Source organism: Luteimonas sp. MC1572, from assembly GCF_016615815.1.
GTDB lineage: Bacteria > Pseudomonadota > Gammaproteobacteria > Xanthomonadales > Xanthomonadaceae > Luteimonas.
In genome coordinates this window covers 2,606,220-2,836,905 of record NZ_CP067112.1, presented here as the reverse complement: position 1 = coordinate 2,836,905, position 230,686 = coordinate 2,606,220, and the positions used below count along the sequence as shown (strand labels likewise).

The window sequence follows — 230,686 nt, the reverse complement described above, 5'->3', positions numbered from 1 at the left end:
TGCCGAGGCCGGCCAGCGCGAAGAAGATCGGCATCAGCGCGACCACCGCGATGTGCTCGATGCGCTCGATGAGCACCGCCAGCAGGCGGTCGTCGCGCGGCAGGCAGGCGCCGAACAGGAATGCACCGAACACCGCGTGCAGGCCCACCCATTCTGTCGCGGCCGCGCAGGCCAGCATGCCGGCCAGCAGCAGCCCGAACGAGACCGTAGCGCCATCCTCGTCGAGCGGGTGGCGGCGCAGCAGCCACGCATACAGCGGCCGCAGCACCAGGAACACCAGCGCCACGATCAGCAGCAGGCCACCGGCGACGCGGGTGAAGCCGGCATAGCCGTCGCCGCCGCCGGCCAGCGCCAGGATCAGCGCCAGCAGCATCCAGGTGAACACGTCGGCGAGCGCGGCGGCATTGAGCGACAGCTGGCCGACCCCGGTACGGGTCATGCCGCGATCCTTGAGGATCCGCGCCAGCACCGGGAACGCGGTGATCGACATCGCCGCGGCGAAGAACAGCGCGAACGGCCAGAAGGCGAGCCCATCCGGCGCCAGCGCGGGATAGAGCCACACGGCCAGCACCAGGCCCATCGCCATCGGCACGAAGAACGCGCAGGCGCCGACCAGTCCCGCGGCACGGACCTGCGAACGCAGCCCCTGCGGCGCGCGCAGCTCTGCACCCACCACGAACATGAAGAGCACCAGCCCGAGGGTGGCCAGCGCCGACAGCGGCGCGAGCGACGTGGCCGGGAACAGCGCCGCATGCGTGGCGGGCCACAGCTGCCCGAACACCACCGGGCCGAGCAGCACGCCCGCGGCCATCTCGCCCACCACCGCCGGCTGCCCGAAGCGGCGCAGCAGCAGCCCGCAGCCGCGCGCCGCCACCAGGATGGCGAGGAGCTGCAGCAACAGCAGGGTGGTCACGGGGCCGTGCTCACGCCTCGGCGGCGGTCGCCGCGGTCGCCACCTGCCACCAGTGGGCGGGGACCATCTCGGGCTCCGCATCGGGGTCGAAGGCCGGAGCCAGCGCGGCGAGGCCGTGGTCGGCGATGTCCGGGAACGCGGTGCGGGCCAGCGCCAGGATCTCGCCGGCCAGGCGACGCATCGCCTCCACGTTCTCTTCGGCGCGCGCGACGAAGGTGTCGTCGTCCAACTGCTCCGGCAGCGCGCCGTTCATGCGCCGGCACCAGTCCACGCCGTACTGGTCGAGCGCATGCCCACCGTCGAGCGCGGCGTCCGGATCGCGCAGGCCCCAGTCGCGCAGCAGCGCCTGCATGCCGAGGTTGAGCGCGCGGCCGGTGTTGAACGCCGGGCGCAGCCGGGTCAGCAGCGGCAGGTCGGCCTGGCGCTTGCCGAAGAACAGCGGCGCCAGCAGCGACCAGTAGTAGGCATAGTCCCAGAGCACTTTCAGCGGCATCACCACCGGGTGGCCGAAGACCGGGTACTGGTCCTGGTAGAGCGACAGCGTGTTCTCGTAGAAGCTGAAGTACAGCTGCTGGTAGATCGATGCGTGCATGGCCACCGATTCGCCGGCCAGGTCGCGGTCGATCAGCTCGCAAACGTAGGTGTTGCTGATGGCGATGAAATCGCTGCCGGGCGAATAGAACGGATCCAGGAACAGCCCGGCCTCGCCGGTCAGTGCCCAGCGGTGCCCGGAGTACACCTGCTTGCAGCCATACGAGAAGTGGCGCAGGAACAGGAAGTCCTGCAGCGCGTGCTGCGGCTTGTCGAGCTCGCGCGCGACGTGCGGCTGGTGCTCGCGCAGCCAGTCCATCGCCTTGGCGTGGGTGTTCATGGTGTCCAGCGGGTGCATCTTCGCGTCGCACACGATGCCGACCGAATGCGAGCCGGACGCCAGTGGGATCAGCCAGAACCAGTAGCCCGGGCCACACATGTGGTTGGTCGAGCGCCAGCGCTCGGCCGGCACGAAGCGCGAACGCCAGCCCGGATCGTCGGACCATGCGTCGAGGTCGAGGTGGCCGTCGACGCGCCACCACACGGCATTGGCGTCATGGTCGTTGGGCTGGGCCAGGTCGAGCTTGCGCTTGATCAGCCCCGCGCGCCCCGAGGCGTCGACCACCCAGCGCGCGCTGGCGACGTGCTCGCTGCCGTCGTGTTCGTAGCGCACCTCGTGCGCGCTGCCGTCCTCGCGCAGCTCCAGGCCGCGGACCACCGCGGCATCGAGGAACTCCACGCCGAGCTTGCGCGCCTCGTCGCCGAGGAAGTTCTCGAAGCGGCCGCGGTCGAGCTGCCACGACGGCGTCGGCAGCAGCTTGCTGACCCCGAGTTCGTTGCAGGGACCGACGTCGTCCATGCCCTCGCTGAAGAAATAGCGCAGGCCGTACTTGCGCACCTGCTGGGTTTCCAGGTGCTCGCGGAAACCGAGCACGTCGGCGAAATAGTGCGCGCCGATCTCGACGGTGGATTCGCCGACCTTGAACGCGGCTTCCCGCACCGGGTGCGCGCGCCGTTCGATGACCAGGACGTCGAGTCCCGGCCTGCGCTGGCGCAGCTGGATGGCCAGGGTCAGGCCGGCAAGCCCGCCCCCCAGGATGACGATGTCACGCTGCTGCGGGGTTGCGTTCATGGTGGGCTGCCGGGTCCTTGGGCTGCGTGGGGGATGTGTGGGCCGAACTCGCCGCTGGGGTCGTCGATGACCGGCGGCTCGCCGCGTGCCTTGAGGTAGCGGCGCGCGACATCGCCGTGGCGCAGGACCTGGCCGACGACGTGGGTGGTGATGGCGACGAGGTCGCGCACCAGGCGGAAATGGCTCTTGCGGAACTCGGTCGGCTCGCCTGCGCAGGCATAGCGCGTCTCGATCGGCACCGCGACGATCCGCGCGCCGTTGCGTGCGGCCGATACCAGCATCTGCGCTTCGAACACGAAGCCCTCGCCAGGCACGTCCGGTAGGGTGAACACCGCGCGCGGGTACAGGCGCTGGCCGCTCTGGCTGTCGACCACGCGGAAGCCGCAGGCCCAGCCGAGACCCCAGTCGCCGAAGTCGTTGCCGATGCGCCGGTGCAGTGGCTGCGAGACGCGCTTGCGCAGCCGCGCGCCGACGATCACGCAGCCCGGGTGGCGGTTGGCGGCATCGATCAGGCGCGGGATGTCGGCGGCGGCGTGCTGGCCGTCGCCGTCCATGGTGACCACCGCCTGTACGCCCTGGCGGGCGGCTTCGGCAAAGCCCGCGCGCAGCGCCGCGCCCTTGCCCATGCGCCGTGCGTGGCGAATCACGGTGACCGGCAGGCCGGCAATCCGGTCCACCGTTCCATCGTCGGAGCCGTCGTCGACCACGATCACGCGCGCCGCCTGCGCCAGCGCGCCCTCCACCACCTCACGGATGCGCAGCGCCTCGTTGAGCGCGGGCACCACGATCGCGACGTTGTCGCGCTGCAGGCGGGTCGCCTCAGCCATGCGCCAGCTCCACGCGCAGCACGCGCCCGGCGCCGGCATCCAGCACCACCAGGTCGCCGCCGGTGGCCAGCGCGTCGAACAGCGGCAGCATCGGCGCCATCGCGTTGCCGGCGCCGCGCCGTGCCAGCGCGCCGTGGGCGGCGGGCGCCGAACCCTCGGTGAGGGTGGCGCGCAGGCGCGTGCCCGCGGCATCGCCGGAGTCGGCGGACAACACCAGCGCCGCGCCGAGCAGGCCTTCGCTGTGCGAGATCTGGCCGAGGGGCCCGACATCGGAGGTGTCATAGGCCACCAGCAGCACGGCCGGGTCGCCGCAGACGAGCTGCACGAGCGCTTCGATGAGCCCCTGCGCGAAACTGGCACGGTGCGCGCTGAGCGCCGTGGCCGGATGCAGGCAGCCGGCGCCGATGGTCCAGTAGCCGGCGGCAGCGTTGTGCACGGAGTTGTGGAACCGCGTCGGCGACAGCGCGCGCGGATCACTGGCCAGCGTCGCGCACATGTAGTCGGTGATGCCGAGGTCGCCGTGGGTGGAGGCAAACACCGACGGCAGGTCGGCGGGGGCGCGGCCCGCGGCTTCGCAGGCGGCCTGGGCGACGTCCAGCGCCACCGCCACCGAGGGCGGCGCGCGGCGGCGCTCGTTGGGCGCGAGCAGCCGCGGGACGGGCTTGCCGCCCTCTGCGACAGGCGTGCCGGTGGTGGCATGGCTGACCGCGTCCGCCCAGGTGGGCAGCCCGTCCAGCCAGAAGCCGATGCCTTCGATGCGCGCGACCAGGGTGCTCATGCGCGACCGAAGACCAGCGCGCTGTTGTTGCCGCCGAAGCCGAAGGAGTTGTTCATGGCGTAGCGGATGGTCGCGTCCTCGGCGTTGTCGAAGCGGATCTGCGGGCCGCAGGCGGCGTCGTACGCGCTGCTGTGCAGGATGCCGGGCAGCAGGCCGTGCTCGAGCGCGAGCAGCGCGAACACCGACTCGACGATGCCGGCGGCGCCGAGCGTATGCCCGGTCCAGCCCTTGGTGGAGCTGGCGTGCAGGGTGTCAGGGAACATTGCGGCGACCGCGCGCGCCTCGATGGTGTCGTTGGCCGGGGTGGAGGTGCCATGCAGGTTGAGGTAGCCGACCTCGGCGGCATCGATGCCAGCGCGCGCCAGTGCATCGCGCATCGCCAGGCTGGCGCCAAGGCCGTCGGGATGCGGCGACGACATGTGGTGCGCGTCGCTCGATTCTCCGTAGCCACGCAGCTGCAGGCCGTGTGCGCCGGGTGCGGCGCGCTCCAGCAGTGCGAAGCCGCCGGCCTCCCCGAGCGACAGACCGTCGCGGTCGCGGTCGAACGCCCGGCATGGCGCCGCTGACACCAGTCCCAGCGCGTTGAAGCCGAACAACACGCTGCCGCACAGGGTGTCCACGCCGCCGACCAGGGCGGCATCCACGATTCCCGCGTTCAGCAGCCGGGCGGCCTGCGCGAACACCTTGGCGCTCGACGAGCACGCGGTGGCCACGGTCACGCAGGGTCCGCGCAAGCCGGTGGCGGCGCGCACGAAATCGCCGGGTGAATGCGGGGTGTGCACGATCATGCGCGCCAGGTCGGCGGGGAAGCGCGGCACGCCGTCGGCGCCGGTTTCCAGGCGCGTGTAGCCCTCTTCGGTGGCGCCGATGCTGGCGGTGGAGGTGCCGATGACCACCGCCACGCGCTCCGCCCCATGGCGCGTGCGCGCGGCCGCCACCGCGTCCAGCAGGCCATCCGGCTGCAACGCCAGCCACGCCAGGCGGTTGTTGCGGCACTCCCATTGCGCCATTTCCGGTGGCAGCGGTGCGTCCTCGAGGCCCTCGACACGGCCGATCCACGTCGGCAGCGGGTCGCGGCCGAAATCGTTCCGCCGCAGCCCGCTGCGGCGTTCACGCAGCGCCGCTGCCTGCGCCGCACGGCCACGGCCGAGCGCGGTGGTGGCGGTGTAGGCGGTGATGGCCAGCGCCGGGATGGGCGACAGGGGCTGCGATGGCGACACGTGGGGGACTCGGTGGCGGAAAGTCGCCGAGTATATCCACGCGTCGCGCAACGGCAGTGCGCAGGTGTGTGAACGCTACTTCTTGGCCTGCGCGGGGATGAACTGCGTGCGCACCGCCTCCGCCAGCTGGTCGGGCGGCAACAGGCCCTGGTCGAGCAGGAAGTTGTTGAACGCCAGCCGGTCGAAGCGCGCGCCCAGCGCCAGCTCGGTCTCCATGCGCAGCTCCAGGATGCGCGTGTAGCCGTAGAAGTAGGCGCCGGCCTGGCCGGGGGCGTTGAAGGTGTAGCGGTCGATCTCCTGGCGGGCCATCGCCGGCGACAGCACCACGTCGTCGATCAGCAGGCGGTTGGCGCGCTCGCGGTCGATCAGCCCGAGGTTGAGCATCGGGTCGAGCATCGCCCGCGCCGCGCGCATCAGCCTGAACTGCAGGGCGATCAGCTGCCCGTCGATCGGCTCGTGCGGCACCATCTCGGCCTCGGCGTACAGCGCCCAGCCCTCGACGTTCACGGAGTTGAACGCGAACAGCGTGCGCGCCAGCGAAATGCCGCGTTCGACCATCGCGGTGAACTGCAGCTCGTGCCCGGGGCGGCCCTCGTGCGCGCTCAGCGTCCAGGCGACCGATGGATGGTTGAAGTCGTCATACGCGGCTTCCGGGCCGAGCGCGGGGTTGCCCAACGGGAGCACGAACGTGCCCTGCTGGCCGGTGTTGCCGACCAGGGGCGCCGGCCTGAAGTTCGGTGCGGGCTGCGCGGCGCTTTCCGCCGGCGTGCCCAGGCGCATCTGCATCGGCCGGTTGGGCACGTCGACGATGCCGTGCTCGCGGATGATCGGGTCGATGGCGTCGATCACCACGCGGTACTCGCGCTCCAGCGCATCGTTGGCGATCACGTCGCGCTTGAGCGCGCGGATCACTTCGCGGTAGTCGCTGGCCGCGATCCTCTTCTCCTTCGCGACCAGCGGTGCGAGCTGCTGCATCATCGCCCGCGTTTCCATGAACTCCAGCTGCGCGCGCTGCACCAGCACCAGCGGGTCGACGTCGATGCCGACCTGCTTCAGGCGCTCGGCATACAGCTCCGGCGGCAGCTGCGTATCGGTGCGCGCCTCCGGCAGCACGTCGGCGCGTACCCAGGCGGCGTAATCCTTCGACTGCGCGTCGAGCGCCGCCAGGGCCTCGTCCATGCCGTCGATGCCGTACTCGGTGAACTGCGAGCGGATGCCGGCGGCGTACGTGTCGACGTTCTGCAGCGCCTGTTCGACCTCGAGCCTGGTGGGGCGCAGCAGCGACGCGTCGCCGACGCGCTCCTCGTAGCGCTGGCGGGCCTGGACCATGACCGGGGTGGTGCCCGGCGCCAGGCCCACGTAGCGCGCCAGGCGCTCGCGGGCGTGCGCGCGGCGCTCGGCCGGCACCTGCTTCGACAGCAGGCCGTTGATGCCCTGGAAGACCAGCTGCGGCGCGTCGGCGAACGGCAGCACCATGCGCTCCTGCAGCGCGCTGCTGGCGATCGCCTCGTCGGCGGCGCGGATCATGATCGCCAGGTCCTGGCGGACGTTGGCGTCGCGCTCCAGCTCCAGCCGGCGCTGCAGCTCGGCGCGCGCGGTGGCGCTGGCCGCGCGGAAGCGCGCGCCGTTGTCGGGGCCGAGGTCCGCGGTGAGCGTGTCCAGTCCGGGAATGCCGAAGAACGAGAAGCCCTCGGGCGCGAACTTCGCCTGGGCATCGATCAGCACCTGCGCATGCTCGTTGCTGCGCGTCACCCAGGCCGGCGTGGCGGCCACCGCGGCCGCGGGAGCAGGCGCAGGCGCCTGCGCGTAGGCGGTGGTCGGCGCGGCCAGCGCAAGCATGATGGCGAGGGCAAGGGTCTTCATGGCAGCGTCGGTCCGTGTGGCTGGAGCGGCGACGCTAACCCCCGCTGCCGCGGCCCGCAACGGGCCGCAGGTCATGGGTGCGCGTCAGGGCGCGAGACACTTCCCGAGGAAGCGCTCGGCCAGCCGGTAGCGGTGCAGGGCATCGGCGCCGCGCAGGCCGTGCTTGGCGCCGGGGTAGGTCATCAGCTCGAAGCGCGTGCCGCGCTTCTGCAGCGCAGACATCAGGCCGGTGGCGTTGCTGAAGAGCACGTTGTCGTCGGCCATGCCGTGCACCAGCAGCAACGCGTCGTCGCGGATGCCGTCGAGGTGGGTGAACACGCTGGCGTGGCGGTAGCCGTCGACGTTGGCGTCGGGCAGGTCCATGTAGCGTTCGGTGTAGTGGGTGTCGTACAGCGCCCAGTCGGCCACCGGTGCACCGGCAATGCCGCAGCGGAAGTCGCCTGGCGCCTGCCCCAGCAGCATGAGCGTCATGTAGCCGCCGTTCGACCAGCCGTGCACGCCGATGCGCGCGCCATCCACCCAGGGCTGCGCACGCAGCCAGGCCACGCCGGCGCGCTGGTCGGCCACTTCCACCGTGCCCTGCCTGCCGTACAGCGCGCCACCGAAGTCGCGCCCGCGCCGCGGCGTGCCGCGGTTGTCGAGCGAGAACACCACGTAGCCCTGCTGCGCGAGGTACTGGTTGAAGAACGCATCGGCGCGGCCCGGCCAGGCGTCGAGCACGGTCTGCGCGGCGGGACCGCCGTACACGAACACCACCACCGGGTACTGCCGGGCCGGGTCGAAGCCGGCGGGCTTGACCACGCTGTAGTGCAGCGGCGTGCGACCGTCGGCCGCGGTGAGCGTGCCGAACTCCGTGGCCAGGTGCGCGGCGCGGTACGGCGCGTACGCATGCGCGGGATCGGCGAGGTCGTTGTCGACCAGCGCCGTGACCAGGCTGCCGTCGGCGCGGTGCAGGTCCATGCGCGGCGGCGTGCGCGTGTTCGACCAGCTGTCGACGTAGACGCTGGCGTTGCGCGCGAAGCTGATGGCGTGCGTACCCGGCTGCGAGCCGAGCGCCACGATGTCGCCACCCGCCAGCGGCACCGCATGCAGCGCCGACTGCGTGGGCGACGCGCGCCCGGCGATGAAGTACGCCAGGCCCTTGTCTTCGTCGACCGCGGCCAGGCGGTCCACCGGCCACTCGCCGCGGGTCAGCTGCTGCATCGACCGGCCGTCTTCGGATGCGATGTACAGGTGCTCGAAGCCGTCGCGCTCCGACGACCACAGGAAACGCCCGTCGCGCAGGAAGCGCAGGCTGTCGTGCAGCGGCACCCACGTCTTGGCGGTCTCGGTGGCCAGGGTGCGCTGGCGGCCGCTGGCGAGCGTGGTCTCGACCAGCTCCAGGCGGCGCTGGTTGCGCGACTGGCGCTGGAAGGTGAGGCGCTCGGGGTCGCGCCAGTCGACGCGGGCGAGGTAGATGTCGGGATCGGCGCCCAGATCGATGCGCAGCGGCGTGTCTTCGCCGAGCCGCGCCACGAACAGCTCGACGCCCACGTTGGCATCGCCGGCCGCGGGGTAGCGCTGCTCCACGACTTCGGTGCGGTCCGCGTACACCTCGTAGCGCTTCTGCACCGGCACCGGCGACTCGTCGATGCGCGCGTAGGCGATCGCCGAATCGTCGGGCGCCCACCAGTAGCCGGTGTGGCGCGCCATCTCCTCGTCGGCGACGAATTCGGCCACGCCGTTGCCGATGGTGGTGCTGCCGTCACGGGTCAGCTGCCGCTCGCGGCCGTCGGCGAGGTCGATCACCCACAGGTTGCGGGCGCGGATGAAGCTGACATGGCCGCCGAGTGGCGACACCTTGGGGTCGGTGGCGAAGCCCGCGCCGCTGGTGAGGCGGCGCACGGCGTCGGCGCCCTGCTTGGACAGGTCGTACAGGTACAGCTCGCCGCCGAGCGGGAACAGCAGGTGGCGGGCGTCCGGCGCCCACTGGTAGTCGACGATGCCCGACAGCGCGGCGATGCGCTGGCGCTCGCGGCGCGCCTTCTCCTCGTCGCTGAGCACTTCGGTGCCGGGTTGCACCACCGCGGAATCGACCAGCATCGCGGTTTCACCGCTGGCCACGTCGTAGGCCCACAGGTCGAGGCGGTTGCGGTCGCTGTCCTTGCCGCGCAGGAACGTCACCCGAGAGCCGTCGGGCGCCACCTGCGGCTTCAGCAGGGTCGGCCCGGACAGTGGCGCATCGCCGGTGATCGCCTCCAGCGTCAGCCGCGAGGCGGCGGGCGCCGCGGCGGGCGGGGCGGCATGGGCGTGGGCGATGGTCAGGGTCATCAGGGCGGTGGCCAGCAGCAGGCGCATCAGGGGCGTCCGTGGAATCGTGGAGGCGGCCATCATGCCGCAAGCCCCCGCCGGGTTCCCCGGGCGGGGCAAGCGGGTCGGCGCCGGTGAAGCGTCAGTCGCGGCGCGCGCCCTGGCCGAACAGCTGCGCCTTCGCCTCGTCCGACATCGGCTTGTCGAGGTCCGGGTTCACCTGCGCCGCCAGCGCGTAGGCGCGCTGCGTGGCCGGGCGCGCGGCGATCGCCGCCTGCCAGCGACGCAGCTCCGCGAACGGTGCCAGGTCGGCGGGGGCGCTGGTGTAGGGGTTGATCCAGGGGTAGGCGGCCATGTCGGCGATCGTGTAGGCGTCGCCGGCGATGAACGCGCGGCCGGCCAGGCGCCTGTCGAGCACCGACAGCAGGCGCTCCACCTCGCGGGTGTAGCGGTCGATGGCGTACGGGATCTTCTCGGGCGCGTAGACGTTGAAATGGCCGTACTGGCCGGTCATCGGGCCCAGCCCGCCCATCTGCCAGAACAGCCACTCCAGCGTGGCGGCACGGCCGCGCAGGTCGGCGGGCAGGAAACGCCCCGTCTTCTCGGCCAGGTACAGCAGGATCGCGCCGGACTCGAACACGCTGACCGGCGCGCCGCCATCCGCCGGCGCGGTGTCGACGATCGCCGGCATCTTGTTGTTGGGCGAGATGGCGAGGAAGTCCGGCGCGAACTGCGCGCCCTTGCCGATGTCGACCGGAACAATCCGGTACTCCAGCCCGGCCTCCTCGAGGAACAGGGTGACCTTGTGGCCATTCGGCGTCGGCCAGTAGTGGAGGTCGATCATGGCGGGCTCCTCGCGGGTGGGCAGTGGAGTCTAGGCCGGCGTGCCTCGCCGACGCGCGCGCGCGGGCGCAACGCTGCGTCACGTCGCCCCGGCGGGGCGCTGGCGGGGGTCAACGTCGTGCCGCTTGGCAGCGGCGGCGGACGGCCGCTACGCTTCGCCGGTTTTTCCCTCGCCAAGGATCCCGATGTCGCGACCCCCAGCACCCAGGCTCGGCCTGCTCTCCCACCTCATCTTCAGTTCCCGCTGGCTGCAGCTCCCGCTGTACCTGGGCCTGATCGCCGCGCAGTGCGTGTACGTGTTCCTGTTCGCCAAGGAGCTGGTGCACCTGATCCAGCTGACCCCGTCGCTGGGCGAGCAGGAGATCATGCTGATCGTGCTCGGCCTGATCGACGTGGTGATGATCTCCAACCTGCTGGTGATGGTGATCGTGGGCGGCTACGAGACATTCGTCTCGCGCCTTGGGCTGAAGGACCACCCGGACCAGCCGGAATGGCTGTCGCACGTGAACGCCAGCGTGCTCAAGGTGAAGCTGGCGATGGCGATCATCGGCATCTCGTCCATCCACCTGCTGAAGACCTTCATCGAAGCCGGCACGCTGGGCAGCGGGCTGCCGTACTGCACGTCGGCCGAGGGCATTGCCGCGGTGACCGCCGCCGCCGCGGCGGGCATCAAGGGCAAGGCCTGCACCAACGCCACCGAGATGGGCGTGCTGTGGCAGACGGTGATCCATTTCGCCTTCATCCTGTCGGCGATGGGCATCGCCTGGACCGACAAGCTGATGACGGGGTCGGCCACCCGGCGCGAACACGCGCACTGAGCGCGGCGCGGCCGCGCGCCGCGCCGTCCGGTGGGGGCGCCCCGCGTCGCGTAAAATGCCGCGATGGATGTCTCCCACCTGCTCGACGGCCTCAACGAGGCCCAGCGCGAGGCCGTTTCGGCGCCTCCCGGCCACTACCTGGTGCTTGCCGGCGCCGGTTCGGGCAAGACCCGCGTGCTCACCCACCGCATCGCCTGGCTGAACGAGGTCTACGCGGTGCCGGTGCACGGCATCTTCGCGGTCACCTTCACCAACAAGGCCGCGGCGGAGATGCGCCACCGCACCGACGCGCTGCTGCGCCATGGCAGTCGCGGCCTGTGGATCGGCACCTTCCACGGCCTGGCGCACCGCCTGCTGCGCCTGCATTGGCAGGACGCGAAGCTGCCGGAAGCGTTCCAGATCCTCGATTCCGACGACCAGCTGCGGCTGGTGAAGCGCGTGGTGCAGCAGCTCGAGCTGGACGAAGCACGCTTTCCGCCACGGCAGATCGCGTGGTGGATCAACGCGCAGAAGGATGAAGGCCGGCGCGCGGCGCACATCCAGGACGGCCAGGACGAGTGGTCGTCGGTGATGCTCAAGGCGTACGCGCTGTACCAGGAGCGCTGCGACCGCGCCGGGCTGGTGGACTTCGCCGAGATCCTGCTGCGCGCGCACGAGTTGCTGCGCGACACGCCGGTGCTGCTGGCGCACTACCGCCAGCGCTTCGCGCACCTGCTGGTCGACGAGTTCCAGGACACCAACCCCATCCAGTACGGGTTCGTGCGGCTGCTGGCCGGCGAGGCCGGCCAGGTGTTCGTGGTCGGCGACGACGACCAGGCGATCTACGGCTGGCGCGGCGCCAAGGTCGAGAACGTGCAGCGCTTCCTGCAGGATTTCGACGGCGCGCAGACCATCCGCCTGGAGCAGAACTACCGCTCCACCGCCAGCATCCTCGACGCCGCCAACGCGGTGATCGCCCACAACCCGCAGCGACTCGGCAAGCGGCTGTGGACGGAAAGCGGGCAGGGCGACCCGATCGACCTGTTCGCGGCCTACAACGAGATCGACGAGGCCGAGTACATCGTCGGCCGCATCCGCGAGTGGGTGCGCGACGGCGGCAGCCACGGTGATTGCGCGGTGCTGTACCGCAGCAACGCGCAGTCGCGGATCATCGAGGAGAAGCTGCTCGCCGCGCAGCTGCCGTACCGCGTCTATGGCGGCGTGCGCTTCTTCGAACGCGCCGAGGTCAAGGACACGCTGGCCTACCTGCGCCTGGTCGCCAACCACGCCGACGACGCCGCCTTCGAGCGCGCGGTCAACACGCCGGTGCGCGGCATCGGCGGGCGCACGCTGGACGAAGTGCGCATGCGTGCGCGCCGCGACAGCGTGTCGCTGTGGGAGGCGTCGGTGCGCGAAGCGCAGTCGGGCGGGCTGGCCGGGCGTGCGCGCAACGCGCTGGCGGCATTCCACATGCTGATCGACGCGATCGGCGGCGAGCTCGGCGAATTGCCGCTCAAGGACAAGATCGACCACGTGCTGCTGCGGTCGGGCCTGCGCGAGCACTACGCGCGCGAGTCCAAGGGCAGCCTCGACTCGCGCGTCGACAACCTCGACGAGCTGGTGTCGGTGGCCTCACGCTTCGTGCGCGGCGACGACGACGACAGCGCCGGCATGGACGACCTGGTGGCGTTCCTCGCCTACGCCGCGCTCGAAGCCGGCGAAGGCCAGGCCCAGGCCGGCGAGGACGGCGTGCAGCTGATGACCCTGCACAGCGCGAAGGGCCTGGAGTTCCCGCTGGTGTTCCTGGCGGGCCTGGAAGAAGGCCTGTTCCCGAACACGCGCTCCATCGAAGAGGCCGGGCGCCTCGAAGAGGAACGGCGGCTGGCCTACGTGGGCATCACCCGTGCGCGCCAGAAGCTGGTGCTGAGCCATGCCGAGACGCGGCGCCTGCACGGCCAGGACATGTACGGCATGCCGTCGCGCTTCCTGCGCGAGATCCCGTCGGCCCTGCTCAACGAGGTGCGGCCGAAGGTGCAGGTGCAGCGGCCGCGCTTCACGCCCACTCCGCGGCGCGACCACGGTCACGCGCTGGTCGAGGACACGGCCGGGCTGATGGTCGGACAGAACGTGCTCCACGCCAGCTTCGGCGGCGGCGTGGTGACCGACATCGAGGGCGCGGGCGCGCATGCGCGCGTGCAGGTCAACTTCGACGACGTCGGCAGCAAGTGGCTGGTGATGGCCTACGCGAAGCTGCAGCCGGCCTGAGGGCGGCGCGTCAGTCGCGGATCGGGAACGCGGGCGAGTCGTCGAGTGTGCCGTCGGGAAGCAAGACGGCATGGCGCTTGCCTTCGCGGTCTACGACCACCGGAACCGGATCCTCGAACATCGGCCGGCGCACGAACTTCAGCGTCCAGCTGAAATGCTCAAGCGTCTCCAGTGCCTTCAGTTGTGCCGGCGTAAGACCGGCGCGCAGCGCCGCAGGCTCACTGGCCTGCGGCTTGCGTCGCTCGCGACCGTACATTCGATTCCATCTGTTCTGTTTCGAGGATTCTGTTGCCGACGCATTGTACGTAACGTGAAGTGGCGCGTGCCGCGAACACTGCGACCTCACGCTGCGCCGGTGACGTGCTCGTAGAGGATGAAGCAGCCGATCACCAGCAGCATCACGCCGCCGCCGATCTCGGCGCGCTTGCCCGCCAGTGCGCCCAACATGCGGCCCAGCAGGATGCCCAGGGTCACCATCACCAGCGTGGTCAGTCCGATCACTGCCGCCACCACCATGATGTTGACGTCGAGGAACGCGAGGCCCACGCCGACCACCATCGCATCGATGCTTGTCGCGAACCCGGTGGCGGCGAGTGCCCAGAATCCGTGGTGGTTCGGTGGATCGCCTGCATCATCGTCGCTGCGCAGTCCGGCCCAGATCATGCGCAGGCCAAGCAGCACCAGCAGCGTGAACGCGATCCAGTGATCCCAGGCACGCACGTACGGTGCGGCCGCGGTGCCCAGTGCCCAGCCGATGACGGGCGTCAGGCCCTCTATGACGCCGAAGATCAGCCCGGCGCGCAGCGCATCGCGCAGCCGTGGCGTGCGCATCGCCGCGCCCTTGCCGACGGCGGCGGCAAACGCGTCGGTCGACATCGCGATGCCGAGCAGGAGGATCGAAAGTGGATGCATGTGGGGTCCAGGGCCGGGCGTGCGGACAACGGCACGCGGCCTGCCCGACCCGGAGATCGCACCTGCGTGCCGATGGTCTCGCCAACCTGGATGGTGTTCCGCGCCACGGCATGTGTTGCCGAGCATGTTGACGCGGACGCTTCCGGGGACGGAAGCCGGCTACTCCCCAACGGAACGCGGAATTTTACCACGCGGCAGGGTAATGCCCATCGACAGGTACACGCTGGTCAGGGTGTCGATACCGAAATCGGCCGGTTTCACCCACTCCGCGGGCACGTAGAGCAGCCCGCCTCCGACCGGGATGGGCGCGGTGGGCACCAGCACGGTCAGGTAGGTGCGGCCGTCGATGTGCACCGGCTCCGGATTGGGCAGCAGGCCAAGCACGGCCACGCCGTCGCCACCGAAGAAGCACCACACCGGGCTCATTGCCGCGATGTCCGCCTCCTGGCGGTCGCCGATCACCGACACGAAGCGGTCGGCCAGCGCGTAGACGCTGCCGACCAGCGGGATGCGGCGCATGGTGCCGTCGAGCAGCGCCTTCATCGGCGCCTTGAGGCGCGACTGCACCAGCAGGCCCAGCACGTAGATGACCACCACCAGCAGCAACGTGCCGAACAGGTACGCCAGCATCGGGTGCGCGGCGAACCAGTCGCCGAACACCGTGAACGAACGACCGAACAGGCTGTTCGGGCCGATGAACCGGTTGACGATGCCCACCGCCCAGCCCAGCAGCACCAGGGTCAGCACCAGTGGCAGCACCGCCAGCAGGCCGGTCAGCCAGGTGCCGAGCAGCGGGTTTAGGCGCTTGCCGCCGGCGGGCGCCGCGCTGGCGGCCGGTTTCAGTTCCACTCGAACAGCTTGAAGTAGACGGGTGACACGCCGTCGCGTTCGTCGTCGACGATGCCGTCGCCATTGCGGTCGAACAGGTAGTACGGCGCGCCGCGCGACGGCGTGACCTTCAACGCGCGCAGGCGGCCGTCGACGCGGTACTCGGTGACCACGTCGCCGTTGGACTCGGTGCGGGTGGCCTGCTCGGCGTCGGCCGGGATGCCGGTGGCGGGATCGCCCATGCTGGCGCATGCGCCCAGGGACATGGCAACGAGCAGGGTGGTCGCAAGGCGCTTCATGGCGTTCTCCCGTGGCAAGGGTCGTGAGTATGCGCCAGCGCCGCCGTCGCCCGGCGACCACGTAGAATCCGCGGCATGACGCGCCTGGTCCTGATCGACGGTTCCTCCTACCTCTACCGCGCCTTCCACGCGCTGCCGCCGCTGTCGAACGCCGAGGGCGAGCCGACCGGCGCGCTGTTCGGCGTGGTCAACATGCTGCGCGCAACGCTGAAGGAAAAGCCGGACTTCGTGGCCTTCGTGGTCGACGCGCCCGGCAAGACCTTCCGCGACGACATATTCCCGGACTACAAGGCCAACCGCCCACCGATGCCCGACGACCTGCGCGCGCAGGTGCAGCCGATGTGCGGGATCGTCGAGGCCCTGGGCCTGCCGATCCTGCGGGTGCCGGGCGTGGAGGCGGACGACGTCATCGGTACGCTGGCACTCGCCGCCGCCGCGGACGGCATCGACGTCACCATCTCCACCGGCGACAAGGATTTCGCGCAGCTGGTGCGCCCGGGCGTGGCACTGGTCAACACCATGAGCGGCAGCCGCACCGATTCCGCCGAAGCGGTATTCGCGAAATTCGGCGTGCGCCCCGACCAGATCGTCGACTTCCTGGCGCTGATGGGCGACGCGGTCGACAACATCCCGGGCATCGACAAGTGCGGGCCGAAGACCGCGGCCAAGTGGCTGGCGGCGTACGACTCGCTGGACGGCGTGATCGCCAATGCCGCCGAGGTCAAGGGCAAGATCGGCGACAACCTGCGCGAGGCGCTCGACCGGCTGCCGCTCAACCGGACCCTGGCCACCATCCGCACCGATCTGGAGCTGGGCCTGGAGCCCGAGGCGCTGCGCCTGCGCGAGCCCGCCACCGAGACCCTGCGCGCGCTCTACCAGCGCTACGGATTCGTGCAGGCGCTGAAGGACCTCGACGGTGGCAACGCCGCGGGCGTGGTGCCGGCGCGTGCCGGATTCAGCCGCCCCGGTGCCGGATTCGTGGCGCCGAGCGCGCCGGCGGCCCCGACCGATCCGGCGCTCGCCGCACCGGGCCGCTACGAGACCGTGCTCGAGGCTGCACAGCTGCACGACTGGATCGCGCGCCTGCGCGCCGCGGGTCTGTTCGCGCTCGACACCGAGACCGATTCGCTCGACGCCATGCGCGCCAACCTGGTCGGCATCAGCTTCTGCCTCGAGCCGGGGCACGCTGCCTACCTCCCGCTGGGCCACGACTACCCCGGCGCGCCTGCGCAGCTGCCGCGCGCCGAAGCGCTCGACGCGCTCCGGCCGCTGCTGGAAGACCCCGCGGTGCGCAAGGTCGGCCAGAACGGCAAGTACGACCTGCACGTGTTGCGCCGCCACGGCGTGGCCGTTGCCGGCTACGCCGACGACACGCTGCTGGAGAGCTTCGTGCTCGATTCGGGGCGCGCGCGCCACGACATGGATTCGCTGGCACGGCGCGAACTCGGCTACCAGACCGTCGCCTACGAGGACGTCGCCGGCAAGGGCGCCAAGCAGATCCCGTTCTCGCAGGTCGCCATCGACGACGCCACGCGCTACGCCGCGGAGGATGCCGACATCACCCTCCGCCTGCACCGCGTGATGTCAGCGCGGCTGGCCGATGAGCCAGGGCTCACCGGCGTGTACCGCGACATCGAGATGCCGCTGGTGCCGGTGCTGGCGCGCATCGAGGCCAATGGCGTGCTGGTCGACGCCGACGAGCTGCGCCGCCAGGGCGCGGGCCTGGGCCGGCGCATGCTGGAGCTGCAGCAGCGCGCCACCGAGCTTGCCGGGCGCACCTTCAACCTGGATTCGCCCAAGCAGGTCTGCGCGCTGCTCTACGACGAACTGAAGCTGCCGACGCTGGTGAAGACGCCGAAAGGCCAGCCTTCCGCCAACGAAGAGGCGCTCGAGGCGATCGCCGACCTGCACGAGCTGCCGCGGGTGATCCTGGACTACCGCAGCCTGGCCAAGCTCCGCGGCACCTACACCGACAAGCTGCCGGAGATGATCAACCCCGACACCGGCCGGCTGCACACCAGCTACCAGCAGGCCGGCGCCGCCACCGGGCGGCTGGCGTCGAGCGATCCCAACCTGCAGAACATCCCGATCCGTACCGAGGATGGTCGCCGCATCCGCACCGCGTTCGTGGCGCCGCCGGGCCGCAAGCTGGTGGCCTGCGACTACTCGCAGATCGAGCTGCGGATCATGGCGCACCTGTCGCAGGACGCCGGGCTGGTCGCGGCGTTCGAGGCCGGCGCCGACATCCACCGCGCGACGGCGGCGGAAGTGTTCGGGCGCACGCTCGACGAGGTCACCGGCGACGAGCGCCGCGCCGCCAAGGCGATCAACTTCGGGCTGATGTACGGCATGGGCGCGTTCGGCCTGGCGCGCAACCTCGGCATCCCACGCGGCGAGGCGCAGGACTACATCGCGCTGTATTTCTCGCGCTATCCGGGCGTGCGCGACTTCATGGAGCGCACCCGCGCGCAGGCGCGCGAGCAGGGCTACGTGGAAACGGTCTCCGGCCGCCGCCTCTACCTCGAGTACATCAGCCGCGGCACGCAGCCGCAGCGCGCCGGCGCCGAGCGCGCGGCGATCAACGCGCCGATGCAGGGCACCGCGGCCGACATCATCAAGCGCGCAATGGTTTCGGTGGATGCGTGGCTGGCCGGGCACGCCGAGCGCGCGCGGATGATCCTGCAGGTGCACGACGAACTGGTGTTCGAATGCGACGCGGATTTCGTCGACACCCTGTTGCCGGCGGTGGTGGAGCGCATGACCGGTGCAGCCGCCCTGCGCGTGCCGCTGGTGGTCGACAGCGGCATCGGCGACAACTGGGAACAGGCGCATTGACGCATTCAGATTCTGCTGCAGGGCGGCCCGCTAAACGTCGGCTGAATCCAACAGAAAGTTAACGAAGTTCTTCACGAACTATCAATGTGCGCGGTGGTCATATAGCCCGTGACAGATGCAAGGTCTGTCACTGATCACTCCCTCCCCTGGAGCTGATCGACCCCGGAACGACGGCTTCTCCCCGAGCCCCGTTCTCCAGCCCCGCCGGCCCCCCCTGCCTGCGGGGCTTTTTATTGCCCGCGATCCTGGAATCGTATGCACGTACATTGGAGCCCATGACGAGCCTCCCTTCGACCAGCGACCTTGCGCTGATCGCCGACATCGGCGGCACCAATGCGCGTTTCGCCCTGTGCGACCCGTCGCTGCCCGTGCCGGAGCTGCACGAGGTTCAGTCCCTGCGCAACGCCGGGTTCGCCAGCCTGCAGCACGCGGCCGAGCACTACCTCGCCGCCGTGGGTGCGCGCCCGCGGCGCGCGGCGATCGCGTTGGCCGCCCCGGTCGACGGCGACGGCATCCGCCTGACCAATCGCGCCTGGTCGTTCAGCCGGCATGAGCTGCGCGCCTCGCTCGGGTTCGAGGAACTGCGCCTGATCAACGATTTCGGCGCCGTCGCGCGCGCGGTGCCCGTGCTGGCGCCAAGCGAGCGTGTCGCGCTCTATGGCCAGGGGCACGACTTCACGCGCGGCCCGGTCTCCGTGCTCGGGCCCGGCACCGGCTTCGGCGTCGGCCTGCTGGTGGGGGACGCCGCGCGCGGCTGGCATGCAGTGGAGACCGAAGGCGGCCACGTCGGCTTCGCCCCGCTGGGCGAAGAGGAGCGCGCGCTGGCGGACTGGGCGACCGCGCGCCATGGCCGCGTGTCCTGGGAACGGCTGCTGTCGGGCAGCGGGTTGTCCGCGATCGATGCCGTGCTGCGCCAGGATGACGGCGCCACGGGTTCGCCGTTCGGCGGGGATGCGCCGCTGCGCGATCCCGCCGACATCGTCGCCGCCGCGCTGGACGGGCATGACGTGGCATCGCGGCGCGCACTGGCGCGCTTCTGCGCGATCCTCGGCAGCGTCGCCGGCGACGTCGCCCTCGTGCATGGCGCGCGCGCGGTGGTGATCGCCGGTGGCATCGTGCCGCGCTTCATTCCCTTCCTGCGCGCGAGCGCGTTCCGCGAACGCTTCCTCGCCAAGGGCCGCTTCGCCGCCTATCTCGAGCCGGTGTCGATCCAGATCGCCACCCATGCCAATCCCGGGCTGCTGGGTGCGGCGATGGCGCTGCGCGAGGCCGGGCCGGACCCGGCCGCTGCGGGGCCTCAGGACACCGTGGCGACCTCGTAGCGGTTGCGGCCCGCCTTCTTCGCCTCGTACAGCGCGGCGTCCGCCATCGCCATCAGTTTCGCGGCAGCGGTGGGCCGCTGCGCGTAGGCGATGCCGATGCTGGTGGTGACGGTGAGCAGGGTGCCGCTGGCATCGATCGCCCCGGCGGTCGCGTCGACCACCTTGCGCGCGATGGTTTCGGCCGCGCCGGGCGCGGCGTCCTCGATCAGGATGACGAACTCGTCGCCGCCCAGGCGCGCGACCAGGTCGGTCTCGCGCACGCTGTCGCACAGGCGCTTGGCGAACACCTGCAGCACGGTGTCGCCGGCGGCGTGGCCGTGGCCGTCATTGATCTGCTTGAAGTGGTCGATGTCCAGGCACATCAGCGCGACCGGCATGCCGTGGCGCTGCAGCCGCTTCAGCGCCAGCGCGAAGCGTTCCTCGAACTGGCGCCGGTTGGCCAGGTCGGTGAGGGCATCGACGCGGGACAGCCGCTCCAGTTCGCGCCGGCTCTCCGCGAGCGCCTGCTCGGCCGCCACGCGCCGGCTGATGTTGCGCGCGGTGAGCATGAGGTCGGGCGGGCCGCTGCCGTCGTCGGCGGGGATGCACCGTGCGACCGCCTCGATCCAGACGTGGTGGCCATCCTTGTGCCGCACCCGGTAGATGTCGGTGCGGGTTTCACCGGTGGCAAGCACCTCGGCCATGGCCTGCCGTTGCTGCGCGACATCGTCGGGATGCACGATGTCCCAGCGCGAGCCGAGCATTTCCGCGGGCGTCCGGCCGAACATCTCCGCTGCCGATGGCGACACATACACGCGTTCACCATCGGCCCGGATCCGGGCGATGACGTCATGCGAATGGTCGGCGAGCATGCGGTAGCGGCGTTCGCTCTCACCCAGGCGCGCGGCGAGGCGCTTGCGTTCGGCCATGGCCAGGCACATGGGGATGGTCATCAGGCAGCCACCCGCGAGGTAGATCTGCAGCAGCGCGATCCGGCCTGCACCGTCGAGGTCCTGGCGCAGCCACAGCGGCCCATGCCCCAGGGTGGTGGCGACGGCTGCAATCAGCCCCAGGGCGATCACGCCCAGTGCCACGCCCACGAACTGGTGGCGCATGGCGACGAGCAGCAGGGCGGGATAGGTCAGGAACAGCACCGGGTAGCTGGTGAGGAACACGCCGGACCCCACCGCGACCAGCACCGCCATGGTGATCGCCAGGCTCCAGCGCCGGCCCGGCGCAATGAACAGGCCCAGCCCGCGCTGTGCGACCAGGGTCGTGGTGGCCAGGATCACCATGCCGACGACGTGGGCGGCATACCAGCCACCGAGGGAGCGCACGAAGTCCTGGCCGTGCAAGGCCTGCGCCACGCTCGCGGCGATCAGTCCGGACACCGCGCAGGCCATGAGCGTCGACCCGGTCGCGATGCCGCCCAGGCCGACCCAGTCCTTCGGTGCACGGATGTCGGGTACGCGGCTGCGGACGACGCCGGCCACTGTCAGCACTTCAAGCAGGTTGCATGCCGCGATGGCGAACGCGTACGAGGGCTCGTCGCCGGCCAGCATGCGTGCCGGCAACTCCGCCGCGAACGCGACCGCGATGTAGCCGGGCCATGTCGCCGTGCGCCTGGACAGCAGCCAGCCGGTGAGGATGCCGTTGCCCACCCAGATCGCGGCCAGTTCGCCCGGCCCGCGCGCGAGGGTGAGCGAGAGCCACGCGGTCGTCGCGATCAGGAATGCCAGGAGGGACCGGTCGGCCCAATACGTACGCGGCAGTCTCAGGCGGTGAAGCATGACGGTCTCGGGGGTGCGGACCGGCACTTTAGCCCACGCCACGTGCAGGAGGCGCCACCGCGGCGTCGCGCGGAGTCACCCGTCGTGTCCCCGGCATGCACCGCGCTCCAGGCACGCGAGCGCGCCTCCTTCACGGCGCGGTGGGACACTCGTCGCCCGTCCAGAGGTGCACGCGCCATGTCCGACCTGTTCGCACTCGCGATGCCGTGGTGGGAGTTCATGCTGCGCGCGGTGGCGGTCTATTTCATGCTGCTGGCGATGTTGCGCCTGTCCGGCAAGCGCACGGTGGGGCAGTTCACGCCCTTCGACCTGCTGGTCGTGGTGCTGCTGGGCAGCGCGGTGCAGAACGCGCTCCTCGGCGAGGATTCCTCGCTGCTCGGCGGATTGCTGCTGGCCGCCACCCTGGTCGCCTGCAACTGGGTGGTGGGCTTCGTGACCGCGCGCAGCCGGCGCGTGGAGAAGCTCGTCGAGGGCAGTCCAGTGCTGCTGGCACGCGACGGGGTGATGTTCGAACCGGTCCTGCGAGCCCAGAACATCAGCCGCAAGGACCTCGAGGAGGCGCTGCGCGACAGCGGCCTGCCCGACGTCTCGGGTGCCGCGCTGGTGACCCTGGAGGTCGACGGCACCATCACCGTGGTCCCGCGCAAGGATGACTCGCGCTGAGCCGGTCGCGGAGGCTCAGCCCGGCTCCGCCAGCCAGTCACGCGGCCGCAGGTAGTCGGCCAGGCGCGCTTCCGCGCTGCCCGGCTCGGGCTGGTACCCGTATTCCCAGCGTGCCAGCGGCGGCAGGCTCATCAGGATCGATTCGCTGCGGCCGCCCGACTGCAGGCCGAAGTGCGTGCCGCGGTCCCAGACCAGGTTGAACTCGACGTAGCGGCCGCGGCGGTAGAGCTGGAATTCGCGCTCGCGCTCGCCATATGGCATTCCCTTGCGACGCTCCACGATCGGCAGCCACGCATCGAGGAAGCCGTCGCCGACCGCGCGCGTGTAGGCGAAGTCGCGTTCGAAGTCGTCGGCCAGGTCGTCGAAGAACAGGCCGCCGACGCCGCGCGTCTCGTCGCGGTGCTTCAGGAAGAAGTACTCGTCGCACCAGCGCTTGTGCGCCGCGTAGCGCGCCTCGCCGCCGAACGGCTCGCACAGCGCGCGCGCGGTGCGGTGCCAGTGCAGCACGTCGTCGTCGAAGGGATAGAAGGGCGTGAGGTCGAAGCCGCCGCCGAACCACGAGGCCACGGTGGCGCCATCGCGCTCGGCACGGAAATGGCGGACGTTGGCGTGGGTGGTGGGCAGGTAGGGATTGCGCGGGTGGAAGACCAGCGACACGCCGACCGCGCGCCACGAGGCGCCGGCGAGCTCCGGCCGGTTGGCCGTGGCCGACGGCGGCAGCCGGGTGCCGGAGACGTCGGAGAAGCCGATGCCGGCCTGCTCGAACACCGCGCCGTCGCGCAGGATGCGGGTGCGCCCGCCGCCGGACAGGCCACCGTCGGCGCTGTCGTCGGGCCGTGTCCAGGCGTCCTCATGGAACCGGGCGGCGCCGTCGGCGCCTTCCATGGCCGCGCAGATGCGGTCCTGCAGGTCGGTCAGGTAGCCGCGGACGCGGTCGAAATCGTTCATGGCGCCATTGTAAGCCGCCGTGCCGGCGCCCTCAGGGCGCCTTGAGCGTGCGGTTGAACAACTCGAGGATGCGGCGGTACTCGTCGTACCAGGAGTCGGCATGCACGAACCCGTGCCGCTCCAGCGGATAGCTCGCCAGCTCCCACTTGTCCTTGCGCAGCTCGATCAGGCGCTGCGCCAGCATCACCGAGTCCTTGTAGAACACGTTGTCGTCGATCATGCCGTGCGCGATCAGCAGGTGGTCCTGCAGGCCCTCCGCATACTCCAGCGGCGACGACTTCGCGTAGGCGCCCGGATCGAGCGCCGGCGTGTTGAGGATGTTCGCGGTGTACGCGTGGTTGTACTGCGACCAGTCGCTCACCGGGCGCAGGGCCGCGCCGGCCTTGAACGTGCCCGCTTCGCGGAACAGCGCCATGAACGTCAGGAACCCGCCGTAGCTGCCGCCGTAGATGCCGACGCGCTCGCGGTCGGCCTGCTTGTGCGCGACCAGCCAGTCGATGCCGTCGAGATGGTCCTCGAGTTCCGGATGGCCCATCTGCCGGTAGATCGCCGTGCGCCAGTCGCGGCCGTAGCCTTCGGACGCGCGGAAGTCCAGGTCCAGCACGATGTAGCCCTGCTGCACCAGCAGGTTGTGGAACATCTGCTCGCGGAAGTAGTTCGGGTAGCGATCGCTGACGTTCTGCAGGTAGCCGGCGCCGTGCACGAACATCACAACCGGGTAGGTGCGCCCCGGCTCCATCGTGGCAGGACCGTAGTACTTGCCCCAGACGGTGCCGGCGCCGTGCTTCGACGGCACCTGCACGTACTCCGGCTGCAGCCAGTCGAAGCGCTTGAATTCCGCAGAACGGGTGTCGGTGAGCTGGCGCGCGCTGCCGCCCGCGGCCTCGACCACCGACAGCTGCGGCGGCACGTAGCTCGACGAATGGCGCACCAGCACGTGGCTGCCGTCGGGCGAAGCGACGAAATCCTCCACGCCGTCGAGCGTGGTGAGTTCGCGCACCTCGCCACCCGCGGCGTCCACCTGGCAGACCTCGTAGTCGCCCGGACGCGCGCGGTTGCACAGGAACAGGAAGCCGCGGCCGTCGGCGGACAGTACCGGCATCGACGCTTCCCAGCGTCCCGAGGTCAGCGCCCTGGCACGGCCGCCGGACGCCCGGTACAGGTGCGACCAGCCGGACTCTTCGGAAAGGAACCACAGGTCGCCGCCGTCAGGCATCCAGCCGAAGTCGTTGAAGCCCCAGTTGATCCAGGCGGCGTCGGTCAGGCGGTGCACCGGCTGCAGCCGCGCCTGCGCCAGGTCGACGGTGGCAAGCCAGCGGTCCTTGTTGTCCACCGAGTGCAGCATCAGCGCCAGGCCGCGGCTGTCGTCGCTCCAGCGTGCGGCGTCGGTGATGCCGTCGGGGCCGCCGGCCTCGATGCGCACGGCGCGGTGGCCCTTCAGCGCGTCCTGGCCCGCCGCCTTGCGCAGCGCCGCCAGCGGGTCGGCGGTGATGCCCGGCAGGCTGTCGGTCTTCAGCTCGCGCACCTGGCCATCGGCCACCGACACCAGCCAGAACGACTGCGGCGCGGGATCGGCGCGGCCGACGCGGGTGCGCACGTCCTCGAACTCCTCGTAGCCGGATTCGGTGACGTACTGCGGCATCTTGCCCTTCTGCCCCGACTCGGCGCCCTTGGCCTGGGTGACCGCCAGCAGCCAGCGCCCGTCCGGTGACAGCGCGCTGCCCTGGATCTCGACGCCCTTGCCGAGGTATGCCGGGGCCGGCGCGCGGGTGGCGTCGGCGCGGCGCCAGGCGTCGGCCTGCTCGCGCATCCCGTCGCGGCGCGCGCGTTCCACGCGCAGCGTCTCGATGTAGCGCAGCTGGCGCTCGCGGAGCTCGTCGGCCTTGGGCGGGGTGCCCGGGGCGTCCTCGGCCTTGAGGCTGGCCGCCTGGCCGACCCCGGTCGCGGCGCTCCAGCGGAACCAGTCGTTGCCGCTGCGCCACACCAGCGCGCCGTCGCGCGCCCACTGCAGCTGCGATTCCAGGGCCTCGCTGCGGGTCAGCTGCTGCAGCGTGCCGCCGCGCAGGTCGCGGACGAAGACGTCGCCGTTGCGCACGAACGCCATGCGGTTGCGCGCCACATCGTAAAGCGGGTTGAGCGCATCGATCCCGCCGCGGGCAGCGCCATCGACCAGCGTCGCCGCGCCCCCGGCGATCGGCTGGGCGTATGTGTCGCGGATGTTGCTGCCGATGCGCTTGGCGCTGTAGTAGGCGGTACCGCCGTCCCACGACCACCACATCCGCTCGACCGGCTGGCCGATCCAGTCCGGGTCGGCCATCACTTGGTGCAGGTCGAGTACCTGCGCGGGTTGCGCCAGGGCGTGGCCCGCCGGAACCGCGGCGAGCAGCAGCGACAGGAATGGAGCGACGGAGCGATGGCGCATGGTGCAGGGACCCCTGGAACGTGACGCGCCAGCGTAGCAGCCGGCCCGCGTCATGCCCGTGGGCCGGTGGTCATGGTGGTGTTCACGTGGCCTGAACCGCGGTCACGCCGGTTTCGGCGCACAATCGTCGGCGGCGATGCGCCCGCCCGCATCGCGGAGCACAGCGTGGATGCATTGCTGCTCTCGCGGATCCAGTTTGGCTTCGTGATTTCGTTCCACATCCTGTTCCCGGCCTTCACCATCGGCCTGGCGCACTGGCTGGCGTTCCTGGAATGGCGCTGGCTGCGCACCCGCGACACGATGTGGCGCGACCTGTACTTCTTCTGGCTCAGGATCTTCGCGATCTCGTTCGGCATGGGCGTGGTGAGCGGCATCGTGATGAGCTTCCAGTTCGGCACCAACTGGGCGGTGCTCTCCGAACGCGCCGGCGCGATCCTCGGACCGCTGCTCGCCTACGAGGTCCTCACCGCGTTCTTCCTCGAAGCCAGTTTCCTCGGCGTGATGCTGTTCGGCTGGAAGCGGGTGTCGCCCCGGCTGCATTTCTTCGCGACCTGCATGGTGGCGCTCGGCACGCTGTTCTCGACGTTCTGGATCCTCGCCGCCAACAGCTGGATGCAGACACCGCAGGGCCACGAGATCGTCGGCGGCATGTTCCAGCCGGTCGACTGGATGGCGATCATCTTCAATCCGTCGTTCCCGTACCGGCTGGCGCACATGGTGCTGGCGGCGTTCATCACCACCTGCTTCGTGATCGGCGGCGTGAGCGCCTGGTACCTGCGCCGCGGCGTGCACGTGGCGGAGGGGCAGCGGATGCTGAAGCTCGCGGTGGCGTTCGCCGCGATCGCGCTGCCGCTGCAGGTGCTGGTGGGCGACCTGCACGGGCTGAACGTCGGCGAGCACCAGCCGGTGAAGCTGGCGGCGATGGAGGGGCACTGGGAAACGGGCGAGCCGGGGGCGGGCGTGCCACTGGTGCTGTTCGCATGGCCCGACGCGGCGCAGGAGCGCAATCATTACGAAGTCGCCGTGCCGCGCCTCGGCAGCCTGATCCTGACCCACAGCTGGGACGGCGAGATCCAGCCGCTGAAAGCGGTCCCGGCCAGCGAGCGGCCTCCGGTGCTGCCGGTGTTCTGGGGCTTCCGGATCATGGTCGGACTGGGCGTGGCGATGCTGCTGCTGGCGCTGGCCTCGGCGTTCGCCTGGTGGCGCGGCCACCTGTTCGCATCGCGCTGGCTGCTCGATGGCTGGCGGCTGCTGAGCCCTGCGGGTTTCATCGCCCTGCTTGCCGGCTGGTACGTGGTGGAGATCGGCCGCCAGCCGTACGTGGTCTACGGGCTGCTGCGCACCAGCGAGGCGGTCAGCCCCAACATCGAGGCGGCGGCGGTGATGGCCTCGCTGGCCACCTATGCGGTCGCCTATGCGGTGATCTTCGGCGCCGGCAGCTGGTACCTGCTGGGGCTGGTGCGCAAGGGCCCGCAGCCGTTCGAGGAGGCCCCAGACACCGAAGGTGGCGACAAGACGCCGGCACGGCCGCTGTCGGTCGGCGACGACGACGATGCCGCGGAGGCGGGGCCATGAGCATGGAAACCTGGCTGCCGGTGGTCTGGTTCGGCGTGATCGGCTTCGGCGTGCTGATGTACGTGCTGCTCGACGGCTTCGTGCTCGGCCTCGGCATCCTGGCGCCGTTCGCCGAGGACAGCGACCAGCTCGACCACATGATGAACACGGCGGCGCCGATCTGGGACGGCAACGAGACCTGGCTGGTGCTCGGTGGAACGGCGCTGCTGGCGGCATTCCCCAAGGCGTACGCGGTGGTGCTGTCGGCGCTGTACGTGCCGGTGCTGCTGATGCTGATCGCGCTGATCTTCCGCGGCGTGGCCTTCGAGTTCCGCTTCAAGGCGCGGCGCGCGAAGCGTTTCTGGGGCGGCGCGTTCGCGGTCGGATCGATGGTGGCGGCGTTCTCGCAGGGCGTGATCCTCGGCGCGCTGGTCGAAGGCATGCCGCTGGAGGCGGGCAAGTATGTCGGCGGCATCTTCGACTGGTTCAGCCCGTTCTCGATGCTGACCGGCGCCGCGGTGCTGTTCGGCTACGCGCTGCTTGGCGCGTGCTGGCTGATCCTGAAGACCGCCGGCCGGCTGCAGCTGGTGGCGCGCACGCTGGCGCGTCCGCTGGTGCTGGTGGTCGCGGTGTTCATGGGGCTGGTCAGCGCCTGGCTGCCGTTCCTCGATTCGCAGGTGATGGCGCGCTGGTTCGCCGAAGGCAACTTCTGGTGGCTGGCGCCGGTGCCGCTGCTGGCGCTGGCCAACGTGTTCGCGCTGTGGCGCGCCACCATGCACGAGGGGCGCGACGTGCGGCCGTTCCTGCTGTCGCTGAGCTTCTTCCTGCTGGGCTTCATCGGCCTGGTGCTGGGCATCTGGCCGAACATCGTGCCGCCGTCGCTGAGCATCTGGGAGGCCGCGTCGCCGCCGTCGTCGCAGCTGTTCGTGCTCGGCGGGCTGGTGGTGCTGCTGCCGGTGATCCTCGGCTACACGGCGTGGTCGTATTCGGTGTTTCGCGGCAAGATCGAAGCCGATTCCGGCTACCACTGAACCTCCGCCGTCGCGCGGCGCCTCCGGCTGGCGCCCGCGGCGGGCTTCGCGGCGCGGTTGCTTTATGCTGCACGCTTCCGCCCCGGTGCGTCGATGCGCGATGTCCGCCCGTCGGCACCAACCGACCGCAGACCCGTCGATGCACGCTTTCGTCTACAAGAGCCTTCGCAAGGCCGACACCTATGTCTATCTCGCCGCCCGGGAGGAGTTCGACCGCCTTCCGGAGTCGCTGCGTGCCGAACTCGGCGAGCTGCGGTTCGTCCTCGACGTGAACCTGGAGCCGGGGCGCAAGCTGGCGATCGAGGACGCCGCGGTGGTCCGCGGCAACCTCGCGCTGCGCGGCTTCCACCTGCAGATGCCGCCGCGGCAGGCGCTGGATCCGATGACCGAGGATTGGGGCACCGATGCCTGAGTCGCCACGCCTGCAGCCGCGCGCTGGTCTCGTCCTCGGCGCCGGACTCCTGCTCACGGCCGCCACCGTGGTCGCGGCGATTGCCGTGCCCGCGGCGTGGCTGGCGCAGCCGCTGATCGCGCTCGGCGTGCGCCTTTGGCGCGGCACGCACGCAGCGGTCGATACGACCGGCCTGCGCCGCGACCTGCTTGCCCTGCTGTTGCTGTGGGCGCTGGCCATGGGCGCCACGGCGCTGCTGGTCGGCTGGCCGCTGTCGGCGCTGCTGGCGAGCGGTGGCGCGTCGCTGGGCGCCGCGCTGGCGCTGAGCGCGACCGCGGGCCTCGGGGTCATTGCGCTGTGGCGGCTGTGGCCGCTGTGGCACGCCGCCGAGCGCGACGGCGGCGGCACGCTCGCCGCCCACTGGCGCACGCTGGACGACCGCGACGGCTCGAGCTGGGCCGGGCTGCGCGTGGCGCTGGCGATCGCCGCGATCCTCGCGCTCGGCCTGGCGCTGGGCTGGCCGGGCCTGGTGGCGGGCAACGCACGCTGGCTGCTGGTCGCGTTGGCGGCGGTAAGCTGGCCGGCGCTGCACTGGGCGCTGCAGCGCGCGGGCGCCCCGGACATGGTGGCGCTGGACGTGGTGGACATGCCGGAGCCGGACGGTCCGGCCGTGGCCCTCGATGACGGCGCTGGCGATCCCGTGGCCGCGCTGTACGCCGCGGCCCGCAGCGGCCGTGTCGATCGCGCGCTGGTGCTGCTCGAAGCCGGCTGCGATCCGCGCGCGCTTCCGCCGGCCGACGAGCGCGACCAGCGCTCGCTGCCGGTACTCGCCGCCGTGCTCCCGGACCTGCGCCTGCTGCGCGCGCTGATCGCCGGCGGCGTGGAGCTCAACGCCTCACACGCCGGCGTCACCCCGCTGCTCGCGGCCACCCGCGACAGCTGGCACGGCCGGCCGGATGCGGTCACGACATTGCTGGCCAACGGCGCCGATCCGCGTGCCGTCGACCGCGACGGCAACACGCCGCTGCACCACGCCGCGCGCAGCTCCGATCCCGGCGTGGCCGCACTGCTGCGCGACGCCGCGGCCGAAGTCGACGTGCTCAACAACGACGGCGTCACCCCGCTCGGCATCGCCTGCGCCAGCGGCAACTGGCGTCTGGCGCGCTTCCTGCTCGAGCGCGGCGCCAGGCCGGAGCCGGCCGGCGGCACGCCGGCGCTGCTCGCCGCCGCCGGTGGCGAGGATGACGATATCGCCGGCGTCACCCTGCTGCTCAAGCACAAGGCCAAGGTCGACGCGCGCGATGCCGGCGGCCGCAGCGCATTGCACGAAGCGGCGCTGGCCGGGCATGCGGAGATCGTCACCGCGCTGATCGAGGCCCACGCCGCGATCGATGCCCGCGATGCCCAGGGCCGCACGCCGCTGCTCGACGCCGCGCGCGGCGGCGGCATCGCCGCGTTCGAACTGCTGGCCACGCGCGCCGACGTGCACGCCATCGACAGCGAGGGTCGCAGCGCCCTGCACCTCGCCTGCCTCGCCGAGCCGGCATCGCCCGCGCTGGTGAAGCGGCTGCTGGAGCTGGGCGTGGCCACCGACGCCGTGGACGGTGGCGGCAAGCGCGCGATCGACCATGCCGCGGCCGCGGGCCGCTGGGCACTGGTGGCGGCGGTCGATCCCGCGCACCCGTTGCCGGCCAGCGTGTTCGGTGACGATCCCGACGACCCCGGCGTGCCGGTCGACCGTGCGCCGCTCGTGGTGCTGCGCGGGCAGCTGCGCGAAGCGCGCTACGACCAGCTTGAACCGCTGCTGCAGCTGGTCACCGCGGCCGAGCTGGGCGAGCTGCTGGTCGACGACGACGCCCCCCTTTCGGTCGAGCGCATCGACTGGCTGCTGGCGCGTGGTGCCGACCCCGACGTGCGCGTCGACGGCGGTGACACCGTGGCCATGCGCCTGCTGGCGCGCGGCCCCGACGCACTGCAGGCGCTGCAGGCGCTGTTGCGCGGCGGCGCCTCGGTGGCGGGGGCCGGCGGCCTGGCGCGATTCCTCGGCGCCTGCGCGCGCAGCGACCAGGCCGGTCGCGGACTGGAGCAGTTCGCGCTCGAACTCGTCGACCAGGGCGTAGACGTGTTCGCGCCGTCGCCGGAGGGCGACCATGCCCCGGCCCTCGCGGTGCGCCTGGGGTGGATGCGCATGCTGGAGCGCCTGGTCACTGCCGGCATCGACCTCGACCTGCGCGATGCCCATGGCATGACCGCGCTGCACATCGCCGCTGCGCTGGCGCGCGAGCCGGCGCTGAAGCTGCTGGTGAAGGGCGGGGCATCGCCCGAAGTGCGCGCCGCCGACGGGCAGACGCCGCTCGGCGTCGCGCTTTCGGCCGGGCGGCGCGATCTCGCCGACTGGCTCGACTGGCGCGGCTGGCCGCTGCCCGGCCGTCCGCTGCGTGCCGGTGACCTGCCGGCCGCCGCCATGGTCGGCGACCACGACGCGGTGCGTCGCCTGCTCGACCTCGGCTTCGCGGTCGACACCGCCGACGCGCAGGGTTGCAGCGCACTGCTGCGTGCCGCCGGCGGCGGCCACGCCACCACCCTCGAACTCCTGCTGGAACGCGGTGCCGACCCGCAATGCGCCGCGCACACCGGCGCCACGCCGCTGTCGGCCGCGGTCAGCATGCGCCACGGCGACATCGTCGAGCGGCTGCTCGACGCGCGCGTTGGCCTCGAGCAGCGCCTGCCCGGCGAGGTCACCGTGCTGATGCTCGCCTCGGCGCTGGGCCTGCCCGACATCTGTGCGCGCCTGCTGGCGGCCGGCGCCAACATCCAGGCCGCCGACGCGCAGGGCCTCACGCCGCTGCACTGCGCGGCGCTGTTCGGGTTCACGGCCCGCGACCGGCCGCGCCTGCTGGCGCTGTTCGACACCCTGCTGCTGGCCGGCGCCGAGCCCGGTGCCCGTGCCGCGGGCGGCGTGACTCCGCTGCTGCTGCTGCTCGGCGCGCGCGCCGAGCCGGGGACCGCCTGCGACGAGGACGTGGTGCTGCCCGCCGTCGACCGCCTGCTTGATGAAGACGCCGAGCTGGATGCCCAGGATCCGCGCGGCTTCGGGCCGCTGCACCTGGCCGCGCTGCACGGCCTGTTGCGCCTGGCCCACCACCTGCTGCGCGCAGGCTGCGATCCCGACCTGCGCGATGCCCTCAACCGCACCCCGCGCGAGATCGCGGTCATGCGCGGCTTCGTGGACGTGGCCGCCGAGTTCGCGCCACCGACCACGGGCGTGTCGATGGCGCGGTTCCTGCGGGAGCCGCGCTGATCCAGCCGGCGCCCGCGTCCGAGCTCAGCGCGCGGCGCGCGCCGGCGAAGGTGCGAAGAACCAGACCTGGTGGTCGCTGCCGTCGCAGGTGTACATCTGCACGCGGCGGCGCACCTTGCGTGACTGGTCCATGCACAGGCCGCCGACGCCACGCAGTTCGTTCGCGGCGGTCGTGGCGAAGCGCTGCGCCGCCTGACCGTTGCAGGCACTGAGCCGCAGCTGCACCGCGCCGGGGCGCGTGTCGCCGTTGGGCACGTCCACGCAGCCGCCGGACGCCGGGTTCAGCAGCGACCCATCGGCGCGCAGCACCCAGCGCTGCGCGGCGCTGCCGTTGCAGGGCCACGCGCCGATCTTCGTGCCGCCCGCGAGGCCGGTGCCGGGCGCATGCAGGCACTGGTTGGAGAGCGTGGTGACCTGCGACGGCGGCGTGTCGCCCGCGCCGACGATGCGATAGACCGTGCCGGTCAGGCTGGCGACGTACAGCTCGCCGAACACGTCCTCGCCGAACGCGACAGGCTGGCCAACCGCGCCCGCCGGAATCGGGCTCTCCACCACCGGCAGGCCGTTGACGAAGGTCACGGTGCGGATCGCGGTGTTGCAGTAGTCGGTGAAGAAATAGCGCCCGGCGAGCGCCGGCGACGCGCCGCCGCGATACACGCGCCCGCCGGTGATCGAGCAGTTGCCGGCCGAATGTGAAGTGGTGACCAGCGGCGCGAAGTAGGCACCGTTGCAGCCGGCGGTGTTGTACGGCTGGTCGCCCTCATAGCAGCGCCAGCCGAAGTTCAGCCCCGCGGCGGTGCCCGCCGGCACGAAGTTGATCTCCTCGCGCGCACTCTGGCCGACGTCGGCGATCCACAGGTTGCCGGTGACCGCGTCGAAGGCGATGCGCCACGGGTTGCGCAGGCCCAGGGCGAAGATCTCGTCGCAGCCCGCACCACCATCGCCATCGGTGTACGCGTTGCCAGGCGGGATGCCGTAGTGGTTGGCCGCCACCAGGTTGCAGTCGGGCGCGCCGCCGCCGCCATCCACGTCGATGCGCAGCAGCTTGCCCAGCGGGCGACCCGGGTTCTGCGCGTTGTTCTGCGGATCGCCGCCGCTGCCGCCGTCGCCGGACGCGATGTACAGGTAGCCGTCGGGCCCGAACTGCAGGTCGCCGCCGTTGTGGTTGCTGTAGGGCTGCTCGAACTCCATCAGCACCACTTCGGAGGCCGGGTCGGCGACGTTGGCGTTGGCGCCCACCGTGAAGCGCGAGATGCGCGTGCGGTCCAGGGTGCTGGCCGGCGGGTCGAAGATGTAGTTGACGTAGAAGTAGCCGTTGCTGGCGTAGTCCGGGTGGAAGGCGAGGCCGAGCAGGCCCTGCTCGTTGCCTGCGTCATCGACGCGCGCGGTGATGTCGAGGAACGGCGTGGGCAGCACCACTCCGTTGTCGATCACGCGGATGCGGCCCGGCTGCTCGGCGACGAACAGCCGCGCGTCGCCGGCGTGGGTGATCACCACCGGCTGCGAGAGGCCGGTGGCGAAGATCGCAAGCGAGGCGGCCGCCGGCGGCGGGGGCTGCGGCGGTGGCGGCTCGGCACTGCCGTTCTGCACGGTGACGGTGAGTTGTCTGGTGCCGATGCCGTCGCCGAGCAGGCTCAGCTGGCCGTTGCTCGAGTTGCCGGCGGCGTACAGGGTGATGGGGCCGTTCCAGGCCGGCGCGCGCCAGCGGAAACTGAAGCTCACCGCGCCCGCGGCGAAGGCCTTCGGTTGGGTATGCGAGAGCTCGGTACCGACCACATGCACGTCGCTGCCGACCGCCTCGAAGCTGCCGGCGGCACGCGAGGACGACACGCCGACACCACCGGTGACGCCGGGGCCGCCTGCGATGGTCACCGTGTACTCGGCGATCGTGTTGGCATCCAGGGTCTGCGGGCCGCTGATCGTGACCGTGGGCAGTGCTGCGCCGGGGGCATGGCAGGCGGTGCAGGTGGCGCCGTTGTTGGTGCCGGGGTTGCCGGAGAAGCCGTCGCGGCCGAACCGGCTGGCGTCTGCGGCGGTACTCCAGGCGAGCAGGATGGCGGCGACGATGGAAGCGCGGAACAGTCCCTTGGACATGCGATACCCCGGTTGTCGATCCCTGTGCGGCCGAGTATCGCGCATCGGTGCCGGCCCACGTCAACGCGCCGGCTGCTGGAACAGGAAAGGCCCCGCTCGCGCGGGGCCTTTCTGTCTTGCGTCGACCGCGTGCGGTTCAGCGCTTCATCGAAGAGAAGAACTCGTCGTTGGACTTGGTGGTCTTCATCTTGTCGAGCAGGAACTCCATTGCCGCGATCTCGTCCATCGGGTGCAGCAGCTTGCGCAGGATCCAGATCTTCTGCAGCAGCTCGGGCTCGATGAGGTAGTCCTCGCGGCGCGTGCCGGACTGGTTGACGTTGATCGCCGGGTAGACGCGCTTCTCGGTGATGCGGCGGTCGAGGTGCACTTCGGAGTTGCCGGTGCCCTTGAACTCCTCGTAGATCACCTTGTCCATCGCGCTGCCGGTGTCGACCAGCGCGGTGGCGATGATGGTGAGCGAGCCGCCTTCCTCGACGTTGCGCGCGGCGCCGAAGAAGCGCTTCGGGCGGTGCAGGGCGTTGGCGTCGACGCCGCCGGTGAGCACCTTGCCCGAGCTGGGCACCACGTTGTTGTACGCGCGCGCCAGGCGGGTGATCGAGTCGAGCAGGATCACCACGTCCTTCTTGTGCTCGACCAGGCGCTTGGCGCGCTCGATCACCATCTCGGCGACCTGCACGTGGCGCGCGGCCGGCTCGTCGAACGTCGAGCTGATCACTTCGCCGCGCACGCTGCGCTGCATCTCGGTCACTTCCTCGGGCCGCTCGTCGATGAGCAGCACGATCATGTGCACGTCGGGATGGTTGTAGGTGATGGCGCTGGCGATCTGCTGCATCATCATCGTCTTGCCGGCCTTCGGCGGCGACACGATCAGCGCGCGCTGGCCCTTGCCCTGCGGGGCCATAAGGTCGAGGATGCGGCCGGCGATGTCCTCGCTGCTGCCATCGCCGCGCTCGAGCTTGAACTTCTTGCGCGGGAACAGCGGCGTCAGGTTCTCGAACAGCACCTTGTTCTTCGACGCTTCCAGCGGCTCGCCGTTGATGGTGTCGACCACGTTCAGCGCGAAGTAGCGTTCGCCGTCCTTGGGCCAGCGGATGCGGCCACTCAGATGGTCTCCGGTACGCAGGTTGAAGCGGCGGATCTGGCTGGGCGAGATATAGGTGTCGTCCGGGCCGGCGAGGTAGCTCGCCTCGGCCGCGCGCAGGAAGCCGAAGCCGTCGGGCAGGATTTCCAGTACGCCGTCGGCGACGACGCCTTCGCCGTGGCGGGTCAGCACCTTCAGCAGGGCGAAGATCACGTCCTGCTTGCGCGCGCGCGCCACGCCTTCGTGGATGTTCAGCTGCTCGGCGATGTCGAGCAGCTTCTGCGCCGGCATGCGCTTGAGGTCGGAGAGCGAGTACTGCGGGAAGCCTTCCGGCATGTTCGGCGGCGGCAGGCGGTTGGCCTGGTCGTTGCCGTTGTCCTGGGGCAGCCCGTCATCACGCTGGCGCGGCCGGTCGCGGCGGTTGCGGTTGCGGTCGCGCCGGTTGCCCTGGCCCTGGCCCTGCCCGTGCTGGCCGCCATGCTGCTGGCGGCTTCCGCCGTCGGAGCCCTGGTCGTCGTCGTCATGACCGCCGCCCTGGCCGCCCTGGCCCTGTCCCTGGCCCTGGTTCTGGTTCTGGTTCTGGTTCTGCTGGCCCTGACCCTGGTTTTGTCCGCCATGCCGGCCGTGAGCGCCTTCAGTGCTGGCGGGCTGCGGTGGTGCGGGCGCTGGTGCCGGTGGCGGCATGGGCAGCGACGGCTGGCTGACGCCGGTCGCCTGGAGCGGCGCCTCGGCGCGCGGTGCAGCCTGCGGCGCGGACGTATCGGAAGAGGGGGAGTCGGCGGCCGTGGCCTTGACGACGCGCGGCTTGCGCACGCGCTTCACGGCGCTGTCGCCGGAATCGGATGGAGTGTCGGACAAGTGGGAATCCTCGCTTGCTGCGAGCGCGCCCGGGACGGGCGGCGTGAGTTGATGAGATGGGGTCTAGCAGATGGGTGCGGCGCCTGTCTCGCGCCGGTGCGTTACGGAAACTAGCACCCCCGCGCCATGACGGCAAGCGGGGGTGCGGCGCCTCAGAGTGCCTTTTCGATCATCTGCGCGAGCTGCGGCTTGCCGACCGCGCCGATCTGCGTGTCCTGCACCTGGCCGCCCTTGAACAGCAGCAGCATGGGGATGGAGCGCACGTGGTACTTCATGGCCGTGGCGCGGTTCTGGTCGATGTCGATCTTCACGACCTTCGCCCGGCCCGCATAGGTATCGGCCAGCTCGTCGAGCGCCGGGGCGATCATCTTGCATGGGCCGCACCAGGGCGCCCAGAAGTCGACCAGCACCGGCTCGGCGGAGGCGAGGACGGTGGCGTCGAAATCGGCGTCGCTGGCATGGATGACGTGGTCGCTCACTGCTTTCTCCTGCATGGGGGGTGGCCGCGGGCCGGCCTGATGGCGGCGATGGCGGCGGCATTTGTGGTGCTAGACTGGGGGAATCCGCGGCCAGAACAAGGGCCGCCCCGGGGCCGGGTACCCGCTCCGGTTCATCGAGGGCAGTCTGCTTGGCTGCCGCCTTCCACGCAAGCGCGCCCGCCGCGCAGACTCCCTGACGAATGTCCGACAAGCCACTTACCGACCTCACCTTCTCCTCCTTCGACCTGCACCCGTCGCTGCTTGCCGGCCTCGAGACCGCGGGCTTCACGCGCCTCACGCCGATCCAGGCGCTGACCCTTCCGGTCGCGCTGCCCGGGGGCGACGTCGCCGGCCAGGCCCAGACCGGCACGGGCAAGACCCTCGCCTTCCTGGTGGCGGTGATGAACCGCCTGCTGACGCGGCCGGCGCTCGCCGACCGCAAGCCGGAGGACCCGCGCGCGCTGATCCTGGCGCCGACCCGCGAGCTGGCCATCCAGATCCACAAGGACGCGCTCAAGTTCGGTCCCGAGATGGGGCTGAAGTTCGCGCTGGTCTACGGCGGCGTCGACTACGACAAGCAGCGCCAGATCCTGCAGGAGGGCGTGGACGTCATCATCGCCACCCCCGGCCGGCTGATCGACTACGTCAAGCAGCACAAGGTGGTGTCGTTGCACGCCTGCGAGGTCTGCGTGCTGGACGAGGCCGACCGCATGTTCGACCTCGGCTTCATCAAGGACATCCGCTTCCTGCTGCGCCGCATGCCGGTGCGCACCGAGCGCCAGACCCTGCTGTTCTCGGCCACGCTCAGCCACCGCGTGCTGGAGCTGGCCTACGAGCACATGAACGAGCCGCAGAAGCTGGTCGTGGAGTCGGAGTTCATCACCGCCGCGCAGGTGCGCCAGAAGCTCTACTACCCGTCCGACGAAGAGAAGCTGCCGCTGCTGCTGGGCCTGCTGTCGCGCTCGGAAGGCGCGCGCACCATGGTGTTCGTCAACACCAAGGCGTTCGTGGAGCGCGTCGCGCGCTCGCTGGAGCGTGCCGGCTACCGCGTCGGCGTGCTGTCCGGCGACGTGCCGCAGAAGAAGCGCGAGAGCCTGCTGAAGAAGTTCCAGGCCGGCCAGCTCGAGATCCTGGTCGCCACCGATGTCGCCGCCCGCGGCCTGCACATCGACGGCGTGAAGTACGTCTACAACTACGACCTGCCGTTCGATGCCGAGGACTACGTGCACCGCATCGGCCGCACCGCGCGCCTGGGCGAGGAGGGCGACGCGATCAGCTTCGCCTGCGAGCGCTATGCGATCGGCCTGCCGGACATCGAGGCCTTCATCGAACAAAAGATCCCGTCGGAGCCCGTGACCGTCGAGCTGATGACGCCGGTGCCGCGCAAGCCGCGCGAAGGCGTGGAGCTGGTGCCCGAGGAAGGTGAAAGCGTCAGCGAGATCTTCCGCGAGGCGCGCGAGCAGCGTGCCGCCGAGGATGCGCGACGTGGCGGTGGCCGCAGTGGTGGTCCCGGATCCGCTGGTGCGGGACGCGGCCGTGGTGGCCCGCGTGCCGACGGCGAGCGCGGGCCGCGCCCGCCGCGTCCGCCGCGCGCCGCGCCTGCAGCGGCGACCGTTGACGCTTCCGCGACGGGCACGGCCCAGGTCGCCGTGGCAACGCCCGCCGCGGTCGAAGCCGCCGCACCGGTCGTAGCCGCGGTTGCATCCGGTGTGCCAGCGGCCGAAGGCGAGCGCGCGCCGCGCAAGCGTCGTCGCCGCCGTGGCGGCCGTCGGGTCGAAGGTGCCGACAGTGCCGAGGGCGCTGCGGAGCAGGGTGGCCAGGCGCAGGCCCAGCCGCCGGCCCATGCTGGCGCCGGCGCGAAGCAGGCGCCTCGTGCGCCGCGCGCGAAGCCGGAGTCGCAGCCGCATGCCGCGCGTCCGCAGCCCACCGCGGCGGAGCCGGCATCGCTGTTGGGTCGCATCGGCCTTGGCCTGAAGAAGCTGGTCACGCGCGCGCCGCGCTCGCAGCACTGAGCACCGCGGCGCGGTCGGGAATGGATGCCCGTGTGCGCGCGGGTGATTTGCGGGTGCGACAGCGGCCATAATCGCTGCGCACCCCTTCCCGGAACCGCAACACGATGCCCGTCCTGCGCTTCGACAGCGTCAGCAAGCAATACCCCGGTGGGCACGTCGCGCTCGAGGACGTGAGCTTCGCCGTGGACGCAGGCGAGATGCTGTTCGTCACCGGCCATTCGGGCGCCGGCAAGAGCACCCTGCTGCGCCTGATCCATCTCTCCGAGCGGCCCAGCCGAGGCGCGGTGGTGTTCGGCGATCGCAACCTGCTCAAGGTGCGCGGCGGCCGGGTGGCCCTGCACCGGCGCGAGGTCGGCGTGGTCTACCAGGACCACCGCCTGCTGGGCGACCGCAGCGTGTACGACAACATCGCCCTGCCGCTGGTGCTGCGCGGCATGCGCCGCGGCGACATCGGCCGGCGCGTGCGTTCGGTGCTGGAGCGCCTCGGCCTGGGCGCGCGCGGCAGTGCGCTTCCCGGCCAGCTGTCGGCCGGCGAGCAGCAGCGCGTCGGCATCGCGCGTGCCATGGTGGCCGAGCCGCGCCTGCTGGTGGCCGACGAGCCCACCGGCAATCTCGACCCCACCCTGGCTGCGGAAATCATGGAGCTGTTCGCGTCGTTGCCCGAGCGCGGCACCAGCGTGCTGGTCGCCAGCCACGACCTCGGCCTGGTCAAGCGCATGAAGAAGCGCGTGCTGGTGCTCGACCATGGCCGTCTGGCCGACGACATCTCGCCGGAGGACCTGGCCGATGAATGAGCCGCTCGCCAGGCCAAGGCCGGAGCGCGCGCGGTCGCGACTCGGCACCTGGTCCGACCACCATGCCTACAGCTTCGTCGCAAGCCTGGGCCGCATCTTCCGCCGACCCTGGTCGACCGCACTCACCATCGGCGTGATGGCGGTGGCGCTGGCCCTGCCGCTGGGGCTGTGGCTGGTGCTGGGCAACGTCGAGCGCTTCGCCGGCGACGTGCAGCAGTCGCGCCAGCTCAGTGTCTTCCTGAAGCAGGACCTGGCGGCCGACGCGGTCGCGGCGCTGGCCGATGCGCTGCGCGGGCGCGCCGACATCGGCGAAGTTGCGCATCGCACGCCGGAACAGGGCCTCGAAGAGCTGCGCGCGCGCGGTGGCCTGGGCCAGGCGATCGACGCGCTCGGCGAAAACCCGCTGCCGCACGTATTGGTGGTGACGCCCACGGGCGACGAGGCCCTGCTTGCCGACTCGCTGCGCACCCTGCCCGAGGCCGACCTGGTGCAGCACGATGCCGGCTGGCGCCAGCGCCTGGACGGCTGGCTGCGCTTCGGTGGCCGCGTGGCCTGGGTGCTGGCCGCCCTGCTGGGCGCGGGCGCGCTGCTGGTGGTCGGCAACACCGTGCGCCTCGACATCCAGTCACGACGCGACGAGCTCGGCGTTCTGCAGCTGCTGGGCGCCAGCGACGGCTTCATCCGCCGCCCCTTCCTGTACCTCGGTGCGTGGTACGGCCTGGCCGCCGGCGCGCTTGCGTTGGCGCTGCTGACAGCGGCCGGCGCCGCGCTCCGCCTGCCGCTGGCCGACCTGGCGGCGAGCTACGGCAGCGGCTTCGGGCTGGTCGGCTTCACTCCGCGCCAGGTGCTGGTGGTGCTGGTCGGCACGACCGCGCTCGGCTGGCTTGGCGCGGGCGCCGTCACCGGCCACTTCCTGCGCCAGACGCGGCCCACCGACACCTGATGGACGCTTCGCACGACATCCGCCATCTCGCCAGCGGCGCCCTGCGCGTGATGGTGGTGGATGGTTCCAGGCTGGTGCGCAAGCTGATCGGCGACGTGCTGCGCAGCGAACTGGTCGACGTGGACGTGGTGGCCTGCGGCAATCTCGCCGAGGCGCGCGCCGCGCTGGACGCGGCGCCGATCGACCTCGCCACGACCTCCCTGGTGCTCCCCGACGGTGACGGCCAGCAGCTGGCCGAGCTCGTGCGCACCGCCGCGGGACAGCGCTACGTGCCGGTGATCGTGGTCTCCGGCAACGCCCAGACGCATCTCGAGGGGCGGCATTTCAGCGATGACATCACCGACTATTTCGACAAGTCGCACGGCCACCACGCGCTGGCGGAGTTCATCCGCGGCTACGTGCAGCCGCAGCCGATCCCGGGCGCGCGCGTGCTCTACGTCGAGGACAGCCGCACCGTGGCGCTGGCCACCTCGCGCATGCTCAAGGCGCAGCAGATGGAGGTCGTGCATGTGGTGAGCGCCGAGGCCGCGATCGACTGGTTGCGCGAGCGCCACGATGCCGGCGAAGGCCCGGGCGCCGACCTCGTGCTCACCGACGTCTATCTCAAGGGCGAGCTGAGCGGGCATGACGTGGTGCATGCGATCCGCGGCGAGCTCGGCTGGTCCAAGCGCAAGCTGCCGGTGCTGGTGATGACCGGCGATGCCAATCCCGACAACCAGACCGCCTTGCTTCGCGACGGCGCCAACGACCTGGTGCTCAAGCCCATCGAGGAGCGCCTGCTGGTGACCAAGGCCCTGTTCCAGCTGCGCCTGGCGCGTACGCCGGAATCCACGGTGTTCGGCGGATGAGCGACGTACGCGGGCGCCTCGCTCCTTCCTGGAAGCCGCACATCGGCGACTACCTGGAACGCGACGACATGCAGGCGCTGGCCGACTTCCTGCGCACACGCAAGGCGGCAGGCGTGGAGGTGTTCCCGCCCGGGCCGGAGATCTTTTCCGCGTTCGACGCCACGCCCTTCGAGGATGTGCGCGTGGTGATCCTCGGGCAGGACCCCTACCACGGCGCCGGCCAGGCGCATGGCCTGTGTTTCTCGGTGCGGCCAGGCGTGCCGGTGCCGCCTTCTCTGCTCAACATCTTCAAGGAGATCCAGCGCGACCTCGGCATCGCCGCGCCGGACCATGGCTGCCTGCTGCCCTGGGCGCAGCGCGGCGTGCTGCTCCTCAACGCCGTGCTGACGGTCGAGGCCGGCTGCGCGGGCTCGCACCAGCGCAAGGGTTGGGAGGGCTTCACCGACCACGTGGTCGACGTGCTCAACCGCGAGCGCGAAGGCCTGGTGTTCGTGCTCTGGGGCGCGTACGCGCAGGCCAAGGGCAAGGTCATCGATCCGTCGCGCCACCGTGTGCTCAAGGCCACCCATCCGTCGCCGCTGTCGGCGCATCGCGGTTTCCTCGGCTGCGGCCACTTCTCGGCGGCCAACCGCTATCTCGTCGCGCGTGGCGGCACGCCGCTGGACTGGTCGCTGCCATTGCGCGCGGAGCTCGCGATCGCATGACGCCCGCACCGCTGCTGGTATCGCTGCACATGCCGAAGACCGCGGGCACGAGCCTTGCGGAAACCCTGCGCGCGGCGTTCCCGGAGCCTGGTGCCTGCCAGATCGAATACGTCGACCAGCCCATGCAATACACGCGCTGGTGCCGGCGCTGGCGCGCGCTGCGCGCCGGGCTGACCGGGCGGGGGGTGTTGCCGGACGGCCTGGCCTGCGTGCACGGCCATTTCCTGCCCGTGAAATTCCGCATCGCCGCGGGCGCGGCACGCGCGGTGCGGTACGTGACCTGGCTGCGCGAGCCGGTCGACCGCCTGGCCTCGCATTACCACTACTGGATGCGCGACTACGACGGCCTGGATCCTGCCCAGCCGCTGCGCAACCGGGTGCTGCGCGAACGCTGGTCGTTCGAGCGCTTCGCCCTCGGTGCCGAGATGCGCGACCTGTACCACGAGTACCTGTGGCGCTTCGATCCGGCCGGCTTCGACTTCATCGGCATCACCGAGCGTTACGACGAGGACCTGCAGCAGATGGCGCGGCGGTTCCTCGGCGGCACCGCGGTACCCGCCGTGGCGCTGGCGAATCCGCTGCGTGGCGAATCCGGATATGTGATCAGTCCGCTGCTCCGCAGCCGCATCGAGGCGCATCACGCGCGTGACGTGGCCCTGTACCGGCGGGTCCTGGCCGGGCACCGCCGCTGAGGTTGTTCGAAGTGTGGTGGCGGGAGCTGGATGCTTTCCTCGATTGATGTTGTCAGGACCGCCTGGAGGCGCGTCCGCAACTTCGACGGGAGCACTGTTCCATGAGGAATTCCACGATGCCGCCGGTGCTGGCGGCGGCCTGCGTGCTCGGCCTGCTGGCCGGGCTGCAGCCCACGGACGCCAGGGCCGCCAGCCAGCGGGCCCGGCATATCCGCCCCAGCGGTATCTGCGAGGCGCCGTTGCCGGTCTATGACGCCTATCTGCGCAAGTCGCCACAGGCGGTGACCAACACCGGCGACGAGACCGTGTTCGTCAACTGCGCGATGCCTGCCGATCCGGTGGGCGATCTCGGGTCGGCCTGGGTCGAGGTTCGTATCCAGTCCACGGTGGCGGCGAACACCTCGGTGACCTGCACCCTCGTCACCGGTAGCGCCGACGCGCCGGTCTACGACGCGTTCAGCCGCCCGCTGGCGCCCTACGGAAACAACTGGTTCACCTGGGCGGGCCTCGACAAGCTGAGCATCGATGGCCTCTTCGCGGTCATGTGCGCGCTGCCACCTGGCGTCCAGCTGACCGGCCTCTATGCCAAGGAAAGCGACAGCGCCGGCGGCATCTGACGCAGCCGCACCCATACCCGTACCCCGGAGCCAACCCATGATTCCAACCTGCATCCCGCGCACCATCGCCGCGGCCAGTTTCTTCGTACTCGCGTCCGCGGTCCTGCATTCCCCGCACGCCGACGCTGCCTCCATGCGGACGATCAGCGTCTCGGCCACCGGCGTCTGCGACGCGCCGCTGCCGGTCTACAACGTGCACCTGCGACGTCGCCCGGTCGCCCTGCAGAACGAGAGTGACCAGTCGGTGTTCGTGTCCTGCACGCTGCCCACGGATGTCATGGGCGACAGCAACTCCGGATCGGTGGTGGTCGGCTTCAAGAGCTTCGCCGGAGCGGCCACCGTGAGCTGCACGATGGTGTCCGGAACCAGCGGTGCCCAGGTCTTCTACGTGCCGAGGGACCAGGCGATCGCGGCCAACGGCCGCGCCGGCATCACCTGGCTGCAGGTCAACAAGTGGAGCAATTCCGGCACTTATGCCTTCAGCTGCAACCTGCCCGCGGGGGTGGCGATGGAAACCATCACCTACACCCAGACCGACAGCGGGGGCCGGGTATGAGCCGCCGCCTGCCGGCGGGTGCAGCCATCGCGCTGGCGCTCGCCGCTGTCCTGCACGTTCCGGAAGCCAGGGCCGCCACCGAGCGCGTCCAGCGGGTGAGCGCCACCGCCGCGTGCGAGGCGCCGCTGCCGGTCTTCGACGCCACCCTGCGCAAGCGCCCGATCGGCATCGGCAACGAAGGCACCACGTCGATCTTCGTTTCCTGCTCGCTGCCGGCGGATTCCGCGGCGCCACCCGGTGGCGCCACGGTCAGCGTGCGCCTCGCCATGCGCGGCAGCGGCCCGGCGACCACGGTGAACTGCCAGCTGGTGACAGGCACGCCCGACAACCTGTCCTACACCGCCGGCAGTGCCGTCGTCCCGAGCGCCGGCACGGCGTGGCTCACCTGGAACGGCGTCCACAAGGGCGCGGCCAACGGCACGCTGAACTTCAGCTGCAACGTGCCGCCCCTGATCGACCTCGGCACGATCCTGTACAGGGAAACGGATCCCGGCGACCAGCTCTGAGGTTTCCCGCCGCCACACGGGTGGCGGCGGGCGTCTGTGCCGCCGCGCCGGATCCTCTCTCCCTACCGGCGCGCGGCATCGGCGACCCAGGTGAATGGCCTCTTCGATAGCAATAATCGATCGGTCTGGATTGATTTTTGATCATGAATGGAATACTAAGGAACTCTTCCGGTCTTTAGCAGTCCCATGGAGCCACTGCTAAGATCACGGCCATGACTGCAACCACCGCGACCGCTCTTGTCTCCAACAGCCTCCCGATCCCCAGCGCGCTGGGCTCGCTCGAGGCCTACATCGGCGCCGTCCACCAGATCCCCGTCCTCACGGTCGAGGACGAGCAGGCGCTGGCCCACCGTTTCCGCGATGGCGAAGACCTCGATGCCGCCCGCGAGCTGGTGCACTCGCACCTGCGCTTCGTGGTGCACGTGGCGCGTGGCTACAACGGCTACGGCCTGCCGCTCGGCGACCTGATCCAGGAGGGCAACATCGGCCTGATGAAGGCGGTGAAGCGCTTCGACCCCACGGTCGGCGTTCGCCTGGTGTCGTTCGCGGTGCACTGGATCCGTGCCGAGATGCACGAGTACATCATCAAGAACTGGCGCATCGTCAAGGTCGCCACCACCAAGGCGCAGCGCAAGCTGTTCTTCAACCTGCGCAAGAGCAAGAAGCGCCTGGGCTGGTTGAACGCCGAGGAAGTGCGCGTCGTGGCCGCCGACCTCAACGTTTCCGAGCGCGAGGTGCTGGAGATGGAGTCGCGCCTGTCGGGCCGCGACGTCGCCTTCGATGCACCGTCCGATGACGATGACGACCACGCGCCGCCGTCGCCGGCCGCCTACCTCACCGCGCGCGAGGATGATCCGTCGCAGGCGTACGAGCGCCAGGACAGCGAGGACAACCAGCTCGCCCTGCTGCGCGAGGGCCTGGGCCGGCTGGACGCGCGCTCGCGCGACATCATCAAGCGCCGCTGGCTGGATGACGACAGCAAGGTGACCCTGCAGGAACTGGCCGACCAGTACGGCGTGTCCGCCGAACGCATCCGCCAGGTCGAAGCCAACGCGCTGAAGAAGATGAAGGCGCTGTTCGCGGCCTGAGTGCAGTGCCCCGCAACTGGAAAGCCCGGCTCAGGCCGGGCTTTTTCGTTTCTGCCGGCGTTGTGGCGACGCGCTCACCACTTGAACAGCACCAGGCTCAGCGCCAGCACCGCCATGCCCGAGACCAGCCCGTACACGGTCTCGTGGCCCTTGGAATAACGCTTGGCCGCCGGAAGCAGCTCGTCCAGCGCAAGGAACACCATGACGCCCGCGATGATCCCGAACACGCTGCCGAACACCGCGTCCGACAGCCAGGGCCGCAGCAGGGCATAGCCGACGATCGCACCGACCGGTTCCGCCAGGCCGGATATCAGGCAGGCACCGAAGGCGTAGGCCTTGTTGTTGGTGGCGAAGTACACCGGCACCGCGATCGCGATGCCCTCGGGGATGTTGTGGATGGCGATCGCGAACGCCAGCGGCAGGCCGACGCCCGGGTTCTCGAGCGTGGCGAAGAACGTCGCCAGGCCCTCGGGAAAGTTGTGCGCGGTGATCGCAAGCGCGGTCAGCAGGCCGACGCGCTTGATGTAGGCGGCGTTGTGTTCGCGGAAGAACGGGTCGTCGACCTCGAGCCGCTCATGCGGGTTGGGCACCAGGTGGTCGACCAGCATGATCAGGCCGACGCCTGCGAGGAACGCGAAGGTGCCGTAGGAGAAGCCCAGGCGGGGACCGTAGCCCTGGCTGAAGGACCACACCGACTTGTTGAGGATCTCGGACAGCGAGACGAAGACCATCGCACCGCCGGCGAAGGCCAGCCCGAACGCCAGCAGCCGTGCGTTGGGCTTCTTCTGCGCGAACACGAACAGGCTGCCCAGTCCGGTCGCAAGTCCTGCACCCGTGGTGACCGCCAGCGCGATGAGCAGGTTGGCGGTGGGGATTTCCATGGGCGCTGGATCCTGGGCGGTCGCGCCATCCTAGCCGAAGCCCCCGGGCGCGGATACGCGGGCATCGCGGCGTGTCGGGCATCATGCGTCATCGCGCCGGGCGCGCCCGAGGAACAACCGACATGGCCGAACACGAGAAGCGCATCGCGGTGCTGATCGACGCCGACAACGCGCCGGCGGCGAAGATCGACGCCATCCTTGCCGAGGTCGCGCGCCACGGCGTGGCCAACGTGCGCCGCGCCTATGGCAACTGGAAGAGCCAGCACCTCGTTAGCTGGGAGAAGTGCCTGCACACCTACGCGATCCGCCCGATCCAGCAGTTCGCCTACACCACCGGCAAGAATGCCTCGGACATGGCGATGGTGATCGACGCCATGGACCTGCTGTACGCCGGCAACCTCGACGGGTTCGCGATCGTGTCGTCGGATGCCGACTTCACCCCGCTGGTGATGCGCCTGCGCAACGACGGCGTGGCGGTGTACGGTTTCGGCCAGGAGAAGACACCGGAGCCGTTCGTGAAGGCGTGCTCGACGTTCCTCTACCTGGAAAAACTGGGCACGCCGGATCCGGCCGAAGAGGCGGCGGCGCCGACGCGCGCGCGCAGCCAGGCCGAGCTGCAGGCCGACCAGGCGCTGGTACGCACGCTGCGCGCCTCGGTGGATGCCACCCAGGGCGAGGACGGCTGGTCGCGGCTGGGCGCGGTGGGCAGCCACATCAGCAACCAGGGTTCGTTCGATTCGCGCAACTTCGGCTACCGCAAGCTCAGCGACCTGATCGAGGCGACCGGGCTGTTCGAGGTCCGCCGCCATGGCCTGAACATCGAACTGCGCGGGCGTGGCAAGGGCGTCACCGCGGCCGGTGGCCAGGCGCGCAGTGCGCCGGTGGCGAAGGTGGCGAAGGCGGGCAAGGCCGCCAAGGCCCCGGCCAGGACCGCCAAGGCGGCGCACGGCGGCGCGGCTGCGAAGACCGACAAGCCGCGGTAAATACGCGCGGTCGGACGAGGGCGCGGGTCGCCGCGGCGGTCAGTACAGGTCGACCGGATCCACGTCCAGCGACCACCGCACGCGGCGCGCTTCGGGCAGCGCATGCAAGGCGGCCACGCCGCGATCCAGGAGCTGCTGCAGCGCGCCGCGTGACGGCGACGACAGCAGCAGCTGCGCGCGCTGCATGCCGGCGCGACGGGGCATCGGCGCGGGCATCGGGCCGAGCAGGGCGATGCGGTTGTCATCGCCGGCGGCATCGGCCAACAGCGTGCGTGCGGCTTCGAGGAACGCGGACGGCGCGGCGATGTGGGCCGCCTCGGCGCGCAGCAGCGCGAGGTGCGTCGATGGCGGGAAGTCCGCCGCCTCGCGCTGGCCAAGCTCGGCGTCGGCGAATGCACGGTAGCCGCCATGCACCAGCACCTGCAGCAGCGGGTGCTCGGGATGATGCGTCTGCAGCAGCACTTCGCCGGCGCGCTGCGCACGCCCGGCGCGGCCGGACACCTGCACCAGCAGCTGGGCGAGCTTCTCGCTGGCGCGGAAGTCGGCCGAGAACAGGCCTTCGTCGATGCCGACCACGCACACCAGGGTGAGGTGCGGCAGGTCGTGGCCCTTGGCCAGCATCTGCGTGCCCACCAGTACGCCCGGCGTGTCGCCCAGCTTCGCGAGCTGCTGCTCCAGGCCGTCGCGGCGGCGGGTGCTGGCGCTGTCGATGCGCAGCACCGGCACATCGGCGAAGCGCTCGGCCAGCAGCTCCTCGATGCGCTCGGTGCCCACGCCCTGCGGCTGCAGCGCCAGTCCGGCGCAGTCCGGGCAGGCGAGCGGCACCGGCTGGCGCGCGCCGCAGTGGTGGCACTGCAGGCGCCGGCCGGCGCCGTGCACGGTCATCGCGCTGCCATGCTCGGGCGTGCTGCAGCGGCGGCAGCGCGCGCTCCAGCCGCAGTCGTGGCACAGCAGCACCGGTGCGTAGCCGCGGCGGTTCTTGAACACCAGCACCTGGCCGCCGGCATCCAGCGCAGTGCGCGCGGCCTGCAGCAGCTCCTCGGACAGGCCCGCCAGCAGCGGCCGCTTGCGGACATCGAGCACGCGCACCCGCGGCGGGCGCGCATCACCGGCGCGGCTGGTCAGGCGCAGGTGCGCGTAGCGGCCGGCACGCACGTTGTGCAGGGTTTCCAGCGACGGCGTGGCGCTGCCCAGCAGCACCGGCACGTCGAGCGCCTTGCCGCGCACCAGGGCGAAATCGCGCGCGTGGTAGCGGATGCCGTCCTGCTGCTTGTAGCTGCCGTCGTGTTCTTCGTCGACCACGATCAGGCCGGCCTCGGGCAGCGGCACGAACACCGCCGAGCGCGTGCCCACGATCACCCGCGCCTCGCCGCGCCAGGCGGCGGCCCAGGTGCGCGCGCGCTCGCCGTCGGACAGGCCGGAGTGCAGGGCGTGCACGGGCACGCCGAGCCGGGCGCGGAAGCGCGCCAGCATCTGCGGCGTCAGGCCGATCTCGGGCACCAGCACCAGCGCCTGCCGGCCCTGCGCCAGGCAGCGTTCGGCGATCGCCTGCAGGTAGACCTCGGTCTTGCCGCTGCCGGTGATGCCCTCCAGCAGCACCGGCACGAAGCCGTCGGCCTCGCGCAGGGTGTCCAGCGCCGCGGCCTGCTCGGGGTTGGGCGTGTGCGCGGCGATCGCCACCGGGGCCTGGCTGGCGGCCGCCACCGCTACGCGTTCGGCCAGCCCGCGTTTTTCCAGGCTGCGTGCCGCCGGGCGCCAGCCGTCCACGGCATCGTCGAGCAGGTCCTCGGCGACGGGCCCGCTGCGCAGCCGCTCCGCCACCAGGCGCGGCCGGCTGCCGCGCCGCAGTCCGTCGACTGCCTCGGCGCCAGCCGGTGTCAGCTGCCAGGCCCAGGTGTGCGTCGCCGGCAGTGCCTCGCCGTGGCGCAGCGGCGCCGGCAGGGCGGTCGCCAGCACTTCGCCGAGCGGTGCGTGCACGTAGCGCGCCAACCAGCGCGCCGACGCCAGCAGCTCGCCCTGGAACAGGGCGGCATCGTCGATCCAGGCCAGCGCCTCGCGCAGCGCCGGCCCCTCGCTCGCGGCCGGGCCGACGGCGGCCACCACCCCGACCAGCTCGCGCGGCCCGAACGGGACGCGGATCCGGCGCCCGACATCACCCGCCGACACCGCATCGCCGTCCGGCGCCCGGTAGTCGAACAGGCGCGGCAGCGGCAAGGGCAGGGCAATGCGCAGGACGTCGTCGGGCATCGCGACAGTCTAGCGATCCGCCCCGCGCCGCTGTCCGGATCTGGCGCTCGCAGGTCGGCGGCGGGCATGTTTCAAGGGGCGTTTCCAGCCGCCTCGCTGCTTGCGAGCCACTGTTGCCATGCAATTGACCTTTCGGCTGCAAGTTACGGATGTTCAAGGCTTTTGTGTTTATCCACACGATCTGTGGATAAGCCTGTGCATGCAACTCGAAGTGGGGCGTGGAAAGCCCGTGAACGCGGCATTACAAGAAGGTTGGCGCTTTTTTCACCATTCCCATAAATGCCATCGCAATCAGACACTTGGTCGTGAAACATGCCGGCGCAAATTGCCGGGTACTGCCGTCGGGCCCGCCTTGTGACGATCCGGTGACCGCTGTGCACAACCTCCAGAGGCGGCAAATGCCTTCAGGGCCGCGGTGGAACGTGAATTGTGCTCTCCGTCAAGTGTCTGGGGCGATCACGGCATGGGTATCATGCGGCCAGCAAAGCAGCGAGTCCGATGACAGCACGCCCCCCGCAAGACGCCGCCGCGGCGCCCACCGCACTCACAGCCTTCCTGCGCGGAGTTGAACGCCGCGGCGCCGTGTTCGCGCACCTGCTGTCCGGCTCGCAGGCGTCCGGCGATGCGGCGCTGGCTGACACGATGGAGGCGTTCCGGGCCGAGGCCGGGCGCACGGCCTTCGGCGACTGGCCGCGCCGGTTCTGGTCGCAGCTGTTGGCCACGCCGGCCCTCCGCCAGCCTCCCGCCACGCCCGCCTGGGAGCCCGAGTTCGGCTGGCTCGCGCATCTGGGCCACGGGCCACGCGCCGCACTGCTGCTGCGCCTGGTGGCCGGCCTGGCCGAATCCGACGCCGCCGCGGTCCTTGGCATCGCCCGCGGCACCTACCGCCTGGGGCTGCAGCGCGCCCTGCCGCACAACGCCGACGGCAGCGCCGACCTGGCGGCCTGGCAGGCGCTGGGCGCAGCTGCGCAGGGCATGTTGCGCGGCTTGCCGCCGGACCGCCTGGCGCACCTGGCGCACGTCCGCGAGGAGGCGATTGCCGCTCCCGCCGCCGGCGCCCGCCCGCGCGTGGAGGCCGAGGCGCCGCCAGGACATCGTTATCGCGCGGCGCTATGGGTCATCGCGCTGTTGACGCTCCTCGCATTCGCCGCCACCTTCTGGCCGGGGTTCGCCGACAGCGGGTTCGTGGGCGGCGACGGGCCGGAGGGCATCCTGGTCGAGCCGCTGCCCGCCGCGGCGGCGCCGGCGGCCCGTTATCCCGACGATGCCGCCCTCGCCCTGCACCCCGATCTCGGCCTGCTGCTCGATGCCGGCGCCGCGGGGCCCGAGGCCATCGACCCCGCCTTCCACGCCTGGTACGCCGCGCAGCGCGCGGCCGCTGCCGAGGGCCCCACGTCCGCCCCGGGCGTGGCACCCGGCGCCGCGGGCAGTGCCCCGGCCCATCCCGTCGATCCCGACCAGCACAGCGAGACCGATGATGCGTCGCTGTAGCCTGCACGCCGCTCTGCTCGCGGTCCTGTGCCTGCCGCTGGCCCCCGCCCTCGCGCAGGTACCGCCCCAGGCCCCCGCGGTCCGCGACGCGCTCGCCGCGCTTCCGCCGGAACGCCGCGCCGAAGTGGCGGCGCTGCAGCGCCGTCTCGACGCGCTGTCACCGGACGAGCGCAGCGCGCTTCAGGCGCGCCGCGAAGCCTGGGACGCGCTGCCGCCGGGCGAGCAGGGTGCGTTGCGCGAGCGCTGGCAGGCCTGGCAGGCGCTGCCGGTCGCCGAGCGCCGCCAGCTGCAGGACGCCGCGCATGCGTTCGCCGCGCTGGATGCCGACGCGCGCGCCGCACTGCGCGCCCGGTTCGATGCACTCGACGAGAGCGAGCGCCACGGCTGGCTGCTCGGCCCCGGGCTGGGCGCCGACTACACCCGCCTGCATGCCCTGATCGCCCAGGTTCCCGGCCATGAACGCGCGCCGCTGCTGGCAGCGCTGCGTGCGCTGCCAGCCCAGGCGCGCGCCGACCTGGCCGTGCTCGCCGTGCGCACGCCGCCACAGGCGCGCGAAGAGCTTCGGATCGCATTGCTGGCCACGCCGCCTGCCAGCCGTGCCGCGTGGCTGCGGCGCCAGGTCGCCCCCTGAGCGCGGGCTACACCCCGACCAGCCCCGCGATCGCGACGAATGCCGCCGCGAACGACAGCAGCACGCTGTACGAGATGCCCAGCACGCTGAATTTGAGCAGCGTCGCCACCCAGCCCTGCCCGTAGATGCGCTTCTGCATGAGCAGCAGGTAGAGCGGCATCCACGTCCACAGCGCGCCCTCCACGACCAGGAACGCCGTGTGCGCCGGCCCCGGCTGTGGCGCCAGCCAGCGCTCCAGCGCGGCGACCACCAGCACCAGCAGCAGCGCCAGGCAGAGGAAGGCGTGGCTGTGCAGGGCGATGATCAGGTGTTCCATGTACAGGCGGTGCTTGAACAGGTAGGCCAGCTTCAGCATCAGCGCGAACACCGGCAGCAGCAGCATCAGCGCGGTGGGTGCGGCGCCGAGCGCCGCGTCCTTGAGCAGGTCGGGCTCGTCGCGCACGCGGGCGATGTTGCGCTGCGCGCGCCCGGCCTGGGCATTGAGCCAGTCGTTGGCGAACCCCGGCAGCCAGCGCGCCTCCAGCCGGTTGTGGACGGGATCCCACGGCCTGCCGTTGAACGACATCGTCGGGCTGTCATCGCCGGCGGGTGGCGGCGGCGGTGGCGTGCCGGCGCGCTCGGCCTGGCGCAGTGCCGCGATGCGGTCACCGGCCGCCTTCTCGATCGCGACCTCGAGCGCGACCAGGGCGGGGTCCGGGCCGACCGCGGGCTGCTTGCCGCTTCGCGCGTCGCGGGCTTCCTGCATTGCCGCGTCGCGCCGCGCGCGGACCTCGTCCACCGTCATCGCCTGCGACACGGCATCCGCCTGCGGCGTATCCGTTTCGATGATGACCCCGTCGCCGAAACTCAGCAGCAACTGGGCGACGAAGAACGTCACGATGGCGAGGAAGAAGAACAGCCGCACCGGGCTGACGTAGCGCACGCGGCGGCCGGCGAAGTACTCCAGGCTGAGGTGCCCCGGGCGCGCGAACAGCGGCCACAGCGTGCGTGGCGTGCGTGAGTCGAGGTCGAAGACGCTGTCCAGGAAATCGCCGACCAGGCTGCTGAAGTGGCGGACCAGTCCGGTGACCGGCTGCCCGCAGGCGTGGCAGTGGGGGCCGAGCAGGCGCGTGCCGCAGTTGCCGCAGGCCGCGCCGGGCGTTGGCGCGGGTGCCCGCGGCAGGGGCTGGACGGACGTGTCGTTGCCGGCGTCGGTCATGGGCTTCCCTCGTCTGGCACTAAGATAGCGGCCTGCCGCGACCCGGCGCCAGCATGCGGCCTGCCGTTGCGTGTGCGGCGCGCCACGCGCAACTTCCCCCGGGTTTCCTCTACGCATGTCAACGCCATCGCCCGTGCATTTCCGCCACGAAGTGCGCAGTACGGCCGTCCTGGCACTCCCGCTGGTCGCCGGACACCTGTCGACCGGGCTGATCGGCCTGGTGGACAGCGTGATCGCCGGCCACCACGGCACCACCACGCTGGCGGCGGTGTCGGTGGGCACGGCGATGTTCTGGCTGCCGATGATGGTGCCGATGGGCACGCTGATGGCGGTGCCGGCGCTGGTCTCGCAGCTCGACGGCGCCGGGCGACGCGATGAGATCGCCGCGCTGTTCCGGCAGGCGCTGTGGCTGGCGCTGGCCCTCGGGCTGCTGCTGTTCGCGTTCCTGAGCTTCGCCACGCTCGCCCTCGAACCCATGGGCATCGACGCGGCGATCCGCCCGGGCGCCCGCGATTTCATGCACGGGATCCGATGGGGCATCCCGGCGCTGACGCTGTACTACGCCATGCGCTACCTGAGCGACGGCCTGCACTGGACCCTGCCGACGATGCTGCTCGGCTTCGGCGGCCTGCTGGTGCTCCTGCCGCTGGGCTATGCGCTGGCGTTCGGGGCGTTCGGCATGCCCGAGATGGGCGCCGGCGGCCTGGGCCTGGCGTCGGCGATCATGATGTGGGCGCAGACGCTGGCGTTCGCCGCCTACCTGGCGCGCGCGCGCCGCTTCGCGTCACTGGGGCTGTTCGCGCGCCTCGACCCGCCGCGTCGCGCGCCGATCGCGATGCTGCTGCGCACCGGCCTGCCGATCGGCGTGACCGTGGCGATGGAGGGCGGGTTGTTCATCGTGACCGCGCTGCTGATTGGCCGGATCGGGCAGCTCGAAGCCGCCGCCCACCAGATCGCGATCAACGTCGCCAGCCTGTGTTTCATGATCCCGTTCGGCGTGGCCGAGGCGACCACCGTGCGCGTCGGCCACGCCGTCGGCGCGGGCCGTGGGCGCGACGGCGTGCGCCGCGCGGCGATGGCCGGGATGGTGCTGGTGCTCGCCACGCAGACGCTGTCGGCGCTGCTGCTGTTCCTCGGCCACGACATGGTGGCGGCGCTGTACACGCGCGATGCCGCGGTCGCCACGCTGGCCGGCTCGCTGCTGCTGTTCGCGGCCTGCTTCCAGTTCCCGGACGGCGTGCAGGTGCTGTCGGCGGGTGCGTTGCGCGGGCTGCGCGATACCCGCGTGCCGATGTTCCTGGCCGCGTTCGCGTACTGGGGCGTGGGCATGCCGCTCGGCGCGGGGCTCGGCCTCGGATTGGGCATGGGACCGCGCGGCATGTGGATCGGGCTGATCGCCGGCCTGCTGGTGGCCGCCGTGCTGATGGCGATGCGTTTCCTGCGCACGTCCGGGCGCATTCCGGCAGGCGGCCCAGTGACCGATGGCGGGTGACGACGGCCATCGGCAGCGGTGATACTGGCCGCAGCCGCTTCCAAAGCCTTCGCAGAGCACGCCATGTCCGCAACACACGCCGTTACCCCTCGCCGCCGCGGGCCGATCACCCGCGTCGCCGTGGGCGCCTGGAACGCCCTCAACTTCACGCGCCGGCTGGTCTTCAACCTGCTGTTCCTGCTGCTGGTGATCGTGGTGCTGGTGGCGCTGGCGTCCGCCGAGCGCGCGCACCCGCTGCTCGACCGCACCACCCTGGTGATCGCGCCGGAGGGCGCGCTGGTCGAGCAGTTCAGCGTCGACCCGGTCACCCGCAGCTTCAGCAAGCTGACCGGCCAGGACACCGCCGAAGTACGCCTGCGCGACCTGCTGCTGACGCTCGAGTCGGCGAAGGACGACAAGCGCATCGAGCGCGTGCTGCTGCGCACCGACCGCATGGCGTTCTCCGGCTACGCCTCGCTGCGCGAGGTGGCCGCCGCGGTGACCGAGCTGCGCGCGGCCGGCAAGCAGGTCGTCGCGTACGGCGAGTTCTTCGACCAGGCGCAGTACCTGCTGGCCGCGCAGGCCGACGAGGTCTACATGGACCCGCAGGGCGGCATGGTGCTCGAGGGCCTCGGCCGCTACCGCCAGTACTACCGCGAAGGCCTGCAGGACAAGCTCGGCGTCGACATCCACCTGTTCAAGGTCGGCGAGTTCAAGTCCGCCGCCGAGCCCTACGTGCGTGATGACGCTTCGCCCGAATCCAAGCAGGCCGACCTGTTCTGGATGAACGACATCTGGCAGCGCTTCCTCGGCGACGTGGCGCGCGCGCGCAAGCTCGACGCGGCCACGCTCGCGGCCGGCATCGACACCATGCCTGCCGGCATCGAAGCCGCCGGCGGCGACCTCGCCCGCTATGCGGTGGAACAGAAGCTGGTCGACGGCCTGAAGACCGTCGAAGAGCTGCAGCTGCTGCTTGCCGAGCGCGGCGTGGCCGACGAGGACAGCGACAGCGGCGTGCGCGAAATCTCCATGGACGCCTACCTGCAGCACGTCACCAGCCCGCTGGCCGATGCCGACGCGCGGCCGCAGGTCGCGGTGGTGGTGGCCGAGGGCCAGATCATGGGTGGCCAGCAGAAGCCGGGCACCGTGGGCGGCGAATCGACCTCCGCGCTGCTGCGCGCGGCGCGCGATGACGAGAAGGTCAAGGCGGTGGTGCTGCGCGTCGACTCGCCGGGCGGCGAGGTCTTCGCCTCCGAGCAGATCCGTCGCGAAGTCGTGGCGCTGAAGGCCGCCGGCAAGCCGGTCGTGGTGTCCATGGGCGACCTCGCCGCGTCGGGCGGCTACTGGATCAGCATGGATGCCGACCGCATCTACGCCGATGAATCCACGATCACCGGCTCGATCGGCATCTTCGGCATGTTCCCGAGCATCCCGCGCACGCTGGAGAAGATCGGCGTGCACACCGACGGCGTCGGCACCACGCGTTTCGCCGGCGCGTTCGATCCCACGAGGCCGCTGCAGCCCGAGGTCGGGCAGGTGATCCAGAGCGTGATCGACAAGGGCTATCGCGAGTTCACCGGCAAGGTCGCCAGCGCCCGCAACCAGACGGTCGAGGCTGTGGATGCGGTCGCGCGCGGCCGCGTGTGGAGCGGTGCACAGGCGAAGGAGCGCGGGCTGGTGGATGAATTCGGTGGCTTGCGCACCGCGGTCGCCGACGCCGCCGAGCGCGCCGGACTGGGCGACGCGGGCAAGTGGCGCCTGCGCTACGTCGAGAAGCCGATGTCGCCGTTCGAGACCTTCATCAGCGGCTTTGCCGGCAGCCGCGCCGGCCAGGCACTGCTTGGCCGCAGCGACTTCGTGCAGGGCTTGCTGGCCAAGGCGCTGCCGCAGGCCGAGCAGGAGCTGCGCTTCATCGAGCAGACCCTGTCCAAGGGCGGCAATCCGGTGAAGGCGGTCGTGCACTGCTTCTGCATGCCGTGAGCGGCATGCACGGCACGCGCTGGCGGCTCGACGGACAGCTTGCACTCGTCACCGGCGGCAGCGCCGGCATCGGCCGCGCGATCGCCGCGGAGCTCCTCGGCTTCGGTGCGCGCGTGCTGATCGCCGCGCGCGACGGCGACGCGCTGGAAGCCGCGCGCGACGAGCTCGCCGACGAGTATCCCGACGGCGAGGTGCGCGCCTTCATCGCCAACGTCGCCGACGACGAGCAGCGCCGCGAGCTGCTCGACTGGGTCGAGGACCAGGGCGAAGGCCTCAACATCCTGGTCAACAACGCCGGCGGCAACCTCGTCAAGCCTTCGGTGGACTACACCGAAGACGAGTGGCGCGAGATCTTCGAGGTCAACCTGTTCAGTGCCTTCGAGCTCTCGCGCTACGCGCATCCGCTGCTCGCGCAGCACGCGGCCAGCAGCATCGTCAACGTCGGCAGCGTGTCCGGCTCGACCCACGTGCGCACCGGCGCGCCCTACGGCATGAGCAAGGCCGCGATGCACCAGATGACCCGCAACCTCGCCTGCGAATGGGCGGAGGACGGCATCCGCGTGAACTGCGTCGCGCCCTGGTATATCCGCACCCGCCGCACATCGCCGAGCCTGGCTGATCCCGACTACCTCGACGAGGTGCTGATGCGCACGCCGATGGGTCGCATCGGCGAGCCGGAGGAAGTCGCGGCGGCGGTGGCGTTCCTGTGCCTGCCGGCGTCGGGCTACGTCACTGGCGAATGCATCGCCGTGGATGGCGGGTTCCTGCAGTACGGATTCTGAGGTGGCCGGTGCGGGCGCCGGCGCGGTGCACATGGCCGCGCGCGCGGTGTCGATCATCGGCCACCCGGCCGCGGTGATGACGCTGGCGGCGGGCGTGGCCGCCGCGGGCGGTGACGCAGCGCCGCGCACCGTCATGGGCATCGTGCTGGCCACCGCCGCCGTCGCCCTGGTCGTGGTGGCCTTCACGGTGGTGCGGACGCGGTCGGGGAGGTGGGCGCACGTGGACGCGTCCGCGCGCCACGAGCGCGCCGAGTTCAACGTCTTCGCGGGCGCGCTGATGCTCACCCTGGCGGTGGCCGGCCATCTGGTGCACGCGCCGCCTGCACTGGTGGTCGCGTTCGCGCTGGCGGGCCTGCTGGTGGTCGGCGGGCACCTGCTCCGCCATCGGCTGAAGGCGTCGCTGCACGTCGGCTTCGCGCTGTTCGCCGCCGGCATCGCCTGGCCGCACGCCGCGGTGACGGTGGTGCTGCTCGTACTCGCGTGCCTGGTGGCGTGGTCGCGGCTGCAGCTGCGGCGGCACACGCGTGCGGATGTGGTGGCCGGGGCGCTGCTGGGCGCCGCCTGCGGCGTGCTGTACCACGTGCTCCCGCCACTGATGCGCTGAAAGCCGGGCATGCGCCTGCGCGCCGTGCCGGACGTATCATTTCCAGCCTGATCCACCGCCACGGGCACCCCGCGCCATGCGTGCAACCTCGCTGACCATCGCGCTGCTCCTGCTGAGCAACGTGTTCATGACGTTCGCCTGGTACGCGCATCTCAAGGAGCTGTCGCACAAACCTTGGATCGTGGCCGCGCTGGCCAGCTGGGGTATCGCGTTCTTCGAATACATGTTCCAGGTGCCGGCCAACCGCATCGGCTACACCGTGTTCTCGATCGCGCAGCTGAAGATCCTGCAGGAAGTGATCACCCTGGCGGTGTTCGTGCCGTTCGCGCTGTTCTACCTGAAGGAGCCGCTGAAGCTGGACTACCTGTGGGCGGCGCTGTGCATGGTCGGCGCGGTGTATTTCGCGTTCCGCAGCAAGCTCGGCGGCTGACCGGAAGCCGCCGCCGACGACGCGGAAAATGAATACCGGGCGTGCGCCCGGGACGCTGCGTTTCCCTGCGGTGCGGGGGCGGGTTGCCCCATACTTGCGCCTGTCCCTCATTGCACAGGACCGCCCATGTCGCACTGGACCCGCGAACAGCTCCACCAGATCCTCGCCGACGCCTTCGGCGCCGACCGCGTCGCCACCCTCGACGACACCGAGACCACGCTCCAGGTCGTCCTCGCCGACGCCGGTGATCTCGAGGTGACCCTGGTCGCAAGCGAGCACCAGGTGTACTGCTCGACGCCGCTGGTCACCGGCGCGCAGGTGCGCGACCGCGCCGCGTTCAACGACGCCTGCATGCGCCTGAACCCGATCAACCCGCTGTCGAACCTCGGCCTGGCCACCGTCGACGGCCAGGATGTCTACGTGGTGTTCGGCGAGCTGTCGGCCGACTCCACCGGCGAGCAGATCGTCCACGAGATCCGCACCCTCGGCGTCAACGCCATCGACGCCATTGAAACCCTGCAGACGTACCTGGTGACCGCATGAGCATCCTCGCCAAGATCTTCACCCTGTTCCGCGGCACGGCCAACGAGGCCGGCCAGGCCGTGGTCGACAAGAACGCGATCCGCATCCTCGACCAGGAGCTGCGCGACAGCACCTCCGAGCTCGCGAAATCGAAGCAGGAGCTGACCAAGGTGATGGCGCAGCGCCAGCTGGCTGCCAACCGCGGCAGCGCGCTGCTCGACAAGCGCCGCGAATACGAAGGCTACGTGCAGGGCGCGCTGGCCAAGGGCGACGAGGGCCTCGCCCGCGAGGTCGCGACCAAGCTGTCCGACGTCGAGCGCGACCTGCAGGCCGAAGCCGACAACGTGCAGAGCCTCGACAGCAGCATCGGTTCGCTGAAGACCGCGATCCGCAGCACCGAGACCCAGCTGACGCGCCTGAAGCAGCAGATCGATACCGTGAAAGCGACCGAGGCCGTGCAGCGCGCGCAGTCGGCGGTGTCGGCGCGGCATTCCGGCGCCAATAGCAAGATCGGTACCGCACTGGATTCGCTGGAGCGCATCAAGCAGCGCCAGGAAGAGCAGGGCGCGCGCTTCGAAGCCGCGCACCAGCTCGAGCAGGAGACCGGCGACGGCGACCTGAAGTCCCGCCTGGCACAGGCCGGCCTGGTGCACGACCCGTCCAATGTCGACGGCATCCTCGAGCGCTTCCGCAAGCCGCAGGACGCCATCGTGCTGGACAGCCCGGCCTCGGCCGACGCGCAGAAGCTGCTGGCTGCCGAGTCGCTGTTCGACAAGCGCAGGTAGGCACGCCGTGGGATTGCTGGACAGGCTGCTCGGACGCAGGCCGGCCGCGCCCGCAGCGGCGCTGCCCGGCCCGGGCGAGCTCGCGCACGCGCCGCCGCTTGGCCTGCGCGTCGGCGGCCGCCTGCAGTTCGACCGCACCATGTACGGCGTCGCGCCGGGTGTCATGACCGAGGAGCTGCCGGGCGGCTACCAGGGCGTGCCCTGCTACGGCCACATCGATCTCGGCGACGGCTACGCGCTGCACCGCTTCTATCTCGACGACGACGCGTTCCTGCAGGTCAGCACCGTGTCCGGTGACGTCGACGGCATCCAGGGCTTCATCTTCCACGAGACCGTGCATCCGCCGGACAAGGCGGCGTTCCAGCGCTTCGTGACCGGCGACGCGCACCTCGGCGCCGCCGGCATCGACTATGCCGGCCACCGCTGGACCCGTGCCACGCAGACTACGGCGGGCGATGAACGCATTCCGCCGATGGTCTATGACGAAGTGCTGTACCGGCACCAGCCGCCGCGCCGCGACGACGACCTCACCCACTACGCGATGCTCTACAGCCGCGACGTGCCGGAACTGTCGCGCCAGGAACTGCTGCTGGTGTCTGCCGAGGATTCCGGCCCCGCCGACTTCAGCATCACCTATTCGGTCGGCGTGGAGCTCACCATCGCCGACCTCGACATCACCTGAGGCGCCGCGGCGCCCGACCCTCAAGGATTTCCGATGCAACAGGCCATCACGCTCGACAGCTTCCTCGCGTTCCTCACCTACTTCGGCGCCGGCCTCGGCGTGATGTTCGTCGCCGCCACGATCGTCCTGCTGGTGACGCCGCACAGCGAGATCAAGCTGATCCGCGCCGGCAATACCGCCGCCGCGGTGGCGTTCGGAGGCAGCCTGGTAGGCCTGGCGTTGCCGGTGCATTCGGCGATCAGCCATTCGGTCAGTCTGCTCGACGCGCTGATCTGGGGCCTGGTGGCCGCGGTGGTGCAGGTGCTGGCATTCCTGGTGGCGCGCATCGCCAGCGGCACGCTGTCGAAGCAGATCGATGACAACGTGGTCTCCGCCGGCATCTTCAGCGCCGCCATCGCGATCAGCATGGGCCTGGTCAACGCCGCCGCGATCACGCCGTGAGGAACCTGCCATGAAGAAGCGATCCAGCAACCTGCGGCTCACTCTGATGGCGGTGGCGATGCCCATCGGGCTGGCGGCCTGCGAGTCCGAGCCCACCGGCGTGGTGCTCAATTCAATCGACGACTGCCGCTCGCAGCAGGTCGACGTGGCTCAGTGTGAAACCGCGTACCGCGACGCCGTGGCCAAGCATGCGCAGGTTGCGCCGCGCTACGAGGATGCGATGCAGTGCGAGAGCGATTTCGGCAGCTGCCAGCCGGCGCGCGAGGAAGGACGCACGTATTACTCGCCGCCGATGGGCGGATTCCTGCTTGGCTACGCGCTGGCGGGCGGCTTCAGCAACACCGGCGCGCGCCAGGTGGCGGGCGGCGCACCGCTGTACCGCGACTATCGCGGCGGTGGCTACAGGAACGCCGGCGGCGATGCCGTCAGCCGCCAGACCGGGCCGGTCACCGGCAAGCGCGGCAGCATCGCCACGCCGGCGCGCGCGATCACCGTGTCGCGTGCCGGCTTCGGCTCGCGCGCGGCGGCGCGCGGCACGTTCGGTTCGCGCGGCGGCAGCTGACATGCGGCGCATCGCGATCGCGCCGCGCGCGGACTGGAAGCAGCAGGCCGAGTCGCTCGGCTTCCGTTTCCACACCATCGACGGCTCGCCCTACTGGGACGAGTCGGCGTACTACGCGTTCAGCCTGCGCCAGGTGGAGGACGACATCGAGCAGCCGAGCCAGGCCATCCACGACATGGCGATGGCGCTGGTCGACGAGGTGGTCGGCAGCGAGGAGCTGCTGGCGAAGCTGCACGTGCCGCCGATGTACTGGGACTGGATCGCATCGTCGTGGCGCAACGGCGACCCGCATCTCTACGGACGCATCGACCTCGCCTACGACGGTCGCGGCCCGGCCAAGCTCTACGAACTCAACTACGACACGCCGACGTCGCTGTACGAGTCGGCGTACTTCCAGTGGCTGTGGCTGGAGCAGCAGATCGCGTCGGGTGCACTGCCGGCCGGCAGCGACCAGTACAACGGCATCCAGGAAGTCCTGTGCGAGACCTTCGCGACGCTCGCGATGCAGCAGCGCATCGGCGCGCGCGTGCATTTCGCCGCGGTGCGCGAGTCGGAAGAGGACCAGGCCACCGTGCTGTACATGCGCGACTGCGCCCACCAGGCGGGCATCGACACCGCGCTGGTCGCGGTCGAGGACATCGGCCTCAGCGCCGACGGCTGGTTCACCGACGCCGACGACACCGTCATCCAGACGCTGTTCAAGCTGTATCCGCTCGAGTTCATGATGGAAGAGGAATTCGGGCCGAGCCTGGTCGCCAACACCATGCAGCTGCTGGAGCCGCCGTGGAAGGCGATCCTCAGCAACAAGGGCGTGCTGCCGCTGCTGTGGGAGCGCCACCGCGGCCATCCGAACCTGCTCGAGGCGCGCTTCGAGACCGTGCAGGGCGAGGTGCCGCCGCCGGGGTTCGTGCGCAAGCCGCTGTTCTCGCGCGAAGGCGCCAACATCGACATCGTCACCGCCGACGGCGAGCGCATCAGCACGCCCGGCCCGTACGCGGATGGCCCCGGCATCGTCCAGGCCTACCATCCGCTGCCGTGCTTCGACGGCAACTATCCGCTGGTCGGCAGCTGGATCGTCGCCGACCGCGCCTGCGGCGTCGGCGTGCGCGAGGACGCGACCCTGGTCACCCAAGACACCTCGCGCTTCGTGCCGCATGCGATCGTCGAAGACCCCGGCGCGGCCGGCGCGATCGAAGCCTGATCAGCGCGCCCGGCTTCGCCGATCAGTTGGCCGGAAGGCCGCAGGTGGTGTCGGCAAGGATGGTCGCCACGCGCGCGAACTCCTGCTGCAGTGGTCGCCGGTCGTTGCCGCGCGCATAGCGCCACGACGATTCGATCTCGCGCCCGCGCTGGCGCCAGCCGTCGCAGGCCGCGCCGTCCGGAACGCGCTCGCACTGGTCGTATGTCATCTCGCAGGCCGCCCCTGCGCCGCGGCTCGGGTCGCCGTCATGCCCGACCGTCTGCAGGCGCACGCAGCGCGGCTTGGGCTCGGCCGCTTCGCTGATGTAGCTGTCGTTGTCCGGGGTGTTGCAGCGGAAGATGGGCGGCGGCGGCAGGCGGTCGGCGTCGGCGATCTGCGACGGCCTGGGCGCGACCGGCCGCGGCTGCGTCGGCGGCGCTGGCGTATCCACGGCGGCCGCGGCTTCCGCACGCGTCGGCACCGGCGCCGGTTCCGCCGTGTGCGGCACATAGGTGGGCATGGGCGGCGGTGGCTGCACCACCGTGCGCTCCTGGCGGCTGCCCTTGGGGCAGGGCTCGTCGTTCTGCACGGTGAGCGCGCCGCTGGCGTCGGTGCAGCGGTAGATCACCACGTCGGCGGCCGAGGCCGGCAGGCCCGCGGCGAACAGCGCCGCCAATGCGAGGCGGCGGAAATGGATTGGAAGCATCAATACGTCCTGCAGTCGCTGTCGATGCGGGCGTTGAGCCCGCGCTCTTCGACGCGCAGGGTATCGCGCTCGACCTGCTGTGCGTTGAAGAACCGCGTGCGCAGCGCGTCGCGGCGGTCGCGCAGGCGCGCGCAGGCTTCGGCCTGCGGCAGCGGCTCGCAGCTGTCGTATTCCCAGTTGCCGCCGCCGTAGCCCGACAGGACATGTCCGTGGCCTGGGTGGGGCGGGGGGCGTGGTCGGCCGATATCGACCGGTGGACGAGGCGGATTGGCCGGGATACTGATGTCGCTGCGCATGGGTACGCTCAATCCGCCATCGCGCGCGGTCACGGTGGCGCCGCGCGTGGCGAAGTCGCCGCGCGCACCACCGGGGCGCCCGTGCGGGTCCGCGCCGATCGCGATCGGATATCCGGTGGACCACTCTGGCACCCAACGCGGTTCGCCGCTGCCGTTGTCGCTCTCGTAGCGACTGCCGTCGGGGCGCGTGCATTCGTAGGTGGGCGCGGCCGGCGCAACGATCACGATCCGCACCGGCGCAGGCGGCGCGTCGGCGGCAGCGGGTGGCAATGCCTTTGCGGCAGGTGCAATGGCGTCCACCGGCCGGACCATGGTGCGCACCTGCTGCTGTTCGCCCGCGGCGCACGGCTGGTTGCCGATCACGACCTCGCCATCCGCACCCACGCAGCGGTAGATCGTGACCTCGCGCGCGGGCGGCGCCGCATGCGCGGCGGACATGCCGGCCAGTGCGAGCAGGATCGACACGGGGATGGAGAGCCGGGTCATGGCCACATCTTGCACCTTCGTCGGGACGGTGCCGCCGGGCGCCTGCCTGCCCGGCGGCGATTGTTCACGAAAGTGAGCCCGCCTGCGCTATGCGGCGGCATGCGTGGATCACTTCGCGCGGCGGTACTCGATGCGCATCGTGCGCGCCTCCGCGCCGTCGCGGGTCTCGAACATCTCCATCACATGGTTGTCGGCGTCGATGATCTGGAGGGTTTCCCGTATCGGGATCGGCTTGCCACCGGCCGCGGGGTCCGCCATCTCGCTGCGGAAGGTGTAGGTGCCGGTGGCCGCGTCGTAGTCGCCCAGCGCAATCATCACTGCGGTCGACATGTTGTCGACCCAGGTGGAGGTGTAGCGGCGCAGGGTGTTGTCGTAGCCGGTGGTGCCGAAGCCGGTGAACGGCTGGCCCATGAACTGGCCCTTGAACGCCATGTGCACGTGGCGCCCGTCCAGCACCATGGAGTTGGTCGATGTGCCCGTCTCGGTCATCGGGGGCGCGGCGGGATCCATCCACATCGACATGGTGGCATTCCACGTCCCGGCGAGCTGTTCGCCGAGGCGGGCATGCTCGGCGCCCGGCGTCCCCGCCTTGGTCCAGGCGTCCATCATCGCTTTCTGTTCGGCGGTCATGGCCGGGGCGCCGGTGGCCGGGGGTTCGGCCGCCATCGACAGGGGCAGTGCACAGGCCAGCACCAGGGCCAGGCCGCAGCGGTGGGTCGTGTTCATGGCATGTCCTTGCATCGTCGGCCCGTGCCGGCGGGAGGCCGATCCTAGGCCCGGCGCGGGCGGAACGCACGACGCACTGCGGCAGCGCGACTAGTCGCGCAAGGCGGCCCCACTGCGGGCGTCACGGATCGTCGTCGGCCGCTCCAGGCCGCCGGTGTCACCTGGCAGCACGGCGTCGACGGCCTCGAGCAGCGCCGGTGCGAGCTCGGCGAGGGTGCGCGCCGGCGGCTCTCCCGCGGCGTTGGCACTGGTCGACACCAGCGGCCGCCCGACCCCGCGGCACAGCGCCGCCAGCAGCGGATGGGCACTGACGCGGACGGCCACGGTGTCGTGGTCGCCGGTGATCCAGCGCGGTACGGCAGGCAGGGCCGGCAGCACCCAGGTATTCGGCCCTGGCCAGGAGGCGAGCACTGCAGCGCGGTTCGCGGCGGGCAGGGCGTCCCAGTCGACCAGGCCATCCAGCTGGCCGGGATCCGACGCGACGAGGATCAGGCCCTTGGCGACGTCGCGATGCTTGATTGCCAGCAGGCGCGACACCGCGGCCTCGTCGAACGGGTCGCAGCCCAGCCCCCAGACGGCCTCGGTCGGACACGCGATCACGCCGCCGCGGCGCACGGTGGCGACGGCAAGGGCGAGGTCGGTGTCGGGCGGCGACGGCATCGGCCGATTGTAGGCCGATGCCGGTCGCGGGCGTTCCGCGTCGTCGCCATCCGTCCAGGTCATGGTCGGGTGGCGCCGCGCGGGCGCGCGTCAGAACGGTGCGTCGTCGTCGAGCGGTGCGTGCGTCGCTTTTGCGGCCGTCTTCTTGACGACGGTCTTCTTCGCGGTGGCCTTCTTTGCCACCGGCCCGGCCACGGCCGCGGTGGCTACGGCCTGCTTGGCCGCGACCTTTTTCACCGCCTTCCTGGTCGCCTTCTTCGCCGTCTTCTTCGCGGTTTTCTTGGCGACCTTCTTCGTCGCCTTGGCAGCCCCTGCATCCGCGGCCACCGCGGTCTTGCGGGCCGCCTTCTTGACGACCTTCTTCGCGACCTTCTTGCCGAAGCCCTTGCGCATCGGCTTGCCGGTCTCTTCCATCAGCGTGACGACTTCCTCGAAGGTCAGCGAGGCGGGCTCGCGGTCCTTCGGGATCTTGCCGTTGAGCTTGCCGTCGCTCAGGTAAGGTCCGTAGCGGCCGTTGAGCACCTGGATATCGCTGCCCGGGAATTCCTTGATGATCCGGTTGCGCGCGATCTCTTCCTTCTCTTCGATCAGGAACACCGCGCGCGCCAGGTCGATGGTGTACGGGTCGTCTTCCTTCTTCAGCGAGGCATACACGCTGCCGCGCTTGGCAAACGGACCGAAGCGGCCCACGCCGACGCTGACCTCCTCGTCCTTGTCCTGGCCGAGCGTGCGCGGCAGGCGGAACAGGTCGATGGCGTCCTCGAGCGTGATGGTGTGCATGCTCTGGCCGGGGCGCAGCGACGCGAAGCGCGGCTTCTCCTCCTCGTCCTCGGCGGTGCTGCCGATCGCCGCGTACGGCCCGTAGCGGCCCAGGCGCACGCTGACCGGCTTGCCGGATTTGGGGTCGGTGCCCAGTTCGCGGGCACCGGTGGCCTGGCTGCGGTCGACGCTCTCGGTCTTCTCGTCCACCAGTTCCTTGAACGGGCCCCAGAACTTCGCCATCAGCGGCACCCACTCTTCCTCGCCGCGGCTGACCGCGTCGAGTTCGTCCTCGAGCTTGGCGGTGAAGTCGTAGTCGACGTAGCGGGTGAAGTGGCCGCTGAGGAAGTTCGAGACCGCGCGGCCGACGTCGCTGGGACGGAAGGCGCGGCCTTCCATCTCGACGTACTTGCGGAACTGCAGGGTCTGGATGATCGACGCGTAGGTCGAGGGGCGGCCGATGCCGTACTCCTCGAGCGTCTTCACCAGCGAGGCTTCGGTGAAGCGCGGCGGCGGCTGGGTGAAGTGCTGGTCGGCGTGGATGCGATCGACCGGGACGCGGTCGCCAAGCTTCATCGCCGGCAGCTTGCGCCCTTCGTCCTCGTCGTCCTTGCCCTTGCTGTCCTTGCCTTCCTCGTAGACGGCCAGGAACCCGGGGTCGACGACCGTGGTGCCGCTGGCACGGAAGCCGTGCTCGCTGCCGGCGGCCAGGTCGACCGACACGGTGTTGAGGATCGCCGGCACCATCTGCGAGGCCACCGCGCGCTTCCAGATGAGCTCGTACAGGCGGCGCTCGTCGTCGGACAGGAAGCGGGCGACCTGCGCCGGGGTGCGCAGCGCCGAGGTCGGGCGCACGGCCTCATGGGCCTCCTGCGCGTTCTTCGACTTGGTCTGGTAGAAATTCGGCTTGTCGGGCAGCGCCTTGGTACCGAAGTCGCGCGCGATGACGTCGCGGATCTCGCCCAGCGCCTCGACCGACAGGCTGACCGAGTCGGTACGCATGTAGCTGATCAGGCCGACCGCGCCTTCCTCGCCGATCGCCACGCCCTCGTAAAGCTTCTGCGCGACCTGCATGGTTCGGCGTGTGGTGAAGCCGAGCTTGCGCGACGCTTCCTGTTGCAGCGTGGAGGTGGTGAACGGCGGCGCCGGGCGGCGCTTGCGCTCCTTGCTCGCGACGTCGGTGACGTGCAGCGCGCCCTGCGCGGCGGACACGATGCGCCGGCGCGCGTCTTCGGCGGTGTCGCCGTCGGTGACGGTGAACTGTTCGAACTTTTTGCCGTCGAGCTTGGTGAGTTTGGCGGAGAAGGCCTGGGTCGGATGCGCGCACTCGGCCTCGATGGTCCAGTACTCGCGGGCGATGAAGGCTTCGATCTCCTCCTCGCGCTCGACGATCATGCGCAGCGCCGGGGACTGCACGCGGCCGGCGGACAGGCCGCGTTGCACCTTTCGCCACAGCACCGGCGACAGGTTGAAGCCCACCAGGTAGTCCAGCGCACGCCGCGCCTGCTGGGCGTCGACCAGGTCGCCGGCGATCGCGCGCGGCTTGAGCATCGCTTCCTTGATCGCGCGCGGGGTGATCTCGGTGAACACCACGCGATGCAGCTCCTTGCCCTCGAGCAGGCCGCGCTCGCGCAGGATCTCGGCGATGTGCCAGCTGATGGCCTCGCCCTCGCGGTCCGGGTCGGTGGCGAGGTAGATGCCCTCGGCCCCCTTCGCCGCCTTGGCGATCGCCTCGACGTGCTTCTCGTTCTTCTCGATCAGGTCGTAGCGCATCCGGAAACCGTCTGCCGGATCGACCGCGCCCTCCTTGGGGACCAGGTCGCGCACGTGGCCGTAGCTGGCCAGGACGGTGAAATCCTTGCCGAGGTACTTGTTGATCGTCTTGGCCTTGGCGGGCGACTCGACGATGAGGAGATGCTTGGCCATCGCGGGGGTGGTTTCCGGGTGCGGCGCGGGCGCCGCGACTAGCGGTTGAAGGGAGGCGTAGAAGACAACGCCCGCGGCATGGGCCACGGGCGTTCAGTTTGCAGTCTTTTTCTAGTGGAAGCCGGGCAGGGCGCGGCTGTCAAGCCGGAAACGGGGCGCTGGCCGTGCTCAGTGCACGGTTTCGGGCTCATCCACGAACATCTGGGTCTCCATCCACGCGTAGGCCGCTTCCGAGCCGGGCTGGTTGAACAGGACCATCAGCACGACCCATTTCAGGTCATCGAGGTCCAGCTCGTCCTGGTCGAGCGCCATGGCGCGGTCCAGGACCAGCTCGCGCTGGTCGGCATCGACCACGCCGTGCTGCTCGAGGAACAGCAGGAAGCCGCGGCATTCGACGTCGAGCTTGTCGAGTTCGCGCGGGGCGTACATGCGGGTGGGGCCATTGGCCCGGACCACGGGCGACTCCGGCCGCTGCGCGGCGAGCGCGTCGAGCCAGTCGAAGGCCTTGCTGGTCTCGGCGGGGCTGAATCCGGCCTGGAGCAGGCCGCTCTGGAGTGAGTCCCGGTCACGGATGAGATCCGCGTCTTCGGTGAAATAGTGCTCGAAGAGATAGAGCAGGACGTCCAGGATGCTTTCTTTCATTACCCCCGGCCTGCGCCCGTGGGCGCGTTACTGACAAGACTTTCGGGAATACCGGCCATGTTCGACCGAGACACGACCCTCCAGCTCCATGAAGAGCAGCATGGAGGAGAGGTCCGCGGCCGTCAATCCGGTGCGCAGGACCAGTTCATCCATACCGGTTGGGTCGTGACCCAGTGCCTGCCACAAGCGATGGTGTTCGTGGCCGGCTGGCGGGTCGTGTCCGGTTGACGCCTGGTCGGCGCTCCCGACGCCTGACATGGGGCTGGCGAGGCGGCTGCGCAAGGCGTCGCCAAGCACGGTGGCCAGCGGCGCCAGCGCGCGGACCACTTCGGCCGGGGTTTCGACGAGTGCGGCGCCGTCGCGGATCAGCCGGTGGCAGCCGCGCGCCATCGGGTTGTGGATCGACCCCGGCAGCGCGAAGACCTCCCGGCCCGACTCCGCCGCGAGCCGTGCGGTGATCAGCGCGCCCGACCGCCAGGCGGCCTCGACCACCAGCGTGCCCAGCGACAGTCCGGCGAGGATGCGGTTGCGCGCCGGGAACGCGCCCTTGCTCGGGGTGGTGCCGGGCGCGTGCTCGCTGATCACCGCCCCCGACGCAGCAATGCGGGCATACAGTCCGGTGTTGCGGCGCGGGTAGGGGTCGTCGATGGCGGTACCGAGCACCGCCAGGGTGCGGCCGTCCGGCGCGGCCAGCGCGCCCAGGTGCGCGGCGGTGTCGATGCCGGCGGCGAGGCCGCTGGCCACGGCCAGCCCCGACGTCGCCATGGCGCGGGCGAAGTCGCTCGCATTCTTCAGGCCGCCCGCGGTGGCCGTGCGGCTCCCCACCACGGCGACGCCCGGATGCCAGGCCAGCAGCGGATCGCCGGCGACGAACAGGGCCAGCGGCGGGCTGGCCACGCGTCGCAACAACGCCGGGTAGTCGGGGTCATGCCAGCCGACCACATGATGCATGGGCATGGCCAGCCAGGCCTGCGCGAGCGCCACCTGTCTGCTTCCGGCACTTCCGGCGAACACCGCGCGCTGCGCTCGATCAAGGCCGGCATCGCGCCATGCGTCCGGCCCCGCGGCGAGCGCCGCGACGGGGTTGCCATGCGCGTCCAGCAGCGCGCGCCGCGGCGCGCTGGCGCCGCCGGCCGCGACCAGGCGCAGCAGGGCCGTGGAGGAATCGGGATCCATGGCGCCAGCCTCGCCCGCAAACGACGACGGCGCCCTCGGGCGCCGTCGCGTGGATCCGTCGGGGAACGCCCCCGGCGTCAGTGCGTCGCGTCGGGGTGCTTCAGGTGGTAGCCGACGCGGCTCGGCTTGATGCTGTCCATCACCAGTCCGTAGCTCATGCGGTCGAAGGTGCGGAACACCATGACGTGGCCGGCGAACTCGTCGGGCAGGCGCACCTTGTTCTCGAAGAACACGGTGTCCTCGTCGCGGTCCAGGCCCTTGTGCACGCGGTCGATGGTGTTGGTGCCTTCGCGCCAGATCGAGAACACGGTGCCGTTGTCCACGCCTTCGCGCGCGCCGATCGACAGCGCGACCACGTCGCGCGGGCCGCCGGACGTCAGCATGTCGGTGACCGCCAGCACGCGCGCCTTGCCATAGCCGGTCTGCTGCGCGGGCGGGTGCGGGAAGAACTGCAGGTCGTACGGCTGTGCATCCACCGGGACCAGGCGGTCGCCGATGCGGACCTCGCGGCCCTCTTCATCGAGCAGCAGCGTGCTGGCCTGGATGCCGTCCACTTCACCGCGGGTCACGGTGCCGGCGGTCACCCGCATCAGCTCGTGGCCGAGTTCTTCCTGGCCCTTGTCAGGCATGACCACGTTGGCCCAGTACTGGCCCCAGTCGACCTGGCGGCGGCCGGTCGCGTCGAGTTCGTCGCGGCCGAAGGTGTCGCAGCAGAAGCCCGAACGCAGCAGGTGGGTGTAGCGCACGGTCGGGCGCAGCACGGTGTAGCGCGTGCCCGGGCTGGCGCCGGCCAGGCCCTTCACGTAGGCCACCTGGCCACGCGAGGCGCGCAGGCGGTCTTCCTCGAGGCCGACCACGTACGGCATGTGGTCGAAGCCATCGACGACGCGCAGGTCCTTGAGGAACGGCTCGACTTCGGACAACGGGATGGCGTTGATCGGCGCGGCGTCGGTACGCGGGCCGGCGGTGAGGCCGACGCGGTTGAGGTACGCCAGGCTGATCACGTCACCCGGATAGATGAGGTGCGGGTTGCGGATCTGCGGATTGGCCTGCCAGATTTCCGGCCACAGCCAGGGCTTCTGCAGGAACTGCCCCGCGATATCCCACAGCGTGTCACCACGCTGCACGACATACGTGTCCGGGTGGTCGCCACGCAGCCCTTGGGCTGCCGCGTACGTGGTCACCGTGAGCATCGCTACCGCAATACCCGTACGTAGCGCGCTCGAAAGGCGCTGAAGCTTGCCGGCCATCTACCTGCTCCCCTTGGAGATTTCCCCATATAGCGCGGGCACTATAGACCACAGGTACCAACCCGGCGCAAGCCTGCCGGCGCTACAATGAGCGGCCGTGCCGCACCCTGTGACGGCTGCCACCCTTTACCACCATGTCCCTGATCCCGATCCTCGAACTCCCGCATCCGCACCTGCGCATGGTCGCCGCCGACGTCGTCGCGGGACGTGCCGCAGACCCTGCGTTCCAGCGCCTGCTCGACGACATGTTCGAGACGATGTACGCCGCGCCGGGCATCGGGTTGGCTTCAACTCAGGTCGACGTGCAGGAGCGCTTCATGATCGTCGATGTCACCGACGGCCACGAACAGCCGCTGGTGTTCATCAATCCGGTGATCCGCGCGCGCTCGGTGGAACTGCGCGTGCACCAGGAAGGCTGCCTGTCGATCCCGGGCATCTTCGCCGACGTCACCCGTGCCGACGGCATCGAGGTCGAAGCGCTCGACCGCCACGGCAAGCCGTTCGTGATGGCGGTCGACGGCCTGCTCGCGACCTGCGTGCAGCACGAGATCGACCATCTCGACGGCAAGCTGTTCATCGACCACCTGTCCCCGCTCAAGCGCGACCGCGCACTGAAGAAATACGACAAGCTCCGCCGGCAGGGCCACTGACCGGTGCGTATCGTCTTCGCCGGCACCCCGGCCTTCGCGGTGCCCGCGCTGCGCGCGGCCTGCGCACGTGGCGAGGTGGTGGCGGTGTACACCCAGCCCGACCGCCCCGCAGGCCGCGGTCGCGGCCTGCAGGCGTCGCCGGTCAAGCTGGAAGCGCTGGAGCGTGGCATCCCCGTGTACCAGCCGGCCACGCTGAAGGCGGAGTCGGCGCGTGAAGCGCTGCGCGCGCTGGCGCCAGAATTGATGGTGGTGGTGGCCTACGGCCTGCTTCTGCCGCAGAAGATCCTCGACATCCCGCGGCTCGGCTGCTGGAACGTGCACGCCTCGTTGCTGCCGCGCTGGCGCGGCGCGGCACCGATCCAGCGCGCGATAGAGGCCGGCGATGCCGAGACCGGCGTCTGCCTGATGCAGATGGACAAGGGCCTCGACACCGGCCCGGTGCTGATGTCGCAGTCGCTGGCGATCGGCGATGACGAAACCGGCGGCCAGCTGCACGACCGGCTGTCCGAGCTCGGCGCGCAGGTGTTGTCCGATGGCCTCGGCCTGCTGCGCGCCGGGATGCGTCCGGTGGCGCAACCGCAGCCGGAGCGCGGCGTGACCTATGCGCACAAGCTCGACAAGGCCGAGGCGCGGATCGACTGGTCGCAGCCGGCCGCTGCGCTGGCGCGCAAGGTGCGCGCCTTCAATCCCTGGCCGGTGGCCGAAGCCTCGCTGGCCGGCGAGCGCCTGCGCATCCACGGCGCGGTTGCACTGGCGCTGGTGCATGGCGCCGCGCCGGGCACCGTGCTCGCCGCTGGCCGTGACGGCATCGATGTCGCCTGCGGCGATGGCGCGCTGCGCATCCGCGTGCTGCAGCGCGAAGGCGGCCGCGCCATCACTGCCGCCGATTACCTCAACGCCCGCCGCGACCTCGCGCCATGAGCGGCGCCGCGCCGCGCGCCATCGCCGCGCGCGTGCTCGACGCGGTCCTCAACCGCGGCCGTTCGCTGAAGGCCGAACTTGCCCAGGCCCTGCCTGCGCTGCCCGACACCCGCGACCGCGCGCTGGTCGAAGCGATCTGCTTCGCCGCGCTGCGCCAGCACGCGCGCGCCGACGCCGCGCTGGCCGCGTGGATTCCGAAGCCGCTGGGCCACCGCGATGGCGACCTGCGCGCACTGCTGCACGCCGGCTTCGCGCAGCTCGATCCGCTCGGGCTGGCGCCACACGCCGCGCTCGCCGCCACCGTGGATGCCGCGCGCACCATCGGCCGCGCGCACCAGGCGAAGCTGGTCAACGCGCTGCTGCGTCGCGCGCAGCGCGAGGGGCTGCCGGTGCTGGCCGCCGACGCCGCGTGGCCGGCGTGGCTGCGCGAGCGCGTGCGCGGCGACTGGCCGGACGATGCCGACGCGATCTTCGCCGCCAGCGCACAGCCGGCGCCCACCTGGCTGCGCGTCAACCGCCAGCGCGGCGAGCGCGATACCAGCCTGGCCCGGCTGCGGGAGGCCGGCATCGACGCGGCCGTCGTGGATGGCATGCCTGACGCGCTGCGCATCGAAGGTTCCCTGCCGGTCGCCACGCTGCCCGGCTTCGCCGAAGGCGTGCTGTCGGTGCAGGACGGCGCCGCCCAGCGGGTCGCCGACGCGATCTCGCCTGCCCCCGGCGCGCGCGTCCTCGACGCGTGCGTCGCGCCGGGCGGAAAATCCGCACACCTGATGGAACGCGATCCGTCCCTGCGCCTGGTCGCCCTGGATGTAGACCCCGCGCGCCTTGCCAAGGTCCGTGAAGGTTGGGCGCGCATCGGCGTCGGTGCCGCTGCCGACCTGCGCGCCGCCGACGCCTGCGACACCGCCAGCTGGTGGGACGGCACGCCGTTCGACGCCGTGCTGCTCGATGCGCCGTGTTCGGCGACCGGCATCGTCCGCCGCCAGCCCGACGTGCTGCTGCACCGCCGCGCCGCCGACATCACCGCGCTCGCCGCGCTGCAGGCACGCCTGCTCGATGCCACCTGGGCCACGCTGCGCCCGGGCGGCGTGCTGGTTTATGCGACCTGCTCGATCCTGCGCGCCGAGAACGACGTCCAGGTCGAGGCTTTCCTGGCGCGGACACCGGACGCCATCGTCGAACCCCTGGACGACAGCTGCGGCCGCCCGGCCGGCGCAGGCCGCCAGCGCCTGCCGGGCGAGGGCGGCATGGATGGCTTCTTCCTGGCGCGGTTGCGCAAGGCGGACTGAAGGGCTGGCCGACGCGTGTCGTTGGACGTGGGGGCTCGCAGCAATCAGGCGGCCGTGACAGCAGGCGAGTGCGCGGCCTCCACGGCCGTCGCGTACCGCAGGTCGTGTAACGGCCGCGCCGCGAACTGCGCGAGGTGTGCATCAAGCCCGCGCGCGCATCTGGTCAGGCGCTGCGCGCGGGTTTCGGCAAGGTAGACATCGTTCGCGCTGTCGCCGTCCTGGTGGCGTTCGGTGTGGTGCAGGTGGTATGCGAGGCCCGCATAGCGCAGCTGCCGGCAGGCGATGCCGGCATGGAACGCGCGCCACGCGAGTTCGACATCCTCGCGCCCCCAGCCCTCCATTCGCTCGTCGAAACCGTTGAGCCGCAGCAGGTCGTCTCGCCGCCAGCCCTGGTTGCAGGTTTTGATGGCGTGCGGCGTGCTGCGCGGGTTGAGCGCGCGGTACACGTCCGACAACAGGCGGGCGTGGATCGCATTGCGGCGCCGGGTCACGTCCGGGGACAGCGCATTCGGCGGTCCTGCGCGGCGCGCCAGCATGCAGTCGCGGAACCGCGGCCCGGTCAGCACGCGCGAGCCCTGCACGAAGGTGCCGGGGCGCGCGGCACGCGCGTGGTCGGCGACAAAACGCCGGTCGAGCACCATGTCACCGTCGACCAGGAGCAGGTAGTCGGCGCGGCATGCGGCGATCGCCTGGTTGCGCGAACGCGCGGCGCGGAAGCCGCGGTCTTCCTGCCAGGCATGGCGCAGCGGCACCGGGAAGCCGCGGGCAATGCCTGCGATCAGGTCGGCGGTGTCGCGGCCAGATCCGTCGTCGGCCACGATGACCTCGTCCGGGAGCCGCGTCTGTCGCATGACGCTTTCCAGGACCAGCGCCAGCGCGTCCTTCCAGTTGTAGGTGGTGACCAGCAGGCCGATCGAAGCGACGTCGCCGGCGCGCGGGAGCGCATGGTCGCGGGAACGCCAGGAGGCAAGGGATGTCATGCGTCGGAGAGCTGGCAACGCTCGCCGGACATGCCCTCCCCCAAGGGACGTGCCCGACTGTATGCGGGTGCACAGCTTTACCGTGCGTGTGTAAATGACGCGTTAACGCCCGAGCGTGGTGCCGCGCCGCGCATCCCGTCGGCTACCCTGCGCATCGGGAACGCAATGAGACGAGATCCATGGACGAAACCGATGACACCGCGATCGCCGGCGACTCCTCGGCGCGGGCCCGGTCGTTCGCCACCCGTTTTGGTGGCCGCAAGCTGCAGGCCTATCGCGGCATCCCGATCTTCGCGGCGCCGGGCGTGCACGAGGCGGGGCTGGCGGCGCTGCAGGCGCATGCGCCGGCCGGTGCACGCGTGCTGGAGCTGGGCGCCGGTGGCGGCGCGCTGAGCCAGCGCCTGCACGACGCCGGCTTTGCGGTCGTCGCCTGCGACCTGTTCGCCGACAACTTCACCCCGCCCGACCCCATCGAGTTCCGCGCCGCCGACCTCAACGCGGAGTTCGTCGCCGCGCTCGGCGGGCCGTGGGATGCGATCGTCGCGCTCGAACCGGTCGAGCACCTGGAGAACCCGCGCCACCTGTTGCGTGGTTGCCGCGAGCTGCTGCGGCCCGGCGGCATCCTCGTGCTGTCCACGCCCAACCTGGCCAACCCGGTGTCGCAGGCGTCGTTCCTGCGCCAGGGCGATTTCCAGTGGTTCGCGGAGGCCGACTACCGCGAGCAGGGCCACATCGCCCCCGTGGCGCCGTCGGTGCTGCGCCGCTGTTTCGACGAGCTGGGCTTCGCGCAGGTGCACGAGGGTTCGGTCGCCAATCCGTTCCGCAGGCTGCGCAGCCTGCGCAAGCTGGGCCGGCGCCTGGTCGCGCACGCGCTGTCGGCGCTGTCGGGCACGCCGCGCCACCTGCGCGGCGAGGTCTACCTGGGCGCCTGGCGCCGCGCGGACTGAGCGCCGCGCGGCAGCGTCTGCCGGCAGGCGTCCGCTACCATGTCGCGATGACGACGGTCCCGGTCACCCTGCTGGTCATGACCCACAACGAGGCGGCCAATATCGCCCGTTGCCTGGACAGCGTGCCGTTCGCCGCCGAAAAGGTGGTCATCGACAGCGGCAGCGACGACGACACGGTGGCCATCGCCCATGCCCACGGCGCGCGCGTGGTGCACCAGGACTGGCTGGGCTTCGGCGCGCAGCGCAACTTCGCCACCACCCAGGCCACGCATCCCTGGATCCTGGTGCTCGACGCCGACGAATACCTCAGCCCGGAGCTGGCCGCGGAGCTCGCTGCACGGCTGCCCGCGGTGATCGCGGGCGATGCCGCGGTCGGCATCCTGCGCCGCCGCACGCTGTACATGGGCGCGCCGATGCGCTGGTACCGGCCGATGGTCGGCGAGCAGCTGGCGCGGCTGTACCACCGCGAGCGCGCGCGCTGGAGCGATGCGCGCGTGCACGAGTCGCTGCGCTGGGACGGTCGCGCCGAAAGCTTCACCGCGCCGTTCGAGCACCTGCACAACCCCACGCTGCCGCACAAGCAGCTGAAGGTGCTGCGCTACGCGGAACTGAAGTGCCGTGACTGGCTGGAGCGCGGCCGGCCGGCGCGGGTGTGGATGGCGCCGCTGGTGTACATCGCCTCGTTCGCCAAGGAGGCGCTGCCGCGGCTGGCGCTGCTCGACGGCTGGCGCGGCCTGGTGGTGGCCCATACGGCCGCGACCTACGCGGTCTACAAGCGCATCCGCTACTACGAGATGGTGCGCAATCCAGATTCCGTCGAGCAGGCGCGCGCGGTGCTGCAGCGCCACGGCCTCGACCGCTAGCCTGCCGCCCGACCACGCATCCAGGACTCCGATGACCGAGCCGCGCCACTACCTGCTGTATGGCTCCGAGCGCTACGCGCTGGCGATCCTGCGCCCGCTGCAGGAAGCCATCCGTGCGCGCGGCGACCACGCCGCCTGGTTCTTCGACGGGCCGGGTGCCGAGGACCTGGTGGAAGGCGAGCTGCTGCTCGACGTGGCCGGCGTGCGCCGCTGGCTGCCCGAGGCGGTGTTCACGCCGGGCAACCACCTGCCGCACTTCTTCCCCGGCGTGAAGGTGGAGGTGTTCCACGGCTTCGATGCCGGCAAGCCGCGGCACATCTACATCCGCGGCTTCTTCGACCTGTACTGCACCACCGGCCCGCGCGACACCGCCAGCTTCCAGGCGCTGGCCGATGCGCAGGGCCACTTCAGCGTGGCCGAGACCGGCTGGACCAAGATCGATCCGTTCATGCGCGCGATTGCCGGCGACGTGCCTCCGGTGCGCGAGGTGCCGGTGATCCTGTACCACTCGACGTTCTCGCCGTCCTGGAGCGCGGCTGAAACGCTGTACGAAGAGGTCAGGCGCCTGTCGCGCGACGGCCGCTGGCGCTGGATCGTCACCTTCCACCCCAAGATGCCGGCGGAGACGGTGGCGAAGTTCAAGGCGCTGCAGAACGAACACCTCACGTTTGCCGAGAACGACAACATCCTCGAGCTTTTCCCGCAGGTCGACATGATGTGCTCGGACACCTCGTCGGCGCTCAGCGAGTTCCTGCTCACCGGCAAGCCGGTGGTGACCTTCAGGAACCGTCGCCCCGGCCCGCAGCTGATCGACATCGACGACGTGGCCGACTTCGAGCCCGCGATCGAGCGCGCGCTGGCGCGGCCGCCGGCGCTGATGGCGGCGATCCGCGAATTCGCCGACGCCATCCACCCCTACCGCGATGGCCGCAGCAGCGAGCGCGTACTGGCGGCGGTCGATGCGTTCATCGCGCGCGGCGGGCGCAACCGCAATCCGAAGCCGCGCAACTGGTGGCGCAAGTTCAAGCTGCGCCGGCGCATCGGTTACTGGGGTCCGGCGCGCTGGTAAGCCGTCACCAGCGCAACGGGCGCCGCGCGACCTCGCGCACCAGGCGCGCGTGCAGCGCGCGCGCCTCGGCCAGCGGCACCAGTCGCAGGCGCAGCGGTGGCGACATCGCGCCGGCACCGGCGGTATCCAGCCACAGCGTGGCCATGCCGAAGCGGCGGTCCAGCGGCGACTGGCGCAGCTCCAGCGCCTGCAGCTTGTCGATCTCGGCAAAGCGCCAGTGGCGCGACCACCAGCCCTCGCGCACCGCCACCAGGCGCGCGTCGCAGGCATAGCCGGCGCGGCGTGCGTGCTGGCGCGCGGCAAACACCGCCCAAGGTGCCCAGGCCAGTGCCGCCAGGCCCCACGGACCGAAGCGCCAGTACGCGGCGGCAGCGGCCACCGCGGCGACCAGCACGCCGGGCAGCATGAGGCGCTGCCAGGCGCGCGGATGCAGCGGCTGCCAGGCGGCTGGTGGCCAGGCAATGCCGGGCAGCACTTCGCGGACGAGTGCATCGCAGGCGTCTGGGGTGGCGATCGGCGCCAGCTCGCGCAGGCTGCGCTGCTCGCCTTCCTGTTGCTGGCCCACCGCAGTATCGACCTGCAGCGCGCGTCGCCGCAGCAGCCGGTGCGGAAGGCCTTCGCGCAGCGTCCAGGCCTGGATGCGCCGCCGCGAGGCGCTGGTGCGGATGCGCGTCAGCAGGCCGCGTTCGACCGTGAGCCGACGGCCGTGTGCCTGCAGCGTGAAGCCGTGGAACTGCAGCACTGCCAGCAGCACCGACAGCAACCGCATCACCACCAGCGCCAGCAGCACGAACCCCACGACTGCCGCGACCTGGCCGGCCCAGCCGATGCTGAGGTGGCTGGCGTAGCCAAAGGCCTGCTCGCCGGCATCGCGCACCAGGCGCGTCATGGCGCGGTCCGGGACCACTTGCCAGGCCAGCGCGAACGCGCCGGCCACCACCACCATGCCGCGGTTGCTGGCCAGGCCCAGGCGGACGACTTCGGCGGTCGGCAGCGCCAGCAGCAGCGTGGGATCGGCGGCGGTGGCGTCCGCGGACGTGCCCGCCGGACCGGCCGCGTGCGTCGCGGCGCCGCGGTCGCGGATCAGGCGTTCCAGCGCCAGCGCCTCGTCCAGGCGCAGCACGCGCATCTCGGCCTCGGCCTTGCCGCCCGCCGCCGATTCCAGGCGCACCTCGGCCACGTCGAACATGCGGTGCAGCAGCGACTGGTGCAGGGCCACGTTGTGGATCCGCGCAAACGGGATCTGCCGCACCTTGCGTTCCAGCAGCCCTTCGCGCACCACCAGGCGGTCGTCGTCGACGCGGTAGCGGTAAGTGAAGTATTGCCAGAGCGAGGCGAGCGCCAGCGCCGCCACGCCGACCAGCGGCCACAGCGCGTTGCCGTCGCCACGGCCCACGAACACCAGTGCCAGCAGCGGGATGATGAACTGCCTGAGCTGCTGCACCAGCACGAACAGCCACGACCAGGGATGCAGCCTGCGCTCGGCCTCAGGCGTCGACATCGCCAGCGCCTGCGAAGTGCTCGTCGTCGTCATCCACCTGCTGCGCCAGGCGGTCGCGCAGGCGCTCGGCGTCGGCGGCATCCAGGCCCTGCACGGCGACCGCGCTGTCGCGCGTGCCGGCGGTGTGCACCACCAGCGTGGACAGCCCGAAACGCCGCTCAAGCGGACCGCGCTTCAGGTCCACGTGCTGCACGCGCGTGCGCGGCACGCGGGTCTCGGCGTGCCACAGGCGCCCGCGGCGCCAGCCGAAGCCGGTGTCGTCGAGCAGCCAGCGCGCGTGGCGGAACTGGCGGTGCGCCAGCCACAGCCCGAAGCCGGGCAGCAGCACCAGGCTGGCCAGCGCCAGGCCCAGCGCGATCCATTGCGTGTCGCGCAGCAGCAGGCCGATGGGGATCAGCGACCCCAGCGCCAGCACACCGAAGGCGAGGCCATTGCCGAGCATGAACAAGGTGCGCGCGCGCCGCGGCAGGGGCTGCCAGCCGTCGTCGTCAGGGGTGGTCATCGCCGGCCATGCTCCAGGTCGCGGTAGGGATTGCTCTCGCCGCTGCCGGGCGGGCGCAGGGTGAAGCGCTTGTAGGTCCACTGGTACTGCGCCGGCGCGCGGCGCGCCATGTGCTCGACGCCGGCGTTGAGCGCAGCCACCGAAGCCTCGATATCCGGACCGGAGAGCGCCGCGGGCGCCGCGTCGAAGCGCAGCGCGAAGCCCAGGTCGTCGTCGATGCGCTCGCAGCTGGCGAACAGCACCGTAGCCCCGCTACGCTCGGCCAGCCGCGAGACCAGGGTCATGGTGAGCGCCTGGATGCCGAAGAACGGCGCGAACACGCCATCGCCGACCTTCGGCTGCTGGTCCGGCAGGATCCCGACCACGCCGCCGGCCTTGAGCACCTTGAACAGCTGGCGGATGCCCGGGCCTTCAGCGCGCACCTGGGTCACCTGGTCGGCGTCGGCGCGCACCCGGCGCAGGAAGGCCTCGCCGACCGCGGACTCCGGCGCCTTGTACAGGATCGCCAGCGGCGTGCGCGCGGCCAGCCACTGGTTGAGCAGCTCCCAGTTGCCGTGGTGCGGCGCCACCACGATCACGCCGCGGCCCGCGGCCAGTGCGTCCTCGAACAGCTCCACGCCCGTCCGCTCGCGGATCAGCGCCAGGTTTTCGGCGTGCGGGCGCGTCCACAGGCGCAAGGTCTCGAAGGCCTGGCGGCCGGTGGTGCGGATCACTTCGGCGTGCAGCGCGGCGCGCTCGCCGGCCGGCATGTCCGGGAAGGCCAGCTCCAGGTTGCGCAGCGCCACCACGCTCTCGCGCACGCCTGCGGCGCGCACCAGGCGGCCGAGGCCATCGCCCAGCGCACGCTGCAGCGGCCACGGCAGGCGGCCGATCAAAGTCGCCAGGACATGCAGGAGGCTTGCGAGGAACTCGGTCATGGCGCGAGTCTAGCTGGCCACGTTCACATTCCCGAGGCCTGCCCGCCATGCTCCTGCTCCTGCAACGCGTCAGCGAGGCCCGTGTCGACGTGGAGGGAGAAACGGTCGGCGCCATTGGTCCCGGGCTGCTGGTGCTGGCCGGCATCGAGCCCGGCGACGGCGCGGCCGAAGTCGCGCGCATGGCGCCGCGCCTGCTCGCCTATCGGGTGTTCGCCGACGCGGAGGGGCGCATGAACCGCTCGCTGGCCGATACCGGCGGCGGGCTGCTGCTGGTGAGCCAGTTCACCCTCGCGGCCGACACCCGCTCCGGGCTGCGCCCGGGCTTCAGTACCGCCGCCCCGCCAGCCCAGGCTGAACGGATCTTCGGCGAACTGGTCGCGGCTTTGCGTGCATTGCACGCCCCGGGGGTGGAAATTGGCCGTTTCGGGTCCCATATGACGGTGAGTCTGGTCAATGATGGTCCAGTCACCCTGCTGCTGCGCACCTGAGCCCGCGCCGCGGCTGGTATAATTACGGGTTCACTTTGTTAATGGTGCGCGCCACATGGCGAACGAGCGTCCAGCCCCGCAGTCCGATATCAAGCTCCTGATCAGCAAGGGTCTGGAGCAGGGATATCTGACCTACGCCGAAGTCAACGATCACCTGCCCGACGACATGGTCGATCCGGAGCAGATCGAAGACATCATCGGCATGATCAACAGCATGGGTATCCAGGTGCATGAAACCACCCCGGATGCCGAGACATTGCTGTTGGCCGGTGAATCGAGCGGCGGCCGCGAGGTCGACGACACCGCCGCCGAAGAAGCCGCGGCCACGCTGACCGCGCTCGATGGCGAGGGCGGCCGCACCACCGACCCGGTGCGCATGTACATGCGCGAGATGGGCACCGTGGAGCTGCTGACCCGCGAAGGCGAAATCGCCATCGCCAAGCGCATCGAGGAAGGCCTGAACCAGATGCTGGCCTCGCTGGCCAGCTTCCCGTGGTCGGTGCAGCTGCTGCTCGAGGACTACGAGCTGCACAAGGGTGGCAAGAAGCGCCTGGCCGAGATCGTGGTCGGTTTCACCGACGGCCTCGACGATCCGCCGCCGCCGGCCCCGGTCGTGCCCGAAGTCGTCGTCGCCGCCGACGGCGATGCCGAGGTCGAAGAGGACGATGCCGCCGACGAGACCGAGGACGAGCCCGCGCCCACCGGCCCGGACCCGCTCGAGGTCGCGCGCCGCATGGAAGAGCTGGCCACGCTGTACGGCAAGTTCCAGCGCTCGGTCGCCAAGAACGGCGCCACCGGCAAGCCGGTGATCAAGCTGCGCGAGGAGATGGCCGCCATCTTCACCAGCTTCAAGCTGCCGCTGCCGATCACCGACACCCTGGTGCGCAAGCTGCGCGAGGTGGTGGGCGAGATCAAGGACCACGAGCGCCGCATCCTCGACCTGTCCACCCGCGTCGCCAAGATGCCGCGCAAGGACTTCATCCGCGCGTGGGACGGCAACCAGACCAACCTCGAGTGGGTCGACGAGGTGCTCAAGCGCAAGCAGAAGTGGTCCAGCGGCATGCGCGAGGTCAAGGACCAGGTGATCGCCGCCCAGGAAGCCACCATCGCCATCGAGAAGGCGATGATGGTGACGCTTGGCGACCTGCGCGAGATCAACCGCGCCATGGCCTATGGCGAGGCCAAGGCCCGCAAGGCCAAGAAGGAAATGGTCGAGGCCAACCTGCGCCTGGTCATCTCCATCGCCAAGAAGTACACCAACCGCGGCCTGCAGTTCCTGGACCTCATCCAGGAAGGCAACATCGGCCTGATGAAGGCTGTGGACAAGTTCGAATACCGCCGCGGCTACAAGTTCTCGACGTATGCCACCTGGTGGATCCGCCAGGCGATCACCCGCTCGATCGCCGACCAGGCGCGCACCATCCGCATTCCGGTGCACATGATCGAGACGATCAACAAGTTGAACCGCATCTCCCGCCAGATGCTCCAGCAGTTCGGCCGCGAGGCCACGCCGGAAGAGCTGGCGAAAGAGATGGACATGCCCGAGGACAAGATCCGCAAGGTCATGAAGATCGCCAAGGAGCCGATCTCCATGGAGACCCCGATCGGCGACGACGAAGACTCGCACCTCGGCGATTTCATCGAGGACACCAACGTGGAGTCCCCGATCGAGAACACGGTCAACATCAACCTGTCGGAAACGGTCCGCGACGTGCTCGCCGGCCTGACCCCGCGGGAAGCCAAGGTGCTGCGCATGCGCTTCGGCATCGACATGAACACCGACCACACCCTCGAGGAAGTCGGCAAGCAGTTCGATGTCACCCGCGAGCGCATCCGCCAGATAGAGGCCAAGGCGCTGCGCAAGCTGCGGCACCCGAGCCGCTCGGAGCAGCTGCGGAGCTTCCTCGATATCGAGTGAGCCGCGGCTGTGCGATGACGGAAAGGCGCACTCCGGTGCGCCTTTTCTTTTGTTGCGGGAATCGAGCCGTTCCTGAACAAAGTCGCGGCCCGTGGGCCATCTTCGCGCCAAGCCGACACGTGCACAGACATGGTGCGTCCCACGGCGCAACAAGGCGCCAGACAGGAGATCCCATGAACAGCACCGCCAAGACACTGCTCGCCCTCGGCTTCGCCACCGCGCTGGCCGCCTGCAGCAACCCCGACCAGGCCGCCAACTCGGCCCAGGACGCCGCCGAGTCGGCAAGCGAGGCCCACCAGGCCGCGCAGAACGCGTCGGCCACCGGCGACATGGCCGCCACCTCGTCCGCCCAGGCGGCGGCCGGCGCCGCTGACGCCGCCGCCGATGCCGCCGCCCATATCGCGGGGCAGGTGGACACCGGTGACGAGCTGACGCGTCGCGACGACCTCGCCGACGCCGCCGAGAAGGCCGCCGACGCGGCCGAGCAGGCGCAGGACGCGGCCGAAGAGGCGACCGCGGCGGCCGACGGCAAGAACAACACCGACGGCAACTGATCGAATCGCGGAAACGACTCCCGCGGCGGCTCGACCGCCGCGGGATCGGATCGCGCAGCCGTGCCCTGTCCTCGTCGTCAGGTCGCGGCTGCGCGATTTTTGCGTGAGCGGTGCCCGCTACAATCGTCGCCGCGGGCCTATAGCTCAATGGTCAGAGCAGAGGACTCATAATCCTTTGGTTCCAGGTTCGAGTCCTGGTGGGCCCACCAATCGCAAGCCCGCAGGTGATGCCATGTGCTACTCAGCCCAGGTGCGCGCCGAGCACAGGAAGTTCCTGCGCCAGACCGGCGCGAAGATGGAGCTCAAGGACTACGTCCGCATCTTCTGGCTGGACAAGGGCGCCGACCCATACGCAAAGCGGCCGAAGGTTCCGCGGGCGATGGAGATCGGTTTCCTGCGCGACGGCCCGCCCGAAATCGCCGAGCTGATCCGGCAGTGGGATGCGCGCGAGATGCAGGCGCTGGAGCAGGAGCTGTTCAAGCAGCGCAGGCGCGTGGCCGATGGCGAGCGCAGCCTGCAGGCGAAGCCCACGAAGAAGGCGCAGGAAGACGTGCGCATCGGAAGATCCAGGGTCGAGCAGATCAAGGGCCGCATCGAAGCGCTGAAGCGCAGCGAGCCGCATCCGGACGACGCGCGGATCTACCCCGGTTACTACAGCCATGTCCTGGTCAGCGAAGGCGGCCAGCGGGTGATGCGCCCGATGCGCTACCAGTGCCGTCCCGCGGGCAAGCCGGCGCTCTACGACCGCAAGTTCCCGGGCACGTACAACGCCCGCCGCGACAGTCTCGAAGGCTTCTGGAAGGCGCAGTTCGGCCACCACCACGCGCTGATGGTGGCGGACGTGTTCTACGAGAACGTCGCCGCGGCCGATGGCCACAACCAGGTGCTCGCCTTCACCCCGCGCACCGGTGAGCCGATGCTGATCGCCTGCCTGTGGTCGCACTGGACCGATCCCGCGGGCGTGGATCCGGCCCTCGACTCGTTCGCCGCCATCACCGACGACCCGGAGCCGGAGGTGGCCGCCGCCGGCCATGACCGCACCATCATCAACATCAAGCCCGGGCACATCGACGCCTGGCTGAATCCCGATCCGGCGAACCTGCAGGCGCTGTACGCGATCTTCGATGACCGCCAGCATCCGTACTACGAACACCGGGAGGCCGCGTGATGCGACACGAACTGAGCCGGGCGCTGGCCGAACTCGATCGCGGCCTGCGCCACGAGAGCTGGCACGGAAAGACGTTCAACGCTTTCTGGGACTGGTTCAACGCCACGTCGATGGAGATCGAGGCCCAGGCAGCCGGCTCCGAGCTTGAATCCGTGCGTGATGCCCTGCGCGACCTTCGGGCGAGCGCGGACGACGCGGGCTATGCGGTGCCAGCCGAGCGCCTGGAGGAAGTCATTGAACCGCCCATGTGATCCGCCGGCACGGCCGTGCAAACGGCTGGCGCAGGCCGCCGCGCGGCGATTTGTGGCCGCCACCGTTTAGGCGCAAGCTCGCCCGGTCATCAACGGGGAGAACGGGAATGCGCATCGAATCGAAGCGGGCCGTGTTGGCCGTCGCACTGGCCGTCATCGTCGCAAGCAGCGCGGGGCACGCGGCGGACGGCACCACGCCAGCCGCTGCGCCCGCACCGGCATCCGCCGCGGACTCCTCGTCCGAGTCACCTGCGGCCACTCCGCGTGGCACCACCTTCGTGCTGCCAGGCGGCTGGGCGCAACGCGTGCAGGGCAACGCGGTGTTCGTGACCCCGCCGGAAGCCGACGGCTCGCGCATCGTCATCGTCGATGCCGCCGCGGGCACCGCCGATGCGGCGATCGCGGAAGCCTGGGCCATCGCGGGGATAACGCCGAAGTTCCTGGTCGCCACCGACGCCGCGCCGCGCGACGGCTGGGAGCATCGCCGGTTCTACGACTACGACGTCGCCGCCAACGCCAAGCGCGTGGTCAGCGGCGCCGCCTACCGCCGCGGCGACGCGTGGACCGTGCTGCTGGCCGATGTCGACCAGGCGATCGCGGAAAAGCGCGGCTCGCAGGTCGGCAAGATCTACCAGCGCCTGCAGCCGGCCGGCTACACGCGCGAGAGCTTTGCCGGGCGCACGGCGCACAAGCTCGATGCCGCCCGCCTGCAGCAGGTGGCGGACTTCGTGGAAAGCATGCGCAAGGATTTCGACGTGCCCGGTGTCGCCGTCGGCATCGTGCAGGACGGCGAGGTGGTGCTGTCGCAGGGCTTCGGCGTGCGCGAGCTCGGCAAGGCGGCGCCTGTCACCGGCGACACGCGCTTCATGATCGCCTCCAACACCAAGGCGCTGACGACGCTGATGCTGGCGAAGCTGGTGGATGCCGGCAAGCTCGACTGGAACGCGAAGGCGCGCGACGTCTACCCGGCGTTCCGCCTGGGCGATGCCGCCACCACCGACCAGGTGCTGGTGAAGCACCTGATCTGCGCGTGCACCGGCGTGCCGCGCCAGGACTTCGAATGGCTGTTCGAAGGCGAGAAGCAGACCCCGCAGACGGTGATGACCACCCTCGGCACGATGCAGCCCACCAGCGGCTTCGGCGAACTGTTCCAGTATTCCAACCCGATGGCCGCGGCCGCAGGCTACATCGGCGGCCAGGTCGCGCATCCGGGCAGCGAACTCGGTGCCGGCTACGACCAGGCGATGCAGCAGCTGGTATTCGATCCGCTGGGCATGGGCAACACCACATTCGACTACGCGCAGGCGCAGACCGGTGACTTCGCCGCGCCGCACGGCTACGACATCCGCCGCCAGGTGCAGGTGATGGGCATGGGCCTCAACGAGACCGTTCGCGCATCGCGTCCGGCGGGTGCCGCCTGGGGCACGGTCAACGACCTGCTGAAGTACGTGCAGATGGAGATCGACCACGGCACCTTGCCCGACGGCAGCCGCTACATCGGCGAGGCCGCGCTGCTCGAGCGCCGCGAGCCGCAGATCGCGACCGGCGTCGACCGCCACTACGCGATGGCGCTGGCGGTGGACAAGAGCGACGGCGTCACCGTGGTCGACCACGGCGGCGACATGGGCGGCTTCCACTCCAACATGATGTGGTGGCCCGAGCAGAAGGTCGGCGCGGTGATCCTGACCAATGCCGACGAGGGCGTGTACCTGCGCGGTCCGCTCAAGCGCCGGCTGATGGAGCTGATGTTCGACGGCGAGCCGCAGGCCGAGGCCAGCGCGGTGGCAAATGCCAAGGCGAGCCGCGAGGGCTTCGATGCCTTCGTCAAGCTGCTGCAGGTGCCGGCCGATGCCGAAGCGCTCGCCGCGCTGGCGCCGCGTTACCGCAACGCCGCGCTGGGCGACCTGGTGGTGACCCGCAAGGACGGCAAGGCCTGGTTCGACGTCGGCGCGTTCCAATCGGAAGTGACCACGCTGCCGCAGCCGGATGGCAGCCTGGCATTGATGAGCATCGACCCGGTGGCGATCGGCTTCCTGTTCACGCGGGCGGATGTCGACGGCGCGCGCAAGCTGGTGGTGCGCGATGGGCAACACGAGTATGTGTTCGAAGAGGTGGAGTGAGAGCGCATGTCGCCTTGGCCGCCTGCGCCGCGATCATCGCTGAAGCAATGCGTGGAAAGACCCACTACGTGGTTTCGTGATTCGAAGGTCCCTGGTTGGCTAGCGCGACGTCGCAAGCCGCGCTTGCGCTCACTGCTTCAGGGCTCGTTCTTCTATCCGGGCGCGCACGACGATCTGACCACTGTGCGGATGGTCTCGGGACAGTTCCGTTCCTCAGTCCTCGTGGACTATGCATTGACCGCGATGGAGGCGGAGTCGATGCTCCGGTCGATGGAGGGATTTTCCGTTCAGCGTCTCGATCGTTGGCCCGATGCCGTGATTGCGCATCTCGGTCTTGGAGAAAAGCCCTGGCCGCCCGGCTCGGACTGGATGGACGAAAAACCGTGGAATTCATTCGTGCTCTGGGCACTGCTCCAGAGCGACGAGGACGAAGCCGATCTCCGCAGTGTGCTTTACGTCGGTGGCGACGCGATCGCCGCATTTGATGCGCTGTACACCCGCCACTCAGTCGCTCCCGGCGCAGTTGCCGTGCTCCAGTACGGAATGGGATGGACGGACTTTCAGGACGGTTCGGCATTGCTTGCCAACGCGGTGCTCGGAAACCCGGTCGGCAGACCCGCCCTGCTGCTCACCGGAGGAGCTGGGTTGGTTTCCGAGAACCACTACAAGACTCCGGGTTGGCCAGGCTACAGCGGGCCGCTGGCCTACGGGAGTACCGATCGGCACGATGTGGTTGCGGTATGGGGCGCGACGGAAGATGTTGCGAAAAGTCATCGGATGGCTGGAACGTGATGTGTTCCAGCGGTCAGCCGCAAGCGTGAGCAGCCCAAATTGGACCACGGGGAAGAACGATCATGAGTAAGGGTGCTTGGATAAATGGGCGAACATTGCAGGATGCGGTGACGGCGCGTGGGATTCCTCACAGGTTCGGCAAGATCAATCCCACCAGCCGCGTCGCGCTAGATCTCGAACAGGACAGCTACCTGCTGGGTATCGAGAAAGAGCATGGGTATCCGTTCTCATGGGGTGACGACACGCGCGTCACCATCCACGATTTCCACCTCACTGGATCGCAGGCCGGCTTCGCGCCCACAGAAATGCTTACGCTTGCCAACATGGCATTCACGCGTCGCGCGCTGGACAGCGCCGCGAATGAGTTCGCCGTCGCCACGGTGAACAACGAAACTGCGCGCATTTCTGCCATGGCCAAGACGCTTGATCTGGACGATCTCGCAGCCGTGCTCGATTTCAGCAAGAACGTCGTTGTGACCTGGGGGCGGGGGCACCGGGTCTGGGGCAACCTCGTCAAGCGCCACAACTCTTATCCGCAAGGTCACGCGGCCGCACTAGCCGAGTGGCTGCGCGGTCTTTCGGAGAGTTGTACACCCGCGGTAGCCCTCGCTCCGGGCACACGCATCAAGGGCCTGGGCGTCTCATTTGCGAGCAAACACCTCCGTCTTTTCGATCCCGATCGCTTCGCCACGCTGGACGAGGTGATCTCACTGGGGCTTGGTTACGCACTCAATGGCCCCGGCTACAACCTTTGGCTACATGACCTCCAGCGCCTGAAGGTCGAGCATAAGTTGCCGCACCGGATCGGCGACCTCGAAGGCGGCATCTTCGTGCTTGTGCGCCAAGGTGTTCGAGGCGTGCGCGGGCAGTCGCACTGACAGCAACAGCTCCGTAAGGAGCCAGTTGCTTCGCTGCCGCGGATCCCCGGCCCGGTGTATTGTGTGGTCAGCAGTTGGGCGACGGATTGACGTCTGCTATTCAGGGGGAAGGGATGAGTGAGGCGAGTCCGGGTGACCACCGGGAGTCTGGCGCGCGCGTGTCATTGGGCAATGAGAACCTGGTCGTCTTTCGCGCCAGCAGGTTGGACGCATTGCTCGATCCCTTGTTGGAACTCCTGAACCAGTTCCCCCCCGACGACGTACTGGCGCCGCAATCCATAATTGCGGCGCAGCCTGGCATCAAGCAATGGTTGCCTGGTGCATTGGCGCGCAGGCGGGGTTCTTCCAGCATCGTCGCCAATGTGCAGATCCAGCTGCCCAGCGCGTGGTTGGACGCGTGCACACACGAGTACCTGGGTGAATCGGCGGTCGCACTGCAGGACTACCGCACCGAGCGCCTGCGTTGGCGCATCCACGGCTTGTTGGCCGGCCTTGCCGATGACGGGGTTGCAGCCTGCCTCGACGGTGCAAACTCGAACTTGCGCAGATACCAGTTGGCCGACCGCCTCGCCAAGGAGTTCACGCAGTACGTGATGTATCGGCCCGACTGGCTTGCGGCCTGGCAGACTGGACAGCCCGCTGCTCGCAACGCCGGTTTCCAGCCCGAGCTGTGGCGCCGCTTGCGGAACCAGATCCGGTTGCCGCATCGGGGGGAGTTGCTTGAACGCTTGATCGAACAGTTGCAGTCGGCAAGCACGGACATCCCGCAAGACCCCCTGCATGTCTTTGGCGTCAATCATCTGTCGCCAGCCGAGCTGCGCCTGCTCACAGCCATGGCGGCGCGCCGGCCAGTGTGCCTGTACGTCCCCGATCCGTCCGCCAGGTATTGGGGAGATGCCTCCGCGACCGGCAGTCGCCAGCCGCGGCTGGTGGGATTGCCAGCCTCTGCGGAACGCCGCGAAACCCTGAGGTCGGGTGAAGTGTTCGAAGCGGCTTCGGAGTCGCTGTTTCTTGATGAAGTAGGGCACCCCTTGCTCGCCAGCTGGGGCCGCATGGGCCAGCACTTCATGCTGGCGCTCGAGGCCAGCAACCTCGCCATGGACGTTCGCCACGGGGGAGACGAGGTTCCGCACCCTGTGGACGTGGCCCAGCCCCTGTTGAGTCGGGTGCAGGCGAGTATCCGCGAGCTCGACCCGAACCTGCCGGTGCGCGCAAGTGCCGCGCCCGCCGATGACGACGCCACTCTCCGCATCCACTCCTGCCACACGCGCTTGCGTGAGCTGGAAGTCCTGCGTGATGCCTTGCTTGCTGCACGCAGCGAGATGCCGGATCTGAAGCCAGCCGAGATTGCGGTGATGGTGCCGAACATGGGCGCCTACGTGCCGTTGCTGGCTTCAGTGTTCGGCCCGGCCGGAAGCACGAAGGTGGATCTTCCCTACCACCTGGCCGATGTGTCGGTGGCGCGCACGCACTCCATCTTCACAGCGTTCACGCAGCTGCTGTCGTTGCCGCAGTCGCGCATCAGCGCGCCTGAAGTGGTGGACCTGCTGCGCATTCCCCAGGTCGCCGCGGCCTTCGGCATTGACCCAGGCGGGGTCGAGACGCTGGCCCACTGGCTGCAGCGGGCGGGTGTCGCTTGGGGCCTGGACGGCGAGTTTCGCGCCAGGCAGTTTGATGTGCCTGCCAGCCCCGAGTTCACCTTTGCGTGGGGCATGGAACGCATGCTCGCCGGCTACGTATTTGGACAGGAGGTTCCGGGGCGGGCCTTGGACATGCCGGTCGCGGCCAAAGGCGAGCCCGGACGCCTGTGGCCGGTGGAGGGCATCGAGGGGCCGCAGGCACAGTTGCTGGGCGCGCTGGATTCGCTGCTGCTCAAACTGGCGTCGCTGCACAAAGCGGCGACCGTTCCGCGTGCCGCCTCGGCATGGAGCGCGACGTTGCTGGAATTCGTCGACGGCTTCTTCCGTATCGACCGGCGTGATCGCGACGCCCGCGAGGCGCTTGCCACCTTGCGTGGTCTGATCGGAGCATTGACGGCGGACACCGCGGGGGCCGGCGACCCCGAACTTCCATTCGAAGTGGTGCGCGAGGTGCTGCTCGAGCGCCTCTCAGCGGTCTCCGATCGCCAGCACCTGTTGATGGGCGGAATCACCTTCTGCGGCATGGTGGCCGCGCGCTCACTGCCGTTCCGCGTGATTGCGGTGCTTGGTCTCAACGATGGCGAGTTCCCGCGCCAGGCCAATGCCGCCGGACTGGACCTGACCGTGGCACCGGGCAACCGCCGCATCGGTGACCGGGACGTGCGCAATGACGACCGCTATCTTTTCCTCGAGACCATGATGGCTGCCCGCGAGCAACTGCATCTCAGCTACGTCGGCGAGGGTGTCCAGGACGGGCAGCCGCGCAACCCGGCCGCGCCACTGGCTGAATTGATGGGATTCCTCGATCAGGGCACTGCCGCCGAAGGCACGCCGCTGAAGAAAGAGGATCCACTGCGTCCCTGGTATTTTCGCCACCCGTTGCAGCCTTTCGATGCACGCTACTTCGAAAAAGACAGTCGCTTCTTTTCCTTTGACGCAGGCCTCGCGGCAACCCACATCGGCACTGAAGAGCCTGTTCCCTTCATCGCCGCGCGCCGTCCGAGCGAACCCGAAGGTGACGTGGTGGTTCCGCTCCGCAGTGTCATTGGCTGGTTCAAGGATCCCGCCAAGCAGGTATTGACTTCCGCCCTGCAGATTCGCCTGGATGCGCTGGAAGAGGGGAGACTCGCTGCAGACGAGCCGCTGGCCGCAAAGCTGCCTTCTGTCGAAAGAGTCCCATGGCGGTTGGCGTTGGAGGCGCTGCTTGGATCTCCCGAAGCCCGCGCTATTCCCACCGATCCGCCTGATTGGCTCCGGCTGGGCGGTCAACTGCCTGCGGGTCGCTTGGGCGGCGCGGCTTGGGCGGGCGATAAGGGCGCGCGACCACAAGCTGTAAAAATGCTTGATACCGTCCCGCCGGGCTTGGCTGGGCGACCGCTGCAGCGCGCGCCACAGGCGGTGTCCTGGGAAGGACGCGCAATCAGCGTAGCGGGTGAGATAGGTGAGGTCTTGACCTCACTCGATGAGTCGACCCTCTGGGTGTTCGATGCCCATGCAAAGCCGGAAGATAGGCTTGAGTTCAAGCAGCGCATTCCGCTTTTCCTGCACTGGGCGCTGGTGCGCCTGCAAGCGCCGGATCACGTCGACGTGCGTGTTTGCCTGTTGCTCAATGAGAGGGTCAAGAATCCAGTTCGCGACTGGCGTGATTCACTTGAATTGTGGTGCGCCGCATTCTCCAACGACGCTGACAGTCGCGGTGAGCTTCGCATTGAGCTGGGTCAACGGGTCCAGCAACTTATGGACGTCTATCTTGCTGCACAGCGCGACACCGTGTGGTACCTGCCCGTGACGTCCTGGGCGAGTCGTGCGGACGGCTGTGCCGAAGCAGCGAGAAATGCGTGGGCGGGTGGTGAGCGAGTGACAGGCGAGATGGACTATTCGCCAGGCTATGCGGGGCTGTTCGCCCGGGGAAGCGGGTTGGAGAAATTACCTTCAGAGCAAGTCCAGGCCGAACTGAAGCGCATCGCCAGGATGCTGGACCGGATCATCCAGCTTGACCGCCAGCTGTCACCGGCAGAGTCGATACATGCAACAGCGGAAGTGGAATCATGAGCGTCATCGAGCTCGAAAGTCCCACCATCGCCGGCTCCTGGCTGGACCTGTCTCTGGACGAAGCGGGGCGCAGCCTCATTGAAGCCAGTGCCGGCACGGGCAAGACGTGGACCATCGCCGTGCTGTACTTGCGGCTGTTGCTGCAGCACGAGCTGTCGCCGCGTCAGATCGTCGTCGCCACCTTTACCGAAGCATCAGGCCAGGAACTGCGTGAACGCATTCGTCTGCGGGTGCGCGACGCCGCGCGCTGGAGCGATCTGGCCGCGCGGGGCGAGGCTCCTGAAGGTGCGGATGCCGCATTGGACTGGCTGCGCAAGCGCTGGGAATCGGTCTCCACGCCTGACGCAGACAGCAAGCGCCTGCAACTGGCGCTCTCGGAGCTGGATAGCGCACCGATTGGCACCTTGCACTCGTTGTGCCAGCGCATCCTGCGCGAATATCCCTTTGAAACTGGCAGCCAGTTCGAGCAGGGCGAGCTGAGCAGCGGGAAAGACCTGCTTGCGGAATGTGCGCGTGATCTGATCCGGTGTGAGACCGCGTCCGATGGCGAAGAAGGGGAGCTTCCCAGCCTCGGTGCATTGGAGCGGGAACTCGCCGTGTTGCTTCGCCCAGGGGTCTCGGTGCCGCTGCTCGTTGCAGACGAGATCCGCGCCGCCCTGCCAGCCGATGCGGCTGATCGTATTGAAGCTTTCGCCAGCGATACTTCCATGTACCCGCTGACAGCGAGCGCAGGGGTTCCAGAGAAGAAGCTGCACAACGCTCTGGTTGGGCTTGCGAACTGGTGTCGGGACGCTGGTGTCGTGATTTCACCTACTTGGCTCGACTACCTGAAGAAACCACAGAATCACCTCAACCCGGACGCATGGGAACGCTTGCAGCATAGTCCCGAGCTGGAGATGGTGTTTCGAGCCCTCGATGCCTATCAGGCACCGGGTGATGTTGCCGAGTCGAGGCTTCTCGCGAAACGGCAAGCAATGGCAAGACGCGTTTGGGATCAGCGCCTTGCCGCCCGCAACGAGCTGACGTTCGACTCGTTGCTCACGCGCACGCACGATGCTGTGACCAGAAATCCGTCACTTGCCAGGCAACTCCAGGAGGCCTGGCCCGTCGCACTCATCGACGAGTTCCAGGATACCGATGCATTGCAGTACGGAACCCTGGACACGATCTACAGAAATGATGAAGGTAGTTTGCGCGGTCGCCTGGTCATGATCGGCGACCCCAAGCAGGCCATCTACAGCTTCCGCGGCGGCGACATCGATACCTATCGACGCGCCGCAGCGAGCGTGACCGATCGACTGGTCCTGGACACCAACTACCGTTCTGATAAAGCTTTGGTTGAAGGCTTCAATCGACTCTATGCGCTTGCAGGGCGCGGTTTGAGCAGCCGTGATGCCCATGACATTCGCTACAGCGATGTGAAGCCGGGGCAAGCCCTGAATCGTTACCTGGTCGATGCGAAGCCGAGTCGCCAACCTTTGGCACTTCATTACCTGTCCGAGTGCCCTGGTGACGCGCCCACCCGCAAGCAGCTCGCGCTCAAAGCCTGCGCCAACCAGATTGCGCAGATGCTGGCATCCGATTCGCATCAGGTTGAAAGCACGCAGTTGAAGCCCGGCGACATCGCGGTCCTGCTGCCAACCCACGATGCCGTAGCGGACTTGCGGGATTTCATGAATGAACTGGGCGTGCCCAGTGTCGGCGCTGGACGCAGCAGCGTATTCGCAGGTGGGTGGGCGCAGGAAGTGCAGCTGATCCTGCATGCGGTGCAGCACCCACACTCCACGGCTGCCATCCACGCTGCACTGGCCACGCGGCTGGGGGGCATGGACTTCGGTGGACTACAGGCATTGCGTGCCGAGCCGGCAGCCCAGGCTCGGGTGTCCAAGCAGTTCGAAACCTTGCGGGAGATCTGGGCCGGAGCGGGTGTACTCGCCGTCGTCGGCACGGTGCTCACTGCCGCGGCAAGTCGCCTGCTGGCCTGCAACGACGGCGAAAGGGCAATGACGGACGTCCGCCATCTTGGCGAACTGCTGCAGGGAGCTGAAGAGGAGATGCATGGCGCAAGCCAGCTTCTGGCGTGGCTGAGTGACCAGCGCCTGGAGGCTAGGAGCAGCACCGAGGCCGAGGAATCTCAACTGCGGATGGAGTCCGATGCCCGACGCGTGAAGCTGATGACACTCCATGCCAGCAAGGGCCTGGAATTTCCTGTCGTGTTCCTGCCGCTGATGTGGGCCCATGGCGGAAGGGACAATGAAATAGCGTTGCTCCCTGATCAAGGTGGGGGGCGCAAGGTCGGATTCGGTGAAGAGGCGACGCGGAAATTCCAGCAAGCGGCACAGGACGAGCGTTTCCGCGTCCTGTATGTCGCCCTCACGCGCGCGAGACACGCGTGCCACGTGTACGCCTTGCCGCCTGCTCGCCGAAAAGATGGCAGCACGCCAAAGCCAGCTGCCGGGTCGGAGCGTTCGGCGCTTGACGTCACGATCACACGCCTGATGCGCGCCACGAACAACGGACAGGATCTGGCGACCACCGCCGTAGGCTGGTCCGAAGGCTGGCCATGGACTGCCCCACCCAGGCTTGCGTTCGACGAGTCGGACAAGTGTCCGCGTAAGGCCCGGCCGATGCCGAAGCGCGCCCCCGTCCATGAGCGTCTGCACAGCTTTTCCAGTCTCAGCCAGGGTCGGCATCCGGTTCGCGAGGAGCAGGCGGCCGCGGACGAGGATGCCGAGGTGCTGGTTGAGGTTGATACAGAGGCACTGCCGCAAGCCAGTCAGGAATCGCCTTCGGCACCGGCAAGCACCGACCCATCCGCAGCGGACAAGGTCCTGAAACAACTCGCCTGGATCCGCGGCGCCGAGTTCGGCAATGCGCTCCACCAGGTTTTCGAGGACCGCCGCATCGGTGCCGCTATGGCCGACCAACACCCGTTGATCGACAGTGCGCTGCGCCAGCACGGTGTCCGCATCAGCGAGATCCCGCAGACGCGGCAAGGCGCAGCACCGGAGGAGCCGACACGCGCCGAAGTGGTGGCGCGCATCGCCGAACGCGTGCAGGCGGCACTCGATGCTGACCTCGGCGACGGCATCCGCCTGGGCGCAATGCCGGCGCGTGCGCTGCGCGCGGAGATGGCGTTCCACTATCCCGTCGACGGCGTCCGTGTGGCGTCGCTGCGTCGGCTCTGCGCTGCCCACCAGATCGCGTTCCCCAACAACGCCACGCATCGGCTGTACGGCCTGATGCACGGCAAGATCGATCTGGTGTTCGAACACGGAGGACGTTTCCACGTGCTCGACTACAAGGGCAACCAGGTGGGTGGCCGCGAAAGTGGGGGCACGCTGGCCGATTACGATCGCCCGTCGCTCGACAACGTCATGCGTCAGCACTGCTACGAGCTGCAGGCCCTGTTCTATACGGTGGCCGTCGAACGCCTTTTGCGCCAGCGTGTTCCCGGCTACCAGCGCGAACAGCATTTGGGTGACACGATCTACCTGTTCGTGCGCGCCGCCGGTCTCGCCCCCGGCGCAGGCGTTTGGCGCCACCGCTTCAGCGATCCGCTGCTCGATGCCGCCGATGCCATCCTGGCGGGGCGTGCCGGGGTTGAGCAGGAAGCGCAGGCCCTGGAAGGAATGGAAGCATGACGGTCCTCAGTTTCAAGCCGGTTGCCGATGCCGCTTCCCTTCCCGAAACCTGGGGAACGCTGCAGCAGGCGCTCTACCGCTGGCTGGGCCAATGCGGGGCAAGTGAAGCAACCGCCACGGTGGCGGCATGGACCAGCCTGGCCGAGAGTGCGGGGCATACGGCGCTGGACCTGCGGCAGCCGGTCTTCGCGGAACTGCCTGCCTTGAGCGAGTCGGCCATGACTGCGCTGGAGGCCGACAAGCGTTTCGTGAGCGACGGCAACGGCGAGCCCACGGTGCTGGTGCTGGATGCCGAACAGCGGGTCACGCTGTGGCGCAACCACACCCACGAAACCGTGCTCGCCGAGGCGTTGCTCGCACGCTGCGCGGCAGCCACTCACGCGCCAGTTGGCGGCCTGGAGGCTGACCTCGATGTCCTCTTCCAGGGGCGTCGAGATGCCACGGTCCAGGCACAGCGGCAAGCAGTCGCGGGTGTCCTCGGCCAGCGCCTGTTCGTGCTGACCGGCGGCCCGGGTACCGGCAAGACCACCACCGTGCTGCGGATGCTGCTGATGCTGCAGCGACATCGCCCGGCGCCGTTGAAAGTGCACGTCGCCGCACCTACCGGCAAGGCTGCGCAGCGGCTGCGCCAAGCACTGCGGGATGGGCGACAGCAATTGCAGTCGGGCGACGCAGCGCGCGGGATTGCGCCGCTCCCCGCAGACTGGCTGCCAGCCCTTGACTGCATCCCGGACCGCGAGGCCCTGACCCTGCACCGCCTGCTCGGCTACGAGCCCTACGCCGAACGCTTCAGCCGCAACGCCGACAATCCCATTGCCGCCGATGTGGTGGTGGTGGACGAGGCCTCCATGGTGGACCTGCGGATAATGCGCAGCCTGTTCGACGCGGTGCGCCCAAATACCGTGCTGGTGCTGGTGGGCGATGCCGATCAGCTGACCTCGGTGGCCGCGGGTTCGGTGCTGATGGACATCGTCGGCGCGCTGGAGGGCAAGGGGCCGCTGGTGCGGCTTCGCCACAGCTTCCGGGCCGAGCAGGCGCCGCTGCAGGCCATCAATGAGGCCATCCGCGAAGGCAGCCTGGCGAAGTTGGACACGGCCCTGGCGGATGCGGGCGAGCAGGCCAGCGTGCATGAGGTCGCCGACGCGGCCGCGCTGGTGCGGCGCGTGGACGCGTGGGCCAGAGAGCTTTCACTGCTGCCGATCCGCCCCGACACGGGCGAGGCCGGCGCCCTGCTGGCACTGCGCGCGCTCGCGGGCCAGCAGCTGTTGTGCGCCCTGCGCCGCGATGACTTCGGCGCCACCGCCATCAATGCGCGTCTCGAGGTCCAGCTTCGCAAGGCCTGGAAGGTGCCAGCTGATGAGGTCTGGTATGCGGGGCGCGCCGTGCTGATCACCCGCAACGACTACGACAGTGGCTTGTTCAATGGCGACGTGGGCTTGTGCCTGGCCGATGAGGGCGGCCAGCTGCGCGTCTGGTTCGAAACAGTGCTGGCCGATGGCAGCCCAGGTGTACGCAGCTTTGCGCCCGGCACGCTGCCGGCCCACGAAGGCGCCTTCGCGGTCACCATCCACAAGAGCCAAGGCTCCGAGTACGCGCGTGTTGCGGTCGTGCTGCCACCGGACATCGAAAACCGCATCCTCAGCCGGCAGTTGCTCTACACCGGCGTGTCGCGGGCCAAGCAGAAGGTTGAGATCTGGGCCGCCCAGGCCTCGCTGGAGGCCGCCATGTCGACGCCGGTGAGGCGGATGGGCGGGCTTGCGTCCAAGCTCGATTCCGACGTGCAGTCATCTGCGTCCTTCAATCAGAACGGGCCTGCGGTCGCGCCCGACAAATCACTGGAAAGTGCCCAAGCATGAAGTTCATCCACACCGCCGACTGGCAGATCGGCCGCCAGTACGGTTTCAAGGCCGCCGATGACAGCCCGGATCCGTCCGCGGCCATGCAGCAGGCCCGCTTCGATGCGGTGGCCCGCATTGCCGCGCTGGCCACAGCGGAAGAGGTGGACGCGGTGCTGGTGGCCGGCGATGTCTTCGACAAGCAGGGCCTGTCGGATGTTTCCCTGCGTCGGGTGATCCACGCGATGGAAGGCTTCACGGGCCTGTGGATCCTGCTGCCTGGCAATCACGATGCAGCGCTCGCGGAAAGCGTGTGGAGCCGGCTGCAGCGTCTCGATGTGGTTTCGTCGAACGTGTCCATATTGACCACGCCGGAGGCCGTCGAATTCGCCGAGCTGGGCTTTGCCGTGTTGCCGGCCCCGCTGACCCAGCGCCAGACCCACACCGACCTGAGCGAGTGGTTCGATACGGCGCAGACGGCACCAGGCCTGCTGCGTATCGGCCTGGCCCATGGCAGCGTTGCCGGCATTCTTCCGGAAAGTGCCGACTCGGCCAATCCGATCGCACCGGACCGAGCCGCCACCGCACGTCTGGATTACCTGGCCTTGGGCGACTGGCACGGCACCAAGCGCGTCGACGAGCGCACCTGGTACAGCGGCACCCCGGAACAGGATCGCTTCAAGGACAACGATTCGGGCAACGTGCTGGTCGTGGAGATCTCCGGCCCGGGCAGCGTGCCCTTAGTGACGTCACGGCGTATCGGCCGCTTTCGCTGGCAGGAGCCCGGCGTTGAGATCAACGGCGCGCCTGACATTCTGCAGTTTGCCGCCGAGTTGCAGGCGCTGGACCAGGATTGCGTGGTCCGCTGCCATGTCGCCGGCATGATCGACCTGGCCGGCAATGGCCAGTTGCGCCAGGTGATCGAGGCGGCGCAGGCGCGCGCGCATGTGCTGGAGGTCGACACGGCCCATCTCAGGCTCGAACCCTCTGATGCAGACGTGCAGGCCATGCGCATCGATGGCGTGGTTGCCGAACTCGTCGATGAACTGCGCACGCTGCAGGAGGACCCGGACCAGGCCGCGACGGCCAACGAGGCATTGAAGCTGCTGTTCGACCAGCTGCAACAGCAGGGGGCCAGCGCATGAAGCTGCACCGCATCCGCATCGAACAGTTCCGCAAGTTCAACCAGGCGATCGAGATCGCCGGGCTGGAAGACGGCCTCAACGTCCTGCACGGGCCCAACGAGGCGGGCAAGAGCACCATCGCCTCTGCGTTGCGGACCCTTTTCCTGGAGAAGCACAACACCGGTGGTGGGGAATTCACCAGTCTGCTTTCGCCGGTTGGCGCGGGCAATGCGGCGCCAACCGTCGAGGCCGAATTCAGTCTACTGGGGCAGGAGTGCCAGGCCAGCAAGACCTTCCTCGTCAGGCCGCGTGCACGCCTGACCATCGGCACCGAGAGTTGGGAGGGTGGCGATGCCGACAAGCAGCTTGCCAGCCGGCTTGGGTTCGGGCTGTCGGGCGCAGGCGCGAGCCGTGCGGCAACGCGCGGCATTCCCGGCCTGCTGTGGATCGAGCAAGGCTCGGCTTCGGCGTTGGAAGAGCCGGTGACGCACGCAGAAGCGTCCCTCGCCGAGCGCCTCAAAAGCATTATGGGCGACATCGCAAGCACGTCAGGCGGAAGGCTTGCCGTGGCCTTGCGCGCCGAGCTGGGCAAGCTGCGCACCGCGACGGGAAGATCCACCGGCATCCTGGATGCCGCCGAGAAGGCGCTCGCCGCCTCTGCCGAGCGCCGCGATGCCTTGCTGGCAACCAGCCGCGAATACCAGACACTGACCGACCGCCTGAGCCGCGACCTGGCCGAACAGGGCCGGCTGACGGCCGAGCGGCATTGGGAAAGCTTGGAGCGCGAAAGGCGCGCGGCCGAGTCGCAGCTTGCCGAGCTGCAGCCGCAGCAGCGCGATCTGGACGCCAGTCGCCAGAGATTGCGCGAGCTCAACGCACGCATCACCAGCCTGCATACGCAGGCCGAGGACCGGACCAGGGAGCTGGCACTGCTGGCCGCCCAGCGCACGACACTGAAGCAGTTGCGCGAACAACAGAACCACGAGACGCAAGCGATGCAGCGCGCGGACGAAAACCGGAGCACGGCACGCGCGGCCCTTGGTGCTGCGCGCCAGCAGCACGAGGCCGCCCAGGCATGCCAGCAGCGTCTGTCCCTGCAGGCCGAAATCCAGCGCTGTGGGGACGACATCGTTGCCGTCGACGGCACGCTGGCCAAGGCCCAGGCGTTTCAGGCCGCGCTGGTGGGGCTGCGCGAGCAGTCCGGCGCGGTGCGCCTGTCCACGGCGGACCTCGCCCGGTTCGAGCAGCTCGACCGCGAGCTGCGCGAGACCCGCATCCAGCGCGAGGCCATTGCCACGCGCGTGGTGTTCCGGTTGGGCGAAGGCCAGCGCATCGACCTTGGCACCAGCGGCGTGCTCGAAGGTACGGGCAGCCTGCTGATCACCGATCCGCTGACCCTGCATCTGCCGGGGCTGGGCGAAATCGAGATCGCGCCCGGCGGTGAAGACATCGCCAGGCTGGCGGAGCAGTCCAGCCGCCTTGAGGACGCACTGACCACGCTGGGCGCCAGCCTCGGCGTGTCCGGTCTGGCCGAAGCGCAGGCCCGCTGCAGCCGGCACCAGGAGCTGGAGCGCGAGATCGAGTTGAAGGACGTGGAGTGCAGCGCGCTGCTCGGCGGTTCGGAGGTCTCGGCCTGGCAGGCCAGGCTGGCGGACCTGCGCGGGCGTCAGCAGGACCAGCAGCAGGTGCTGGCCCGGTTGCCGGAGCTGCAGGTCGAGCTGTCGCTGGACGATGCGAGGCATGCCAGGGAAGAAGCCGAGGTTGCGCTGACGGCCTGCGAGGAACAGTTCGAGCTCAACCGCCGCAGCATTGTAGAAGCTGGCCTGGAGTGCGAAGGCCTGCAGGGGCGGATCAAGGCGGCGACGGACCGGCTGGAAGGCGAGGCCGCGGACAGCGCAGCGCAGTCAGCGGCGCGCGAGTTGCTGGAGGCCGTTGCCCGCCGTGATGGCTTGCAGGAAAAGATCGGCGCGGCCGAGGCCAAGCTTGCAGCGCTGCGGCCGGAGGACCTGGAAGCGGACGTGCAGCGTCTGCAACTGGCGATCGATCTGGTCAACAAGCAGCGCAGCACGCTGCACGAGGCAATTACGGCGGCGAGGGCCAAGCTGGAAACGCTGGGTGCCGACGGCCTGGATGAAAAGCTGGCGGGCGCGGAAATCGAGGTCGAGAACCTGGGCAAGCGCCTGGCGCACTACCGGTTGCGTGCCGATGCGCTGGGCCTGTTGTGCAGCCGTCTGGGCGCCCGGCAAGAGGAGGCGATACAGCGCCTGTATGCGCCGCTGCGGGTCAAGCTGGACCACTACCTGCGGCAGCTGTTCCCGGCCAACCAGGTGACGGTGGACATCGACAAGCTGCGCCCCAGTTCGATCGCACGGGACAATGCGGCGCTGGGTTTCGAGCAGCACAGTCATGGCACCCGCGAGCAGCTGGGGGTGATTGCCCGCTTTGCCTATGCGGACCTGTTGAAGGAGGCCGGCCAGCCGACGTTGATCGTGCTGGACGATGCGCTGGTGCACAGCGACGAGGCGCGGCGGCAGCAGATGAAGCGGATCCTGCACGACGCCTCGCTAAGGCACCAGATCCTGCTGTTTACCTGTCATCCGGAGCATTGGCGGGATGCCGGGGCGCGGGTGCTGATTGACGTGGCGGGACTGTACGACGCCGCTGCATGACAACAATCGAATTCACTTGTGATTCGGAGAATGGTTTGGAAAACGCAGTCGCTGTAACGCCTTATCAGTCGCAGTATTACGCGTGGATGCTGACCAGCCATGTCGGTGGGGACTCGGTCGACGCGCTGGACACGACCCTGGTCAATTCGCAGGTGGATCTCAACCCTCACCAGGTCGATCCCGCACTCTTTGCCTGCAACAACCCGCCGTCCCGCGGCGTGCTGTTGGCAGATGAAGTGGGACTCCGTTAGCAGGTCGGCATCGAAGGTCGCGTCCACGCTGGTGCTGTGCTGGCGCCGCCACTGGGGTGCCATCTCCTTACGCCAGGTCACGGAGAAGTCCGAGCAGGTGGGGGTGTCGGGAATGGCGGTGCAGTGAACTGGGTACTTCGGTTGCCGAATCGAGGACCTAGTGGAGTACGTGCCAGGGACGTTGGACAATCTGGCCGTCGCCGCCAGTGAGAAAGATGTGAGCTAGTGTCGAAGAGTTGAATGTGGCGCAGGGGGCGTCGCAAAGGCTGTATGACAGGGGGCGTGATGGCAGTAGAGAGGTTGGGGCGCGAACCCATTGATGGGCGGCCGCTTTACCAATATCAGGTTGATATGGGGCATCTGTCTGGTCTTGAGGTGTTGCTCAACCACCCTCTTGCGATCGATGAGCAGAAAATTCATGCGCTAGCGCCCGTAGCAGCAGCTAGATTCGCTTCGAGCTACGAAGAAGGCGGCGTGCCGTCATGGGCGGATTGTGGGGCGGAAATCGACCGACTCTACGGCACCACCCCGTACAGTCAGGCAAGGTTCCGCACGCTGATGGAGCTGAGCTTAAACCGGTACCGAGTGCCCGTTATCAAAGGTGATAGAGGTGCAGTACTCCTCCTCCAAACGATTATTTCTCAAGCGGGCCTCCCAAGTGGGATGCTGAGACGGGGCAGGACGCTTCGAGGCGTCTTGGATGAGCTTGTGAGAGGGCGCGCACTTGGCAGCGACAATCTTCAATCGGAAGCCTCCAAGCTGATTTCGGAGGCTGTTGATAACGGCAAGCTAAGGAAGGCTTACCAGGAGGCAGGCCACCTCCCCAAATTGTGCGCAGACTTGGTTGACGCGGTCGTTCGGTTAACTGAACGAGCCAAATGGACGAGTGGTCCGCTGGCTCCGCTGTGGGAACTTCCGAATTGGAGCAGGGAGTTGCCTTTCAGGGTAGAAGAAAGTACCGCACGAGAAATCGTCACAGAGCTTCTCGGCGTCGCCACCGCCGCTGTTGGTGGCGATGCCTTGGCCGTCGATCGGATACTTTCTTGCAGCGACGGCATCTGGTCCATGAAAGCGCGCGCAGTGGTCCCCAGCGAAGGCATCGAATTGCCAGATGAGAATCGCCAGATGCTCTTGATCCAGTACGCGATGGGGCAAGAACAAGAACCGGTAGGCGAAGCCTTCCGTCTCCAACTACAAAAGGATGGCTCGTACAGGCTGCCGAGGGACGTTGAAGAGGTTCTGGTCGGCAAGGTAAGCCAACGTATCTCGCTCGTCCGGCAGGATGTTGATGGGAGGTATCTGCCCTTAGAGTGCGCGCGGGGTGAGCCTCTGGGAGAAAGTGCAACCTGGGTGTTTGAACCACGCAGGGGCGAGTACGTGTACAAGGCCGATGCGCCCGTGCGGCTGCGCACCTCAGAACTGCTGGTAGCCGTGGCAGAAGGGACTGAAGTAACGGGCGATGCCGTGAAAACCGGCGAGCGCCTGTCGCTGCAAGGTGTGAGCAAGGCGCTCTGGAAAGTGACCGGAAGGGCGCAGGTCATTGATGCGGATGGCGAGTTGGCACTGATCCACGCGGGATACGACGGACCTCAGGTCTACCTCGACTTTAAAGGCAAGACTCCCGCTTTCCAGACGCACAAGTTCTCCGCAGTGTTCCTGGGAGATCCAATCGCCCGTCGTTCCGGAGCCCTTTCTGGGCGGATCGAGTGGCGAAAGGCGGGAGAGCAGGAGTGGAATACTCGGCCGGTACGAACGGAAACAGGACATCTGTCGTTCCGACTGGTATCAACCGACGGCGATGTGCTTGCAGAACGTCGAAGAGTGTTTGTGCTACCCGAAGAATTTCGGCCGACAATCACTAATAGATCGGTTTCGTTCAGTATTCCCGGGAACCTTGAAGTCAAGGGCCATGCTCCAAATCCGGAGGGAAATTACATACTCGAATTTGGCCAGGATTCAAAGCTGGACGTCACTGTTATAGCCGAAGGTTCCGAGATAGGAATCACGTTCAAGCGGTCAATGTTGACCTCGTTTTCGAGCGTGGCAACAGGAGAAGAGGTTCATGTCGGTACGAGCAAAGTCAGCTCACGGGTCGCTGATGGTTTTGTAGCATCCTCTGATCTTCATGACAGCATCGAGGTTAGTCGCAAAAGTGACCACTGGACCGCGGCTTATGCGATTGGTTTGCAGGGCGGGAAGCTCTACCTTTCCGATGAGCGAGTCAAGGGCTACCGTAAGGCCCTCTCGTTTCATCCGCGGGGGCGAACGCACGCGCTCGTTGTGCAATTCCAGAATGGCCCCAAACTTGAGATCGACGAATACAGGATCAAAAGGAATGGCAGCGTCCTGACCGTTGAAGGAGCTGCGCCGGACATCTTGCTCGAATTGAAACGTATGGTTCCGGCTAATGACGTCCAGTCTGACATCGTGCAGCTGGAACGCATTGACCCGGAAAATTGGGCGATTCCAGAATGGCTTGACAGCGCATCGACCTACCTTGCCGTCGATACGACGCATCAAGCCGCCCCGTGCCTGGTTTCGGCCGAAAGGAACGATCAGGTTCAAAAGCGGTGCTTCCACGCTGCGATCGAGATCACGAACGAATCGGAACGGGAAACCGAGCTCGTAGACCTGTACAGGCAGTGGACTGACAGCACGCATGATGGCGTCGCGTCCAGTGAGATTGATGCCTGCCTTCAATGGATGGGGGAGTTTCAGTTCGAACTGCGATGGTTGGATCCGTTCCTGGTCCTGGCAGCGAATCCAGAACTGGCCATGCGCATGCTGGCGTTGGCAAGGCTAAGAGGACAGATTCAAGCCGAGCAGGGCCTGCGCTGGGCCTTGGACGATGTGCCTCTCTTTTGGCATCGGGTCACTCACCGCGAACTCGAGATGCTCCGTGCGTGGGCGGGCCATCAGCTGGGGAATGGCGCGCTGGATGAAATCCATCGACTTATGGGTCAAGACGGCTTGTCTGTTCCAAGTCGACTGATGAAGTCCCCCACTTTGCGCCTCTGCCATCCCGCGTGGCTTGAAGGATGGCAGGAGCGGGTGATCGACTGGTGCAGTGCATCGGGTCGCGATTACCAACTTCGAGTTCCTGATGTTGGCGAGGCGGCAGAGGCTATCTGGATGACAATTGAAGCGCACAACCTGTTCGATCAGGCGCGGCGTCGACCTCAGAGGCTTCCGGCTGACATAGATCTGTTCCGAACCCACCTTCTCGCGCCCTATGAGCTCGCAATTCTGATGTCGCGCGGAGTCGAGCCTGAGCCTGGACTCAGGGACGACTTTCTCTTCGCGCGACACATGATTGATCCCGTTCAGTTCGATGACGCTTACTGCGTTGCGCTATCGCTGCTTGAAGGAACCTTGTGAAGACCTACGAAAACCTGAAAATCCATCCGCTCCTCGATCGAATCCCGGCGAGGCTGGCGGACGCAATGTTGAGCATGCTGCGACCAGCAGACGTGGGCCTTCGTGATTGGCTTGGGGATCGTCTTTCCGCCTATCCAGGGAGCCCTGGTGCCATCCTTGGTGACCCCTTGATTGAGTGTATGTACCGGTGGCAAGGCGGAGATCAGACGGTCGGTGATCTGCAAGCCGCCGGAATTCTTCAGCCGGGGTTCGTTGAGTCGCTGGAACGCGCGTCGGGCGACTACCACTTTCCCAGGGATCGCAAGCTCTTCACCCACCAGCTCTCGGCGCTGGAATCCACAAAAGCCGGGAAGTCCATTCTGGTCTCTGCCGGAACCGGCGCCGGCAAGACGGAATCATTCCTGTTTCCGATCCTGAACGACCTGTGCGAGCAGTCGGTTGGTTCCAAATCCACTCTGGAAGGGGTCCAAGCCCTTTTTATCTATCCACTTAACGCGCTGATCAGGAGCCAGAAGGAGCGGCTTGTTGCCTGGCTCGAAGCGCAGGAAGGTCGTCACCGGTTCGCGCTTTACAACGGTGACATGAAGGATGCCCTTCCGACAGCCAGTAGGGCGGCATTTCCTGCAGCGGAAGTGCCTGACCGGGAGCGGCTACGGGAGAGCCCCCCGCCGTTGTTGATCACCAATACGACGATGCTGGAGTTGATGCTTGTCCGTCCGCAGGACCGCCCAATTCTGGAGAGATCCGCCGGCAAGCTGCGCTGGGTCGTCATTGACGAGGCGCACTCGTACACCGGCAGCCAGGCCGCCGAACTGACCCTGCTTCTGCGCCGCACGTTGCAGGCCTTCAAGGTGCAGCCGCGCGAAGTTCGGTTCATTGCAACCTCCGCAACCATCGGCGACCAGAGCGAGGAGTCCACAAAGGCACTGAGGCGATTCCTTGCGGATGTGGCCGGGTGCGAAGAGGAGAGCGTCGATGTTATTCGCGGATACAGGGAAATTCCTTCGCTTGAGCCTGTTGGTGGCAACGCTCCGAGCCTCGAAGAACTTGAAGCGCTGTGCAATCAGCAATGCAGTGATGCGGAGGAGCTTGTTTCAGCGCTTCGCTCTTCCCCGGTTGCCATGGCAACAAGAAACCTGTTGATCGAGCGATCTGCTGCCACCCTGAGCGAGATCCAGGAGCACTCCGGACTGTCGTCAATGCAGGAAGCAGCGCGCTGGGTGGACGTGGCATCGTCAGGCAAACAGGAAGACGCGCCGCATTCGGATGGCCGATTTCTTCCCATCAGGGCTCACCTTTTCCAGAAGACCATCGATGGCATCTGGGCCTGCGTCAATCCCAGCTGCTCGGGCAGAGCGCCGGCGGCTCTCGAGGATTGGCGACACGGTGCCCTCTTCGGTGAGATCCAGGGCAGCTGCGCGCATTGTGGCTCGCTCGTACTTGAAGTTTCGCTGTGCAATGACTGTGGTGGAACCGCTCTGCGGGGCGTCCTGTCTTCCGATCGCAAGTACGTCAAAGGAATGCACGATGATGAGGACGAGTTTCTCGCCGATGCAGAGGCTACGGAGGATGAGCCGGCAGAGGCAGCAAAATACAAGCAGGTCATCCTCTCCAGTCTGGAGGACAACATCGCCAAGGTTGACGTAGGGGATGCCCGATTCAACCCTGTCAGCGGAGAGATTGCCGCGCTGGACGGTGAGATCGCTTTTGCAGGCGTTGTCTGGAATCCCTACAGCCCCACGAGTCAGGGGTATGGGGACGAGGCAAATCGCTCTTGTCGATGCCCGCGTTGCGGCAGTTCAAATGAAAATCCAGATAAAGCCAGGCGATCCATTCGGCTGGCTGCACCCTTTTCACTGAGTAACGTTGTTCCTGAACTGCTGTCGGCTGCGCCACCAGACCCTAAGGCGATGGGAGACGGTGTGCTGATGGAAGGCCGGCGGCTGCTCATGTTTACAGATAGCCGGCAAGGAACTGCTCGCGGCGCGGCGCGTTTGTACGACGGCGCATTGCGCGACTACATCCGCTACGTGGTTCCTGAAATGCTGCCCAGGCCGCTCTCCGAGGAAGATCGCGAGGTCTACGCGGATGAGCGTGAGCGGCTTGTGGCCGAGGTGGAAAAGAACCAGAACGAAAGTAGGCGAAATCTTCTGGAAAACAGTCTTCGCGGGGTTGAAGGAGCGCTTGCTGGACAGGGCTCGATTGCTTGGCTGGAAGTTCAGGATGCCTTAGCGCAAAAGCGCGCAGTTGAGAGTGCAATTACCCCCTACTTTTCTGACCTCATGGGTGCTGTTGAACAGGACAGAGTGGCCAGGCTACTGTTGTTGCGGGAGCTGTACCGAAGGCCAAAGCGGACCAATTCGCTCGAGACGCTGGGGCTTGTGTCGCTCAGGTATCCGGGCATTGAACGTATCCGGGCAGGGCAACTGCCGCGTGCGTGGGTAGAGATCGACGGCAGCCTCAAGGATTGGAAGGATTTCCTCAAGATCTACCTCGACTTTGTTGTCCGCGAGAACGCGTGCGTCGAACTGACTAACGACGAGAAGGACTGGATCGGAACCCGGTTCAGTCGCAAATTCCTTGTTGACGAGATCGGGACAGGCGAAAGTCAGAGATATCTCTGGCCAAGACTGAATCCGGACACCGGAGCCGGGGGGCGCTCGCGCCTGCCCCGCCTGTTGCGCGCGGCGTTTCCTGCGGTCCGTGACCTGCAAATCAGCGATGTACTGCAAGCTGCCAAATCAAGCCTTCTGGCGAGCGGACACCTGACGAAAGGCGATCAGCCAGGCCATTTTCTCAACTGGGCGACGGTTGAGTTGGCTCGCCCGACGCAGCTCTGGCTCTGTCCAGTGACCCGGCGGCTGCTTGATACCACCTTGCGGGGCGTGTCGCCCTATCACCAAGGTGACGTATCTCCCGTCAGCTGCCAGCCGGTCACATTGCCGGTTCCTCCTCATGTGCTCTGGGAGCGTGATGGACAATCCGTTCCGGCCGGCGAGCGCGAATCCTGGTTGTCCGGCAAGAAGGCGGGCCATCTGCTTCAAGCGCTTGGCCTTTGGCCGGAAGCCTTGGATCGTGCATTGACCGGCACTGAGTTCTATGCGGCCCGTGAGCATTCGGCGCAGATCGACCAGGCCAGGCTGGATGAACTCACCAGTCAATTCCAGTCAGGAGCGCTCAACGTGCTGAGTTGTTCCACGACCATGGAGATGGGTGTGGACATTGGCAGTCTGGCCGTGGTTGCCATGGCGAACCCACCGCCCACCGTGGCCAACTACCTGCAGCGTGCTGGTCGTGCTGGCCGCCGGGGTGAAACACGGGCGCTTGCGTACACCGTGTGCAGAGCAGAGCCACGCTCGCTCGCCATTTTCAATGCCCCGGACAAGTTCCTCTCGTCCACGATCAGTCCCCCGGTCGTGCAACTCGGTAGCCCGGTGATCGTCCAGCGCCACCTCAATGCTTGGCTGCTGCGCGACTTCCTGATGGAGGAAGGTACCGCACACGGGGCGTTGGGTATGAAGGCTGGAGGATTTTTTGGTATCAGCGCCCCGACTATCCAGGGGCAGCCTGGTGAGGATCACTGGGACAACTCGATCTACCAGCGTCTGATGGCGTTCCTGCAGCAGCCGCAGAGCTATTCCGAGGCCAAGCGGAGACAGATCAGGAGTCTGCTGGATCGCTCCAGTCTTGTCGACGTTGAGCTGGAGGTCTTGCTCGACACAGCCCGAGAATCGTTTGAAGCCGCAGCGTCTGGCTGGCGCGTGGAGTGGGATGCGGCCAAGCGCCAATGGGATGAGGTGACCGCAAACGATGCCGCAAAAAAGGCGCTGACCTATCGGTTGATCCGGCTTTGTGATGAGTACCTGTTGCAACTATTGACGATACGAGGGGTGTTGCCTGCGCGTGGATTCCCGGTTGACGTTCGCGAATTGATCATCGTCCAGGGGAACGGCAAGGCCAAGGGCAAGGAGAGCGATCGGAAGGCCATGGGCAACCGCGCTCTTAGCCGTGAACTGCCTGTCGCACTACGCGAGTATCAGCCCGGTGCCAACGTCGTCGTGGGCGGCGCTGTCTATGCGGTCGGTGGCCTGACAATGAATTGGCGGCGTCCCGCGGACGCCGGTGCCGCAAGCGAGATCCAGAATCTGCGCTGGCGCTTGCTCTGTCGGGAATGCAGCGAGGTCACTGACAGTCCGGTTTGCCCCGAAGCCTGCTCAGCGTGTGGGCACGCGGTTGAGGATGGTGCACGTAGCAGCTTCGAGTACATCGTTCCTGCCGGCTTCGTTGTGCCCCTAGGCTCGAAGCCCAACGATGACATCTCGCGTCCAACGTATGTTCCCGGTGAAATGCCATTGTTCAGCCTCCGCAACCGGGATGGGAGCTATGCCCTTCGGCGGATGTTGCGCAACCAGATGGGTTGGGTTCGTGTCGGCCGTTCCTCGGAGGTCTATCACCAGACGTTCGGCCAGGCCCATAGCGGCTTCACACTGTGCCTGGGCTGCGGCTGGTCCACTCCAGGTCGGGTCCAGCCGGCCCGGAACGGGACGACTCCCCACAGGCAGCCGTTCACGAATAAATCCTGTCAGGCTGCTATCGATAACCCCTGGATGGTCAAACATCTGGGTGCTCTCGGGGCAACAACGCGTACTGATGTCCTTGAGTATGTGCTGGTGCCAGGGATAGATGGCAGTCCCCTGCAGGAGTCGGCCGTCGCGTCCACGCTGGCCGTCCTGCTCCGCAAGGTAATTGCCAAGCGGTTGGGCATTGACTCGCGCGAGATCGGGTTTGCCACCCAGAAGGTGTTGCTCCGCGGCAACAGAGGTTTGGCAGTCCTGGTATACGACACGGCCTCGGGTGGTGCCGGGTATGTCTCCGGTCTGGAAGGACAGGCCGAAGAACTGCTTTCCGATGCCATAGCTGAGGCGTGCAAGTGCCCCGCGAACTGTGACTCGACCTGCCCGGAATGCCTGCTGGCGCATGACACCCGGGATGTGGCCGGCGAGCTGGATCGCCATGCCGTAACCCGGGTGTTCGGCGGGCAGTTCAAGGGTTCACTTCTGGTGCCCGACGGTGCGAAGGACTGTCTCGGCAGTAATGCCGCCTGGGAGGTGAGGAGCTTGCAGGATGCCGTCGTCGCCACGTTGGCAACCGCGAGCCAAGCGTCCATTGCCTTTTACGATTCAGGCGAAGAACAAGCGACCGAAACTTCGCCGTTGATGATAGTTGCCCGGCGTGTGCATGACCGTTATCCGGCGGTGGCGCGCAGGCTCGTTGTCTCGCGCGAGCGATTCCAGTCTGAACCGACTTTCCGTCGCCGCTGCGCCATCCTGCGCGAGGCTGGTGTCTTCTCGCAGATCGGTCTTTGGGACGAACCGGACGGGGAGTTCCTGCCGCAGGTGCTCGTTGAGACGCGAGGCGGCTTCTTCGCCTGGGTATCCGAGCGAGAAACGGGCATCCACGTTCGTGGCCAATATCCGGACTTCCCCGGAGTGGAATGGCTGGACACACCTGCGCTGGAGAGCGAGCTTCGCAGCGGTGGCAACGCTGCCATGACGGTGATCGACCCGCATCCGCCCTTGGCGGCAAAGGAATTCTTCGACGCGCTCTTTCTGCCCATGCTTGCCGAGCTCGACCCGGCATTGCCCAGCATGCTCAATGAGAGCGTCATGCGGGTCGAGTACGGCGATCGCTACTTTCGCAGTCGTAGCAGCGCGGGAGCATTTGCGACACTGGTCAAGGGCGTGGTGGGACATTCGCGCCCGGCCGATCGCGAGGTCAAGATCGTCAGTATGTCCGTGATGGATAGACCTCCCGGCCAACACTCGGGTTATGGGGATTGGCAAAGCGACTTGGAGCGCGACCGCGACCTGAAGGCAAGCCTGCCAGGCTTCAAGGTCGTCACCGTTGAAGTGTCTCGCCGCAATGCACCCCACCAACGCACCTTGAGCGTTTACTTAGATGATGGTCGCGTGCTGCGGATCATGTTTGATCCAGGAGTCGACTATTGGGAACAGACGCGTGGTCTGGCCATCACGCCGAAGTCACGAAATACGCAAAATGGCGAGAAGCAGATTGTGATTTCCCGCCTGGAATCGGCAACAGGTCAGTGAGGCTACGTAACTCCCCATTGCACACGGCTGTGCTCAGTCAATCATCCTTCAATTTGTAGAACCGAATGGCAATCAAGAAATCCGACCTCTATTCTTCCCTCTGGGCCTCCTGTGACGAACTGCGCGGTGGCATGGAGCCGTCCGAGTACAAGGACTACGTGCTCTTCATGCTGTTCATCAAATACGTCAGCGACAAGTACGCTGGCGACGAAGATGCGCCGCTGGTCATCCCAGCCGGTGCCAGCTTCGAGGACATGAAGGCCCTGAAGGGCAAGCCGGACATCGGCGACCGGATCAATACACAGATCATCCAGCCGTTGATCGAGGCCAACAGCAGCAGCCTGTCGCACAGCGACTTCCCGGACTTCAACGACCCCAAGAAGCTGGGCGAGGGCAAGGACCGTCAGGACACGCTGACGAATCTGGTCGCCATCTTCGAAAACCCGAAGCTGGATTTCTCCGATAACCGCGCCGAGCACGACGACATCCTCGGCGATGCCTACGAGTACCTGATGCGCCACTTCGCCCAGGACTCGGGCAAGAGCAAGGGGCAGTTCTACACCCCGGCGGAAGTCAGCCGCACGATGGCCCAGCTGATCGGCATCGGCACGCACAACACCAACCGCCAGACCACGGCGTACGACCCCACCTGCGGCTCCGGTTCGCTGTTGCTGAAAGTGGCGGCCGAAGCAGGAAAGCAGATCACCCTCTACGGGCAGGAGATCTCGGCTACCACCGCCGGTCTGGCCCGCATGAACATGATCCTGCACAACTTCCCGGACGCCTCCGTGCAGTCGGGCAACACCTTGGCCGAACCGAAGTACAAGGACGGCGACCGGCTCAAGACCTTTGACTACGTGGTCGCCAATCCGCCGTTCTCGGACAAGGCCTGGAGCTCCGGGCTGACCCCGGACGGGGACCCGTTTCAGCGCTTTGGCTGGGGCGTGCCGCCGGCCAAGCAGGGGGATTACGCCTACTTGCTGCACATCGTCCGCAGCCTCTAGGCCAGCGGCAAGGGCGCCTGCATTCTGCCGCACGGCGTGTTGTTCCGTGGCAATGCCGAGGCCGCCATCCGCCGCAACCTGGTCGATAGCGGCTACCTGACTGGCATCGTCGGGCTGCCGGCCAACCTGTTCTACGGCACTGGCATCCCGGCCTGCATCCTGGTGATCGACAAGGACAACGCCAGCGCCCGCCGCGGCATCTTCATGATCGATGCCAGCAAGGGTTTCCTGAAGGACGGCAACAAGAACCGGCTGCGCGAGCAGGACATCCACCGCATCGTGGACACCTTCCGCAAGGCGCAGGATGTGCCCGGGTACGCGCGCATGGTCGGCTTCGACGAGATCCGCAGCGCGAAGAACGCCTATAACCTCAATCTGCCGCGCTACATCGACGCCAGCGCCGCCGAAGACCTGCAGGACATCGAAGGCCACCTGCTCGGTGGCATCCCGCAGCGCGATGTGGATGCGCTGCAGGCCTACTGGGAGAAGATGCCCAGGCTGCGGGAAACCGTGTTCCAAAGCGCAGGTCGCTCCGGCTATCTGCAGCTCAGGCTGCCGCAGGCGGAAGTGAAGCCGGCCCTCCTGGGCCACGCCGAGTTCAAGGCGTTTCAGGCCACCGCGACTGAACTGCATGCCCGCTGGTCCAAGGCGACTCGGCCAGACCTGACCGGCTTCGGCCAGGGCGGCCATCCCAAGCAGTTCATCCACACCGTGTCCGAAAGTCTGCTGGCCGCCTACGCCCAGGCACCGCTGCTGGACGCTTATGTCATCTACCAGCACCTGATGGACTACTGGGCGCAGACGATGCAGGACGATGCCTACCTGCTGTCTGCGGATGGCTGGAAGGTTGAGCCCGTGGTCGAAACCAACAAGAAGGGCAAGGCCAAGGGCTGGATCTGCGACCTGGTGCCAAAGCCGCTGATCGTGGCGCGCTACTTCGCGGCCGAGCAGAAAGCCGTGGGCGACGCCAGCGCCGCGCTGGACATCGCCAGTAGCGCGCTGGAGGCGTTGGAAGAAGAGCATGGCGGCGAAGACGGCTTGTTCGCCACCCTCGACAAGCTCAACGCGGCCGAGGTGAAGAAGCGCATCAAGCAGATCGGCAAGTCCAAGGACGACGCTGACGAACTGGTCGCGCTCAAGCAGTGGTCAACGCTGTCGGAGCATGAAGCGGAGTTGAAGAAGCAGCTCAAGGCGCTGGAGGCGGAGCTGGATGCCAAGGCCTTCGCCAAGTATCCGAAGCTCACGAAAGACGAAATCCAGACGCTGGTGGTCGACGACAAGTGGCTGGCGGCGCTGTCCTCTGCCCTACACGGCGAAGTGGAGCGGGTATCGCAGACGCTGACGCGGCGGGTGAAGGAACTGGCGGAGCGCTACGACACGCCGTTGCCGCAGTTGGCAGAGCAGGTGAAGGAACTTGAAGCCAAGGTGGCCGGGCATCTGGCGAAGATGGGGTTCGCGTGGAATTGAGGGCGGGCTATAAGCAGACCGAAGTGGGGTCTATTCTAGAAGAGTGGGATGCTGTTCTGGTCGGTGACTTTTTCACGTTCAAGAACGGACTGAACAAAGCAAAGCACTTCTTCGGGCATGGAACTCCAATCGTCAACTACATGGATGTCTTTGGCCGTACGGCCTTACATGTTGAAGAGCTGCGCGGCCGAGTTGAGGTCAGCAAGGCGGAGCTCAAGGCCTACGAAGTTTGCAGGGGAGACGTGTTCTTCACGAGAACCTCAGAGACTATCGATGAGATCGGTGTCGCGTCTGTGCTGCTCGGTGAAGCCGAGCAAACGGTTTTCAGTGGCTTTGTTCTACGGGCCCGCCCGACAGTAGATGCGTTGGTGGACGAGTTTAAGTCGTACTGCTTCTCGCCACGCTACTTCCGACAACAAGTGACCACTCGCGCAAGCTATACGACGCGGGCACTCATCAACGGGCGCTCTCTATCCGCGACTTTTCTTGCGAAACCGCCGAAGCCAGAGCAAATCGCCATCGCCACCGCCCTCAGCGACGTGGATGCGCTGTTAGGCGCGCAGGACGCGCTGATCGCCAAGAAACGCGCCATCAAGCAAGGCGCGATGCAGGAACTGCTCACCGGCAAGCGCCGCCTGCCGGGATTCAGTGGGGAGTGGGAGGTGAAGCAGCTCGGCCGTCTTCTGGAATCTCCTGTCACAGATGGACCGCATCTCACGCCAAAATTTATAGATCGTGGTGTCCCTTTCCTTTCGGTCAATAACTTGGTTGACGGCAAGATTGATTGGACTGATCTGCGCTACATCTCAGACGGCGATCATCGCGAGTTCTCAAGGAAGTGTCGGCCACGAAAGGGTGACATTTTGTTTGGTAAGGCTGCATCTGTTGGAATGGTTGCGTTAGTCGAGACAGAGATTGAGTTCAATATTTGGTCGCCGATTGCGCTCATTCGGGTAGCCCCACAATTATCGGCAAGATTCGTATATCGCCAGCTTCAAAGCGGGTTTGTTGAAAAGCAGGTTCTCTTGCTAACTAATTCATCTTCGCAGGGGAATATTGGAATGGGCGATATAGAGAGGCTGGAAATCGCGTATCCGAGGACTCGTGAGGAGCAGGTTGCTATCGCCGCGCTGCTAGACGATCTGGATTACGAAATCACCGCCCTCGAAACCCAACGCGCCAAAACCGCCCAGCTCAAGCAAGGCATGATGCAGGCACTGCTGACCGGCCGGATCCGGCTGGTCTAAGAGGGGAGATCAGGAGCCATGTCGGCCATCACACCGCTCTACCGCAGCATCCAGGACCTCCTGCAGGGCCGTTCGTTCGCCATCGACGAGTACCAGCGCGAGTACAAGTGGGAAAAAAAGAACATCGAGGACCTGCTGAACGACCTGCAGGCCAAGTTCTTCGCCCACTACCAGTCCGGTCATGAAACCAACGCGGTCAACGACTACGGCGAGTACTTTCTCGGATCCATCATAGTCAGTCAGCGCAGCGGCAAGAACTATCTGGTCGATGGCCAGCAGCGCACCACATCGCTGACCCTGCTGCTGATCTACCTCTACCGCGCCGCCAATGAGAAGAAACTGGGAGTGGCCGCTACTATGGCGCCGCTGATCTACAGCGATGACATGGGCGTGGCCAAGTTCAACCTGGACATCCCGGAGCGTCTGGACATCATCCGCGCGCTGTACGAGGGCAAGCCTTTCGTCCCCGACGACAAGGACGAATCCATCCAGACCATGCATGCCCGCTACCAGGAGATGGAGGCCAGCGGCCTAGTGGAGGAGCTGGGCGACGGCTTGCCGCATTTCATCTACTGGCTGATGCGCAAGGTCGGTCTGATCGAGATCGCCACCAATAATGATGCCTACGCTAACGTCATCTTCGAATCGATGAACGACCGCGGCAAGCCATTGGGCCCGATGGACATGCTCAAGGCCTACCTCCTGGCGCCAATCACAGATGCGGCCAAGCGCTCCGAGGTGAATGCCGCGTGGCGCAGTCAGGTTCTGGACCTGATCACCGTGAACCAGGAACACCAGCACGACCGTGACGGCGAGTTCATGCGCGACTGGCTGCGTGCACAGTATGCCGAGAGTATCCGCGAGCGCGTGGCCAATGCCACGGAGAAGGACTGGGAGCTGGTCGGCAACATGTTCCACCGCTGGGTGCGGGATAACCACGCTCGGTTGGGACTGGGAAAGGCCGATGCCAATGCTGGCTTCGTCAAGGACAGCTTCCGGTTTTTTTCCAAAACCTGGTTGCTGATCCAGCAGGTCAGCGCGACTTACACGCCCGGTCTTGAGGCCATCTACTACAACGCACGCAACGGCCTGACCTTGCAGAACACCGTGCTGCTCGCGCCGCTGGTCGAGGCGGACGACCCGCAGACTGTCCGGCGCAAGCTGGCGGTGACGGCGACCTATCTGGATATCTGGATGATGCGGCGCAAGGTCAACTACATCCGCACCGGCTATTCGGCGATCTACTACGCGATGCACCTGCTGAACCGGAAGATTCGCCGCAAGAGTCTGGAGGAGCTCGTGCAACTACTGCGCAACGAGCTGGTCAATGACGACGTGACCATGCAGGGCAGTGCGACCCAGAAGTGGCGCAAGGGGCTCGCCGGCTTCGGACTGAATCAGCACAGCAAGTCGTACATCTACCATCTGCTGGCGCGGGTGACGGCCTTCACCGAGCTGCAATCGGGGCGCGGCGACAACTTCCCGTCCCTGATGGACCGCTCAACGAGGAATCCATACGACATCGAACACATCTTCGCCGACGATTTTGGCAAGTACGCTGACATGTTCTCGAGCGAGCAGGAGTTCGAGGACGTTCGCGACAATGTCGCCTCGTTGCTGCTGCTCCCGCAAGACGTCAACCGCAGCCTCCAGGCCAAGCCTTTCACCGACAAGCGGACGATCTACGCGCAACAGAATTTCTACGCGGCCAGCCTGAGCGAAGCGATCTACGAACACCAGCCGAAGTTCCGGCAGTTCAGAGAAAAGCATCAGCTGCCGTTCGAAGCCTATGCGGACTTCACCAGGGTGGAACAGGGCAAGCGAGGCACGCTGTTGATGGCGCTCGCGGAAGCGATTTGGTCGCCCGCCAGGCTGGAGGCAGCCGCCAATGCCTAGCCGCCCTCGCGCCGAGCGCACCACCCAGAACCGGGTCGTCGAACTGTTCACAGACAAGACGCGCGTAGATTGCCTGGGCTACGACTATCTGGGGGACTGGGGTAGGCGCGAGGTCAATCGCTCCATTGAGCCCGAGTATCTTTCAGCTAATCTGAAGAAGCGCGGCTATTCCGACGCGCAGATATCCGAGGCGCTACGCCAACTGCTGGCCGCCGCCGAGATCAGCGCCAACACTCTCTACGACGCCAATCTCAAGACCTACAGCCTGCTGCGTTACGGCGCCGACGTGCAGACGGCCCTTGGCGAGCCAATCCGCAAGGTTCACTTCATTGACTGGACCAGTCCGGACAAGAACGACTTTGCCCTGGCCGAGGAAGTCACGTTACGCGGTGACTTGGTACGTCGTCCTGACATCGTGTTGTACATCAACGGCATCGCCATCGCCGTCATCGAGCTTAAGCGCAGCAGCCGGGACATGGCCGAAGGCATCCGCCAGCTGATCAGCAACCAGGAGAAGCAGTTCAACGAAGGCTTCTTCAGCACGGCGCAGTTGTTGCTAGCGGGCAGTGATTCCCAAGGGATCTACTACGGCACAGTCGGCAGCCTTGAGGAGTTCTACGTCCGGTGGAAGGATGAGGCTGGGTTAGCGAGTGGCGAAGCAGGCGTCCTTCTGGACCGCCCACTGGCGCAGCTGTTCGACAAGGCGCGCCTCCTGGATTTCCTTTACAACTTTGTGATCTTCGATGGCGGTATCAAGAAGGTGCCGCGTCAGCACCAGTACGCCGGCATCAAGGCGGCGCAGGAGCGCACTGGCAAGCGCGAAGGCGGCGTTATCTGGCACACCCAGGGGAGCGGAAAGAGCATCCTGATGGTGCTGCTGGCAAAATGGCTGCTGGAAGACGATCCGACTGCACGCATCCTGGTCATCACCGATCGCGATGAACTTGACGAGCAGATCAGCCGGGTGCTGAAGAACGCCGGACTCGATTCGTCGCGCGTGACATCCCGCGCCGACCTGGTGGATAAACTTGGTGCGACGACGCCAAGGCTGTTGTGCGCGCTGCTCCACAAGTTCGATACCACGGACCTTGCAGGCCTGCCGCCACCAGTGCACGGCCGCTTTTACGTGTTCGTGGACGAAGCCCACCGCACGCAGGGCGGCGACATGAACAAGCAGATGAAGCGCTGGCTGGGCGATGCCATCTTCATCGGCTTCACCGGCACGCCGCTGCTGCGCAAGGACAAGCAGACCACCCACGAAGTTTTCGGAACCTATATCCACACCTACAAGTTTCCTGAGGCGGTGGCTGACAAGGTGGTCTTGGACCTCAGGTACGAAGCACGCGAGGTGCCGCAGGAACTGGGCAGCAAGGCGAAGATCAAGGACTACTTCGACAAGAAGACGAAGCACCTGAACAAGTTCCAGCAAGCCGCCTTGCGCAAGCGTTGGGCCACGATGGAGGAGCTGCTCAGTTCCAAAGAGCGCAAGGACCGGATCATCAACAGCATTCTGGAGGATTTCGACACGCGCCGCCGCCTCAACGACGGCCGCGGCACCGCAATCCTCGTGGCGGACGAGATCTACGACGCTTGCCACTACTTCCGGCTTTTCCAGAACACGGAGTTCGGCAAGCACGTCGGCGTCATCACGTCGTTCGAGCCCGACAGGTCCCAGTACTCGAAGGAGCCGGCCGGCAGCGATTACCGCTACAAGTACGATACGTACAAGGATTGGGTTCTGGATGGGTTCGACAGCACCGACAAGTACGAAACCGAGATGAAGCGGCGCTTCAAGGACGAGCCGGCCAACTGCAAGCTGTTGATCGTGGTCAGCAAGTTGCTGACGGGATTCGACGCGCCCAGCTGCAGCTACATCTATCTGGATCGCAACCTCCGCGACCACGACCTGTTCCAGGCGATCTGCCGTACCAACCGTCTCGATGGAGACGACAAGGACTTCGGCTTTATCGTCGATTTCAAGGAACTGTACGGCAAGGTGCAGGAAGCCATTTCCGTCTACAGTTCCGATCAGCTGGAGGTAGATTCAAGGGATGGCCAGGATGGCAATGTCACGTTGAAGAACTGGATTGCTGAAGGCACCAGGAAGCTGGAGGAAAGCCGGGAAGCGCTGCTGCACTTGTGCGAGCCGGTTCTAGCGCCGCGGGATCTGGAGCAGTTCATCGGCTACTTCTGCGGTGAGTCGCAGGACGCCGAAGCGCTGGAGCAGTCCGAGCCGCTGCGCATTTCCTTCTACAAGCTGGTCACGGCCTTTGTGCGGGCCTGGGCGGATATCGGAAGCGAGCTGGCGAGTACCGGCTACGACGACGCCAAAATTGCGCGGCTTGAGAAAGAAGTCGCCTTCTACGCCGAGATGCGCGCCGCCATAAAGAATCATTCCGGAGAGGAATTCGACGTCAAGCCCTTCGAGGGTGACATGCGCGATCTCCTCAACCGTTACGTAAAGGCCGACGACGCCCGTGCGCTCGGTGACATGGGCGACCTGTCACTGGTCGACCTGATCGTCAAGACCGGTATCCACGATGCCATCGCGCAGAAGCTGAATGCCAAGGGCGCCAGCAACAAGGCCGTGGCCGAGGGGATTATCAATAACGTCCGCAAGGCCATCATCCAGGAACGGTTGACCGACCCGCGTTTTTTCACGGAGATGGCCAGCCTGCTGGAGGATTTGATCCAGCAGTCGCATGACGACGCGAAGGACTACGAAGAGTTCCTGAAGCAGGCCGAGGCGTTGGCCAGGAAACTGGCTGCGCATGCGTCTGGTGGTGAGCAGGCGCCGGAGGCGCTGCATGGCCGACCCGAGGCGATCGTAGTTTACCGAAACCTGCCGGATATCCTGGCCAGGCCCGTCGACGCCAAGCATGTTGCCCAGGTCGCCACCTTGCATGAAAGCGAGCTGATCAGCAAGGCAGTGCAGATCGATACTGCAATGCGTGAAAGTGTTCCGGCCGACTGGAAGGGCAACCAAATCAAGGAGCAGGTCGTGCGGAGCACCTTGCTTGGGCTGGTCGATGGCGACCGTGCTGCGATGTTGCGGTTGTTCGAGCTGGTCAAGAACCAGGCCGGATACCGCTGATGGACACCTTGCAGCTGGGCGACATCGAAATCGCGGTGACGCGCAAGGATGTCAAGCACGTCCACTTGTCTGTACACCCGCCGGAAGGAAGGGTGACCTTGGTCGCACCCTCTCACACCCGCTTGGACGTGCTGAGGGCCTATGCCATTACCCGGCTTTCGTGGATCCGGAAGCAGCAGACGGCGTTCCATGCCCAGGTGCGCGAGGCACCAAGGCGCCACGTGACCCGGGAGAGCCACTACCTCTGGGGCCAACGCTATCTGCTCGATGTCCAATACGTGGACGCCAAGCCTGGCGTTCGCCAGGACCACAAGCGCATCACCCTCATGGTTCGTCCCGGGAGTGGTGACGCGAAGCGCGCGGACGTGATGCACGAGTGGCACAAGGCGCAGTTGCATGCGGTCCTTCCCGACCTCATCCGTGCCTGGGAGCCTCGGATCGGCGTGAAGGTGCGTGCCTACTACCTGCAACGCATGAAGACGCGCTGGGGCAGCTGCAACCATGCCCGCGGCCACATCCGTTTGAACACAGAACTGGTCAAGAAGCCCAGGCACCTGCTGGAGTACGTGCTGGTGCACGAAATGGCCCATTTGATCGCGCCGACGCACGACGAGCGCTTCATATCACTGTTGGATGAGCACTTTCCGCGATGGCGTGAAGCGCGGGCAGAGCTCAACAGGCTTCCGCTGGCGGACGTCTGATCTCGCCGAGGCAAGAGCGGCGGCACGTGCCGATAAAAGGCCCGCAGCGTCTTGTCGACAATCACGTCTCATCGGATGGATGGTGCCGCCTACAATGCGTGATCCGTCCTGACGAGTCAGACCTAGATGGCACGACTGCTTCCCTCCGATCTCTCGCCCCAGGACTTCGAGAATGCGTCCGAATGGCCAACGGCCGAGGCGTTGGGTCAAGGGTTGCCGGACAGTTGGGTGGTCATACACGGCTGTCACTGGACGCTCCCGACCCGGCGCCGACTCATGCAGGGTGAAATCGACTTTGTCGTCATTTCACCGGCCGGTGCAGTCGTGCTGATCGAGCAGAAGAACGGCTCGGTCGAGTACGAAGGCGGGGAGCTGAGCAAGGCGTACGGCGGCCAGACCAAGTCGGTCAGCAAGCAGATGGCGCGCAACCGTGAGAGCTTCCTGCGCAAGCTTCACCGCGGTCGCGTCCCGCCGCCGACGGGCTGCATCAGCGTGGGCTACTTTCCGGATGTTCGCATCAAGGATGTGCAGGACATTGCGCTGGACGACTGCTGCCTGGTCGACCAGGGGCGAGCCGATCGATTGCCCCGTGTCATCGAGGAGCTGATTGGCGGCGGGGAGCCAGAACCAGGGAAGGTTGCCGCAATCGTCTCCTTCCTCGAAGGCGCCTTGGACCTGGTGCCCAGCCTGCACGGCCACCGCACCCTGGCCGACCGCATGCGCATCCAGCTGTCCGGGCCCATGCGCGTGGTGCTGGAGAACTTCGAGATGCAGCCGATGCGCCTGCGCATCGAGGCCTGCGCCGGCTCGGGAAAGTCGGAACTCCTGCGGGTGCTCGCCCGTCGCTCCGTGGCGGCCGGCAGGCGCACCTTGCTGACCTGTTTCAATCGGCCACTCGCGGACCTGCATCGGAACGGTCTGCCCGGGGCCACGGTGGAGACCTGGTTTTCCCTGCGCCGCAACCTGGCCGAAGCGCTGGGTATCGAGCTGCGATTCCCGGAAAAGGCCGATTGGGTGTTCTGGAGACAGCTCGAGGAGGAGACGACGGAGGCGCTTGGGAGGCTTGAATGGCCCGCAGAGTTCCTCTACGACAGCATCTTCGTCGATGAAGGCCAGGATCTTGCGGACGAAGACATCGACCAGCTACTCAAGCTCTTGGCGCCCGACGGTGACTTTGTATGGGTGGGCGACCCGGAGCAGGACCTGATGGAACGCGCTGCCGGGCGTCACCGCGGTCATGCCGTACTGCGCGTGCTGGACAACTACCGCACGCCGACGCGCCTGGCTGCCGAGTTGGCCGATGTGGCGCCAAGCGGCGTCCGCTTCCTCAACCCGGCTGAAGGTTCCGGGCTTGAGGTCCGCCAGCTGCGCGGTGGCGAGCAGGACCTGACGGAAGCGTTGGAGCGGGAGATCGCCCAACTGCTGCGGAAGGGGCTGGACCTGTCGGACCTGATGGTCATCGGCATGCAGGGCACCAGCGGCCTCAAGCCCTTGGGTGACTCCATCGGCCCCTATTCGCTCCGGCGCTTTACTGGTGGCTATACGCTCGAGGGCGAGCAGGTCATGACGTCGGGATCCCTGCTGGCCGAGAGCGTGGCGCGCGCGAAGGGAAAGCAGTGCGCGCATGCGCTGGTGCTGGGCGGCAACGCTTCGAGCATGGGCGAGCCGGAATGGCGCCGTGCCCTGTATGTGGCGCTGACCCGGGCCACCGTGGGCGCCACGCTGTTTGTCGACATGAGCCGCTGAGGCGATCGGAATATCCGGTCATGCGCACTAGTCGCAGCTTGTGCGACGCCCCGGTTGCATGATGTGCATCTGCCGCGGAACGCCCCATTCCATCTTCCAGTCAGTCGCGAAAATAGTACTCGCGTACCAGCAACATTGCAGTTAGAGTGCGCGCCGCAAATTCACCACCGCCGGTTTAAAGCAATAACTTCCAGGGCGGTCCCCAAATCCTGGTAAAGCATTCGTCCTTCGGCACGGATGGGAGGCAAGTCCTTCCACTCCCCGCACGAAGCGTTGATCTGAGCATCCACCTGATCCTGCGGGCATGTCTGCCGGACCACCACTGATCCGATCCCGTACTCGACAGCTTGCTGTCGTCGACGCCACGTCGCGCCTTTCAGCGCCGTGGCCGCTGCGCGGCCTCACCTCAGATCAACTTTTCGCCTGGAGGATTGACCATGGTTGCTTCCGTCGCTGCGTCGCGTTCCGCTTCCCCCCGCCGTTCCACCAACCCGACCGCGCTGCTGCGCCGCGGCTTTCTCGGGGCCCATGCCTGCGCCCAAGTCTTACTTGCCCACGGAGTGTCGGCCCACTCCCGCCGTGCGTATCCCACGGTGTTGCTGACCTACGCCGCCGTCAATGTGCAGCTGCGCGAGGCTGTGGAAGTGGCCATGTTCCATCCGACGCTGGAGACCCTGCGCGATACGTTTGCAGCGGCCGACGCCGTGCTCGCCGCGGCCAAGCGCGCCACGCGGTCGATGGTGGCGGCGCGTTCGGTGAACCTGGCGGCCTGGTCGCTGGCCATGGCCGGGCTGCGTGCGGGCATCGAGGAGCTCGAGGAGGGCCTGGAGGTCATCGCCCTGCTGCCGCCGTCGGCGCCGGACTATCCCGAAGAGGACTGAAAGCCCGTCTTGCGGTGTCCATTTCTGAGGGGGGAGAGGGAATGACGTTTGAAGAGCTGATGACCGCGCAGGCGGCGCACGACGTGCAGACCAGGTTGCCCTCTGTAGAGGTCAGGCGCTGGGTGGTGCGTGCGCTTGCGGCCACGCTGCGCGTGGCGGTGGCGGGTGGCGAAGCGGAGAGCGTGCTGGCGTTGCGTGCCTGCCGGGCCCTGCTTCAGCGCTTTGTCGGCATCGGTGGCGATGTTGATGCCGGGGACATCGATGTCGGCAGGTCACTGGCCGCCTGCGACATGCAGTCGCGGCGGCTCGATGAGGAGCTGCGTGCGCTCGGCACCCCGGCCACCGAGGTGCTTGCCGATGGACTCGCGAAGGCGCTGCGGTTCACTGCCGCCGAGCGCGCGCTGGTATCACTGGGCCTGCACGCCAATGTCCATCCGGAGCTGCAGCGCGCCATCGACCTGGGCGGTGAAGTGGATGACGACGGCGCGGCCCAGCTGTTTGCGCTCATGCTGGACCTGGAAGAACGCGAGGTGCTGTCAGCGTTCCATCGCGACAATCCGCTGCGTCGAACCAACGGCTTCGAACTGCGCCACGGCTGCAGCAGGCCCTTCATGTTCATCCGCTTCAACCCGTCGGTGGTCGCGGTGTTGCGCGGGGCCGAAGCCACGGTCGAGGCCATTCTCGGGCAGTTCTTTCGCCCTGCGCCGCCGGCGCGGCTGAAGCTCGAGGATTTCGACCACGCCGCCAGCGATGTCGTGTTGCTGAAGCGCTATCTCTCACAGGTGTTCGCGTCGAACCGCCGCGGGGCCAATGTCCTGCTGCACGGTGCACCGGGGACGGGCAAGACCGAACTTGTGCGGGCGCTTGCCGGCGCGCTGGAGGCCCAGCTGATGGAGGTGCCTGCGGTCGACGAGGACAAGGACCCGCTGTCGCCGATGCACAGGCTGACCAGCTACAGCGCCTGCCAGGAAGTGCTGCGCCACCAGCCGCTCACGATGATGCTGTTCGATGAGGTGGAGGATGTGTTTCCCGACGACGGTGACGATGCGTTTCCGGGACGTCGCCGCAGTTCGCCACGTGACCGCAACAAGGGCTGGGTGACGGGCGTGCTCGAGGACAACGCGCGGCCGACGTTCTGGGTGAGCAATTCGGTGCGCCAGATCGATCCGGCCTATCTGCGCCGCTTCGACATGGTCATCGAGCTGGCCACGCCCAGCCGCGCAGGGCGGGGCAGGTTGATTGCCCAGCTGTTCGCCGACCTGCCGGTGCCGGAGCGCGTGCTGCACAGGCTGGGCGGCGAGTCGGCCCTGACGCCCGGTCATCTGGAGCGCCTGGCGGCGGTGTTGCGCACGTTGGCGCCGGTCGATGAGGCGGACGGCGCGGCCTTGCTGCAGTCGCTGACGCTGCAGACGATGAAAGCGCTGGACGCAAGCCCGCAGGCCGGCTCGCGCGACAACGCCATGCCGTACCGCGCCGATTGCGTGAATGCCGATGTGGACCTGCAGAGCCTGGCCCTGGGCCTGGCGGGCCAGCCTTCCGCCCGGCTGTGCCTGCACGGGCCTTCGGGTACCGGCAAGACGGAGTGGGCGCGGCAACTGGCCGCCTCGCTGGGACGGCCGCTGCACGTCAAGCGCATCTCGGAGCTGAAGGGGATGTACGTCGGCCAGACCGAGCAGTTGATTGCCGCGGCCTTCCGCGACGCCGAAGCTGCTGGCGCGGCGCTGCTGATTGACGAGGCGGACAGCCTGCTCGGCAACCGCGAGCGTGCGTCACAGCAGTGGGAGGTGAGCATGGTCAACGAGATGCTCACCTGCATGGAGCGCTTCGAGGGTGTGTTCATGGCCACCACCAACCGTGTCGATGCGATGGACGTGGCCAGCGCGCGCCGCTTCGATTTCAAGGTGGGCTTTGATTACCTGGCACCCGCGCAGGTGCGCGTGCTGTTCGCCGACCTGTTGCAGGCACTCGATGTCGAGGTACCCACGCAGCTGCCCGCGCACCTGGACGCGCTCAGGGCTCTGACCCCGGGCGACTTCGTGAACGTGTACCGGCAGGCGCGGCTGCTGCCGGAATCCCGGGAACCGGCGCGTCTGCAGGCCATGCTCGAGCGCGAGCAGTCTGGCAAGGCAGCGCATCTGCCGACCCGGCGCATTGGCTTCCTGTAACTCCAGCCAAAGGGCATACCATGCAAATCCAGTCTGAGATTCCCACCACTGTTTCGGAACGTTCTCCGCTCGAGTACTTCCATGGCCTGTATATCAAGGACGCTGCCGCGTTTGGCGGTGCCACGGCTTTCTGCTGGTCTATCTGGATGGAGAAGGCGAGGCAGACGAAGTCCGAACTGTGGTGAAAGCCATCAGTACGGCATTGGATGGGGTGAGCGCGCTCAAGGCCATCGACTTTGAGGCGGGCAATGCAAGTCTGGTCGGTCTGTGCGAACTCCTCTGGGCTGGTTCGCTGGACGACCTGCGGAGCGGTGTTGAACTGTTCGAGCGCGGCCTCCAGGACGACTACTACCAGAACGTATTCGGCGACGAGCGGGGCATGGGCGATTCGGAATTGGACGACTTCGGCCATCACCTGACCCACTACAGCGGATGACGACCATGCGACGAAACAAGGCCTGCGACAGCCTTCTTATCGTGGCGCTCTTGCTCATGTCCTGCGGCCCGGTGATGGCCGCCAGTGCGAAGGTCGCCCAGCCTTCGTTACTGTCCAATCCGACGGACAATCCGCACCTGCAGGTCGGCATGCAGGCAATCGCCTCGGGGCTGAGGATCCTTACGGTCTCCGTTGACGTCGGCCAGGCCTCGGATTTGCCACAGCGCATCAATCACGTGCACTTTGGCATGTCGCTCAGTGGCTGGAGCTTCATTGCCAAAGACGTCCTGACCCACCAAGGGAGCAGCTCGACCGTGCTGCTGACCTACGGGCGGCGCATGCCATGACATGCAAGCAATCATATGTTCTTGAACTTGAAACCATGCCGGGAGAGGAACAATGGCAAGCTGGGAAGTGACGATGGGTGGCAAGGGCGGCGGCACCGCGACGTTCAAGGTCGTAGTACACGCCGGTACGCCTGACCAGGCCCGACGCGCGGCCGAGGCACAGAATCCGGAGTACAGCGCGCAAGCCGTGCGCCGGTTGTACTAGCGCGGGATTGGACGATTGCCAGGGAGGCGACATGTACCGACTGAATATTGATGGTGATCTGCCAATGGCAGATCTGATGGAGGCGCGAATGCGCGCGCTGGGCCTGACGAATGCGCAGCTGGCGCGGCGAATGGGCTACGTCTCGACGGTCGCCAAGGGCATCCGCCACATCGAGGCCATGCTGGCAGGTGACCTTAAAGAGTCACGGGGATTGGCCTGCAAGCTGGCGGCGGCGCTCGAAGTGGACGAGGGTGTCGTCTTCGACGCAATCGAAGATAGCCGTTACGTGCAGTGGGCGCGCGATGATCGCGGTTATCGGCAGGCTTTCCAGCCGCATGTCGTTTGGGAGACCACCTTGTCCATTCCCAGTCCGATTACGATCGCTGGGGTGGTGAATGCGAGGAGCCGCCTGTTCTGGTACCCGGATCCGGACAGTGCTGAAACCATCGTCCAGCAAGCTGTGGCGGCCATGCCGGAAGGCGTGGTGTGTTACGGGCGAGTCGTGGGCTTCTGCGTCAACTACAGCCCCGATCACGCGGTGCAGTTCGACCGCCAGGCGGTCCCCTTGGAAACCCTGGGCCACGCTGTCCGGCCCGGATTCAGTCGCGCCTCGCTGGGTGGTCGTCCGCTCGCGCCGAAGGATCTCTAGAGGATCGAGACGCCCAGAAATCCTTCCGATCAACCCGAAGCTACGGAGATAGTGATGGTCCAGGTGGTGTTGCTTGCAAATACGTGACCGTACGAGACGGTGTGATCAAGGGCCGTGACAGGTCTTGTAGTGCTCGAATGAAATGATGGAACAAAAGCACAGGGGAAGGATATTGGACTTCGATTGCAAGGTCGTCGCAAAGCGCGGTGCTGGGCTGGAAGGGCTCAAGCCCGTACTGCGGAGCTGGACAGAGAGAACCTACGACTTCTGTAGGCTTCACGCGTTCGAGGACAACCCTTGGTGGTACAACGAGAGAGCGTCGTTGAGTGTCCTTGCCGCTGCTGCGTGGAGCCTGAAGGGCTGGTGCGCGCTAGAGGAGTACTCGACCACCAAACGGGGAGTTGTGCCGTCCGAAAAAGTGGAGGAGGGCAGCACCAAGCGCGGCAGGTGTGATCTTTGGCTGGGTAACCGGACCGGATATGCGTTGGAGGCCAAACAAGCTTGGCAGTCCATCGGCGTTCGTGCGCGGGGTCTGAGTCCAATCGTTTGGGCGGCGCATGAGCGGGCATGGAACGATGCGGGGGCACTGACCGCTGACGAGGCGCACAAGCGCGTCGCCGCCGTATTTGTTAGTCCTTACATCGCACTGTCTGAAGTTGCGCTCGAGCACCCGCGTGGTGGGAGGCAGGTGGATCGCGCGAAGCTGAAGCAAAAGGTCACTGACTGGCTCGGTTGCCTCGATCTGGCGAGCAGACCAGAGATTCATGCATATGCCTGGGTCTTCCCGTTGCGCACTGACGGGTACGCACACGTCAAGACGAAGTGTGTTTTCCCGGGCAGCCTCCTCCTCCTGAGTGAGCGCAAGAGGGGCAATCGACGAACCTGACGCGGGTCACTACTCCAGCGAGGCGCCCTCGCTGGAGAATTTGTCACTTGTCGCGGCGGACGGCGTCAAATGAGCGGGATGTCCAGCAGCGGAGCCAAGATTTCCTTGCGCCCCCGCAATCCACGCCGCCACCTCCACGGGATCCCACTTAGCCCATACCGCGCCCCCGCCACCCCACCCGCGATCGCCGCGGTGGTATCCGTGTCGTTCCCAAACGCCACCGCCCGACGAACGCAGCTCTCGAAATCATCCGTCTCAACGATCGCCGCCCGCGCTGACCACAGCGAGTCAACAACGTAGCCCGTGCCCTTGCACTGCGTGCTGTGCACGGGGTCGAGCACCAGCTCGACTTCGGCCGGCAGCATCGCCAGCGCAGCCGTCAGCCCCCGGAGGGTCGCAACGGCCTCGTCCCACGCATCGTCCGTGCCCGCGAACGTGCGCCGCACCCACAGGCAGTACAGCGCGCAAGCGATCTGCGAGCGGGCGTGGCCATGTGTCGGGAGCGACTGCCGCATGGCAAGGCGGCAGAGCTCGTCGTCCGGTCCTGTGTGCCAGAGCGCGATCGGCAACACCCGCATCAGCGAGCCATTGCCGTTGTCACGCTCGCCGGCAGGTCCCGCCGACTCGGGCGGTACGCCTGCGCGGAGCCGGTCGAGCGCCCGGCTGGTCTGGATCCCGATGTCGAAGACATCGCCATCGACGGCGCAGTAGCCCTCGTCGCGCCAGCGCAGCAGGCCTTCGGCGAAATGGTCGAGGTCCAGCCCGCCGCACTCGAGCAGGCTGTACGAAAGTACCAGCGCCTGCGCGCCATCGTCACTCCACGTGCCGGGTGCTACGCGCGAATGTGCGCGTCGGAATCCCGCAGGCGGCTCGAACTCGATCTTCTCCGCCGGCGGTAAAGCCTGCGGCGGATTGAACTCGTAGGGCACGCCCAGCGCATCGCCGACGAGCAGGCCGGCAAGACTCCCGGCGATGCGGTTGCGGCGGTGCTGCTTCAGCGCCGCCGTCTTCTCTGATCCCTGCATCGCTCCCCCCGGGCGAGTGTGTGCAGCTAGTCTCGCAGTGCCCGATACGCATGCCAACTCGCATGCCCAAGCACCGGGTAGATCACCACCAGCCCCAGCAACGCGGTTCCGATGCCGATCGCCGTGAGCACAACGATCAGCATCGCCCACGCGGCGCTTGCGATCGGGTGCCGTGCCACGGCGTGCAGGCTGGCGCGCATCGCGTCGCCGGCGCGCACGTGCTTGTCGAGCATCAGCGGCACGGCGATGACCGAGATGCCAAAGCTCAGCAGCGCCAGCACGCCGCCCATCGCGGCCCATGCGAACCACTGGCCGGGGGACATCATCGGGAGCGCGCTGTCCCACAGCGTGCGTTCGACATCGGGAGCGACCGGACCCGTGGTCGCGGTCAGCACCAGGGTGGAGAGCAGAAGCCACACGGCGGCAAACGCCAGCAGGGTGATGGCGAAGTGCTCCAGCGCAGACCGGTTGCGGGCAAGTCCGAGCAGCGAGCTGTCGAAGGTCGGTGTTTCGCCGGCCTCCATGGCGCGCGAGGCTTCGATCAATCCCGCGCCCAGGATCGGTCCGAGCAGCAGGAAGCCGGATACCGCCGCGGCGATGAAGTACGGGTGGTTGCCCAAGGCGAAGACCAGCCAACCCATCACCGTCACCATCAGCCCGTAGGCGATGCCCACAGAAGGTGCGCGACGGAAATCACGAATCCCCAGCGACACCCAGTGCACTGGTTCGAAGAAGGAGATGTGTTCGGCCCCGTGGCCCGGATGCGAGGGCAAAGCGCCCGAATGCATGGTCGTCATGGCGTCCTCCTGATAGGAAGGTACGTATCCCCGGTGGTTGGTGCTTCGCCCGGAGCGGGCGACGGGGGTGCCTTGTCGATGGCGATTTTACCACCATTGCCCATGGCCAGCGCGTGGCGTGGAGTGGTGCCCTGGCGCCGCGCCGCGCTAGGCTCGGGCGCATGGAGCCCAGGGTGAATGAAGTGCTGGAGGCCTACGCCCGCGCCCAGCTCGAGCGCGCCATCGACTGCCTCGCCTGGTCCGGGCGACGCCGGCACCGCGGCGTCCACCAGGCGCGCAAGTCCTTGCGGCGTGTACGCGCCACGCTCGCGCTGGCCGGCGACGCGCTCGGCCCGGACCTGGCCGCGATCGATGCGGAGGTCCGGCAGGTCAACGTGTCGCTGTCGCAGCTGCGCGATGCGCAGGCGCTGGTCGAGGTGCTCGAGCGCCTTGCGAAGCACGTGCACGGAGCCGAAGCCGTGGCCTTGCTGGTATCGGCGCGGCGGGCCGCGATCCTGCGGCGGATGCGGCTCGTGCGCGCCCACCTTCGCGGGGATCCCGGATTGCAGGGCCGCCGCGATCAGCTGGCCGCACTCGGGCCCCGGATCGGCATGTTGGACTGGGCCAGCCTGACGGCGACGCAGGTCGAGTGCGCCCTGGAGCGTTCGACCCGACGTGCAGCCAAGGCAGGTCGTAGCGCGGTCAAGGGTGGCAGCGATGAGCGCTGGCACCGCTGGCGGCGGCGGGTCCGGCGGCTTGGGCAGCAGATCCGCGCGGCGGGCTCCGCGACGCTGTCGACCGACCCGCACACGAAGAAACTCGCCGGCCTGCTGGGCCACGCGCAGGACCTGACGCTGCTGGCGAAGCACTGCGGCGAAGACTCACCGTTTGCCCCGGCAGACCGGCGCGCACTGGACCGGTTTGCGCGCCGGCAGGGGAAGCGCGCGCGGAAGGACATCCAGGCGTATGTAGCCCGCCACGGCGGGCGGCCACTGGCGACGTGGGGCGCGGCTGCCACGGGCACCTGAATCGGGTCCCCTGGCCGTGAGCCGGCTCCTCTCTCGTTGCCAACGACAGGGGCCACCGAAGGAGGAGTCGATGAACGCAATCCAACGTAGGCTCGCCGCGGGTCTGCTGGTGCTCGTGACGCCCATCGCAGTGGCGCAGCGCGCTGCGGACCAGGCTGCGTCCAAGCCGGCAACGCCGGCCACACCGGAGCAGGCCGAAAAAGAACGTGCCGGGAGCGCGGCGGAAGAGGGGCGGATGCGGAGCGAGATCGACCGCTCGGTGGACGCCATCCGTACTTTTTCGGCCGAGCGACGCGCCGAGGCGCTGGCCAACGCAAGGCGCGGAGCGGAAGAGCTTGACCGGCAGATCCAGCGGCTCGACGCGCAGTTGGCCCGGGATCGGGAACGGATGGGCCAGTCGGCGCGGACGCGCGCGGAGGCGACGATGGCCGACCTGCGGCAACGGCGCAACACGCTGGCCGAATGGTACGGCGGGCTGCGCCATGCGGCGGCCGCTTCATGGAGCGAGGTCCGCAGCGGGTTCGTGAAGACCTACCACGAGCTGTCCGACACCTTGGGCAAGGCCCGGGGCGAACTCAAGCGGGACGATGCGCCCGCCCGGGACGCTCCGCCGCCAGTGGAAGAGGAGCCGGACGACCAGGGCAGGCCCTGAGCGCGACTCAGCGCGCCGCGCCAGCCGCTTCAGGCCCGGTCAAATCCACGTCATACGAACCGAACACCTCGCGCGCCGTGCGGGTTTCCGGAAGGATATAGACCACGCCGTTGCTGTGGCTGAAGGCGGGGCTCACCACGCCTTCGTAGAACGCCACCGCCACGTTGATGCAGCCGTAGGAGATGCGGTTGTCATCGGGACTTTCGCTCTGCAGCCGCTCGGCGCGTCGCTCCGCCGGCGTGCCTTTGGCGACGCGATGCAGCGCGAGCGCGGAATCGTAGTCGATCCACAGGATCTCCTGGCCCTTGAGGTCCGGCGCCAGCGAAGCGACGAAGCGACCCGCCGGTGTCGTGCGCTCCTGCGGCGTGACCGCGGAGAGCTTGCGCTCGCCGAGGCCTGCGGCCGTGCCGTCGCCGCGCTCCATGCCCAGCAGTGCCGGTCCATCGCCCTGCAGTTGGCCGTCGCGATCGAACACGAACACCCGTGCCGCGGCCTTGTCGACCACCATGTACGGCATGCCGGCGTTGTCGCCGGAATGCAAGGCCCAGTGCGCGACATGTCGGGTTTGCGCCGACGCGCTCGCGTCCTTGAAGTCGGCAAGCCGCGGCGCACTGCCGTTGGCCCAAGCGGTGCCCGGCAGCACCACCAGCAGCAGGCAGGCGCCCGCAAGGCGGGCTCCTGCATGCATCGCGTTGCGCGTTGCCGTCGGCACGCGCGAATCCAGATCCGCCATGGCTAGTTGCGGTACGGCTTGGGCACGCGCACCGGCGCCACGTACACGGGCACTTCGACCGGCGGCGTCACCACCAGGGTCTGCGTGGGCTTTTCGTCGGTGACGCCCGGCGTCGGGTTGTCCGGCGGCGCCAGCGGCAGGCGCGGGCGCGGGGTGGGCGCGAAGATCGGCTCGCGCGTCGGCGGCGGCACCAGCGGGGTATCCGGTGGCGGAACCGTCGGCGGTGGCGTGGTCGGGGGCGGCGTCGTCGGCGGCGGAGTGGTGGGCGGCGGCGTGGTCGGCGCGGGCGTGATGGTGCCCGTGGTGTGCGCCGCCACCGTGCCGCAGCAGTTCACCGCCAGCGCGTACGCGTCGGCATTCGCGCCGCCCAGCGTGTAGCCACTGTAGGTGATGCCACCGGTGCCCTCTTCCGGACTGTCGAAGTTGGCCACGGCGTCGGGGCCGGCCACCAGGATCACGCCATCGGGGTTGCCTTTCAGGCCGGTAAGCGTGGTGGCCGTGGTGCCGTCGTAGGGCCGGTCGCCGCCGGTGGCGAACACCAGCATGTACTGCCGCAGCGCAGCGCCTTCGGTGAGGGTGAACCTGGTGGAGTAGTCGGTGGGCGCGGTGTAGGACACGGGGTTGTAGTAGATCGCAACCGGTGCGGCGGTCACCGTGGCCGGCGGCGCGAGCGAATCGAACACGACCGTACCGCCCTCGATGCCGGGGCCGGTGCCGTCCGTGTCGGCGCTGAGCGTGAGGCCGCGCGCCAGGCCGAGGCTTCGCGTGGGGTCGTCGGTGCCGCGGGTGAGGGTGATCGCACCCGCCACGTTGACGTCGTTGGCCGCGCACATCATCAGGTTGCCGTCGGTCACGGTGATGTCGGCGAACTGGTTGACGTCGCGCCCGGCGGCAAGCAGCACGCTGCCATTGGTGGTGGTGATGGCGGCATTGACGTTGACGTCCTGGCCGCAGCACACGGCGAGGTTGCCGTTGGTGGCGGTGATGGCCGCATTGATGTCGACGTTGCGGTTGGCGGTGAGGGTGAGCGTTGTGGGTGCACCGCTCGCCGTCCAGCTGACCGCGTCGTTGACGAAGATGTCGCCGTTGCCCGTGCCGCCGCCGATGGTGCTGATTTCGACGTTGGTGGTCACCAGCTGTGCCGACAGCGTGGAGCCGGCGATGTTGTCGCCGGGCGCGCTGCCGATGGTGAAGTCCTGCGGATCGATCAGCCAGCGGCCGGTCTGGCCGAGCGGGGCGGCGGTGGTCACGTGCACGCCGCCGTCGACGTTGACGGTCGCCGCCGACGTTTCGATGAAACCGCCGTTGCCGCCGCCGGGCGCGCTGGCATCCAGCGTGCCGCCGAGGTTCACGGTGCCGCTCTGCATGTCGCCCAGCAGCACGATGGTGCCGCCGCGGTTGCCGATCGACTGCGCCTGGATGACGCCGGTGTTGTTGACAGTGGTGTGCAGCAGGTTGCCCGCGGCCTGCGCGGTCATCAGCACGCGGCCGCCATCGGCACGGATCATCCCGCCGTTCTCGGCGAGCGCGTTGACCGCGCCGGTCGACATTGCGACGTTCAACAGCCCGTCGCCCGCGACGTCGAGCGTGACCGCCTCGCCCGCGGCCAGGGCCACCGTGCCCAGGCGGGCGACGATCACGCCCTGGTTGCTCACGCGCTGGCCCATCAGTGCCACGTGCCCGCCGTCGCGGGCGGTGATGCTGCCCTGGTTGACCACCGCGCCGTCGCCGGCGTTGCCGAAGGCGTGGTTGCCGGCCTGGAAGTCGGCATCGCCGAGGCGCATGGTCGTGGCCACCAGGCCGCCGACGTTCACCGACGCGCCCTGGCCGAACAGGATGCCGTTCGGGTTGAGCAGAAACACCCGGCCGTTGGACGACAGGTTGCCGAGGATCACCGACGGATCGGAGCCCAGCACGCGGTTCAGCGCAATGGAGTCGACGCCCGGCTGCACGAACCGCACCGACTCGCCCGCGGCGATGCCGAAGTCCTGCCAGTTGATCGACACCTTCTGGGTCGTCTGGGTGATGACCGTGCTTCCGCCCTGCTGGTCGATGGTCGCAGCGCCGGTGGTCACCACGCCGCCGGAAGGTGGCGCCGCGTGCGCCGAGGTGGCCAGTGCCAGCAGCACCGCGCCCGAGAGTGCGTGGAGGCTCATGGCGCCGAGGCCGCGGCCGGCGACGGGGCGACGGGCGCGTACAGGGGTGGCGCGCGGGGCCTGGGTGGAAGCGTGGGCAACGTACATGTCGGATCCTTCGAATGTGGGGTGGGGCAGGCGGCGAACGGGCGGCGGCTCAGAAGTACTTGATGGCCTGGATCCAGAAGCGCCCGGACCTGTCCGGAGCGGAGAGCGCGTCTTCGCCGCCGACCTTGCGGGCGTAGTAGCTGCGGACCGCGAAATTGCCCGGGTCGTCCCAAGTGGCGCCGATGCCGGCGCCGCTCAGGCTGCGAGTGTTGTCGCCGGCAAACCACGGGTCCTTGTCCACGGTGATGCGGCCGCCATCGACGAAGCCGAGCAGGTGCACCTGGCCGGGTACGTGCCCGCTCAGGCCCGGCAGCAGGCGGCGCACTTCGAGGTTGGCGAGCAGGCCTTCGTCGCCGAAGCCCTCGCCCTGCGGATAGGCGCGCACGCCATCCATCCCGCCCAGCACGAGCTTCTCGGAGGCGTCGAGGTTGCCCGAGGCGACCTGGCCGCCGAGCGCGCCATACAGCGACCAAAGATCGGTGAGGCGCTGCAGGCGCGAGACGTTCAACGCAAGCTTGGTGTAGCCGCCGTGGGCGCGTGCCGTGACGGCGTCGACCGCGCGCGCCGACGGAGTCTGGATGTCCAGGTCGCCCGAGGACAGGGCGAGATGGAAGGCGTTGGCACCGCCTCCGCCGAAGCCGTCGTAGTGGTTGCCGTACAGGCTGGCCGTGGCCACGCGTGCGCGCTTGTCGGTGACCACGTCGAACAGGTCGATGCGGTCCTCGAAGCGCCGGTGGTCGTATTGAAGGCCGGCATACAGATTGGTCCCGCGCGAGCGGATCAGCGGGATGGAGCCGAACACGCTGGCGATGTCGGCGGTGCCGTGCGCACCGAGGTCGTCGTACTGCTCGCCGAGTTCGTACTCCAGGCGGCTGTAGGCCACGCCGGCAGTCGCGCGGCCGAACAGCATCTGGTACGCGCCGCGGCCATACGTCAGGCCCGAGCCCGAGGTCAGCAGGCGCAGCGAGGCGACATCGCCGCGTCCCAGCGGGTTGTTGAGGTTGACCGTGGCGCCGAGGCGGTATTCACCGGTGTAGGGGTTGCCGGCGTTGTCGGCATCGACGCTGCCGGTGACTCGGCGGCCGGGGGTGATGTCCACCACCAGGTCGGAACTGCCCGGCGCCTGGCCCGGCACCATCGTCGATTGCACGACCACCCCGGGGATGTCGGAGAGCAGCAGCAGGCGCTGCTCGATCGGGTCGATGGTCAGCGCGTCGCCGCTTTCGAGGCCCGCGAGGCGGCTTTGCGCCACGTTGTCGGCCAGGTTGCTCTGGTTGCGCAGGGTGACCTGGCCGAGCACGCCCTCGCTGACCGCGATGGTCACGCTGTTCGACGTGACGTCCTGCGCCGGCAGCCAGGCGCGCGCGACGAAATAGCCGTTGTCCCGGTAGTGCCGGGTGATGCGCGCGGCCATTGCCTGCAACTGCGCCAGCGTCAGCCTGGTGCCCGGTGTGAACTCCGCGATCGCCACCAGTTCAGAGGCGGGCCAGGCGCTGGCGCCGGTGACCTGCAGGCGCTCGACCAGCACGGTGGGCGCGTCGGCGGCCGCCGCGGCGGGCACGATCCCATCCTCGATGCGGATCTGCGGTTGCGCAGCTTGCGCGGGCGGTGGCGTGGGCAGCTGGCGCAGCTGGCTGCCGGCTCCGGGGATCTGTTGCGCGACCGCACCGTGACTGATGGCAAGCAGCATCAGCGGCAACAGTTTCATTCGTGGATTCATGGCGTGCGTCCTGGCGGGTATCGGCCGCCCGCGGCACCCGCGCGTGCAGGGCCCCCGGACAGTCGCTGGAGAGGTGGGATGGGGGATGCGCTGCGCGACTCGGGCGCGGCGTCTGGAGGCTGGCAAGGCGCAGGCGCTCACCGCACCCGCGGCTGCGGTTGCGGTGGGTAGGCGGTCTGCGGATGGCCCCTGTTCCTGGAACGTGTGCAGCGTCGTGCGCCGAAACCTGATTCGGCGGCGCTGAGTCCCAGCCTTGCGTGGTGGAGCGGCACGGACGGGCCGTGTGGATGGAGCGGCGATCGGGTCGGCGGAATCGACCAGCGGCATCGCAGTGATCCCGGGCCATTAGCGGCCCGCTGTTCTGAATAGGTTGTGAAGCCGTTGGGCGGCGCGAATACGGGCCGCATCGTTCCAGCATCGTCTCCCTATGAATACACGCGCGTTGTTACCCTTCCCCAGCTGAATCCCGCGCCCGCACATGTCCGCTGCCGGCGCCTTTCCAATCCTCCAGGAGAAACGCCGTGGCCGTCGCTGCCGAGCGTCTGTATCAACGCGCAATTCATCCGCTGCACGCATTCCTGCTTGCCGCGGCCTTCCCGCTGTTCCTCGGCGCGATGGTCACCGACATCGCCTACGCCCGCACTTACGAGATCCAGTGGAGCAACTTCTCCTCGTGGCTGCTCGCCGGCGCGCTGGTGTTCGCGGCCTGCGCGCTGCTGTGGAGCGCGGTCGACTATTTCCGTGGTGACCGCGGCACGCGCCCGCTGGTCTACATGCTGCTGCTGCTTGCCACCTGGGTCGTGGGTTTCATCGACTCGCTGGTCCACGCCAGGGACGCGTGGGCGATGATGCCGACCGGCCTGGTGCTGTCGGTGGTCGTGACGGTGCTCGCGGCTGCGGCGGCGTACTTCGGATTTTCCGCCATCCGCGTGGGAGGCAGGGCATGAAGCACTTGAAGCTGTTCACGGCCATCGGCCTGGTCACCCTGCTGGGCGCCTGTGGCGGCGGCAGCGATCCGGACCCCGCGCAGTACGGCGCCAGCCCTGAGCTCCCCAAGCAGGAGCGTGGCCTGATGCCCGACATGGTCATCGCCAAGCCGGCGGAGTGGGGCGACATGGTGCCCACCGTGCCGCAGGGCTACGCGATCAAGGCCATCGCCACCGAACTCAACATCCCGCGCCAGACGCTGGTGCTCCCCAACGGCGACATCCTCGTGGCCGAAGGCCGTGGCGGCAACGCCGGCAAGCTGAAGCCGAAGGACGTGATTGCCGGGCGCATCAAGGCGCAGGGCAATACCAAGGTGAAGAGCGGCAACCGCCTGACGCTGCTGCGCGATCCCGACGGTGACGGCAACTACGAGCGCAGCGTATTCGCCGAGGATCTCAACGCGCCGTACGGCCTCGCGCTGATCGGCAACACGCTGTACGTGGCCAACCAGGATGCACTGGTGAAGTTCGACTACCAGGACGGCCAGGTGCGCGCGAGCGCGCCGCCGGTCAAGGTGGCGGACCTGCCTTCGGCGATCAACCACCACTGGACCAAGTCGCTGACGGCGAGTGCCGACGGGCGCTTTCTGTACGTCGGCATCGGCTCCAACAGCAACATCACCGAGCGCGGCATGGTGGCTGAAGCCGACCGCGCGCTGGTGTGGGAAATCGACGCGCAGACCGGCGCGCACCGGCCGTACGCGACCGGCCTGCGCAACCCCACCGCGCTGGCCATCGAGCCGACCACCAGCCAGCTTTGGGTGGTCGTGAACGAGCGCGACGAGCTTGGCCCGAACCTCGTGCCCGACTTCCTGACCTCGGTGCGCGAGGGTGGGTTCTACGGCTGGCCGTACAGCTACTGGGGCCAGAACGTCGATCCGCGCGTACGTCCGCAGGACCCGGAAAAGGTCGCCGCGGCGATCACGCCGGACTACAGCCTCGGCTCGCACGTGGCCGCGCTGGGCCTGGACTTCTCCACCGCCACGATGGGCGCCGGTTTCGCCGAAGGTGCCTTCGTGGGTGAGCACGGCAGCTGGAACCGCAACGATCCGGTCGGCTACAAGGTCATCTTCGTGCCCTTCAGCAACGGCCGTCCGTCCGGCCCGCCGGTGGACTTCGTTTACGGCTTCCGCGGCGAAGACGGCAAGACCCGTGGCCGTCCGGTCGGCGTGACCGTCGACCCGCGCGGTGCGCTGATCGTCGCCGACGACCTGGCCAACACCATCTGGCGCGTGACGCCGACGCTCTGAGTCCGGTCTTCTGCAAAACAAAGGCCCACCGTCGCTGGTGGGCCTTTTTTTTGGGCTGCTCTCCCATTCAAGCGAGGCACGGCGCTGATATCGGCGCCGGGTACCAAGGCCCTTGAGGACTCATGTCCCCCGTCGATGGCCCTGCGGCCATCGCCTCCTCCTTGACTTCGCCCTCGAGGGCCTTGGCACCCGGTCCGCGCAGTACGCGGTGGTTCCAGAGCACAACCCGCGTTCTGGTGCATTGCTCTTCGGTACCTGCCGTCAGCGCCGAGCCGCGAAGGCCTCCCGGCCACCGTGGCGAGGCCGCAAGCAGCTGCGGTCAGTCGCGCGGCAGGCGCGCGGCGGCGGTGGCCATCGCGCCGAGTGCCAGGTCCACGGCGCCCATGCCGTCGCGCTGCAGGTCGACGTGCTCCGGATCCACCAGGTAGGCGCGCATCACGCCCGAGATCATGAAGTGCAGGGCCATCGCGCAGGCGTGCGCGCTCATGCCGGCGCGCAGCTGGCCGAGGTCCTCGGCGCGCTTGAAGGCGGCATTGATGCGCGCGTGGGTGTTGCGGAACCCTGCCTGGCGCAGGTCGTGGACCTGGGTGGTCTCGGCGCTGATCTCGCAGCGCAGCTCGATGACCTCGATGGCGTTGCGCACGTGCGGCTTGTCGACCACGTCCGCGAACGAGGCGCGCAGCTTTTCGCGGAGGTCGGCCAGCGGCGTCGAGCCCTCCGGGCGCGATGCGTACTCCAGCCCGTGCAGGAAGGGCACGGTGACGCGGCTGATCACCGCCTCCAGCACGTCGGTCTTGTTCTTGAAGTGCCAGTAGACCGCGCCGCGGGTCACTCCGGCGCGCACGGCGATCGCCTCGAGGCTGGTGCGCGACATGCCGTGCTCGCGGAAACACGCTTCGGCCGCGTCGAGGATGCCCTCGCGCGTGACCAGCGCTTCCTCTTTGGTTTTCCTGGCCATGGCGGCTGAACGCTCCTGTGCGAGATGAGAGTGTAGCCCACTTACATACATCCATGAATGGTTGTATATTGCGCCGTCCCCATTCAGACCAGCCCTTCGCCCTGTACCAACGAGGCGGAACAGGCGCTGGCTTTCCCTCATTCCAGCACGCCAAGCGAGCCGACCCATGTCCCAGCACCGCCGTCGCCACCTCCTGATGCCCCTTTCCGCCGCACTCGCCCTTGCGCTCGCCGCCTGCGGTGGCGGGCAGGACCCGCAGCAGGCGCCCAGGCCGGCGGTGACCGTTGCCACCCTCGCCGCGCAGCAGGTCACCCTGACCCGCGAGCTGCCGGGACGCACGCATGCGTGGCTGGTGGCCGAGGTGCGGCCGCAGGTCAATGGCCTAGTCGCCAGGCGCCTGTTCACCGAAGGCGCCCTGGTGGAAGCCGGCCAGCCGCTGTACCAGCTCGATGACGCGACCTATCGCGCCGCCGCCAACAGCGCGCGCGCGCAGCTGGCCCGCGCCGAGGCCACCCGCACCGCAGCGCAGCTGACCGCGCGGCGCACCGCCGAGCTGGTCAAGATCGACGCCGTGAGCCGCCAGGACAACGACAACGCCCAGGCCGCGCTCAAGCAGGCCGAGGCCGATGTCGGTGCCGCGCGCGCCGCGCTCGACGCCGCCAACGTCCCCCTCGGGCATGCGCGCATCACTGCGCCGATCAGCGGCCGCATCGGCAAGTCCTCGGTCACGCAGGGCGCGCTGGTCACCGCCAACCAGGCCGCGCCGCTGGCCACGGTGCAGCAGCTCGATCCGATCCACGTCGACCTCACCCAGACCAGTGCCGAACTGCTGCAGCTGCGCAAGGCGCTGGCCGCCGGCACGCTGGAAAGCACCGCGTCGCTGCCGGTCACCATCCTGCTCGAGGACGGCACCGCCTACGCGCATCCCGGCACCTTGAAGTTCTCGGAAGTCTCGGTCGATCCGGGCACCGGCAGCTTCTCGGTGCGCGTGGAAGTCGCCAACCCCGACCAGGTGCTGCTGCCCGGCATGTACGTGCGTGCGGTGGTCGGCGCCGGCGTGCGCAACGACGCGATCCTGGTGCCCCAGCGCGGCATCGGCCGTGACGCCAAGGGCAACACCACGGCGATAGTGGTGGGCGACGACGGCACGGTGTCCGTGCGCCCGGTGCGCGTGAGCCAGACCATTGGCGACGCCTGGCTGGTCGAGGACGGCCTCGCCGCCGGCGACCGCGTGGTGACCGCCGGCCTGCAGAAGATCAAGCCGGGCGACGTGGTGGAAGTCACGGAAGACGTTGCCGACGCGAAGCAGGTGCAGCCGGCCGCCGCCGCGCTTGCGGCCGCCAGCGCGGTCGATACCGCCGATGCCGATGCCGCTGACGCGGCCACCCCCGCCTCCTCCGGCGCCACCGCACCGGCGGCCGGGGCCTCGGCCTCGAAGGAGTAAGCAATGGCTCGTTTCTTCATCGATCGCCCCATCTTCGCGTGGGTCATCGCGATCATCATCATGCTTGCCGGCGTGCTCGCGCTGACCTCGTTGCCGATCTCGATGTACCCGACCGTGGCGCCGCCTTCGGTCGAGGTGCGCGCGACCTATCCGGGCGCGTCGGCCAAGGTCGTCGAGGATTCGGTGACGCAGATCATCGAGCAGAACATGAAGGGCCTCGATGGCCTGATCTACTTCTCCTCCAAGTCGTCGTCCAACGGCATGGCGCAGATCACGTTGACGTTCGAGAGCGGCACCAACCCCGACATCGCCCAGGTGCAGGTGCAGAACAAGCTGCAGCTGGCCATGCCGCTGCTGCCGCAGGACGTGCAGCGCCAGGGCGTGCACGTCTCCAAGTCCACGTCGAGTTTCCTGCAGGTGGTCGGCTTCGTGTCCGAAGACGGCAGCATGACCCCGAGCGACATCGGCGACTTCATCGGCACCAACGTCGTCGATCCGATCAGCCGCGTTCCCGGCGTGGGCACCACCCAGGTGTTCGGCGCCAAGTACGCCATGCGCATCTGGCTGGACCCGAACAAGCTGCACACCTACGCGCTGTCGGTGGCGGAAGTCACCGCTGCCATCCAGGCGCAGAACGCGCAGGTCGCCATCGGCCAGCTCGGCGGCGCGCCGGCGGTCGAAGGCCAGCAGATCAACGCCACCATCAACGCGCAGGACCGCCTGCAGACCCCCGAACAGTTCCGCAACGTGGTGGTGCGCGCCGAGCCCGACGGTTCGGTGCTCAAGCTCGGTGACGTGGCGCGCGTGGAGATCGGCTCGGAGACCTACGAGTTCGTCACCCGCTACAACGGCCAGCCGGCCAGCGGCCTGGCGATCTCGCTGGCCACCGGCGCCAACGCGATCGACACCGCCGCCGGCGTGAAGCAGGCGCTCGCCGAACTCGAGCCGTACTTCCCGCCGGGCCTGGTGTCGGTGGTGCCCTTCGACACCACACCGTTCGTGCAGGTGTCCATCAAGGGCGTCGTGGTGACGCTGATCGAAGCGATCGTGCTGGTGTTCCTGGTGATGTACCTGTTCCTGCAGAACTTCCGCGCCACGCTGATCCCGACGATCGCCGTGCCGGTGGTGCTGCTGGGTACTTTCGCCGTGCTCGCGGTGCTGGGCTTCTCCATCAACATGCTGACCATGTTCGCGATGGTGCTGGCGATCGGGCTTCTCGTGGACGATGCGATCGTCGTGGTCGAGAACGTGGAACGCATCATGAGCGAGGAGGGACTCTCGCCGCTCGAGGCCACGCGCAAGTCCATGGACCAGATCACCGGCGCGCTGGTCGGCATCGGCCTGGTGTTGTCGGCGGTGTTCGTGCCGATGGCGTTCATGTCCGGCTCGACCGGCGTCATCTACCGGCAGTTCTCGGCGACCATCGTGTCGGCGATGCTGCTGTCGGTGGTGGTGGCGATCGTGCTGACGCCGGCGCTGTGCGCAACCATGCTGAAGCCCATCGAGAAGGGCGTGGACCACCATGGCACCGGCCTGTCCGGGCGCTTCTTCGGCTGGTTCAACCGCGGCTTCGACCACACCAGCGGCAAGTACCGCGGCGGCGTGCGCCGCATGCTCGGCAGCCCGAAGCGTTCGATGACCGTGTTCGCGCTGCTGGTGTTGGTGATGGGCGTGCTGTTCGTGCGCCTGCCCAGTTCGTTCCTGCCCAACGAGGACCAGGGCGTGCTGATGGCGCTGGTGCAGACGCCGGTCGGCGCCACCCAGGAGCGCACGATCGAGGCGCTCAAGGAGCTCGAGGACCACTTCATCGCGAACGAATCCGACATCGTCGAATCGGTGTTCTCGGTGCAGGGCTTCAGCTTTGCCGGCATGGGCCAGAACGCCGGCATGTCGTTCGTCAAGCTGACCGACTGGGGCGAGCGCAAGGAGGCGTCCGAGGGCGCGTTCGCGCTCGCCGGCCGCGGCATGGGCGCGATGAGCCAGGTCAAGGACGCGCAGATCTTCGTGTTCCCGCCGCCCGCCATGCCCGAGCTTGGCATCGGTGCCGGCTACACCTTCTTCGTCAAGGACAACGGTGCGCAGGGCCACGAAGCGCTGATCAATGCGCGCAACCAGATGCTTGGCGCGGCCAACCAGAGCCCGCTGCTGCAGGCGGTGCGCCCGAACGGCCAGGAGGACACGCCGCAGTTCCGCATCGACATCGATACCGAGAAGGCGAGCGCGCTCGGGCTGTCGGTCGGTGCGATCAACTCGACCCTCGCCGCGGCCTGGGGCAGCGCTTACATCGACGACTTCATCGACCGCGGCCGCGTGAAGCGCGTGTACCTGCAGTCGGATGCGCAGTTCCGCATGACGCCGGACGATTTCAGCCTGTGGTCGGTAAAGAACAACCAGGGCGAGATGGTGCCGTTCTCGGCGTTCGCCAGCTCGCACTGGGACTTCGGTTCGCCGCGCCTGGAACGCTACAACGGCGTATCGGCTGTCGAGGTCCAGGGCGAGCCCGCGCCGGGCGTGGCCACGGGCGACGCGATGCTCGAGATCGAGCGCCTCGCGGCGGAGCTTCCGCCGGGCTTCGGCATCGAGTGGACCGCGTTGTCCTACCAGGAGCGCGAGGCTGGTTCGCAGACGCCGCTGCTGTACGCGCTGTCGTTGCTGATCGTGTTCCTGTGCCTGGCCGCGCTGTACGAAAGCTGGACGGTGCCGACCGCCGTGTTGCTGGTAGCGCCGCTGGGCATCCTCGGCGCGGTGCTGGCCAACTCGATGCGCGGCATGGAGCGCGACATCTACTTCCAGGTGGCGATGCTCACCACGGTGGGGCTGACCAGCAAGAACGCGATCCTGATCGTCGAGTTCGCCAAGGCGAACGTGGAGCAGGGCATGGAGCTCATCGAGGCCACCATGCAAGCGGTCCGCGACCGGCTGCGCCCGATCATCATGACCTCGCTGGCCTTCGGCCTCGGCGTGCTGCCGCTCGCCATCGCCAGCGGCGCGGGCTCGGGCGCGCAGCGCGCCATCGGCACCGGCGTGCTGGGCGGCATGGTGGTGGGCACGCTGCTCGGCGTGTTCTTCATCCCGCTGTTCTTCGTGGTGGTCAACCGCCTGTTCAACCGCAAGCAGCACGCACCCGTCGCCACCGGGGTCGACCAGCATGCATAAGCCACTGCACGCGAGCCTCGCGCTGGCCATCGCGCTGGCGGTCTCCGGCTGCGCCACGCTGGTGCCAGCCACCCCCGCCGCCGCACCCGCGATCCCCGTGGAATGGCCGCTGCCCGCGACCACGCCCGCGGGCCAGGCCGGCGCGTTCGCGCCGGCCGAGCCGGCCATTGCCGCGCTGCCCATGGCCGATGTCGGCTGGCGCGACTTCCTCGCCGACCCGGCGCTCGAAGCGGTCGTCGCCCAGGCGCTGGACAACAACCGCGACCTGCGCGTGGCGATCCTCAACGTCGAACGTGCGCGCGCGCAGTACGGCATCCGCCGTGCCGACCGCATGCCGTCGCTCGGCGCCAGCGCCACCATGGAGCGCGTCGGCGGCGATGTGCCCGACAGCGAGTCGTATGTCGCCGGCATCGGCCTGGCGGCGTTCGAACTCGACCTGTTCGGACGCGTGCGCAACCTCGGCGAGGCGGCGCTGCAGCAATACCTGGCCACGGCCGAGGCGCAGCGCGGCACGCAGCTGTCGCTGGTGGCCGAAGTCGTCGGCGCATGGCTGGCGCTGGCCTCCGACCAGGAGCAGCTGCGCCTGGCGGAATCCGCGCTGGAGACCTACGAGCGCACGCTGTCACTCACCGCGCAGCGCCAGGCGCTGGGCGCCACGTCGGCGCTCGAGGTGGAGCAGGTGCGCACCCAGGTGGAAGGCACGCGTTCGGATGTCGCGCGCCTGCAGGGCCAGGTGGCATTGGACCGCAACGCGCTCGACCTGCTGGCCGGCGCGCCGGTGCCGCCCGAGCTGCTGCCGCTGCGTGATTCAGGCGCCGTGCTCGGCCTCACCGCGCTGCCGGCGGGACTGCCGGCGGAAGCACTGCTGCGCCGGCCCGACGTGATCGCCGCCGAGCACCGACTGCAGGCCGCCAGCGCCAACATCGGCGCGGCGCGCGCCGCGTTCTTTCCGTCGATCTCGCTGACCGGCAGCGTCGGCTCGGCCAGCGACGCGCTGTCCGGCCTGTTCGAGGGCGGCACCCGCGTCTGGAGCTTCATGCCGCAGGTCAACCTGCCGATCTTCCAGGGCGGACGCCTGCGTGCCGGCCTCGGCGTGGCCACCGCCGAACGCGACATCGCGCTTGCGGAGTACGAAAAGGCGATCCAGGTCGGCTTCCGCGAGGTCGCCGACGCGCTGGCGCAGGCGGATGCGCTGGCCCGCCAGGTGCGCGCGCAGCAAGCTCTGGTCGACGCTGCCACCCGCGCCGAAGCACTGGCGCAGGCCCGCCATGGCGCGGGCCTCGACAGCTCGCTGGTGCGGCTGGATGCGCAGCGCACGCTGTATGCCACGCAGCAGGCGCTGGTGGCCACGCGCATGGCCGAACAGCGCAACCGGGTCACCCTGTACAAGGTCCTCGGCGGCGGCTGGCAGGAGCGTTCGGCGGTCGCTGCCGCAAGCGGCGACTAGCCGGGCCACACGCCGCGCTGCGCCGCGCGGCGCGGCGCATGTCGCGGATCGACGCGGTCAGCCGCGATGCGCGGCGTGCACGCGCGCCACGTCGTGGTGCAGCTTCTTCGGGTGGGTGATCATCGCCTTGAAGCGCGGCTCCAGCGCGTGCACGCGCGCCTCGGCCGCCACGACCTCGGCATGCAGGCGTGCGCGCTCCGCCGCCGGCGCGTCGTCGCCCAGCGCGAGATAGTCCCCCACGTACCGGCGCAGCCTGGTGACCGCGGCCTTGGCCTTGCCCTTGGGGCTGACCAGCGACACCAGCACCGTGAGCAGAAGCAGGCCGACGATCACCACCAGCGACAGCCCGGTACTGATCTCGATCACCTTCACCGGATCGCCGTCGTTGATGAACGGCAGGTTGTTCTCGTGCAGCGCGTGGACCACGAGTTTGACGCCGATGAAGCCGAGCACCGCGGCCAGGCCAAGTGACAGGTACACCAGCCGCTCGAGCAGGCCACCTACCAGGAAGTACAGCTGGCGCAGGCCGAGCAGCGAGAACGCCGTGGCGGTGAACACGATGTAGATGTTCTGGGTGAGGCCGAAGATCGCCGGGATCGAATCGAACGCGAACAGGATGTCGGTGCCGCCGATCGCCAGCATCACCAGCAGCATCGGCGTGAGCGCGCGCTTGCCCTGCCAGGTGGTGAACAGCTTGTCGCCGTCGTAGTGCGGGCTGGAGTGGAACACCTTGCGCACCACGCGCACCACGATGTTGGGCTTTTCATCCTCTTCGCCGTGGTGCTGCGGCTTGAGCAGGTTGCCGGCGGTGAGCAGCAGCGCCAGGCCGAACAGGTAGAAGACCCACGAGAAGCGTTCGATCAGCGCTGCGCCAAGCAGGATGAACACCGTGCGCGCGATCAGCGCGAAGGTGATGCCGAACAGCAGGACCTTCTGCTGGTCCTCGCGCGGCACCTTGAAGCTCGCCATGATCACCAGGAAAACGAAGATGTTGTCGACCGACAGCGCCTTTTCGGTGACATAGCCGGAGAAGTACTCCGCGCCCATCGTGGCGCCGCCCCAGTACCAGACGCCCGCGCCGAACAGCAGGGCGATGCCGACGTAAAGCGCCGACCAGACCGCCGCCTCGCGCAGGCTGGGCGAGTGCGCCTTGCGCACGTGGAAGAAGTAGTCGAAGGCAAGCAGCGCGACGATCAGCGCGATCGTGGCTTCCCAGACGAGTGGGGCGGTCGGCATGCGCGGCCCTGCATTTGGACAGGTCGCGATTTTCGCATGCGGATGTGATGCGCCGCGTGGCGGCCAGCGCGGCTCACGGGTGTGATGACGGCGTGAAATACGCGCGCAGCATCGCCACCCTGTTCGTTGTTACATTGCCGCCTCCATCCCCCGCGCCGTCCCCTTTGCAACGTCGACAATTCCTTTTCGCCGGGCTTGCCCTGCCTGCGATCGCCACCTGGCCGTCGCTGGCGCGCGCGCGCGCGCCGGCGGCCGCGGCGGGGTTCGATGCCGGCACCGTGCCCGCCATTGCACGCCGACTGGCATCGGTTCCGCATGTGCCGGTCTCGCGCACGCTGCCACGCGCACTTGCCGGACTCGGCTACGACCAGTACCGCGACTACCGCTTCCGCGCTGCACGCGCGCTCTGGCGCGACGACGGCCTGCCGTTCCAGGTGCAGTTCTTCCACCGTGGCTACATGTTCCAGGATCGCGTGGACATGCACCTGGTGGAGGACGGCCGCACGCGCCCGTTCCCGTATTCGCGCGAGCTGTTCGACTTCGACCACGGCGTGCCACAGCCACCCGAAGGCGAGGACCTCGGCTTCGCCGGCTTCCGCGTGCATGCCCCCGTGCAGCGCCCCGGCCAGTTCGACGAACTGGCGAGTTTCCTCGGTGCCAGCTACTTCCGCGCGGTGGCGCGGGGGCTCGGCTACGGCCTGTCGGCGCGCGGGCTGGCGCTGGGCAGCGGCGACCCGGGCGCGGAAGAGTTTCCGGTGTTCCGCGGCTTCTGGCTGGAACGCCCGGCAGCGGGTGCCGCGAGCCTCGTGGTGCACGCGCTGCTCGATTCGCCGAGCGTCGCGGGTGCGTTCCGCTTCGTGATGACACCTGGCGACGAGACGGTGTTCGATGTCGACGCGCGCCTGTATCCGCGCGTCCCCCTCGCCAACGCCGGCATCGCGCCCTTGACCAGCATGTTCGAGTTCGACGCGCACGACCGCGTCGGCGTGGACGACGCGCGCCCCGCGGTGCACGACTCCGACGGCCTGGCGCTGTGGACCGGCGGCGACGAGCAGGCCTGGCGGCCGCTGCGCAATCCGGCACTGCTCGAGCACAGCGGCTTCCAGGACCGCGATCCGCGTGGCTTCGGCCTGATGCAGCGCAAGCGCGATGCCGGCGAGTTCCAGGACTTCGAAGCCGGCTACGAGAAGCGCCCGAGCTGCTGGGTGGAGCCGCTCGACGCCTGGGGCGCGGGCGAAGTGCACCTGGTGGAGATTCCCACCGGCGACGAGTTCAGCGACAACATCGTCGCCTTCTGGCGGCCGGCCGAGCCGCTCGCCGCGGGCCGCGAACACCGTTTCCGCTACCGCCTGCACTGGTGCCGCGACCACGCCTGGCATCCGCGCCTGGCGCGCGTGGCCGCCACCCGCAGCGGCGCGCTGGATGCAGGCAAGGGCCGGCTGTACATGGTCGATTTCGTCGGCGGCGACCTCGATGGCCGCGCCGACGGCGTGCGCGTGCAGGCCAGTGCTTCGGCCGGCACGCTGCGCAACGCGGTCACCTACCGCAATCCGGATACCGCCGGCTGGCGCATGAGCTTCGAGCTCGATCCCGGCACGGCGCGCGCGATCGAACTGCGTGCCTGGCTTGAAGGCGCCGCCGGGCGGCTGTCGGAAACCTGGCTGTCGCGGTGGACGCCGTGAGCACGTCTCCGGTGCGCGACACATCGACGCCTGGCGACCTGCCGCCGGAGTCGCCGCTGACCATGCCGGTGCAGACCCTGGCCGCGGGCACGCTGCGCAGTCCCGGCTTCCCGACGCGGCCGCCGAACATGCGCTGGCGGCGCTTCGCGGTGATCGGCAGCGCCGTCAGCGTGACCCTGTTCGCGGCCTACCAGATCTGGTGGCTGCTGCGCGGCAACGGCATCGATCCGCTGGAAGGCACGCTGCTGGTGCTGTTCGTGCTGCTGTTCGCGTGGATCGTGCAGGCGTTCGTCGGTGCGATCGCGGGCTTCGTGCTGGTGCTGCAGAAACGCCCGGCACGGCTTGGCATCCGCCCCGGCGAGCCGCTGCCGGCGCTGGGCTCGCGCACGGCGCTGCTGATGCCGATCTACAACGAGGAGCCCGGGCGGCTGATGGCCGGCCTGCAGGCCATGCACGAGTCGCTGGCCGCGACCGGGCGCCTGGACCACTTCGATTTCTTCGTGCTGAGCGACACCCGCAAGCCGCAGCTGCAGCAGGAAGAGCGCGAAGCGTTCGCCGCGCTGCGTGCGCGGCTGGGCGCGCAGGCGCGCGTGCACTACCGCCTGCGCGACGACAACAGCGAGCGCAAGGCCGGCAACATTTCCGACTGGGTGCGTCGCTGGGGCGGCGCGTACCCGCAGTTCCTGATCCTGGACGCCGACAGCCTGATGACCGGCGACACCATCGTGCGCCTGGCCGCGGCCATGCAGGGCCACGACGACGTGGCGCTGATCCAGACCCTGCCGGTGATCGTGAACGGCAGCACGCTGTTCGCGCGCATGCAGCAGTTCGCCGGCCGCGTGTACGGGCCGGTGATCGCCTACGGCGTGGCCTGGTGGCACGGCGCGGAGAGCAACTACTGGGGCCACAACGCGATGATCCGCACGCGCGCGTTCGCCGCATGCGCCGGGCTGCCCGAGCTGCGCGGCGTCAAGCCGTTCGCCGGCACCGTGCTCAGCCATGACTTCGTGGAGGCCGCGCTGCTGCGCCGCGGCGGCTGGGCGCTGCACATGATCCCCGCGCTCGCCGGGAGCTACGAGGAAGGCCCGCCGTCGCTGACCGACATGCTGGTGCGCGACCGGCGCTGGTGCCAGGGCAACCTGCAGCACGGCGCGGTGCTGCCTGCGAAGGGCCTGCACTGGGTGAGCCGCTGGCACCTCCTGATCGGCATCGGCCATTACTTCACCGCGCCGATGTGGGCGATGCTGATGATCGTCGGCATCGCCATCCCGCTGCTGCATGCCGGATTCTCGTTCGGCCAGGTGTCGCTGGAGGGATTCACGCCCACCGGGTACTGGCGCGAGCAGGACGAGGACCGCTTCCTCGGCGTGTTCGCGCTGACCATGTCGATGCTGCTGTCGCCGAAGCTCATGGGCTGGCTGGCGACCGTCATCGATCCCGCCATGCGCCGCGGCTGCGGCGGCGCATTGCGCTCCGCGCTCGGCGTGCTGCTGGAAACCCTGCTCGCGGCGCTGATGGCGCCGGTGACCATGTACGTGCAGTCGCGTGGCGTGGCGGAGGTGCTGGCCGGGCGCGACTCGGGCTGGGAATCGCAGCGCCGCGACGATGGCAGCCTGCCGCTGCGCGAACTGCTGCGCCTGTATGGCGGCATGACGCTGTTCGGCATCGGCGCCGGAATTGCCGCGTGGATGGTGTCGCCGGCGCTGGCGGCGTGGATGTCGCCGGTGGTGCTGGGCCTGGTGCTGTCGATCCCGATCGTCGCGCTTGGCGCTTCGCGCGCGGCCGGGCAGTGGCTGCGCCGGCATCGCGTGTTCGCCACGCCGGAGGAACTTGCGCCCCCCGAAGTGCTGGTGCGCGCCAACGCCCTGCGCGCGGCTCCGTCGCGGAACTGAAGCGGGACTGCAGCGGCAGCGTCATCGACGCGGCATAAGCTGCCCCCCGTAAGCCACAGGGGGCTTGGAAATGAGGCTTGGACTACCGGTCGCGGCGCTCGCCGCGGCGCTGTTGGCATGTGCCTGCCAACCGCAGGCGCATGACGGCAGCGGGGCGGCAGCGGATGGCGGAGCTGACGCTTCGCCTGCGATCGCAACGCCCGTCGTGGACCTGTCGCGGCAGCCGATCGACGAACTGAAAGCGTCGGGCAGCCGCGCGCTGAGCGAGGGTCGGCTGCATGCGCCCGCCGGCGACAGTGCCATCGAATACTGGCTGGAAGCGAAACGCCGCCACCCCGATGACGCCGCGCTGGCGAGCGCGATCACCGACCTGCAGCCCTACCTGTTGATCGCGTGCGAACAGGCGATCGCGCGGCGCGACACCGCCGAGGCGCATCGCCTGCACCGGTTGATCGCCGCGAGTGATCCGGATGCGCCTGCCCTGCAGCGGCTCGCCAGCGCGATCGTCGGCGTGGAAGCCGATATCGAAGAAGGGGCGAAGGCTGACCGCGAACAGGCCGTGCGCCTGGCCGCGGTGGAGGCGCAGCGCCAGCGAAGTGACGCGGATGCGCGCGCGGCTGCCGCGACGCGGGCTGCGGCGGCCGTCGTGGCGCCGCCGGCGCCGTCGCAGCCGCGCTCTCCGCCCGTGGCAGAGCGGCGCGCCGAAGCCGAGGTGCCTTTGCCAGCGCCGGCACGCCCCACGCACGCAGCCGTCGAACGCGCGTCCATGGCGGCGACCTCGCCGAAGCCTTCCCCGCGGCTGCTTCACCAGCCTGCCGCGCGCTATCCGGCGGCGGCCCTGAATCGTCGCGTCGAGGGCGCGGTGCAGGTCGGTTTCACCATCCTTCCGGATGGTTCGGTAGCGGCGGCGCGCGTGGTCAGCGCCACGCCGCCGGGCGTGTTCGACCGCTCCGCGCTGGTCGCGGTGGGCGAGTACCGCTTCGAGCCCACCGGCGACAACGTGGCATCCATGATCACCGTGCGCTTCACGCTCGACCAGTAGCCCAGGGCCATCGGGCCGCGGCGGATGCGCCATGCATAATGGCGCGCCAACCTTGCCGAGTGCCGCTATGCCGCTGGACTGCATCGAACACGAGACCGGAACGTCGCCGGCCTGGAGCGTGATCTGGCTGCACGGCCTGGGCGCAGATGGCCACGACTTCGCACCCATCGTCCCGCAGCTGGTGCGCCGCGACTGGCCGGCGCTGCGCTTCGTGTTCCCGCATGCGCCAGTGCGCAAGGTGACCATCAACAACCACATGGCGATGCGGGCCTGGTACGACATCGTCGATGCCGACCTCGACACGCGTGCCGATGAAACCGGTGTGGCCGAGTCCGTCGCCCAGGTGGAGGCATTGATCGCGCGCGAGGCCACGCGCGGCGTGCCGCGCGGGCGCGTGCTGCTGGCCGGATTCTCGCAGGGCGGGGCGGTCACGCTGGCCGCCGGGCTGCGCAGCGCAGAGCCGCTGGCAGGGCTGGTGGCACTGTCGACCTACGTACCCTCCGCCAACAAGGCGCGCAGCGTGCTGGCCGAAGCCCGCGTGCGCGCGCCGGTGTTCTTCGGCCATGGCAGCCAGGACCCGGTGGTCCCGTTCCAGGCCGGGCAGGGCAGCGCGGCGCTGCTGCGCGAGCTCGGCTTCGACGTCGACTGGCACGCCTATCCCATGCCGCATTCGGTGTGCGCCGAGGAGATCAGTGATCTCGGTGACTGGATGTCGCGCCGCTTTTCCGCGGGCTGAGGCGATGGGCGACCCGCGCGCCGACGAGCCGTGGTTGCCCGACCTGTGTCGCCTGCCGCGGCTGGGCGCCATGCTCGGCATGGCGCAGCTGGTGGTCGTGGTGGTGGTGCTGGTGCCCGATGCCGGCTCGCGCTGGGACCTTGCGCGCGTGCTGTCCACCAGCGGCTTCGCGCTGTGGCTGGCGCTGTCGGTGTCGGTGCTGCTGTGCGTGTCGCGACGCACGCTGTCGCGCCTGCCTCGGCGCACCGGGGCGCTGGCGGCGGTGGCGCTCTCGGCCCTGGTCGCTGCGGTGGTGGCGGCGATCGTGCACGCGCTGTTCGCAAGTGTCGGCGATGCCGGTGGCTGGCCGTCATCGTTGCGCTTCGTCACCGGATCGGCGGGCGTGGTCACGCTGATCACCGCGCTGGCATTGCGCTACTTCTACGTCATCGATCGCTGGCAGGCGCAGCTCGCCGCGCACGCCCGCGCCGAGGCCGACGCGCTGCAGGCGCGGATCCGCCCGCACTTCCTGTTCAACAGCATGAACATGATCGCCACCTTGCTGCGCCGCGATCCCGAGGTCGCCGAGCGCGCCGTGCTCGACCTGTCCGACCTGTTCCGCGCCGCGCTCGGCGCTGGCGAGGGGGATTCCTCGCTGGCCGAGGAGGTGCGCCTGGCCGAAGGCTACCTGGGCATCGAGCAGCTGCGCCTCGGCGAGCGCCTGCGCGTGGAATGGCGCAAGACCGAGCCGTTGCCGTGGGACCTGGCGATGCCGCGCCTGGTGCTGCAGCCCTTGCTTGAGAACGCGGTGCTGCACGGTATTTCGCGCCTGCCCGAGGGCGGCACCGTGGCCATCGACGTCGCGGTGGAGGGCGACGCCCTGCGGCTGCGCGTCAACAACCCGTCGCTCCCGCCGCACGTGCCGGGTGTGCACGGAGCGGGCCACGCGCAACGCAACATCGCGCACCGGCTCGGCTATGCATTCGGCCCGCGCGCGCGGATGACCTGCGGTTGGGACGCGGGCTACTATGCCTGCGAGCTCAGCCTGCCGCTGCAGCCCGTCAGGAGGACGCCTTGAAGGTCGTCATCGCGGACGACGAACCGCTTGCACGCGAGCGCCTGCGCGCGCTGCTGGGTGCGCTCGACGGCATCGAAGTGGTGGCCGAGGCCGGCGACGGCCGCAGCGCGCTGCAGGCCTGCGCCGAGCACGAGCCCGACCTGGTGCTGATGGACATCGCCATGCCCGGCATCGATGGCCTCGAGGCTGCGCGCCACCTGGCGGCGTTCGAGCCGCGCCCGGCGGTGGTGTTCTGCACCGCGTACGATGCGCACGCGCTGTCGGCGTTCGATGCCGCGGCCGTCGACTACATCGTCAAGCCGGTGCGCCCCGAGCGCCTCGAGGCCGCCATCGAGCGCGTGCGCACCTTCACCGCCGGGCTGGAACGCAGCCGCGGCGATGCGCCCGGCAAGCTCCGCACCCACCTCTGCGCGCGCCTGCGCGGCAGCCTGCGCCTGATCCCGATCGAGGACGTGCGCTACCTGCAGGCCGAGGAGAAGTACGTGGTGGTGCACCACGCGCGCGGCGAGGACCTGATCGAGGAGTCGCTGAAGTCGCTGGAAGAGGAGTTCGGCGAGCGCTTCCTGCGCATCCACCGCAACTGCCTGGTCGCCCGCCACGAGCTGGTGGAGCTCAGGCGCGACCCGGAAGGGCATGTGCACGCGATCCTGCGCCACGGCGCCGAGCCGCTCGAGGTCAGCCGCCGCTGCGTGGCGCAGCTGCGCGAGATGCTGCGCGAGCGCTGAGTGGCGGGAGGGGTCTAGCCGAGCCCGACCGTCTGCCGCGTCGCCCGCTTCAGTCCGGTCAGCAGCCGGTACGGGCTGTTCCCGCTGCGTGCCGCGACCTCGGCGACCGGCAGGCGCGCGCCCCACAGTTCGATGTCGCTGCCGATGCCGGCGCCGGGATGGTCGGTCAGGTCGACGGTCAGCATGTCCATCGACACGCGCCCGATCAGTTCGCCCGGCAGGCCGTCGATGATCACCGGGGTGCCCGAGGTGGCGTACTGCGGATAGCCGTCGGCATAGCCGGCCGCCACCACGCCCACGCGCGTCGGGCGCGAGGTGATGAAGGCGCCCGCGTAGCCGATCGGTTCGCCCGCGGCGAGCTCGCGCACGGCGATGACCTTCGACGCGAGCTCCATCACCGCGCGCAGCGGCTCGGCCTCCGCGCACGGCGCGTCGAGCATGTGCGAGCCATAGAGCATCAGGCCGGGGCGCACCCAGCCGCCGCGCGCCGCTGGCCAGGCCATCAGTGCGGCGGAGTTGGCAAGGCTGAAAGTCGTGCCGGCGGGAAGCCGCGCCAGCATCGTGTCGAACGTGGCCAGCTGCGCGGGCGTGCTGGGCTGAGCGAGTTCATCGGCGCGCGAGAAGTGGCTCATCGCGACCATGTCGCCCACCCACGGCAGTGCGCGCAGGCGCCGCCATGCATCGGGATAGTCCTCGGGTGCGAGGCCCAGGCGGTGCATGCCCGAGTCGAGCTTCAGCCAGACCGGCAGCGGCTGCCGCAGCGGCTGGCGCTCGAGCACGTCCACCTGCCAGGGCGAGGCGACCACCGTCCACAGCGCATGCCGCTCGATCAGCGGCAGCTCGTCGGCGTCGAAGAAGCCTTCCAGCAGCAGGATGGGCGCGCGGATGCCGGCCTCGCGCAGCTCGATCGCCTCCTCGATGCAGGCCACGCCGAAGCCGTCGGCTTCGCCGTCGAGCGCGCGGGCGCAGGCCACGGCACCGTGCCCGTAGGCGTCGGCCTTGACCACGGCCAGCGCCTTGCCGCCGCCGAGCGCGCGCGCGTGGCGGTAGTTGTGGCGCAGGGCGTCGAGGTCGATGGTGGCGCGCGCGGGGCGCATCAGCGCAGCCCCGTGGGCGCCGCGGGCCAGGGACGCCCGTAGCGGGAGATGTCGAGGCCTTCGCCGTCGATCGCGGGCGCGCGGCCGTCGACCAGGTCGGCCAGGTAGCGCCCCGAGCCGCAGGCCATCGTCCAGCCCAGGGTGCCGTGGCCGGTGTTGAGCAGCAGGTTGCGGTAGGTCGTGGTGCCGACGACCGGCGGGCCATCCGGCGTGGAGGGGCGCAGGCCGCTCCAGAAGCTGGCGTTGGCGAGATCACCGCCGTCGGGATACAGGCTGCGCACCACCATCTCCAGGGTGTCGCGGCGGCGCTGGGGCAGCGACAGGTCATAGCCGCTGACCTCGGCCATGCCGCCGACGCGGATGCGATCGTCGAAGCGGGTGATGGCGACCTTGTAGCTTTCGTCGAGCACGGTCGAGTGCGGCGCCATCCCGGGGTTCGTGATCGGGATCGTCAGCGAATAGCCCTTGAGCGGATACACCGGCAGGCGGATGCCGAGCGGTGCCAGCAGGCGCGGCGACCACGCGCCGAGCGCGAGCACGTAGCGGTCGGCGGTTTCGGTGCGGCCCTGGATGCGCGCGCCGGTGATGCGATCACCGTCGCCCAGCAGGGCGTCGATGTCCTGCCCGTAGCGGAACTCGACGCCGGCCGCCTCGGCCATCGCCGCCAGCCTGGTGGTGAACAGGTGGCAGTCGCCGGTTTCGTCGCCCGGCAGGCGCAGCGCGCCGGCCAGCGTGTCGGCGACCCGGGCCAGCGCCGGTTCGACGCCGACGATGCCCGCGCGGTCGAGCAGTTCGTAGGGCACGCCGTACTCGCGCAGGATCGCGATGTCCTTGGCGGCACCGTCAAGCTGCGCCTGGGTGCGGAAAAGCTGCGTGGTGCCGAGCGTGCGCTGCTCGTACGCGATGCCGGTGTCGCGGCGCAGCTCCTCCAGGCAGGCACGGCTGTACTCGGCGAGCCGCACCATGCGCGCCTTGCTGATGGCATAGCGGTGATGGGTGCAGTTGCGCAGCATCTGCCACATCCAGCGGTACTGCGCGGGGTCCGCGGTCGGCCGGATCGCCAGCGGCGCGTGCCGCGACAGCAGCCAGCCCACCGCTTTCAGCGGGATGCCCGGCGCGGGCCAGGGCGAGGCGTAGCCGGGCGAAACCTGGCCGGCATTGGCAAAGCTGGTTTCCATCGCGGGGCCGGTCGCGCGGTCGATGACGACGACGTCGTGCCCCTGTTGACGCAGATACCACGCGCTGGTCACTCCGATCACACCGGAGCCCAGGATCAGGATACGCATTGGATTGACTCGATCGGGCGGGCGGCCAGTGGGGCGGCGTGGCCGGCGGGTTCATGGAATCCGCCAGTATATGGATCGAAATCCACGTCGGCAGGTGCGGTCGGCGATAATGGCAGGGTGAACACCCTCCGTATCGCCACCCGCAAGAGCCCGCTCGCCCTCTGGCAGAGCGAACACGTCGCCGACCTGCTGCGCGCCGCCCACCCGGGCATCACAGTTGAGCTGGTGCCGATGTCGACCCGCGGCGACGAGGTGCTTGACCGCTCGCTGTCCGCGATCGGCGGCAAGGGCCTGTTCCTGAAGGAACTCGAGCTGGCGATGCTGCGCGGCGAGGCCGACTGCGCGGTGCACTCGCTGAAGGACGTGCCGATGGAGGTCGACGCGCCGTTCGCGCTGCCGGCCTTCCTTGCGCGCGCCGACCACGCCGATGCCTTCGTCAGCAACCACCATGCAAGCCTGGCCGCGCTGCCGCAGGGCGCGCGCGTCGGCACATCCTCGCTGCGCCGCCAGTCGCAGCTGCGCGCGGTGCGCCCGGACCTCGAGATCCGCGACCTGCGCGGCAACGTCAATACGCGCCTGGCCAAGCTCGATGCCGGCGAGTACGACGCGATCGTGCTGGCCTGCGCGGGGCTGGACCGCCTCGGCTTCAGTGCGCGCATCCGCATGCGCCTGGATGCGCCGGAGTGGCTGCCGGCGCCGGCGCAGGGCGTGATCGCGATCGAATGCCGCGGCGACGATGCCGAGGTGATGGCGCTGTGCCGCGTCCTCGACCACGCGCCCACGCGCACCTGCGCGTCGGCGGAGCGCGCGCTCAACCTGGCCCTGCATGGCAGCTGCCACGTGCCGGTTGCCGCGTTCGCGCGCATCGATGGCGACAGGCTGCGGCTGGATGGGCTGGTGGGCAGCGAGCACGACGGGCGCAGCGTGCGTGCCAATGCCGAAGCGCCTGCATCCACGCCCGAGGCGCTTGGCCGCGACGTCGCGGCGCGCCTGCTGGCCGCCGGCGCCGGCGAGTTCCTGCCGCCCGCTCAGAACCTGTAGCGCAGCTGCAGCGAGCCTTCGGTGTCGGTCGCACCGCGGCCGCCGTCGCCCGCACTGTCGTGGCGCAGTTCGAAATTCGAATGCAGCGTCCATTGCGGCTGCAGGCGCAGGTCCAGGCCGATCACCTGCCGGGTGGTGGTGTTCAGGCGGCCGGTCTCGACCAGCACCCGCTGGGTCAGCAAGGCGTTGTCGCTGATGTTCTGGCGCAGCTCGAGCCGGCCACGGGCGATCGGGCCTTCGCTCGCGGTGCCGTAGTCGGCATAGGGCTGCAGGCGATAGCCGGTGCCGAGTTCAACGCGGATGTTGGTGTCCGGCGTGCGCACGGCCTCGTAGCCGAAGCCGGCGTCGAAGCGCGAGTGGCTGCCGTGCGTGGTGCGCCAGTCGCGGCGCGAGGCCGGCGAATACAGCGGATAGCGGCGCGCGGCGATCGCCGGCAGGCGCAGGGGCAGCAGCGGATCCAGCGTGCCCGGCGCCTTGGGTTGGGCGATGCGCGTGAACCGCGTGGGCGCGCGCCAGCCGGCGTCGTTGCAGGCCAGCCGGTAGCAGGGGCGGCGCAGGTCGGCGCGCCCGGCCGCCACGGCGAACAGCGCCGGCTCGCCGGGGGATTCCGGCAAGGGCGCGATCAGCACGGGCGGGGCGGCGAACGCCACCCACAGGGCGGCGGACAGCATGCCGTGGGCTCCGATGAAAACGATTACCTGGCGATTATCCCGTCTTTTAGGCGCTGTTCAAAGGCGATCAGCCGAGATGTCGCTGCGCGGTTCAGTAATAGGCCGAGACCACATGCCGCGCCTGCGCGAAAAACAGCCAGCGCTCCACGAACGCCGCGGCCAGCAGGCCGAGGGTGGCCAGAAGCACGCCGGCCACCGGGGACAGCAGGCCGGTCGCCACCAGCAGGGTCGCCAGCAGCGGCGCCGCCACCAGCCCAAAGCTCATGGCGATCCGCAGCCGCAGCGCATGGCGGCGCGCGAGTTCGAACACCATTTCGCGGGTGATGTAGTTGGCCTCGGTGTGCGGGCGCTCGAACACCTTTGCGTCGCGACCGGGCAGCCCGAGTGCCGCGCCGCGCGCGGCCGGCGCTCCGGCGCCGTCGATCGCCAGCCAGTACAGCCATTTCAGGCCTGCCAGCAGCGCGCCGAGGAGCGCCAGGCTGGCCAGCATCATCGCCGGCCCCTGTCCGCGCAGCATGGCCGCCATCACCAGGTACTGCAGGGCGAGCCCGGTCAGTAGCGCGAACAGCAGGTATACCGGCACCACCAGCGGATGGCGCCACGCGGGGATCGGCTTGAGCGAGGCGTAGATCATCGCCGTGCAGGCCACGGTGGCCAGCGCCAGCACCGCGAGCAGCACGCCAAGCAGCGCCAGCCAGGATGCGCGCGCTGCGCTGGCCGGCATCCACACGAGCAAGGCGATCACCGCGAGCGCCGGCACGGTGGTGGCGATCGCCAACACGCCTTCGCGCGACAGCCACGAGGTGCGCCACTGGCTGAGCGCGCGCCAGGCGCGCCGCGGCTGGCCGAGGTGGCCAAGCGAGGACAACAGGCCCACCGTCGAAAGCACCAGGCCGAGCACCACGCCGGCGAACTGCACGCCGTCGAGCGCGGTGGACAGCCCGCCGCGCAGCGCCAGCAGCGCGATCGCGATGCCGGTCCACGCCAGCAGGCCGTAGCCGGCGCCGGAGAGCGCGGTGAACAGGATGATCGACAGGGCGGGTCGCATCGGGATCGCTCAGCGCCGGAAGCTGCGGGCCAGCCAATGTAGCGGCGAGGTCGCGCGCGTGGCTGTGTCGGCTTCCGCGCTTTCGCCATCGGTACGCCGCGGGCGCGGCGGCAGGTAACGGTTCACCGGCTGGTAGCCGAGTTCCGGCAGCAGCGCCACGCCGCCGCGATCGGCGACCAGCTTCGACACCGCCGACTCCGGATCGCCAAGGTCGCCGAAGTGTCGCGCGCGCGTCGGGCAGGCCTGTACGCAGGCCGGCTGGCGCTCGGCCTCCTCGAGGTTCACGTTGTAGATGCGGTCCACGCACAGGGTGCATTTCTTCATCACCCCCTCGACCTCGCTGTACTCGCGCGCACCGTAGGGGCAGGCCCAGCTGCACAGCTGGCAGCCGATGCACTTGTCCTCGTCGACCAGCACGATGCCGTCCTCGGCGCGCTTGTAGCTGGCGCCGGTCGGGCACACCGTCACGCACGCCGGCGTTTCGCAGTGCAGGCAGCTGCGCGGGAAGTGCAGGGTCATCGCCGGCTGCGCGTCCGCCTCCGCCAGCTCGTAGCTGTGCACGCGGTTGAACCACACGCCGGACGGATCCTTGCCGTAGGGGCGTTCGTCGGTCAGCGGCCCGGCCATGCCGCCGGCGTTCCACTCCTTGCAGCTGGTCGCGCAGGCATGGCAGCCGACGCAGGTGTCGAGGTCGATCACCAGGCCCATCTTCTTCGGCGACGGCGCGGGCAGGCTGGTCATGGCAGTTTCCGGTGGTGTGCGCGGTTGCTGCCGTAGCCGATGACCAGCAGCGAGAACACGAAGCCGAGCGCGGCGCGCCAGCGCGGCGACGGCGGATCGAACGCGCCTCCGCTGCCCTGCATCGCCGGAAACGCGGACGGATCGATGAAGGCCCAGGTGCTCACCACCAGGCCGACCACGCCGCCCACCAGGCAGATCCAGTGCAGCGCGATGGCGAACCCCCTCATCGGCGGTACGCCTTCGCGCGCAGGCCGGCGCCGTAGCGCAGCGGCCCTTCGGGCGCATCGCCCAGCGGGAGGCTGTCGAACTGCGGCTCGGCCTGTCGGTCGCCGCGTCCGCCGTGCCCGGCGGCATTGGCCTTGCGGATCGACACCCGCAGGTCGAACCACGCCGCCTGCCCGGTGACCGGGTCGGCGTTGGCGTAATCGCCACGCGGGGTGCGGTCGGAAATCAGGTGGTTGAGCAGGAAGCCGGTGTCGCCTTCCGGCGCGTCCTTCGCCAGCCGCCAGGCGCCGCGGCGCTTGCCGATCGCGTTCCAGGTCCACGCCGTGTCCGGCTGCACGTTGCCGGCGAACTTCGCCTGCACGGTGATCTCGCCGTTGTGCGACGCGACGGTGATCCAGTCTTCGTCGGCCAGGCCGAGGCGTGCACCGGTGTCGGGATGCAGGTACAGCCAGTTGCGCGCGGCGATCTGCCGCAGCCACGCGTTCTGCGATCCCCACGCGTGGTACATGAACATCGGCCGCTGGGTCACGGCGTTGAGGGGATAGGCCTCGCGGCTGGTCTGGTCGTGCTCGAACGGCTCGTACCAGATGGGCAGCGGGTCGAAATAGGTGGCCACGCGTTCACGATGTTCCTCGGGCGGCTGGTGCGCGCCGTGGCCCTGCGCCGCAAGCCGGAATTTTTGCAGCGGTTCGGCGTACAGCTGCAGCACGATCGGCGCGGTCGAGCCGATGAAGCCCAGCCTGTGCGCCCATTCGAGATAGCCGCGGTTGGCCATCTTGAAATAGCGCGCGTGCTCGGGGATCTCCTCGCGCCAGAAGCCGCCGTTGTCGATGTAGCGCTGCAGCTGCTCCGGGTTGGGCGCGCCCTTGCCGTGCAGGTCGCCGTCTTCGCCGCGCCAGCCGGCGAGCAGGCCGACACCCGGCGTGCGTTCGTGGCGCACGATGTAGTCGGCGTAGTCGCGGTACGCAGGCGAACCGTCGGCGTGCACCATGCCCGGCAGGCCGAGGCGCGCGCCGAGGTCGAGCAGCACCGACTGGAAGCCGCGTACGTCGCGCGCGCGCCCGTCGCTGCCGGCCTGGGTATCCGGGTCGAACACCGGGTGGCGCATGGCATCCGCCGCGCCATCGGCGTCGGAAATCGGGCGGTCGAGCATGCTGATCGCGTCGAAGCGCTCCAGGTACGTCGTGTCCGGCAGCACCAGGTCGGCATACGCGACCATCTCCGACGCGTAGGCATCGGAATAGATGATGTGCGGGATGCGGTAGCTGCCGTCGGCGTCCTTGTCGGTCAGCCAGCGCATGGTCTCGCCGGTATTCATGGCCGAGTTCCAGCTCATGTTGGCCATGAACATCATCAGCGTGTCGATGCGGTACGGGTCGCCGGCGTGGGCGTTGCGGATCACGGTGTGCATCATGCCGTGCGCCGACAGCGGGTAGGCCCACGAAAACGCATGGTCGATGCGCCGCGGCCGTCCTTCGGCGTCGACCAGCAGGTCTTCGGGGCCGTGCACGAAGCCGAGCGGGCCGGCGTCGAGCGTGCCATCGGCGCGGCGGGTCTTGCCGGGACGGTTCGGCGGCGGAATGGGCTTGGGATACGGCGGCTGGTAGCGGAACGAGCCCGGCGCATCCACCGCGCCCAGCAGCAGCTGCAGCAGGTGCAGCGCGCGGCAGGTGTGGAAGCCGTTCGAGTGCGCGCTGATGCCGCGCATGGCGTGCAGCGACACCGGCCGGCCGGGCATCTCCGCGTGTTCGCGGCCCCAGGCGTCGGTCCAGGCGATCGGCAGCGACAGCTTGCTGTCGAAGGCAGCCGCGGCCAGCTCGCGCGCGATGCGGCGGATGGTGTCGGCGGGAATGCCGCAGCGCTCGCTGACGGCATCGGGTGCGTATCGCGGGTCGAGGTAGCGCTCGGCGACGAGCTGGAATACCGGCACCGCGTTGCGGCCATCGGGAAGCGCGTATTCGCCGACCACCGCCGGCGAGATGTCGACGCTGTCGGCGGGCTGGAGCTTCCCTTCGCGCGATGAACCCACCCAACAAAGCGCGCGCCCGTCCGCATCGCGCACGAACAGGCCGTCCTGCGCGCCGCCCGGATCGCGCACCACCAGCCAGTGCGCATTGGCATAGCGCACCAGGTAGTCCAGGTCGATGCGGTCCATGCGCAGCAGCTCGTGGATCAACGCGAACGCGAACAGGCCGTCGGTGCCGGGGCGGATGCCGATCCACTCGTCGGCGATCGCGCCGTAGCCCGAGCGCACAGGGTTCACCGCGACCACCTTGGCGCCGCGCGCCTTCAGCTTGCCCAGGCCGAGCTTGATCGGATTGGAGTCGTGGTCTTCGGCCACGCCCCACAGCATCAGGTACTGCGTGTGCTCCCAGTCCGGCTCGCCGAATTCCCAGAACGAGCCGCCCAGCGTGTACAGGCCGCCGGTGGCCATGTTCACCGAGCAGAATCCGCCGTGCGCCGCGTAGTTGATGGTGCCGAACTGCTGCGCCCACCAGCCGGTCAGCGCCTGCGACTGGTCGCGGCCGGTGAAAAACGCCAGTGCATCCGGATCGCGCTCGCGCAGCGGCGCCAGCCAGGAGGTCGCCAGCTGCAGCGCGTCCTCCCATTCGATCTCGCGGAATTCACCGCTGCCGCGTTCGCCCACGCGCAAGAGCGGCTTGGACAGCCGCGCCGGCGAGTAGTGCTGCATGATCCCGCTCGCGCCCTTGGCGCACAGCACGCCCTGGTTCACCGGGTGCGCGGGATTGCCCTGGATGTAGCGGACCTTGCCGTCGGTGAGCCAGACCTTGATGCCGCAGCGGCAGGCGCACATGTAGCAGGTCGTGGTCTTGACCTCGTCGCCGGGCGAGGGCGAGGTGTCGATGGCGGGCTCGTTCGGGGCGGATGCGCGCATGTGCCCCATTGTGCCTATGTCACCGCCGCCGCGCTGGCGTCGTCCGGCGGCGTTCCAGGAGGCAGAATAGCGGGGCTGCCGGCGGCGCCGGCCATCGTCCACAAGGGCCCCTGCATGGACCGCTACGAACGCATCCTCTCGCTGCACCGCATCCTGAAGTCGGCGCGCTATCCGGTCACGGTGGCGCGCCTGCAGGACGAGCTCGGCTGCTCGCGCGCCACCGCGTACCGCGACCTCGCATTCCTGCGCGACGCGCTGATGGCGCCGGTGACCGGCGACGGCGACGCCGGGTTCCGCTACGCGGCGGAAGACAGCGACCGCTTCGAGCTGCCCGGCCTGTGGCTGAGCTCGGACGAGCTGCACGCGCTGCTGGCCGCGCAGCAGCTGCTGTCGCGCAGCGGCGGCGGCGTGCTGTCGTCGGCGCTGGCGCCGCTGCAGTCGCGCATCGACAAGCTGCTGAGCCAGCACGCCAGCGGCAAGCGCCTGCCGATGGAGCGCGTGCGCGTCATCCCGCACCGCACCCGGCGCCTGGACGAGCACGCCTTCCGCGTGGTCTGTTCGGCGGTGCTGGAGCGCAGGCAGCTCGCGTTCGAATACCGCGCACGCTCCACCGGCGAGAAGACGCGGCGCACGGTGTCACCGCAGCGCATCACGCATTACCGCGACAACTGGTACCTCGACGCCTGGGACCACGAACGCGAAGGCCTGCGCAGCTTCTCGGTGGATCGGGTCGTGCAGGCGAAGGCGCTGGAGGTGGTGGCGATCGATGTCGACGAGGCGGAGCTCGATCGTCACCTCGGCGGCAGCTACGGCATCTTCTCGGGCGCGCCCAAGGGCGTGGCCACCATCATGTTCAGCGCGAAGGCCGCGCGCTGGGTGGCCGACGAGCACTGGCATTCGCAGCAGCAGGGACGGCACCTTGCCGACGGCCGCTACGAACTCAAGGTGCCGTACAGCGCGCCGCGCGAACTTCTGATGGACGTGCTGCACTACGGCAGCGACGCGGAGATCATCGAGCCGCCGTCACTGCGCGAACAGGCGCGCACGCTGCTGGCGCTGGCGCTGACGAACTACGAAGGCTGACCGCTGCGGGGCTGGCAGGGGCGCGTCAGCGCCCGGTGGACGGCACCGCGGCGGGTTCGAAGCCCAGCTTGCCTTCCTGCTCCGGCACCTGCGGCACGCGCCGCAGCTTGTCGGTGTTGACGCCGTGGCGCCCGATGCGCTTCTCGAGTTCGAGGTAGGCGGCGTCTTCCACCACCTGCGCGCGGGTCAGGATCCAGGCGATATCGCGGCCCTGCGAATCCATCAGCAGCCAAGTGCCGTCTTCGGCGATTTCGAGGATCCGCAGCTTGTTGGGCATCACGCCGTACAGGCGCACCGTCCACACGCGATCGCCGTGGCCGCTGCGACGTGCGGTGGTGTCGTCGCTCTCCTCGACCTCGGTGAAACCCTTGCGCCAGCTGCGATGCACCGCCACGCGGTCGTCGCGGTCGGCCGTGAAGCGGACCCGGTGCGCCACGCGGCCGCGTTCGCCGAACCACGGCACGCGGGCCGCCACGTACCAGTCGCCCATCAGCGCGTCCAGCGCCGGAGCCTTCGCGTCAGCGTCGGCCTCGGCCGCGCCGCGGGTCGTGCCGCACGCCGCCAGCAGCAACGCCAGCGCCGATGCGCAGAGCAGGTGGAATATCGGCGGTGCGGTGCGGAGTTTCAGCTTGGCGGTCATCGCGTGGTCCGGGGGTGGGCGCAGGATCGACCACGCGTGGCGAACGTAGTGTCAACGCCGGTCGCAGCCCTTGAGATGGCCGCGGCCGAACCTGCGCATCCATTGTGGAGGATTGCCATGACCGTTGATTGTCACAGCTCTTTGCACCGCGCGCGCCGCGCGGCTCCGGTCGCCGACGGCGACTGGCTGGCCCGCGGCCTCCTCGGCCTGGTGTTCGTGGCCGTGGTGGCGCTGCTGTCGCTGCCGCAGGCGCGCGCGGCGAGCGCCACGTTCGGCTGGCTCGCGCTGTGGCTGCCGGGCCTTCCGGCCTGCGCCTGGCTGGCGCTGCTGGCCGTGCGCCGCACCGGGACTTTCGGCGGCCGCCCTGGCGTGGACGCTGTGCTAGCGTGGCCGGCCACGTCCGAACCGCTGGAGTTGCCGTATGCCCAAGCTGTCCCACGCCTGCCTGTTTGCCGCACTGGCGGTCACCGCGTTCGGCGCCATCGCCCAGGAAAAGGAGCCCGAAGTGGTCGATCCGCACCAGTGGCTGGAGGACGTGGAGGGTGAGAAGCAGCTCGCCTGGGTACGCGAACAGAACGCCGCGGCCGAAGCCGAGCTGGCCGCCACGCCGGGCTTCAAGGCGCTCGAATCCGAACTGCTCGCCATCCACGACTCCGATGACAAGATTCCCGGCGTCTACAAGCAGGGTGCGTGGTACTACAACTTCTGGAAGGACAAGCACCACGAGCGCGGCCTCTGGCGCCGCACCACGCTCGACGAATACCGCAAGCCGCAGCCCAAGTGGGAGACGGTGCTCGACCTCGACGCCCTGAACAAGGCCGAAGGCGAGAACTGGGTCTGGCACGGCGCGAATTGCCTCAAGCCCGGGTACGAGCGCTGCCTGGTCGCGCTGTCGCGCGGCGGCGCCGATGCCGACGTCACCCGCGAGTTCGACCTGTCCACGCTGCAGTGGGTGGATGGCGGCTTCTTCCGCGACGAGGCCAAGGGCGGCCTGCAGTGGATCGATCGCGACACCGTCTACGTGTACACCGACTTCGGCGACGGCTCGCTCACGAGCTCCGGCTATCCGCGCATCGTCAAGCAGTGGACGCGCGGCACGCCGATCACTTCGGCCACGGTGGTGTACGAAGGCAAGCCCGATGACATGTACATCGCGGCGATGCGCGACCACACGCCGGGCTTCACGCGTGATTTCGTCACCCGCACCCTGGCCTTCTACAACGACGAGCTGTACCTGCGGAACGCCGACGGTGCGCTGGCGAAGATCGACGCACCCAACTCGGCCATCAAGGGCGCGCACCGCGAGTGGCTGACGCTGGAGCTGCGCGAGCCCTGGCAGGTCGGCGGCAAGTCGTACAAGGCGGGCTCGCTGCTGGCGGCGAAGTTCGACGACTACATGGCCGGCAAGCGCGAGTTCCAGGTGCTGTTCGAGCCCACCGACACCACGTCGCTGGCCGGCGCCACCTTCACCCGCAACCACCTCGTCCTCAACGTGCTGGACGACGTCAAGAGCCGGCTCAGCGTGCTGACCCCGGGTGTCGAGGGCTGGGCGCGCGCTGAGTTCGCCGGCGCGCCGGAGTTCGGCACGGTCGCGGTCTCGGCGGTGGACGACGAGGAATCCGACGCGCTGTGGATGACGGTCACCGACTACCTGACGCCGAGCACGCTGTCGCTGGTCGAGGTGGGCGGGCAGCCTGAAGTCCTCAAGAGCATGCCGGTGTTCTTCGATGCCGCGAAGCATGAGATCGAGCAGCACTTCGCCACGTCGAAGGACGGCACCAAGGTGCCGTACTTCCTGGTGCACCCGAAGGGCATGGCGCTCGACGGCAGCAACCCGACGCTGCTGTACGGCTACGGCGGATTCGAGATCTCGCTGACCCCGGGCTACTCCGGCAGCGTCGGCAAGGGCTGGCTGGAGAAGGGCGGGACCTACGCGGTCGCCAACATCCGCGGCGGCGGCGAGTACGGCCCGCGCTGGCACCAGGCGGCGCTGAAGGCCAACCGCCACAAGGCCTACGAGGACTTCGCCGCGGTCGCGCAGGACATGATCGCGCGCGGGATCACGTCTCCGAAGCACCTTGGCATCCGTGGCGGCAGCAACGGCGGCCTGCTTACCGGCAACATGCTCACGCAGTACCCGGAGCTGTTCGGCGCGGTGGTGATCCAGGTGCCGCTGCTGGACATGCAGCGCTACCACAAGCTGCTCGCCGGCGCCTCGTGGATGGCCGAGTACGGCAACCCGGACGTCGCGGCGGAGTGGGCGTTCATCCAGACGTTCTCGCCCTACCACCTGTTCGATGCCGCCCGTGACTATCCGGCCACGCTGATCCTCACCTCGACGCGCGACGACCGCGTGCACCCCGGCCATGCGCGCAAGATGCACGCGCTCATGTCCGAAGCCGGCAAGGACGTGCGCTACTACGAGAACATCGAGGGCGGCCACGGCGGCGCGGCCAACAACCGCCAGGCGGCGCACATGGAGGCGCTGTACCTGACGTTCCTCTGGCAGCAGATCGGTCGCGACAGCAACTGATCCCGACGCAGGCCGACACCACCACGGGGGCGCCTTGAGGGCGCCCCCGTTGCATCCCGCCTCCGTGGACCCCATCCCATGAAACCCATCGCACTTGCAGGCCTGTTGCTCATGACCGCCACCAGCCACGCCGCGGCGCCCACGCCGCCCGACGCCGAGAAGCGCCAGCACGAGGTGCGCGCGCCGCACGGTGCGGTGCGCGGCGACGAGTACTACTGGCTGCGCGACGACACCCGCGAGGACAAGGCGATGCTGGCCTACCTCGAAGCCGAGAACGCCTACGTCGACCAGGTGATGGCGCCGCTGAAGCAGGTCGAGGACGTGCTGTACGACGAGTTCGTGGGCCGCATCAAGCAGGACGACGCCAGCGTGCCGTTCCGCGAGCGTGGCTGGTGGTACTACCAGCGCTACGAGACCGGCAAGGACTACCCCGTGCACGCGCGCCGCAAGGATGCCGACGGCATCGGCGCCGCGGACATCATGCAGCGCAACGAGGCCGGCGACTTCGCCGCCGAGCAGGTGCTGCTCGACGTCAACACGATGGCCGCGGGCAAGGACTATTTCAGCGTCGGCGTCTATGAGGTGAGCCCCGACAACCGCATCCTCGCCTGGGCCGACGACGCCGTCGGCCGCCGCCAGTACACGATCCGCTTCCGCGACCTCGAGACCGGCAAGGACTATCCGGAGTCCATCCCCGGGCTCTCCGCGGACATGGTCTGGGCCGATGACAACAGGACCCTGTTCTACGTCGAGAACGACCCCGAGACCCTGCTCACCGTGCGCGTGAAGAAGCACGTGCTCGGCACCCCGGTGGCCGACGACGTGCTTGTCTACGAAGAGGAGGACGACAGCTTCTACATGGGGCTCTCGCGCAGCCGCGACGACCGCTTCATCTGCATCGGCGTGGAAAGCACCGTGTCCAGCGAGCTGCGCTGCGCGCCGGCCGCCGCTCCCTCCGTTTTCACCGTGCTGGCGCCGCGCGAGCGCGACGTCGAGTACGACGCCGACCACTTCGATGGCCGCTGGGTGATCCTCACCAACGCGCCCGACGCCGACGGCAACAAGGCGCCGAACTACCGCCTCGCCACCGCGCCCACCGGCGCCACCTCGCGCGCGGAGTGGAAGGAATGGATCGCGCACCGCGACGACGTGCTGCTCGAGGATTTCGAGCTGTTCGACGGCTTCACCGCGATCGCCGAGCGCTCCAACGCGCTCGAGCGCGTGCGCGTGCTGAAAGCCGATGGCGACGAGTACGTCGCCGCCGACGAGCCGGCGTATTCGATGGGACTGTCCATCAACGCCGAACCCGGCACGCCGTGGCTGCGCTACGGCTACACCTCGCTGACCACGCCGGCGACCACCTACGAGCTCAACGTGCTCAGCGGCGAGCGTCGCCTGCTCAAGCAGCAGCCGGTGATCGGCTACGACCCGTCGAAGTACGCCACCGAGCGCAGCTGGGCCACCGCGCGCGACGGCAGCCGCATCCCGGTGTCGCTGGTCTACCGCAAGGGCTTCAGGAAGGACGGCACCGCGCCTTTGCTGCAGTACGCCTACGGCAGCTACGGCATGTCGATGGACCCGGGCTACAGCCTGACCACCACCAGCCTGCTCGACCGCGGCATGGTCTACGCCATTGCCCACATCCGCGGCGGCCAGGAGATGGGCCGCAAGTGGTACGACGACGGCAAGCTCGGCAACAAGATCAACACCTTCACCGACTTCATCGACGTCACCGACCACCTGGTGGCCGAAGGCTGGGCGGCGAAGGACCGCGTCGCCGCCTACGGCGGCAGCGCCGGCGGCCTGCTGGTGGGCGCGATCGCCAACATGGCGCCGGACAGGTACCGGCTGATCCTGTCGCAGGTGCCGTTCGTGGACGTGGTCACCACCATGCTCGACCGCAGCATCCCGCTGACCACCAACGAGTACGACGAGTGGGGCAACCCGGAGCGCAAGGCCGACTACGACTACATGCTCCGCTACTCGCCCTACGACAACCTCGAGGCCAAGGCCTACCCGGCGATGTTCATCGGCACCGGCCTGTGGGATTCGCAGGTGCAGTACTGGGAGCCGGCGAAGTACGTCGCGCGCCTGCGTGACCTCGACACCTCGGGTGCGACGGTGCTGTTCCGCACCAACATGGACGCAGGCCACGGCGGCAAGTCCGGCCGCTTCCGTCGCTACCGCGAACTGGCCGAGATGTATGCGTTCATGCTCGACCAGCTCGGGGTGGATGCCGGCGCCGCAGGCGCGCGCTGACCGTATCCAGGCGCGGCAGGGCGGTCGTCGCCCGCCGCGCGCGGCATGATGCCGCCATGGATGACATGCCCCACAGACGCGTGCGGTTCCGCTGGGCCTGGTGGCTGCTCGCCTATGTGGCGCTGGGACTCGGCCTGGTGGGCATCGTGGTGCCGGGCCTGCCCACGGTGCCGTTCATCCTGCTGTCCGCCTGGGCCGCCGCGCAGGGCTCCGCGCGCCTGCACCGCTGGCTGCTCGCGCATCCGCGCTTCGGCCCGATGATCCGCGACTGGCATGAGCACGGCGCGGTCGCGCGGCGCTCGAAGTGGATGGCGAGCAGCGCGATGGCCGCCAGCGCGCTGGTGCTGGTGGCGGTGGCCTGGCTGACCGGCTACGCGCGCTGGTGGGCGGTGGCGCTGCCGATCGCGTGCATGGCGGTGGTGGCCACGTGGCTGTGGCGGCGGCCCGAGCCGCCCGTCTCGTAGCGCACGCTCTCTCGCCCCGGCCGGTCGTCACGGCCACGGGCCGGCGCTAGACTGGGCGCATGAACATTCGCCCTTTGCTGCCCGCCACCCTGCTGTCCGCGCTGCTGCTGTCCGCCTGCGGCAACAAGGGTCCGTTGCTGCCGCCGCCCGCGCCCGATGCCGAGCCCGCGCCGTCCGCGGCGGCCATCGATGCCGGCGCCGAAGCCGATCCTCGCCCCGTCGACGAGCTTGACCCGCCGCTGCCGACCGAGCCGGTGACCGTGCCGGTCGACGTGCCGGTGGATGGCGAAGAGCCGCCCGCCGTCGATGACGACGGCGACGACGACAACGGCTGAGGGCGGGTCGGTGGCGGCCATCCCCGCCGCGCAGGCGCTGCGCTTCAGCAAGATGCATGGCGCGGGCAACGATTTCGTGGTGCTTGACCTGCGCGGTGGCGCGGCCCCGCCGGATGCCGCGCTGTGCCGCCTGCTCGCCGACCGCCACCGCGGCGTCGGCTGCGACCAGATCCTGACCATCGCCGCGCCGCATGGGCCCGGTGCGATCGCGTCGTATGCGATCTGGAACGCCGACGGCTCGCCCTCGCAGCAGTGTGGCAACGGCGCGCGCTGCATCGCCGCCTGGCTGGTCCGCGACGGCGCCGCCGGCGACGACTTCATGCTCGACAGCCCGGTGGCGCGGCACCACGTGCGCATGCTGGGCGACGGGCTGGTGGAAGTTGCCATGGGCGCGCCGGACTTCGCGCCGGCGGCCGTGCCGCTGGCCGGTTTCGACGACGCTGTGGACGGCTACGAACTCACGCTCGACGGTGCAGCGGTCCATTTCGGCGCCGTGTCGATGGGCAACCCGCACGCCGTGCTCGAGGTCGACGACGTCGACGCCGCACCGGTCGCGACGCTCGGCGCGGCACTCCAGCGCCACGCGGCGTTTCCGGATTCGGCCAACGTCGGCTTCGCCCAGGTGGTGGCGCCCGATCGCATCCGCCTGCGCGTGTTCGAACGCGGCGTCGGCGAAACGCTGGCCTGCGGCAGCGGCGCGTGCGCCGCGGTCGCGGTGCTGTCGCGGCGCGGGCGCGTCGATGGCGCGCGCGGCGTGACCGTTGCGCTGCCCGGCGGCGAGCTGCGCATTTACCATGGTCCGGACGGCGGCATCCGCCTGGCGGGTCCGGCCACGTTCGTCTACGAAGGAAGATTCAACGCATGAGCGAGACCGGCGAGAAGATCGGCGCACACGAAGTCGCAGCCTGGCTGCGGCGCCACCCGAAGTTCCTGCAGCAGTTCCCGGACCTGGCGATCAGCCTGGTGGTGCCGCGCGAGGACGGCCCGGCGGCATCGCTGGCCAGCTACCAGCTCGAGGTGCTGCGCGACAAGAACCGCGAGCTCTCGCGCCGCCTGCAGGACCTGTACGCGGTGTCGCAGGAGAACGAGCGCCTCGCGGTGCGCACCCACCAGCTGACCCTGGCGCTGATGCGCCCGCAGGATCCGGCAGGCGTGGTGCGGGCGATGGTGGCCACGCTGGCCGAGGACTTCAACGGCGACCTGGTGCGCGTGGTGCTGTTCGCGCCGGTAGCGGGGCTGGCCGAGGAAGAGTGGCTGCAGGTCATTGCGCGCGACGATCGCGTGCTGCAGCCGTTCGCCGACTGCCTGCGCGACTGCGAACCGCTCTGCGGCCGCCTGCACCCCGACAAGCAGGCGGTGCTGTACGCCACGCGCTCCGATGACGTCGCGTCCACCGCGCTGCTGCCGGTCGAGGGCGTGGGCCTGGTGGCGGTGGGCAGCAGCGATCCCAACCGCTTCTACCCCGGCATGGGCACGCTGTTCCTGCGGATGATGGGCGAGGCCTTCGCGGCCGCCCTGCAGCGCCACCAGCCATGAGCATTGCGCGCGGCGCAGCCTGCACCGCGCGCGACCGGACCCGGCGGCCGTGACCGATCCCGCGATCGACGACTTCCTGGCCCACCTCGAAGTGGAGCGGCGTGCGTCGGCGCACACGCTCGATGCCTACCGCCGCGACCTGCAGGCGCTGGCGCACTGGGCGGAGGGGCAGGGCGAACGCGACCTGCTCAAGCTGCAGTCGCTGCAGCTGCGTGCGTTCGTTGCCGACGAGCACCGCCGCGGCCTGTCGCCGAAGAGCCTGCAGCGCCGCCTGTCCGGCTGCCGCAGCTTCTACCAGTGGCAGCTGAAGCACGGCCGCATCGCGGCCAATCCGGCCGCCGGCGTGCGCGCGCCCAAGGCACCGCGCAAGCTGCCGCAGGTGCTGGATGCCGATGAAGCCGTGGCGCTGGTGGAAGTGCCCACCGATGCGCCGCTCGGGCTGCGCGATCGCGCGCTGCTGGAACTGTTCTATTCCTCGGGCCTGCGCCTGGCCGAACTGCGCAACCTGCGCTGGCGCGAGCTCGACCTCGCCGACGGCCTGGTGACCGTGACCGGCAAGGGCAACAAGCAACGCAGCGTGCCGGTCGGCTCGCATGCCTGCCGTGCACTGGCCGCATGGCGCGCGGACACCGGTGCCACGGCCGATGCGCCGGTATTCCCCGGCCGCGGCGGCGGCCCCATCAGTGCGCGCGCCGTGCAGCTGCGCCTGCGCCTGCTGGCGCAGCGCCAGGGCCTGTTCAAGCGCGTGCACCCGCACCTGCTGCGGCATTCGTTCGCCAGCCACATGCTCGAGTCGTCCGGCGACCTGCGCGGCGTGCAGGAGCTGCTCGGCCACGCCGACATCGCCACCACGCAGATCTACACCCACCTCGACTTCCAGCACCTGGCCAAGGTGTATGACGCCGCGCACCCGCGCGCGAAGCGGCGCGCGAAGGAATAGGCGGCACACCGGGCCGCTGGCCGTTGCGCCCGTCGCGCCGCGTACTACGCATGGATGTCCACCGGGAATCCCGCCATGCGCCTGACCCTGCTCGCGTTCCTGCTGCTCCTCGCCGCGCCCGTGGCCGCGCAGCCCTACGACGGCCCGATCATCGACGTGCACCTGCACGTTGGACCGGCCGCGCCGGGCGCGCCGAACCCGGCCACCGGCGAGCCGACGAGTGCAGGCACCGATGCCGACCGCGAGCGCCTGACGCTGGAGCGCATGCGCCGCCACGGCATCGTGCTCGGCCTGGTCAGCGGTCCGGACGCGTACATGGCGAGCATGCGCAAGGCCGGTGGCGATGCGATCCGCGCAGGTGCGTTCATGGATGACGGGCGCACGCGGCTGCCGCCGCCGGAGGTGCTGCGCAAGGCCTTCGCCAGCGGCGAGCTGCAGGTGCTGGGCGAGATCGGCGCGCAGTACCACGGCCTCGACGCCGGCGCCGCCTGGTTCGAACCCTACCTGGCGCTGGCCGAGGAGTTCGATGTCCCGGTCGGCATCCATACCGGCCTCGGTCCGCCGGGCACGCCCTACGGTTGCTGTCCGGAGTTCAGCGTCGAACTCGGCAACCCGAAGCTGCTCGAGCCGATGCTCAAGCGCCATCCGAAGCTGCGCGTGTGGCTGATGCACGCCGGCTGGCCCTACCTGCAGGAAACCAAGGCGCTGATGTACGTGTACCCGCAGCTGCACGCGGATGTGTCGGTGATCAACTGGATCATCCCGCGCCAGGAGTTCCACGATTACCTGCAGTCATTGATGACCGCTGGGCTCGGCGACCGGCTGATGTTCGGCTCCGACCAGATGGTGTGGCCGGAAGCGATCACGCTGGCGGTCGAAGGCGTGGACAGCGCGGTCTTTCTCACGCCCGCGCAGAAGCGCGCGATCTTCCACGACAACGCGGCGCGGTTCCTGAAACTCGAGGCGGCGGGCAGGGCAGCGGAGTCGGCCGCCGGCGCGGACTAGCGGCCGCGACGCCGCTGCTGGCGGCGGTCGCGCCGGCGCCAGTGGCGCGGGAGGTTGATGCGGGGCATCGCGGCCCCATCTCGAGGGTTCAGACCCGGAGGCCGCATGGACCCCAGCCAGAACCCCAATGTCTTCCACGCCACCACCATCGTGTCGGTGCGCCGCGACGGCCGCGTCGCGATCGCCGGCGACGGCCAGGTCACGCTTGGCCACACCGTGATGAAGTCCAACGCGCGCAAGGTGCGCCGCCTTGGCAAGGACGGCCAGATCCTCGCGGGCTTCGCCGGCGCCGCCGCCGATGCCTTCACCCTGTTCGAACTGTTCGAATCCAAGCTCGAGAAGCACGGCCAGCTGACTCGCGCGGCCGTCGAGCTCGCCAAGGACTGGCGCACCGAGCGCCGCTTCGGAAAGCTCGAGGCGCTGCTCGCGGTGGCCGACAAGGACACCTCGCTGATCATCAGCGGCACGGGTGACGTGATCGAGCCGGAGGACGGCCTGGTCGCGATCGGCTCCGGCGGCCCCTACGCGCTGTCCGCCGCGCGCGCGCTGCTCGCGCACACCGCGCTCGATGCGAAATCGGTCGCCATCGAAGCGCTCAACATCGCCGGCGACATCTGCATCTACACCAACCGCAACGTGGTGGTCGAGGAACTGTGAACATGCGCATGAAAGTGGACAACTCGCACGCCTCGATGACCCCGCGCGAGATCGTGCAGGAGCTCGACCGCCACATCGTCGGCCAGCAGGACGCCAAGCGCGCGGTCGCCATCGCGCTGCGCAACCGCTGGCGCCGCGCCCAGCTCGACGACGAGCTGCGCAACGAGGTGATGCCCAAGAACATCCTGATGATCGGCCCCACGGGCGTCGGCAAGACCGAGATCGCGCGCCGCCTGGCCACGCTCGCCAACGCGCCGTTCGTGAAGGTGGAGGCCACGCGCTTCACCGAGGTCGGCTACGTCGGCAAGGACGTCGAGCAGATCATCCGCGACCTCGCCGACACCGCGGTCAAGCTGTACCGCGAGCAGGCCAAGCAGAAGGTGCGCACGCAGGCGGAAGAACGCGCCGAGGACCGCATCCTCGATGCGCTGCTGCCGCGGCGCGAGGCGTCGACGCCGGGCTTCGGCTTCAACCCGGTCGCGCAGCCCTCGACCACCGTCGACATCGGCGCCGAGCCGTCGGCGCGTGAGTCCGAGACGCGCCAGAAGCTGCGCCGCCAGCTGCGTGCCGGCGAGCTCGACGACCGCGAGATCGAGATCGAGCTGAGTGCCAATGTCGGCGTCGACATCATGACCCCGCCCGGCATGGAGGAGATGGGCCAGCAGCTGCGGCAGATGTTCTCCAGCCTCGGCGGCGGCAAGACCCAGAAGCGCAGCGTCAGCATCCGCGCCGCGCGCCCGCAGCTGGTCGAGGAAGAGGCCGGCCGCCTGGTCAACGAGGACGAAGTGCGCGAGGCCGCGATCGAGGCCTGCGAGCAGCACGGCATCGTGTTCATCGACGAGATCGACAAGGTCGCCAAGCGCAGCGAGGGCATGGGCGCCGACGTCAGCCGCGAGGGCGTGCAGCGCGACCTGCTGCCGCTGGTCGAGGGCTCGACCGTCAGCACCAAGTACGGCTCGGTGAAGACCGACCACATCCTGTTCATTGCCTCCGGCGCGTTCCACCTCGCCAAGCCCAGCGACCTGATCCCGGAGATGCAGGGCCGCTTCCCGATCCGCGTCGAGCTGTCGGCGCTGACCAAGGATGATTTCGTGCGCATCCTGACCGAGCCCAAGGCGTCGCTGACGCGGCAGTACGTGGAACTGCTCAGGACCGAGGGCGTCAACCTGGAGTTCGCGCCCGACGCGGTCGAGCGGCTCGCCGAGATCGCCGCGCAGGTCAACGAGCGCCAGGAGAACATCGGCGCGCGCCGCCTGCACACCGTGCTCGAGCGCCTGCTCGACACGCTCAGCTTCGAGGCGCCCGACCGCAGCGACCGCGTGGTGATCGACCGCGCCTACGTCGACGCGCAGCTTGGCGAGCTGGTCCAGGACCAGGACCTGAGTCGCTACATCCTTTGAGCAGGAGAGTCCCCATGTCCAGGTTCCCGACATTCGCCCCCGTCGCCGCCGTGGCGGTGGCCCTGCTGCTCGCCGCCGCGCCGGCATCCGCACGCGGCGTCTCCTGCCGCCTCGATTTCGACATGTCCGGCTGGTCGGTGTTCTACAAGACGGCGTCGGGCACGGGCCGGGTGAGCTGCGACAACGGGCAGGGCATGGCCGTGCGCATCAGCGCCAAGGGCGGCGGCCTGACCATCGGCAAGTCCGAGATCCGCGGCGGCCGCGGCGAGTTCTCGCCGGTGAACAGCATCCGCGAGGTGCTCGGCACGTACGTCGCCGCCGAGGCGCATGCCGGCGCGGTCAAGTCCAGCAAGGCGCAGGCGATGACCAAGGGCGAGGTGTCGCTGGCGCTCGCCGGCACGGGAGAGGGCTGGGACCTGGGCGTGGCCTTCGGCGGGTTCACCATCGAGCCGCGCTGACGCGGCCGATCCAGGCCGCGGCCCGCGCGCCGCGCACCCCGGGATCGTCGCCGCAGTGGCCGCGGACGGCCGTGGCCGGCGTTGCGCCATTGGCAGGGCCGCCCCCGCGGCGCCGAGGCCACAGACATGCATCGCGAGCTGCCCGCCTTCCTCCTGTTTGCAACATGTCTCGCCGTCGCCGGGTTCGCGGCACCCGCGGCTGCGGCGCCGGGCGTGGTGCCCGACGCGATCAAGGCGCGGGTGAACGAGCTGGTCGCGGCCTGCGCGCGCGCCGGTGGTCGCCTTGGCGACATGACCGGGCAGGGGCGCTTCGTGATTCCCGCCGATTTCAACGGCGACGGCCACACCGACTTCGTGGTCTCCGAGGGCAACGTGCCCTGCGTCGGCGCGCCGGAGCTGTTCCGCGAGGGCGGGCTGGCACGGGTCGAGCTCTATACCGGCACCGGCACGCCCAGGGCGCAGCTGGTGTTTGCCGATCACCTGCTCGCGTACCGCGTGTTGGCCGGCAGCCCGGCGAAGCTGCAGATCGCGCGCCGCGGCGAGGCCTGCGGGGGCGGCAGCGGCGCAAGCACCCAGTGCGGCGCCGAACTGCGCTGGAACGCCGCGCAGGCACGTTTCGACGAAGTACCCACCGGCAGCCGCGCCGCAGCGGCCCAGCCCGTGGTGCGCCCGGCGGTGGCCGCGCGCGCCGCCGTTCCCGCGCGCGGCGCGGCGGTGACAGCCGCGCCCGCTGCGTCCGCGCCAGGCAAGTCCGCTGGCCCGGCGGCCGCGCCACTGCGGATGGCGGCGAATGCGCGCGCCGCCTACCTCGAACGCTGCCGCGCCGGCGAGCGCCGCGACAACCCGAAGAAGGCCGCCGCGGACATCGACAGCGCCTGCGGATACCTCTGGGACAAGATCGAGACAGCCGGGCCCGTGGCCGACGTGATGCTGGCCGCGGTGCCGGCGCGTGCCGGCGAGCGGCTCACGCTGGCCGATCTCCGCGCGCGCGTGCCGACTGCGCGCTGGGACGCGGCCGCGCCGGTCTCCGGAGCGACCGCGGCCGCCGCCACCGGCCGGCTCGGCACGCTGGACGCCTGGGTTGGCGGTACCGCCCGCGCGCCCACGTCACTCGCGCTGGGCTGGAGCGAAACCGGCGCGGACCCGCCCTACGACCTGCCCGGCGCACTGGCGGCGCGCGGGGCGAAGCTCGAGCCGCTGGGCTGCTACCACTTCGGCGCGGGCGAAGTGAACGCGGTCTACGTGGTCACCGCACCCGGACGCCCGCCGTTCGCGCTCACCATCTACACCCGTGGCGCGCCCGTCGCGCAGTCAACGGCCCAGCAGAACATGAGCGTCGCGCTCGACGGCGTGCTGCCGACGCGCGCCAGCCTGCGCGCCGCGAACCGGGATCCGCCGTGGGAGGATCCCTGCACGGTGTAGTGCGCTGCGCCGCCGGCGGGGCTCATTCCTCGCCGATATCCTCGTTCCACAGCCCCGGATTGGCGTCGATCCACTCGCCCATCATGGTGATGCAGCGCTCGTCATCGAGTACCACCACCTCGGTGCCGGCCTCGCGCAGCCAGTCCACGCCGCCGGCGAAGTTCACCGCCTCGCCCACCACCACCGTGCCGATGTTGAACTGCCGCACCAGGCCGCTGCAGTACCAGCAGGGCGCCAGCGTGGTGACCATGATGGTGTCGCGGTAGGAGCGCTGGCGGCCGGCCTTGCGGAAGGCGTCGGTCTCGCCGTGGATCGAGGGGTCGCCTTCCTGCACGCGGCGGTTGTGGCCGCAGCCCAGCATCCGGCCGTCCTGGTGGTACAGCGCCGCGCCGATCGGGATGCCGCCTTCGGCCAGGCCCTGGCGGGCTTCGGCGATGGCGGTGTCGAGGAGGGCGCGGTAGTCGGGGGTGGTGATCATTGCGGGGGTCCGGGAAGCGGCGGCCTGCGATCCTGCCACGGATCGCGTCGCGCCGGCCCCGTGGCCACGGTGCGATAATCGCCGCATGAACGAACACGACGAGCGCCCCGGCACCACCCATTTCGGCTTCCGCGACGTGCCGGTGGCCGACAAGCAGAAGCTGGTGGGCGAGGTGTTCTCGTCGGTGGCCGGCAGCTACGACCTGATGAACGACCTGATGTCGATGGGCATCCACCGGGTCTGGAAGCGCTATTTCGTGGCCACCGCGCAGGTCGGCCGCGGCGCGCGCGTGCTCGACCTGGCCGGCGGCACCGGCGACATCGCGGCGCTGCTGCGCGACCGGGTCGGCGACGCGGGCGAACTGGTGCTGGGCGACATCAACGGCAGCATGCTGCGCGTCGGCCGCGACCGCATGGTCGACCGTGGCAACGTGCAAGGCTTCGAGTACGTGCAGTGCAACGCGCAGGCGCTGCCGTTCCCGGATGCCAGCTTCGACCTGGTCACGATCGCCTTCGGCCTGCGCAACGTGACCGACAAGGACGCGGCGCTCTCCGAGATGCTGCGCGTGCTCAAGGTCGGCGGCCAGGCGCGGGTGCTGGAGTTCTCGGAGGTCACCATGGACTGGTTCAAGCCGATCTACGACTTCCACTCGTTCAAGGTGCTGCCGCGGCTGGGCCGGCTGTTCGCGCAGGACGCCGACAGCTACCGCTACCTCGCCGAGTCGATCCGCAAGCATCCGCCGCAGGAGGCGCTGAAATCGATGATGGAGGCGGCCGGTTTCGCGCGCTGCGGCTACCGCAACCTGACCGGTGGCATCGTCGCCATCCACGACGGCTACAAGGCCTGAGATACCGGCCACGGGGGCGATGGCGGCAACCGGGATAGAATCGGCGCCTGTTCCAATTCGCGGACCCCCGTCCCATGACCCTCAGCCGTACCCTCCGCCTGGCCGCGCTCGCGGCGCTGGCGCTTGCCGCCGTTGTCGCCTGCAAGCGCGAACCCACGCCGCCGCCGTCCGCCGCCACGCCGCCGCCCGCCGCGGCCGCCAAGAGCGGCGACTACGACGAACACTCCTACGCCGAGCCGGACAAGGTCGCCATCGACGACCTCGCGCTGGCGCTGGCGATCGATTTCGGTACCCGCACCCTGGCCGGCACCGCCACCTACACGCTCGACTGGCGTGACCCCGAGGCCAAGGAGCTGGTGCTCGACACCCGCGACCTGGCCATCGAGCGCGTGGAAGGCGAGGCCGAGGGCGGCGCCTGGCAGCCGCTGCAGCACACCCTGGCCGCGCGCGACGCCCTGCTTGGCAGCAAGCTGGTGATCGCCGCACCCGAGCGCAACGCGCGCATCCGCGTCACCTACCGCACCTCGCCCGAGGCCTCCGGCCTGCAGTGGCTGGATGCGGCGATGACGCAGGGCAAGGCCACGCCCTTCATGTTCAGCCAGTCGCAGGCGATCCACGCCCGCTCCTGGGTGCCGCTGCAGGACACGCCGCGCGTGCGCTACACCTACAGCGCCGAGATCACCGCGCCGGCCGACGTGATGGTGCTGATGAGCGCCGACAACGATCCGGCCGCCGCGCGCGACGGGTCGTACAGCTTCTGCATGCCGCAGAAGATCCCTTCGTACCTGATGGCGATCGCCGCCGGCGACCTGGTGTTCAAGCCGATCTCGGCGCGTTCGGGCGTGTGGGCCGAGCCCGCCGCCGTGGACGGCGCTGTGGCCGAGTTCGCCGACACCGAAAAGATGATCGCCACCACCGAGGCGCTGTACGGCCCGTACCGCTGGGAGCGCTACGACCTGCTGCTGCTGCCGCCGTCGTTCCCGTACGGCGGCATGGAGAACCCGCGCCTGTCGTTCATCACGCCGACCGTGATCGTCGGCGACAAGTCGCTGGTGTCGCTGATCGCGCACGAGCTGGCGCACAGCTGGTCCGGCAACCTGGTCACCAACTCCAGCGCCAAGGATGGCTGGCTCAACGAAGGCTTCACCAGCTACGTCGAGAACCGCATCGTGGAGGCGCTGTACGGCAAGGAGCTGTCCGACATGGAGTACGTGATCGCGCGCAACGCGCTGGCCACGGAGATCAAGGACATGGCACCCGAGCTGCAGGCGCTGGCGGTGCGCCCCGGCGTGATGAAGGACCCCGACGACGGCCTCAGCGGCGTGTCCTACGACAAGGGCGCGTGGTTCCTGCAGTTCCTCGAGGAGCGCTTCGGCCGCGCCGAATTCGACGTGTTCCTGCGCGGCTACTTCGATCATTTCGCGTTCCAGAGCATCCCCACCGCGACGTTCGTCGACTACGCGCGCAAGAACCTGCTCGAGAAGCATCCGGGCAAGGTGTCGATGGCCGAGTTCGACGCCTGGCTGTACGAGCCGGGCATCCCGGCCGATGCGCCCAAGGTGCTGTCGCGCCGCTTCGGCGTGGTGGACACCGCGCGCCTGGGCTGGCTGGGCAGCGGGCAGCTGCCGCCGCCGGTGATCACCGACGCATGGGTCACCCAGGAATGGCTGCACTTCTTGGGCGGCATGCCGGCGACGCTGACCGTCGAACAGCTGTCGCAGCTCGATACCGCTTATGCCTTCACCGGTACGCCGAACGGCGAAATCGCGATGCGCTGGTATCCGCTGGCGGTGCGCAGTGGCTATGTGCAGGCGAATCCGGCAATCGCGGCGTTCCTGGAGAAGATCGGCCGGCGCAAGCTGATCATGCCGACCTACGAGGCGCTGGTCGCCACCGAGGGCGGGCTGGCCTTCGCCAGGGAAGTGTTTACCAAGGCACGCCCGGGCTACCACCCGATCACCACCGCGTCGGTGGAGAAGGTGATTGCCGAGGCCAAGCCTGTGCCGGGCAGCGGGCTGGCGCCGGCCGCGCCGGCCGCCGATGCCGCGGTCGTGGCGCCCGAGCCCGAGCGTCCCGCGATGCCGGTCGCCGATGGCGATCCGACGCGTCCGGCGCCGGCCAAGCGCTGAGATGGCCGTGAACCGCATGTCTGCCCGCGCCACCGCGCTCCGCCATGCGGCGCGCCGCGGCGCGCTGGCTGCGGCAGTGGGTGGCGCGCTGCTGGCGCTGTCCGCCTGCCAGGACCCGGCCGCGCAGGCCGAGGCCCAGGCGGCGGCGCAGGCGCAGGCCAGCGAGGCGGCGGCCGACAAGGCCGCGGCCGAGTTCGATGCCGCGTTCGCGGCGGAGAACTGGCCGCTGGCAAGGGCCCACGGCGACCTGATCCTCGCGCGCCATCCCGATTCCGCCGCGGCCGCGCGCATCGCGCCGCTGCACGAGCAGGCCGCTGCGCGCGCCGAGGCGGTGCGCGAGGACAAGCGCCTGGCCGGCCTGTGGATCTACAACGTGGAGCCGGTCACCGGCGGCACCCAGCTGTCGGCGTCGATCTACACCCGTGACCGCGTCGACAGCGACGGCAGCGGCGCAAAGCCGGTGCGCCTGATCTTCCGCGACCACCCGTCGTGGGGACGCAGCAGCTACCTGGTCATGGAAGCCGGCGACTTCGACTGCTACGGCGCCTGCCGCGTGGCGGTCACCGTGGACAGCGCCGCGCCCGAGCGCATGGCCGCCAACCGCCCCGACACCGACGAGGCGATCGCCATGTTCATCGATGACGAGCGCGCGCTGTGGCGGATGCTCGATGGCGCCAGGACGTTGTCGGTGGAGTACCCGGTCAAGGCCGGCGGCACGCGCACGGCGGTGTTCGAGGTCGGCGGGCTGGACCGCGGCAAGCTGCCCGGCTGGAAGTGAGCACGCCGTCCGGCGCCTGAGCCGCGGGAGGCGGACTCAGTCGAACCAGAGCAGCGGCAGGTCGGCGTTCAACGACAGGTTGCGGAAGTCGCCCGTCGCGCGTGCGACCGCCTCGACGTCGTGGCAGCCCGGCGCCAGTGCGCGCTTGCCGGTGGCGAGGTAGCTGGCACCGATGGTGCGGGTGCTGACCGAGTGCGGAATCGGCCCCAGCGTCTGTTCGCTGGCGCGACCGACGTCCTTGCCGTTGATGCGGATGCGCAGCGTGACCTTGCCGCCCGGATCGGCGTCATCGCCCTGGATCCGGCTCTTGGCCGAGAACATCACCACCCCGTTGTGGCCTGGCGGGATGCAGGCGCGTCCCTGGCCGAGCACCACGTCGCCGCCGGCCGGCGGGCATTTCTCCGGCCGGAAACCATTGGTCCCGATGCAGACATAGGCGTAGCGGCGATGTCGGCCTTTCTCCGCGTAGTCGTGCCCCGGCGCCAGCCCGCGCCCGACCACGCGCATGCCGCCGCTCAGTGCGACCAGCCGCGTGTCCGCACCCACCCGGTAGCGTGCGGCGTTGGTGCTCGCCATCAGCGGCTGGTAGTAGGGCGACTCGCTGGCGACAAGCTGCACCTCGCTGTCCCGCGGCGGCGACAGGTACAGCGCCTGCGCGAACATCGGTGCCTGCACTTCGGCGCCGAGCGCGAACAGGTCGTTGATCGACCAGGTGGCCGAGTCGAGCGGGGATTCACGGCCGTTGAGGTAGATCCCCCACATCGCATCGCCCGGGGAGGTGGACACGTAGCTGTGCCCGGACGCCATCGCCACCACCGGCCCGGTGGAGTTGCGCGCGGCGGCGGTCAGCAGCGTGTGCCGGCCGCGTTCCGGAATGGGCGTGCCTTCCGGCGTATCGCGGGTGTCGAACGCCAGCCACGGCGAGGCCGCAGGCAGGCGGGCTTCGGCCACGTGGGTGGCGGAGGTGGTGACGATCGACAGGTTCGCGCCCGCCATGACCATGGCCCGGCCGTCCACGGTGCGCGCGTGCAGCGCGACGCGCACCTTGCCGGCCGAGACGCGCACCGCACCGACCGCATTGAACCCGTGGCGGTTCGGGGCGCTGGAGCCGCGCCAGTCGATGATGCTGTCGTTGGACGCCGGCTTTCCGTCCACGGTGATGTAGACGTTGGCCTGCGCGGCGTCGAGCGGCGCATACACGCCGTCCGACTGCAGGTAGATCCAGCCGGCGCGGGGCATGTCCACGGTCGCCTCGAGCAGCGCGCCGGAACGGCCAGCGACGATGCGGTCCGCCGCCAGTTCCAGGTAGCGCGATTCGGGCCCGGCGCCGTGCGCCGGCAACCACGTGGCGTCCGCCACCAGGGCGGTACAGGCGATCAGCAGCATCGCCAGCCGCGGCGCCATGACTACAGCGCGTACCCGAACTGCTGGGTGAACTGCGCTGCGAACTCGTCGTAGTCGAAGCGCTGGTTCTGGGTGCCGGGGTGCTCGACCTTCAGCGCGCCCATCAGGTTGCCGATGCGGCCGATGGTTTCCCAGCCGTAGCCCTTCTCGATGCCGAACAGCAGGCCTGCGCGGAACGCATCGCCGCAGCCGGTGGGGTCGGTGACGCGGGTCTCGTGCGCCGGCGGCACGTCGTAGGTCTTGCCGTCGGCGTAGATCACCACGCCCTTGGGGCCGCGGGTGGTGATGTAGGCCTTGACCTTGCCGGCGATGGTCGCCTCGTCCCAGCCGGTGCGCTCCTGCAGCAGGTTCGACTCGTAATCGTTGACGGTGACGTAGTCGGCCTGCTCGATGAAGGCGCGCAGCTCTTCGCCGTTGAACAGCGGCATCGCCTGGCCCGGATCGAAGATGAAGGGAATGCCGGCCTCGGCGAATTCCTTCGAGTTCTGGATCATGCCCTCGTAGCCGTCAGGGCTGACGATGCCGATGGTCACGCCGGGCACGTCGCGCACGTGGTTCTCGTAGGAACGCATCATCGCGCCGGGATGGAAGGCGGTGATCTGGTTGTTGTCGAGGTCGGTGGTGATGAACGCCTGCGGCGTGAACAGCTCCGGGATTTCCTTGACCTGCTGCAGCGGGATCCCGAGGTCCTCGAAATACTCGCGGTACGGGCCGAAATCCTGCCCGACGGTGGCCATCGGGATCGGGTCGCCGCCGAGCAGCTTCAGGTTGTAGGCGATGTTGCCGGCGCAGCCGCCGAACTCGCGGCGCATCCGCGGCACCAGGAACGACACGTTCAGGATGTGCACCTTGTCCGGCAGGATGTGGTTCTTGAACTGGTCGGGGAACACCATGATGGTGTCGTAGGCCAGGGAACCGCAGATCAGGGCAGGCATCGGGAAGGTGCTCCAAGGGGCTGTGCCGGCGCCAGGGCCGGTTTTTTTGTGATGGGGTTCGCGACCGGAGCCGCCGTGGGACAAGCAGACGCCGCACCATGGCGCGCGCGGCGGGCGCACAGGTTAGCCGTTGCGGTCGTGCCGGGCCAAGCACGGCGCGCACCGGGCCACCTGTTCTCCTTGCCGGGGAGGGGGGGCGTTGCTAGGCTTGCTGATCCCGTTTTCACGGGAAATCCCCCAGCTCCCCTGCCTCCTGACGGACGTCCGCCCCCGATGTTCAAGAAGTTCCGCGGCATGTTTTCCAACGACCTGTCCATCGACCTGGGCACGGCCAATACCCTCATCTTCGTCCGCGGCCAAGGGATCGTGCTCAACGAACCTTCGGTGGTGGCCGTGCGCCAGGACCGCTCCGGCGGCCAGAAGGCGGTCGCGGCAGTCGGCAGCGAGGCCAAGCAGATGCTTGGCCGCACGCCCGGCAACATCACCACGCACCGGCCCATGAAAGACGGCGTGATCGCCGACTTCACCTACACGGAAGAAATGCTCAAGCACTTCATCCGCAAGGTGCACAAGTCGCGCTTCCTGCGCCCGAGCCCGCGCGTGCTGATCTGCGTCCCGGCCGGCTCCACGCAGGTGGAAAAGCGCGCCATCAAGGATTCCGCGCTCGAAGCCGGCGCCCGCGACGTGTCGCTGATCGAAGAGCCCATGGCGGCCGCGATCGGCGCCGGCATGCCGGTCACCGAGGCCCGCGGCTCCATGGTCGTCGACATCGGCGGCGGAACCACCGAAGTCGCGGTGATCGCGCTCAACGGCATCGTCTACTCGCAGTCGGTGCGCATCGGCGGCGACCGCTTCGACGAGTCGATCATCAACTACGTGCGCCGCAACCACGGCATGCTGATCGGCGAGTCCACCGCCGAGCGCATCAAGCTCGAAGCCGGCTGCGCCTATCCGCAGGAGCGGGTGATCGAGATCGAGGTCTCCGGCCGCCATCTCGCCGAAGGCGTGCCGAAGATGATCAAGATCAGCTCGACCGAAGTGCTGGACGCGCTGCGCGAGCCGCTCGCCGGGATCGTCAGCGCCGTGCGCCAGGCGCTGGAACTCACCCCGCCGGAGCTCTGCGCCGACGTCGCCGAGCGCGGCATCGTGCTCACCGGCGGTGGCGCGCTGCTGCGCGACATCGACCGCCTGATCAGCGAGGAGACCGGCCTGCACGTGCAGGTCGCCGAGGATCCGCTGACCTGCGTCGCCCGCGGCGGTGGTCGCGCGCTCGAGCTGCTGGACATGCACGGGAACGAATTCTTCGCCTCGGAGTGACCTGACCGTCCACGGCCCAGACAGTGTCCTCCTACGCCGGCCCCGCCACCCCGCGCTCCAGTGACGTCGCCGGCACGCTGAAGCTGCTGGCGTTCCTTGCGCTGTCCGTCACCCTGCTGGTGCTCGACCATCGCGGCGACTGGCTGGCGCAGGCGCGGTCGCATGCCAGCGTGGCGATGCAGCCGGTGTGGTGGCTGGCCGGCCTGCCGTCGCGGCTGGGCGAAAGCGTGCGCGACGATGCAGCCACGCGCACGCGCCTGGCCGAGGAAAACCACCGCCTGCGCAACGAACTGCTGGTGGGTGCCGCGCGCCAGGCGCGGCTGCAGGTCGAGGCCGAGGAAAACGCCCGCCTGCGCGGCCTGCTCGGCGCCGCCGAACGCGGCGGCTTGGACGTGCAGCTGGCGCCGATCCTCGACGTCGACCTCGATCCCACCCGCCAGCGGCTGATGCTCAATGCCGGGACCGGCCTCGGCGTGCACCGCGGGCAGAGCGTGATCGACGCCGGCGGCCTGGTGGGGCAGGTGATCGATGCCACCCCGACCACCGCCGTGATCCTGCTGCTGACCGATCCCGACCACGCCGTGCCGGTGGCGGTGGCGCGCACCGGCGTGCGCCTGATCGTGTACGGCACCGGCCGCAGCGACCGGCTGGAGCTGCGCAACGTGCCGCTGTCGAGCGACGTCCGCGCCGGCGACGTGCTGATCACGTCCGGCCTGGGCGGGCGCTTCCCGCCGGGCTTCCCGGTGGGCACGATCTCCGCCCTGCGCCCCGACGACAGCCGCGCCTTCCTGGTCGGCGATGTCCAGGCCGCGGCGCAGCTCGACCGCGGCCGCGACGTGCTGCTGCTGCGCGACCAGGCATCGCCCGCCCACGGCACGCCGCCGCCGGCGTCGCCGGGCGCGCCGGGGGACATGCCATGACCCGCGGCCGCAGCTGGGTGCTGCCGGTGGCCGTGCTGCTCGCACTGCTGCTCGGCCTGCTGCCGATGCCGGCGCTGCTGCAGCCGTTCCGCCCGTACTGGCTGGCGCTGGTGGTCGCGTACGGCGTGATCGAGGACCACGACAGGGTCGGCCTCGGCTTCGCGTTCTGCGTGGGGATCCTGGCCGACCTCGCGTTCGGCGGCCTGCTCGGCGAGCAGTCGCTGCGGCTGGTGGTGATGGCGTTCATCCTGCAGCGCTTCCGCACCCAGCTGCGCTTCTTCCCGATGCCGCAGCAGGCACTGGCCATCGGCGGGCTGCTGCTCAACGACCGTGTGATCAGCACCGTGCTGCATCTCGCGCTCGGCGAGCCGCTGCTGCCGCTGGCCTACTGGTGGGCGCCGCTGCTGGGCATGCTGCTGTGGGCGCCGCTGTTCCTGCTGCTGGACGCGCTGCGCATCGGCCGCGGCGTGCGGCGATGATCGGCGGCCGGGCGCGGACGCGCCTGCGCAACCCCGAAGCCGAGGCGCGGCTGTTCCGGCGCCGTGCGCTGGTCGGCTTCAGCGTGGTGGTGCTGGCGCTGGGCGGCCTGGCCGGCTGGTATTTCAAGCTGCAGGTGCTCGACCACGACGTCTACGCCAAGCGCTCGCAGGCCAACCGCATCAAGCCGCGGCCGGTGGTGCCCGGGCGCGGCCTGATCTACGACCGTACCGGGCGGATCATCGCCGACAACGTGCCGGCCTATCGCCTCGACGTGACCCCGGAGGACGCCGGCGATCCCCAGGTGCTGCTTGCCGCGCTGTCCAAGGTCGTCGCGCTGTCGCCGGAGGACATCGCCCGCTTCGAGGCCGAGCGCAGGACCACACGATCGTTCCGCGCGATCACGCTGAAGCTGCGCATCAGCGACGAGGAGGCGGCGCGCTTCGCGGTCGAGCGCTGGCGGTTCCCGGGCGTCGACCTGGTGCCGTACCTCAATCGCCGCTACCCGCAGGGCGACCTGCTTGCGCATATCGTCGGCTACGTCGGCCGCACCGACGAAAGCGACATCGTGAAGTTCGGCGAGGCGCATGCGGTGTTCACGCATACCGGGCGCACCGGCCTGGAGCGCTATTACGACGAGGCGCTGCGCGGGGTGGTCGGTTACGAGCAGGTCGAGACCAACGTGGAAGGCCGCGCGCTGGGCCGCGTCGGCATGGTGCCGGCCTCGGCGGGTGCCGACCTGCGGCTGTCGGTGGACGTGGACCTGCAGCGCGCGATGGTGCTGGCGTTCGGCGGGCTGCACGGCTCGGCGGTCGCCGTGGAACCCGCCACCGGGCAGGTGCTGGCCATGGTCAGCCTGCCGAGCTATGACCCCAACCTGTTCGTCAACGGCATCGCCAACGTCGACTACCGGCGCCTGATGGACGATCCGGCGCGGCCGCTGTTCAACCGCAACGTGCTGGGCGGCGGGCCGCCGGGGTCGACCATCAAGCCGTTCGTGGCCCTGGCAGGCGTGGACAGCGGGGTGCGCACGCCGGAAAGCCAGGTGTTCTCGACCGGCGAGTTCTTCATTCCCGGGCAGAGCCGCGGCTATCGCGACGCCGGTGCGGGCGGCGGCTGGGTCGACCTGCGCGATTCGATCTCGCGCTCGATCAACTACTACTACTACAAGCTCGCCTACGACATGGGCATCGCGCGCTTTGCCACGTACATGGCGCGCTACGGCTTCGGGCAGCCGACCGGGATCGACCTGACCGGCGAGACCAGCGGCATCGTGCCGTCGCCGGAGTGGAAGGCGTCGCGCACCAGCGAGCCCTGGTATCCCGGCGAGACCGTGATCGCCGGCATCGGCCAGGGCTACTGGGTCGCCACCGCGCTGCAGCTTGCGCGCGGCACGGCGGCCATCGCCAACGGCGGCACCCTGCATCCGCTGCGCCTGGTGGCCGAACGCCGCCTCGCCTACGACGCGCCCTGGACGCCGTTGCCGCGCCTGCCGGCGCCGGCGATCACCGACAACCCGGCACACCTGCGCGCGGTGCAGGAGGGCATGGTCAACACCATCCACGGCCGCGGCACCGCCACCGCCATGGCCCGCGGTGCCGAATACCGCATGGCCGGCAAGACCGGCACCGCGCAGAAGATCAGCCGCAAAGGCACCGCGCGCATGGATCCGCGCAGCCTGCCCTACCACCTGCGCCACCAGGCGCTGTTCGTCGGCTACGCGCCGGCCGAAGCGCCCACGATCGCGGTGGCCGTGGTGGTCGAGCACGGTGGCTACGGCGGCACCACCGCGGCACCCATCGCGCGCAAGATCTTCGACGCCTGGCTGCTGGGCACCATGCCCGAGCCGAGCCCCGGCACCGAGGCCGCGATCGACGCGCCGCCGGTGGCCACGTTCGACAGCGTGGTATCGGACGTGCTGCCCGGCGCGCAGGCGGTGGTGGTTGGCGCCCCGGCCGCCGAGGGCACGCCATGAACGTCATCCTGCGCTGGCTGCTGGACCTGCTGAAGGCCTTCGCGCGCAGCATCGACTGGATCCTGCTCGGCGCCCTGGCGGGGCTGATGGCCGCGGGGCTGGCGGTGCTGCACAGCGCCGGCGGCGGCGAGATGGTGCTGGTGAAGTCGCAGGGCGCGCGCTATGCGGTCGGCCTCGGCATCATGTGGGTACTGTCGCGCGTGCCGGTGCTGCGCCTGCGCGCTGCGGCGCCGGTGGTCTTCGCGCTGTCGCTGCTGCCGCTGGTGGCGGTGCTGTTCGTGGGCACCGGCCGCAGCGGCGCGCACTGGCTGAACCTCGGCGTGTTCTATTTCCAGCCCGCCGAGCTGCTCAAGCTCAGCCTGCCGATGGCGGTGGCCTGGTACCTCAACAGCGGCCCGATGCCGCCCGGCTTCGCGCGCACGGTCACGGCGATGGCGATCATCGGCGTGCCGACCGGACTGGTCCTGATGCAGCCCGACTTCGGCACCGCCATGCTGGTGGCGGCCAGCGGCGGATTCGCGCTGTTCCTGGCGGGCATGTCCTGGTGGTGGCTGGTGGCCGCGGCCGGCGGCGTGGCCGCGGCGGCGCCGGTGGCCTGGTACTGGCTGCTGCGGCCCTACCAGAAGGACCGCATCCTCACCTTCCTGGATCCCGAATCCGATCCGCTCGGCACCGGCTGGAACATCATCCAGTCGAAAATCGCGATCGGCTCCGGCGGCCTGCGCGGACAGGGCTGGGGCGAGGGCTCGCAGTCGCACCTGAACTACGTGCCCGAGCACACCACCGACTTCATCTTCGCGGTGCTCTCGGAGGAGTTCGGCTGGCTGGGCGTGGTCACCGTGCTGTCGCTGTACCTGGTGGTCGTGGGCCGCTGCCTGTGGATCGCGGCCGAAGCGCGCGACGGCTTCGCACGCCTGCTGGCCGGCGCGCTCGGCCTCGGGCTGTTCGTGTACGTGCTGGTCAATGGCGGGATGATCTCGGGCCTGCTGCCGGTGGTTGGCGTGCCGATGCCGCTGCTGAGTTTCGGCGGCACGGCAGCGGTCTCGCTGCTGGCCGGCATGGGCGTGGTGATGGCGGTGCATGCCAGCGGCCAGGTGCGCGCACGCCGCTGAGCCTGCAACGGGGTCTGAACGGCCCGGCCGTGGCCCGCGAGGCTGCGTGTTAACCTCGCGCCCGATGATCCGAAGCCCCCGATTCCCGATGTCCCGACCGCGTCTGTTGCCGGTCCTGGCCGCACCGCTGCTGTTCGCGGCCTGCGCTTCCACCGCCACCTCGCGCGCGCCGGTGCCGCCTGCGGCCACCACGCCGCAGGCCGCCATGGCGACCGCGCCGGGCCTGTTGCCGGCGGTGCCGCAGCCGCCGGAACGCCCGGTGGCGCCGCCCGCGGTCACCGATCCGTCGCTCCCGCTCGAGCAGCGCATCGCCGCGTTCGTCGACTACACGGCCACCACCTATGGCGTGGACCGGCAGCGGATCCGCGACGTGCTGGCCACGGCGGAGCACAAGCAGTCGATCATCGATGCGATGTCGCGCCCCGCCGAGGCCGTGCGCCCGTGGCGCGACTACCGCCCGATCTTCATCAACGATGCGCGCATCAACGGCGGGCGTGCGTTCTATGCGGAAAACCGCGCGGCGCTCGATCGCGTCGCCGCCGAGACCGGCGTGCCGGCCGAGTACATCGTCGCCATCATCGGCGTCGAGACCAGCTACGGCCGCATCACCGGCAACCACCGCGTGCTCGACGCGCTGTACACGCTGGCGTTCGGATTCCCGAAGCGCGCGCCGTTCTTCGCCGGCGAACTGGCGCAGCTGTTCGCGCTCACCGCCGAGGAGCCGCAGCTCGACCTGGGTGCGCTCAAGGGCAGCTATGCCGGCGCGATGGGCATGGGGCAGTTCATGCCGTCCAGCTACCGGCTGTGGGCGAAGGATGGCGATGGCGACGGCCAGCGCGACCTGCTCACGCACAGGCCCGACGTGTTCGCGTCCATCGCCAACTATTTCGTGGTCCACGGCTGGCAGCGCGGCGCGCCCGTGGTGGCGCGCGCCACGCGCGATGCCGCTGCGGCCGACTTCAAGCCCGACAACCTGGAGCCGGTGCATCCGCTGCCGGCGCTGGCGGCGCGCGGCTACCGGCCGCAGGCCGGGCAGCCGCTGGCCGAGGGCGCAACGCTGCTGTCCTTCGACGGCGAGGCCGGCCCCGAGTACTGGCTCGGTTACCGCAACTTCTACGTGATCAGCCGCTACAACCGCTCGCCGATGTACTCGCTGGCCGTGCACCAGCTCGCGCAGGCGATCGCCGGCCGGCCGGCGCAATGATCCGCCGGCGTGCCGCTGCCGGCTGGGGCTTCGCCGCCGCCGTGCTGCTGCTGGCCGGTTGTGCCGCAGCGCCGAAGAAGGCCGACGCGCCGGCGCCCGGTTCCGCGCCGGGCACTGCGACGCAGCCGGAAAGCGGCCGCAAGGTGTCGCCGTACGCGCCGGCCAAGGAAGATCCGTCCACGCGCGGCGACTACGTCGCCGGCGGCCTGTACAAGCCTGGCGTGCGCGACACGCTGCCCGACTACCTGCCCGACGTCGACGCCATTCCCGAGCCCGAGGTGGTCGCCGAGGCGCGCTCGCGCAGTGGCAACCGCTCGCCGTACACCGTGCTCGGCAAGTCGTACCGGGTGCTGGACGATGCCGGCGGCTTCGTCGAGCAGGGCCTGGCGTCGTACTACGGGCAGAAGTTCCACGGCCGCAAGACCTCCAACCAGGAGGTCTACGACATGTACGCGTTCACCGCGGCGCACAAGTCGCTGCCGCTGCCGAGCTTCGCCCGCGTCACCAACCTCGACACCGGCAAGTCCGTGGTGGTGCGGGTCAACGACCGCGGCCCGTTCCACGAGGGCCGGGTGATCGACCTGAGCTACGCGGCGGCGGTGAAGATCGGTGTGCATCCGCGCGGCACCGGTCGCGTCGAAGTGCGCGCGCTCAGCCCTGCGGAGAACGCACGCGATACGCGTGATACGCGGGTCGCAGTCCAGGTCGACCCTGCCACCGGCCTGCCACCGGGCGTGCGTGTCGCCACCGGCAAGCCGCAACCGGCGCAGCCCAGCGCCATCGATGGCCTGGTGCAGGCGTTGCCGGCCACGTCCGCCGCTGCCACCGCCCGTCCATCCGCCACCGCGGCCACGGCGCCTGCGGCAGGCGGGACCACGTCGGCGCCACCGGCCGCCGGTGGTGACGACTGGCGCTTCGACATGCGCCAGGACGGCAAGGCGATGAGCGCCGACGAATTCGATGCCTGGATGAAGGCGCGCCGCGCGCGCGTGGCGACAGGTCGTGCAGGTACGCCGGATCCCTATGGTTCGGCGGCGGCGGCCGCACCGGCCAAGGCAGATGCCGCACCTTCGCCGACGCCTGCCGCTGCGGCGCGCGCCGATGCCGGCGGCGTGCTGCTGCAGGTCGCCGCCTTCGGCTCGCGCGACAACGCGCAACGCGCGCTCGCGATGCTTGAACGCGCCGGCATCGCCGCCGTGCGCCTGCACGACGGCACCGCCGCCGGAAAGCCGGTGTGGCGGCTGCGCGTCGGCCCGGTTGCCAATGCCAGCGTCGCCGAACTCAGTGCCCGCGTTGCCGGTCTCGGCTTCGGCGCGCCGCACGTCGTGCGCGAGTAGACTTCTGTCCTTTGCCCCCTGTCGTCCCGGTCACGGATGGCCGTAATCCCGGAGTTCCACGCCTGATGAATGCCCACGCCGTCCGCGTCGCGCTGATCACCCTTGTTTCCACCGCCGCGCTCGGCTTTGCGTACGCCCAGAACCCGGCGCCCGCGCCGTCGCCCACGCCGCAGCAGCCGGCCGCGCTCAGCGACGAGCTGCCGGTTCCGGACGCGCCGCCGGTCACCGGTACCGCGTGGCTGCTGATGGATTACGCGACAGGCCAGGTGCTTGCGGGCCACAACGCCGACGAGCGCGTCGAACCGGCCAGCATCACCAAGGTGATGACCAGCTACGTGATCGCCGCCGAGATGAAGGCCGGCAAGGTCGGCGCCGACGACGACGTGCTGATGAGCGTCAACGCCTGGCGCACCGGCGGCGCCGGTACCGACGGCAGCTACAGCGGCTTCGAGGTCAACAAGACCGCGAAGCTGGTGGAGATGGAGAAGGGCATGGTGGTGCAGTCGGGCAACGACGCCGCCATCGCGCTGGCCGAGCACGTCGCCGGCACCGAGCAGGCGTTCGCGATGCTGATGAACGCCTACGCCAAGCGCATCGGCATGAAGAACTCCAACTTCGTCAATGCTCACGGCCTGTCCGCGCCGGAGCACTACTCCACCGCGCGCGACCTGGCGCTGCTGGGGCGCGCGCTGGCGCGCGATTTCCCGCAGGAGTACGCGTACAACAAGATCAAGGAATTCACCGTCGGGCCGATCACCCAGCGCAACCGCAACCTGCTGCTGTGGCGCGACCAGAGCGTCGATGGCATCAAGACCGGCCATCACTCGGGTGCCGGCTACTGCCTGCTGGCGTCGGCCAAGCGCGGCGACCAGCGCCTCGTCTCGGTGGTGATGGGCTCCACCAGCGAGAACCAGCGCGCCGTGGATTCGCAGGCGCTGCTCAACTGGGGGTTCCGCTTCTTCGAGACCCACAAGCTGTACGACGCGGCAAAGCCCGTGGCCACGCAGAAGGTGTGGAAGGGCCAGGTGAACGAGCTGAGCCTGGGCGTCGCGCAGCCGCTGCTGGTGAGCGTGAACCGCGGCAAGTACACCCAGCTCAAGCCGACCATGGACGTGCCCAAGACCCTGGTGGCGCCGATCGCCAAGGGCCAGGCCATCGGCACCGTGCGCGTGAGCCTGGATGGCAAGGTCGTCGCCGAAGCGCCGCTGGTGGCGCTGGAAGGCGTGGAAGAGGCCGGGTTCTTCAAGCGCCTCTGGCACGAACTGCTGATGTGGTGGCAGACGGTCTGACGCCGTCCACCCCCAGCTTCAACGCGACAGGCCGAACAGCGTCGAGTTGACCCAGCCACGGTTGCCGAGCTCGTCGTCCACCTCCCACATCAGCTCCGAGCGGTTGCCGGTGGGGTAGAGCATCATCCCGACGTCGAGCTCGCGCACCGCGCCGCCGCGGCCGTCGGCCTGCTTCAGCAGGCGCCCGGGCTTCTGCATGGTCACCGCCTGCTGGGCGTTGGCCGCCGAGGCATTGCCGGGCAGGCCGCCGAGCTGCGCGACCAGGTCGGTGTAGGCCTGCAGATAGGCCAGTGCGATCACCTGGCCGATCTCGGTGTTGGCGTAGCCGGTGGCGCCGCCACCGCCGAAGCCGCCCGAGAACAGGCCCGCGCCCGCGCCCCAGCCGAGGTCGGTCTTGCTGGCGTGGCCCTCGGTCATCGCCACCTGCTCCGAGGAGCGCATGTCGGTGACCGTCAGCACCACATCGGCGGTCTTGCGCTTGAGGTTGAGCCCGCCGACCACCGCCGCGGCGGTGCTGTTGCCGATCATCCCGCCGAGCAGGCCGCCGATGCTGTTGCCGCCCGAGTTGGCGTTCTGCGCCACCAGGTCGGGCACCAGCACGTAGTCGGCGGCGCGGATCTGGCCCTTGCCGAGGTTGGAGCCGCCGCGCAGGTCGCCGGAGGAGGCCAGCCCGCGTTCGGCCTGCATCGCGGCCATGCCCTGTCCGCGGTCGACCAGCGTGAAGCAGCGCGACTTGCTCACATAGACCTTGATCACCGCGGTGGGCGAGGCCAGCTGCTGGCCGCTCCACCAGTTGCGGCCCGGCGGCTCGGCCACCGAGATGGTGCCCAGGCTCTGCGCACAGGTCGGGATCTGGTTGGCCTGCTGCGCCCGCTGCTGCTGCGCGGTCTGCGCCTGCGCCGGCGCGGCCAGCAACAGGCCGATGGCGCACGACAGTGCGAGGGTGGCGGCCGGGGTGGCGGCACGGTGGTCGATCAACATGGCATCTCCTGCCCGAAGGCGTAGCGGTTACCGCGGAAAACGCGGGCAGGCCGTGTCGCAGGCCAGGTCCGGCGCTTGGATTTCGCGCCTCGATCCCCATAATCGCGAAATGGAGATCAAATCCGACAACCCCGAACACGGCTTCCAGTTCCCCGGTGATTTCGAGATCACCGCGGTAGGTCCCGTCACCGCGGGCCTCGAGGTCGAGGTGCCCAACCTGCTGCGCGCGGCCGGCCTGACGGTGCTGCACGAAACCGTGACCACGCGGGCCTCGAGCAGCGGCAAGTTCGCATCGATCAGGCTCAGCTTCCGCGCCAACTCGCGCGAGGAGTACGAGACCGCGCATGCGGCGCTGCGCGAGCATCCCGAGGTGAAGTGGACGCTGTAGCGGCCACGCCGCGACCAGCGCTGCTGCGCGAACTCGGCCGGCAGCCCTACGAACCGGTGTGGCGCGCGATGCAGGCGTTCACCGACCGCCGCGACGACGCGACGCCCGACGAGCTGTGGGTGGTGGAGCACGATCCGGTGTTCACCCTCGGCCAGGCCGGCAAGCCCGAACACGTGCTGCTGCCTGGCGACATTCCCGTATTGCACGTCGACCGCGGCGGCCAGGTGACCTACCACGGTCCCGGCCAGCTGGTGGTCTATCCGCTGCTCGACCTCAAGCGCCTGAAGATCGGCGTGCGCGATTACGTCTGCCGCATCGAGCAGGCGCTCATCGACACCCTGGCCGGCTGGGACATCGCCGCGGCGCGCCGCGAGGGCGCGCCTGGGGTCTACGTGGGCGACGCCAAGATCGCCGCGCTCGGCATCCGCGTGCGCCGCGGCTGCACTTTCCACGGCCTCGCGTTCAACATCGCGATGGACCTCGAGCCGTTCCGCCGCATCAACCCCTGCGGCTACGCCGGGCTCGCGGTGACCTCGGTGGTAGAATGCGGCGGTCCCGCAAGCCTCGATATCGCTGGCCCCGCGCTGGTCGCGACCCTCGCCACGCAGTTCGGCCTGGCGCCGTCAGAAGCGCCTCGAGAAGCGGTTTTTGCCACGGCCACGAGATCATGACCAACACCTCCGCCAAGTCCATCCCGCTCGCCGTCATCGCCGATGCCGGCGCGCCGTCGCTGGTGCCGGGGGTCAAGCAGGTCGCGGGCGACAAGATCGGGCGCTCGCCAGTGGAATTCGTGGACACCCCGGTGCTGCGCAAGCCGTCCTGGATCCGCGTGCGCATCCCGTCCAACGGCGCGGTTGCCGCGCTCAAGGCCAAGCTGCGCGAGAACCGCCTGGTCACGGTGTGCGAGGACGCCAGCTGCCCGAACATCCACGAGTGCTTCGGCCACGGCACCGCGACCTTCATGATCCTGGGCGACGTGTGCACGCGCCGCTGCAGCTTCTGCGACGTCGCCCACGGCCGGCCGAAGCCGCCCGACGCCGACGAGCCGCGCCGCCTGGCCGAGACCGTCGCCGACATGGGCCTGAAGTACGTGGTGGTGACCTCGGTCGACCGCGACGACCTGCGCGACGGCGGCGCCCAGCATTTTGTCGACTGCATCGCGGCGATCCGCGCGCTCACCCCGACCACCAAGGTCGAGGTGCTGACGCCGGACTTCCGCGGCAAGGGCCGCATGGACCGCGCGCTGGAGATCCTCGCGGCCAATCCGCCGGACGTGTTCAACCACAACGTCGAGACCGTGCCGGAGCTGTACCGCAACGTGCGCCCGGGCGCCGACTACCAGTGGTCATTGACCCTGCTGCAGCGCTTCAAGGCGCAGCATCCGGACGTCACCACCAAGTCGGGGATCATGCTCGGCCTCGGCGAGACCCTGGAGCAGGTGCAGGGCACCCTGCGCGACCTGCGTGCGCACGACGTGGACATGGTCACGATCGGCCAGTACCTGCAGCCCAGCGCGCATCACCACCCGGTGTTGCGCTACTGGACGCCGGAGGAGTTCAAGGCCTTCGAGGACTACGGCATGGCGCTTGGCTTCACCCACGTCGCCTCGGGGCCGCTGGTGCGCTCCTCGTACCACGCCGACCGCCAGGCCGCCGGTGCCGGCGTCGCGGGCTGAGCCCGTCGCGCCGCGGCCGCCACGGCGCTTGTTCATCGTTCACACCCATGCCCATTCCCGCGGTTAGAGTGGGTTTGCGCCTTCCCGATGCAACTTCCAGCACTGTCCCCGGCCCCAAGGGCAGGCGATCGTGGCCCAGGCGCCACCCCGCAGCGACGCGAGCAACGAGCGAGTACGAATGAAAGCCAGGCAAGCCATTTCCATCTCCGCGATCGTCCTCGCACTCGCCACCCCGCTGGCGCTGATGGCGCGCGCCGACGGCGGCGCCATCCCGGCCGCGCCGACCGCCGACCACGCGACCACGTCGAAGCTGGTCTACGGCCTGCTCTCCGACAGCCGCTACGCCTACCGCCCGCGTGCGCTCGACGCGGCGATGTCGGCTGACATCTTCAAGCGTTACCTGGAATCGCTCGACGGCAACAAGCTGTTCCTCTCGGCCGGCGACGTCGCGCGCTTCGCGCGCTACGAGCCGCGCATGGGCGATGCCGTCCGCCAGGGCGACGTGGGCCCGGCCTTCGAGATCTTCGCCCTGTACAAGCAGCGCGTCGACGAGCGCGTGGCGTACGCGCGCGGCCTGCTGAAGCAGGACATCTTCGATTTCAGCAGCGACGAACGCTGGTACTACGACCGCGAGGACGCGCCCTGGGCGGCCGATGGCGCCGAGCTCGACGGCCTGTGGCAGAAGTCGGTGCGCAACGACTGGCTGCGCCTGACCCTGGCCGGCAAGAGTGCCGCCGAGATCCGCACCACGCTCGACAAGCGCTACGCCAACATCGCCTCCAGCATCGCCCAGCTCAACGGCGAGGACGCGTTCCAGAGTTTCCTCAACGCCTATACCGCGTCGATCGACCCGCATACCGACTACTTCAACCCGCGCACCGCCAAGCTGTTCACGCAGAGCATGTCGCTGTCGCTGGAAGGCATCGGCGCGCAGCTGCAGCGGCAGGACGACGTGGTGGTGATCCGCGAGCTGATCCCCGGCGGGCCGGCAGCGACCAGCAACAAGTTCACGCCCGGCGACCGCATCGTCGCTGTCGGCCAGGGCACGAGCGGGCCGATGGAGGACGTGATCGGCTGGCGCATCGATGATGTCGTCGAGAAGATCAAGGGCAAGGCCGGCACCCAGGTGCGCCTGGACGTGGTGCCGGTGGAGGCCGTGCTCGACAGCGCGCCGGTGCGGATCACCCTGACGCGCGCCAAGGTGCGCCTCGAGGAGCAGGCGGCCAAGTCCAAGATGCTCGACATCCCGGGCGTCGATGGCGCTCCCGCCAAGCGCATCGGCGTGATCGAGCTGCCGGCGTTCTACCAGGACTTCGAAGGCCGCCGCAGCCGCGATGGCGACTATGCGTCGGCCACGCGCGACGTGGCGCGCATCCTCGGCGAGTTCCGCGGCAAGGCGGTCGATGGCGTGGTGCTCGACCTGCGCAGCAACGGCGGCGGTTCGCTGAACGAGGCGGTCGAGCTGACCGGCCTGTTCATCGACCAGGGCCCGGTGGTGCAGGTGCGCGAATCCGGTGGCCGCGTCAGCGTGGAAGCGGACCGCAAGGCCGGTGTGTCGTGGGACGGCCCGCTCGCGGTGCTCGTCAACCGCGGCTCGGCCTCGGCCTCGGAAATCGTCGCCGGCGCCATCCAGGACTACGGCCGCGGGCTGGTGATCGGCGAAACCACCTTCGGCAAGGGCACGGTGCAGAACCTGGTCGACCTCGACCGCTGGCCGGCCAACGAAGGCAAGCGCTACGGCCAGGTCAAGCTGACCATCGCGCAGTTCTTCCTGCCGGGTGGCAGCAGCACGCAGAACAAGGGCGTGGTGCCCGACATCAGCTTCCCGGTGACGGTCGACGCCAGCGTGTTCGGCGAGAGCACCTACGACAACGCGCTGCCGTGGACGCGCATCGCCGCCGTGCCGCACACGCGCTACGGCAACTTCGCCTCGCTGCTGCCGCGGCTGGATGCGCTGCACACCGCGCGCGTGGCGAAGGACCACGAGTTCCGCTGGTTCTCGCAGGACGTGGCCGAGTTCCGTGCCGAATCCGAAAAGAAGTACATCTCGCTCAACGTGGCCGAGCGCCGCGCCGAGCGCGACCGCCAGGACGCCAAGCGCAAGGAGCGCCAGGCCGAGCGCCAGCGCCTGGGCCTGCAGCTCGACCCGCTGGCCGACATCGACAGCGACGACGGCCTGACCGCGAACGAGCGCGACATCGCCAAGGACACCGCGCGCGAAGCCGCCGCGGAGAAGCGCCCGGATCCGCTGCTGCGCGAGTCGGCGGCGATCCTGGCCGATGCGGTGCGCCTGCTCGATGCCGACCGCAAGCTTTCGGCCACGGTGCTGCCGGAGTCGACCGGTCCGGGGCTCTGGGCGCGCTGAAACGCGCCCCGCGCTCCGGCGCGGCATGAGCCCGCAGCGCCGGGCCATGGGTCACGATTCGCGCCACCATTCCGTGGTTGGTCCGCAGTGATGCGGGCCCCGCGGCTGCCCGCGGCGTAGAATCCCCGCACGCCGCCAGGTCCGTCCGGGCCGCGTTCCCTCCCGATACCTCTACGCCCTGGACATTGCGATGGGTGCTGCCCCGTTTCCGGCTCCACGCAACGCCACCGGGCCGTCCGTCGTGCTCGCGCTCGCGGCGGTGTACCTCGTGTGGGGCTCCACGTACCTGGCGATCCGCTTCGCGCTGGAAGGTGGCTATCCGCCGCTGCTGATGGCGGGCGTGCGCTTCCTCGCCGCCGGTGGCGTGTTCTACGCATTCCTGCGCCTGCGCGGCGTGCCCGCGCCGACGCGCGCGCAATGGCGCGATCTCGGCGTGATGGGCCTGCTGCTGCTGGGGCTGGGCAACGGCATGGTGTGCATCGCGCAGCAGACGGTGTCGTCCGGCCTGGCGGCGGTGGCCGTGGCCTCGGCACCGCTGTGGATCGCGCTGTTCGCCAGCCTGCGCGGAGAACGGCCGACGCGGCTGGAACTCTTCGGGCTGGGCATCGGCTTTGTCGGCGTGCTCTGGCTCAACGCCGGCAGCTCGCTCACCGGATCGCCGCAGGGCATGCTGGCGCTGCTGATCGCGCCGCTGGCATGGGCCTGGGGCTCGGTGTGGAGCCGCGGCCGCGCGTTGCCGACGCCCTTCATGGCGGCAGCCGGTCAGATGCTCTGCGGCGGCGTGCTGATGCTGGTCGCAGGCCTCGTGTTCGGCGAGCGCATCACGGCCATGCCAACGCCGAAGGCGAGCGCGGCGCTGGCCTACCTCGCGGTGTTCGGCTCGATCATCGGCTTCACCGCCTATGCCTGGCTGCTGCAGAACGTGCGCACCACGCTGGCCAGCAGCTATGCCTACGTCAATCCGGTGATCGCGGTGCTGCTCGGCACGTGGCTGGCGGCGGAACGCTTCAGTGGCCATGACATCGGGGCCATGGTGGTGATCCTGGGCGGCGTGGTGGTGATCACCGTGGGCAAGGCGCTGCGCGCGCGTCCACGCGCGCCAGCCGCCGCAGCGGCGGCCGGCGAAACGCAGCCGTGAGCCGGCTCGACAGCAAGGGCGTGTGGATGGCCGTCGGCGCGTTCGTGCTGTGGGGCGTCATGCCGCTCTACTGGCACCTGCTCAAGATGGTGCCGTCGCTGCAGATCGTCCTGCACCGGATCGTGTGGAGCGCGGTGCTGGTGGCCGCCTGGCTGTTCTGGAAGCAGGGCGGTGGCTGGTTGCGCGCGGTGCTCGCGCAGCCGCGGCTTGCGGGGATGCTCGCGGCCAGCGGCGTGCTGATCGCGTTCAACTGGGGGCTGTACATCTGGGCGGTCAATGCCGGCCATGTCATCGAGACCAGCCTCGGCTACTTCATCAATCCGCTGCTCAACGTGGTGATCGGCGTGGTGTTCCTGCGCGAGCGCCTCAACCCCGTGCAGTGGGTTTCGGTGGCGATCGCCGCCGCGGGCGTCGCCTGGCTGACCTTCAACTACGGCAGCTTCCCGTGGATCGCGCTGACGCTGGCAAGTTCGTTCGCGCTGTACGGCGTGATCCGCAAGTTCGCCGCGATCGATGCGGTCGCCGGCCTGGGCGTGGAAAGCGCCTACCTGTTCCTGCCGGCGCTCGCGGCACTGGCCTGGTTCGAATTCCAGGGCACCGGTGGCTTCATCGGCGGCTGGGGGGCGGGCGTGGACCTGCTGCTGGTGCTCGGCGGCGCGCTGACCGCGCTGCCGCTGGTGGGGTTCGCGTACGCGGTGCGGCGCGTGCCGCTGTCGATGGTGGGCGTGCTGCAGTACATCGCGCCGACGCTGCAGTTCCTGATCGGGCTGCTGGTGTTCCAGGAACACTTCGACCGCGACCGTGCGATCGGCTTCGCGCTGATCTGGGCGGCGCTGGCGGTGTTCATGATCGATGGCATCCGGCGCGCGCGCCGGAGCGGCCGCGCATGACCGGCGCAGGTTACGACCTCGCCGTCATTGGCGGCGGCGCCGCGGGCGCGCTGGTGGCGATGCACTGCCTGGCGCGCGACCCGGGCATGCGCATCGCCATCATCGAGCCGCGCGCGACGCTGGCGCGCGGGGTGGCGTATTCGACCACCCGCGACGAGCACCTGCTCAACGTCACCGCCGATCGCATGGGCTGGCACGCGGCGATGCAGGGCGACTTCGTGGCATGGCTGCAGGCCGTGGATGGCGAGGGCGCCGCGGACGTGGGCCACGACTTCATGCCGCGCCGCCGCTTCGGCGACTACCTCGCCGCGCGCCTCGCCGAAGCCGCGGCCAGCGGTGCTGTGGTGCACGTGCACGCGCGGGCGGTGGCCTGCGAGGACGGCGGGCGCACGGTGGTGCTGGCGTCGGGCGAGCGCCTGCATGCGGCGGTGTGCGTGTTCGCCACCGGCAACGCGTCGCGCCCGCTGCCGTTGTCCGTGCCGGCGGAGATCGCGGCGCGGGTCTGCGAAGCCTGGGACCTGGCGGCGATCGCCGCGATCCCGGCGGATGCCCGTGTCGCCATCGTCGGCACCGGGCTGAGCATGGTCGACATCGTGCTGGCGCTGCGCGGGCAGGGACATCGCGGCCCGGTCATCGCGCTGTCGCGGCACGCGCTGCTGCCGCTGCCGCACGAGCCCACGCACATGGCGCTCGATGTCGACATCGATGCGCTCGCCGCGCTGCCGCTGCGCGCACGCATGCGCCGGCTGCGCGCGCTGGCCACGGAGGCGACAGCCGCCGGCCTGCCGTGGCAGGGCGTGATGCAGGCGCTGCGCCCGCACGGCGTGCGGCTGTGGAAGTCGCTGTCGCCCGCCGACCAGGCGCGCTTCCTGCGCCACGTGGTGCGCGGCTGGGACGTGCACCGCCACCGCATCGCGCCGCAGGTCGTGGAGGCGCTCGAGGCGATGCGCGCCGACGGACAGCTGCGGGTCGAGGCCGCACGGCTGGCGGCGATCACGGCGGACGGCGACGGCGTCGCACTGCACGCGGTGGCGCAGGGCGGAAAGCCGGCGCGCCATTGGCAGGTGGACCGCGTGGTCAATGCCACCGGCATCCAGTCGCGGTTCCCGGTGGCGGACGATGCGCTGCAGGCGTCGCTGCTCTCCGCGGGGCTCGCGCGACCGGGTCCGTTCGGCCTCGGCGTGGATGTCGATGGCGACGGCGCACTGCGCGACCGCGACGGCAGTACCGCCGCGGCGCTGTTCGCGATCGGCAGCCTGCGCATCGGCGCGGAGTGGGAAAGCATCGCCGTGCCCGACCTGCGCCTGCAGGCGGCACGCATCGCCGCCCGGCTCAGGCCCGCAGCGCGATCCAGCTGATCGCCGCGGTGCCGGCGACTGCGATCGCGACGCCCGCATTGCGCCAGTTCCGCGCCCTCCGGCGCAGCCGGCGCACGCGTTCGTCGTTGACGGCGCGGGCCTCGGCGATCAGCGGCGCCGCTTCCGCCTCGGCGCGCGCGTAGGCCTTGCGGTCCTCGCGCGCCTCGGCGGCGAGCGCGGCATCCTCGTAGACCTCGAACGCGCGCCGCTGCAGGTCCAGCAGGCGCGCCTCCAGCTCCGCGTTCGACAGCGCGTGGAGGTCGCCGCCGGTCATGCCGCGCGCAGGGCGTCGGTCACCGGCATGGTCGCCGCGCGCAGCGCCGGGAACAGGCCGCCGACGAAGCCAATCGCCAGCGCCCACTTCAGGCCCTCCCAGAGCAGGGCGGGCGACACCTTGAACTCGAACGTGAGCTGGGCGACGCCGCCGGCGAGCGTCGATGCCGTGTAGCCGTTGAACACCAGCCAGGCGATCGCGCCGCCGAGGGCGCCGCCAAGTGCCGCCAGCAGCATCGTCTCCAGCAGCACCGCGACCACGACCGGCACGCCGCGGAAGCCGATCGCGCGCAGCGTGGCGATCTCGCGTGCACGCGAGGCGACGCTGGCAAACATGGTGTTGAGCGCGCCGAACACCGCGCCGATCGCCATGATCGAGCCGACCACGATGCCGATGATGCGCAGCACTTTCGACACCCCTTCGGACTGGCCCTGGAAATAGTCGAGCGTGGTCTTCGCCTCGACCTGCAGGCGCGGGTCGGCGGCCAGCGTGGCCTTGAAGGCGTTGAAGGCGGACGGCGCGGACAGGCGCGCGAACACCGAGGCCCGGCTGCTGCCGCGACCGTAGGTGGCGGCCACGACTTCGGCATCGGCCCAGACCTCCGACTCCATCGAATCGCCCGACTCGAACACGCCCACCACCGTCCACGGCTGGCTGCCCAGGCGCAGCTCGCTGCCGGGGTCGAGGCCGGTGAACTGGCGGCGCGCGCCCTTGCCGACCACCAGCTCGCGCTTGCCGGGTTCGAAGCGCCGTCCCTCGACGATCTTCATGCCCGGCCGCACCGCCCACGCCATGTCGCCGACGCCGCGCAGCTGCACGCTGCCATCCTCGTCGGCGGCGCCGCCGCGGACCGGCAGGTTGGCCGCCACCACCAGCTCCGGCGAGGCCATCGGCCGGCCTTCGGCGTCACGCGCGATCTCCGGGGCGCGCTCGATGGTGGTGATGGCGTCGCGCGTCATCACCGACATCAGCTCCGCCGACGAGCCGCCGCGCAGCACGATCGCGGTCTGCTCGTCGCCGCTGCTGCTGACCGTGTGCCGGTAGCCCTCGGCCATCGCCAGCAGCGCCACCAGCACGCCGACCACGCCGGCGATGCCCACGATCACCACCGATGACGAGCCGAGGCGCTGCGACAGCGTGCTGACCCCGACCATCGTCACCGAAGCGGCCTGCCGGCCGCTGCGGGCCAGCAGCATCCACAGTGCGAAGGCGGCGGCCACGCCGAGCAGCGCCCACCACGGCAGGAAGATCCACGCGGCGAGCACGAGGGCGATCAGCAGGACCAGGCCGGCGGCGCGGAGTACCTTCATCAAACGATTCATCTGCATGTCCTCGGGAAGGGCCTTCAACGGCCCGCGAGGGCGTCGACGATGTTCAGGCGCATGGCGCGGATCGCCGGCAGCGCGCCCACCAGCAGGCCGATCGCCAGCATCAGCGCCAGGCCCAGCATCCAGCTCTGCAGGCCCACCGGTGGCAGGCTGATCATGCCGCCGCTGCCGGCCGAGGCCGCGGGCCCGATCACCGCCGCAAGGGCGAGGCCCAGCACCCCGCCGATGACCACGATCAGCATCGATTCCGCCAGCACCATGCACAGCACGCTGCTGCTGGAGAAGCCGATCGTCTTCAGCACCGCGAGTTCCGAGGTGCGCTCGCGCACCGCCTGCGCCATGGTGTTGCCGGTGAGCAACAGCAGGGTGAAGAACACCGCGCCCATGATCGAGCCCACGATCAGGCCGATGTCGGCCATCTGCTTGAGCTGCGAGGCCATCGCCGCCTGTTCGCTCATCGACTTGGTCTCGTGCGGCGAGTTGGCGGACAGCGCGTCGATCGCCCTGGCCGCCGCGTCGCTGCGGCGCACGTCGGAGACGCGGCTGATGTACCAGCCGACGTCGCCGTCGACATACGGCGTTGATTCCTCGAAGTAGTCGTAGTGCATCAGGATCAGCGATTCGGTGAAGCCGGCGCTCTTCTTGTCCTTGGCACGCAGCACGCCGACGATGTCGAACGCCCAGTCCAGGCTGCCGTCGCTGTTGGGGAAGATGCTCGACTGCAGCGGCACGCGCTGCCCGACCTTCCAGTCGAAGCGCTTCATCATGGTCTCGCCGACCAGCATGCCGGTGCGGTTGCGCTTCCAGGCCTCGACCTCGGCCGGATCCACCAGGATCTCGGGATAAAGGTCCAGGTAGTTCGGCGCCACCGCGAACGTGAACAGCTGGTTCTTCGGTCCCTGGTAGGTGCCGCCGAACCAGTTGGCGTAGGTCACTGCTTCGATGTTGTCGATGTTGGCGATGCGCCCCTGCAGCGAGATCGGCAGGGTCTCGATGAAGGACAGCTTCGACGCCGTCTGCAGGCGCTGCGCGCCGTCGGCGTTCTGGCCGAGCTGGGCGAAGCTCGAGCGGATGCCGTCGAGCAGGCCGAACAGCAGGAACGCGGCCACGATCGAGGCGAGCGTCAGGAAGGTACGGGTCTTGCGCCGGAACAGCGCGGCCCAGACCAGGTGGAAGTACTTCATGTCGGCCTCCTCCGGTCGTGCTTCAGGCCGCGTGCGACTGCTGTTCGACAAGGGTGCCCTTGTCGAGGTGCAGGGTGTGGCTGGCGTATTCGGCCGCCTTCGGGTCGTGGGTGACCATGACGATGGTCTTGCCGTGCGTGCGGTTGAGCTCCTGCAGCAGGCCGAGGATGTCTTCGGCCGACTGGCGGTCGAGGTCGCCGGTCGGCTCGTCGCAGATCAGGATCGTCGGGTCGGAGACGATCGCGCGCGCGATCGCCACGCGCTGCTGCTGGCCGCCGGAGAGCTCGGCCGGCTTGTGCGAGGTGCGGTCGGACAGGCCGACAAGCTCGAGCGCGATCTGCGCGTTGCGCTTGCGCTGCGCTGCGCCGAGCCTGGTCAGCAGCAGCGGCAGCTCGACGTTCTTCTGCGCGGTCAGCGCAGGCATCAGGTTGTAGAACTGGAACACGTAGCCGACGTTGCGGCTGCGCCAGGTCGCCAGCTGGCCCGCGCCCATGCTATCGATCCGCTGGCCGTCGATCTCGATCTCGCCGCCGCTGGGCGCATCGAGCCCGCCGATGAGGTTGAGCAGCGTGGTCTTGCCCGAGCCCGACGGCCCCATCAGGGCGACGAAATCGCCCGAGGCGATGTCCAGGTCCAGGCCGTGCAGCACCTCGACCTTTTCCGGGCCGCGCTGGTAGGACTTGGTGAGGTTGCGGATCGATACCAGGGTGGTCATGGCCATGCCTCGTGGTGGTTGCAAGGGTGTCGTGGTCAGTCGTTGGCGATGCGCAGCCGGTCGCCGTCGCGCAGGTCGGCCGGCGGGTCGAGCACGACGGTTTCGCCGGGTGCGAGCCCGGACAGCACCTGGCGGTCGCCGCCGCTGCGCCCCGCGACGGTGCGGATCGTGCGCAGTTCGGCGCGGTCCTCGGCGGCGACCACGAAGGCGACGTCGCCGCCGTCGCGCGCAGCGATCGCCGCGGCCGGTACGCGCACGCCGCGCGGCTGATCCGCTGCCGCATCGGGTGCGCGTTCCAGGAAGCTCACGGTCACGCCCATGTCCGGCACGATCCGCGGGTCCTTCTCCTTCAGCGCCACGCGCACCTTGACCGTGGCCTTGCCGCGGTCGGCGGTGGGGATGATGGCGATTACTTCCGCCGGGATCTTCCAGTCCGGATAGGCATTGAGCGTGGCTTCGACCGGCATGGCCGGCTGCACGCGACCGATGTAGGCCTCGCCGACGTCGACTTCGACTTCCAGCGAGTCCATGTCGACGATGGTGCCGATGCCGGTGCGGGTGAAGCCGCCACCGGCCGACAGCGGCGACACGATCTCGCCAGGCTGCGCCGCCTTGGCGATCACCACGCCGGCGAACGGCGCGCGCACGATGGTGTTGTCGACGCCGATGCCGCTGATCCGCAGCTGTTCGCCGGCGACCTGCGCGTTGCGCTGCGCGGTGGCGAGCTGCGCGCGCAGCGAATCGCGCTGTGCGATGGCCTGTTCGTACTGCGCGCGCGACACCAGCTGCTGCTGCACCAGCGACGACAGCCGCCGCGCATTCGCTTCGGCTTCGACCAGCTGCGCGCGGACGCCGCCGGCCTGGCTGCGCGCGGCACCGAGCTGCGCCTGCGACAGGTCGCGCTGCGCGTCTGCATCGATCGGGTCGAGGGTCGCCATGACCTCGCCTTCGGCCACGCGCTGGCCTTCCTCGATCAGCACCTCGCGCACGCGGCCGGTGATCTTCGATGACACGGTCGCCATGCGCCGCGCCACCACGTAGCCGCTGGCATCGAGCACCGAAGCCGCGGTGCTGCCGCCGCCCGCGGCGGCGACCACCGGCGCGGTCTGCACTTCGATGCCGCGGTCGCGCGCGAGGAACGCCCACGCCGCGCCGGCCACCAGCAGCACCGCTGCGGCGACGGCCACGGCGATCCACAGCCCGCGCCGCGATGGCGGCGGTGGCGCGTTGCGGTCGATCCTCAATTCCCTGAGCAGGTCGGCGTTGGTGTTCATATGGTCATCTGGACGGAGGGACGCTGCGGAGTGTGACCGAGTGTGTCCGCCGCAGGATGCGATGTCAGGTGACGTCTGTCACCCGCGATCCCTGACCGGCGCGACTGCCGGCCAGCGCGCATGGCGACGAACATGGCGCCGTCCAATCGCCGGGGTTCACCGCATGCACCAGTCCGATCACGCGCCACTCGCCCAACTGCAGGGCGCGGGCAAGCGCTATGGCACGGTCGTCGCGCTCGACGGCGTCGATCTCGACCTGCATCGCGGCCAGGTGCTCGCCCTGCTCGGCGCCAACGGCGCCGGCAAGACCACGGCGATCTCGCTGCTGCTCGGCCTGCTGCAGCCGGATGCAGGCCAGGCGCGGCTGTTCGGGCGCTCGCCGCAGGACCTCGCGGCGCGCCAGGGCATCGGCGTGATGCTGCAGGCCGGCGCGATCGCCGACACGCTCGCCGTCGGCGAACTGCTCGACCTGACGCGCAGCTATTACCCCGCGCCGCGCAGCGTGGCCGACTGCGTCGCCATCGCCGGGCTCGACGGCCTGCTCAAGCGCCGCTACGGCAAGCTCTCCGGCGGCCAGCAGCGTCGCGTGCAGTTCGCACTCGCCATCTGCGGCGCGCCGCGCGTGCTGTTCCTCGACGAGCCCACCACCGGCCTCGACATCGAAGCACGCCAGGGCCTCTGGCGCGGCCTGCGCGATCTCGTCGCCGGGGGCACCTCGGTGCTGCTGACCACGCATTACCTGGAAGAGGCCGAGGCGCTGGCCGATCGCGTGGTGGTGCTGGCCGATGGCCGCGTGGTGGCCAGCGGCAGTCTTGATGAAGTGCGCGCACGCGTCGACCAGCGCCGCATCCGCTGCACCACCACGGTCGATGCCGAGGAGGTGGCGCGCTGGCCGCGGGTTCGTGCCGTGCATCGCGATGGCGGACGCCTGGAGGTGGTGGCCGACGTGGCCGAGGACGTGGTGCGTGGCCTGCTCGCCGCCGATCCGGCGCTGTCCGGGCTCGACGTCAGCCGCGCCGGCCTCGCCGAGGCCTTCCTGGAAATCACCCGCGACACGTCGCTCAAGGACGCCGCGTGATGCATGCCATGGTCGAGGTTCCAGCGGCCGCCCGCCGCCACCCGCTGCTGAAGAGCCACGTGCTGGAAGCGAAGTACGAGTTCCTGCGCATGCTGCGCACGCCGATGTTCGCGCTGCCCACGCTGCTGTTCCCGGTGATGTTCTACCTGCTGTTCGGGGTAGCGATGAACCGCGGCGACGGCAGTGCCGCGCAGCACATGCTGGCCACCTATGGCGTGTTCGGCGTGATGGGCGCCGCGCTGTTCGGCTTCGGCGTGACCGTGGCGATGGATCGCGCGCAGGGGCTGCTGGCGCTCAAGCGCGCGCTGCCCATGCCGCCCGGCGCGTGGCTGCTGGCGAAGATGGCGATGGCGCTGCTGTTCTCGGCGATCGTCGCACTGCTGCTGGCCGTGATCGCAGCCACCCTGGCCGGGGTCTCGCTTGCACCCGGGCAGTGGGCACTGCTGTGGCTGGTGCACGTGGCCGGCGCGCTGCCGTTCTGCGCCATCGGGCTGTACATCGGCACCGTGGCCGGCGGTTCCGCCGCGCCGGTGGTGGTCAACCTGCTGTACCTGCCGATGTCGTTCCTGTCCGGACTGTGGCTGCCGCTGGCGATGCTGCCGGACGCGCTGGCCCGGCTGGCGCCGGTGTGGCCTTCCTACCATCATGGCCAGCTTGCGCTGAAGGTGGTGGGCATGGATGCGGGCCAGCCGGTGGCGCTGCACCTCGGCGTGCTGGCGGTGGTCGCGATCGGATTTTTCGTCCTTGCCCGTGCGCGCCTCGCGCGCTGCGGCTGATGCTTCACCGTTCGCCACCGCTGCTGATCTCCAAGGAGTGTTGCCATGAATCGCTGGCCTGAAATCCTCGCCGCGGGCGCCATCGCCGCCGCCATTGCCGGCGCCGTGCTGGCCCAGGGCGCGTCCGCGGAGCCCGCGGTCGCCGCCGACGTCGTCCTGCCGTCCGGAGGCGAAGGCGCCGCCTTCGCGATCACCGGCGTGCGCGTGTTCGACGGCGAACGGGTGTTGCCCGCCGCCAATGTCGTCATCCGCGATGGCCGCATCGCGGCGGTCGGTGCCGATGTCGCCATCCCGGCCGGCATCGAGGTCGTGGACGGCGCGGGCCGGACGCTGCTGCCCGGCTTCATCGACGCGCATACGCACAGCTGGGGCGAGGCGCAGCGCGACGCCCTGCGCTTCGGCGTCACCGCCGAGCTCGACATGTTCGGCGACTGGAACCGCATCCCGGCGCTGCGCGCGCAGCGCGAATCGCTCGGTGCCACCGGGCAGGCCGACCTGTGGACCGCCGGCGCCACCGTCACCACCGCCGGCGGCCACGGCACGCAATACGGCTTCCCGGTGCCGACGCTCGCCGCCGACGGCGATGCCGCGGCGTTCGTCGCCGCGCGCGTGGCCGAGGGCTCCGACTACATCAAGCTGATCGTCGAGGATTTCAGCACCCACTCCGACGAGCGCCGCCTGCCGACGATCACGCCGGCGCAGGTCGCCGCCGCGATCACCGCGGCGCATGCGCACGAGCGCCGCGCGGTGGTCCACGCGTCGTCGCAGGCGGATGCGCTGCATGCGGTTGAATCCGGCGCGGACGGCCTGGTGCACGTGTTCCATGACGCCGCCGCATCGCCGGAGTTCGTCGCCGCTGCCCGCAGCAGCGGCGCCTTCGTGGTGCCGACGCTGTCGGTGGTCGCAAGCTTCGCGCAGGACGGCAGCGGCAGCGCGCTTGCGGCGGACGCGCGGCTGGCGCCCTGGCTGGCCGCGGAACAGCGCGGTGCGCTCGAAGCCGCATTCCCCGGCGCGCCGCGTCCGGCGGCATTCGACAACGCCCTGCGCAGCGTCGCCGCGCTGCATGCGGCGGGCGTGGACGTGCTTGCCGGCACCGACGCGGGCAATCCCGGCACCACCCACGGCGCCAGCGTGCACGGTGAACTGGCACTGCTGGTCCGCGCCGGCCTGTCGCCGCGCGCCGCGCTGGCCGCGGCCACTTCGGTGCCGGCGCGTCGCTTCGGCCTCGACGACCGCGGCCGCATCGCGCCCGGGCTGCGTGCCGACCTGCTGCTGGTCGATGGCGACCCCACCGCGGACATCGCCGCCACGCGCGCCATCGCCGGCATCTGGAAAAACGGTCACGCCGTCGTCCGCCCGCGCATGGACGCGCCGGCTGCAGCGCCGGCGATCGCCGCAGGCGCGCTGCTCGCCGACTTCGAGGACGGCGCGACCGGCGTGCGCTTCGGCCACGGCTGGCAGCTCACCACCGATGCCATGGCGGGCGGCACATCGGTCGCCGACCAGGCCTGGGCCGCAGGCGGCGCCGCAGGCTCGCGTGGTGCGCTGCGCGTGGCGGGCGAGATCCGCCCCGGCTTCGCCTTCCCCTGGGCCGGCACCATGTTCCATCCCGGCGCGCAGCCGATGCAGCCGGTGGACGCGTCGGCGCGCAGCGAACTGGTGTTCCAGGCGCGCGGCGACGGCCGCGGCTACCAGGTGATGCTGTTCTCGGGGCCGTCGATGCAGGCGCTGCCGAGCATGCAGGCATTCACCGCCGGACCGGAGTGGCGCGAGGTGCGGATCCCGCTGGCGTCCTTTGCCGGCGCGGACGTGGCCACGCTGCGCGCGGTGGCGATCACCGCCGGCCAGCCGCAGGGCGCGTTCGAGCTGTACATCGACCAGGTCGAGTTGCGCTGAGTGGCGCATCATCGCGCCATGGAACATGCAGGCGCGCACCGCGCGAAGTTGTCCGGCTGGCGTGCGTGGGTGCAGCCGGCGCCCGATTCGGCGCTCGCCGCGGTGCAGCGCCAGGGCCGCTCGGCGTGGACCGAATGGGTGCACTTGATGTGGTCGGCGTGGGTGTTCACCACGCCGCTGTTCACGCCGGACGGCTACAGCACGCGCTGGGCGCTGCTCACGCTGCTGACGTATCCGCTGTTCGTGCTGCTGTACGCCTGCGTGCTGCTGCGCCCCGAGCGGAACGCCTGGCGCTACGCCCTGGCGATGATCGCGCTCGGCATGCTGCTCCTGCCCTGGTATCCATCGGGCATGAGCTATTTCGTGTTCGGCTGCGTGATGCTGCGCAGCCAGCGCGCGCGCTCGCTGGTCCGCTACGTGTTGCTGCTGGCCGTGCTCAACGCCGCGTTCGTCGGCTTCGCGCTTTGGCTCGGCTACCCGTGGCAGGCGGTGGTGTGGCTGCCGCTGGTCGCCCTGATCGTCGGCACCATCGTCCACGTCGAACACGCCAGCCATGCCGCGGACGCGGCGCTCAGGCTGTCGCACGACGAAGTGCGCCGGCTGGCCGCGCTCGCCGAGCGCGAGCGCATCGGCCGCGACCTGCACGACCTGCTCGGGCACACGCTGTCGCTGGTCGCGTTGAAGTCGGACCTGGCCGCGCGCCTGGTGGAGCGCGACCCGGCGGCGGCGCGCGCCGAGATCGATGCCGTGAGCCGTGTCGCGCGCGATGCGCTGGCGCAGGTGCGCTCGGCGGTCAGCGGCATCCGCGCGGCGGGCATCGCCGCCGAGCTGGCATCGGCAAAGCTGCTGCTGGAATGCGACGGCGTGGGGCTGCGCCATGACTGGGATGAGCGCGGCCTGGCCGGCGGCGCGCTGCCGGCACGCGTGGAGACCACGCTGGCGCTGGTGCTGCGCGAAGCCGTGACCAACATCCAGCGCCACGCCCGCGCGCAAAGCGCGGAGATCACCATGCGTGCCGCGGGTGAGGGCATCACGCTGCGCATCCGCGACGACGGCCGTGGCGGCGCGATCGTGCCGGGCAACGGCGTGGGCGGCATGCGCGAGCGCATCGAGTCGCTTGGCGGGCGCATGGATATCGGCCCGGCGCCCGGCGGAGGCACGGTGGTGGAGGCCTGGCTGCCGCTGTCGGCGCACGCTGCCGGCGACCACGACCACGACCACGAGAATCCTGACGGCCCTGCCGACGCTGGCCTGCGCCGCGCCACGGATGGCGGCGCATGATCCGCATCGTGCTCGCCGAGGACCAAGCCCTGCTGCGCGGCGCGCTCGCCGCGCTGCTCGCGATGGAGGCCGACATCGAGGTGGTGGCCGCGGCGGCGGACGGCGAGGCCGCCTGGCGCGACCTGCAGGGCACCTCGCCCGACCTGCTGGTCACCGACATCGAAATGCCCGGCCTCACCGGCCTGGAGCTCGCACAGCGCATCCAGCGCCACGGGCTGGCGACCAAGGTCGTCATCGTCACCACCTTTGCCCGCGCCGGCTACCTGCGCCGCGCGCTGGATGCGGGCGTGCACGGCTACCTGCTGAAGGACGCGCCGATCGAACGGCTGGCCGAGGCGCTGCGCCGGGTGCACGCCGGTGGCCGCGCCATCGATCCGCAGCTCGCGCTCGAAGCGTGGTCGGAGGCCGACCCGCTCAACGAGCGCGAACGCCAGGTGCTGCGCCTGGCCGGCGAAGGCCAGGCGGCCGCCGACATCGCCACCGCGCTCGGCCTGTCGCATGGCACGGTGCGCAACTATCTGTCGGAAGCGATCGGCAAGCTCGGCGTCGGCAACCGCATCGAGGCGTATCGCCTCGCGCGGCAGAAGGGCTGGCTGTAGCCGGACTCAGCCGGCCGCGCGCGCCTTGAGCATCGCGTAGGCCGCGCGCAGCCCCAGCGCCTCGCCCCCGGCGGGGCGGCCGGGGCGATCGCTGTCATTCCAGGCGTAGGTGTCGAGGTGCGCCCACGGCATGTCCTTGGGCACGAAGCGCTCCAGGTACAGCGCCGCGGTCACGCTGCCGGCCATCTTCGAGCCGGCGTTGGCCAGGTCGGCGACCTTGCTGGTCAGGTAGCGCAGATACGGCCTCCACAGTGGCATGCGCCACAGCGGGTCGCGCACCTGCACGCCGGCGTCGAGCCAGGCTTGCGCCAGCGCGTCGTCGTTGCTGAAGAGCGCAGGCAGGTCGGGGCCGAGCGCGATGCGCGCGGCGCCGGTGAGGGTGGCGAAGTCGAGGATCAGGTCGGGCGCCTGTTCGCCGGCATAGGCCAGCGCGTCGCCGAGGATCACCCGGCCCTCGGCGTCGGTGTTGTCGATCTCGACGCTCACGCCGGTGCGCGTGGCGATCACCTCGCCGGGGCGGAACGCGTCCGGGCCGATGGCGTTCTCCACTGCCGGCACCAGCAGGGTGATGCGCAGCGGCAGCCCGCGTGCCATCACCAGCTCGGCAAGCGCCAGCGCGTGCGCCGCGCCGCCCATGTCCTTCTTCATGTTGCGCATGCCGTCGGCCGGCTTGATGTCCAGGCCGCCGGTGTCGAAGCACACGCCCTTGCCGACGATCGCCACATGCGGGTGCGCGGCGTCGCCCCAGCGCAGCGCCAGCAGGCGCGGCGCGCGGTGCGAGGCGCGGCCGACGGCGTGGATGGCGGGGAAGTTCTGCGCCAGCAACGCGTCGCCGGTGATCGCCTCGAACGCCGCGCCGTGCGCCTCGGCCATGCCGCGCGCCACGTCTTCGAGCTGTTCCGGCCCCATGTCCTGCGTCGGCGTGTTGACCAGGTCGCGCACGCGCACGCAGGCGGCGAGGATGTCGGCGGCCTCGGCATCGGGCTGCGCCAGCACGAGCCGCGCCGGGGGGCGCGTGCGCGCCTTGTAGCGGTCGAAGCCGTAGCTGCCCAGGCCCCAGCCGAGCTGCAGGGCGTGGCGTGCGGCGTCATCGAGTGCTGCCGCCGGCGCCCAGTCGCCGCCCGGCAGCGCCATCGGCGCGTGCGCGTAGCTGGCGGGGTCGAGGCGGTCACCGATGCCGAGCACGGCGCTTGCCGGCCCGCCGTCGTCGGCGGGCAGCAGCAGGTGGCTGCCCGGTGCCGCGTCGAAACGGTTGGCATCGAGCCAGGCACCGACGGCCTCTGGTTGCGCGGCGCGCCAGGCGGCGAGGCCGTCGCGGTCGACCAGGTGCAGCGGCTGTGCGGAAGTGGCGTCGGCTGTGCCGGTGACGGGCGTGGAACTCATGCGGGGGTGCTCCGTGTGTCGTCGCCCGGCGCGGCGGTCGCCGCCTCCAGCCAGTCGGCCAGTCCGGACAGGGTGTCGAAATTGAGGTCCGGCGTGGCGCTGCGGTGCCGCCACGGCGGGCGGCGGCCGTCCGCGCCGCGACGGTTGATCCAGCAGCTGCGCAGCCCGGCGCGCGCGGCGCCGGCGACATCGGCCTCGGGATGGTCGCCCACGTGCAGCACTTCGGCGGGCGCGAGGCCCACGCGCTCGCAGGCGGCGAGGAAGATGCTGGCGTCGGGTTTGGCCGCGCCGTGTTCCTGCGCGCTGACGCTGGCGGCGAAGTGGTGGCGGATGCCGATGCGGTCGAGGTCGGCGTTGCCGTTGCTCAGCGCCACCACCGGCACCCGCGCGCTGATGCGCGCCAGGGCGTCGCGCGCCTCGGGATAGAACTCGACTTCGTTGCGCGCGGCGAAGAACACCTCGTAGGCTGGTCCGGCGAGCGCCAGGTCGGCGCCGCTCTCGCGCAGCGCGTGTTCGATGGTCAGCCGGCGCAGCGCCGACATGTCATGCGCGAGCTGCGGGTGGCGGGCGAACATCTGCTCGCGCAGCGTGCGCATGGCGGCGACCGGGAACATCTCAGCGGTGGCGGGGCAATGCGTGCGCATCCAGTCGTCGAGCGCGTGTTCGATGCGCACGCCGATCGGGGCGAACGGCCATAGCGTGTCGTCGAGGTCGAGAGTGATGGCGCGGACGTCGAAGGCCATGGCGCCATTGTACGTGGGCCTCACTCCAGCAGCCGGGCCCAGCCTTCGAGTCCGTCGATGCGCGAGACCACCAGTTTCGCGCAGGCCAGCAGCGGCACCGCCAGCAGCAGGCCGATGATGCCCCACAGCGCGCCGAACACCATCAGCGCGAGGATCAGCACCAGTGGCGACAGGCGCATGCGCTGGCCGAGCACCAGCGGGGTGAGGATCTGGCCTTCCAGGGTGTGCAGGCCGAGATAGATCGCGGCCGGCAGCAGCGACGGACCGACCTCTTTCCAGGTCACGAAACCCATCACCAGCATCGCCACGATGCCGATCATCGGCCCCACGTACGGCGCGAAGTTGAGCAGCATCGCCAGCGTGCCCCAGAGCAACGCCTCCTGCATGCCCACGCCGAGTGCGAAATGCAGGATCGCCGCCAGCAGCAGGCCGACGGCCGCGTTGATCAGGCTGATGGTGAACACGTAGCGCGAGATCTCGCGCTCCACCGACTGCATGATCTCCACGGTGACCCGCTGCCGCTGCCGGGTGGGCAGAAGCGCGATGGCGCGGCGCTGCAGGTCTTCGCCGAACACCATGAAGAAGAACGTCAGCAGTACCACCGCGAGCACCGATGCCACGGCCTTGGGCGCCTTGTTGAAGATCGCGTAGGGGTCGTCCTCCTGGGTGCGGATCACTTCGGGGCGGCGGCCGCCCGCCCCTTCGCCGCCAGCGAGCCGTGCGATGTCTTCCGCCACGCGGTTGGCTTCGTGCACGGGCTTGGCCAGGTCGCGCAACTCACCGCCGAGCTGGCGCATCTGCTTGGGCGCTTCCTGCATCCAGTCGATCGCCGGTGCGAGCAGCTGCTGGCCGAGCAGCCCGGCCGCGGCAAGCCCGCCCGCCAGCACCAGCAGCGCGGCCAGGGACCGCGGCAGGTACAGCCGGCGCAGCGCCCGGATCACCGGGTTGCCGATCAGGGCGAAGAACATCGCCAGCAGCACCGGGAGGATCACGTCCTGCGCCACCCACAGCGTGTAGCCGATCGCGAGCGTGGCCAGCACCAGCACGGCGAGCGATGCCGGCGGTCGGCGTGCCGGCGCGGCATCCGCCACGCCTGCGGCAGCGGGCGCAGGCGCCGGCGCGGAGGCAGGTACCGGCACCTTGGTGACGGGTGTTGGTTCTTCGCTCATGGATCCGCTCCCGCGGGTCAGCGCCGTTCCGAGAGTTCGGTGGCGGCTTCGGCCGCAACCGGTGGAACATCCCACGCCGGATCGGCGCTGTAGCGGCGTTCGCTCGGCGACAGCGTCGGCGCCGAAGCCGCGTCCGCCGCGCCCACGGTAGCCTCGGTGGCCGCCGCGACTTCGGCCTCTGCGCCCTTCGCGGCGCTTTCCGCGCCCTCCGCGGCGAACTTCGCCTGCAGCGCGCCGACCAGGCCGGCCACGCTGCTGGCCAGCTGCAGCCAGCGGGCGCCGCCGAGGCCGCCGATCGCGGCGCCGGCATGCACCGGCCGCGCGCGCCCGGCGAGGAAACCGGCGATGACGCCGGCGATGACGATGCGCGTCGGCGTCAGGGTCTCGCGCCACGCGGTGCCGAGCACGCGCAGGTCCGCGGCGACCTGCCGCTCGCGGGCCTCCAGCGCATCCTCGGCCTGTTCCACCTTGGCGAGCAGCTTGTCGAAACTCACGGGCGCGGTTTCCTCATGGCGGGGTGACGTTGACGCCGCGCTCGTCGCGCACCGGTGCACGGTTGGCCTCCTCGCGCACGCGGACCTCGGCGGCGCGTGCGGATTCGGCGGATGCGGCGCCGGGCACGAGTTCCGACAACTCGCCGATGCCAAGGCGAGCGAGCTGGCGCCGGGTGGTTTTCAGGCGGGTGTGTTCGAAATACGCGGCCGCCTTGCGGACGGCCAGCCATGCGCCCAGCGCGCTGAGCATGGCGCAGCCGCACAGCGCGACCCACCAGGGCAGCCCTAGCTGGCTGCTGAGCAGCACGATCAGCGCCGCCATCAGCAGCAGCCATGACGACGCCCCGAACACCACCGCCACGCCCGCGAACGCGATGCTGCGCCCGGCCGCGCTGCGCGCGAGCGAGACGTCGGCCACCACCAGGCTGCGGAATGCCTTGGCGGCTTCGCCCGCGGCACCCACGCCGGACTTGCCGGTGTCGCGCAGGCCACGCAGGGATTCGATCAGGTCGGGGGGCGGGGCACCGTCCGTCGCGCGGTCGGGCGCGCCCTCACCCGGCATGGCGTTGCCGTCGGGGCCGGGTGCCGTCGGGCCATGCCGCCCGCCGGGTGCGGGCCCCGGCGGTGGTGCGGACGGGGGCGGTGTTCCCTGCACGCCGGATTACTTGCCGCCGCTGCGCGCGAGCTTGGCGATGATCCAGCCGGCGGCGAAGGCGACGCCGAAGGATGCGATCGGACGCTCGCGGATCAGGTCCGCGGCGCTGTCGAGGAGGTCGCGGCCCTTGTCGAGCAGCTGGTCCACCTGCTCGCCGCCGGCGCCGGCGGCTTCTTCCAGCGCGGACAGCCCGGCCAGCGCGCCGTCGGCGAGGTCCGACTTCAGGTTGGCCCTGCCGAGGCGGAGTTCTTCACCGGCCGCCGCCGCCGCGCCGCGCAGCGCGTCGGCGGAATCGACCGCCGCCTGCTTCACGTGGCCGCCGGCGGTGGACAGGTTGCTCTTCAGGTTTTCGGTGTGGGTCGGGGTCATTGCGGTCATCTCCGTTGGGGGGTCATTCGATCGCCAGGTTGCCCTGGCTGCGGCCGCGCTGGATGCGCAGCACAAGCGATTGCGGTGGATCGGACAACGCGGTGCGCAGGCCGGCGAGGTCGGCGGCGCGGGCGCGGCCGACGGCGAGCACCACGTCGCCTTCGCGCAGTCCGCTGCGCGCGGCGCGGCTGTCCGGCGCCACGCTCTCGACCAGCACGCCGCCCGCGCCACTGCGCCGCAGCGCCTCGGGCAGGTCGGCGAACGACGCGCCTGACAGCCGCGGGTCGAGCTGCTGTCCGGCGATCATGCGCGGCTGCTCGCGCAGCGTGGTGGCGACCTGGCGGGTCGTGCCGTCGCGGCGTACCTCGAGCGTGACCCGCGCATTGGCCGGCTGCAGGCCCTGGAAGTTGCGCAGCGACTCGCTGTTGGCGATGCGCTGGCCGTTGGCGGCGGCGATCACGTCGCCGGGCCGGATGCCGGCCTCGGCCGCGGCGGAGCCGGGATAGACGCGGGTCACCACCGCGCCCCGGCTGCCCGGCTCCAGCCCGAGGCTGGCGGCGAGCCGGTCGTCGAGATCCTGGCTGTCGAGGCCCAGCGATCCGCGGCGCACCTCGCCGGTGGAGGCGAGCTGCTGCAGCACGTCACGCGCCAGGTTTGCCGGGATCGCGAAGCCCAGGCCGATGTTGCCGGCCATGCTGCCGCGCGGGTTGAAGCTTGCGGTGTTGATGCCGACCAGTTCGCCGCGCAGGTTGACCAGCGCACCGCCGGAATTTCCCGGGTTGATGCTGGCGTCGGTCTGGATGAAATTCTGGAACCCCACGCCGGGCACGTTGCTGCGCCCGACCGCGGACACGATGCCCGAGGTCACCGTCTGGCCGACACCGAACGGGTTGCCGACCGCGACCACGAAGTCGCCGACCTCCAGCGCGCTGCTGTCGGCAAGCGGCATCGCCTGCAGCGGGGTGCCGTCGGGCGCCACCGGGATCTTCATCAGCGCGATGTCGGTGTCGCCATCGGAGCCGACGAACTCGGCCGCCAGGGTGCGGCCGTCCGCCAGCGTCACCGACACCTCGTCGGCGCCCTCGATCACGTGGTGGTTGGTGAGAACGTAGCCGCGCGCGGCGTCGACGATGACGCCCGAGCCCAGCGACTCGTTGATCCGCTCCTCGGGGATGTCGGGAAACATGCGGCGGAAGAAGGGGTCGTTGGCGAACGGGTTGTTGATGCGCACGCGCTGGCGGGAATGCACGCTGACCACCGCCGGCGTGACCCGGCGCAGCATCGGCGCAAGCGAGGGCAGGGCCTGGCCTTCGACCGTGGCGGGCACCGTCGCCAGCGTGGGAAGCAGCAGCGTCGGCGAGGCCGGCTCGACCGCGCGCGCGGGCACCTGCAGCGCATCGCGGATCGCTGTGGCGGCGAAACCGCCAAACGCAGCGGCAAGGGTCAGGGTGAGGAGGGTTCGCGTCGAGTGCTTCATCGGCATGGTGCGGAGGGGAACCCTGTCGAGTTTCGCCGGGACTGGTGCAATCGTCCCTGAAAGCTGGCGTGGCTGGAAAACGGCGGCATGTGGCGACCCGACAACCCGGAGGCACCCGACAGCGTCTCCGGGTCGGACGGGATCGACAACGTGCCTAAGCTACCGTAACCGCTACGTGAGGAACCGCAGCGGCAGCTGCCGCCAGGCCCCGGCGTCACCGCTCAGAACGCATGGCGCAGGGCGAGCATCCAGCTCCGGTCGCGGCGGTCGTCGGCGCCGTCGGCGTAATCCATCCGCCATTGCGAATACCGGCCGATGTCGCCGCCCAGGCCCACGCGCAGCGCGCCGCCGCCGGCTTTGCGCTCGCCCGGCAGCGCGAACCCGACGTCTGGAACGCCGCGGAATGCCGCACGCAACGTGGTGTCGTCGATCACGTCTCGATGGAAGCGCGCGTCCAGCTCCAGGCGCAGCCGTTGCCGGCCAATCGTCCAGTCGCGGGCGTAGCGCGCGCCCACCGCGGCGGAGAGTCGTGTCGACCGCGATGGCCCGGCGACCAGTTCGAAGCCGGTGTCGCCCTGTTCGGCGAACGCATCGCTCCGCGCGCGGCTGTAGTCCAGCGCCAGGAACGGCACCAGGCTGCCTGCGCCGAGCGGCACGGCACCGCCGATCTCGCCATGCAGGAACCCGTGTTCGAAACTGCGCTGCGAATGGGCGACATGACGGCCGTCGGCGCCGGGTTCGATGGGCCGTTGCAGTTGCAGCCAGGTGCGGCCGGCGCCAAGCACGCCGTTGAGGTGCCAGCCATCGCCGCGGTAGTGGGCATGGAAGGCCGCCGCCGGCGATTCGCCCTCTCCCACGCCGCCCAGCCGGTCGACCTGCAGTGCTGCGCGTCCGCCGCTGACGCTGCCACCGACCAGCAGGCGCGGTGACAGCCACCGGTCGAGCCCGGTGGCCGGGCCTCCAAGGCCATGGCCGGGCGCATGCGCGCGCGCAGCATCCGCCCACCACACCGTCCCGTAGTCGTAGGCCTGGCTGGCCAGTCGCGCATCGAGCTGCGCCGACGCCTCTGCGGAACGCCGGTGCAGCGCCTCCTGCATGGTCGTGTGGGCGTGGCCGGCCAGGCTGTCGAAGCTGCGCTTCGCCTGCGCCGGATCCTGCAGCCACAGCAGCGATGCCGCCGACGCGAGGAAGCTGCGCTGCGCGTCGTCCAGCGCGGTGCGCGGCAGGAGCGCGAAGCGGTCGGCGCCGGCGAGCGCGCTGTCGAGGTTGGACGCGCTGGCGAGGCTCAATGGGTCGCTGATCCCGTTGGAGGCCGAAGCGGCCTGCAACGAGATCCGGGTGGCATCGAAGAACACGTCGCTGGCGGTGTAGCGGAGCGCACCTTCGAGGAACAGGCTGGTCGTGGACCAGCCATCGAACGCGCCGCTGACGCCGTCGTCGGCATGCAGGACCAGCACGCTGCTGGGAGCGGTGGGCAGCACGTACTGCGCATCACCGCGGGCCAGCAACAGCCAACCGTCGAGCGCGGCGGTGCCGGTGACCTGCAGGTGCCTGCCCAGCACGGTTTCCAGCACGCCTTCCGCCAGCTGGGTGTAGTTCCCGTCGATGCGCTGCTGCGGGACTGACGCGCAGCCGTGGATGCCGCTCCAGCAGGTCAGGTTGAGTCGCTCCTCGTTCACCACGTTGCCCTGCACGGTCCCGAGCAGCCACAGCTCGCTTTCCCCGGCGAAGCCCAGCCCGGTGTAGTCGTGGTGGATGTGCACGTCCGACACCAGCCTGTCCCAGACAACCAGGGTGGTGCCTGCGATCCCGGTGCCACCGGCAAAGCGGTATTCGCCATCCTTCAGGTTCACCCACCCGCCGCCCGACATGCCGCCATGCACGAACAGCTTGTGCGCGCTCTGGCGGCCTCCGCTCATCCCGTACTCGTCGAAGGTCAGCGTGTACACGCCTTCCAGGACGCAGTCATCGGTGATCGGGGCCTCGCAGGGCTCCGGCGGTGGCGGTAGATCAGGAGGGGGTGGTGATGATGGTGGCGATGGGGCGGCCGTGGACGAGGCCAGGTCGCTGCCGCTCCCGCCGGCGCAGGCGGGCACGAGCAGTGCGGCAAGGCAGAGGATGGAGACTCGGGGCAGGGTGGGGGTCATGACGGCGTTCCTCGCGTGGATGGGCGTGTCTGCCCAGTCCGATACAACGCCTCACGTGGCCCGTTGCGCCTGCAAAATCCACTGAAACAAGCTGAAACATCCTGAAACCGCCGACTGACGCGGTCCTTGCCGGCATTCCGGCCGGGCGCGCGTGGGTGGGACGTGTCGCATGTGCCGCGCGTCTCGATTTTCGCCGGACGGCGCGACACCGCTGGGCCGGCGTCCGGATGCCCGTGTGGGCGATTGACTTCGCCCCGCACCGCGCTTAACGTCACTGCCCTCGGCCACAACATGTTGGGGTCGGGCAGGCAGGCAGGGCCCAGTGGTTGTTGAATGGGCTTCAGGCAGCGCAGACGCCACAGGGGTGGTTCAGCATGCAGGACGTCGCAGCCGGCTACCACGAAGAATGACTTTCGCACGGTGCGCGTAGCGCGCCTGCGGCTTTGCCGTCGGCGCGATCCGCCCACCGCGGTCCGCGACCGGCATCACAACAAGAACGGGCCTGTGCACGCGCAGCCGGGCAGCGACAAGGAGATAGGAGCAGCATGAGCACGGTTCGCCTGGAGGCTGTACAGAACACCATGGCCGGCAAGGAGCAGGACATCCCGATGCAGCCGGCCTCGGCCGACATCTGGGACAAGAAGTACCGCCTGAAGACCAAGCAGGGCGACGCCGTCGATGCCGACATCGATGGCACCTACCAGCGCGTGGCCCGCGCGCTGTCCGAGGCCGAGCCGACCGCGGAAAAGCAGAAGTACTGGAACGAGCGCTTCCTCTGGGCGCTGCGCCGCGGGGCGATCCCCGCCGGCCGCATCACGTCCAACGCCGGCGCACTGGCGCACAAGCCCGCCACCAGCACGATCAACTGCACGGTGTCCGGCACCATCGTCGATTCGATGGACGGCATCCTCGAGAAGGTCCACGAAGCCGGCCTGACGCTCAAGGCGGGCTGCGGCATCGGCTACGAGTTCTCGACGCTGCGCCCGCGCGGCGCGTTCGTCGCGGGCGCCGGCGCGTATACCTCCGGCCCGATGTCGTTCATGGATATCTACGACAAGATGTGCTTCACGGTATCGTCGGCCGGCGGCCGCCGCGGCGCGCAGATGGGCACCTTCGACGTCGGACATCCGGACGTGCGCGACTTCATCCGCGCCAAGCGCGAGGATGGTCGCCTGCGCCAGTTCAACCTGTCGCTGCTGGTCACCGACGGCTTCATCGACGCGGTCAAGTCCGATGGTGACTGGCCGCTGGTGTTCCCGGTGAGCGACAAGGAAACCGGCGACATCGACATGGCCGACCCGGCGCAGGTGGTGTGGCGCGAGTGGCCGCAGCACGCCGGCTACATCGTCCGCGACGACGGCCTGGTGGCGTGCAAGGTCTACGGCCACATCCGCGCGCGGCACCTGTGGGACATGATCATGGTCTCGACGTACGACTACGCCGAGCCGGGCTTCATCCTGATCGACCGCGTCAACGAGATGAACAACAACTGGTGGTGCGAGACCATCCGCGCCACCAACCCCTGTGGCGAGCAGCCGCTGCCGCCGTACGGCGCCTGCCTGCTCGGCTCGGTCAACCTGACCAGCTTCGTGCACGGCGCGTTCACCGACCAGGCGACGTTCGACTGGGAGGAATACAAGGAGGTCGTGCGCGTGTTCACGCGCATGCTCGACAACGTGGTCGAGGTCAACGGCCTGCCGCTGGAGGAGCAGCGCCGCGAGATCATCCGCAAGCGTCGCCACGGCATGGGCTTCCTCGGCCTCGGCTCCACGCTGACCATGCTGCGCATGAAGTACGGCTCGCAGGAGAGCTGCGAGTTCACCGAGCGCATCGCCCGCGACATGGCGGTGGCGGGCTGGGAAACCGGCCTGGCGCTGGCCGGCGAGAAGGGCCCGGCGCCGATCATGGAGGAGCGCTTCGAGGTTACCGCCGAAATGCTGCGCAAGCGCCCCGAGATGGCGCGCGACGGCTGGAAGATCGGCCAGGAGGTCCCCGGCAAGGTCCTGCACGCGCGCTATTCGCGCTACATGCAGCGCATCGCCGAGGTCGCCCCCGAACTCGTCGAGCAGCTCGCCGAGACCGGTGCGCGCTTCACCCACCACAGCTCCATCGCGCCCACCGGCACGATCAGCCTGTCGCTGGCCAACAACGCCTCCAACGGCATCGAGCCGTCGTTCGCGCACCACTACAGCCGCAACGTGATCCGCGAAGGCAAGAAGTCCAAGGAAAAGGTCGACGTGTTCTCGTACGAGCTGCTCGCCTACCGGGTGCTGGTCAACCCGAAGGCGATGCCGTTCAGCGAGGAGGCGGATGCGAAGCTGCCGGACTATTTCATCAGCGCCGACGACATCAATCCGAAGGAGCACGTCGACGTGCAGGCCGCGGCGCAGAAGTGGGTCGACTCGTCGATCTCCAAGACCGCCAACGTCCCGACCGACTATCCCTACGAGGACTTCAAGGACATCTACCTGTACGCGCACGCGCAGGGGCTGAAGGGCTGCACCACGTTCCGCTTCAATCCCGCCGCGTTCCAGGGCGTGCTGGTCAAGGATTCCGACCTCGAGAACACCCTGTACCGCTTCGAGCTCGAGGACGGCAGCACGGTCGAGGTGAAGGGCAACGAGGAGATCGAGTACGACGGCGAGATGCACAGCGCCGCCAACCTCTTCGACGCGCTCAAGGAAGGCTATTACGGCAAGTTCTAGCCCGGTCGCCGCCCGCCCCGCGTCGACGGGGCGGACGGCTGTGCACTCCGCGTTTGCATGCACGGAACGGCTTCGCGCTACATTTCGCCCCGCGGGCGCTTTGCCCGCCACACGACCGACGAGGGGAACAAGATGAGCAACGGCAACGGGGTCGCCACGACCCTCAGCAATGCCGCCGAGGCCGTCGCCGACAAGGCGAAGGAACTTGGTGCCGCGGTGTCCAAGCGCGCCTCCAGCGCGGTGAAGACGGCGAAGACCACGGCGAAGAAGGCCGAGAAGGCCGTGGCCAAATCCGCCGTCAAGGCGAAGAAGGCCGTGACCAAGCGCGTGGCCAAGGCCAAGAGCAGCCTGGCCGCGACCAGCGCCAGCGCCAAGGCCGAGGCCGGCACGCTCAAGCGCAAGGGCGTGGGCAAGAAGGCTGCGAAGAAGGCCACGGCCAAGAAGGCGGCGAAGAAGGCGACTGCCAAGAAAGCGGTGAAGAAGGCCGCGAAGAAGGTGGCCCGGAAGACGGCGGCGACCAAGGCCGCGGTGAAGAAGGCCACCCGCAAGGTAGTGAAGAAGGCGGCCACGAAAAAGGCCGCGGTGAAGAAGGTCGCGAAGAAGGCCGCGAAGAAGGCGACGAAGAAGGCCGCCCCCAGGAAGGCCGCGGCGAAGAAGGCCGTCGGCAAGGCGGTCCGCAAGGCCGCACCGAAGAAGGCCGCGAAAAAGGCCGGCGCCCGGAAGTCCGCCGCCAGGTAATCCCGCCAGGTCCTCCCCCGCATGGGGGAGGACGGGCACCAACGAACACCAGGAACCCGCGTCATGGCCGTCAAGATCGAGAAGAAAATCACCGGATACGCTGTCGTCAGCGCAGCGGACAAGGCCGCAAGTGCCGATGCCGCCGACCGCGCGCTGTCCGGGCCCGCGTTGCCCACCGCCGAAGTGATCCAGATGCACGAGCGCATCGAGCGCCCCGAGATCCTGATCGGCAACACCTACAAGATCAAATCGCCGCTGGTCGAGCACGCGATGTACGTGACCATCAACGACATCGTGCTCAACGCCGACACCGAACACGAGTCCCGGCGCCCGTTCGAGATATTCATCAACTCCAAGTCGATGGAACACTTCCAGTGGATCGTCGCGCTCACCCGCATCATGTCCGCGGTGTTCCGCAAGGGTGGCGACGTCACCTTCATCGTCGACGAGATGAAGGCCGTGTTCGACCCGAAGGGCGGCTACTTCAAGGCCGGTGGCGTGTACATGCCGTCGCTGGTCGCCGAACTCGGCAGCATCGTCGAGGACCACCTGAAGTCGATCGGGATGATGCACGACCCTGACATGAGCGATGCCACCCGGGCGCTCATCGCCGAGAAGCGCGCCGCGTTCGCCAAGCTGGACCTAAAAAAAAACGCTGACGTGAGCCCGCGCGGGGCGTCCGCCGCTGGAAGCCAGGGTGCGCGCGAGGACATCGAAGTCACGGGCGACGGTGCGGTGTTCCCGCCGTCGGCCACCATGTGCCACAAGTGCAGCACCAAGGCGCTGGTGATGATGGATGGCTGCGCGACGTGCCTGAACTGCGGCTACTCGAAGTGCGGGTGAGGCAGCGATCGCAGCAGGGCCGCCGACGGTCGAGCGCCGGACTGCGGCCTAGCGCGCGGGCCTGGACGCCTGCAATGCCCTGACCCGTTCGATCTCCGCAGGCAGCTTGCGCTGCAGCATCGTGAGCAGGTCCGCAGCGGCGGTGCCGTCGAGCGCCGCGCCGTTCCCGGCCACGGCGCTGACGCGCGTCGTGGATCGGCGGACCTTGGGTGACAGCGGCACGGCACGGGTCAGCAGCAGGATGTCCTGGCCACGATAGGTGACCGCATGGAGGTCGAGCATCTCCGAGCGGCCTTCGAGCCGGATGTCACTGCTGCGCACCAGCAGCTGGCCGACCGCATTCCAGGTATCAAGCCTGTCCGCCGTGATGAGGAAGCCGTCGCGCATGGCGGGCGGCGCCTGCACGGGTGCGACCCCGTCGCTGTCCGCCTCGCCATCGATCCGCGGCGCGGTGCTGCAGCCCGCGGCCAGCAGCACCGCACACATCACCCATGCGCATCGTGAATTGCGCGGCAGTTGCGGCGGCAATCGGGACATGTCGCGATGATGCTCGCTGGCCGTTGCGCCGGCAACGCCGTCGGGCGGCTGGGCCGCTTCGCGTAGAATCCGCCGCATTGCGCCGGGGGGGCGCGGCAAGGGGAACGCGATGGGACGCGCAAAGGGCCTGTGTGCCGTGATATTGCTGATGCTGGCGTGGTCGGCCGGCGCGCACGCGGCCGACAAGAACGTCGGCAACGGCAAGGGTGCCGCGGCGCCCGCCGGGGACGTCATCCGCTGGATGCTGCCGTGGCGCGAGGGCGTCACGCTGCGCTATGCCACCGAGGACTACGACGACGAGCACGACGGCGACGGCCGCGAGCGCACGCGCATCACCGGCATCGAGACCGTCAGCATCCGCAAGGCAGGCGAGGACGGCTACCTGCAGGAGTGGTCGTTCGCGGACACGCGGTTCGAGGTGCTGGAGGGCGAGCCGGCCGGTGTCGAGGTGACGCAGGGCCTGATGGAATCGCTGGGTGACCTGGTGCTCGAGGTCGAGCTCGATGGTGAAGGCAACTACCAGCGCATCCGCAACCTGACCGGGGTCGCCGCGCGCATGCGCCCGGTCATGAAGGAGGCAATGGTTGCGGCGACCGCCGCGGCGCTGGACGCCGAGTTCGCCGCCGCGGCCCCCGGCGACGCCGAAGCGGCGGTCGACCCCGCAGTCATGCAGGCGGCACGTTCGGCCGCGCTGCAGACGGTCGACGGCATGGTCGAACGGCTCACCTCGCCCGAGGTGCTCGAGCGGCTGCTGTCCGAGGACGCCGTGCGCTACAACGATTTCGTCGGCGTCGAGCTCGAGGACGGCCGCGAGTACGAAGTCGACGTCGACCTCGACAATCCCCTTTCAGGCGGCAGCCTGCCGGCGCGCGTGACGTTCGGCATCCACCTGCGCGAGTCCGATCCCGATGACGTGTTCCTGGAATGGACGACGCGCGTGGACCCGGCGAAGGCCGCCGAGGCGGCACGCCACTTCCTCGGCATGCTGCTGGAGTCGATGCCCGAGGAGGCGCGTGCGCAGCTGCCCGCGGAGCTGTCGATCATTGAGAACGGGTTCGTGCTGTTCCGCCGCTCCACCGGCGTGGTCGAGATGCTCGAGGCCACGCGCACCGTGCGTGCGGCGGGCCAGCTCAAGGTCGAGCGCCGTCGCATGCGCCTGCTCGATGACGACCACCGGCACGAGTGGGCCGGCGACGACGCACCGACGCCCGCGCAGGAGCCGGCCGACGCGGCGTAGGCCGCGCCAGGCGTCTCAGGCGCAGGCCGGCCGCGCGTCGGACGCCAGCGCCGCCGCGACGAGGCGCTCGAGGTGGTCGAAGTAGCCGCGGATGTAGCCGCCGCCGGCGGGGCCGGCGTCGAGCAGGAACGGGTTCATCAGCGTATGGCGCAGGATCGCGATGCGGTCGCGGTCCTCGCTCGCGTCGTCCAGCGCGTCGGCGTCGAGCTGCAGCGCGTGCAGCACGCGCGCGGTGTCGGACGCGCCCATGGCGTCGGGCCGCAGCGTGGTCATCGAGCCGAAGTACTCGCCGCGCTGCGTCGGTTGCACGGGGTCGGCGCGCAGCGCGCGGTGCAGCCCGCGCACGAAGCGGTTCATGCGCGCGACGTCGCGGTTGCCGCGCGGATTGAGGGCCAAGCACACCAGGTTGCAGTCGGGCGTGAACGGCACCAGCGCGGTGGCCAGCGGCGCGATGCGGGCGACGAAGCCGCGCGCCTCTTCCATGAAGGCCTCGGTGGCGAGCAGCCCCTGCGCGGGCAGCCGGCCGAAGTGGGCGTGGTCCAGCGGCAGCACCTTGTGCGTCACGTACACCGCCGCGGCGTTGGCACCGGGCTTGGAGCCTTCCGGGATATAGCGGCCGAGCTGGCCGTGGCGCTGGAAATAGTCGCTGCCGGCCGCGCCGTCGAACACGTAGTCCGCGTCCTCCGCGAGCAGCCCGATCGCGCGCTGGTCGCGGCACAGGAACGCACCGGCGCCATAGGGCAGGTGGCCGAGCTTGTGCGGGTCGATGGTGATCGAATCCATGCGCGGGATGGCGGAGAACGCGGCGTGCACCTTGCGCCGCGGGAAGTCGCGGAAGCCAGCGCCGACTTCCGCCTGCGTGCGCAGGCGCCCGTCCGGGTCGCGGAACAGTGCGGCGAGGTAGCCGCCCCAGGCGGCGTCGAGATGCAGCGACAGGCCAAGGCCGCGCGACTGCATGCGCGCGCGTGCGTCGGCCAGGCGGTCGAGCGGGTCGATCGTGCCGAACTCGGTGCTGCCGAGCACGCCGACCGCCATCAGCACCGGCTGGCGGTGGCGCAGGCAGCCGTCCAGCGCGTCCTCCAGCGCATCGACGTCCAGGCGCATCGCGCGCCCCGGCACCAGTTTCAGCTGCGCACGGCCCAGGCCGAGCATCTTCATGCCCTTGCTCCACGAGTAGTGCGCGGTGGCGGGCGCGAACACCAGCGGCGTGGACAGGGCCGGATGCCGCTCGAGGAAGCCGACCAGCCCCAGGGTCTCGATGCGCTGCGCATCGACGCGCCGTTGCCAGGCCACGCGCTCGCGCGCCGGCAGGCCGTCGCGCCACGCGCACCAGGCCGCATACAGCGTGGTCGCCTCGGCCGGGCCGGTGTTGAAGGCCTCCCAGTCGTCGCCTGGCACACCCGCCAGCGGCACCGACGCCGCGCGCAGCGCGACCGGGAACGCCTTGAGCGCGAGCGCCAGGCGCAGGCCCTGCACGTTGGCCAGCGTGCCACCGGAGGTGAGGTGGCCGAACGCACAGTCGGCGGCGGCCGGGTCGGCGGGGTAGCCGACCATCGCCGCCAGCTGCAGCCCGGCCTTCAGCTCCAGGTCGATGGTGATCGGGGCGGCATCGGCGCTGACGTTGTTGGGGTTGTAGGGCAGCGCGAGCATCTGCGCGGCCAGGCCCGGGATCAGCAGGTCGCTGACCATGTGGCCCAGATAGCGCGGGCTGTGGAACGGCACGCTGCGCTTCAGCGCCGCCGACAGCAGGTGCAGCTCGCGGCGCAGGCGCGACTCGAAGTCGATGTAGTCGGGCCGGCGGTTGGCACCGGTGGGGATGGCCGGTGGATCCTCGGGGTGCAGGTTGCGGCGCCAGTACACGTGGTCGCGCAGGAACTCGACCACCAGCGATTCCAGCAGCTGGTCGTTCTCGCCGTAGGGGCCGAGGAAGCAGGGATGGAGCGCGGGATCGGTCATGGCGGCGGCAGGCGGACGGCGGCGAGGGTGAGCTTGTCGCGGCGGCGGCCCGCGCGCATTGAGCGAGGTCAAGCGCAGCCGTGACGGTGCGCGCACGCGCAAGGCTGCTAGCGTGGTTGCACCCGCAGGAGACCCGCCATGTACCGCATCGCCGTACCTGCATCCGCCGTCCGCGGTGACGCGGATGCCTGAGGCGCCCGTGCCCCTGCCGTCGCCGCTGCTGCTGGATGCGGACGATCTGTCCGCACTGCGCGAGGCGCGCGCCCTGCTCGAGAACCCCGGCCTGGCCGCGCAGCTCGCCAACGCCGTCGGCGCGCCGCTGGAATACGTGCTTGCGCGGCGCCTGCCGGCCGCGGTGTCGCGGCTGGTCGATACCGCTACCCGCAAGGCGCTGGACCAGTCGCTGCGCGTGGCCATGGCCACGCTCGCCAAGGGCGGGGCGCCGCGCGCCGCGCACACGCGCAGCCACACCTTCGCCGCCGCGGCCACCGGCGCGGTCGGGGGTGCGTTCGGCATGGCAGGCCTGGCGCTGGAGCTTCCGGTCACCACCACGCTGATCCTGCGTTCGATCGCCGACGTGGCACGCAGCGAGGGCGAGGCGCTCGATGATCCACAGGCGACGTTCGCGTGCTTCGAAGTGCTGACCATGGGCGGGCGCGGCAGTGCCGATGACGGCAGCGAATCCGGCTACTTCGCCGCGCGCGCGCTGCTTGCGCAGCAGGTCGCGGCCGCCGCCCAGTACGTCGCCGTGCACGGCATGGCCGGCAAGGGCGGTCCGGCGATCGTGCAGCTGCTGTCGGCCATCGCCTCGCGGTTCTCGGTCAACGTCAGCCAGAAGCTGGCGCTGCAGGCGGTGCCGGTGGTCGGCGCGGTCACTGGCGCCACGCTCAACACGGTGTTCATGCGGCACTTCCAGCGCATGGCGCGCGGCCATTTCGTGGTGCGCAGGCTGGAGCGCCGCCATGGCGCGGAGACGGTCCGGCGCGCGTACGAGTCGCTGGCCGCGGAGACCCCCGCCACGGATGCCAAGCCACCGCGGCCCCGGTAAGATCGCCGCTTGACCACAGGGGGGTTGAACATGGCGAAGATCGGAATGGAGGGCGCGCTGGCACTGCTGCTGGGCGCGGGAATGGTGCTTGTGCCTGCGCACGCCGCCAGCAAGGGCGTGACCGGCCCGGAGGTCGTGGCGGTCCTGGCACAGATGGATCTCGAACCCGAGCTCACCACCGACTCCGTCGGCGATCCGATGGTGAAGTTCAAGATCAACGGGCTGAATGCCTACGCCAACTTCTATGACTGCGACAACGGCACCTGCGGCTCGATGCAACTCGAGGTCGGCATCGACATGGCCGACGGCCTCAGCCTGCAGATGGCAAACATGCTCAACACGCGTTACCGCTACACGCGGATCTACCTCGATGACGAGATGGACCCGTTCATCCAGTACGACTTCGAAGTGCTGCACACCGACCACGCCGAGCACATCACCAGCCAGGTCGAGATATACGGCGGACTGCTGGAAAAGGTCACCGAAGCGATCGACTTCTGATCGCGCCGGTGGCGCGGGGG

189 protein-coding genes, 1 tRNA gene and 2 pseudogenes (1 of these 192 running past the window's edge) are annotated in these 230,686 nt (G+C 69.3%); 125 read left to right on the top strand and 67 right to left on the bottom strand.

Annotation, left to right across the window (positions count from 1 at the left end; all coding sequences use genetic code 11):
* The 8 genes from JGR64_RS12950 to JGR64_RS12915 all read right to left on the bottom strand — a co-directional run.
* Positions 1-913 carry the 5' portion of a cation:proton antiporter gene (locus JGR64_RS12950; RefSeq protein WP_234446961.1) on the bottom strand. The gene continues 368 nt to the left of window position 1, outside the view, so 913 of the gene's 1,281 nt are visible here — the first part of the coding sequence; it begins with the start codon at positions 911-913; the stop codon falls past the left edge of the window.
* Positions 914-923: 10 nt separating this feature from the next.
* The gene (locus tag JGR64_RS12945; protein ID WP_199373910.1) at positions 924-2,576 is read right to left on the bottom strand and encodes an FAD-dependent oxidoreductase; all 1,653 of its coding nucleotides are present in this window, start codon (positions 2,574-2,576) and stop codon (positions 924-926) included.
* Positions 2,573-3,403 (bottom strand): glycosyltransferase family 2 protein, encoded by an 831-nt coding sequence (locus tag JGR64_RS12940; protein WP_199373909.1) that lies wholly within the window; start codon positions 3,401-3,403, stop codon positions 2,573-2,575. Before JGR64_RS12940 ends, JGR64_RS12945 begins: the two co-directional genes overlap by 4 nt.
* The gene (locus JGR64_RS12935) at positions 3,396-4,181 is read right to left on the bottom strand and encodes a beta-ketoacyl synthase chain length factor (protein WP_199373908.1); all 786 of its coding nucleotides are present in this window, start codon (positions 4,179-4,181) and stop codon (positions 3,396-3,398) included. The genes JGR64_RS12940 and JGR64_RS12935 overlap by 8 nt, the downstream gene beginning before the upstream one ends.
* Complete coding sequence (locus tag JGR64_RS12930; protein ID WP_199374367.1) at positions 4,178-5,374, bottom strand: beta-ketoacyl-[acyl-carrier-protein] synthase family protein; 1,197 nt, start codon at positions 5,372-5,374, stop codon at positions 4,178-4,180. Before JGR64_RS12930 ends, JGR64_RS12935 begins: the two co-directional genes overlap by 4 nt.
* 102 nt (positions 5,375-5,476) lie before the next feature.
* Positions 5,477-7,264: a DUF885 domain-containing protein gene (locus JGR64_RS12925; RefSeq protein ID WP_199373907.1), complete on the bottom strand. Its 1,788-nt coding sequence runs from the start codon at positions 7,262-7,264 to the stop codon at positions 5,477-5,479.
* Positions 7,265-7,348: 84 nt separating this feature from the next.
* Positions 7,349-9,601, bottom strand: coding sequence for a S9 family peptidase (locus tag JGR64_RS12920; RefSeq protein ID WP_199373905.1), 2,253 nt, complete (start codon positions 9,599-9,601; stop codon positions 7,349-7,351).
* A 94-nt stretch (positions 9,602-9,695) separates the two neighbouring features.
* Positions 9,696-10,397, bottom strand: a complete 702-nt coding sequence (locus JGR64_RS12915) for a glutathione binding-like protein (RefSeq protein ID WP_199373903.1) — start codon at positions 10,395-10,397, stop codon at positions 9,696-9,698.
* A gap of 184 nt (positions 10,398-10,581) precedes the next feature.
* Between JGR64_RS12915 and JGR64_RS12910 the strand changes: the two genes are divergently transcribed.
* Both JGR64_RS12910 and uvrD read left to right on the top strand, forming a co-directional pair.
* A complete protein-coding gene (locus tag JGR64_RS12910) occupies positions 10,582-11,214 on the top strand; it encodes a TIGR00645 family protein (RefSeq protein ID WP_199373901.1) in 633 nt (210 codons plus the stop codon).
* Between the two features lie 63 nt (positions 11,215-11,277).
* A complete protein-coding gene (gene uvrD / locus JGR64_RS12905; protein WP_199373899.1) occupies positions 11,278-13,458 on the top strand; it encodes a DNA helicase II in 2,181 nt (726 codons plus the stop codon).
* Positions 13,459-13,468: 10 nt separating this feature from the next.
* Here uvrD and JGR64_RS12900 read toward each other — a convergent pair whose 3' ends face one another.
* From JGR64_RS12900 to JGR64_RS12885, 4 genes are all read right to left on the bottom strand, one after another.
* Positions 13,469-13,714: a hypothetical protein gene (locus JGR64_RS12900; protein WP_199373898.1), complete on the bottom strand. Its 246-nt coding sequence runs from the start codon at positions 13,712-13,714 to the stop codon at positions 13,469-13,471.
* A gap of 86 nt (positions 13,715-13,800) precedes the next feature.
* A complete protein-coding gene (locus JGR64_RS12895) occupies positions 13,801-14,370 on the bottom strand; it encodes a manganese efflux pump MntP family protein (RefSeq protein ID WP_199373896.1) in 570 nt (189 codons plus the stop codon).
* A 159-nt stretch (positions 14,371-14,529) separates the two neighbouring features.
* Positions 14,530-15,219 (bottom strand): DUF502 domain-containing protein, encoded by a 690-nt coding sequence (locus JGR64_RS12890; RefSeq protein WP_199373894.1) that lies wholly within the window; start codon positions 15,217-15,219, stop codon positions 14,530-14,532.
* A complete protein-coding gene (locus JGR64_RS12885) occupies positions 15,210-15,497 on the bottom strand; it encodes a DUF2782 domain-containing protein (RefSeq protein ID WP_199373892.1) in 288 nt (95 codons plus the stop codon). The genes JGR64_RS12890 and JGR64_RS12885 overlap by 10 nt, the downstream gene beginning before the upstream one ends.
* Before the next feature lie 75 nt (positions 15,498-15,572).
* Between JGR64_RS12885 and polA the strand changes: the two genes are divergently transcribed.
* Together polA and glk are read left to right on the top strand one after the other, a co-directional pair.
* The gene (polA, locus tag JGR64_RS12880) at positions 15,573-18,332 is read left to right on the top strand and encodes a DNA polymerase I (protein ID WP_199373890.1); all 2,760 of its coding nucleotides are present in this window, start codon (positions 15,573-15,575) and stop codon (positions 18,330-18,332) included.
* A 275-nt stretch (positions 18,333-18,607) separates the two neighbouring features.
* Positions 18,608-19,654, top strand: coding sequence for a glucokinase (gene glk / locus JGR64_RS12875; RefSeq protein ID WP_199373888.1), 1,047 nt, complete (start codon positions 18,608-18,610; stop codon positions 19,652-19,654).
* On the opposite strand, the gene JGR64_RS12870 is transcribed toward glk, so the two are convergent.
* Positions 19,630-21,423 (bottom strand): sensor domain-containing diguanylate cyclase, encoded by a 1,794-nt coding sequence (locus JGR64_RS12870; RefSeq protein ID WP_199373886.1) that lies wholly within the window; start codon positions 21,421-21,423, stop codon positions 19,630-19,632. The two genes, glk and JGR64_RS12870, sit on opposite strands and share 25 nt — an antisense overlap.
* 177 nt (positions 21,424-21,600) lie before the next feature.
* On the opposite strand from JGR64_RS12870, the gene JGR64_RS12865 reads away from it, so the two are divergent.
* Positions 21,601-22,086, top strand: coding sequence for a YetF domain-containing protein (locus JGR64_RS12865; protein WP_199373884.1), 486 nt, complete (start codon positions 21,601-21,603; stop codon positions 22,084-22,086).
* A gap of 15 nt (positions 22,087-22,101) precedes the next feature.
* On the opposite strand, the gene hemF is transcribed toward JGR64_RS12865, so the two are convergent.
* Positions 22,102-23,034 (bottom strand): oxygen-dependent coproporphyrinogen oxidase, encoded by a 933-nt coding sequence (hemF, locus tag JGR64_RS12860; RefSeq protein WP_199373882.1) that lies wholly within the window; start codon positions 23,032-23,034, stop codon positions 22,102-22,104.
* Positions 23,035-23,065: 31 nt separating this feature from the next.
* Positions 23,066-25,456: a S9 family peptidase gene (locus JGR64_RS12855; protein WP_199373880.1), complete on the bottom strand. Its 2,391-nt coding sequence runs from the start codon at positions 25,454-25,456 to the stop codon at positions 23,066-23,068.
* A gap of 165 nt (positions 25,457-25,621) precedes the next feature.
* Between JGR64_RS12855 and JGR64_RS12850 the strand changes: the two genes are divergently transcribed.
* The 4 genes from JGR64_RS12850 (at position 25,622) to JGR64_RS12835 (ending at position 31,733) form a co-directional block, all read left to right on the top strand.
* Positions 25,622-27,031, top strand: coding sequence for a cytochrome ubiquinol oxidase subunit I (locus JGR64_RS12850; RefSeq protein WP_199373878.1), 1,410 nt, complete (start codon positions 25,622-25,624; stop codon positions 27,029-27,031).
* Entirely contained in the window at positions 27,028-28,041 is a 1,014-nt protein-coding gene (cydB, locus tag JGR64_RS12845) for a cytochrome d ubiquinol oxidase subunit II (RefSeq protein WP_199373876.1), read from the top strand. The genes JGR64_RS12850 and cydB overlap by 4 nt, the downstream gene beginning before the upstream one ends.
* Positions 28,042-28,180: 139 nt before the next feature.
* Positions 28,181-28,453: a YcgL domain-containing protein gene (locus JGR64_RS12840; protein WP_199373874.1), complete on the top strand. Its 273-nt coding sequence runs from the start codon at positions 28,181-28,183 to the stop codon at positions 28,451-28,453.
* Complete coding sequence (locus JGR64_RS12835) at positions 28,446-31,733, top strand: ankyrin repeat domain-containing protein (RefSeq protein ID WP_199373872.1); 3,288 nt, start codon at positions 28,446-28,448, stop codon at positions 31,731-31,733. Before JGR64_RS12840 ends, JGR64_RS12835 begins: the two co-directional genes overlap by 8 nt.
* Before the next feature lie 24 nt (positions 31,734-31,757).
* On the opposite strand, the gene JGR64_RS12830 is transcribed toward JGR64_RS12835, so the two are convergent.
* From JGR64_RS12830 to trxA, 3 genes are all read right to left on the bottom strand, one after another.
* Positions 31,758-33,827 (bottom strand): choice-of-anchor V domain-containing protein, encoded by a 2,070-nt coding sequence (locus JGR64_RS12830; RefSeq protein WP_199373870.1) that lies wholly within the window; start codon positions 33,825-33,827, stop codon positions 31,758-31,760.
* 136 nt (positions 33,828-33,963) lie between these two features.
* Complete coding sequence (gene rho / locus JGR64_RS12825; protein WP_199373869.1) at positions 33,964-35,766, bottom strand: transcription termination factor Rho; 1,803 nt, start codon at positions 35,764-35,766, stop codon at positions 33,964-33,966.
* A gap of 152 nt (positions 35,767-35,918) precedes the next feature.
* The gene (gene trxA, locus JGR64_RS12820) at positions 35,919-36,245 is read right to left on the bottom strand and encodes a thioredoxin (protein ID WP_199373866.1); all 327 of its coding nucleotides are present in this window, start codon (positions 36,243-36,245) and stop codon (positions 35,919-35,921) included.
* A 200-nt stretch (positions 36,246-36,445) separates the two neighbouring features.
* Between trxA and rhlB the strand changes: the two genes are divergently transcribed.
* The 10 genes from rhlB (at position 36,446) to rpoH (ending at position 45,005) form a co-directional block, all read left to right on the top strand.
* Positions 36,446-38,257, top strand: coding sequence for an ATP-dependent RNA helicase RhlB (gene rhlB / locus JGR64_RS12815; RefSeq protein WP_199373865.1), 1,812 nt, complete (start codon positions 36,446-36,448; stop codon positions 38,255-38,257).
* A 104-nt stretch (positions 38,258-38,361) separates the two neighbouring features.
* Positions 38,362-39,051, top strand: a complete 690-nt coding sequence (gene ftsE / locus JGR64_RS12810) for a cell division ATP-binding protein FtsE (RefSeq protein WP_199373864.1) — start codon at positions 38,362-38,364, stop codon at positions 39,049-39,051.
* Positions 39,044-39,994 carry a permease-like cell division protein FtsX gene (ftsX, locus tag JGR64_RS12805; protein ID WP_199373863.1) on the top strand — a complete coding sequence of 317 codons (951 nt, stop codon included), beginning with the start codon at positions 39,044-39,046 and terminating at the stop codon, positions 39,992-39,994. Before ftsE ends, ftsX begins: the two co-directional genes overlap by 8 nt.
* On the top strand, positions 39,994-40,842 hold the full coding sequence (locus JGR64_RS12800; RefSeq protein ID WP_199373862.1) for a response regulator: 849 nt from the start codon (positions 39,994-39,996) through the stop codon (positions 40,840-40,842). The genes ftsX and JGR64_RS12800 overlap by 1 nt, the downstream gene beginning before the upstream one ends.
* Positions 40,839-41,546, top strand: coding sequence for a uracil-DNA glycosylase (gene ung, locus JGR64_RS12795; protein ID WP_199373861.1), 708 nt, complete (start codon positions 40,839-40,841; stop codon positions 41,544-41,546). The genes JGR64_RS12800 and ung overlap by 4 nt, the downstream gene beginning before the upstream one ends.
* The gene (locus JGR64_RS12790) at positions 41,543-42,238 is read left to right on the top strand and encodes a hypothetical protein (protein WP_199373860.1); all 696 of its coding nucleotides are present in this window, start codon (positions 41,543-41,545) and stop codon (positions 42,236-42,238) included. The genes ung and JGR64_RS12790 overlap by 4 nt, the downstream gene beginning before the upstream one ends.
* Before the next feature lie 101 nt (positions 42,239-42,339).
* Positions 42,340-42,855 carry a hypothetical protein gene (locus JGR64_RS12785; RefSeq protein ID WP_199373859.1) on the top strand — a complete coding sequence of 172 codons (516 nt, stop codon included), beginning with the start codon at positions 42,340-42,342 and terminating at the stop codon, positions 42,853-42,855.
* 37 nt (positions 42,856-42,892) lie between these two features.
* Positions 42,893-43,411, top strand: a complete 519-nt coding sequence (locus JGR64_RS12780) for a hypothetical protein (protein WP_199373857.1) — start codon at positions 42,893-42,895, stop codon at positions 43,409-43,411.
* Positions 43,408-43,917 carry a hypothetical protein gene (locus JGR64_RS12775; RefSeq protein ID WP_199373855.1) on the top strand — a complete coding sequence of 170 codons (510 nt, stop codon included), beginning with the start codon at positions 43,408-43,410 and terminating at the stop codon, positions 43,915-43,917. Before JGR64_RS12780 ends, JGR64_RS12775 begins: the two co-directional genes overlap by 4 nt.
* A gap of 212 nt (positions 43,918-44,129) precedes the next feature.
* Complete coding sequence (gene rpoH, locus JGR64_RS12770) at positions 44,130-45,005, top strand: RNA polymerase sigma factor RpoH (RefSeq protein ID WP_199373853.1); 876 nt, start codon at positions 44,130-44,132, stop codon at positions 45,003-45,005.
* Positions 45,006-45,079: 74 nt separating this feature from the next.
* Here rpoH and zupT read toward each other — a convergent pair whose 3' ends face one another.
* Positions 45,080-45,886 (bottom strand): zinc transporter ZupT, encoded by an 807-nt coding sequence (gene zupT / locus JGR64_RS12765; protein ID WP_199373851.1) that lies wholly within the window; start codon positions 45,884-45,886, stop codon positions 45,080-45,082.
* Between the two features lie 122 nt (positions 45,887-46,008).
* Between zupT and JGR64_RS12760 the strand changes: the two genes are divergently transcribed.
* Entirely contained in the window at positions 46,009-46,869 is an 861-nt protein-coding gene (locus tag JGR64_RS12760; protein WP_199373849.1) for an NYN domain-containing protein, read from the top strand.
* A gap of 39 nt (positions 46,870-46,908) precedes the next feature.
* Here JGR64_RS12760 and JGR64_RS12755 read toward each other — a convergent pair whose 3' ends face one another.
* Positions 46,909-49,116, bottom strand: a complete 2,208-nt coding sequence (locus tag JGR64_RS12755; RefSeq protein WP_199373847.1) for a primosomal protein N' — start codon at positions 49,114-49,116, stop codon at positions 46,909-46,911.
* Positions 49,117-49,614: 498 nt separating this feature from the next.
* On the opposite strand from JGR64_RS12755, the gene JGR64_RS12750 reads away from it, so the two are divergent.
* Positions 49,615-50,607: a hypothetical protein gene (locus tag JGR64_RS12750; protein WP_199373845.1), complete on the top strand. Its 993-nt coding sequence runs from the start codon at positions 49,615-49,617 to the stop codon at positions 50,605-50,607.
* A complete protein-coding gene (locus JGR64_RS12745; RefSeq protein ID WP_234446960.1) occupies positions 50,591-51,238 on the top strand; it encodes a DUF3106 domain-containing protein in 648 nt (215 codons plus the stop codon). Before JGR64_RS12750 ends, JGR64_RS12745 begins: the two co-directional genes overlap by 17 nt.
* A gap of 7 nt (positions 51,239-51,245) precedes the next feature.
* On the opposite strand, the gene JGR64_RS12740 is transcribed toward JGR64_RS12745, so the two are convergent.
* Positions 51,246-52,436, bottom strand: a complete 1,191-nt coding sequence (locus tag JGR64_RS12740) for a DUF3667 domain-containing protein (protein ID WP_199373841.1) — start codon at positions 52,434-52,436, stop codon at positions 51,246-51,248.
* Positions 52,437-52,551: 115 nt separating this feature from the next.
* Between JGR64_RS12740 and JGR64_RS12735 the strand changes: the two genes are divergently transcribed.
* The 11 genes from JGR64_RS12735 (at position 52,552) to JGR64_RS12690 (ending at position 61,896) form a co-directional block, all read left to right on the top strand.
* Complete coding sequence (locus JGR64_RS12735) at positions 52,552-53,928, top strand: MATE family efflux transporter (protein ID WP_199373839.1); 1,377 nt, start codon at positions 52,552-52,554, stop codon at positions 53,926-53,928.
* Between the two features lie 63 nt (positions 53,929-53,991).
* The gene (sppA, locus tag JGR64_RS12730; RefSeq protein ID WP_199373837.1) at positions 53,992-55,887 is read left to right on the top strand and encodes a signal peptide peptidase SppA; all 1,896 of its coding nucleotides are present in this window, start codon (positions 53,992-53,994) and stop codon (positions 55,885-55,887) included.
* Positions 55,888-55,892: 5 nt separating this feature from the next.
* The gene (locus JGR64_RS12725; RefSeq protein WP_199374366.1) at positions 55,893-56,669 is read left to right on the top strand and encodes an SDR family oxidoreductase; all 777 of its coding nucleotides are present in this window, start codon (positions 55,893-55,895) and stop codon (positions 56,667-56,669) included.
* 1 nt (position 56,670) lies between these two features.
* Positions 56,671-57,273 carry a hypothetical protein gene (locus JGR64_RS12720; RefSeq protein ID WP_199373835.1) on the top strand — a complete coding sequence of 201 codons (603 nt, stop codon included), beginning with the start codon at positions 56,671-56,673 and terminating at the stop codon, positions 57,271-57,273.
* A gap of 76 nt (positions 57,274-57,349) precedes the next feature.
* Complete coding sequence (locus JGR64_RS12715) at positions 57,350-57,703, top strand: DMT family protein (protein WP_199373833.1); 354 nt, start codon at positions 57,350-57,352, stop codon at positions 57,701-57,703.
* A 126-nt stretch (positions 57,704-57,829) separates the two neighbouring features.
* Entirely contained in the window at positions 57,830-58,246 is a 417-nt protein-coding gene (locus JGR64_RS12710; protein ID WP_199373831.1) for a DUF2170 family protein, read from the top strand.
* Complete coding sequence (locus JGR64_RS13940; protein ID WP_233348207.1) at positions 58,243-59,010, top strand: PspA/IM30 family protein; 768 nt, start codon at positions 58,243-58,245, stop codon at positions 59,008-59,010. Before JGR64_RS12710 ends, JGR64_RS13940 begins: the two co-directional genes overlap by 4 nt.
* 13 nt (positions 59,011-59,023) lie before the next feature.
* Positions 59,024-59,692, top strand: a complete 669-nt coding sequence (locus tag JGR64_RS12705) for a DUF2491 family protein (RefSeq protein ID WP_233348260.1) — start codon at positions 59,024-59,026, stop codon at positions 59,690-59,692.
* Positions 59,693-59,725: 33 nt separating this feature from the next.
* Positions 59,726-60,133 (top strand): DUF350 domain-containing protein, encoded by a 408-nt coding sequence (locus JGR64_RS12700; RefSeq protein WP_199373827.1) that lies wholly within the window; start codon positions 59,726-59,728, stop codon positions 60,131-60,133.
* Positions 60,134-60,143: 10 nt separating this feature from the next.
* Entirely contained in the window at positions 60,144-60,695 is a 552-nt protein-coding gene (locus JGR64_RS12695) for a DUF1190 domain-containing protein (RefSeq protein ID WP_199373825.1), read from the top strand.
* A gap of 1 nt (position 60,696) precedes the next feature.
* Entirely contained in the window at positions 60,697-61,896 is a 1,200-nt protein-coding gene (locus JGR64_RS12690) for a glutathionylspermidine synthase family protein (RefSeq protein ID WP_199373823.1), read from the top strand.
* 22 nt (positions 61,897-61,918) lie between these two features.
* On the opposite strand, the gene JGR64_RS12685 is transcribed toward JGR64_RS12690, so the two are convergent.
* From JGR64_RS12685 to JGR64_RS12650, 8 genes are all read right to left on the bottom strand, one after another.
* Complete coding sequence (locus JGR64_RS12685; protein ID WP_199373821.1) at positions 61,919-62,581, bottom strand: DUF4124 domain-containing protein; 663 nt, start codon at positions 62,579-62,581, stop codon at positions 61,919-61,921.
* Positions 62,581-63,363, bottom strand: a complete 783-nt coding sequence (locus tag JGR64_RS12680) for a DUF4124 domain-containing protein (protein ID WP_199373819.1) — start codon at positions 63,361-63,363, stop codon at positions 62,581-62,583. Before JGR64_RS12680 ends, JGR64_RS12685 begins: the two co-directional genes overlap by 1 nt.
* 108 nt (positions 63,364-63,471) lie before the next feature.
* Positions 63,472-64,089 (bottom strand): DUF1579 domain-containing protein, encoded by a 618-nt coding sequence (locus JGR64_RS12675; RefSeq protein WP_199373817.1) that lies wholly within the window; start codon positions 64,087-64,089, stop codon positions 63,472-63,474.
* A gap of 90 nt (positions 64,090-64,179) precedes the next feature.
* Entirely contained in the window at positions 64,180-64,749 is a 570-nt protein-coding gene (locus JGR64_RS12670; RefSeq protein ID WP_199373815.1) for a Sua5/YciO/YrdC/YwlC family protein, read from the bottom strand.
* A 90-nt stretch (positions 64,750-64,839) separates the two neighbouring features.
* A complete protein-coding gene (locus JGR64_RS12665) occupies positions 64,840-67,434 on the bottom strand; it encodes a DNA topoisomerase I (protein ID WP_199373813.1) in 2,595 nt (864 codons plus the stop codon).
* A 168-nt stretch (positions 67,435-67,602) separates the two neighbouring features.
* Positions 67,603-68,076 (bottom strand): DUF494 family protein, encoded by a 474-nt coding sequence (locus JGR64_RS12660; protein ID WP_199373811.1) that lies wholly within the window; start codon positions 68,074-68,076, stop codon positions 67,603-67,605.
* A gap of 27 nt (positions 68,077-68,103) precedes the next feature.
* The gene (gene dprA / locus JGR64_RS12655; RefSeq protein WP_199373809.1) at positions 68,104-69,252 is read right to left on the bottom strand and encodes a DNA-processing protein DprA; all 1,149 of its coding nucleotides are present in this window, start codon (positions 69,250-69,252) and stop codon (positions 68,104-68,106) included.
* Between the two features lie 77 nt (positions 69,253-69,329).
* The gene (locus JGR64_RS12650; protein WP_234446959.1) at positions 69,330-70,502 is read right to left on the bottom strand and encodes a LysM domain-containing protein; all 1,173 of its coding nucleotides are present in this window, start codon (positions 70,500-70,502) and stop codon (positions 69,330-69,332) included.
* Between the two features lie 134 nt (positions 70,503-70,636).
* Between JGR64_RS12650 and def the strand changes: the two genes are divergently transcribed.
* The 3 genes from def to rsmB are packed head-to-tail and all read left to right on the top strand — an operon-like array spanning position 70,637 to position 73,362.
* The gene (gene def, locus JGR64_RS12645) at positions 70,637-71,152 is read left to right on the top strand and encodes a peptide deformylase (protein ID WP_199373807.1); all 516 of its coding nucleotides are present in this window, start codon (positions 70,637-70,639) and stop codon (positions 71,150-71,152) included.
* 3 nt (positions 71,153-71,155) lie between these two features.
* Positions 71,156-72,073: a methionyl-tRNA formyltransferase gene (fmt, locus tag JGR64_RS12640; protein ID WP_199373805.1), complete on the top strand. Its 918-nt coding sequence runs from the start codon at positions 71,156-71,158 to the stop codon at positions 72,071-72,073.
* Positions 72,070-73,362, top strand: a complete 1,293-nt coding sequence (gene rsmB, locus JGR64_RS12635; RefSeq protein ID WP_199373803.1) for a 16S rRNA (cytosine(967)-C(5))-methyltransferase RsmB — start codon at positions 72,070-72,072, stop codon at positions 73,360-73,362. Before fmt ends, rsmB begins: the two co-directional genes overlap by 4 nt.
* Before the next feature lie 44 nt (positions 73,363-73,406).
* Here rsmB and JGR64_RS12630 read toward each other — a convergent pair whose 3' ends face one another.
* Entirely contained in the window at positions 73,407-74,342 is a 936-nt protein-coding gene (locus tag JGR64_RS12630) for a glycosyltransferase family 2 protein (RefSeq protein WP_199373801.1), read from the bottom strand.
* A 179-nt stretch (positions 74,343-74,521) separates the two neighbouring features.
* Here JGR64_RS12630 and JGR64_RS12625 point away from each other — a divergent pair, with 179 nt between their 5' ends.
* Genes JGR64_RS12625 through JGR64_RS12615 form a run of 3 tightly spaced genes read left to right on the top strand, consistent with a single transcriptional unit; the run spans position 74,522 to position 77,221 of the window.
* Complete coding sequence (locus JGR64_RS12625) at positions 74,522-75,289, top strand: methyltransferase domain-containing protein (RefSeq protein ID WP_199373799.1); 768 nt, start codon at positions 74,522-74,524, stop codon at positions 75,287-75,289.
* A gap of 47 nt (positions 75,290-75,336) precedes the next feature.
* Positions 75,337-76,152, top strand: coding sequence for a glycosyltransferase family 2 protein (locus tag JGR64_RS12620; protein WP_199373797.1), 816 nt, complete (start codon positions 75,337-75,339; stop codon positions 76,150-76,152).
* 31 nt (positions 76,153-76,183) lie between these two features.
* Positions 76,184-77,221: a CDP-glycerol glycerophosphotransferase family protein gene (locus JGR64_RS12615; protein ID WP_199373795.1), complete on the top strand. Its 1,038-nt coding sequence runs from the start codon at positions 76,184-76,186 to the stop codon at positions 77,219-77,221.
* A 4-nt stretch (positions 77,222-77,225) separates the two neighbouring features.
* Here JGR64_RS12615 and JGR64_RS12610 read toward each other — a convergent pair whose 3' ends face one another.
* The 3 genes from JGR64_RS12610 to JGR64_RS12600 are packed head-to-tail and all read right to left on the bottom strand — an operon-like array spanning position 77,226 to position 80,141.
* A complete protein-coding gene (locus JGR64_RS12610) occupies positions 77,226-78,755 on the bottom strand; it encodes a PH domain-containing protein (protein ID WP_233348206.1) in 1,530 nt (509 codons plus the stop codon).
* A complete protein-coding gene (locus JGR64_RS12605) occupies positions 78,709-79,224 on the bottom strand; it encodes a PH domain-containing protein (protein ID WP_199373793.1) in 516 nt (171 codons plus the stop codon). The genes JGR64_RS12610 and JGR64_RS12605 overlap by 47 nt, the downstream gene beginning before the upstream one ends.
* Positions 79,221-80,141 carry a lauroyl acyltransferase gene (locus tag JGR64_RS12600; protein WP_199373790.1) on the bottom strand — a complete coding sequence of 307 codons (921 nt, stop codon included), beginning with the start codon at positions 80,139-80,141 and terminating at the stop codon, positions 79,221-79,223. The genes JGR64_RS12605 and JGR64_RS12600 overlap by 4 nt, the downstream gene beginning before the upstream one ends.
* 47 nt (positions 80,142-80,188) lie before the next feature.
* Here JGR64_RS12600 and dtd point away from each other — a divergent pair, with 47 nt between their 5' ends.
* The 30 genes and pseudogenes from dtd to JGR64_RS12455 all read left to right on the top strand — a co-directional run bounded on the left by dtd (position 80,189) and on the right by JGR64_RS12455 (position 127,737).
* Positions 80,189-80,629: a D-aminoacyl-tRNA deacylase gene (gene dtd / locus JGR64_RS12595; RefSeq protein WP_199373788.1), complete on the top strand. Its 441-nt coding sequence runs from the start codon at positions 80,189-80,191 to the stop codon at positions 80,627-80,629.
* A 55-nt stretch (positions 80,630-80,684) separates the two neighbouring features.
* Complete coding sequence (gene rpoD / locus JGR64_RS12590; RefSeq protein WP_199373786.1) at positions 80,685-82,547, top strand: RNA polymerase sigma factor RpoD; 1,863 nt, start codon at positions 80,685-80,687, stop codon at positions 82,545-82,547.
* A 173-nt stretch (positions 82,548-82,720) separates the two neighbouring features.
* Positions 82,721-83,101 (top strand): hypothetical protein, encoded by a 381-nt coding sequence (locus JGR64_RS12585; RefSeq protein ID WP_182824411.1) that lies wholly within the window; start codon positions 82,721-82,723, stop codon positions 83,099-83,101.
* A gap of 133 nt (positions 83,102-83,234) precedes the next feature.
* Positions 83,235-83,310, top strand: a tRNA-Ile gene (locus JGR64_RS12580).
* 23 nt (positions 83,311-83,333) lie between these two features.
* Positions 83,334-84,269: an SOS response-associated peptidase family protein gene (locus JGR64_RS12575; protein ID WP_199373784.1), complete on the top strand. Its 936-nt coding sequence runs from the start codon at positions 83,334-83,336 to the stop codon at positions 84,267-84,269.
* Positions 84,269-84,520: a hypothetical protein gene (locus JGR64_RS12570; RefSeq protein WP_199373782.1), complete on the top strand. Its 252-nt coding sequence runs from the start codon at positions 84,269-84,271 to the stop codon at positions 84,518-84,520. The genes JGR64_RS12575 and JGR64_RS12570 overlap by 1 nt, the downstream gene beginning before the upstream one ends.
* 107 nt (positions 84,521-84,627) lie before the next feature.
* The gene (locus JGR64_RS12565; RefSeq protein ID WP_199373780.1) at positions 84,628-86,640 is read left to right on the top strand and encodes a serine hydrolase domain-containing protein; all 2,013 of its coding nucleotides are present in this window, start codon (positions 84,628-84,630) and stop codon (positions 86,638-86,640) included.
* Positions 86,641-86,763: 123 nt separating this feature from the next.
* Complete coding sequence (locus JGR64_RS12560) at positions 86,764-87,432, top strand: hypothetical protein (protein WP_199373778.1); 669 nt, start codon at positions 86,764-86,766, stop codon at positions 87,430-87,432.
* Positions 87,433-87,494: 62 nt separating this feature from the next.
* Positions 87,495-88,310 (top strand): hypothetical protein, encoded by an 816-nt coding sequence (locus tag JGR64_RS12555; RefSeq protein WP_199373776.1) that lies wholly within the window; start codon positions 87,495-87,497, stop codon positions 88,308-88,310.
* Positions 88,311-88,423: 113 nt separating this feature from the next.
* Positions 88,424-92,002: an exodeoxyribonuclease V subunit gamma gene (gene recC / locus JGR64_RS12550; protein WP_199373774.1), complete on the top strand. Its 3,579-nt coding sequence runs from the start codon at positions 88,424-88,426 to the stop codon at positions 92,000-92,002.
* Entirely contained in the window at positions 91,999-95,646 is a 3,648-nt protein-coding gene (locus tag JGR64_RS12545) for a UvrD-helicase domain-containing protein (protein ID WP_199373772.1), read from the top strand. Before recC ends, JGR64_RS12545 begins: the two co-directional genes overlap by 4 nt.
* On the top strand, positions 95,643-97,502 hold the full coding sequence (gene recD, locus JGR64_RS12540; protein ID WP_199373770.1) for an exodeoxyribonuclease V subunit alpha: 1,860 nt from the start codon (positions 95,643-95,645) through the stop codon (positions 97,500-97,502). The genes JGR64_RS12545 and recD overlap by 4 nt, the downstream gene beginning before the upstream one ends.
* A complete protein-coding gene (locus JGR64_RS12535; RefSeq protein ID WP_199373768.1) occupies positions 97,499-98,626 on the top strand; it encodes a DNA repair exonuclease in 1,128 nt (375 codons plus the stop codon). The genes recD and JGR64_RS12535 overlap by 4 nt, the downstream gene beginning before the upstream one ends.
* Complete coding sequence (locus tag JGR64_RS12530; protein ID WP_199373766.1) at positions 98,623-101,274, top strand: AAA family ATPase; 2,652 nt, start codon at positions 98,623-98,625, stop codon at positions 101,272-101,274. The genes JGR64_RS12535 and JGR64_RS12530 overlap by 4 nt, the downstream gene beginning before the upstream one ends.
* A complete protein-coding gene (locus JGR64_RS12525; protein WP_233348205.1) occupies positions 101,271-101,525 on the top strand; it encodes a hypothetical protein in 255 nt (84 codons plus the stop codon). The genes JGR64_RS12530 and JGR64_RS12525 overlap by 4 nt, the downstream gene beginning before the upstream one ends.
* A gap of 282 nt (positions 101,526-101,807) precedes the next feature.
* Complete coding sequence (locus tag JGR64_RS12520; protein ID WP_200649744.1) at positions 101,808-104,903, top strand: hypothetical protein; 3,096 nt, start codon at positions 101,808-101,810, stop codon at positions 104,901-104,903.
* Positions 104,900-111,013 carry a DEAD/DEAH box helicase gene (locus tag JGR64_RS12515; protein ID WP_199373762.1) on the top strand — a complete coding sequence of 2,038 codons (6,114 nt, stop codon included), beginning with the start codon at positions 104,900-104,902 and terminating at the stop codon, positions 111,011-111,013. The genes JGR64_RS12520 and JGR64_RS12515 overlap by 4 nt, the downstream gene beginning before the upstream one ends.
* A 65-nt stretch (positions 111,014-111,078) precedes the next feature.
* Positions 111,079-113,484 (top strand): annotated as a pseudogene (locus tag JGR64_RS12510) (N-6 DNA methylase).
* Entirely contained in the window at positions 113,475-114,731 is a 1,257-nt protein-coding gene (locus JGR64_RS12505) for a restriction endonuclease subunit S (protein WP_199373760.1), read from the top strand. Before JGR64_RS12510 ends, JGR64_RS12505 begins: the two are co-directional and overlap by 10 nt.
* Before the next feature lie 18 nt (positions 114,732-114,749).
* The gene (locus JGR64_RS12500; protein WP_199373758.1) at positions 114,750-116,627 is read left to right on the top strand and encodes a DUF262 domain-containing protein; all 1,878 of its coding nucleotides are present in this window, start codon (positions 114,750-114,752) and stop codon (positions 116,625-116,627) included.
* Positions 116,620-119,721 (top strand): HsdR family type I site-specific deoxyribonuclease, encoded by a 3,102-nt coding sequence (locus tag JGR64_RS12495; protein WP_199373756.1) that lies wholly within the window; start codon positions 116,620-116,622, stop codon positions 119,719-119,721. Before JGR64_RS12500 ends, JGR64_RS12495 begins: the two co-directional genes overlap by 8 nt.
* Positions 119,721-120,422, top strand: a complete 702-nt coding sequence (locus tag JGR64_RS12490; RefSeq protein ID WP_199373755.1) for a SprT family zinc-dependent metalloprotease — start codon at positions 119,721-119,723, stop codon at positions 120,420-120,422. Before JGR64_RS12495 ends, JGR64_RS12490 begins: the two co-directional genes overlap by 1 nt.
* Before the next feature lie 126 nt (positions 120,423-120,548).
* Positions 120,549-122,168: a nuclease-related domain-containing DEAD/DEAH box helicase gene (locus JGR64_RS12485; protein ID WP_199373754.1), complete on the top strand. Its 1,620-nt coding sequence runs from the start codon at positions 120,549-120,551 to the stop codon at positions 122,166-122,168.
* A gap of 593 nt (positions 122,169-122,761) precedes the next feature.
* Positions 122,762-123,049 (top strand): hypothetical protein, encoded by a 288-nt coding sequence (locus tag JGR64_RS12480; RefSeq protein WP_199373753.1) that lies wholly within the window; start codon positions 122,762-122,764, stop codon positions 123,047-123,049.
* 41 nt (positions 123,050-123,090) lie between these two features.
* Positions 123,091-125,214, top strand: a complete 2,124-nt coding sequence (locus JGR64_RS12475; protein ID WP_199373752.1) for an AAA family ATPase — start codon at positions 123,091-123,093, stop codon at positions 125,212-125,214.
* Positions 125,215-125,395: 181 nt separating this feature from the next.
* Complete coding sequence (locus JGR64_RS12470; RefSeq protein ID WP_199373751.1) at positions 125,396-125,650, top strand: hypothetical protein; 255 nt, start codon at positions 125,396-125,398, stop codon at positions 125,648-125,650.
* A 5-nt stretch (positions 125,651-125,655) separates the two neighbouring features.
* Positions 125,656-125,997 carry a hypothetical protein gene (locus tag JGR64_RS12465; protein WP_199373750.1) on the top strand — a complete coding sequence of 114 codons (342 nt, stop codon included), beginning with the start codon at positions 125,656-125,658 and terminating at the stop codon, positions 125,995-125,997.
* A 52-nt stretch (positions 125,998-126,049) separates the two neighbouring features.
* Positions 126,050-126,202, top strand: a complete 153-nt coding sequence (locus JGR64_RS13935) for a hypothetical protein (RefSeq protein ID WP_199392064.1) — start codon at positions 126,050-126,052, stop codon at positions 126,200-126,202.
* A 31-nt stretch (positions 126,203-126,233) separates the two neighbouring features.
* On the top strand, positions 126,234-126,851 hold the full coding sequence (locus JGR64_RS12460; protein WP_199373748.1) for a hypothetical protein: 618 nt from the start codon (positions 126,234-126,236) through the stop codon (positions 126,849-126,851).
* Between the two features lie 145 nt (positions 126,852-126,996).
* Positions 126,997-127,737, top strand: a complete 741-nt coding sequence (locus JGR64_RS12455) for a hypothetical protein (protein ID WP_199373746.1) — start codon at positions 126,997-126,999, stop codon at positions 127,735-127,737.
* A 65-nt stretch (positions 127,738-127,802) separates the two neighbouring features.
* Here the strand turns inward: JGR64_RS12455 and JGR64_RS12450 are convergent, their stop codons facing one another.
* Both JGR64_RS12450 and JGR64_RS12445 read right to left on the bottom strand, forming a co-directional pair.
* Positions 127,803-128,762 carry an ADP-ribosylglycohydrolase family protein gene (locus tag JGR64_RS12450; RefSeq protein ID WP_199373744.1) on the bottom strand — a complete coding sequence of 320 codons (960 nt, stop codon included), beginning with the start codon at positions 128,760-128,762 and terminating at the stop codon, positions 127,803-127,805.
* A 26-nt stretch (positions 128,763-128,788) separates the two neighbouring features.
* Entirely contained in the window at positions 128,789-129,559 is a 771-nt protein-coding gene (locus tag JGR64_RS12445) for a DUF2189 domain-containing protein (RefSeq protein ID WP_199373742.1), read from the bottom strand.
* Positions 129,560-129,732: 173 nt separating this feature from the next.
* Between JGR64_RS12445 and JGR64_RS12440 the strand changes: the two genes are divergently transcribed.
* Both JGR64_RS12440 and JGR64_RS12435 read left to right on the top strand, forming a co-directional pair.
* Positions 129,733-130,566: a CHAD domain-containing protein gene (locus tag JGR64_RS12440; RefSeq protein ID WP_199373740.1), complete on the top strand. Its 834-nt coding sequence runs from the start codon at positions 129,733-129,735 to the stop codon at positions 130,564-130,566.
* A 70-nt stretch (positions 130,567-130,636) separates the two neighbouring features.
* Positions 130,637-131,218, top strand: a complete 582-nt coding sequence (locus JGR64_RS12435; protein ID WP_199373738.1) for a hypothetical protein — start codon at positions 130,637-130,639, stop codon at positions 131,216-131,218.
* 7 nt (positions 131,219-131,225) lie between these two features.
* On the opposite strand, the gene JGR64_RS12430 is transcribed toward JGR64_RS12435, so the two are convergent.
* From JGR64_RS12430 to JGR64_RS12420, 3 genes are all read right to left on the bottom strand, one after another.
* Positions 131,226-131,906 (bottom strand): L,D-transpeptidase, encoded by a 681-nt coding sequence (locus JGR64_RS12430; protein WP_234446958.1) that lies wholly within the window; start codon positions 131,904-131,906, stop codon positions 131,226-131,228.
* 47 nt (positions 131,907-131,953) lie between these two features.
* Positions 131,954-134,107, bottom strand: a complete 2,154-nt coding sequence (locus JGR64_RS12425; RefSeq protein WP_234446957.1) for a filamentous hemagglutinin N-terminal domain-containing protein — start codon at positions 134,105-134,107, stop codon at positions 131,954-131,956.
* 136 nt (positions 134,108-134,243) lie between these two features.
* Positions 134,244-135,902, bottom strand: coding sequence for a ShlB/FhaC/HecB family hemolysin secretion/activation protein (locus JGR64_RS12420; protein WP_199373734.1), 1,659 nt, complete (start codon positions 135,900-135,902; stop codon positions 134,244-134,246).
* A gap of 533 nt (positions 135,903-136,435) precedes the next feature.
* On the opposite strand from JGR64_RS12420, the gene JGR64_RS12415 reads away from it, so the two are divergent.
* On the top strand, positions 136,436-136,861 hold the full coding sequence (locus JGR64_RS12415; RefSeq protein WP_199373732.1) for a DUF2231 domain-containing protein: 426 nt from the start codon (positions 136,436-136,438) through the stop codon (positions 136,859-136,861).
* On the top strand, positions 136,858-138,150 hold the full coding sequence (locus JGR64_RS12410; RefSeq protein WP_199373730.1) for a sorbosone dehydrogenase family protein: 1,293 nt from the start codon (positions 136,858-136,860) through the stop codon (positions 138,148-138,150). The genes JGR64_RS12415 and JGR64_RS12410 overlap by 4 nt, the downstream gene beginning before the upstream one ends.
* Before the next feature lie 319 nt (positions 138,151-138,469).
* Here the strand turns inward: JGR64_RS12410 and JGR64_RS12405 are convergent, their stop codons facing one another.
* Positions 138,470-139,108, bottom strand: a complete 639-nt coding sequence (locus tag JGR64_RS12405) for a TetR family transcriptional regulator (protein WP_185115868.1) — start codon at positions 139,106-139,108, stop codon at positions 138,470-138,472.
* A 166-nt stretch (positions 139,109-139,274) separates the two neighbouring features.
* Between JGR64_RS12405 and JGR64_RS12400 the strand changes: the two genes are divergently transcribed.
* The 3 genes from JGR64_RS12400 to JGR64_RS12390 are packed head-to-tail and all read left to right on the top strand — an operon-like array spanning position 139,275 to position 145,155.
* On the top strand, positions 139,275-140,552 hold the full coding sequence (locus tag JGR64_RS12400; RefSeq protein ID WP_199373727.1) for an efflux RND transporter periplasmic adaptor subunit: 1,278 nt from the start codon (positions 139,275-139,277) through the stop codon (positions 140,550-140,552).
* 3 nt (positions 140,553-140,555) lie between these two features.
* Positions 140,556-143,708: an efflux RND transporter permease subunit gene (locus JGR64_RS12395; RefSeq protein ID WP_199373725.1), complete on the top strand. Its 3,153-nt coding sequence runs from the start codon at positions 140,556-140,558 to the stop codon at positions 143,706-143,708.
* Positions 143,701-145,155 (top strand): efflux transporter outer membrane subunit, encoded by a 1,455-nt coding sequence (locus tag JGR64_RS12390; RefSeq protein WP_199373723.1) that lies wholly within the window; start codon positions 143,701-143,703, stop codon positions 145,153-145,155. Before JGR64_RS12395 ends, JGR64_RS12390 begins: the two co-directional genes overlap by 8 nt.
* A gap of 57 nt (positions 145,156-145,212) precedes the next feature.
* Here the strand turns inward: JGR64_RS12390 and JGR64_RS12385 are convergent, their stop codons facing one another.
* Positions 145,213-146,391, bottom strand: coding sequence for a TerC family protein (locus JGR64_RS12385; RefSeq protein ID WP_199373721.1), 1,179 nt, complete (start codon positions 146,389-146,391; stop codon positions 145,213-145,215).
* A 164-nt stretch (positions 146,392-146,555) separates the two neighbouring features.
* On the opposite strand from JGR64_RS12385, the gene JGR64_RS12380 reads away from it, so the two are divergent.
* From JGR64_RS12380 to JGR64_RS12355, 6 genes are all read left to right on the top strand, one after another.
* Positions 146,556-148,073 (top strand): glucan biosynthesis protein G, encoded by a 1,518-nt coding sequence (locus tag JGR64_RS12380; protein WP_199373719.1) that lies wholly within the window; start codon positions 146,556-146,558, stop codon positions 148,071-148,073.
* On the top strand, positions 148,070-149,965 hold the full coding sequence (mdoH, locus tag JGR64_RS12375; protein ID WP_234446956.1) for a glucans biosynthesis glucosyltransferase MdoH: 1,896 nt from the start codon (positions 148,070-148,072) through the stop codon (positions 149,963-149,965). The genes JGR64_RS12380 and mdoH overlap by 4 nt, the downstream gene beginning before the upstream one ends.
* Positions 149,966-150,035: 70 nt before the next feature.
* On the top strand, positions 150,036-151,007 hold the full coding sequence (locus tag JGR64_RS12370) for an energy transducer TonB (RefSeq protein ID WP_199373717.1): 972 nt from the start codon (positions 150,036-150,038) through the stop codon (positions 151,005-151,007).
* Between the two features lie 67 nt (positions 151,008-151,074).
* A complete protein-coding gene (locus JGR64_RS12365) occupies positions 151,075-151,743 on the top strand; it encodes a dienelactone hydrolase family protein (RefSeq protein ID WP_199373715.1) in 669 nt (222 codons plus the stop codon).
* Positions 151,744-151,747: 4 nt separating this feature from the next.
* Positions 151,748-152,800: a histidine kinase gene (locus JGR64_RS12360; protein WP_199373713.1), complete on the top strand. Its 1,053-nt coding sequence runs from the start codon at positions 151,748-151,750 to the stop codon at positions 152,798-152,800.
* Positions 152,797-153,525, top strand: coding sequence for a LytTR family DNA-binding domain-containing protein (locus JGR64_RS12355; protein WP_199373710.1), 729 nt, complete (start codon positions 152,797-152,799; stop codon positions 153,523-153,525). Before JGR64_RS12360 ends, JGR64_RS12355 begins: the two co-directional genes overlap by 4 nt.
* A 14-nt stretch (positions 153,526-153,539) precedes the next feature.
* Here JGR64_RS12355 and alr read toward each other — a convergent pair whose 3' ends face one another.
* Positions 153,540-154,622 (bottom strand): alanine racemase, encoded by a 1,083-nt coding sequence (gene alr / locus JGR64_RS12350; RefSeq protein WP_199373708.1) that lies wholly within the window; start codon positions 154,620-154,622, stop codon positions 153,540-153,542.
* On the bottom strand, positions 154,622-155,908 hold the full coding sequence (locus JGR64_RS12345; protein WP_199373706.1) for a D-amino acid dehydrogenase: 1,287 nt from the start codon (positions 155,906-155,908) through the stop codon (positions 154,622-154,624). Before JGR64_RS12345 ends, alr begins: the two co-directional genes overlap by 1 nt.
* 117 nt (positions 155,909-156,025) lie before the next feature.
* On the opposite strand from JGR64_RS12345, the gene hemC reads away from it, so the two are divergent.
* Complete coding sequence (gene hemC / locus JGR64_RS12340) at positions 156,026-156,949, top strand: hydroxymethylbilane synthase (RefSeq protein ID WP_199373704.1); 924 nt, start codon at positions 156,026-156,028, stop codon at positions 156,947-156,949.
* Here the strand turns inward: hemC and JGR64_RS12335 are convergent.
* The 5 genes from JGR64_RS12335 to JGR64_RS12315 all read right to left on the bottom strand — a co-directional run bounded on the left by JGR64_RS12335 (position 156,937) and on the right by JGR64_RS12315 (position 162,530).
* Complete coding sequence (locus tag JGR64_RS12335) at positions 156,937-157,620, bottom strand: DUF481 domain-containing protein (protein WP_199373702.1); 684 nt, start codon at positions 157,618-157,620, stop codon at positions 156,937-156,939. The two genes, hemC and JGR64_RS12335, sit on opposite strands and share 13 nt — an antisense overlap.
* A 91-nt stretch (positions 157,621-157,711) precedes the next feature.
* Complete coding sequence (locus JGR64_RS12330; protein ID WP_199373700.1) at positions 157,712-158,668, bottom strand: DmsC/YnfH family molybdoenzyme membrane anchor subunit; 957 nt, start codon at positions 158,666-158,668, stop codon at positions 157,712-157,714.
* Between the two features lie 9 nt (positions 158,669-158,677).
* Complete coding sequence (locus JGR64_RS12325; protein ID WP_305067911.1) at positions 158,678-159,409, bottom strand: 4Fe-4S dicluster domain-containing protein; 732 nt, start codon at positions 159,407-159,409, stop codon at positions 158,678-158,680.
* Positions 159,406-159,636 carry a hypothetical protein gene (locus tag JGR64_RS12320; RefSeq protein ID WP_199373698.1) on the bottom strand — a complete coding sequence of 77 codons (231 nt, stop codon included), beginning with the start codon at positions 159,634-159,636 and terminating at the stop codon, positions 159,406-159,408. Before JGR64_RS12320 ends, JGR64_RS12325 begins: the two co-directional genes overlap by 4 nt.
* On the bottom strand, positions 159,633-162,530 hold the full coding sequence (locus JGR64_RS12315) for a molybdopterin oxidoreductase family protein (protein WP_199373696.1): 2,898 nt from the start codon (positions 162,528-162,530) through the stop codon (positions 159,633-159,635). The genes JGR64_RS12320 and JGR64_RS12315 overlap by 4 nt, the downstream gene beginning before the upstream one ends.
* A gap of 114 nt (positions 162,531-162,644) precedes the next feature.
* Between JGR64_RS12315 and JGR64_RS12310 the strand changes: the two genes are divergently transcribed.
* Complete coding sequence (locus JGR64_RS12310) at positions 162,645-163,613, top strand: YafY family protein (RefSeq protein WP_199373694.1); 969 nt, start codon at positions 162,645-162,647, stop codon at positions 163,611-163,613.
* A gap of 25 nt (positions 163,614-163,638) precedes the next feature.
* Here JGR64_RS12310 and JGR64_RS12305 read toward each other — a convergent pair whose 3' ends face one another.
* Positions 163,639-164,253, bottom strand: a complete 615-nt coding sequence (locus JGR64_RS12305) for a lipocalin family protein (RefSeq protein WP_199373692.1) — start codon at positions 164,251-164,253, stop codon at positions 163,639-163,641.
* Positions 164,254-164,674: 421 nt separating this feature from the next.
* On the opposite strand from JGR64_RS12305, the gene JGR64_RS12300 reads away from it, so the two are divergent.
* The 12 genes from JGR64_RS12300 (at position 164,675) to JGR64_RS12245 (ending at position 177,262) form a co-directional block, all read left to right on the top strand.
* Positions 164,675-166,786, top strand: coding sequence for a prolyl oligopeptidase family serine peptidase (locus JGR64_RS12300; protein ID WP_199373690.1), 2,112 nt, complete (start codon positions 164,675-164,677; stop codon positions 166,784-166,786).
* Positions 166,787-166,864: 78 nt separating this feature from the next.
* Positions 166,865-169,045 carry a S9 family peptidase gene (locus JGR64_RS12295; protein WP_199373688.1) on the top strand — a complete coding sequence of 727 codons (2,181 nt, stop codon included), beginning with the start codon at positions 166,865-166,867 and terminating at the stop codon, positions 169,043-169,045.
* A gap of 56 nt (positions 169,046-169,101) precedes the next feature.
* Positions 169,102-169,509, top strand: a complete 408-nt coding sequence (locus tag JGR64_RS12290; RefSeq protein WP_199373686.1) for a YbaN family protein — start codon at positions 169,102-169,104, stop codon at positions 169,507-169,509.
* A 59-nt stretch (positions 169,510-169,568) separates the two neighbouring features.
* Complete coding sequence (locus JGR64_RS12285) at positions 169,569-169,844, top strand: lipoprotein (RefSeq protein ID WP_199373684.1); 276 nt, start codon at positions 169,569-169,571, stop codon at positions 169,842-169,844.
* 52 nt (positions 169,845-169,896) lie between these two features.
* Entirely contained in the window at positions 169,897-170,709 is an 813-nt protein-coding gene (gene dapF, locus JGR64_RS12280) for a diaminopimelate epimerase (protein WP_233348253.1), read from the top strand.
* Entirely contained in the window at positions 170,706-171,380 is a 675-nt protein-coding gene (locus tag JGR64_RS12275) for a DUF484 family protein (RefSeq protein ID WP_199373682.1), read from the top strand. The genes dapF and JGR64_RS12275 overlap by 4 nt, the downstream gene beginning before the upstream one ends.
* A 49-nt stretch (positions 171,381-171,429) precedes the next feature.
* A complete protein-coding gene (xerC, locus tag JGR64_RS12270; RefSeq protein ID WP_199373681.1) occupies positions 171,430-172,320 on the top strand; it encodes a tyrosine recombinase XerC in 891 nt (296 codons plus the stop codon).
* A gap of 75 nt (positions 172,321-172,395) precedes the next feature.
* On the top strand, positions 172,396-173,325 hold the full coding sequence (locus JGR64_RS12265; RefSeq protein WP_199373678.1) for an amidohydrolase family protein: 930 nt from the start codon (positions 172,396-172,398) through the stop codon (positions 173,323-173,325).
* A gap of 105 nt (positions 173,326-173,430) precedes the next feature.
* Positions 173,431-173,982 (top strand): ATP-dependent protease subunit HslV, encoded by a 552-nt coding sequence (gene hslV, locus JGR64_RS12260; RefSeq protein ID WP_199373676.1) that lies wholly within the window; start codon positions 173,431-173,433, stop codon positions 173,980-173,982.
* Between the two features lie 8 nt (positions 173,983-173,990).
* Positions 173,991-175,382, top strand: coding sequence for an ATP-dependent protease ATPase subunit HslU (gene hslU / locus JGR64_RS12255; protein WP_233348251.1), 1,392 nt, complete (start codon positions 173,991-173,993; stop codon positions 175,380-175,382).
* Positions 175,383-175,396: 14 nt separating this feature from the next.
* A complete protein-coding gene (locus JGR64_RS12250) occupies positions 175,397-175,840 on the top strand; it encodes a hypothetical protein (RefSeq protein ID WP_199373674.1) in 444 nt (147 codons plus the stop codon).
* Between the two features lie 126 nt (positions 175,841-175,966).
* Positions 175,967-177,262, top strand: a complete 1,296-nt coding sequence (locus tag JGR64_RS12245) for a hypothetical protein (RefSeq protein WP_199373672.1) — start codon at positions 175,967-175,969, stop codon at positions 177,260-177,262.
* 22 nt (positions 177,263-177,284) lie between these two features.
* On the opposite strand, the gene JGR64_RS12240 is transcribed toward JGR64_RS12245, so the two are convergent.
* Positions 177,285-177,740, bottom strand: a complete 456-nt coding sequence (locus tag JGR64_RS12240) for a nucleoside deaminase (RefSeq protein WP_199373670.1) — start codon at positions 177,738-177,740, stop codon at positions 177,285-177,287.
* An 85-nt stretch (positions 177,741-177,825) separates the two neighbouring features.
* Here JGR64_RS12240 and ubiE point away from each other — a divergent pair, with 85 nt between their 5' ends.
* The 3 genes from ubiE to JGR64_RS12225 all read left to right on the top strand — a co-directional run bounded on the left by ubiE (position 177,826) and on the right by JGR64_RS12225 (position 181,494).
* A complete protein-coding gene (gene ubiE, locus JGR64_RS12235) occupies positions 177,826-178,587 on the top strand; it encodes a bifunctional demethylmenaquinone methyltransferase/2-methoxy-6-polyprenyl-1,4-benzoquinol methylase UbiE (protein ID WP_199373668.1) in 762 nt (253 codons plus the stop codon).
* Positions 178,588-178,661: 74 nt separating this feature from the next.
* A complete protein-coding gene (locus tag JGR64_RS12230; protein ID WP_199373666.1) occupies positions 178,662-180,716 on the top strand; it encodes a M1 family metallopeptidase in 2,055 nt (684 codons plus the stop codon).
* Between the two features lie 16 nt (positions 180,717-180,732).
* The gene (locus JGR64_RS12225; RefSeq protein WP_199374346.1) at positions 180,733-181,494 is read left to right on the top strand and encodes a hypothetical protein; all 762 of its coding nucleotides are present in this window, start codon (positions 180,733-180,735) and stop codon (positions 181,492-181,494) included.
* Between the two features lie 36 nt (positions 181,495-181,530).
* Here JGR64_RS12225 and JGR64_RS12220 read toward each other — a convergent pair whose 3' ends face one another.
* Together JGR64_RS12220 and JGR64_RS12215 are read right to left on the bottom strand one after the other, a co-directional pair.
* Positions 181,531-182,898, bottom strand: a complete 1,368-nt coding sequence (locus tag JGR64_RS12220) for a hypothetical protein (protein ID WP_199373664.1) — start codon at positions 182,896-182,898, stop codon at positions 181,531-181,533.
* 2 nt (positions 182,899-182,900) lie between these two features.
* A complete protein-coding gene (locus JGR64_RS12215; protein ID WP_199373662.1) occupies positions 182,901-183,833 on the bottom strand; it encodes a carbohydrate kinase family protein in 933 nt (310 codons plus the stop codon).
* A 273-nt stretch (positions 183,834-184,106) separates the two neighbouring features.
* Between JGR64_RS12215 and JGR64_RS12210 the strand changes: the two genes are divergently transcribed.
* The 8 genes and pseudogenes from JGR64_RS12210 (at position 184,107) to JGR64_RS12175 (ending at position 193,464) form a co-directional block, all read left to right on the top strand.
* A complete protein-coding gene (locus tag JGR64_RS12210) occupies positions 184,107-185,150 on the top strand; it encodes a rod shape-determining protein (RefSeq protein ID WP_199373660.1) in 1,044 nt (347 codons plus the stop codon).
* Between the two features lie 23 nt (positions 185,151-185,173).
* Positions 185,174-186,001 (top strand): annotated as a pseudogene (mreC, locus tag JGR64_RS12205) (rod shape-determining protein MreC); the annotation flags it as partial.
* A gap of 65 nt (positions 186,002-186,066) precedes the next feature.
* The gene (mreD, locus tag JGR64_RS12200) at positions 186,067-186,549 is read left to right on the top strand and encodes a rod shape-determining protein MreD (protein WP_199373655.1); all 483 of its coding nucleotides are present in this window, start codon (positions 186,067-186,069) and stop codon (positions 186,547-186,549) included.
* Positions 186,546-188,522: a penicillin-binding protein 2 gene (gene mrdA / locus JGR64_RS12195; RefSeq protein WP_199373653.1), complete on the top strand. Its 1,977-nt coding sequence runs from the start codon at positions 186,546-186,548 to the stop codon at positions 188,520-188,522. Before mreD ends, mrdA begins: the two co-directional genes overlap by 4 nt.
* Complete coding sequence (gene rodA, locus JGR64_RS12190) at positions 188,519-189,634, top strand: rod shape-determining protein RodA (RefSeq protein ID WP_199373651.1); 1,116 nt, start codon at positions 188,519-188,521, stop codon at positions 189,632-189,634. Before mrdA ends, rodA begins: the two co-directional genes overlap by 4 nt.
* An 88-nt stretch (positions 189,635-189,722) precedes the next feature.
* The gene (gene mltB / locus JGR64_RS12185; protein ID WP_199373649.1) at positions 189,723-190,838 is read left to right on the top strand and encodes a lytic murein transglycosylase B; all 1,116 of its coding nucleotides are present in this window, start codon (positions 189,723-189,725) and stop codon (positions 190,836-190,838) included.
* Positions 190,835-192,175 carry a septal ring lytic transglycosylase RlpA family protein gene (locus tag JGR64_RS12180; RefSeq protein WP_199373647.1) on the top strand — a complete coding sequence of 447 codons (1,341 nt, stop codon included), beginning with the start codon at positions 190,835-190,837 and terminating at the stop codon, positions 192,173-192,175. The genes mltB and JGR64_RS12180 overlap by 4 nt, the downstream gene beginning before the upstream one ends.
* A 65-nt stretch (positions 192,176-192,240) precedes the next feature.
* Positions 192,241-193,464, top strand: a complete 1,224-nt coding sequence (locus tag JGR64_RS12175) for a D-alanyl-D-alanine carboxypeptidase family protein (RefSeq protein WP_199373645.1) — start codon at positions 192,241-192,243, stop codon at positions 193,462-193,464.
* Between the two features lie 18 nt (positions 193,465-193,482).
* Here the strand turns inward: JGR64_RS12175 and JGR64_RS12170 are convergent, their stop codons facing one another.
* A complete protein-coding gene (locus tag JGR64_RS12170; RefSeq protein ID WP_199373643.1) occupies positions 193,483-194,445 on the bottom strand; it encodes a CsgG/HfaB family protein in 963 nt (320 codons plus the stop codon).
* A 109-nt stretch (positions 194,446-194,554) separates the two neighbouring features.
* Between JGR64_RS12170 and JGR64_RS12165 the strand changes: the two genes are divergently transcribed.
* From JGR64_RS12165 to JGR64_RS12135, 7 genes are all read left to right on the top strand, one after another.
* Positions 194,555-194,833, top strand: a complete 279-nt coding sequence (locus tag JGR64_RS12165) for a DUF493 family protein (protein ID WP_199373641.1) — start codon at positions 194,555-194,557, stop codon at positions 194,831-194,833.
* Complete coding sequence (gene lipB / locus JGR64_RS12160; RefSeq protein ID WP_199373639.1) at positions 194,821-195,504, top strand: lipoyl(octanoyl) transferase LipB; 684 nt, start codon at positions 194,821-194,823, stop codon at positions 195,502-195,504. The genes JGR64_RS12165 and lipB overlap by 13 nt, the downstream gene beginning before the upstream one ends.
* Positions 195,501-196,508, top strand: coding sequence for a lipoyl synthase (lipA, locus tag JGR64_RS12155; RefSeq protein WP_199373637.1), 1,008 nt, complete (start codon positions 195,501-195,503; stop codon positions 196,506-196,508). The genes lipB and lipA overlap by 4 nt, the downstream gene beginning before the upstream one ends.
* Positions 196,509-196,686: 178 nt before the next feature.
* A complete protein-coding gene (locus JGR64_RS12150) occupies positions 196,687-198,873 on the top strand; it encodes a carboxy terminal-processing peptidase (protein ID WP_199373635.1) in 2,187 nt (728 codons plus the stop codon).
* 190 nt (positions 198,874-199,063) lie between these two features.
* Positions 199,064-200,011, top strand: a complete 948-nt coding sequence (gene yedA / locus JGR64_RS12145) for a drug/metabolite exporter YedA (protein WP_199373633.1) — start codon at positions 199,064-199,066, stop codon at positions 200,009-200,011.
* A 26-nt stretch (positions 200,012-200,037) separates the two neighbouring features.
* Positions 200,038-200,901: an EamA family transporter RarD gene (gene rarD, locus JGR64_RS12140; protein WP_199374344.1), complete on the top strand. Its 864-nt coding sequence runs from the start codon at positions 200,038-200,040 to the stop codon at positions 200,899-200,901.
* The gene (locus tag JGR64_RS12135) at positions 200,898-202,259 is read left to right on the top strand and encodes an FAD/NAD(P)-binding protein (protein WP_199373631.1); all 1,362 of its coding nucleotides are present in this window, start codon (positions 200,898-200,900) and stop codon (positions 202,257-202,259) included. Before rarD ends, JGR64_RS12135 begins: the two co-directional genes overlap by 4 nt.
* On the opposite strand, the gene JGR64_RS12130 is transcribed toward JGR64_RS12135, so the two are convergent.
* Genes JGR64_RS12130 through JGR64_RS12110 form a run of 5 tightly spaced genes read right to left on the bottom strand, consistent with a single transcriptional unit; the run spans position 202,234 to position 207,034 of the window.
* A complete protein-coding gene (locus tag JGR64_RS12130) occupies positions 202,234-202,533 on the bottom strand; it encodes a hypothetical protein (protein ID WP_199373629.1) in 300 nt (99 codons plus the stop codon). The genes JGR64_RS12135 and JGR64_RS12130 overlap by 26 nt on opposite strands.
* Positions 202,530-203,843, bottom strand: coding sequence for an ABC transporter permease (locus JGR64_RS12125; RefSeq protein ID WP_233348202.1), 1,314 nt, complete (start codon positions 203,841-203,843; stop codon positions 202,530-202,532). Before JGR64_RS12125 ends, JGR64_RS12130 begins: the two co-directional genes overlap by 4 nt.
* A gap of 35 nt (positions 203,844-203,878) precedes the next feature.
* Positions 203,879-205,045: an ABC transporter permease gene (locus tag JGR64_RS12120; RefSeq protein ID WP_199373625.1), complete on the bottom strand. Its 1,167-nt coding sequence runs from the start codon at positions 205,043-205,045 to the stop codon at positions 203,879-203,881.
* Between the two features lie 22 nt (positions 205,046-205,067).
* Positions 205,068-205,760 (bottom strand): ABC transporter ATP-binding protein, encoded by a 693-nt coding sequence (locus JGR64_RS12115; RefSeq protein WP_199373623.1) that lies wholly within the window; start codon positions 205,758-205,760, stop codon positions 205,068-205,070.
* 35 nt (positions 205,761-205,795) lie between these two features.
* Positions 205,796-207,034 (bottom strand): efflux RND transporter periplasmic adaptor subunit, encoded by a 1,239-nt coding sequence (locus JGR64_RS12110; RefSeq protein ID WP_199373622.1) that lies wholly within the window; start codon positions 207,032-207,034, stop codon positions 205,796-205,798.
* 163 nt (positions 207,035-207,197) lie between these two features.
* Between JGR64_RS12110 and JGR64_RS12105 the strand changes: the two genes are divergently transcribed.
* The 5 genes from JGR64_RS12105 to JGR64_RS12085 are packed head-to-tail and all read left to right on the top strand — an operon-like array spanning position 207,198 to position 212,664.
* A complete protein-coding gene (locus tag JGR64_RS12105) occupies positions 207,198-208,112 on the top strand; it encodes an ABC transporter ATP-binding protein (RefSeq protein WP_199373621.1) in 915 nt (304 codons plus the stop codon).
* Complete coding sequence (locus tag JGR64_RS12100) at positions 208,112-208,888, top strand: ABC transporter permease (RefSeq protein WP_199373620.1); 777 nt, start codon at positions 208,112-208,114, stop codon at positions 208,886-208,888. Before JGR64_RS12105 ends, JGR64_RS12100 begins: the two co-directional genes overlap by 1 nt.
* Positions 208,889-208,933: 45 nt before the next feature.
* Entirely contained in the window at positions 208,934-210,784 is a 1,851-nt protein-coding gene (locus JGR64_RS12095) for a CIA30 family protein (RefSeq protein ID WP_199373619.1), read from the top strand.
* An 18-nt stretch (positions 210,785-210,802) separates the two neighbouring features.
* Entirely contained in the window at positions 210,803-212,065 is a 1,263-nt protein-coding gene (locus JGR64_RS12090; protein WP_199373618.1) for a sensor histidine kinase, read from the top strand.
* Positions 212,062-212,664 carry a response regulator transcription factor gene (locus JGR64_RS12085; RefSeq protein WP_199373617.1) on the top strand — a complete coding sequence of 201 codons (603 nt, stop codon included), beginning with the start codon at positions 212,062-212,064 and terminating at the stop codon, positions 212,662-212,664. Before JGR64_RS12090 ends, JGR64_RS12085 begins: the two co-directional genes overlap by 4 nt.
* A gap of 6 nt (positions 212,665-212,670) precedes the next feature.
* Here JGR64_RS12085 and JGR64_RS12080 read toward each other — a convergent pair whose 3' ends face one another.
* The 8 genes from JGR64_RS12080 to JGR64_RS12045 form a co-directional block, all read right to left on the bottom strand.
* Positions 212,671-214,047: a leucyl aminopeptidase family protein gene (locus JGR64_RS12080; RefSeq protein ID WP_199373615.1), complete on the bottom strand. Its 1,377-nt coding sequence runs from the start codon at positions 214,045-214,047 to the stop codon at positions 212,671-212,673.
* A complete protein-coding gene (locus tag JGR64_RS12075) occupies positions 214,044-214,790 on the bottom strand; it encodes an HAD-IA family hydrolase (RefSeq protein ID WP_199373613.1) in 747 nt (248 codons plus the stop codon). The genes JGR64_RS12080 and JGR64_RS12075 overlap by 4 nt, the downstream gene beginning before the upstream one ends.
* Positions 214,791-214,810: 20 nt before the next feature.
* Positions 214,811-215,959 carry an AI-2E family transporter gene (locus JGR64_RS12070; protein WP_199373611.1) on the bottom strand — a complete coding sequence of 383 codons (1,149 nt, stop codon included), beginning with the start codon at positions 215,957-215,959 and terminating at the stop codon, positions 214,811-214,813.
* Between the two features lie 17 nt (positions 215,960-215,976).
* Positions 215,977-216,453, bottom strand: a complete 477-nt coding sequence (locus tag JGR64_RS12065; protein ID WP_199373609.1) for a hypothetical protein — start codon at positions 216,451-216,453, stop codon at positions 215,977-215,979.
* Positions 216,454-216,466: 13 nt separating this feature from the next.
* Positions 216,467-217,015 carry a phage holin family protein gene (locus JGR64_RS12060; protein ID WP_199373608.1) on the bottom strand — a complete coding sequence of 183 codons (549 nt, stop codon included), beginning with the start codon at positions 217,013-217,015 and terminating at the stop codon, positions 216,467-216,469.
* Between the two features lie 99 nt (positions 217,016-217,114).
* Entirely contained in the window at positions 217,115-217,477 is a 363-nt protein-coding gene (locus JGR64_RS12055) for a hypothetical protein (protein ID WP_199373606.1), read from the bottom strand.
* A 22-nt stretch (positions 217,478-217,499) separates the two neighbouring features.
* Positions 217,500-218,954: a Do family serine endopeptidase gene (locus JGR64_RS12050; RefSeq protein WP_199373604.1), complete on the bottom strand. Its 1,455-nt coding sequence runs from the start codon at positions 218,952-218,954 to the stop codon at positions 217,500-217,502.
* Positions 218,955-219,175: 221 nt separating this feature from the next.
* The gene (locus JGR64_RS12045) at positions 219,176-221,101 is read right to left on the bottom strand and encodes an autotransporter outer membrane beta-barrel domain-containing protein (RefSeq protein WP_199373603.1); all 1,926 of its coding nucleotides are present in this window, start codon (positions 221,099-221,101) and stop codon (positions 219,176-219,178) included.
* A gap of 545 nt (positions 221,102-221,646) precedes the next feature.
* Between JGR64_RS12045 and JGR64_RS12040 the strand changes: the two genes are divergently transcribed.
* From JGR64_RS12040 to JGR64_RS12030, 3 genes are all read left to right on the top strand, one after another.
* Positions 221,647-223,806: an adenosylcobalamin-dependent ribonucleoside-diphosphate reductase gene (locus JGR64_RS12040; RefSeq protein WP_199373602.1), complete on the top strand. Its 2,160-nt coding sequence runs from the start codon at positions 221,647-221,649 to the stop codon at positions 223,804-223,806.
* Between the two features lie 132 nt (positions 223,807-223,938).
* Entirely contained in the window at positions 223,939-224,544 is a 606-nt protein-coding gene (locus JGR64_RS12035; protein WP_199373601.1) for a hypothetical protein, read from the top strand.
* A gap of 63 nt (positions 224,545-224,607) precedes the next feature.
* Entirely contained in the window at positions 224,608-225,387 is a 780-nt protein-coding gene (locus tag JGR64_RS12030; protein ID WP_199373600.1) for an NrdJb, read from the top strand.
* A 48-nt stretch (positions 225,388-225,435) separates the two neighbouring features.
* Here the strand turns inward: JGR64_RS12030 and JGR64_RS12025 are convergent, their stop codons facing one another.
* Entirely contained in the window at positions 225,436-226,023 is a 588-nt protein-coding gene (locus JGR64_RS12025) for a hypothetical protein (RefSeq protein ID WP_234446955.1), read from the bottom strand.
* A 10-nt stretch (positions 226,024-226,033) separates the two neighbouring features.
* On the opposite strand from JGR64_RS12025, the gene JGR64_RS12020 reads away from it, so the two are divergent.
* Complete coding sequence (locus tag JGR64_RS12020) at positions 226,034-227,161, top strand: hypothetical protein (protein ID WP_199373598.1); 1,128 nt, start codon at positions 226,034-226,036, stop codon at positions 227,159-227,161.
* Positions 227,162-227,176: 15 nt separating this feature from the next.
* Here the strand turns inward: JGR64_RS12020 and JGR64_RS12015 are convergent, their stop codons facing one another.
* Positions 227,177-229,117: a pyridoxal-dependent decarboxylase gene (locus JGR64_RS12015; protein ID WP_199373597.1), complete on the bottom strand. Its 1,941-nt coding sequence runs from the start codon at positions 229,115-229,117 to the stop codon at positions 227,177-227,179.
* 184 nt (positions 229,118-229,301) lie between these two features.
* Here JGR64_RS12015 and JGR64_RS12010 point away from each other — a divergent pair, with 184 nt between their 5' ends.
* Both JGR64_RS12010 and JGR64_RS12005 read left to right on the top strand, forming a co-directional pair.
* Entirely contained in the window at positions 229,302-230,165 is an 864-nt protein-coding gene (locus tag JGR64_RS12010; RefSeq protein WP_199373596.1) for an EcsC family protein, read from the top strand.
* A 30-nt stretch (positions 230,166-230,195) separates the two neighbouring features.
* Positions 230,196-230,666, top strand: coding sequence for a YbjN domain-containing protein (locus tag JGR64_RS12005; RefSeq protein ID WP_233348201.1), 471 nt, complete (start codon positions 230,196-230,198; stop codon positions 230,664-230,666).
* Positions 230,667-230,686: the final 20 nt, after the last annotated feature.

Bases quoted from the DNA above. Each gene is read 5' to 3' on its own strand.
- JGR64_RS12945 (WP_199373910.1), bottom strand. From the start codon at position 2,576: ATGAACGCAACCCCGCAGCAGCGTGACATCGTCATCCTGGGGGGCGGG.
- JGR64_RS12940 (WP_199373909.1), bottom strand. From the start codon at position 3,403: ATGGCTGAGGCGACCCGCCTGCAGCGCGACAACGTCGCGATCGTGGTG.
- JGR64_RS12935 (WP_199373908.1), bottom strand. From the start codon at position 4,181: ATGAGCACCCTGGTCGCGCGCATCGAAGGCATCGGCTTCTGGCTGGAC.
- JGR64_RS12925 (WP_199373907.1), bottom strand. From the start codon at position 7,264: ATGAAGACCCTTGCCCTCGCCATCATGCTTGCGCTGGCCGCGCCGACC.
- JGR64_RS12920 (WP_199373905.1), bottom strand. From the start codon at position 9,601: ATGCGCCTGCTGCTGGCCACCGCCCTGATGACCCTGACCATCGCCCAC.
- JGR64_RS12915 (WP_199373903.1), bottom strand. From the start codon at position 10,397: ATGATCGACCTCCACTACTGGCCGACGCCGAATGGCCACAAGGTCACC.
- JGR64_RS12910 (WP_199373901.1), top strand. From the start codon at position 10,582: ATGTCGCGACCCCCAGCACCCAGGCTCGGCCTGCTCTCCCACCTCATC.
- uvrD (WP_199373899.1), top strand. From the start codon at position 11,278: ATGGATGTCTCCCACCTGCTCGACGGCCTCAACGAGGCCCAGCGCGAG.
- JGR64_RS12900 (WP_199373898.1), bottom strand. From the start codon at position 13,714: ATGTACGGTCGCGAGCGACGCAAGCCGCAGGCCAGTGAGCCTGCGGCG.
- JGR64_RS12895 (WP_199373896.1), bottom strand. From the start codon at position 14,370: ATGCATCCACTTTCGATCCTCCTGCTCGGCATCGCGATGTCGACCGAC.
- JGR64_RS12885 (WP_199373892.1), bottom strand. From the start codon at position 15,497: ATGAAGCGCCTTGCGACCACCCTGCTCGTTGCCATGTCCCTGGGCGCA.
- polA (WP_199373890.1), top strand. From the start codon at position 15,573: ATGACGCGCCTGGTCCTGATCGACGGTTCCTCCTACCTCTACCGCGCC.
- glk (WP_199373888.1), top strand. From the start codon at position 18,608: ATGACGAGCCTCCCTTCGACCAGCGACCTTGCGCTGATCGCCGACATC.
- JGR64_RS12870 (WP_199373886.1), bottom strand. From the start codon at position 21,423: ATGCTTCACCGCCTGAGACTGCCGCGTACGTATTGGGCCGACCGGTCC.
- JGR64_RS12865 (WP_199373884.1), top strand. From the start codon at position 21,601: ATGTCCGACCTGTTCGCACTCGCGATGCCGTGGTGGGAGTTCATGCTG.
- hemF (WP_199373882.1), bottom strand. From the start codon at position 23,034: ATGAACGATTTCGACCGCGTCCGCGGCTACCTGACCGACCTGCAGGAC.
- JGR64_RS12855 (WP_199373880.1), bottom strand. From the start codon at position 25,456: ATGCGCCATCGCTCCGTCGCTCCATTCCTGTCGCTGCTGCTCGCCGCG.
- cydB (WP_199373876.1), top strand. From the start codon at position 27,028: ATGAGCATGGAAACCTGGCTGCCGGTGGTCTGGTTCGGCGTGATCGGC.
- JGR64_RS12840 (WP_199373874.1), top strand. From the start codon at position 28,181: ATGCACGCTTTCGTCTACAAGAGCCTTCGCAAGGCCGACACCTATGTC.
- JGR64_RS12835 (WP_199373872.1), top strand. From the start codon at position 28,446: ATGCCTGAGTCGCCACGCCTGCAGCCGCGCGCTGGTCTCGTCCTCGGC.
- JGR64_RS12830 (WP_199373870.1), bottom strand. From the start codon at position 33,827: ATGTCCAAGGGACTGTTCCGCGCTTCCATCGTCGCCGCCATCCTGCTC.
- rhlB (WP_199373865.1), top strand. From the start codon at position 36,446: ATGTCCGACAAGCCACTTACCGACCTCACCTTCTCCTCCTTCGACCTG.
- ftsE (WP_199373864.1), top strand. From the start codon at position 38,362: ATGCCCGTCCTGCGCTTCGACAGCGTCAGCAAGCAATACCCCGGTGGG.
- ftsX (WP_199373863.1), top strand. From the start codon at position 39,044: ATGAATGAGCCGCTCGCCAGGCCAAGGCCGGAGCGCGCGCGGTCGCGA.
- JGR64_RS12800 (WP_199373862.1), top strand. From the start codon at position 39,994: ATGGACGCTTCGCACGACATCCGCCATCTCGCCAGCGGCGCCCTGCGC.
- ung (WP_199373861.1), top strand. From the start codon at position 40,839: ATGAGCGACGTACGCGGGCGCCTCGCTCCTTCCTGGAAGCCGCACATC.
- JGR64_RS12790 (WP_199373860.1), top strand. From the start codon at position 41,543: ATGACGCCCGCACCGCTGCTGGTATCGCTGCACATGCCGAAGACCGCG.
- JGR64_RS12785 (WP_199373859.1), top strand. From the start codon at position 42,340: ATGAGGAATTCCACGATGCCGCCGGTGCTGGCGGCGGCCTGCGTGCTC.
- JGR64_RS12780 (WP_199373857.1), top strand. From the start codon at position 42,893: ATGATTCCAACCTGCATCCCGCGCACCATCGCCGCGGCCAGTTTCTTC.
- JGR64_RS12775 (WP_199373855.1), top strand. From the start codon at position 43,408: ATGAGCCGCCGCCTGCCGGCGGGTGCAGCCATCGCGCTGGCGCTCGCC.
- rpoH (WP_199373853.1), top strand. From the start codon at position 44,130: ATGACTGCAACCACCGCGACCGCTCTTGTCTCCAACAGCCTCCCGATC.
- zupT (WP_199373851.1), bottom strand. From the start codon at position 45,886: ATGGAAATCCCCACCGCCAACCTGCTCATCGCGCTGGCGGTCACCACG.
- JGR64_RS12760 (WP_199373849.1), top strand. From the start codon at position 46,009: ATGGCCGAACACGAGAAGCGCATCGCGGTGCTGATCGACGCCGACAAC.
- JGR64_RS12755 (WP_199373847.1), bottom strand. From the start codon at position 49,116: ATGCCCGACGACGTCCTGCGCATTGCCCTGCCCTTGCCGCTGCCGCGC.
- JGR64_RS12750 (WP_199373845.1), top strand. From the start codon at position 49,615: ATGACAGCACGCCCCCCGCAAGACGCCGCCGCGGCGCCCACCGCACTC.
- JGR64_RS12745 (WP_234446960.1), top strand. From the start codon at position 50,591: ATGATGCGTCGCTGTAGCCTGCACGCCGCTCTGCTCGCGGTCCTGTGC.
- JGR64_RS12740 (WP_199373841.1), bottom strand. From the start codon at position 52,436: ATGACCGACGCCGGCAACGACACGTCCGTCCAGCCCCTGCCGCGGGCA.
- JGR64_RS12735 (WP_199373839.1), top strand. From the start codon at position 52,552: ATGTCAACGCCATCGCCCGTGCATTTCCGCCACGAAGTGCGCAGTACG.
- sppA (WP_199373837.1), top strand. From the start codon at position 53,992: ATGTCCGCAACACACGCCGTTACCCCTCGCCGCCGCGGGCCGATCACC.
- JGR64_RS12725 (WP_199374366.1), top strand. From the start codon at position 55,893: ATGCACGGCACGCGCTGGCGGCTCGACGGACAGCTTGCACTCGTCACC.
- JGR64_RS12715 (WP_199373833.1), top strand. From the start codon at position 57,350: ATGCGTGCAACCTCGCTGACCATCGCGCTGCTCCTGCTGAGCAACGTG.
- JGR64_RS12710 (WP_199373831.1), top strand. From the start codon at position 57,830: ATGTCGCACTGGACCCGCGAACAGCTCCACCAGATCCTCGCCGACGCC.
- JGR64_RS13940 (WP_233348207.1), top strand. From the start codon at position 58,243: ATGAGCATCCTCGCCAAGATCTTCACCCTGTTCCGCGGCACGGCCAAC.
- JGR64_RS12700 (WP_199373827.1), top strand. From the start codon at position 59,726: ATGCAACAGGCCATCACGCTCGACAGCTTCCTCGCGTTCCTCACCTAC.
- JGR64_RS12695 (WP_199373825.1), top strand. From the start codon at position 60,144: ATGAAGAAGCGATCCAGCAACCTGCGGCTCACTCTGATGGCGGTGGCG.
- JGR64_RS12690 (WP_199373823.1), top strand. From the start codon at position 60,697: ATGCGGCGCATCGCGATCGCGCCGCGCGCGGACTGGAAGCAGCAGGCC.
- JGR64_RS12685 (WP_199373821.1), bottom strand. From the start codon at position 62,581: ATGCTTCCAATCCATTTCCGCCGCCTCGCATTGGCGGCGCTGTTCGCC.
- JGR64_RS12680 (WP_199373819.1), bottom strand. From the start codon at position 63,363: ATGACCCGGCTCTCCATCCCCGTGTCGATCCTGCTCGCACTGGCCGGC.
- JGR64_RS12675 (WP_199373817.1), bottom strand. From the start codon at position 64,089: ATGAACACGACCCACCGCTGCGGCCTGGCCCTGGTGCTGGCCTGTGCA.
- JGR64_RS12670 (WP_199373815.1), bottom strand. From the start codon at position 64,749: ATGCCGTCGCCGCCCGACACCGACCTCGCCCTTGCCGTCGCCACCGTG.
- JGR64_RS12665 (WP_199373813.1), bottom strand. From the start codon at position 67,434: ATGGCCAAGCATCTCCTCATCGTCGAGTCGCCCGCCAAGGCCAAGACG.
- JGR64_RS12660 (WP_199373811.1), bottom strand. From the start codon at position 68,076: ATGAAAGAAAGCATCCTGGACGTCCTGCTCTATCTCTTCGAGCACTAT.
- dprA (WP_199373809.1), bottom strand. From the start codon at position 69,252: ATGGATCCCGATTCCTCCACGGCCCTGCTGCGCCTGGTCGCGGCCGGC.
- JGR64_RS12650 (WP_234446959.1), bottom strand. From the start codon at position 70,502: ATGGCCGGCAAGCTTCAGCGCCTTTCGAGCGCGCTACGTACGGGTATT.
- def (WP_199373807.1), top strand. From the start codon at position 70,637: ATGTCCCTGATCCCGATCCTCGAACTCCCGCATCCGCACCTGCGCATG.
- rsmB (WP_199373803.1), top strand. From the start codon at position 72,070: ATGAGCGGCGCCGCGCCGCGCGCCATCGCCGCGCGCGTGCTCGACGCG.
- JGR64_RS12630 (WP_199373801.1), bottom strand. From the start codon at position 74,342: ATGACATCCCTTGCCTCCTGGCGTTCCCGCGACCATGCGCTCCCGCGC.
- JGR64_RS12625 (WP_199373799.1), top strand. From the start codon at position 74,522: ATGGACGAAACCGATGACACCGCGATCGCCGGCGACTCCTCGGCGCGG.
- JGR64_RS12620 (WP_199373797.1), top strand. From the start codon at position 75,337: ATGACGACGGTCCCGGTCACCCTGCTGGTCATGACCCACAACGAGGCG.
- JGR64_RS12615 (WP_199373795.1), top strand. From the start codon at position 76,184: ATGACCGAGCCGCGCCACTACCTGCTGTATGGCTCCGAGCGCTACGCG.
- JGR64_RS12610 (WP_233348206.1), bottom strand. From the start codon at position 78,755: ATGACGACGACGAGCACTTCGCAGGCGCTGGCGATGTCGACGCCTGAG.
- JGR64_RS12605 (WP_199373793.1), bottom strand. From the start codon at position 79,224: ATGACCACCCCTGACGACGACGGCTGGCAGCCCCTGCCGCGGCGCGCG.
- JGR64_RS12600 (WP_199373790.1), bottom strand. From the start codon at position 80,141: ATGACCGAGTTCCTCGCAAGCCTCCTGCATGTCCTGGCGACTTTGATC.
- dtd (WP_199373788.1), top strand. From the start codon at position 80,189: ATGCTCCTGCTCCTGCAACGCGTCAGCGAGGCCCGTGTCGACGTGGAG.
- rpoD (WP_199373786.1), top strand. From the start codon at position 80,685: ATGGCGAACGAGCGTCCAGCCCCGCAGTCCGATATCAAGCTCCTGATC.
- JGR64_RS12585 (WP_182824411.1), top strand. From the start codon at position 82,721: ATGAACAGCACCGCCAAGACACTGCTCGCCCTCGGCTTCGCCACCGCG.
- JGR64_RS12575 (WP_199373784.1), top strand. From the start codon at position 83,334: ATGTGCTACTCAGCCCAGGTGCGCGCCGAGCACAGGAAGTTCCTGCGC.
- JGR64_RS12570 (WP_199373782.1), top strand. From the start codon at position 84,269: ATGCGACACGAACTGAGCCGGGCGCTGGCCGAACTCGATCGCGGCCTG.
- JGR64_RS12565 (WP_199373780.1), top strand. From the start codon at position 84,628: ATGCGCATCGAATCGAAGCGGGCCGTGTTGGCCGTCGCACTGGCCGTC.
- JGR64_RS12555 (WP_199373776.1), top strand. From the start codon at position 87,495: ATGAGTAAGGGTGCTTGGATAAATGGGCGAACATTGCAGGATGCGGTG.
- recC (WP_199373774.1), top strand. From the start codon at position 88,424: ATGAGTGAGGCGAGTCCGGGTGACCACCGGGAGTCTGGCGCGCGCGTG.
- JGR64_RS12545 (WP_199373772.1), top strand. From the start codon at position 91,999: ATGAGCGTCATCGAGCTCGAAAGTCCCACCATCGCCGGCTCCTGGCTG.
- recD (WP_199373770.1), top strand. From the start codon at position 95,643: ATGACGGTCCTCAGTTTCAAGCCGGTTGCCGATGCCGCTTCCCTTCCC.
- JGR64_RS12535 (WP_199373768.1), top strand. From the start codon at position 97,499: ATGAAGTTCATCCACACCGCCGACTGGCAGATCGGCCGCCAGTACGGT.
- JGR64_RS12530 (WP_199373766.1), top strand. From the start codon at position 98,623: ATGAAGCTGCACCGCATCCGCATCGAACAGTTCCGCAAGTTCAACCAG.
- JGR64_RS12525 (WP_233348205.1), top strand. From the start codon at position 101,271: ATGACAACAATCGAATTCACTTGTGATTCGGAGAATGGTTTGGAAAAC.
- JGR64_RS12500 (WP_199373758.1), top strand. From the start codon at position 114,750: ATGTCGGCCATCACACCGCTCTACCGCAGCATCCAGGACCTCCTGCAG.
- JGR64_RS12495 (WP_199373756.1), top strand. From the start codon at position 116,620: ATGCCTAGCCGCCCTCGCGCCGAGCGCACCACCCAGAACCGGGTCGTC.
- JGR64_RS12490 (WP_199373755.1), top strand. From the start codon at position 119,721: ATGGACACCTTGCAGCTGGGCGACATCGAAATCGCGGTGACGCGCAAG.
- JGR64_RS12485 (WP_199373754.1), top strand. From the start codon at position 120,549: ATGGCACGACTGCTTCCCTCCGATCTCTCGCCCCAGGACTTCGAGAAT.
- JGR64_RS12475 (WP_199373752.1), top strand. From the start codon at position 123,091: ATGACGTTTGAAGAGCTGATGACCGCGCAGGCGGCGCACGACGTGCAG.
- JGR64_RS12465 (WP_199373750.1), top strand. From the start codon at position 125,656: ATGCGACGAAACAAGGCCTGCGACAGCCTTCTTATCGTGGCGCTCTTG.
- JGR64_RS13935 (WP_199392064.1), top strand. From the start codon at position 126,050: ATGGCAAGCTGGGAAGTGACGATGGGTGGCAAGGGCGGCGGCACCGCG.
- JGR64_RS12460 (WP_199373748.1), top strand. From the start codon at position 126,234: ATGTACCGACTGAATATTGATGGTGATCTGCCAATGGCAGATCTGATG.
- JGR64_RS12455 (WP_199373746.1), top strand. From the start codon at position 126,997: ATGGAACAAAAGCACAGGGGAAGGATATTGGACTTCGATTGCAAGGTC.
- JGR64_RS12450 (WP_199373744.1), bottom strand. From the start codon at position 128,762: ATGCAGGGATCAGAGAAGACGGCGGCGCTGAAGCAGCACCGCCGCAAC.
- JGR64_RS12445 (WP_199373742.1), bottom strand. From the start codon at position 129,559: ATGACGACCATGCATTCGGGCGCTTTGCCCTCGCATCCGGGCCACGGG.
- JGR64_RS12435 (WP_199373738.1), top strand. From the start codon at position 130,637: ATGAACGCAATCCAACGTAGGCTCGCCGCGGGTCTGCTGGTGCTCGTG.
- JGR64_RS12430 (WP_234446958.1), bottom strand. From the start codon at position 131,906: ATGCATGCAGGAGCCCGCCTTGCGGGCGCCTGCCTGCTGCTGGTGGTG.
- JGR64_RS12425 (WP_234446957.1), bottom strand. From the start codon at position 134,107: ATGAGCCTCCACGCACTCTCGGGCGCGGTGCTGCTGGCACTGGCCACC.
- JGR64_RS12420 (WP_199373734.1), bottom strand. From the start codon at position 135,902: ATGAAACTGTTGCCGCTGATGCTGCTTGCCATCAGTCACGGTGCGGTC.
- JGR64_RS12410 (WP_199373730.1), top strand. From the start codon at position 136,858: ATGAAGCACTTGAAGCTGTTCACGGCCATCGGCCTGGTCACCCTGCTG.
- JGR64_RS12405 (WP_185115868.1), bottom strand. From the start codon at position 139,108: ATGGCCAGGAAAACCAAAGAGGAAGCGCTGGTCACGCGCGAGGGCATC.
- JGR64_RS12400 (WP_199373727.1), top strand. From the start codon at position 139,275: ATGTCCCAGCACCGCCGTCGCCACCTCCTGATGCCCCTTTCCGCCGCA.
- JGR64_RS12395 (WP_199373725.1), top strand. From the start codon at position 140,556: ATGGCTCGTTTCTTCATCGATCGCCCCATCTTCGCGTGGGTCATCGCG.
- JGR64_RS12390 (WP_199373723.1), top strand. From the start codon at position 143,701: ATGCATAAGCCACTGCACGCGAGCCTCGCGCTGGCCATCGCGCTGGCG.
- JGR64_RS12385 (WP_199373721.1), bottom strand. From the start codon at position 146,391: ATGCCGACCGCCCCACTCGTCTGGGAAGCCACGATCGCGCTGATCGTC.
- JGR64_RS12370 (WP_199373717.1), top strand. From the start codon at position 150,036: ATGAGGCTTGGACTACCGGTCGCGGCGCTCGCCGCGGCGCTGTTGGCA.
- JGR64_RS12365 (WP_199373715.1), top strand. From the start codon at position 151,075: ATGCCGCTGGACTGCATCGAACACGAGACCGGAACGTCGCCGGCCTGG.
- JGR64_RS12360 (WP_199373713.1), top strand. From the start codon at position 151,748: ATGGGCGACCCGCGCGCCGACGAGCCGTGGTTGCCCGACCTGTGTCGC.
- alr (WP_199373708.1), bottom strand. From the start codon at position 154,622: ATGCGCCCCGCGCGCGCCACCATCGACCTCGACGCCCTGCGCCACAAC.
- JGR64_RS12345 (WP_199373706.1), bottom strand. From the start codon at position 155,908: ATGCGTATCCTGATCCTGGGCTCCGGTGTGATCGGAGTGACCAGCGCG.
- JGR64_RS12335 (WP_199373702.1), bottom strand. From the start codon at position 157,620: ATGCTGTCCGCCGCCCTGTGGGTGGCGTTCGCCGCCCCGCCCGTGCTG.
- JGR64_RS12330 (WP_199373700.1), bottom strand. From the start codon at position 158,668: ATGCGACCCGCCCTGTCGATCATCCTGTTCACCGCGCTCTCCGGCGCC.
- JGR64_RS12325 (WP_305067911.1), bottom strand. From the start codon at position 159,409: ATGACCAGCCTGCCCGCGCCGTCGCCGAAGAAGATGGGCCTGGTGATC.
- JGR64_RS12320 (WP_199373698.1), bottom strand. From the start codon at position 159,636: ATGAGGGGGTTCGCCATCGCGCTGCACTGGATCTGCCTGGTGGGCGGC.
- JGR64_RS12315 (WP_199373696.1), bottom strand. From the start codon at position 162,530: ATGCGCGCATCCGCCCCGAACGAGCCCGCCATCGACACCTCGCCCTCG.
- JGR64_RS12310 (WP_199373694.1), top strand. From the start codon at position 162,645: ATGGACCGCTACGAACGCATCCTCTCGCTGCACCGCATCCTGAAGTCG.
- JGR64_RS12305 (WP_199373692.1), bottom strand. From the start codon at position 164,253: ATGACCGCCAAGCTGAAACTCCGCACCGCACCGCCGATATTCCACCTG.
- JGR64_RS12300 (WP_199373690.1), top strand. From the start codon at position 164,675: ATGCCCAAGCTGTCCCACGCCTGCCTGTTTGCCGCACTGGCGGTCACC.
- JGR64_RS12295 (WP_199373688.1), top strand. From the start codon at position 166,865: ATGAAACCCATCGCACTTGCAGGCCTGTTGCTCATGACCGCCACCAGC.
- JGR64_RS12290 (WP_199373686.1), top strand. From the start codon at position 169,102: ATGGATGACATGCCCCACAGACGCGTGCGGTTCCGCTGGGCCTGGTGG.
- JGR64_RS12285 (WP_199373684.1), top strand. From the start codon at position 169,569: ATGAACATTCGCCCTTTGCTGCCCGCCACCCTGCTGTCCGCGCTGCTG.
- dapF (WP_233348253.1), top strand. From the start codon at position 169,897: ATGCATGGCGCGGGCAACGATTTCGTGGTGCTTGACCTGCGCGGTGGC.
- JGR64_RS12275 (WP_199373682.1), top strand. From the start codon at position 170,706: ATGAGCGAGACCGGCGAGAAGATCGGCGCACACGAAGTCGCAGCCTGG.
- JGR64_RS12265 (WP_199373678.1), top strand. From the start codon at position 172,396: ATGCGCCTGACCCTGCTCGCGTTCCTGCTGCTCCTCGCCGCGCCCGTG.
- hslV (WP_199373676.1), top strand. From the start codon at position 173,431: ATGGACCCCAGCCAGAACCCCAATGTCTTCCACGCCACCACCATCGTG.
- hslU (WP_233348251.1), top strand. From the start codon at position 173,991: ATGAAAGTGGACAACTCGCACGCCTCGATGACCCCGCGCGAGATCGTG.
- JGR64_RS12250 (WP_199373674.1), top strand. From the start codon at position 175,397: ATGTCCAGGTTCCCGACATTCGCCCCCGTCGCCGCCGTGGCGGTGGCC.
- JGR64_RS12245 (WP_199373672.1), top strand. From the start codon at position 175,967: ATGCATCGCGAGCTGCCCGCCTTCCTCCTGTTTGCAACATGTCTCGCC.
- JGR64_RS12240 (WP_199373670.1), bottom strand. From the start codon at position 177,740: ATGATCACCACCCCCGACTACCGCGCCCTCCTCGACACCGCCATCGCC.
- ubiE (WP_199373668.1), top strand. From the start codon at position 177,826: ATGAACGAACACGACGAGCGCCCCGGCACCACCCATTTCGGCTTCCGC.
- JGR64_RS12230 (WP_199373666.1), top strand. From the start codon at position 178,662: ATGACCCTCAGCCGTACCCTCCGCCTGGCCGCGCTCGCGGCGCTGGCG.
- JGR64_RS12225 (WP_199374346.1), top strand. From the start codon at position 180,733: ATGTCTGCCCGCGCCACCGCGCTCCGCCATGCGGCGCGCCGCGGCGCG.
- JGR64_RS12220 (WP_199373664.1), bottom strand. From the start codon at position 182,898: ATGGCGCCGCGGCTGGCGATGCTGCTGATCGCCTGTACCGCCCTGGTG.
- JGR64_RS12215 (WP_199373662.1), bottom strand. From the start codon at position 183,833: ATGCCTGCCCTGATCTGCGGTTCCCTGGCCTACGACACCATCATGGTG.
- JGR64_RS12210 (WP_199373660.1), top strand. From the start codon at position 184,107: ATGTTCAAGAAGTTCCGCGGCATGTTTTCCAACGACCTGTCCATCGAC.
- mreD (WP_199373655.1), top strand. From the start codon at position 186,067: ATGACCCGCGGCCGCAGCTGGGTGCTGCCGGTGGCCGTGCTGCTCGCA.
- mrdA (WP_199373653.1), top strand. From the start codon at position 186,546: ATGATCGGCGGCCGGGCGCGGACGCGCCTGCGCAACCCCGAAGCCGAG.
- rodA (WP_199373651.1), top strand. From the start codon at position 188,519: ATGAACGTCATCCTGCGCTGGCTGCTGGACCTGCTGAAGGCCTTCGCG.
- mltB (WP_199373649.1), top strand. From the start codon at position 189,723: ATGTCCCGACCGCGTCTGTTGCCGGTCCTGGCCGCACCGCTGCTGTTC.
- JGR64_RS12180 (WP_199373647.1), top strand. From the start codon at position 190,835: ATGATCCGCCGGCGTGCCGCTGCCGGCTGGGGCTTCGCCGCCGCCGTG.
- JGR64_RS12175 (WP_199373645.1), top strand. From the start codon at position 192,241: ATGAATGCCCACGCCGTCCGCGTCGCGCTGATCACCCTTGTTTCCACC.
- JGR64_RS12170 (WP_199373643.1), bottom strand. From the start codon at position 194,445: ATGTTGATCGACCACCGTGCCGCCACCCCGGCCGCCACCCTCGCACTG.
- JGR64_RS12165 (WP_199373641.1), top strand. From the start codon at position 194,555: ATGGAGATCAAATCCGACAACCCCGAACACGGCTTCCAGTTCCCCGGT.
- lipA (WP_199373637.1), top strand. From the start codon at position 195,501: ATGACCAACACCTCCGCCAAGTCCATCCCGCTCGCCGTCATCGCCGAT.
- JGR64_RS12150 (WP_199373635.1), top strand. From the start codon at position 196,687: ATGAAAGCCAGGCAAGCCATTTCCATCTCCGCGATCGTCCTCGCACTC.
- yedA (WP_199373633.1), top strand. From the start codon at position 199,064: ATGGGTGCTGCCCCGTTTCCGGCTCCACGCAACGCCACCGGGCCGTCC.
- rarD (WP_199374344.1), top strand. From the start codon at position 200,038: ATGGCCGTCGGCGCGTTCGTGCTGTGGGGCGTCATGCCGCTCTACTGG.
- JGR64_RS12135 (WP_199373631.1), top strand. From the start codon at position 200,898: ATGACCGGCGCAGGTTACGACCTCGCCGTCATTGGCGGCGGCGCCGCG.
- JGR64_RS12130 (WP_199373629.1), bottom strand. From the start codon at position 202,533: ATGACCGGCGGCGACCTCCACGCGCTGTCGAACGCGGAGCTGGAGGCG.
- JGR64_RS12125 (WP_233348202.1), bottom strand. From the start codon at position 203,843: ATGAAGGTACTCCGCGCCGCCGGCCTGGTCCTGCTGATCGCCCTCGTG.
- JGR64_RS12120 (WP_199373625.1), bottom strand. From the start codon at position 205,045: ATGAAGTACTTCCACCTGGTCTGGGCCGCGCTGTTCCGGCGCAAGACC.
- JGR64_RS12115 (WP_199373623.1), bottom strand. From the start codon at position 205,760: ATGACCACCCTGGTATCGATCCGCAACCTCACCAAGTCCTACCAGCGC.
- JGR64_RS12110 (WP_199373622.1), bottom strand. From the start codon at position 207,034: ATGAACACCAACGCCGACCTGCTCAGGGAATTGAGGATCGACCGCAAC.
- JGR64_RS12105 (WP_199373621.1), top strand. From the start codon at position 207,198: ATGCACCAGTCCGATCACGCGCCACTCGCCCAACTGCAGGGCGCGGGC.
- JGR64_RS12100 (WP_199373620.1), top strand. From the start codon at position 208,112: ATGCATGCCATGGTCGAGGTTCCAGCGGCCGCCCGCCGCCACCCGCTG.
- JGR64_RS12095 (WP_199373619.1), top strand. From the start codon at position 208,934: ATGAATCGCTGGCCTGAAATCCTCGCCGCGGGCGCCATCGCCGCCGCC.
- JGR64_RS12090 (WP_199373618.1), top strand. From the start codon at position 210,803: ATGGAACATGCAGGCGCGCACCGCGCGAAGTTGTCCGGCTGGCGTGCG.
- JGR64_RS12085 (WP_199373617.1), top strand. From the start codon at position 212,062: ATGATCCGCATCGTGCTCGCCGAGGACCAAGCCCTGCTGCGCGGCGCG.
- JGR64_RS12080 (WP_199373615.1), bottom strand. From the start codon at position 214,047: ATGAGTTCCACGCCCGTCACCGGCACAGCCGACGCCACTTCCGCACAG.
- JGR64_RS12075 (WP_199373613.1), bottom strand. From the start codon at position 214,790: ATGGCCTTCGACGTCCGCGCCATCACTCTCGACCTCGACGACACGCTA.
- JGR64_RS12070 (WP_199373611.1), bottom strand. From the start codon at position 215,959: ATGAGCGAAGAACCAACACCCGTCACCAAGGTGCCGGTACCTGCCTCC.
- JGR64_RS12060 (WP_199373608.1), bottom strand. From the start codon at position 217,015: ATGCCGGGTGAGGGCGCGCCCGACCGCGCGACGGACGGTGCCCCGCCC.
- JGR64_RS12055 (WP_199373606.1), bottom strand. From the start codon at position 217,477: ATGACCCCGACCCACACCGAAAACCTGAAGAGCAACCTGTCCACCGCC.
- JGR64_RS12050 (WP_199373604.1), bottom strand. From the start codon at position 218,954: ATGAAGCACTCGACGCGAACCCTCCTCACCCTGACCCTTGCCGCTGCG.
- JGR64_RS12045 (WP_199373603.1), bottom strand. From the start codon at position 221,101: ATGACCCCCACCCTGCCCCGAGTCTCCATCCTCTGCCTTGCCGCACTG.
- JGR64_RS12040 (WP_199373602.1), top strand. From the start codon at position 221,647: ATGAGCACGGTTCGCCTGGAGGCTGTACAGAACACCATGGCCGGCAAG.
- JGR64_RS12035 (WP_199373601.1), top strand. From the start codon at position 223,939: ATGAGCAACGGCAACGGGGTCGCCACGACCCTCAGCAATGCCGCCGAG.
- JGR64_RS12030 (WP_199373600.1), top strand. From the start codon at position 224,608: ATGGCCGTCAAGATCGAGAAGAAAATCACCGGATACGCTGTCGTCAGC.
- JGR64_RS12020 (WP_199373598.1), top strand. From the start codon at position 226,034: ATGGGACGCGCAAAGGGCCTGTGTGCCGTGATATTGCTGATGCTGGCG.
- JGR64_RS12015 (WP_199373597.1), bottom strand. From the start codon at position 229,117: ATGACCGATCCCGCGCTCCATCCCTGCTTCCTCGGCCCCTACGGCGAG.
- JGR64_RS12010 (WP_199373596.1), top strand. From the start codon at position 229,302: ATGCCTGAGGCGCCCGTGCCCCTGCCGTCGCCGCTGCTGCTGGATGCG.
- JGR64_RS12005 (WP_233348201.1), top strand. From the start codon at position 230,196: ATGGCGAAGATCGGAATGGAGGGCGCGCTGGCACTGCTGCTGGGCGCG.